We start from the raw sequence: 230,686 nt of genomic DNA on the forward strand, positions 1-230,686 counted from the left end.
GTGCTGGGTGAGCAGCCGTGCGCGCACCTGTGCGCGGGTGCCGGACGGCGGGGTGAGCATGGCGGCCCGCACCTCGGCTGGCCCCACCAGCATCTGCAGCCGCCCGGCCGCGGCCACCTTCAGCCCCAGCCCCCGTGCGGGGTCGAGTTCATGCCACTGCAGGTCGACGGCCTGCGCCTGCGGGCCGTCGAGCCCCCAGCCGTGCCGGCGGCCGAGGCCCTCGAGAAGGGCCAGCTTTGCGGCCCAATCGACGCGGTCGGCGAGCAGGTGCGGGTCGCGGCGCGCATCGTCAAGCAGCCCGGCCCAGTGCTGCAGCACCAGTGCGCCGTCCGCGATCGTGCCGGCGTATGGTGCGGACGCCTCGAGGTAGAGCTGTTGCAGGTCGAGCGCCGAGCGGTCGACGCCGTCAGTGCACGGCTGGCGTGTCGTGAGTGTAAGGCCGCGTGAGAAGGCACGGATCGCCGCCAGCGGGTCGACCAGCCGCGGTACCCGGCAGGTGCCCGCGGCAATCGCCGCGCACACCAGTGCCGTCGCGCCCACCTTCACCAGGGTGGCGACGTGGGCGAGGGTGGCGTCCCCGGTGATCACATGCAGCCGGCGCCAGCGGGTGCGGTCGGCGTGGGGTTCGTCGCGGGTGTTGACGAGCGGGCGGCGCACGGTGGTCTCGATGCCCTCGAGGCGCTCCATGAAGTCGGCGCGCTGGCTGGTCTGGAACCCCGGCTGTTCACCGTGCTGGCCCAGCCCGACCCGCCCGGCGCCGACGAGTACGACGCGGCTGACCAGGTGCCCGGTCAGCTGTGCCACGACATCGTCCCAGGGCAGTGCGCGCGGCAGCAGGTAGTTCTCGTGGTAGCCGTAGGAGCGGCCCTTGCCGTCGGTGTTGTTGCGGTGCAGCACGACCGGCCGCCCCAGTGCCTGGCCGAGGCGCGTCGCCGCCGAGGACAGCAGCGCGTCGCCGGCGAGTTCCCACGTCAGCACGTCCGTGGCCGAGGCGCATTCGGGGCCTGAGTACTCGGGATGGGCATGGTCGACATAGACGCGAGCGCCGTTGCCAAGCATCCGGTCGAGGTGGCCGATGCCCAGCCCCTCGACGCGGGTCACGACCCCCTCAGAGAGCATCACGGGGTTCACCGGGGTGCCGTCGGCGACCCCGATGCCGTACTCGATCTCACTGCCCATGACCATGACCGGCAGCCTACGACGGCCGCGCCAGACCCGCCCGGTAGGCTCGTCCCATGCCGAAGCCCGCCGCCGCCGACACCACCGCGCCCGACCAACGGCCCCCGAAGCAGTACGCGATCATCATCGATGCGCTGCTGGTGCTGGTCTTCGCCACGATCGGGCGGGCCACCCACGGCGAGTCCATCGCCCCCGTGCAGGTCGCCTCGACGGCGTGGCCGTTCATCACCGCCCTGCTGGTCGCGTGGGCCGTCATGCTGATTCGCAAGCGTCCGCACCTGGGCGTCGGCGCGGGGCTGTTCGTGTGGTTCACCACCTGGGTCGGCGGCCTGGCGCTGCGGGTGACCGGCGGTGACACCGCCGCGACGGCGTTCATCATCGTCGCGGGTGTGGTGCTGCTGGTGTTCCTGGTCGGCTGGCGCGCGATCGCGCTGGTGCTCGACCGACGCACCTCAGTCGCGCACGAGTGAGCGCACCCACACAATCCGCTCACCGCGACGCCCGCTGATCCTGGCCCAGTCATCCGGGCTGGTGAGGTTGGCCAGGTCTTCGTTCTCGTGGAACTCATCGCGCGCCGCCCGCAGCAGCCCGTCGCGGGTGACTCCCCCGCCGCCGCCCGCCAGTTCGACCTTGATCGCATACCGCTTGGCCCGGTCGACGATGTTGCGCAGCATCGCACCTGAGGCGAAGTCGGCGAAGTACAACACCTCGCTGCCGCCGTGGGCGTACTCGACCTCGAGGAACTCGTTGCGCTCGTCGCGGGCATAGACATCGGCCACGACAACGTCGATCAGCTGTTTGGCCGTGCCACCCGACAATGGCACCCGCGCGTCCAGGTATTTCGACATGATGTCGTGCGCCGCCTCGGCGTCCGGGCGGTCCAGTTTGATCTTCACGTCCAGCCGGCCCGCCCGCAGGATCGCCGGGTCGATCATGTCCTCACGGTTCGACGCGCCGATGACGATCACGTTGTCCAGGCCCACGACGCCGTCCAGTTCGCTCAGCAGCTGCGGCACCACGGTCGACTCGACGTCGGACGAGATGCCCGACCCGCGGGTGCGGAACAGCGCATCCATCTCGTCGAAGAACACGATCACCGGCCGCCCGGACGAGGCATGCTGGCGGGCCCTCTCAAAGATCAGCCTGACCTGCCGCTCGGACTCCCCCACGTACTTGTTGAGCAGTTCGGGGCCCTTGACGTTGATGAAGATGCTGCCCGGTTCGCCGCCGGCGGCGTGCAGCTGCGCCCCCAGCGAGCGCGCCACGGCCTTCGCGATCATGGTCTTGCCGCAGCCCGGCGGCCCGTAGAGCAGCACCCCCTTGGGCGGGGTCAACCGGTAGGCGGCGAACCGGTCGCGGTGCAGGAACGGCAGCTCCACCGCATCGTGGATCGCCTCGATCTGGGGCGCCAACCCGCCGATGTCGGCATAGGTCACGTCGGGCACCTCGGTGAGCACCAATTCTTCGACCCGCTGCCGGGTGACCACCTCAAGGGCCAGGCCCGGGCCCCGCTCGACCCGCACCGAATCACCGGCCGCCGCACCCGCGGCCCCTGCCACCAGCCGCACCCGCACCTCGTCCTGCCCGAGCGCCACGATCGCCTGGCCGTCGGCGGCCTCGACCACCCGGCCGATCTCACCGCTCGGGTCGGCGTCGGGACGATGCGCCGTGATCACCAGCGACTCGTTCAGCAGCACCAGGTCACCGATGGCCAGCGCGGACAGGTCGACATCACCCGCGGCCACCACCCGCATGGGTCGTCCAAGCACGAACACGTCGACGAACTCGTCGACCACGCCCAGCACCCGGCCCCTGGTCAGCGGCGGCGACCCGAGCCGGTCGAGCGTCTCGCGCATCGTCACCAGCTGGGTGCGGGCCTCGCGCAGGGTGCGGGTCAGCGTTTCGTTCTGCGCGGCCAGGGCCTTCGCCTCGGCACGCGCCTCGGTGAGGCGGCGTTCCAGCGGCGGCTCTGTCATGGGGGCAACACTACTCAGCGGGTTGCTCGACACCCGCGGGGCGTGGCCCCGTGTAATCCGGTCCGTAGGCGCCGGGTGCCGGACGACGCTTGCGCGCCGGTGCCGTGATGCCGGGGGCCAGCCTGCGGCTGATCACCAGGAAGCCGGTGTGCGGGCTGGTGCCGTGCCCCGGGCGGATGGCCAGCCCTTCGGCGTGCCAGTCGCGCACGCTGACCTCGGTGAGGCTGGGTTCGGTGAACCCGCCGTGCACGCGCAGGGTGTCGGCGACCCGGCCCAGCTGGGTGGCGGTCGCGACATAGCAGCACAGCACGCCGCCGGGTTCCAGCACCTTGCCCACAGCGTCGATGCACTCCCACGGGGCCAGCATGTCCAGGATCACCCGGTCGACCGGCTCTTCGCGAATCTCGTCGACCAGGTCGCCCACGGTGATCGTCCAGGCCGGGTGCTCACGGCCCAGGAACGATTCGACATTGCGCCTGGCGACCTTGGCGAAGTCCTCGCGGCGCTCATAGGACGACAGCCTGCCCCCGGCCCCGATGGCGCGCAGCAGTGACAGGCTCAGCGCACCCGAGCCGACCCCTGCCTCGAGCACCCGCGCGCCGGGGAAGATGTCGGCCCACATCACGATCTGGGCGGCGTCCTTGGGGTAGATGACGGCGGCCTCGCGCGGCATCGTCGTGGTGAACTCGCTCAGCAGCGGCCGCATCACCATGAACTTCAGCCCACCCACCGTGGTGGCCACGATGCCCTCGGGTTGACCGATGATCTCGTCGTGGTCGAGCCCACCCTTGGTGGTGTGGAACGTCTTGCCCGGCACCAGCACCAGCGAATGCCTGCGTCCCTTCGGGTCGGTGAGGGTGACGCGCTCACCGGGCAGCAGCGGCCCACGGCGCACCCCGGACAGGGTTGCGGTCTCGTTGTAGCGGTCGCCGACGAGCTCGTCGAGCCAGCGCAGGTCGACCCCGGCCATGGTCGAGACGACCACCCGGCCCTGGGTTTCGTGCAGCTCGCCCTCGGCGGGGCAACCGACGACCACGGCGCCGGCTGCCTCACCGGCGATGGCGCCGGGGTCTGAGTCCTCGACCACGACGCACTTGCGGATGTCGACGCCGAGCCGCTGCGCGGCGAGCTGGTAGGGCTCGGGGTGCGGCTTGAGGTTGCGTGGCACCTCGTGGGTGATCACCACCCCGAACTGGTCGTCAGGCAGTCGTGGTAACACGGCGTCGGTCATCAGCTTCGGGCTGGACGTCACCACGGCACAGGGCACACCGGCGGCGCGTGCCTCGGCCAGCAGCTCGAGGATGCCGGGGCGGAAGTCGGGCTGCAGGTCGCGCACCGCCGCCACCACCCGCTCGGAGAGCTCGCGCTGCAGGTCTTCGGGGCTCGTCTCGGTGTCGCCGAGGTCGTCGAGCATCAGCCGCACGGTGCTCTGCACGGTGTGGCCGTTGCGGGCGGCGGCGTCCTCGTAGGTCCAGTGGCCGCCTCGTTCGCGCATCATCTCGACCTCGACGTCGCACCACACCGGCTCGGTGTTGACGAGGGTGCCGTCGAAGTCGAACAGCAGCGCCTCGAGGTGCTGGGGCTGGTGCGGGGTGTCAGCGGGCATTGAAGTACTTGGCCTCCGGGTGGTGGACGACGATCGCATCGGTGGACTGCTCGGGGTGCAGCTGGAGCTCCTCGGACAGGCTCACCCCGATCCGGGACGGGTCAAGTAACTGCACGAGCAGTTCACGGCTCTCGAGGTCAGGACAGGCCGGGTAGCCGAAGCTGTACCGCGAACCCCGGTAGGCCTGGTCGCGGATGGCGGCATCGACCGCGCCGTCATCGCCCGACAGCCCCAGTTCAGCACGCACCCGGGAATGCCAGAACTCGGCCAGGGCCTCGGTCAACTGCACGCTCAGGCCGTGCAGTTCGAGGTAGTCACGATAGGAATTGGCCTCGAACAGCTTCGCCGTTTCCTGCGCCACGCGCGGTCCCATGGTCACCAGCTGCATCGCGAAGGTGTCGGGCCCGAACTCGGCTGCCTCGGCCTCGTCCCGGAAGAAGTCGGCCAGGCAGAGCCGCTTGTCGCGGCGCTGCCGGGGGAAGGTCCAGCTGCCGACCTCGCGGCTGTGATCGTCGGGGTCGAGCACCACCAGGGTCTGCTCGCGGCTGAACACCGGGAAGTAGCCATGTACCACCCCGAACTCACCGATGCCCTCGGCCCTGATGCGGTCGAGCCACATGCGCAGGCGCGGACGGGCCTCGGTCTCGACGAGTTCTTCGTAGCTGGGGCCGTCCTTCGTCGAACGCAGGCCCCACTGGCCCATGAACGTGGCCCGCTCGTCGAGCCAGCCCACGATGTCGTTCAGGGCGATGCCCTTGGTGACGCGCGTGCCCCAGAACGGCGGGGTCGGCACGTCGACGCTGCCCGGCACCGGACGGGCCACATCGGAACGGCCAAGGTCTTCGGCTTCGGCGACCTCGACCAGCGACCCGCGGGCGGTGCGGCGGCGGCGCGGCTCGGGCAGGGTGGCACCCGGCACACCCTTCTTGACGGCCATCACGGCATCCATCAGCGACAGGCCCTCGAAAGCGTCCTTGGCATAACGCACCTCGCCCTCGAACATGTCGTTGAGGTCCTCTTCGACATAGGCGCGGGTGAGCGCGGCGCCACCCAGCAGCACCGGGTAACGGCTGGCCAGCCCGCGGGCATTGAGCTCGGCGAGGTTGTCCTTCATCACCATGGTCGACTTCACCAGCAGGCCAGACATGCCGATCGCGTCGGCCCGGGCGGCCTCGGCGGCCTCGATGATCTCGGTGATGGTCTTCTTGATGCCGATGTTGACCACGGTGTAGCCGTTGTTCGACACGATGATGTCGACCAGGTTCTTGCCGATGTCGTGCACGTCACCCTTGACGGTGGCGAGCACGATGGTGCCCTTGCCGTCGTCGTCGGCCTCGACCTTTTCGATGTGCGGCTCGAGGTGCGCCACGGCCCGCTTCATGGTCTCGGCCGACTGCAGCACGAACGGCAACTGCATCTGGCCCGACCCGAACAGCTCACCGACGGTCTTCATGCCCGCCAGCAGGTCGACGTTGATGATGTCGAGCGCAGGCTTGGTGGCCAACGCCTCGTCGAGGTCTTCGTACAGGCCGCGGTCGTTGCCATCGACGATGCGCTGGGCCAAGCGCTCGTCCAGCGGCAGTGCCAGCAGCGCGGCGTCGCGCTCGGCCTTCATGGACGCAGCACTGACACCCTCGAACAGTTCGAGGAACCGCTGCAGCGGGTCGTAGCCCTCGCGGCGGCGGTCGTGGACCATGTCGAGGGCGACCTGGCGCTGCTCTTCGGGAATGCGGTCCATCGGCACGATCTTGGCGGCGTGGACGATGGCCGAATCGAGCCCGGCGGCCACTGCCTCGGCCAGGAACACCGAGTTCAGCACGATGCGGGCGGCCGGGTTGAGCCCGAACGAGATGTTCGAGACGCCGAGCGTGGTGCGCACCCGGGGGTGGCGGCGCTTGAGCTCGCGAATCGCGTTGAGCGTCTCGAGGCCATCGCGGCGGGTCTCCTCCTGACCGGTGCCGATCGGGAAGGTGAGGCAGTCGACCAGGATGTCACCCTCGTCCATGCCCCAGTTGGCCGTGAGGTCGTCGATCAGCCGCTCGGCGACCTGCACCTTCCATTCGGCGGTGCGGGCCTGGCCCTGCTCGTCAATGGTCAGCGCCACCACGGCGGCGCCGTGCTCGGCGATCAGCGGCATCACCCGGGCGAACCGCGACCCCGGTCCGTCGCCGTCCTCGTAGTTGACGGAGTTGATGATGCAGCGCCCGGCAAGTGCTTCCAGACCGGCCTCGATGACCTCGGGCTCGGTCGAGTCGAGCATGATCGGCAGGGTCACCGCCGTGTCGAACCGGCTTGCGATCTGGCGCATGTCCTCGGCACCCGGACGACCCACGTAGTCGACGCACAGGTCGATGATGTGGGCGCCGTCGCCCGACTGGCCGCGGGCGATCTCGACCATCTCGTCGAGGTTGCCGGCCAGCAGCGCCTCACGGAAGGCCTTCGAACCATTCGCATTGGCCCGTTCGCCGACGGCCAGGTAGCTGGCGTCCTGGGCGAAGGGCACGTCGAGGTAGAGCGAGCTGACGGCGTTCTCGGGGCTCGGCTCACGAGGCGCCACGTCTCGTCCACCCACCCGTTCGACCACCTGGCGGATGTGCTCGGGCGTCGTGCCGCAGCAGCCGCCCACCAGGCTCATGCCGTAGTCAGCGCAGAACCGCTCGGTGGCATCAGCAAGCTCGCCCGGGGTCAACGGGTACTTGGCGCCGTCGGCGGTCAGCATGGGCAGGCCGGCGTTCGGCATCACCTCGATGCCGATGCGGGCGTGCTGGCTCAGGTGGCGCAGGTGCTCGGACATCTCGGCGGGGCCGGTGGCGCAGTTGAGGCCGATCAGGTCGATGCCCAGCGGCTCGAGCGCGACCAGGGCGGCGCCGATCTCGGAGCCCATCAGCATCGTGCCGGTGGTCTCGATGGTGACGTTGACGAAGATCGGCAGGTCGACACCGGCGGTGGCGCGGGCCCGCTTGGCACCGATGACAGCGGCCTTGGCCTGCAGCAGGTCCTGGCTGGTCTCGATCTGCACACCGTCGATGCCGCCGCGGATCATGGCCTCGACCTGCGCCTGGTAGGCGTCACGGATGGCCCGGAAGTCGACCTGCTGCAGGCTCGGCAGCTTCGTGCCGGGGCCCATCGACCCGAGCACCCAGCGGGGACGGTCCGGGGTGGTGAAGCGGTCGGCGGATTCACGGGCGATGCGGGCCGAGGCCTCGGCAATGGCTTCGAGCTGGTCGACGATGCCGTACTCGGCCAGCGCGGCCAGGTTGGCGCCGAAGGTGTTGGTGAGCACGAGGTCGCTGCCCACCTCGAAGTACGCATCATGGATGGCGCCGACGACGTCGGGGCGGGTCAGGCTGAGCACCTCATTGCAGCCCTCGTGGCCCAGGAAGTCCGTCTCGATGTCAAGCTCGACGCCCTGCAGCATCGTGCCCATCGCCCCGTCGGCAACAAGAACACGATGACCAAGGGCACGCCGCAGCGTTTCGACACGAGTTTCAGACATGCCCTGCAGCCTAGTCGGTGGGCCGCTGCGGGCCCGGTCGTGACCGCTTGGGGGGACGCCCGGCGCCGCCCGGCAGCGTTAGGCTGGGCGAATGGAGCTTGATCCCTCGTCCCTGCGCCAGCCCGCCGCGCTGGCCGCCTTTCGGGGTTGGAACGATGCCGGCGAGGCGGCCAGCTCTGTCGTGACGCACCTGGTCAGGCACCACGATGCCGAAGTGTTGCTGGCCTTTGACGAGGGCTACTACGACCTGAAGCAGACCCGTCCGCTGGTGGTGACCAAGCCCGGTGGCACGCGTGAACTGCAGTGGCCCAAGACCGTCGTGATGCTGTGCCGCACCGCCCAGCGCGACCTGCTGGTGATCATCGGCGACGAGCCCAATTTCGACTGGGTCGACTTCTGCCACGAGATCCTCACGACGGTGATGCACCACCACGCCACCCCGCTGGTGGTGCTGGGGGCGATGAACTCCGACGAGCCCCACACCCGTCCGCTGCCGGTGTCGGTCGATGCCACCAACCCCGACCTGGTCTGGGGCCTGGGTGCCGAAGAGGCGAACTACACCGGTCCGACGGGCATCACGGGGGTGCTGTCGCACCTCGCCGCCGACGAGGGCGTCGACACGGTGTCGATGTGGGCGTCGGTGCCCTATTACGGCCCGGACGGGGAATGCCCCAAGGCCACGTTGGCGCTGGCGCGCCGGGTCTCAGAGGTGCTGGGCGTCGACTTCGACTTCGCCACGCTCGAGAAGGCTGCCGACACGTGGCAGGAAAACGTGACCCAGCTGGTCGAGGCCGATGCAGACCTGTCGCAGTACGTGCGCTCGCTCGAACAGAACTATGACGACCAGCTCACCGCGACGAGCGGTGAGGACCTTGCCGCCCAGATCGAGAAGTACCTCTGGGAGGGCGGCAAGGGTTCGGGTTCGGGGTCAGCCAGCTGACGGGACGGCCTTCTCGGCCAGGCTGCGCAACTCGTTGACCATCGCGTCGGGGTCTTCGGCGCGGTAGACGGCCGACCCGGCGACGAAGGTGTCAGCGCCTGCCTCGGCACAGCGGGCGATGGTCTCGACCGAGACTCCCCCGTCGACCTGGATGCGGATCTGCTGGCCGGTCCTGTCGGCCAGCTCGCGGGCCCGGCGGATCTTGGGCAGCACCTGGTCGAGGAACTTCTGGCCGCCGAAGCCGGGCTCGACGGTCATCAGCAGGATCATGTCGAGTTCAGCCAGCATCTCGGCGTAGGGCTCGATGGGTGTGGCGGGCTTGAGCGCCATCGACGACTTGGCGCCCAGGGCACGCAGTTCACGGGCCAACCGGATCGGTGCCGCCGCGGCCTCGACGTGGAAGGTGATGGTCTCGGCACCGGCCTCGGCGAACGCGGGCGCCCAGCGGTCGGGGTCCTCGATCATCAGGTGGATGTCGAGTTCCTTGTCGGTGGTGGCACGGATCGCCTCGACGACCGGCAGGCCAAGGGTGAGGTTCGGCACGAAGTGGTTGTCCATGACGTCGACGTGGATGCCGTCGGCGCTGGGGATGCGGCCGATCTCACCGCCGAGGTTGGCGAAGTCGGCGTTCAGGATGCTCGGTGTGATCTTCATGCCCATGGGCTCAGCCTATCGGTCAGCTGGGCTTGCGCAGCAGCGCCCCGAACATCGCGTCGGTGCGGTGTCGGTGTGGCCACAGCTGCACCATCCGGGCATCACCCGGGTGCCCCGCCCCGGGCACGTCGGGCAGCAGCGCAGGCGCGTCCAGCAGTTCGGCGCCGGGCGTGCGGTCGAGGAAGGCCCTGACCTGGTCGATCGTCTCGGCCGGGTGCGGTGAGCAGGTGACATAGGCGAGCACTCCCCCGGGGGCGACGCTGCGCCAGGCGGCATCGATGAGTTGGCGCTGCAGCGCGACCAGTTCGTCGAGGTCGTCGGTGGTGCGCCGCCAGCGTGATTCCGGACGACGCCGCAGCGAGCCCAGGCCAGTACAGGGCACGTCGGCCATGACCCGGCCGAACGAGCCGGGCTGCCATGCCGGTCGGGTGCCATCGGCAGCCACCACGGCCCAGCCGTCCTGGTAGGCGGACAGGGCCTTGCGCACCAGGTCGGCCCGGTGCGGGGCACGTTCGCCCGCCAGTAGCCACGTGTCCCGCTGGCGGGCCAGGCCCGTCAGCAGCGCGGCCTTGCCGCCGGGGCCCGCACACAGGTCGAGCCACGGCAGCCCTGCAGCATCACGTGAGGTGGGTGCCAGCGACGCGAGCCAGGCCATCAGCTGGCTGCCCTCGTCCTGCACCCCGACCTGGCCGCGGCGCACCTCGCGCAGGTCGGACGGGTTGCCCGCGCGGTGCAGGCCGAAGGGGCTGAAGGTTGTCGGCGTGGCATCGGGCGCGTCGACCTGGTCTCGCTCGACGAGTCCGGGACGCACCACCAGGGTGGGCACCGGCGCGACATTGTTGGCCTCGAGGGCGGTCCGTGCCTCGTCCCCGAGCAGGTCTGCATAGACCTCGGTGATCCAGCGCGGGTGGTGGGTCGCGGTCGCGAGCGCGTCGACGGGGTCGGGGGCTGCCTCGCTGAGCAGCGTGACCCACTCGTCCAGGTCGTGGGCGGCCACCTTGCGGGCAATGGCATTGACCACACCGGTGACCCGCTGGCCGACGGCGTCGCGGGCCAGTTCGACGCCGGCATCGACCGCCGCGTGGGTCGGGGTGCGCATCGAGAGCAGTTCATGGGTCGTCAGGCGCAACACCGTCACGACTGCGGGTTGCAGGCTGCTCAGCGGTCGTCCACCTGCGGTTTCGAGCACGCGGTCATAGGTGCCGAGCAGCCGGGCGGTGCCATTGACGAGCTCGGTGCAGACCGCCGACTGCTGGGCGTCCATCCGGTGCTTCGAGAGCACCTGGTTGAGCGCCAGGTTGGCATAGGCGTCCTTGGTGGCGACCTGGAACAGCGCCTCGAAGGCCGCCAGCCGGGCCGGTGACGACCGATGACGGCCGCGTTGCGACATGCGAAAACTCTTCTCTGACAAGGCTTGTCTAGACAGGTATGGTGCGCCTAGGGTTGAGATACCGCGCCCGCTGAGGGGCAGCGGTGGACGCCACCCGGGGCAATGCCGCCCAGTCTATGAGAGGTAGTCATGAAGAAGCTCATCAACCATCCCGAAGACGTGCTCAATGAGTTCATGCGCGGCTTCAGCATCGCCCACAAGGACCTCGTCGAGTACAAGACCGACCCCGTGCACTTCCACCGCGCCGGTGGGGCCGTGCAGGGCAAGGTTGGCCTGATCTCGGGTGGTGGCTCGGGCCACGAACCGCTGGGTGGCGGCTACGTCGGCCGCGGCATGCTCGACGCCGCAGCCCCGGGTGCATTCTTCAGCTCGCCGACCCCCGACCAGATCCTCGCGGCCACCCAGGCTGCCGACGGCGGCGCGGGTGTGCTGCACCTGGTGCTCAACTACACCGGCGACATCCTGAACTTCGAGATGGCCGCCGAGATGGCCGAGGCCGAGGGCATCGAGGTCACCAGCGTGGTCATCGACGATGACGTCGCCGTCGAGGACTCGACCTGGACCGCTGGCCGGCGCGGCGTCGCTGGCGCCATCACCGCCATGAAGATGACCGGTGCCGCGACCGACCTGGGCTACGACCTGGCCCGCACCACCGAGGTCTGCAAGAAGATCAACGACTCGATGGGCACCATGGGTCTCGCGCTGAGCGCCTGCACCGTGCCGACCGCCGGTAAGCCCTCGTTCGACCTGGCTGACGACGAGATCGAACTCGGCATCGGCGTGCACGGCGAGCCCGGTGTCAAGCGGGTCAAGATCATGCCCGCCGACGACATCACCGACGTACTGGTCGATGCCGTGGTCAAGGACCTCAAGCTCGAACGCGGTGAGGACGTGCTGCTGTTCATCAACGGCCTGGGTGCCACCCCGCTGTCCGAGCAGTACATTCTGTACAACCACGCATGGGACAAGCTCGATGCGCTCGGTGTGAACGTCACGCGCAGCCAGGTCGGCAACTACTTCACATCCCTCGAGATGGCAGGCGCGTCGATCACTATCATGCGTCTGGACGAAGAACTCACCACCCTGTTCGATGCACCGGTGCACACCGCGGGATGGCGCGCAGGCGCCTGAGGAAGGACATTTCATGACAGACACTCTCGGAGCAGCCTGGGCACGCGACTGGGTCGTGCGCTCGGCGGACGTGATCAAGAAGCAGCGCGAAGAACTCACCGACCTCGACCGCGCCATCGGTGACGGGGACCATGGGGCCAACCTCGACCGCGGCTTCACCGCTGTGCTGGCCAAGCTCGAGGGCACCGAGGCCGCCACGGTTGAAGAGGTGCTGAAGCCGGTCGCGATGACGCTCATCTCGACCGTCGGTGGTGCCTCGGGTGCGCTGTACGGCACGGCGTTCCTGCGGGCTTCGAAGGCCGGCGCCGCCGACCTTGATGCCGCGGGCGTCGTGGCGCTGTTCCAGGCTGCGGTTGACGGCATCGTCCAGCGCGGCAAGGCCGAGGTCGGCGAGAAGACCATGATCGATGCGTGGACGCCGGCACTGGCCGCGGGCAACGAAGCCGTGGCGGCGGGCAAGTCGCCGGCCGAGGTGCTGGACGCGATGGCCACGGGTGCTGCCGAGGGTGCTGCCGCCACCGAACCGCTGGTGGCCAAGAAGGGTCGCGCGAGCTACCTGGGCGAGCGTTCGGCCGGGCACCGTGACCCGGGCTCGCAGTCGACGGCCTACCTGCTGCGCGCCGCAGCCGATGCCGCGGCGGCCTCGTGAGGTCACGCTGACCTGCTGACAGCAGTGGCGATGCCCCGGACCACCTGGTGGTGGCCGGGGCATCGCTGTGTCGGCTCAGTTCAGCGTCTGCTCAGTTCAGCACCGAAGCGTCGGTCAGGTGCACACCGCGGGCCCAGGCCGCGCCCTCCATGGCGCGTTTGCCGGCGGCCTTGACCCGCACCAGTTCGAGTGGGCTCGTACCGGTGCCGACCCACAGGGTGCGCTTGTCCGCCGTCAACTGACCGGGGGCCAGGTGGGGCGCGCGGCGCGGGTCGCTGCTCGCGGCGACCTGTTCGATCTTGAAGACCTCGTCACCGAGCATGCCCCAGGCACCGGGCACGGGGGTCACGGCACGGATCTGCCGGGAGACGGTCGCGGCGTCCTGGGTCCAGTCGATGTGGGCGTCGTCGGTGGAAATCTTGGCCGCCAGGGTGACGCCCTCGTCACCCTGCTCGACCGGCTCGATGCCGGCCGCGATGTCGTCAAAGGTCTGCACCATCAGCGGCCCGCCGGCGTGGGCAAGTTCGTCGAGCAGTTGGCCCGACGTGGCGGTCGAGCTGATCATCATCGTGATGCTGCGATGGATCGGCCCGGCATCCAACGCCTTGACGATGCGGAACGTCGTGGCACCCGTCTTCAGGTCACCGGCCAGGATCGCCCGCTGCACGGGTGCCGCACCGCGCCAGCGCGGCAGCAGCGAGAAGTGCAGGTTGATCCAGCCCTGCGGCACCAGGTCGAGCGCTGACTGCGGCAACAACGCGCCATAGGCCACCACGGCGACCGCCTCGACGTCCCACCCACGCAGCGCGTCCTGGAAATCCTGCTCGCGGGGGTGTGCCGGCTTGAGCACCGGCAGGCCAAGCTCTTCGGCGCGGGCGGCCACCACCGAGGGCTGCAGCTTCTTGCCGCGGCCCGTGGGGGCGTCCGGACGCGTGATGACACCGACGACCTCATGGTGCGACTCGACCAGTTCGTCGAGCACGGTGGCGGCGACCTGTGGGGTTCCGGCAAAAGCAATCCTCATGATGCCTGCCAGACTATCCAGCGCAGCGCGCTACCCGAGCGCATTCGGGTCGACCTGGGTGCGCAACGCGGGCGCATGCCGCGCCGAACCCACCGCCAGACCTGCCTTCACCCGTCGGACGAGTTCCTGACCCGACTCCGGTGGCACCCGCAGGGTCAACCGCTGCAGTTCACCCGAACCGGCCTCGCGCAGGGCCTGTGGCAGGGCGCTGGTGAGCGGCACGGGGCCGAGCACGTCGAGGTGCTCCAAGGGCTCGACGACCTCGGCTCCGGGCAACAGGCCAGGTTCGGGCAGCAGCCTCGCCGCCGCGACCAGTGTGTCGATGGCCTCGGCGGTGCCGTCCAATTGCACGAACCGCCGCGCGGGCGGGAAGCCGGCCTCGCGCCGGTCATCCAGCTCACGGGCGGCGAGTGTGGCAGGGTCGGTGCGGACGAGCGCCTGCAGTGGTCTGGCCTCGCTGGGCCCGACGGCGCACACGCTGCCCCCCGCCGCTCCCCCACGCACCAGGCCGACGGCGTTGAGCCAGCGCCGCAGCGCCTCTTCCGAGGCCCGCAGGTCGGCCCGTCCCAGCAACAGCTGGCAGTCGAGCAGCACCGCGGCGGCATAGCCCGTCGGCGCGACCGGCTCAGCACCGACCGTCGCCACCACCAGCACCGGCTCGTCCGGCACGTCAGCAACGACCTTGTCGCGCGACGATTCCAGCACCCTGATGCCCGGGAAGGCCCGGCCGAACTCCTCGACCGTGCGCTCGGCACCCACCACCGGGGCGCGCAGCGACGTGCCACCGCAGGTGCCACACCGGAATGTCGCCACGACCCGTCCGCACCAACCGCATTCGAGCCCCCGGCCCTCGCCGTGGCCACGCAGCGGACCGTGACAGGTGGCACAGCGGGCATGGGTGTGGCAGGTGTGACAGGCCAGCGCCACCGCATAGCCGTGCCGGGGCACCTGCACCAGCACCGGGCCCTGGGTCAACCCGGTCCTGATCGTGGCGAAGGCCTCGTCCGGCACCCGCACCTGGCGCGCCCTCGGGTCGCGGGCCAGCGCGAAGTCATCGGCGCCAGCCACCTTCACCGCAGGCGTGGCCCGCCGCAGCTGGTCACGTGGCAGCGCCAGTGGCACGAGCCAGCCCGACTCGACCCAGCGCTGCACCTCGGCGGTGCGGCCGCGCGAGGCCACCAGCAGCCCGGCGTGCTGCTGCACTGCCCGCAGGGCCAGCACGTCGCGGGCGTGCGGGTAGGGCTGGCGGGGTTCGGCATGCAGGTCGTCGCCGTCGTCCCAGATCGCCACCAGGCCGCAGTCGGCGACCGGCGCCAGCGCTGCGGCGCGGGTGCCGATGACGATCCGGGCGTGCCCCCGGCTGGTGGCCAGGTAGTTGCGGTAACGCACGGACGGACCCAGATCGGCGTGCAGCGTGGCGACGGTTCCTGCGCCGAAGCGATCCTCGAGGGCCTGTTTCAGTCGGGCCAGGTCGCGCTCGTCCGGCACGACGACCAGTGCCCGCCGGCCGGCCCCACTCCCGGGCCCGTGCAGGGTCGCGGCGATCGCCTGGGCGAACCCCTCGCACCAGTCGCCCACCGGCGAATGCACCGGCGGCACCTGCCAGAACGCACGGGGCGCCTGCCCGGTCGCCAGCCCGTCCAGGAAGCCCGCGCCGAAGTCGGTGGCGAGCAGCGGGCCGTTCCAGGGTGCAGGTCCAGGCTCGGGCACCGGCCACGGCGACCTCGTCGCCTTCTCGGTGGCCGCATGCCGCGGCGGCACCGCCAGGCGCACGACATCGGCGAACGTGCCGCACCAGTGGTCGGCTACTGCCCGGCACAGCCGCACCTGCTCAGGGGCCAGCACCGGTTCGGGCGAGATCACGGTGGTCAGTGGCAGCAGGTCGCCCTGCCGCGAGGTGTCGTCGGTGACCTCGATGATGAACCCGGTGGCCTGCTTGCCCGCGAACGGCACGCGTACGCGCACGCCGGGCTGGGCGACATCGGCCAGCGCGGCGGGGATGTCGTAGTCGAACCAGCGGTCCAGGTGTTCCTGGGGCATGTCGACGGCCACCCGGGCGATGCGGGTGGCCGCGGTGCGCGTGGCGGGGGTGGGGGTCTCGGTGCTCATTACCCAGCAAAGACTAGGGCCGGCCACCGACAACGGCGACCGGCCCAGGGCCTGGCTGTGGAAAACTCCGGATCGGGGCTCAGCGGATGGCAGCCGCCAGCGCGTCGGCGCGGTCGGTGCGTTCCCACGTCATACCGGGCAGGTCACGCCCGAAGTGCCCGTAGTTGGTCACGCTCGAATAGATCGGGCGCAGCAGGTCGAGATCGCGGATGATCGCCGCCGGGCGCAGGTCGAAGACCTCGAGCACGGCATCGCGGATCTTGTCGATCGGCTCTTTCTCGGTGCCGCTGCAGTCGACGTAGAAGCCGACCGGGTGTGCCTTGCCAATGGCATAGGCCACCTGCACCTCGCAGCGGTCGGCCAGCCCGGACGCCACCACGTTCTTGGCGACCCAGCGCATGGCGTAGGCGGCCGAGCGGTCGACCTTCGAGGGGTCCTTGCCCGAGAAGGCACCGCCACCGTGGCGGGCATAGCCGCCGTAGGTGTCGACGATGATCTTGCGGCCGGTCAGGCCGGCATCACCCATGGGGCCGCCGATGACGAAGCGACCGGTCGGGTTGATCCAGGCCTTGTAGTCATGGTTGTCGAGCCCATAGCGCTCGAGCACCGGCGCCAGCACGTGGCGCTTCAGGTCGGGCACGAGTGTCGTGTTCAGGTCGATCTCGGGGGCGTGCTGGGTGCTCACCACGACCGTGTCGAGGCCCACGGGCCGGCCCTGTTCGTCGTACTCGATGGTCACCTGGGTCTTGCCGTCGGGGCGCAGGTAGGGCAGCGTGCCGTCCTTGCGCACCTGGCTGAGGCGCTCTGCCAGGCGGTGGGCCACGTCGATGGGCAGCGGCATGAGCGAGGGGGTCTCGTTGCAGGCGAAGCCGAACATCAGGCCCTGGTCGCCGGCGCCCTGCAGGTCGAGTTCGTCGACCGAGTCGCCGAGCCGGGTCTCGATTCCGGCGTCCACGCCCTGGGCGATGTCGGGTGACTGTGCGCCGATGGCCACGCTGACGCCGCACGAGTTGCCGTCGAAGCTCTTGTCGGACGAGTCATAACCGATGTCGACGATGGTCTTGCGGGCAATGCCGTAGACGTCGGCATAGGCCTCGGTGCGCACCTCACCGGCCACCATGACCAGACCGGTGGTGACCAGGGTTTCGACGGCGGCACGGCTGTGCGGGTCGTCGGTCAACAGGGCGTCGAGCACCCCGTCAGAAATGGCGTCGGCAACCTTGTCGGGGTGTCCCTCGGTGACCGACTCGCTCGTGAAGAGCCTGCTCATGATGTTTCCTTGCTGCCCGGCGAAGAGCCGTGGCTCACCCACGACCATGTCGTGGTCGTCCAGTCTGGACGGTTCAGGGGGTGCTGACCGTGCGCCCGGTCAGGCGGGGTCGATCTCGCTGCCGAAGGCGTCGTCGAACGAGAAGTCGGGGGTCGCCGCGGCTGCCTCGGCACGCGCAGCGGCCTCTGCCTCGGGGTCGATTTCGGTGTACTCGAGCACGCCGGCCTGCACCTCGCGCAGCGCGATCGACAGCGGCTTCTCCTGCACTCCGGTCTCGACCAGGGGGCCGACGTTCTCGAGCAGGCCTTCACCGAGCTGTGAGTAGTAGGCGTTGATCTGGCGGGCACGCTTGGCGGCGAACAGCACCAGCCGGTACTTCGAGTCGACGTGCTGCAGCAGCTCGTCGACGGGCGGGTTGGTGATGCCTTCAGGAGCGTTGGTGGTCACTGGGTGCCTTTCACAGACTGCCGGGATGGGTGAGTCCGGCGACTCACAGACCTGTCAACTCTACCAAACGGTCGACGGTTTCCTCGATTTCGCCGTTCGTGACGACTTCGTCGAATTCCTTGATGGCCTCGAGTTCACGCTTGGCCGTCTCGAGTCGTTCGGCCTGCTGCTCGGCGGTTTCGGTGCCGCGGCCGACCAGGCGCCGCACGAGTTCGTCCCAGTTGGGGGGTGCCAGGAAGATGTGACGGGCCTGCGGGTAGCTGTGCCGCACCTGCCTGGCCCCCTGCAGGTCGATCTCGAGGATCACCACCTGGCCGCGCGCGACCGCATCTTCGACGGGTTGGCGGGGCGTGCCGTAGCGGGCACGCCGGTGCACCAGTGCCCACTCGAGCAGACCATCGTTGTCGATGAGCTCGTCGAACTGTTCGTCGCTGACGAAGTGGTAGTGCACCCCGTCGACCTCGCCGGGCCGCGGGTCGCGCGTGGTCACCGACACCGAAACGAACACCTCGGGGTGGCGTTCGCGCAGCCGGGCACACACGGTGCCCTTGCCGACGGCGGTGGGGCCCGACACCACGAACACCCGGGCACGATCCGGGGTGTGCGAGGGGGGCGGGGTCTGCTCAGGCGTGCTCATCGTCGCCAATTCTGCCCCGCCACACATCGGCTGTCACGCCGGCACGACCCCCTCGGTCAGCGGAACTGTTCCTTAAGTCCGGCGATCTGGTGGCGGCCGAGGCCGCGGATGCGACGGTTCTCGCTGATCTCGAGCTTCGCCATGACGTCCTTGGCCCGCTTCTCGCCCACCCGCGGCAGCGACTTCAGCAGGTCGGCGACCTTCATGTGTGCCAACACGTCCTCGCCCAGTGCGATGTCGATGGCCTCTGACAGGCTGACCGAGCCGTCCCGCACCTTCTGCTTCAGCTCAGCCCTGGCCCGACGCGCGGCCGTGGCAGCCGAACGTGCAGCCTCGAGCTGCTCAGGGGTCAACGAGGGGATTGCCATCTCAAGCTCCTCCGGGTGTGCACCGACGTGGCCGGTGTCAGTCTGACAAGGCCAAAGCTACAACCAGAAAGCACTTTTGGAGCCGGATTCGTTGCGACAGCTCAGTCGCATCAGCAGATCTTGGGCAATCAGCTGGCGGCCACCTGCGCCGCCGCTGCCCGCAGGGCCTCGTGGTGGGACCCGGCCCTGGCCACATCACGGCTGGCCGTCGGCACCAGGCGCAGGCCGGGCGCGGTGAACACACTGGCCAGACCGCTGATCGTGCCGCCCTGGGCCCCGATACCGGGCACCAGGATCGACCCACGGAACCCGGTCAGGTCGATGCCCAGGTTGGCATGGGTGCCACCCACCACCAGTCCGATGTGGTGGTCGCCGGTGGCCTCGTTCTCGGCACGCGCTGCGTCGACCACCTGCTGGCCGACCACGCGCCCGTCCTCGCCCCGGGCCAACTGCACCTGCCCGCCTTCGGGGTTGGACGTACGCGCGAGCACGTAGACACCGCGGCCGGTGGCGCGCGCGACATCGAAGGCAGGGCGCAGCGACTCGAACCCGAGGTAGGGCGACAGTGTCACCGCGTCAGCGGCCAGAGGTGAACCGTCGGCCAGGTAGGCCTCGGCATAACCTGCCATGGTCGAGCCGATGTCGCCACGCTTGGCGTCCATGATCGACAGCGCACCGATGCCGGCGATGTCGCGCAACACCTTCTCGAGCACGGCCACACCGCGCGAACCGAACCGTTCGAAGAAGGCCGACTGCGGCTTGAACGCTGCGACCTGCCGGCCGAGCGCCTCGACGATGGTGCGCGAAAAGGCCTCGAGCCCTGCGACATCAACCTCGAGCCCCCAGGCAGCCAGCAGGCCCGGGTGGGGATCGATGCCCACACACAGCGGGCCGCGTGCTGCGGCGAGCGCGTCCATGCGCTCGGCATATGGCGTCGTCATGAGAGCTCCTCGGTGTCGGCAGGTTTGTCGGTGCTGGCCCAGTCCTCGGCGATGGCACGCACCAGCGCAGGGCCCGAATAGATGAACCCGGTGTAGACCTGCACCAGCCGGGCACCGGCATCGCGCAGGGCGAGGGCCGCGTCAGGGCTGGTCACTCCCCCGGACCCGATGATCGGAAGGTCGGTATGCCTGGCCAGGTAGCTCACCACCTCGCGGGCCTTGCGGGTCAGCGGCTCACCCGACAGCCCGCCGGCCTCGGCGGCGTGGCGCGACTGCAGCGCCGAGCCGTCGGCGCGCACCCGGTCGAGGGTGGTGTTGGTGGCAATGATGGCGTTGACGCCGCTGTTCTCGGCCGCGGCGACCACGTCGTCGAGTTCAGCCCAGGTCAGTTCGGGGGCGACCTTGACCCAGATCGGCACCGGGTCGTGGTGGTCGATGTCGCGGCGTGCCTCGTCCAGTTCGCCGAACAGTTCTTCGAGTGCCGCACGGGTCTGCAGGGCACGCAGCCCAGGAGTGTTGGGGCTCGAGACGTTGATGGCCACATAGTCGGCCACCCCGGCCACCGCACGCAGCGCGGCCAGGTAGTCGTCGGTGGCATGCTCGTTGGACGTGAGCTTGTTGCGCCCGATGCTGATGCCCAATGGCACGCCCAGCCGGTTGTTGCCGCGGGTGACCCCGAGCCGGGTCAGCCGGTTCGCCAGGTCGGGGGCGCCGTCATTGTTGAAGCCCATCCGGTTGATGATCGCGCGGTCCTCGACCAACCGGAACATCCGCGGGATCGGGTTGCCGGGCTGCGGCCGCGGGGTCACCGTACCCAGCTCGACGAACCCGAAGCCCAGCGCGGGCCACGCCAGCGGCGCCCGACCGTTCTTGTCGAGACCGGCCGCCAGCCCGACGGGGTTGCGAAAGCGCAGGCCGCTCACCTCGACGGGATCGTCCGCCGGCGCCAGCAGGCCACGCAGCCCCGACAGCATCGGCTCGGGCACCCACGACAGCGTCTCGATCATCCGTTCGTGGATGACCTCGGGGTCGCCGTCACCCACCCGGAACAGCACGGGGCGCAGCGCCCCGGTGTAGCCCGCGTGCACGGCACTGGTGAGCCAGCGACCCCTCATCTTCGTCAGCCCTTCGTCGCCGTCTCGCGCGCGCCGGCCACCCTGGTGGCCCATTCCTGCAACGAGCAGACCTCGGTCTGCCCGGCCCGGATCGCCTCGATGCCCTGCACACCGGCGGACAGGCCCTGCACAGTCGTCATGTAGGGCACATCAGCGCGAATGGCGGCCGTGCGGATTTCGTAGCCGTCGGCCCGCGGAGAGCCGCCCTCGGACTGGCCCGCGGGGGTGTTGAAGATCAGGTCGATCTTGCCGTCATGGATCAGCTGGACGATCGTCGGCTCGCCATGGGGGCCAGTGCCCTGGCTGTGCTTGCGCACCTGCTGCACCTCGATGCCGTGGCGACGCAGCACCTGGGCGGTGCCGGCCGTGGCGTACAGCGTGAAGCCCAGGTCGGCCAGCCGCTTCACGGGGAAGATGGCGTGGCGCTTGTCGCGGTTGGCCACCGAGACGAACACAGTGCCCTCGGTGGGCATGGCCGAATACACCGCCGCCTGCGACTTCGCAAAGGCCGTGCCGAAGGTGGTGGCGATGCCCATGACCTCGCCGGTCGAACGCATCTCGGGACCAAGGATCGTGTCGACGCCGAAGCCCTCGACGGTGCGGAACCGGTTGAACGGCATGACCGCTTCTTTGACCGACAACGGGCCGCCGTCGACCACATCGGTGCCGTCGCCCTCAGCGCGCAGTAGTCCGCTCTCACGCAGGTCCTGCACGGTGCGCCCGACCATGATCATGGTCGCTGCCTTGGCCAGCTGGCTGCCGGTGGCCTTCGAGACGAACGGCACTGTGCGCGAGGCGCGGGGATTGGCCTCGAGCACGTACAGCGTGTCACCGGCCAGCGCGAACTGGATGTTGATCAGGCCGCGCACGCCGACGCCATGTGCGATCAGTCGGGTCGAGCTGGCGATCCGGTCGATCACCTCGGTTCCCAGCGTGAACGGCGGCAGGGCGCAGGCCGAGTCGCCGGAATGCACACCGGCCTCCTCAATGTGTTCCATGACGCCACCCAGGTACAGCTCGTGGCCGTCGTAGAGGGCGTCCACATCGATCTCGACGGCGTCGTCCAGGAACCTGTCGACGAGCACCGGTGAGGTCGGCGAGATCAGCGTCGACTGGCTGATGTAGCGCTCGAGCGAGGCCTCGTCATAGACGATCTCCATGCCGCGACCACCCAGCACATAGCTGGGGCGCACCAGCACCGGGTAGCCGATCTCTTCGGCGACCTGGCTGGCCTGCTCGAACGAGTTGGCCATGCCGTGCTTGGGGGCGGGCAGCGCCGCGCGTTCCAGGACGGCTTCGAAGGCACCGCGTTCCTCGGCCAGGTGGATCGCCTCGGGGCTGGTGCCGACGATCGGCACGCCAGCGTCCTTGAGCGCTTGGGCCAGGCGCAGCGGGGTCTGGCCGCCGAGCTGCACGATGACACCGGCGACGGGGCCCGCCGCCAGCTCGGCGTGGTAGACCTCGAGCACGTCCTCGAGGGTCAGCGGCTCGAAGTACAGCCGGTCAGCGGTGTCGTAGTCGGTCGAGACGGTCTCGGGATTGCAGTTGACCAGCACCGACTCATAGCCGTTGTCCGAGAGCACCTGCGCGGCGTGCACGCAGGAATAGTCGAACTCGATGCCCTGGCCGATGCGGTTGGGGCCGCTGCCCAGGATCAGCACGGCGGGCTTCTCGCGGGGCGCGACCTCGGTCTCTTCGTCATAGGACGAGTAGTGGTACGGGGTGCGGGCCTCGAATTCGGCGGCGCAGGTGTCGACGGTCTTGAACACCGGACGAATGCCCAGCGCCCACCGCACCCCACGCACCACATCGGGGCTCAGGTGGCGCAGGTCGGCAACCTGCCTGTCGGACAGGCCGTGGCGCTTCGCCAGGCGCAGCACGTCGGCGGTGAGCTCAGGGGCCCCGGCGACGTGCTGGGCGACCTCATGGATGAGCATCAGCTGGTCGACGAACCACGGGTCGATGCGGGTGGCCTCGTGCACCTGCTCGACAGTGGCCCCGGCCCTGATGGCCTGCATCACCAACTGCAGGCGGCCGTCATGCGGGCGGGTGGCCTCGTCCAGCAGCACCTCGATGCTCTCGGTGACGGGCGTGGCGAAGTCGAACGGTGCCTTGGGGTCCTCGAGTGAGCGCAGCGCCTTGCCGAGCGCCTCGGTGAAGTTGCGGCCCAGCGACATCGCCTCACCCACCGACTTCATGTGGGTCGTCAGCGTGTTGTCGGCCTGGGGGAACTTCTCGAACGCGAACCGCGGCACCTTGACCACGACGTAGTCCAGCGTCGGTTCAAAGCTCGCCGGGGTCTTCTCGGTGATGTCGTTGGGGATCTCGTCGAGCGTGTAGCCGACGGCGACCTTGGCGGCGATCTTGGCGATCGGGAACCCGGTCGCCTTCGAGGCCAGCGCGGACGAGCGGGACACGCGCGGGTTCATCTCAATGACCACGATGCGGCCGTCGGCGGGGTTGACCGCGAACTGGATGTTGCAGCCGCCCGTGTCGACGCCCACCTTGCGGATGATGGCAATCGAGATGTCGCGCAGCTTCTGGTATTCGCGGTCGGTGAGCGTCATGGCCGGCGCGACGGTGATCGAGTCACCGGTGTGCACGCCCATGGGGTCGAAGTTCTCGATGGAACACACGATCACGACGTTGTCGGCCTTGTCGCGCATGACCTCGAGCTCGTACTCCTTCCAGCCGAGGATCGATTCCTCGATGAGCACCTCGGTGGTCGGGCTGGCGTCCAGGCCGGTGCCGGCGATGCGGCGCAGTTCGGCCTCGGTGTGGGCGAAGCCCGAGCCGAGCCCGCCCATGGTGAACGAGGGACGCACGACGACGGGGTAGCCGAGCTCGCCGGCAGCGGCCAGTACCTCGTCCATGGTGTGGCAGATGACCGACCGGGCCGATTCGGCGGCACCACCGGCGACGTCGGTCAGTGAATCGACGATCTGCTTGAACTGTTCGCGGTCTTCACCACGCTGGATCGCATCGACCGAGGCGCCGATCAGCTCGACACCGTACTTCTCGAGCACGCCGAGTTCGTGCAGTTTGATGGCGGTGTTCAGCGCGGTCTGGCCACCCAGGGTCGCCAGCACGGCGTCCGGACGCTCCTTGGCGATGACCCGCTCGACGAATTCGGGGGTGATCGGCTCGATGTAGGTGGCATCGGCGAAGCCCGGGTCGGTCATGATCGTGGCCGGGTTGGAGTTCACGAGGATGACGCGGAAGCCCTCTTCGCGCAGCACCCGGCAGGCCTGGGTGCCGGAATAGTCGAACTCGGCAGCCTGGCCGATGACGATCGGGCCTGATCCGATGACCAGGATCGAGTTGATGTCTGTGCGGCGGGGCATGTCAGAACGAACCTTCCGAGGAGTTGGCAGCCAGCAGGTCGACGAAGCGGTCGAACAGGTAGGCGGCGTCGTGGGGGCCGGCAGCGGCCTCAGGGTGGTACTGCACCGAGAAGGCGACGACGTCGCCCCCGTCGCCCCGCAGTTCGAGGCCCTCGACCACCTGGTCGTTCAGGCCCACGTGGCTGACCCGGGCGGTGCCATAGGGCGTGTCGATGTCTTCACCGATCGGCGCCTGCACCGCGAAGCCGTGGTTCTGGGCGGTGATCTCGACCTTGCCGGTGCGCAGGTCCATCACCGGCTGGTTCACCCCGCGGTGGCCGAACGGCAGCTTGTAGGTGTCCAGGCCCAGCGCTCGTCCGAACAACTGGTTGCCGAAGCAGATGCCGAAGTACGGGGTCTTGTCGGCCAGCACGTCGCGCAGCACGTCGATGACGCGGTCGGCGGCCGCCGGGTCGCCGGGCCCGTTGCTGAAGAAGACGCCGTCGGGGTTCAACGCGCGCAGCTGCTCGATGGTGGTCGAGGCGGGCAGCACGTGCACCTCGATGCCGCGCTGGGCCATGCGCTCGGGCGTCATCGCCTTGATGCCCAGGTCGATGGCGGCCACGGTGAACTTCTTCTCACCGACGGCGGGCACCACATAGGCCTCGGGGGTGGTGACGGCATCGACCAGGTTGGCCCCGCTCATCGGGGGCTGTTCCAGCACCCGGGCCAGCAGGGCCGCTGCGTCGGTCTCGGTCGTGCTGATGCCGACGCGCATCGAGCCCTTGTCCCGCAGGTGGCGGGTCAGGGCGCGGGTGTCGATGCCCTTGATGCCGACGATGCCCTGTGCGGCGAGCTCGTCGTCCAGCGAGCGGTGCGCGCGCCAGCTCGACGGCACCCTGGCGGGGTCACGCACCACGAAGCCGGACACCCAGATGCGCGACGATTCCGTGTCCTCGTCGTTCCAGCCGGTGTTGCCCACGTGGGGGGCGGTCATGATCACGACCTGGCGGTAGTAGCTCGGGTCGCTCAGCGTCTCCTGGTAGCCGGTCATGGCTGTGGCGAAGACTGCTTCGCCGAAGGTCTCCCCCTCGGCACCGTATGACTCCCCGCGGAAGGACCGGCCATCCTCCAATACCAGTAGGGCCGGAATGGACGCGGGTGATGTCATGGTGGGGTCCTCCCTGCAGGCAACGGCAAGCACACTATCAGTCACTGGCCATCGGTTCCGAGCCGAGCGATGACGCGGAAGGGGCAGGCCCGGGCCGCAGCCCGGACCCGCCCCTCGAATGGCCGGTCCGATCGTTGTCGATCAGAGGTTGGCGCCGATGACCTCGACGATCTGGGTGAACGAGACCGCACCCGGGTCGGGCGTGCCGACCGACTTCTCACCGAGCGGGCGCGAGCGGCCGAGCTTGGCCACCAGGGGCTTGGTCGACTCCGCACCCTGTGCGGCAGCCGCGGCGGCCGTCGCCAGGCGCTCGACCACCGAACCGGATGCGGCCTGGTATGCCTCGACTGCGGGGGCCAGCGCATCGACCATGGTCTTGTCGCCGACCTGGGCACCGCCCAGGCGCTGGACGGCCTCGAGGGCTGCGGTCAGCGACTTGCCGACGGTGTCCTCGCCCGTGGCGTCCTGGTCACCGAGCACGGCACCGACGGCGGTCAGGATCGCACCCCACAGCGCACCGGAGGTGCCACCGGCGCCGTCGGACCAGGCCTCGCCGGCGCCGGCCAGCAGTGTCTGGGCGCCCGCCCCCTTGTCGGCCAGTTCCCGGGCCGTCTTGAGCGCGGCGCGTGAGCCGTTGGCCATGCCGATGCCGTGGTCGCCGTCACCGGCGACGGCGTCGATGCGGCCAAGTTCCTCCTTCGACTCCTCCATCTTGTGGTGGATCGCGTCGAGCAGGCCGATGACCTTCTGCGCGACGGCCTGTGAGGCCTGCGAGCCCTGCTCGGTCACCTCGACGGCGGCGGCCTCGGCGTTCAGCACGGCGTCGTCGCGCTGCACGTCGCCGACCGAGCCCTTGCGGTAGGCGGGGGCGTCGCACGGGGCGTCCCAGTACTCCAGCAGTTCGTCGTCCACCCAGACGAGGGTGAGCGAGATGCCGGCCATGTCGAGAGAGGTGACGAACTCACCCGACTCGACGTCGACGATCTCGATGCCGGCGGCCTCGAGGCGGTCGACGATGTTGCCGGTGGTGACGAACATTTCCTCGTACTTGGTGTCACCCAGTCCGTTGACGATGACGACGACGCGGTTGCCGGCACTGGCCGGACGGTCGTCGAGCAGGCCGTCCACCAGGGTCTTGGCGACGTCGTCCGCGGTGCCCAACGGGGCCTCTGAGACACCGGGCTCGCCGTGGATGCCCAGGCCGATGCCCATGGTGCCCTCGGGCACGGTGAACAGCGGGCCGTCGGCGCCGGGCAGGGTGCACCCGTCGAAGGCCACACCGAACGTGCGGGTGGCGTCATTGGCCTTGGCAAAGATGCGCTTGACCTCGTCGAAGTCCTTGCCGGCCTCGGCGGCGGCGCCGGCGATCTTGAAGGTCGGGAAGTCACCGGCGATGCCACGACGCTTGGCAATCTCGTCCTTCGACCCCGACGCGATGTCGTCGGTCACGACCAGCGTGTCGGCCTGGATGCCCTCGGAACGCAGGCGCTCGATGGCCTGGCCGAAGTGCAGCACGTCACCGGCGTAGTTGCCGAAGCCCATGAGCACGCCCGCGCCACGCTCGGCGGCCTTCATCACCGAATAGGCCTGCGCGGCCGACGGCGAGCTGAAGATGTTGCCGCAGACCGCACCGTCGGCGAAGCCGTGGCCGACCCAGCCCGCGAATGCCGGGTAGTGACCCGAACCGCCGCCGTAGACCACGGCGACCTTGCCCTGGCCGGTGGCAGTCGAACGCACGACACCACCGAAGACAGGCTTGACATAGCGCTTGTTGGCCAGCACGAAACCGCGCACGGCTTCTGCGGGGAACTCTTCCGGAACGTTGACCAAACGCGTCATTGCGTACCCTCCATTGGTTGGGGTGGGCGCCCTCGCTGGCGATCACCCGTGATCTTCACCTGCCCGAGACTCTACGCAACGGCCTCGATCGTTCACAAGCGTAACGGGGCAATTATCAGTTCAGGTGTGAATTTCCTGCCCTGTGCACCGGGCCACGGACGAGACCAGCGCGTCCACGTCGTCGGTGGTGGTGTCCCAGCTGCACATCCAGCGCACCTCGCCCAGTGCGGCGTCCCAGTCGTGGAAGGCATACCCCTCGGCCCGCAGCAGGTCGGCCACTCCGCCGGGCAGCCGCACGAACACCCCGTTGGCCTCGGTGGCGTGCCCCAGCTCGACGCCCGGCAGTCCGGCCACACCCATGCGCAGCCGGGTGGCCATCTCGTTGGCATGCTCGGCATTGCGGCGCCACAGGTCGCCGCCATAGAGCGCCACGAGCTGGGCAGAGACGAAGCGCATCTTCGAGGCCAGCTGCATGCTGAACTTGCGCAGGTAGGGCAGGCCTTCGCGGGCACGGTCGAGCGCGCCACCCATCACCACCACGGCCTCGGCGGCCAGCGCACCATTCTTGGTGCCGCCGAGCGACAGGATGTCGACACCGGCCTCTGAGGTGATGGCGCGCAACGGCACGTCGAGCGCCGCAGCCGCATTGGCCAGCCGCGACCCGTCGACGTGCAGCACCATGCCGCGGGCATGCGCGTGCTCGGCCAGTTGCTCGATCTCGTGCGGGGTGTAGACCGTGCCGACCTCGGTCGCCTGCGAGATCGAGACGGCGAGCGGCTGGGCGCGGTGCTCGTTGCCCCACCCCCAGGCCTCGCGGTCGACCAGATCGGGGGTGAGCTTGCCGCCGGGGGCCGGCACGGGCAACAGCTTGAGCCCGCCCACCCGTTCGGGGGCACCGGCCTCGTCGGTGTTGATGTGGGCGGTCTGCGGGGTGATGACCGCACCCCACCGGGGCAGCACCGACTGCAGCGCCAGCACATTGGCGCCGGTGCCGTTGAAGACCGGATACACCTCGGCGTCGTCACCGAAATGGTGCCGCACCACCTCAACCAGCCGCGATGTGACCTCGTCCGCGCCGTAGCTGGGTTGGTGGCCCACGTTGGCACGGACCAGGGCGTCGAGCACCTCGGGGTGCATGCCCGAGCAGTTGTCAGAGGCGAACCCACGGGTCGCCGGCAGGTCGATCATGGGCCCATACTGGCATCTCGTCGCAGCCTGACACCCTGCGGGGGCCGGTAGGCTGCCGCCATGGACATGACTGCTGCCGTGCTTTCCGGGATCGACGACCTGGCGCTCAAGCGTGTGCCCCGGCCCGAGCCCGGTCCCGGCGAAGTGCTGCTGCGCATGGAGGCCAACACCATCTGCGGCACCGACCTGCGCATCATCTCGGGTGCCAAGACCTCTGGCGTGCGCCACGGTGTCGTGATGGGCCACGAGTTCGCGGGCCGCGTCGAGGCCGTCGGTGAGGGTGTCGAGGGAGTGCCGGTGGGTGCCCAGGCGACCTGCTCGATCGTGCTGAGCTGCAACCACTGCCCCAACTGCCTCAATGGCCGCGAGCACCTGTGCGAGAACCTGCGCCTGTTCGGGTACTCGATCGACGGCGGCATGGCCGAATACATGCTGGTGCCCCGCGAGGCCATGCAGAACGGCAACCTGGTCGTCGTCGAGAACGAGCTGCCCGCGACGCTGCTGGCCCTGACCGAACCCGTCAGCTGCGTGATCAACGGCGCCAACCAGGTCAGGGTGCAGCCCGGTGACAGCGTCGTGGTGCTGGGTACCGGCCCGATCGGCCTGCTGCACATCGCGCTCGCCAAGCTTGCCGGTGCGACGAAGATCTTTGCCTCAGGACGAGCGGGACGCCTCGAACCGGCGCTCGCCCTCGGCGCCACCGAGGCCTTCGACCTGACTGGCGAGGCCCTGACCCGTGAGGTGCTGGCCCGCACCGGCGGCCGCGGCGCCGACGTCGTCATCGTTGCCGTGGGTGACCTCGCCCTGGCCAACCAGGCGCTGCAGCTGGCCGCGATCGGCGGCCGGGTGAACTACTTTGCGGGCTTCCCCAAGGGCTCGATGGCCGAGATGGACCCGAACATCATCCATTACAACGAACTCGTCGTCTCCGGCGGGTCGAACGCGCGCCGCACCGACGTGCGCCGTGCGGTCGAACTGCTCTCGAGTGGCCGCCTGGATGTCTCGTCACTGGTCACCCACACGTTCCCGCTGTCCGACCTGGACGGGGCGATCGCGGCGGTGCGTGACCGCGCGGGCCTCAAGGTCGCCGTGCTGCCGCAGGCATGAGCCGCGCCTCGATCGCCCTGGTGCTTGCCGGTGTGCTTGCGCTCGGCGCGTGCACCTCGTCCCCGGACGACGCCGGCACCCTGCCCAGCGGCCACCCCACGGCGGCCACCGGTGACTACACCCAGACCGACGCCACGCTCGCAGCGGCGATCGGCAAGGTGTCGGTGAACGGCACGCTGCTGCAGGCGTTCCCGGTCGACCTCGTGCGCAAGGATTCGGGGCTGCCCAGCACGGACCCCGCCAAGTGCAATTACGCCGCCACCGGTTACCTCGAGCAGGTGCTTGCGGGGCGTCCGGCCGGTTATGCGTTCACCAATGCCCGGCTGACGGTCACGATCGTCGACATGGGCGGGGACGCCGGGGCGAAGCAGCAGGTGGCCCGCCGCGACACCGCGTTGGACGACCCGGGCTGCGCCACGGTGCGGACGACGTACCAGGGCCAAACGGCCACCTCGACGCTGAAGGCCGTCAACCTGGTCGCCGCGGGGCTGGAATCACCGCGTGGCATGGTGAGCACCAGCAGCGACGGCACGTCCAGCAATGCCGAGGTCAGCGGTCGCAAGGGCAATGTGCTCGTGCACGTGGCCCAGCAGGGCAGCACGGATGTGACACGACTGGCAGACATCGCGGCCGACCTCGGTGCGGCACTGGGCTGACCCTGCCCCTTTGTACCCTCGATTGCCACGTACGTGCGCCACGTCGAGAAGGAGAACCCCCATGCCCAGCAGCCCGTTCACCCGCACCGCCCTGAACCTCGCCGCCATCGCCGCCGCAGGTGCGCTTGCCCTGACCGCCTGCGGCACCGGTGGTGACACCGCGGCGACGTCGGCACCCACGGATGCCACGAGCAGCGCCCCGGCCACGACGGGCGCCCCCGCCAGCACGGCGACGTTGCCGACCGAGACGAAGACCGACGCGCCCACGCACTCCGATGAGTCGCTGGCGACCATCCTCAAGTCGGTCAAGGTGGGCGACAAGGCCGTGGAGCCCATGCCGATGGCCCAGGTGCGTCCCGGGCTGAAGGCCGCGATGCCGACGGTGACCCCCAAGGCCTGTGAGTTCGCCGCCACCGGTGTCTCGCCGCTGGTGGCCGGCGGCGCCCCCGCCTCGATGGCCGTCACGTCGACGGGCCTCACCATCGCCGTGGTCGATGCCGGCACCGAGGCCGAGGCGAAGGAATATGCCAAGAACCGTGACGGCCTGCTGACCGACCCCCAGTGCAAGGCCGTGAAGGTCGTCGCCGGCGAGACCTCGGTCGAGGTCAAGATCTCGGGCAAGGACATCGACATCGCGGACGTGGACGACGAGAAGGTCATCGAGACCGACGGCACCTCGGCCGCCGGCCCCACCAAGGCCGCCTCGGTGCTCTCGACCAAGGGCCGCATGATCATCCTGGTGACGAACAACGCCAGCACTGACACCACCCAGGTGAAGGCGGTCATCACCGACATTGCCGGCAAGCTCTGACCCGAGTGCGTCAGCTGGTCGCCTGGTCGGCGGCCACGTCCTCGTCATGGGTGGCGGTGACCTCGTCCAGTTGCAGCGGCTGCCTGTTGGCGACGCCGGCCAGCAGGCCGTTGAGGAAGGCCGGCGATTCGTCGGTGGACAGTTCGCCGGCCAGCACCAGCGCCTCGGCGATGGCGACGCGATCAGGCACCGAGCCCGAAATCATCTCCCAGGTGGCGATGCGGGCCAGCACCCGGTCGACGCGTGCGAGGCGGTCGAGCGTCCATCCGGAATCGAGCGCCTCGCGCAGCAGCCCGTCGATCTCGTCGCTGCGGGCGATGACACCCTGGATGATCGTCACGGCATAGTCACGCAGCGGCGGATCGGCGTCGAGCAGCTGGTCACGCAGCACCTGCTGCGGGTCGGCCTCGCGCAACTCGGCCTGGAACAGCACGTTGAGGGCCTGCTGGCGGGCCTTCGAACGGGCAGAAAGATGGGCGGGACGGCTCATCAGTTGACGCGGCCGAGGTACTCGCCCGTGCGGGTGTCGACCTTGACCTTCTCGCCGTTGGTGATGAACAGCGGCACCTGGATTTCCTTGCCGGTCTCGAGGGTGGCGGGCTTGGTGCCACCGGTCGAGCGGTCGCCCTGCAGGCCGGGCTCGGTGTAGGTGATCTCGAGCTCGACCGAGGCGGGCAGCTCGATGAACAGGGGGTTGCCCTCGTGCAGCGCGACGGTGGCCTGCTGGTTCTCGAGCATGTAGTCCTTGGCCTCACCGACGGTCTCGTCGGGGATGATGACCTGCTCGTAGGTGGTCTCATCCATGAACACGAAGCCGGTGCCGTCGTGGTACAGGTACTGCATGTCGCGGCGGTCGACGGTCGCGGTGTCGACCTTGGTATCGGAGTTGAACGTCTTGTCGACGATCTTGCCGGTGAGCACGTGCTTCAGCTTCGAGCGCACGACGGTGTTGCCCTTGCCCGGCTTGTGGTGCTGGAACCAGATGACCTGCCACAGCTGGCCGTCAAGGTCGAGGACCATGCCGTTCTTCAGATCGTTGGTTGAAGCCATCCCGATTCCTCATTCCTGTTCACGCCGCGACACTCGCCCGCGACAACCGCAGGCGATTCTAGCTGGTTGGGCGTGCCGACTGGAAACGCGCGGTGCACGGATGGTGGGCGTCGTCCTCGCCGGAGGGCCTGGAGCCCGCGATCGTGACGGGGCCCCGTCCGCCGGCCCGAACCTGCGAACGTGACGCCGACGCCAGTTGTGCATGCCATTCCGCCGAACCGGGGCGCACAGGTGGCGCTGGTGCCAGTTGTGCAAGTTCAAGGACGAGCGTGAGCCGGTGAAGCGGCCGCACGGCTGCCTCGTCCCGGGCCCGAACCTGCAAACGTGACACCCACGCCAGTTGTGCATGCCGTTCGGCCGAACCGGGGCGCACACGTGACCCTGGTGCCAGTTGTGCAAGTTCATGGACGAGCGTGAGCCGGTGAACCGGCCGCACGGCTGCCTCGTCCGACAGCCCGAACCCGCGAACGTGACGCCCACGCCAGTTGTGCATGCCGTTCCGCCGAACCGGGGCGCACACGTGACCCTGGTGCCAGTTGCGCAAGTTCCGGGACGAGCGTGAACCTCAGCCCTGCGGGGCCAGCAGCGCGTAGCACTCCTCGAGCAGCGCTTCGTCCGGGTCATCGATCATCGCGACCGTGCCCGGTTCTGTGATGCCGACGAACCGCAGCGTGTTGCCGCGGGTCTTCTTGTCGAGGCTCATGGCGGCGCGCAGGTCTGCCCAGTCGCCCTGGTAGGTCGTGGGCAGTCCGAGCGCAGTGAACAGCTCACGGTGCTGCGCCACCACCGCCGGGTCGAGCCCCAGCGCCCGCTGCGAGAGCTCCGCGGCGAAGACCATGCCGATGCAGATCGCCTCGCCGTGGCGCCACCCGAAATTGTCGACCTTTTCGATGGCATGGCCCAGGGTGTGGCCGTAGTTCAGCGCCTCGCGGCCCACCTTCGTGCCCACCGACGTCGCCTCACGCAGGTCACCCGCCACGACGCTCGCCTTGACCTGCACCGCGCGACGCACCAGTTCGGCGAACCGCACCGAGGTGGTGGTGACGGCATCGGCCGGGTCCTGGGCCACGAGTTCGAGAATGCGCGGGTCGGCGATGAACCCGCACTTGACCACCTCGCCCAGGCCCGCGCGCACGTCGGGTTCGGGCAGGCTCGCCAGCAGGTCAAGATCACAGATCACCGCCCGCGGCTCGTGGAACGCCCCCACCAGATTCTTGCCCGCCGGGATGTTGATGCCCGTCTTGCCCCCCACGGCCGCATCGACCATGCCCAGCACGGTGCTGGGCACCGACACAAACGCGATGCCGCGCAGCCACGTGGCCGCCACGAAACCGGCGACGTCGGTGGTGGCCCCGCCGCCGATGCCGACGACCAGGTCGTTGCGGGTGAAGCCGGCGGTGGCCAGTTCGTTCCAGCAGTGCACCAGCACGTCGGACGACTTCGCCGATTCAGCCGCGGGCACCTCGATGAGCAGCGGCTGGGGCAGGTCCGGGGCGAGGTGGTGGGCCACGTCCGAGAGCACCGCCGGGTGGATGATCGCCACGCGGGTGGCATCACGCACCAGGCTGGGCAGCACGTCGAGGGTTCCGGGGCCGATGTGCACCTGGTACGGGTTGACGGAGAAGACGTCGATGGTGGTCATGCCTTGTCCTGCTCCTGCCCGGTGGCGTCTGCCCCCAGCCGACGGGCCAGGTCGGCCACGACCTCGTCGGCCTTGAGGTTGGTGGTGTCGATGGTGATGTCGGCGACCTCGCGGTAGAACGGTTCGCGCTCGGTCAACAGCTTCTGCAGGTTGGCCCGCACGTCGCCCAGCAGCAGCGGGCGCATCGCGTTCATGCCGACGCGTCGGGTCGCGTGCACCACCGAGACCTGCAGCCAGCAGACCAGGTGGCCGGCGAGCGCAGCCCGGATCTCGGGGCTCATCACCGCGCCGCCGCCAAGGCTGACCACGGCGTCACGCTGCACGAGTTCGAGTGTCGCCTCGCGTTCCAGACGACGGAACTCCGGCTCGCCCAGGTCGACGAAGATCTCACCGATCGTCATGCCGGTCGAGGCCTCGATGGCCGCGTCGACATCGATGAACGGCACACCCAGACGGGCGGCCAGGGCCTGGCCGACCGTCGACTTGCCCGAGGCCGGCGGACCGACCAGCACCAGCACGCTCACTGCTCATCCCCCGCTGCCGGGTGACCTGCCGCCACGCCGCCGTCGGCCTCGGCCTGTGCCAGCGCGGCCTCGTCCACGTCGCCACCGATGTTCAGGCCGCGGGCCGTGACCCCGGCCACGTACGCCTCGGCATTGCGCCGGGTCTCGTCCACTGAGTCGCCGCCGAACTTCTCGAGCGCCGCCTCGGCCAGTACCAGTGCCACCATGGCCTCGGCGACGACGCCGGCAGCCGGCACCGCGCAGACGTCGCTGCGCTGGTGGTGGGCCTTGGCGGGCTCGCCCGTGCGCACGTCGAACGTGCGCAGCGCCCGCGGAATCGTCGAGATCGGCTTCATGGCGGTCCGCACCCGCAGCACCTCGCCAGTGGACATGCCGCCCTCGACACCACCGGAATGGCCCGACGCCCGGCGCACACCCGCCGCGCTGTGCACCATCTCGTCCTGGGCGGCCGAACCGCGCAGACGCGCCAGCTCGAACCCGTCACCCAGTTCAACACCCTTGATGGCCTGGATGCCCATCAGTGCACCGGCCAGTTTCGCATCGAGTCGGCGGTCGCCCTGGGCATGTGAACCAAGGCCGGGGGGCAGCCCCCAGACCAGCACCTCGACGATGCCACCCATGGTGTCACCCTCGCGCCGGCAGGCCTCGACCTCGTCGAGCATGCGGGCTGAGGTCTCGGCGTCACCGCAGCGCAGCGGGTCGTCGTCGATGCGGTCGCGGTCGGCGATCGACAGGGACGCCGCCAGCGCGCGCTGCTGCTCGGCCGGAACGGCGACCGGGCCGAGTTCGACGACATGGCTCAGCAGCGTCACCCCGAGTGCCTGCTGCAGGAACGCCTTGGCGATGGTGCCCAGCGCCACCCGGGCCGCGGTCTCACGCGCCGAGGCCCGCTCGAGGATCGGGCGGGACTCGTCGAAGTCGTATTTCTGCATGCCCGCGAGGTCGGCGTGCCCCGGCCGGGGTCGGGTCAGCGGGGCATTGCGGGCGAGCTCGGCCAGCTCTGCCTCGTCGACCTCGCCGGGGGCCATCACCTGCTGCCACTTCGGCCACTCGGTGTTGCCGACCATGATCGCGATGGGCGAGCCGAGGGTCTCGCCATGGCGGAAGCCACCCAGCAGGCTCACCTCGTCGGCCTCGAACTTCATGCGCGCCCCACGCCCGACACCCAGCCGGCGACGACGCAACTCGTCATCGATCTCGGCGCGACCCACCCGCACGTGGGCAGGGATGCCCTCAATGGTGGCGATCAGCGCCTGTCCGTGGGATTCACCGGCGGTCAGGTAGCGAAGCATGCCCGTCAGTCTGTCACGCGGCTGCGACATTTCCGTGCCACGCCCGGCCGGTGAACCGGCCCTCAGGCGTGCTGGCGGCGGCGCAGTTCGGCGACCCCGGCCTCGTACAGAACCGCGAAACCGGCACCGACCTCGGTGGCGTCGATGCCCGTCATCATCGACACCTGGTCGACGGCCTGGCCGGCGAGCAGGTGCAGCCCCGACAGCGCGGGCACCCCGGCCCGCTCGGCGGCCTGCCCCAGCGGCGTCGGCCACGGGTCGTACACGGCGTCAAAGGCGAGTCCCGCGCGGGCCACCAGCGCCTCTGCATACGGCGCGATGCCCTCGGTCGGCACGGTCGAGAACACCACGTCGACGGCGTGGCTGAGACCCTCGTCGAGTGGGACGACCGTGAACGCCACCCCCAGCACGTCAGCGAGTTCGGCCAGTGGTTGGGCACGCTCCGGACGACGCGCGAGCACCGTCACCCGCTGGGCCCCCATGCGCGCACCGGCCACGATCGCGGCGCGGGCCGTGCCACCGTTGCCGACGACCGCGAGGTGGTCGAGCTGGTCCAGTCCGACGCTCGCACAGGCCGTGACGAAGCCGGGCACGTCAGTATTGTGCACGGTGTTCGTGGCGCCCGCATTCCGCAGCAGCGTGTTGGCGACACCCACCAGGCGCACGACTTCGTCCGGCTCACCCAAGGCGGTGATCGCCTGCTTGTGCGGCATGGTTACGCTCAGGCCGCGCCAGTGCTCGTCCAGCCCCCCGACGAACGCGGGCAGCGCCTCGGGCATGACGTCGTGCCAGTCATAGGACCAGTCGAGCCCTGCGGCGGCATAGGCCGCGCGGTGCATGGCAGGTGACAGGGAATGGTGTGCCGGGTGACCGATGACCCCACAGACCCGTTCCGCCCCGAACTGGCTCAGCACTTGCCGGGATGAGCTTGGCACCAAGCGACGAACTTCTGACGCGACTGCTCGTGTCCCTCCCACGTGGTGTTGTACTCGGTCTTGCCAGTCTCGGGGTCGACCAGCACGAAGTACAGGTAGTCGTGCTTGGTCGGGTTGAGCACGGCATTCAGGGCCTCAGCACCGGGGTTCGAGATGGGGCCGGGCGGAAGTCCGACGTGCACATAGGTGTTGTAGGGCGACGGGTTGGCACGTTCCTTGTCGGTCGTGGTCAGCCGTCCCTTGATGTTGTTGGCATAGACGACTGTGGCGTCCGACTCGAACTTCATCTTCTTGGCCAGTCGGTTGTAGAACACGCCCGCCACCATCGCCATGTCCTCGGGGTTGCTGGCCTCGCGCTCGACGATGCTGGCCAGGGTCAGCGCCTGCAACGGGGTCAGACCAAGGGTCTTGGCGCGCTCGTCGAAGTTCAGTTCAGTGGTCACCTTGGTGAACTGGGCGACCTGGGCCTTCATCAGCTCTGCACCGGTCGGGGTGTCGTCGACTTCATAGGTTTCGGGGTACAGGAATCCCTCGGGGCTGTTGGGGTTCGTGGCCCAGGCAGGCAGGCCCAGCGCGGCCTTGTTCTTCGCCGCGTCCTGCAGTTGTTTGGCCGTGATCGCCGGGACGCCCTTGGTGATGATCGGCCACTGGTCGGTCATGCGGTAGCCCTCGGGGATCGTCACCCGGGTCCGGATCATCTTCGTCGGGTCGGACAGGATCTTGGCCGCCTCTTCAGCGGGCATGTGCTGGCGCAGTTCGAAGCGCCCCGCCTGGAACTGCGCCTCGCTGCCGAGACCGGCCACCGCGCTCTTCCACGCCTTGGTCGACTTGATGATTTCCTTCTCGGCAAGGTCCGAGCCGATCGAGTTCACCGAGGCACCCTTGGCCACCGTGTAGACCACCGGTTCACCGCTCACCTCGAGGTAGTCATCGGTCGCCTTGTAGTCGAGATAGGCATTGCGCACCGTCGAATAGCCGAGCCAGCCGATGGTGACCAGCACGGCGATGCTCAGCAGCACCGCAAAGGTGCTCTTGCCGTGGTACAGGATCTTCTTCCAGTTCGGTCCCTGGTTCTCCACGAACAGTCCGCTCACACTTGCCTCCCGTGTGGTGGGCCGCCGGGTCGGCGACGCTCCAGTGCATGCTCAAGGATGGTCACAGCAGCCATCTGGTCGATGATGCCGCGCCGAGCACGCGAGTCCTTGCCTGCTGCGGCCAGTTTACGTGCTGCCTCTGCAGAGCTCATCCGCTCGTCGACGAGCACCACCCGCAACGGGGCGATGGCGGCCTCAAGTTCGGCCACCACCCCACGCAGGGCCTCGACTGCGGGGCCCTCTTTGCCGGCGAGGTTGCGGGGCCAGCCGAAGACCACCTCGACGGGCTCGTACTCGGCGACCAGGGCCAGTACCGCCCGCAGCGGCGCGTCCTTGGCATTGATGGTTCCCACCGGGTAGGCGAGGACGCCGCCCGGGTCGCATGCCGCGACGCCGATGCGCGCCTTGCCCCAGTCCAGGGCCAGGCGCACACCGCGCTCTTCCGACAACTCGCTCAACGAGTGCTGCTCACCGCGAGGCCAGGTTGGTCTCGATGGCCTGCAGCGCCACCTGGGCGCCGGAGCCGTCGGTGCCACCGCCCTGGGCAAGGTCGTCCTTGCCGCCGCCCTTGCCGCCAAGCAGCGGCGCCGCGAGCCCGACGAGCGCGCCGGCCTTGACGCCCGCCTCGCGTGCGCCGTCGGTGGTGGCGACGACAATCGCGGGCTTGTCGGCGGTGCCGCCGATGAGCGCGACCACTGCGGGCTGCCCCGCGACCCGGCCACGCAGGTCGGTGGCGAGGTTGCGCAGGTCGCCGGCCGCGACCCCGTCGAGACGCGAGCTGACGAGCAGCACGCGACCCACGGTGCGTCCGGCCTTGATGAGGTCGTCGGCACCCGCAGCGAGCTGCTGGGCCTTCATCTCGGCGATGGTCTTCTCGGCGTCCTTGAGCTGGGCCACGAGCTTCTCGACGCGGTCGGTGAGCTGGTCCGGCTGCACCTTGAGGATGCTCGCCAGCCCGCTGACCAGCGCCCGCTCGCCCGCCAGGTGGGTGAACGCATCGGTGCTGACCAGCGCCTCGACACGGCGCGTGCCCGAACCGATCGACTGCTCACCGAGCAGGGTCAGCATGCCGATCTCGCTGGTGCGCCCGACGTGGGTGCCGCCGCACAGTTCCCGACTCCACTCCCCCGCCAGTTCGACCATGCGCACGATCGGCGGGTACTTCTCGCCGAACATCGCCATGGCTCCCATCGCCTTGGCCTCTTCGAGCTTCATCTGGGTGTCGGTGACCTCGAAGTTGTCGCGGATCGCGTTGTTCGCGCGTTCCTCGATCTCTTGCTTGAGGGCCTCGGAAAGGCCCTGCTGGGCCGAGAAGTCGAAGCGCAGGTAACCGGGCTTGTTGTACGAACCGGCCTGGGTGGCGTTCTTGCCGACCAGTTCGCGCAGCGCCGCGTGGATGATGTGGGTCGCGGTGTGCGCCTGGCATGAGCCGATGCGGTGGGCGCCGTCGACTGCGGCCACGACCTCGTCCCCGACCACCAGGTCGCCGGTCGCCTCGACCGAGTGGACGACAAGACCGGGCACAGGGCGCTGCACATCGATGACATCGAGCTCGAAGCCATGCGCGCGCAGCACACCCAGGTCGGCGTCCTGGCCACCGGCCTCGGCATAGAACGGCGTCTCTTCGAGCACGACCTCGACGACCGAGCCCGCGGGGGCATGGTCGACCAACTGGCCGTCGTGGATGATGCCACGCACCCGGGTGGGCACGGTCAGCTCGGTGTAGCCCAGGAACGGGGTCTCGCCCTTGTCACGCAGCGAACGGAAGACCTCGGTGCTCGCACCGCCGGTCTTCTTCGCCTTGGCATCGGCCTTCGCACGGGCGCGCTGCTCGTTCATGAGCTCGACGAACTTTTCGCGGTCCACCTTGAGGCCCTGTTCCTCGGCCATCTCGAGGGTGAGGTCGATCGGGAAGCCATAGGTGTCGTGCAGCTGGAACGCCTGCTCACCACTGAGGGTCGAGGAGTGCTGGGCGCGCACCTGACTGACCGCGGTGTCGAACAGCTGGCTGCCCTGGGTCAGGGTACGGCGGAAGGTCTCCTCCTCGGCGGTGGCCGCCGAGAGCACGCGGTCCCACTGCGTGTCGATGTCGGGGTAGGACTCGTGCATCAGGTTCTTGCTGATGGTGAGCAGTTCGCCAATCACCGGGTCATGCACGCTGAGCAACCGCATGGCGCGGATGCTGCGGCGCAGCAGGCGCCGCAACACGTAGCCACGCGCCTCGTTGCCGGGGTTCACGCCGTCCGTCATCAGCATCAACGAGCTGCGCACGTGGTCGCCGACCACGCGCAGGCGCACGTCGTCGGTCTCGTCGGCGCCGTACTTCTTGCCGGCCAGCTCACTCGCCCGTGCGATGACGGGGAAGACCTGGTCGGTCTCGTACATGTTGTTGACGCCCTGCAGCAGGTAGGCGACGCGTTCGAGGCCCATGCCCGTGTCGATGTTCTTCGCCGGCAGCGGGCGCAGCACGTCGAAGTCGTCCTTCGCGCGCACTGCGGACAGTTCCTCGGTCTGGAAGACGAGGTTCCAGATTTCGAGGAAGCGGTCCTCGTCGGCCTCGGGGCCGCCGTCGGCGCCGTACTGGGGGCCGCGGTCGACGTAGATCTCGGAGCATGGACCACCGGGGCCGGGGATGCCCATGTTCCAGTAGTTGTCCTTGAGACCGCGTTCCTGGATGTGCTCGCGCGGCACGCCGACCTTCTGCCACAGGTCGATGGTCTCCTGGTCGCCGTACAGCGCGGTCACCCAGATCTTGTCGGGATCGAAGCCGTAGCCGCCGTTGTGCTGCTCGGTGGTGATCAGCTCCCAGGCGTACTCGATCGCCTCGGCCTTGAAGTAGTCACCGAACGCGAAGTTGCCATTCATCTGGAAGAACGTGCCGTGGCGGGTGGTCTTGCCCACCTCGTCGATGTCGAGGGTGCGCACGCACTTCTGCACGCTGGCAGCCCGCTTGAACGGGGCTGCCTCTTCACCGGTGTAGTAGGCCTTGAACGGCACCATGCCTGCGTTGACGAACAGCAGGGTGGGGTCGTTGTACAACAGCGACGTGCTGGGCACGATCGTGTGGTCCTTGGACGCGAAGTAGTCCAGGAAGCGACGTCCGACGTCGGCGGCCTTCATGGTGATCCTCTGGGTTGCGTGCGGTCGACCGGCGCCGGCGGGCGCTGGCCTCGGACAAGCTTAGACGTATGGCTGTCGTGGGACACGTGTGTTCCGCTGAGGGCGGGGTTCCTGCACGGGCACCAGGCCGGAAATAGTTGTCCACAGATCTTGCGCGGGGGTTGTGTGGGGGGCCCGGGCTTGAGAGAATAGAACAACAGTTCGACACGAGGTGGTGTCGGGTGGTGTTTCTGTCCAGTCGAGATGAAGGGGCGAGGTGGTCCGGATGGGATCCAGCGCCGTAGTAGAAGACCGATTCAGACCCGCAAGACCAAGATCGAAACCGAGGCCGCCGATCGACCGGCGACCCTCCGAGCAGCGGTTCGCGAAGAGCGAGATCAGCGCTGACGGGGCACGGGCGAAGCTGGTCGCCTTGAATGATGCGTTCCTCGCCAAATGCCGGGCGGAGGCCGAGGAGTTCCGGCTCTATGCCGAGTTCGCCGACCAATACCGGTTCGTGCCCGAAGAGAGCCCGGTGCTGGCCGGTACCGAGCGGTTGGTGCAGTGGGGCGGCGACGGCACCCCGGGGGTGGCGGAGTTCTGCACCCTCGAGTTGGCGGCGGCGCTGCGGCAGTCCGAAGAAGCGGTCCGCATCCACATCGCGCACGCGTTGGCGGTCAGGCACCGGTTGCCGAACACGTGGGGCGTGCTGATGGACGGCCGGCTGCGGGTCTGGCAGGCCACCGAACTCGCCAGCGCCACCTGGGAACTGTCGTACGAGCAGGCGATCGAGCTGGACCGGGACCTGCCCCACTGGCTCAACACCATGGCGTTCGGCCGGGTACTGGAGTTCATCAAAGCCTGCGTGAAAGAACTGCTCCACGACCCTGATGCCGAACCCATCGACCCCGCGTTGGCCAGGCGCAGGGTGGAGATCAACACCCGCGGCGTCGACGGCTCCGGGGCCGGGGTCGCCGACGTGTCCGCCACGATTGATACTGCGGATGCGATCTTCCTCGACGCGCAACTGAACCGGCTCGCCGAAATCCTCGCCCACGGCGGCAACCGCGAGTCGCAGCAGGTCCGCCGCGCCCAGGCGTTGGGGCTGTTGGCCTCACCGGCGCGGGCGTTGCAGCTGCTGCAGGCCGCGCTCACCGATGAGCTGCCCGGCGAGGACGAGGGTTTCGATGCCCGCTGCCCTGCGCAGGGCCAGCGGGGGCACACCTGCGGTGCGGTCACTGTTGACCCCGACGCATTGCTGCCCCGCACGGAACTGGTCGTGCATCTGACCGACACCACCCTGCGCAGCGGTGAAGGGCTGGTGAAGGTCGAGAAGGCCGGGTCCTTGTTGGCGGGGTGGGTGAAACACCTCACCGGGAACACCCGCATCAGCGTCCGGCCCGTGCTGAACCCGGAAGAGCTCGCACCGACCGACGCCTACCACGTGCCGGCCCGGATGCGGGAATGGATCACCCTGCGCAACCCCCACGAAGCCTTCCCCTACTCCAAGAAACCATCCCGCGGGCTCGACCTCGACCACACCATCCCCTGGCGACCCACAATGTGCGGGGAGCAACCGATGACCAGGCCCGACAACCTCGCCCCACTCTCCCGCAAAGTCCACCGCGCCAAAACCCACGGCGGCTGGCGCCTGTCCCAGCCCTCACCCGGCACCTACCTCTGGAAATCACCACTCGGCTTCGGCTACCTCGTCACACCCAGCCACACCTGGCTCATCCAGGACCCCACCGGACAGATCCTGGCCGCCGCCTGACACCCACCCCCGCCGCACCCGCCGCACCCCGGCGGGCCACCGGCATGCCCGCGCGCGGGTTCAGTTCATTCAGCTCACGTCCCCGACAACTCCCACCACGCCGGCATCGCGGCCATGGCCACGACGAGCGCGATCGAGACGATGATGAGGGCTGGAGCAAGAATCTGAATGAACATGCATCAAGCATGCGAAATGTGGGCTGACCAGCACATCCACCAGCGGTCCCCACCCCGGGTCACCCGCTCACACCCCCGGACGACCCGACCCTGAGCCCTACCCCAAGGGTTCCACCGGCTGGCGCAGGATCGTCCGCAACTTCGCCGGGTCAGTGCGCCGGGTATCGGACAGGTAGACCTCGTGATGGCGATGCATGGCACTGGGCTCCTGCGCGCATCCGTCACCCACGCCGGCTGGGCGATCATCATGCGCCAGTGCCACGCATCCTTGTCGCGGGAGGTGACAGCCTCCGACCAACGAGTGGGAACTACTTCTTTTCCATGCCCAGCTCGGTGCGCAGTTCGTCCTCGCGCTCGGTCATCGAGTGCTGCACGGTGGTGATGAACTCCCCCACCTGGTCGATGAGCTCGCTGAACCTCTGCGACGCCGAATCCTGCAGGTGCTGCGGCGTCGCCTTCTTGGCGAGCTCGCGCCCCTTCACGACCACGAACACGGTCACGCCCACTCCCAGGGCGAAGAACACGAAGCGTCCCATGTCACTTCACCCGCTTCGCGGGCTTGGCGGCCGAGCGGCCCTTGATGGCATTGCGCACGCCGTAGCTGAACGCCGCGGTCTTGACCAGGGGGCCGCCGAGAGTGGCAGCGAACAGCTGGCTCATCTGCGAGGCCTGCTCAGCGACGACGGTGGCGTTGGCCGACACCTTCGCGACGTCCTCGGTGACGACGGCCAGCTTGGCGATCTCGTTGTTGGCCTCGGTCACCGTGCCGCGCAGTTCGACCAGGATCGGCACCGAGTTGTGGCCGATGTCGCGCACCAGCAGCCGGGTCTCCTCGAGGACGCGCCCCAGCTTCAGCAGGGGGACGGCCAGGAAGGCGACCAGGGCAACAACGGCGATCGCGGCAATCAGTGCGGCGATGCTTCCGAGGGACATGACGGTCTCGCTTTCATCGGGCGGGGGTCGTTCGCGTTCACTCTAGTGGTCACGGCCCAGCAGGTCGTCCAACTGGGCCACGAGGTCGACGAGTGCGGCCTCGTTGCCGTGGCCGGTGGGCCGGTAATAGACGGTGCCGTCGAGTTCGTCGGGCAGGTACTGCTGGCGGGCGACCGCGTGCGGCTCGTCGTGGGCGTACTTGTAGCCCTTGCCGTGGCCGAGCTTCTCGGCACCCGCGTAGTGGGCGTCGCGCAGGTGGGGTGGCACCTGCCCGATGCGGCCGGCGCGCACATCGGCGATGGCTGCGTCGATGGCCACATAGACCGCATTCGACTTCGGCGCGAGCGCCGCGGCGACGGTGGCCTGGGCAAGGTTGAGCCTGGCCTCGGGCATGCCGATCAGCTGCACAGCCTGGGCGGCCGCCACGCAGGTCTGCAGCACCGAGGGGGCGGCCATGCCGATGTCCTCGCTCGCGAGCACCACCAGGCGACGCGCGATGAAGCGGGGGTCCTCCCCCGCCTCGATCATGCGCGCCAGGTAGTGCAGGGCCGCGTTCACGTCAGAACCGCGTACCGACTTGATGAACGCGCTGATCACGTCGTAGTGCTGGTCTCCGTCCTTGTCGTAGCGGATGGCCGCCCTGTCGACGGCCTTCTCGACCACCTCGGTGCTGATCTCGGTGAGTTCGCGTGCCTGGGCGCCGGCCGCGGCCTCTTCGAGGTAGGTCAACGAGCGGCGGGCATCGCCGCCAGAGAGTCGTACGAGCGAAGCCAGTGCGTCGTCCGTGATGGTGAATGCGCCACCCAGGCCGCGCTCGTCGGCCACAGCACGTCGGACGAGCGTCGCGATGTCATCGTCGGTCAACGGCTTCAACGTCAGCAGCAATGAACGCGACAGCAGCGGCGAGATCACCGAGAACGACGGGTTCTCGGTGGTCGCCGCGATCAGCGTCACCAGTCGGTTCTCGACCGCCGGCAACAGCACGTCCTGCTGGGCCTTGCTGAACCGGTGCACCTCATCGACGAACAGCACCGTCTGGGTGCCGCGGGCCAACTCGCGGCGCGCGGTCTCAAGCTCGGCACGCACCTCTTTGACCCCGGCCGTCACCGCGGACAGCTCCACGAACCGGCGGTGGGTGGAATGGCTGACCACGGCGGCAATCGTGGTCTTGCCGACCCCGGGCGGCCCCCACAGGAACACCGACATCGCCGCGGTGCCGGTGGCGAGACGCCGCAGTGGCGAGCCAGGGCCCAGCAGGTGCTGCTGGCCGACGATCTCGTCGAGGGACCGTGGACGCATCCGCACCGCAAGCGGCAGGTGCTGGTGGGCAGCCCCCGTCAACGAACCCCCGGCCACCACGGTGGCAGGCACATCGGGTTCATCCGGGTTGCCGAACAGGTCAGTCACCCCGAGAAGTCTAGGATGTACTCAGGCACGCTCTGTCAACCGGCCATCCACCATGTCGACCACGCGAGTGGCGAACTGCTCGGCGATAGGATCATGAGTCGCCACCACAACCAACAATCCTTCGTCAGACAGCTGGCGAAACAGCGCGAAGAGATCCCGACTGGTGACCGAGTCCAAAGAACCTGTCGGCTCATCGGCAAGGATCGCACTTCTGCCACCAGTCAGTGCCCTGGCAACCCCGACTCGTTGCCGCTGACCGCCAGACATCGCTGCAGGCAGACGGTCACACAGATCCCCCAGGCCCACTCGAGCCAGCGCGGACTCGGCTTGCTCGCGGGCAGCAGGGCCGTCCACACCCAGCGCCTCCAGCGGCAGCAACAGGTTGTCGATGGCTGACAGCTCAAACAGCACGTTGTCGTCCTGAAAGACGATTCCCAACTTCGTCAGCCTTACGTGTGCTCGGATGTCCTCCGACGAGCCTGCCATTTCCTGCCCGCCAACCACCACGCTGCCACGGTCTGGGCTTTCAAGGCCGGCGAGAACGTTCAGCAGGGTGGATTTGCCCGACCCCGAGGCGCCTCGCAGACAAATGAACTCTCCCCGGCCTGCACGTAGATCAACATCGTCAAGGGCAACCACCTCGCCCGCCTCTGCGCTGAACACCTTGCGCACACTTTCTACATGCAAGAAGTCGGCAATCATTGGAATCTCTCCCTGCTGTCCACACGCCATGATCCCACCACTCCGCCGACCGCCGAGGCAATCGTGACGATCGCAGCATTGCGCAAGAGCGGCACCCACGGAATGATGACGTCGGCGCCACCAACCGCGGAACGCACCAACACGACCACTGGTGGCACCAGTCCGAGAAATACGACTGTCAGCACGGCGACTCCCAGCGGTTGCAGAACCAGTCTGCAATCTCGCCACCCAACGATACCCATGACACGCAGGGCACTGCGGTGCGGACGCACCTGCTGTGCGATTGTCGCACCCAGGGACGTCATTACTGCCACACACAACACAGCAAGAATCCACGGTTGGACCTGATCCACCAAGCCACCGGTATAAAGCTCAGGAACCGATGGAATTGAATACCATGTCATTCCAATCCCCAATTGAACTGCCGTACCTTGAATGCGCTCAACATAATTCCCACTGCCGGCGAGCAAAGTATGCTGGGGCAGCGTCGGGAGTTCCACACCCTTTTGCAACAGGCTTGCGCGCATCACCACACCGGCTGTACGACCCACATACCCCCCCGGATTCGACAGGACAACGCCGGGAATCGTAATTGGCTTGGGGCCCTCCCTCACTTCAACCGGTACCCTCGTCGCCAGAATTGAGCCCCTCGCGAGTGCGTCAAGCTCCATGGACGTCATCTCTCGACCAAGCGCTGCGGCGGCACCCTGCGCATCCTGCACAACAGCGATATCCGCGCCGGCGCTACCCCCTATGAACCAAATTGGATGTGCCCTCGCACTTGACTTCGCGGCCCATTCGGGGACTTGCCGCGCGATTCGCGCGTCGAATGTGTAGGCCACGACTGCATGCTCGGGGGTCCCTCGCCCCTCGCTGTAACGACGGTTTGTTGCCAGATTGCTGGATGCCAGGCTGGCCACGACGCTGCCGCTCAGGCCGAGAGCCAGAACGACGACGCCAAGACGCCTGCCGAGTGAGGGCAACATCCCTCTGAAGACCAGGCGCGTCAACTCACCCGCCAAGGTGGGCCTGCTTCGGCGTGAAGCCAGCATCAGGATGTCGGGCACGACCAAGCCAAGACTTAGACCCAGAAGCGCTCCACCAACGAGTTCTGCTCGAACCTGATCAAGGCCGAGCACTGGTCCGCTCGAGATACCCAACACCGCAGCTGCGGCGGCGACGGTTCGTGGCACTGAGCGGTCCGATGCTCGCGCGATCCTTTCGCCCGGAACAGCAAGAGCACCGAACAGAACCGCGCCGGCTATCGACGCCGCAGCCCACCACGGGACAGCAGGTGACGACTGCACAGACCCTGTCACCCATTCGATGAGAGGCTTCGACGCCCAAGCCAAACCCCACCCCACCAGCAGACCTGCCGGGACACTGACGAGCAAAGCCGACACTTGCGCACCCCTGACCCACCGACTACTGAGCCTCCGCGCGACTCCGACGCGGTACAGGGACCGTCCCACCCGACCAGACCATGGCCCGAACGCCAAGCCCGCCACCACTCCGCCGGCGGCCGCCAGCGCAATACCCGGTAACAAAATCGCCACCTGACCACGCCATTCATAGGCCGCGCGAACCACGGTACTGCGACTCGTCATCGCTCCGTTGGGGTCCACCCCCAGCGCCTCGGCGACCTTGGCGAGGTCTACAGCCTTCGGATCGTCCAAGAATATTGTGACCGACGCCGATACTCCAGACATCTCAAGATCAGCCCCACTGAGCAGAGAATAGGTGCCTGGAGCAGCAAGAAGGAAACTCCCGCCCCGCGAGAATACGCTTTGACTGACGCCAACAACATCAAATCGGGCGCGACCGCCCCAACTCTCAACCACCCGACTGCCCGCGAGGTCTGGGCCCACCACCACCTCGCCGGGTTGCTGCGGCCATCGCCCTTCGACCAAGCGATACTCGTCCGGCTTGAGCCCGCTCCCCCAAGGGCCTTCTGTGATCCGGACCTCAGTTTCAACAGGCCGACCATCGGCTGTTGCAGACTCGCCCAGGGCATTGAGGCTCGCCGAACAAGTTCCACCAAATCCCTGTGCCAGCCTCACACAGGCCGTCGTATCCAAACGCTGGCCGGGTTCGATGTGCTGGCTGAACCGATAGCCGTAGGCGAAGCTGCCCAAACTGTGCCTGGCCACGGTCTCAGTTGTCAATGAGACGATGGCAAACACACCTACGACAATCATCGCCGTTGCGGCCGCGACACATGCATACAGCGCCGAACGAACGTTCGACGCTGCAAGCACCAGAGCCCGAGGCGGCATCAGCACTGCCTGTCCACCCCTTCAACGGGACTAGCCGAGGCAGGGGGGGTGGAAAGGAGGAGTGAGAGTGCGGACAAGCTGGCCAGGATTCGCACAATTTGCTCGTTCCAGGAGAGGGGATGAGGCACAGCTCTGTGCCCGCCACAAACGCTAGGTGATCTCAGCGACGCCGTCAAGGGATGTCTGCAACCAGACATCAAGTCCCTTGTCAGCCACTGTCGTGCCCCGTAGCCCTGAGGTGACATCTGACCCAGGTCTAGTAGACCGATCCCACATCACCGCCCGTGCGCCGATGTGCCCGGCCGCCCCACTCAGTTGACTGGACCCATGATGACTCGTCGCGACCTCGCCCTGATGCTCGCCCCACTCGTCGTCGGTGGCGCGCTGGCTGCCACCGGCACCACGCACGTCACGCTGACCACGGATACGGCACACGGCTCCGCCAAAGACACAGCGGCCCCGGCCAAGCCCACGCAGCCCGGCCAGGACCCCCAGTCGACAAATCTGTGACGATCAAGCCGTCGGCGTCGCCCCAGCCTGCTTCGCCTCGGCCTTCTTCTCCGGCTTGAAGTCCACCCCGGCCTCCTTGCGCTGCTGCGCGGTGATCGGGGCCGGGGCCTGGGTCAGCGGGTCGAAGCCGCCGCCCGACTTCGGGAAGGCGATGACGTCGCGGATGGTGTCGAACCCGCCCAGCAGCATCACGAGCCGGTCGAGCCCGAATGCGATGCCGCCATGCGGCGGCGCGCCGAACTGGAAGGCGTCGAGCAGGAAGCCGAACTTCTCCTGCGCCTCGTCCTCGGTCAGGCCCATCACCTTGAACACGCGTTCCTGCACGTCGCGGCGGTGGATACGGATCGAGCCGCCACCGACCTCATTGCCGTTGACCACGAAGTCATAGCCGTACGACAGCGCCGAGCCGGGGTCAGTGTCGAAGCTGTCCATCGATTCCGGACGAGGGCTGGTGAACGCGTGGTGCACGGCAGTCCACTGGCCATGCCCGACCGCGACATCACCTTCGGCCTCGGCCAGGGCCGTCGACTTGAACATCGGCGCGTCCACGACCCAGACGAACGACCACTCGTCGTCCTTGACCAGCCCGGTGCGGCGCCCGATCTCGAGGCGCGCGGCACCCAGCAGTTCCTGCGACTGCTCGCGCTGGCCGGCACCGAAGAAGAGGGCGTCGCCAGGCTTGGCACCGGCGGCCTCGGCGATCTGCGCCTTCTCGTCCTCCGAGATGTTCTTGGCGACCGGGCCGCCCAGCTCGCCGTCCTCACCCACGGTGATGTAGGCCAGACCCTTGGCACCGCGCTGCTTGGCCCATTCCTGCCAGGCATCGAACTGGCGCCGGGGCAGCGAGGCGCCACCGGGCATCACGACACAGCCGACATAGGGCGCCTGGAACACCCGGAACGGCGTGTTGGCGAACAGCTCGGTGACCTCGCGGATCTTGAGGTCGAAACGCAGGTCGGGCTTGTCCGAGCCGTAGTTGTCCATGGCCTCATGCCACGTGATCCGGGGCATAGGGGTGGGCAGCTCGACGTCGATGAGCTTCCAGCAGGCCGCCATGACCTCTTCGGCCAGCGCAATGACATCGTCCTGGTCGACGAAGCTCATCTCGATGTCCAACTGGGTGAACTCGGGCTGGCGGTCGGCGCGGAAGTCCTCGTCGCGGTAACAACGCGCGATCTGGTAATAGCGCTCCATTCCGGCCACCATCAGCAGCTGCTTGAACAGCTGGGGCGACTGCGGCAGCGCGTACCAGCTGCCCGGGTGCAGCCGGGCCGGTACCAGGAAGTCGCGCGCACCCTCGGGGGTCGAGCGGGTCAGCGTCGGGGTCTCGATGTCATAGAAGTTGCGCGCCGACAGCGCGTCGCGAATGGTCTGGGTGACCTTTGAACGCAGCACCAGCGCATCGTGCTGCCGCGGACGACGCAGGTCGAGGTAGCGGTGGCGCAAACGGGCGTCCTCACCCACGGTGGTGCGCTCGTCAATCTGGAACGGCAGCGGCGCGGCGGCGCTCAGCACCTCGAGTTCGCGGATCGCGACCTCGACTTCGCCGGTGGGCAGGTTCGGGTTGGTGTTCTGCTCGTCGCGGCCGTCGACGACACCCGTGACCTGGATGCAGAACTCGTTGCGCAGGTCGTGGATGCCCGCCTTTTCGAGGTATTCGTCGCGGACGACGACCTGGCAGATGCCCGACGCGTCGCGCAGGTCGATGAAGGCGACGCCGCCGTGGTCGCGGCGCTTGGCGACCCACCCTGCCAGGGTGACGGTCTCGCCGATGTTGGACGCACGCAGCGTGCCGGCCTCATGGGTGCGAAGCACTGTGTATTCCTCTCGGGTGGTGGCCCGCATAGACGGTGCGGGTCCGGTGTTGATCCTAGGTGCTGGGGTCAGGAACCCGCCACCACGCGGGGCCGCAGGTCGTCGGCGGGCGGCTGCCAGGTGTCGGGGTCGGCGGCCACCTGCTCGCCCGAGCGGATGTCCTTGACCTCGTTCGATTCGAACCACACGAACGGGATGCCCCGGCGCTCGGCGTACTTGATCTGCTTGCCGAACTTGTCGGCCTTGGGCGCCACCTCGCAGGCGATGCCGCGGGCGCGCAGCTTCTGCGCGGTGGCGGTGGCGTGCGGGCGGGTGTCCTCGTTGTCGAGGGCCACCAGCACGGCCGTGGGCACGCTGCGCGTCGTGGTCACAACCCCCTTGTTGACCAGCGGCACCAGGATGCGCGTGACCCCGAACGAATACCCCACCCCGGGGTAGGTGGTCCTGCCGTCGCTGGCCAGCGAGTCGTAGCGACCGCCAGAGGCCACCGAGCCGAGCTTCTCGAAGCCCACCAGCTCGGTCTCATAGACCGTGCCGGTGTAGTAGTCGAGCCCCCGCGCGATCTTGAGGTCGGCCACGAGCCGCCCCGGCACCGCCGCAGCCGCGTAGCGGACGACGGCCGCCAGTTCGGCCAGGCCCTCGTCCAACAGTTCACCCTCGACGCCCAGCGCACGCACCGCCTCGACGAACGACTCATCACCGGACTGGATCTGGGCCAGCGCCACGCACTTGTCGGCCACGCCCGCCTCGAGCCCCAACTCATCGACCAGCAGGTCCTTGACCGCCCCCGCGCCGATCTTGTCGAACTTGTCGACGCGCTGCAGCACCGCCGCGGTGTCCTCGATGCCGAGCCCCTCATAGAAGCCCTGCGACAGTTTGCGGTTGTTGACGTGCATCACCACCGACGGCAGCCCCAGCTCGGTGTGCAACCGCTCAAAGGCCTCGAGCGCCACCAGTGGGATCTCAATGTCGTGGTGGGCCGCCAGCACCTCTTGCCCGACGATGTCGATGTCGGCCTGCAGGAACTCGCGGTAGCGGCCCTCTTGCGGGCGCTCACCGCGCCACACCTTCTGCATCTGGTAGCGGCGGAACGGGAAGGCCAGGTGACCGGAGTTCTCGAGCACGTAGCGCGCAAACGGCACGGTCACATCGAAGTGCAGGCCCAGCTGGTCACCGGCGTCGGCGTCGTCAGCGTGCAGGCGACGCACGACGAAGACCTCCTTGGTGATCTCGCCCTTGCGGGTCAGCACGTCCATGGGCTCGACGGCGCGGGTCTCGATCGAGCCGAAGCCGTGCAGTTCGAACGTCTCGCGCAGGATGTCAAGCACCTGCTGTTCGATGATGCGGCCGCTCGGCAGGAACTCGGGATATCCGGAAATCGGCTTGGGACGTGCCACTTGAACCTCGCGTGCAGTCGTGGATGGGGGGCGCAGTGACGCCGCTCACGGCGTCCGACCACGACACTCTACCGCCCACGTTCGATCACGATTGCGTCCGCAAGCCCGCCCGGGTGTGCCGTCCGGGGCCCGGATCAGGCAAGATGAACCCATGAGCGAAACTGCACGTCCCCATGACTTCGGTCGGGTGGACCCGGATGGAACCGTGTACGTCACCACTGCGGAAGGAGAACGCAGCGTCGGCCAGGTGCCCGATGTCGAACCTGCCGAGGCGTTGGAGTTCTACGTCCGACGGTTCCGCTCGCTCGAGACCGAGGTCGACCTGTTGGCCACGCGCGTCGGGTCGGGTGCCGTGAACCCGGACGAGGCCCGCCGCACCATCAACACCCTGCGCACCAGCATCGCCGAGGCCAACGCCGTCGGTGACCTCGCTGCCCTCGCCACCAAGCTGGACGCCCTCGAGCCCACGCTGGCCGCGGCGAATGAGCAGAAGAAGGCCGAGAAGGCCGCGGCGAATGCACGCACCAAGGACGCCAAGGAGGGCATGGTCGCCGAGGCCGAGAAGCTCGCGGCCGGCAACGACTGGAGGGGCGGCGTCAACCGGTTCCGCGCACTGCTCGAGGAATGGAAGGCGCTGCCGCGCATCGACCGCACCACCGACGACGAGCTCTGGCACCGGTTCAGCTCGGCCCGCACCACCTATACCCGCCGCCGCAAGGCCCAGTTCGCCCAGCAGAACGAGGCCCGCTCGGGTGCCCAGCAGGTCAAGCAGCAGATCATTGAAGAGGCCCGTGGCCTGGCCAGCTCGACCGACTGGGGGCCGACCTCCGGTGCGTTCCGTGACTTGATGGCCCGCTGGAAGGCGGCCGGCCCGGCCCCCCGCCAGGTCGAGGACCAGCTGTGGACCGAGTTCCGCGCCATCCAGGACACGTTCTTCAACGCCCGCACCGCGGCCCAGTCCGAGCAGGATGCGGAGTTCGCCGAGAACCTCACCGCCAAGCTCGCCCTGCTCGACGAGGCCGAGAAGCAGATCCTGCCGGTCAACGACCTCGCCCGGGCCCGCGCCCAGTTCCGTGATTTCCTGGCCAGCTTCAACGAGCACGGCAAGGTGCCGCGCGATGCCATCCGCAGCGTGGACGACCGGGTGCGGACGATCGAGCGGGCCGTCAAGGACGCCGAGGACGCCGAGTGGAAGCGCACCGACCCCGAGGCGCGCCAGCGCGCCCAGGACACGGTCGACATGTTCACCGCCCAGATCGAGAAGCTCGAGAAGCAGGCCGCCGAGGCCGAGAAGTCGGGCAATCAGAAGAAGCTGCGCGAGGCCCGCAACTCCATTGCGGCCTGCCAGAGCTGGCTCGAGCAGGCAAAGGCGACGCTGGCCGAGTTCAGCGCCTGATCACTGGCCCACCCGGAACACGTCGTAGACGCCCGGGATGCGCCGGATGGCGTTGGTGACGTGTTCGAGGTGGCGCGGGTCGGCCGCCTCGAACGCCAGCTTCACCTTGAACGTCTGGTCCTTGGTGGCCGACATCGACACCGAGACGATGTTGATGTGCTGCTCGGCCAGCAGTCGCGTGACGTCCGAGAGCATACCCGCGCGGTCGAGGCCCTCGATCTGGATGGCCACCAGGAACGACTGGTTCTTGCCGGTGGCCCATGCCACGTCGACGATGCGCTCGGGTTGCAGCAGCAGGTTCGCCACGTTGGTGCAGTCGCGCCGGTGCACCGATACCCCTTCGCTGCGGGTCACGAACCCGACGATCTGGTCACCTGGCAGGGGCGTGCAGCACTTGGCCAGCTTGACCCAGACCGACGGGTCACCGGCGACCTCGATGCCGACATCGTTGGCGGGACGGCGCATGCGTGGCGAGCTGATGGCCACGTCCTCGAGCGACTCGGCGGCAGTCTCCTCGACTCCCCCACCCAGGTCGATCAGCCGGTCGACGACATGCTGGGCCCCGACTGAACCCTCACCGACGGCCGCATAGAGCGCGTTGATGTCGGCCAGTTTCAGGTCGTCAGCCACCGCAGTCAGGTATTCGACGGTCAGCAGGTGCTTCAGCGGCAGGTTCGATCGGCGCAGCTGCCGGGCGATGAGTTCCTTGCCCTGCTCGATCGATTCCTCGCGGCGTTCACGGGTGAAGAAGTGCCTGATCTTCGACTTGGCCCGCGGGCTCTGGACGAACCGCAGCCAGTCACGTGAGGGGCCGGCATTGGGCGCGCGCGAGGTGAGCACCTCGACCACATCGCCGTTCTCAAGCTTGGAATCGAGGCTGACCAGGCGCTGGTTGACCCGCGCACCGATGCAGCGATTGCCGACCTCGGTGTGCACCGCATACGCGAAGTCGACCGGGGTCGAGCCGATGGGCAGTGCCATGACGTCGCCCTTCGGGGTGAAGACGTAGACCTCTGCCGAATTGATCTCGAACCGTAGCGAATCGAGGAATTCACTGGGGTCATCGGTCTCGTGCGACCACTCCTTGAGCGAGTGCACCCACGCCAGGTCGGTCTGCTCGTCGGCCTTGTTGCCCTGCTTGTACTTCCAGTGCGCTGCGACACCGAACTCGGCACGGCGGTGCATGTCATGCGTACGGATCTGCAGCTCGACGGGCTTGTGCCCCGGGCCCAGCACCGTCGTGTGCAGCGACTGGTACATGTTGAACTTCGGCAGCGCGATGTAGTCCTTGAACCGCCCGGGCAGGGGGCTCCAGCGTTCGTGCATGACACCCAGCACCTGGTAGCACTGTGCCGGCGTGTCGACCAGGATGCGGATGCCGACCAGGTCGTAGATGTCGCCGAACTCACGGCCCCGCACGACCATCTTCTGGTAGATCGAGTAGTAGTGCTTGGGGCGCCCGTACACCGTGGCCTTGAGGCCCGACTCACGCAGGTCGGCCTGGATCTGGCCGATCACCTCACGCAGTTGCTGGTCACGCTTGGGCGCCTGATCGGCAACCAGGTGCACGATCTCGTCGTAGACCTTCGGCTGCATCGTCGAGAACGCCAGGTCCTCCAGTTCCCACTTGACGGTGTTCATGCCCAGCCGGTGGGCCAGCGGTGCGAAGATCTCGAGGGTCTCGCGGGCGATGCGGTTCTGCTTGTCCGGCCGCAGGAAGCCCAGGGTGCGCATGTTGTGCAGCCGGTCGGCCAACTTGATCACCAGCACACGGATGTCGCGGCTCATGGCGATCACCATCTTGCGCAGGGTCTCTGCCTTGGCCGAGTCGCCGTAGGTGACCTTGTCGAGCTTCGTCACGCCGTCCACCAACGCGGCGACCTCTTCGCCGAAGTCGGCGGTCAGCTGTTCGACGGTATAGCTCGTGTCTTCGACCGTGTCGTGCAGCAGGGCCGCGCACAGGGTCGGCTCGGTCATGCCCAGTTCGGCCAGGATCAGCGTCACGGCCAACGGGTGGGTGATGTAGGGGTCGCCCGACTTGCGCAACTGCCCGCGGTGGTAGTGCTCCGCGGTGCGGTAGGCCCGTTCGATCAGCGCCAGGTCTGCCTTGGGGTGGTTCGTCCGCACGACATTGAACAGTGGGTCGAGGACGGCCGATTGCGGCGTCTTGACCGCGCCCAGACGCGCCAGTCGCTGGCGCATGCGCAGGCGTGGCTGCTCGGGGCCCGGGGCAAAGGGCGGGGCGGGTGGGGCCGGCGTCGCTGTGTTGCGGGCAGCATCAGAGGCCTGGTCGGTACTCATGACCACTCCTCCCCCACCGCTCGTGCACAGATCCGGTGTTGGTCGCCCATTGTAGCCAGTCAGCTCAGAAGTCCTCGTCATTGCTGATCACCTGCTGCCCGCCAACAGCGTCAGCGCGACGGACGACGACCACCCGGTCACCCGGCTGCAGGGTGGCAACGGTCGAGTCGAAATAGCGGCGCAGGGTGTCATTGCGCACCACGGCCACCACCCGCTCACCCTCGATCTGGCGGGGGTTCAGCCCCACCTCATCGGCGGTGATCTGGCGCTCATTCACCTCAAGGCCCTCACCACTCGAGAGCAGGTCCTCCATGACCGTGCCGACATGTGGGTTCACGCTCGACAGGCCCAGCAGTCGTCCGACCGCGTCAGAGCTGGTCACCACCATGTCGGCACCCGACTGGCGCAAGAGGGGCACGTTGTCCTGTTCGCGCACGGCCACCACCAGGTGGGCACGCGGGTTGAGCTGGCGCACCGTCAGCACGGTGAGGATGGCGGCATCGTCCCGGTCGAGGGTGATGATCACCTCGCGCGCCTTGGTGATCTCGGCGCGGCGCAGCAGGTCACGCCGGGTGGCGTCACCCAGGAACGCGGCCAGGCCGTCGTGGTTGGCCGCCTCGACCGCGACGGGCTGGGCGTCGATGACGACGATGCGATCGGGACTGATGCCGTGCTTGCGCAGGGTGTGCACGGCGCTGCGGCCCTTGGTGCCGTAGCCGATGACGACGGTGTGGTTGCGCATGTGCTTCCTCCAGCCAGAGTCACGCATTCCCCGGCGCCCCTGGTCGGCCAGCACCTGCAACGTGGTGCCGACCAACAGCACCAGGAAGCCGATGCGCAGTGGCGTCACCAGCAGCGCGTTGATCAGTCTGGCGTGGGGTGCCAGCGGGGTGATGTCACCGTAACCGGTCGTGGTGATGGTCACGGTCGAGTAGTAGAGCGCGTCGATGAAGCTGACGCCGTCCCCACCCGTGCTGTCGACATAGGATGCCCGGTCGAGCCACACGATCAATGTCGACGTCATCAGCAGCAGGAACGCGAGTCCCAGCCGGCGCGCCAACTCGCTGAATGGACTGCGCGTGGCGCGCTGCGGCAGGCGCACCATGTCGAGGTCACGCCAGCCGCGTCCGCGGCTCGGCCCTGTCAGCGGTACCCTCACCATCTCAGCTCGCGAACGTCGATCAGACGGTGAGCACCGGGGTGCAGGTGTCGATGCCGTCATCGAGCAGGCGCTGCGCGCCATGCAGGTACCCGAGTTCGAGCACCACACCCACGTGGACGAGTTCAGCGCCCAGCTGGCGCAACAGCCCGGCCGTGGCACTGATGGTGCCACCCGTGGCGAGCACGTCGTCGACGACCATCACTCGTGATCCGGGCTTGATGGCGTCACGGTGCACGGTGAGCGTCTCGTGACCGTATTCCAGGGCGAACGACTCCTCATAGACGGCGCGGGGCAGCTTGCCCGGCTTGCGCACCGGCACGAAACCGGCCTTCAGCGCCAGGGCGACCGGTGCGGCAAAGATGAAGCCTCGCGCCTCCATGCCCACGACGACGTCAATACGCTCAGGGGCACCCTCGATGAGGGCCTCGACCGTTGCCTGGAATCCCTCGGGGGATGCCAGCAGCGGGGTGATGTCCTTGAACGTGACACCGGCCTTGGGGAAGTCGGGCACGTCGTAGATCAGCGACTTGATGAGTTCCAGGTTCGACATCGTTCACTTCCTGCGCTTGGAACGGGTCTGACGCTCGGGCTGGCGGCGCGCCGGCTCGGCGGTCCCGCCCTCGTCGGCCTCGTCCTCGTCGAGTTCCCAGGGGTCGTCGCCGACCTCGTTGATCGCCACCACTTGCCGTTCGGCCTCGGCGGATGCCTCGGCCTCGGCATTCGCCCTGGCCGCGCTCGTCCGTGAACCCTTGGCGTGGCGCTCGCTGCGTCGTCCGAGGCGTTCACGATGGGTACGCATCTCAGGCTCGGCCTCGCGCAGCTGCGCCAGCAGCGGGGCTGCGATGAAGATCGAGGAGTAGGCGCCGGCGATCATGCCGACGAACAGGGCCAGGCCAAGGTCTTCGAGCGGACCGGGGCCCATGAAGAAGACTGCGGCGATCAGCAGGGCTGCCACCGGCAGCACCCCGATGACCGTGGTGTTGACCGAACGCACCAGCACCTGGTTGATGGCCAGGTTCGCCTGCTCGGAATAGGTGTGGTCCTGCTTGGTGATGTCCTTGACGTTCTCGCGCACCTTGTCGAAGACGACCACGGTGTCATAGAGCGAGTAGCCGAGGATCGTCAGCACACCGATCAGCGAGGCCGGGCTGACGGTGAAGCCCAGAATCGAATAGATGCCGACCGTCAGTAGCAGGTCGTGGATGAGAGCCACCAGCGCCGCGATCGACATGCGCCAGTCCCGGAAGTACGCCCAGATCATCAACCCGACGAGCACCAGGAAGACGATCAGCGCCTGGATGCCCTTCTCGGTGATCTGCTGGCCCCACGACGCGCCCACCGTGGAGTAGGCGACCTGGTCGGGGCTGGCACCGACGTGCTGGGCCAGCGCATTTCGCACCGTGGTGATCTCTTCGGTGCTCATGATGCGGGTCTGCACGCGGGCGGTGTTCTCACCGACGGTGACCACGCTCGTGGCGTCGAGTTCGGGCAGGCCGGTGCTCTCGACCACCCGGCCCAGGTCATTCGGCACGGCGTCGGTCACGGCCACCGGGACGGTGAACACGGTGCCGCCCTTGAACTCGATGCCCAGGTTGAGGCCACGGAAGATCAGCGAGCCGATGCAGATCAGCAGGATGGCGGCGCTGACGATGTACCACTTCTTGCGGTTCTTGATGAAGTTGTACGAGGTCTCACCGGTGTAGAGCCGGTGGGCCAGTCCCTTGTTGGCGGGCACCTGGTCGTGGCGGGGCACCGGCTTGGTGGCGGCGCTGCTGCGCCGACGGGTGCTCGACTTCTCGGCGCTCGACTTCTCGGCGCTGGACTTCTCGGCAGTGCGCGTCGAGCTGCGGGCGCCCTTGGTGGCGGAGCGCAACGCGCTCGCCGGTTCGGTCTTCTTCGACTTGGCCATGTCAGGCCTCCTTCACGGCGGTCTTGCGGCGGCGGCCCATCAGCGACTCGCGCGAGACGCCCATGAAGCGCGGCGACATGCCCGAGAACGGGCCACCCTGGCCGAAGTACCTGGTGCGTCCCAGCACCGTCATCAGCGGCTTGGTGAAGAAGAACACGATGAGGATGTCAATCACCGTGGTCACCCCCAGGGTGAAGGCGAAGCCCTTGACCGAGCCGACGGCCAGGATGAACAGCACGACAGCCGAGAGCAGCGAGACAGCATCCGAGATGAGCACCGTGTTGCGGGCCTTGAGCCAGCCGGTCTCGATGGCGGTCTTGAGCGACCTGCCGTCACGCACCTCGTCCCTGATTCTTTCGAAATAGATGATGAACGAGTCTGCTGTCACACCGATCGCCAGGATGGCACCGGCGATGCCCGGCAGGTTCAGTGCGAAGCCGACCGCCTCGCCGAGCAGCACGATGACCGGGTACGAGATGGCCACGGCCATGAACAGCGACAGGATCACCACGATGCTGAGCGCGCGGTAGTAGAACATCGCATAGACGGCAACCAGCAGCAGGCCGATGATGCCCGCGATGATGCCGCCGCGAAGCTGCTCGCTGCCCAGACTGGCCGAGACATTGTCGACGCTCGCGACCTCGAACGACAGCGGCAGGGCGCCGTACTTCAGCACGTTGGCGAGCTCGCGGGCGCTCTGCTCGGTGAACTGACCACTGATCTGGGCCTGTCCGCCCGGAATGGTCTGGCTCACAGAGGGGGCCGAGATGACCTTCTTGTCGAGCACGATCGCGAACTGGTTCATGGGCTGCGACTGGGTCGACAGGTAGGTGGTGTTCGCCGTGAACGCCTCGGTGCCGGCAGTGTCGAAGTTCAGGTTGACCACGTAGTTGAACTGGCCCTGCGGAATACCCGAGCTGGCGTCCTTGACGTTCTCACCGGGAATCACCTCGGGGCCGAGCAGGTACTTCTGCCCGAACTCGTCACAGGCGAAGAACGGCTCGTGCGACACCTCTGGGAACTCATCGACACACATGAAGTTCTGGAAGTCGGTCTGGTCCTGCTGGGTGGGCTTCCAGGCGATGGCCTCGGTGTACTCCAGCTGCTTGGTCGACGTGGTCGGACGCTCGGTGGGACCACTGGTGGGCAGTCCGGGTGAGTCGACTTGGGGCGTCGCCTGGGCGGTCGGCAGACCGGGCGGTGGGGCGCTGGGGGTCGCCCCGGGGCTGCTGCTGCTCGTCGAGGCCAGCGGGCCGCCCTGCTCGACCTGGTAGACATTGCGGAACGACAGCTTGGCGGTCTGCCCCACCAGGCGGATCAGCTCGTCGCGCTGCATGTTGGGCACGCTGACAACGATGTTGCGGCCGCCCTGGGTGGTCACCTCGGACTCACCGACACCGAGCGCGTCGACGCGCTGCTGGATGATGTTGCGGGCCTGCTCAAGGCTGTCGGCCGAGACCGCGCCCGAACCGCTCACATTGCTGGCCGTCAGCGTGATGGTGGTGCCGCCGCGCAGGTCGAGGCCCAGTTTGGGCGTCCAGACCTTCGCCGCGGCCATCATGCCGTACAGCGCGGCGACCAGCAGCAGGAATACGACGATGTTCAGTGCTGGTCGGTACCGACGTGTGGAGGCTGCCACGGATCAGATTCCCTTGTTGATCTGCGGTCCGGCCTCGGGACGCTCGATGCCTTCGGGCAGGTCATCGGGCTCCGTCAGGATGCCCGCCTGCGAGTCGACCTCAGCCTCGACCTGCGCCGACTCGTCGTCGTACTCGAAGTCCTCGTCCTCGGGCTTGACGATGGTCGTCACCGCGTTCTTCGAGACGGTCACCTCGACGCCGGGGGCCAGGTCAACAATGGCCTGTCTGTCACCCAGGTGGCGGATGGTGCCGTAGAGCCCCGACGAGAGCATCACCCGCGTACCGACAGCGAGGCTGTTACGGAGCTCCTGCTGCGCGGCCATCTGCTTGCGGGCCGGACGAATCATCAGGAAGTAGAACATCGCGGCGAAGACGGCGATCAGCAGGATTGTTTCGATGGGCATTTCGAGCAGGCTCCTGTGCGGGGCCCCACCAGGGGGTCCCACGGAAAGTGGGTGGACAGACCAGCCAAGACTAGCGAGTGCGGGACATGATCCCGAACCCGAGCCAGACTAGCCGAACAAATCGGGATCCCCCGACCGCGGTGGGGTGAGTCCCAGATGGCGCCATGCCGCCGGGGTCGCGACGCGACCACGGGGGGTGCGCATCAGGAACCCGAGCCGGACGAGGAAGGGCTCGGCCACCTCTTCGACGGTCTCGGCTTCTTCGGCCACGCTGATGGCCAGCGTCGAGAGCCCCACCGGTCCCCCAGCGAACTTCACGCACAGCGCGTGCAGCACGCTACGGTCCAGTCGGTCAAGGCCCAGCGGGTCGACCTCGTACAGTTCGAGCGCCGCCTGCACCACGGCCATCGTCACGTGTCCGGTGCCGCGCACCTGGGCGTAGTCGCGAACGCGGCGCAGCAGTCGGTTCACAATGCGCGGTGTGCCGCGCGAGCGGGACGCCACCTCGGCCGCGGCATCAGCATCCAGGTGCACGTTCAGCAACTGCGCCGACCGGTTCACGATTGTCTCGAGGTCGGCCGCGTCGTAGTAGTCCAGGGTGGCGGTGAATCCGAACCGGTCGCGCAGCGGGCTCGGCAGCATGCCGGCGCGGGTGGTGGCCCCGACCAGGGTGAAATGCGGCAGGTCGATGGGGATCGCCGTGGCACCCGGCCCCTTGCCGATCACCACGTCGACCCTGAAGTCCTCCATGGCCAGGTAGAGCATCTCTTCAGCCGGGCGCGACATGCGGTGGATTTCGTCGAGGAAGAACACCTCACCCTCGACCAGCCCCGACAGGATCGCCGCCAGGTCACCGGGGTGCTGGATCGCCGGGCCGGACGACATCCGCAGCGGGGCCCCCATTTCGGCGGCGATGATCATCGCCAGCGTCGTCTTGCCCAGCCCCGGGGGGCCGCTGAGCAGCACATGGTCGGGTGGGGTGCCGCGGTGACGGGCCGCGTCGAGCACCAGCCCCAGCTGGTCACTGACGCGGCGCTGGCCGGCGAAATCGGCCAGTCGTGAGGGGCGCAGCGCCTGTTCGGCGGCCTTCTCGTCGGGTTCGAGCTCCGGGTCGAGTGGTGAATGTGTCATGAGCCCTCAGCTCCTCAGCGGGCCAGCGACTGCAGTGCCGCCCGCATCAGCACGGCGACGGGCACGTTCGCATCCTGCTCGACCATCGGTGCCACGTTGTCGCAGGCCGCCTCGGCATCGCGCGCCGACCAGCCCAGGCCCTGCAGCCCGCCACTGACCTGCTCGCGCCAACCCTCGGCCTGCGCCTGCGGTGACGCCGTGGCCCCTGCCCCGCCGGCAGCAGCCAGCACGGCGACCTTGTCCTTGAGCTCCAGGATGATCTTCTGGGCGCCCTTGGCACCCACGCCCGGCACCGACGTGAGTCGACGGACGTCCTCGCTGCCGATGGCCGCGGCCAGGTCGGCGGGCGCCAGCACCGACACGATGGCCAGCGCCAGCTTGGGGCCCACCCCCGGGGCCGTCTGCACCAGTTCGAACGCATCACGTTCGTGGTCAGTGGCGAAGCCATAGAGCGTCAGCGAGTCCTCACGCGGCACCAGGGTGGTGAACAACTCGCACTCGTGCCCGGGGCGCACCCTGGCGGCGGTTGCGGGGGTGCACCAGGCCTTCAGGCCCAGACCACCGGTCTGCACCACGACCCAGTTCGGGCCGGCCGCCGCGACGGAGCCGCTGATGCGATCAATCATGGGTTGCCTCTCCTGGCCCGGGCGTGACTGGCGACGAGCTCTGCATAACGGTTGGTGGCGCTGCCACGCCACACATGGGTGATGGCCAGTGCGACGGCATCGGCCGCGTCCGCGGGTTTGGGTGGTTCGGCCAGTCGGCAGATGCGGGCCACCATCGCCCCCACCTGCGCCTTGTCGGCTGTGCCGCTGCCGGTGATGGCCGCCTTGACCTCACTGGGCGTGTGCATGACTACGGGAATGCCGTGGCGTGCCGCCACGAGCATCGCGATGCCGGCTGCTTGGGCCGTGCCGGTGACCGAATGCAGGTTGTGCTGGGCGAAAACACGTTCGACGGCCACCGCCTCGGGGCGGATACGGCCCACCCAGTCCTCGAGACCTTCTTCGATGCGCAACAGGCGCAGGGCATGGTCGAGGTCGGCGGGCGTGCGCACGACGCCGCAGTCGATGAACGTCGGCGCGCGGCCCACCGTGCCCTCGACCACGCCCACCCCACACCGGGTCAGGCCGGGGTCGACACCCAGCACGCGCATCCGTTGGCTCCTCACATCCCACAACCGAACACCTGTTCGGAGCCTACCTGATCAGTCCTCGTCGAGCTGGGAGGCGATGTCGTCGGGGATGTCGACGTTGGTGTAGACGTTCTGCACATCGTCTGAATCCTCGAGCGCGTCGATGACCCGGAAGAGCTTCTGGGCCTCGTCGACGCTGCTGACGGGCTGGTCGAAGTCGGCACGGAACTCGACCTCGGCCGAGTCGTAGTCCAGTCCCGCGGCCTGCACGGCCTGGCGCACGGCGACAACCTGAGACGGGTCGCTGACCACCTCGAAGGTCTCGCCATTGTCGACGACGTCCTCGGGCTCGGCGTCAAGGGTCGCCTCGAGCAGGTCGTCCTCGGTGACCTGCTTGCCGTCCTGCTGCTTCGAGACGATGACGACACCCTTGCGGGCGAAGATGCGGGCCACAGAACCGCCGTCGGCCATGGTGGCCCCGTTGCGGGTGACGGCCACGCGCACGTCAGAAATGGCGCGGTTGCGGTTGTCGGTCAGGCACTCGATCAGGATCGCCACACCGGCCGGGCCGTAGGCCTCGTACATCACGGTGTCGTAGTTGGCGCCCCCGCCCTCGGCACCGGAGCCACGCTTGACGGCGCGGTCGATGTTGTCATTGGGCACCGAGTTCTTCTTGGCCTTCTGGATGGCATCGAACAGCGTGGGGTTGCCGGAGGGGTCACCGCCGCCCAGGCGCGCGGCCACCTCGACGTTCTTGATCAGCTTGGCGAACAGCTTGCCGCGCTTCGCGTCGATGACGGCCTTCTTGTGCTTGGTGGTTGCCCATTTGGAGTGTCCGGACACGGGGGCTCCCTTTCAGTCGGCGATCGTTCCAATCCTCCACTCTAGTCGCGCCGCAGCCCCATCAGCACCAACCGGTCGGTGGCGCGATAGCCGAGGTCGCTGAACAGGCGGTAGGCATGGGAGCTGTCGGCGTCCACGCCGAGACCGGCACCTGCAAGCCCGGCGTCGGCGTAGCCGCGCAGGCACTGGGTCAGCAGGGCACGTGCAATGCCCCGGCCCCGCCACTCCGGCACCGTGCCCAGGAATTCCGTCCAGCCCTCGCGCAGGCCCAGCGCGGGCCAATCGGGTTCGTTGTCGGCACTGATGGCATAGCCCACGACCTCGTCGCCGGCCAGCGCGACCGCCGAACTCTCCCGGCGCAGGGTCGCGACGTCCAGCATGTGTTCCCAGACCGCACGCGAGACCCGCTGCGCGCCGGGCACCGTGGCATAGGTGCGGTTGTGGGCCCGACGGACGGCCTCGCTGCGGGACATGTCGAAGTCCACGAGGCGCACCCCGTCAGGCAGCACCAGCGGCAGGGCATGGGGATCGGTCTCGGCGAACGTGACGTGCATGTCGGCGAACCAGCGCTCGGCCACGAAACCGGCCTGCTCGAACTGGCGCACGCGAAAAGTCAGCTTCTCATCGACATACGCACCGGCCCACAGCGGCTCGTCGACACCGTCGAGTTGTAGTTCCTCATGCCAGTCCAGCGCGATGTCACGCAGCCAGACAGCGCACGCCTCGCCCACGTGCTGGTAGCGCCACGCCGGGTGCACGATGAACTCGAGCCAGTAGCGGTGCTCGCCCTCGCCCCTGCGGGGGTGCCCCCATGCCGTGGCCACGACAGACCCCGAGCGGTCACGGCCGACGACAGCATTGCGGCCGGGGTCGGCATCAGGGGTGCGGTAAAGCCGCTCGAGTTCGGCCAGGTCGACGTGGCGGATCGGGTCGTCCAGGTGTTCGGCCGCCTGGACGAGGTCAGCCACGTCGGGCAGGTCCGACTCCTGGAGCCAGTCCCACCTCAACCTGGGTTCAACGTAGGGATCGCGCATCTGGTTCCGGTCAGCCGTCACTATGACGGGACGAGGAGTCGACGCTGACCACCCGTCCCACTCTGAAGACTACCGGAAGGCCCCGCCACGATGTCGGCGGGGTCCGCAATCACCTGCATCCACATATCACATGGGCAACATGCGCCGACGGTTCGCCCCCACGGGCCAGTCCACGACCGACCAGCCCTGCTGGCGGGCCGCCCGCAGCAGGCCGACGTCGGGGCTGACCGCCACGGGATGGCCCACCGCACGCAGCATCGGCAGGTCGACGTGGCTGTCGGCATAGGCATAGGCATCGCGCAGGTCATAGCCGTGCAGCGCCGCGTAGTGGTGCAACCATGCCGAGCGCGATTCGCCCACCATCGGCGGCCCCTGCAGGAACCCGGTGCACACCCCGTCGTCATCGACCGACAGTTCGGCCGCGACGACCACGTCGAACAGGTCGGCGAAGGGTCGGGTGAATGGACGCACCGCGCCGGTGAGCAGCACCGTGGTGTGCCCGGCCTCACGGTGGTCCTTGAGGCGGGCCAGCGCCTCGGGCGCAACCCGGTCGGCCACGAAGTCGGCCAGCTTGGTGTCGACGATCTGTTCGAGCTCGTCGAGCCGCACGCCCTCGAAGCGGCGGTACAGCGCCCGCAGGAAGTCGGAGCGGTCGCGCCTTTCGGCCCCCAGGTAGCCGGGCAGGCGGGTCAACACCCCGCCGACCTCACGCACCTTGTCGACCAGTCCGAGCTCGGGCAGGCGGGCCGCCAGGTAGGTCTCGACCACGTTGGTCGCCAGCACTGTGCCGTCGAGGTCGAACGCCGCGATCGTCGGACGACCCCCGGACTTCAGCTCGCGGTAGGTGGTCGCCCGGGCCGCACGGCGCTTGCGGGCGTTCTCGAGACGCTGCACCGGTTGCAGGATCGCGGGGGCATGCACCTCTTGCAGGTAGTGGAACCAGTCGATGTCGGCTGAGTCGAAACCGAAGCGTTCGACATCGTCGGGGTGTAGTTGCTGGTGCAGCGCCAACGTCCGGTCGTCCACGAAGTGCAACTGCGACTGCAGGTATTCGCCATAGATGGAGATGTAGCGGCGATAGAAGCTGAGCTTGTCGACCTGCTTGTCGAGCTTGATGGCCGCCTTGCGGGTGGTGGCGCTGCGCGGGGCGACCCGCAGGGCTTTGTTGGCCAGACTGGCCCCGAACTCACCCGCGCGGATCATCCGCTCAACCGGGGCGTGGCCGGGGAACGTCCACGTCGCCCGCGGCACCTCCTTGCCGTCCAGCACGAACGGGTGCCGGTCGAGGTATTCGTGCAGGTTCTGGTAGATGCCGCGGAACGTCAGCGGGTTCCGGGCACCCGAATTGGCATGGTAGAACTCGATGGTGCCGACCTCGGGTTCGGTGGCGCAGACCGCGACGATCTCGTTGACGACGTAGTCGCACGGGATGAGGTCGATGACGGCATCGGGCGCTGCGGGGAACTCTGGCAGGTCGCCGCGGGCATAGCTCAGGATGATCGGGTCGGCCATCTTGAAGCCTTCGATCCAGCCCGGGTACGGGTGGTTCATCGAGGATTCGACGATGGCGGGCCGCACGACCGAGACCTTGATGTCTTTGGCCAGGTCGGCGACAACCCGCTCGCCCATCGCCTTCGCGAAGGTGTAGACGTCGGTCCAGCCCAGCGAGCGGGCGCGCTCGGTGCCAGCGAGGACGAGTTCCTGACGGATCCATTCCAGCCGCCGGCGCTCGGTGTCTGCCGCCGTGGTCAGGTAGCCGGCCTGCTGGTGCTCGGCCTCGGCCTGCTTGCGCAGGATTGTCAACTGCTCGGGGCTGCGGGAGCGGCGCCGGATGTGGTCAGCCATCTCGAGCGCCGCCTGCGTCTCGACGTGGTAGTCGATGTCGTGCACGTGGGCGGCCTCGGGGATCGCGCCGCGGCGTCGGCCGGCGGTGTAGGCCGTCGAGATGTGCACGTAGTGCGGCACCCGCTCGAGTTCGCCGTCGGGGCCGGTGGCCGACTCGATGAACCGGTTCAGCAGGGCAGAGGTGCCGACGACGTTGGTGTTGAAGGCGTCGTCGATCGGCGGGTCGAACGAGACGTCACCGGCGCAGTGCACCAGCACGTCGATGTCGCGGGGCAGTTCGGGCACGTTGGGCAGGTCACCCTCGATGACCTCGACCCGGGACTGTTGCAACGCCTCGGGACCGCCGGCAGCCTCTTTGAGCTGGGCGAAGATCTGCTTGCGCAGCAGGCCCACGACCCGTGCCTGGGCGCTGAGCGAGCCCTTGCGGCGCACCAGCACCGACACCTTGGTGTCGGGCAGTTCGGTCAGGATCTTCCACAGCAACTGTTCGCCGATGAATCCGGTGACGCCGGTGAGCGCGACCTTCTTGCCGGCGAGCAGGTCGCGCAGGCGACCGTCCAGCTTCGGTGGGGGTTGCACGGGGACGCCGCCCGGGCCGAAGGTCGCGGCCGGCCCGACGGGGCGACGCGGCGGGGTCTGGGTCATGAGAGGTCCTCGGGGTTGGCACCGGCGGCCACGGCCAGCGCATCGGTCAGCGTCATGTTGCCGACATACAGCGCGGTGCCGATGATCGCGCCCTCGACACCGTCGATGTCCCGCAGTCGCGCCACGTCCTCAAGGGTGGTCACGCCCCCCGAGGCGATGACGGCAGCGTCGGTGCGGGCACAGACCTGGGTGAGCAGGTCGAAGTTGGGGCCGGTGAGCATGCCGTCGCTGTTGACGTCGGTGACGACATAGCGCTGGCAGCCTGCGGCGTTGAGCCGGTCGAGGGTCTCGAACAGGTCGCCGCCCTCCTGCGTCCAGCCGCGCGCCGCGAGGCGCGTCCCCCGCACGTCGAGGCCGATGGCAATCCGGTCGCCGTACTCGGCAATGACGCGTTCGCACCATTCGGGGTTCTCGAGGGCCGCGGTGCCGATGTTGACCCGACGGGCACCCGCGTCGAGGGCGCGGGTCAGCGAGGCGTCATCGCGGATGCCGCCGGACAGTTCGACGAGCATGCCGATCTGGCCGGTGATGGCCGTGGTGATCTCGGCATTGCTGCCGCGGCCGAAGGCGGCGTCAAGGTCGACGAGGTGCAGCCACTGTGCGCCCGCGCTCTTCCACCGCTGGGCGGCGGCGAGGGGGTCGCCGAAGGTCTTCTCGCTGCCGGCCACGCCCTGTACGAGCTGCACCGCCTGCCCGGATTGGATGTCAACAGCGGGCAACAACACCAGATCAGTCACGCCCGGCAGCCTATCCGATCAGTCTGCCCCCGCGGCGGCGACGACATCGAGCCAACGGCGCAACAACCGTGCCCCGGCCTCACCGGACTTCTCGGGGTGGAACTGCACGCAGCTGAGCGCGCCCGCCTCGACGGCGGCCACGAACCGGTCGCCCTCGTGATCGGCCCACGTCACGACGGCGCCAAGGTCGTCGGGCAGGTCATGGACCCCATAGGAGTGCACGAAGTAGTACCGCTCATCGGGCTCGGTGAACAGATGCGAACGCCCACCTGGCGAGACCGTGTTCCAGCCCATGTGCGGCAGTCGCTGCGAGCTGAGCTGCTCGACCACCCCCGGCAGCACGCCGATGCCCTCGCGGTCGACACCGTGCTCGATGCCGCGCGCGAACATCACCTGGTGGCCCACGCAGATGCCCAGCACGGGGCGGCCGGCCGCGAGGCGGTCGCGCACCAACACATCACCCCCGGCGGCCACGAGCCCGTCCATGCATGCGGCGAAGGCACCCACGCCGGGCACGACGACGCCGTCACAGTCGGCAATCTGCTCGGCACTTCCGAGCACGACCACAGCACCAGCGGCCTCGAGCGCCTTCACCGCGGAGTGCAGGTTGCCCGAGCCGTAGTCGAGCACGCCGATGGTGAGTCCCCCAGGCATTCCCCCCTCAGGCATTCAACGTGCCCTTGGTGCTCGGCACCCCAGGAGTGCGGGGGTCGTATGCCAGGGCGACGCGCAGCGCACGGGCCAGCGCCTTGAACTGCGCCTCGACGATGTGGTGCGGGTCCCGGCCGGCCAGCAGCCGCAGGTGGATGCACAGGCCGCTGTTCAGGGCGAACGACTCGACCACGTGGCGGGTCATCGACCCGGCATAGGGCACACCCGAACCGCCGATCAGCGCGTAGACCTGACCGTCGGGTTCGCCGGTGTGCACCACATACGGGCGCCCCGCCACATCGACCGTGCAGTGGGCCAGCGCCTCGTCCAGCGGGATGGTGGCATCGCCGTAGCGGGTGATGCCACGCTTGTCGCCCAACGCCTGCTTGAGGGCCTGCCCGATGGCGATCGCGGTGTCCTCGATGGTGTGGTGGCCGTCGATGTGCAGGTCGCCGGTGGCCTCGACCCTCAGGTCCATGCCGGAATGGCGGCTCAGCGCGGTGAGCATGTGGTCGTAGAAGCCGACCCCGGTGTTGATCGTCGACTCGCCGGTGCCGTCGAGGTCGAGCCAGACCTTGATGGACGATTCGCTGGTGGCCCGCTCGATCGTGGCGGTGCGGTGTTCGCGGGGGGTTTCGCTCATGGTGGGCACTCCTCAGTGGGGAAGACGCTGCGGGAAGGTGGCCAGCACCTCGTCGAGCGCGGAACGGAAGGCGGACATCTCGTCGGGGGTGCCCGCGCTGACCCGCAGGTAGCCCTGCGGGCCGGTCTCGCGGATCAGCACGCCCCGGTCGAGCAGCCCCTGCCAGACGGCGTGCCGGTCGGCGAACCGCCCGAACAGGCAGAAGTTGGCCTGGCTGGGCACCACGTCGAGGCCATGGTCACGCAGCCACAGCTGCAATTGCTGGATCTGCAGTCGCAGTTCGCTGACGTTCTCGAGCATTTCGGGCGCATGGGCGAGCGCCACCCGTGCCAGCGCCTGGGTCTGTGCCGACAGGTGGTAGGGCAGCCGGACGATACGACAGGCATCGACGATGGCGGGTGCTGCGGCGAGGTAGCCCACGCGCCCCCCGGCGAACGCGAACGCCTTCGACATCGTGCGGCTGACCACCAACCGGCCGAACCGCGACAGCAACGCGCAGGCCGAGTCATCAGGAATCTCGGTGAACTCCTGGTAGGCCTCGTCGACCACCACGATGGCGGTCGTGGCCTCGAGCACCTCTTCGACCACGCTGACCGGCAGTGCCGTGCCGGTCGGGTTGTTCGGCGTGGTCAAGATGACGATGTCGGCCTGGTGCTGCTCGATGGCCGTGAGGATGTCGTCGGCGGTCAATGTGTAGTCGTCGCGTCGGGGTGAGGCCACGTAGCGCGTCAGCGTGTTGCGGGCGTACTCGGGGTACATCGAGTACGTCGGCGCGAACGACAGCACGGTGCGCCCGGGGCCACCGAACGCCGACAGCAGGTGGGTCATCACCTCGTTCGACCCATTGGCTGCCCAGATGTTGTCGGCAGTCAGACCGAAGCCCAGGTAACGGGCCAAGTCGGTGCGCAGCCCGGTGGCCTCGCGGTCCGGGTAGCGGTTGACGTTGCCGGCCAACTGCTGGATCGCCCTGGCCATGTCGTGGACGGTCGCACTCGACGGCGGGTAGGGGTTCTCGTTGACGTTGAGGCATACCGGCACGTCGAGCTGGGGTGCGCCATAGGGCTCTTCACCGATCAGTTCGGCGCGCAGCGGCAGGTCGGCCAGGGTCAGGTCCGGGCCGGCGATGGTGGTCTCGTCGCTCACTTCGTGGGTTCCCCTCGTCGAACGGTGATGGCATTGGCGTGTGCTGGCAGGTTCTCGGCCATCGCGAAGGCCTCGACACTGCCGGCGATCTCGAGCAGGGCATCCTGGCTGTAGTCGATGACGTGGATCGACTTCAGGAAGCTGCGCACTGTCAGGCCCGAGCTGAAGCAGGCGCAGCCGGCGGTGGGCAGCACGTGCGTGGAGCCGGCGGAGTAGTCCCCCAGCGACACGGGTGCCCAGGTGCCGACGAAGACGGCGCCGGCGTTGCGCACCCCGGCAGCGACTGCTGCGGCGTCCCGGGTCTGGATCTCGAGGTGTTCGGCCGCATAGGCATTGACCACGTCGAGGCCCTGGTCAAGGTCGCGCACCAGCACGAGCGCCGACTGCTGGCCACCGAGTGCGGTGGTGATGCGCTCACGGTGGCGTGTCGCCGCCACCTGGCGTTCGACCTGTGTCGTGACGGCGTCGATGAGGGCCCGGGAATCGGTCACCAGCACCGCTGCGGCCATCGGGTCGTGCTCGGCCTGCGAGAGCAGGTCGGCAGCGACGTGCACCGGGTCGGCCGTCTCGTCGGCCAGGATCGCGATCTCGGTCGGGCCGGCTTCTGCGTCGATGCCGATGACGCCGCGCAGTGCCCGCTTGGCAGCCACGACCCAGATGTTGCCGGGGCCCGTGACCATGCTCACGGGCTCACACAGCCCGGGGACGCCATGCGCGAACATGGCGATCGCCTGTGCACCGCCGACGGCATAGACCTCGTCAACGCCCAGCAGGGCGCACAGCGCAAGGATGTTGGGGTGCGGCAGGCCGCCGAACTCCTTCTGGGGCGGTGAGGCGACGGCGATGGAACCCACCCCGGCAACCTGGGCGGGCACCACATTCATGATCACGCTCGACGCCAGTGGCGCCAGCCCACCGGGCACGTACAGGCCCACACGGTCGACGGGCACGATGCGGGTGGTGATGGTGGCACCGGCGGCCACTTCGACACGGCGCTCGGCCTCTTCCTGCTCACCGAGCGTCGCCACTCCCCTGCGGCGTTCGATCGAGATCTCGAATGCCTCGCGCAGCGTGGGGTCGAGTTCGTCGAGGCAGCGCGCCATGACGTCCGGGTCGACACGCAGCGATTCGGGGACGACGCCGTCGAACTGCTCCGAGAACCGGCGAAGCGCCACCTCGCCCTCGCCTGCCACGGCATGAATGATGGGACGAACCTTGTCGACGGCATGCTCCACGTCGAACTCGGCACGCGGCAGCAGGGAGCGGTAGCGACCGTCGGTCACCTCGGTCAGGTCAATGCGTGCAATCACGGGCCCAAGTCTAGTGTTGCGCTCGCAGGCCCGTGATACGCCTTGTCATGACGGGACAAACGGTCGATAGGGTGACGCGGTGACTTTCATTGGCCTTGGCACCGTCGCCAACATGGCAACCATCGTCCTGGGTTCGCTGCTTGGTCTCGCTGTCGGTTCACGGCTTGACGAGCGCACACGCACGACCATCACGCAGGTGCTGGGGTTGTGCACCCTGGTGATGGGTGCCTCGGCGCTGCTGCCGATGTTCCGTGAACCGCTGGCTTCGTCGGTGCCGGGCGGTGCGGTGTTCCTGCTCGTGGTGCTGTCGCTGGCCCTGGGCACGCTGGTCGGCTCACTGCTGCGCCTCGAGGACCGCACCGAGGGCATCGCGGTGCGTCTTCGTCGCTGGCTCGTGCGCGAGGGCAGCGACAGTGCTGACAAGCAGGCCCGCTTCGTCAGCGCCTTCGTCACCACGACCTTGCTGTATGCCATCGGCCCGATGGCGATCCTCGGTGCCCTGCAGGACGGCCTGGGCCAGGGCGCCTCGATCCTGTTGGTCAAGGCCGTGCTCGACGGGATCGCCTCAATTGCCTTCGCCTCGGCGCTCGGTGCCGGCGTGATGGCCTCGGCGCTGTCGGTGGGTGCCTACCAGGGGTTGCTGACGCTGCTGGCGTGGCTGCTCGGCGACCTGCTCAGCCCCGTGCAGGTCGACCTGCTGTCAGCGGTCGGTGGGGTGATCCTGCTCGGCGTGGCGCTGCGCCTGATGCAGGTGCTCGACATCAGGGTCGGCGACACCGTGCCCAGCCTGCTGGTCGCCCCCGTGCTGATGGGGCTCGCGCAGCTGGTTTTCTGAGGGGAGGCCACCCCCGACCATGGGACCACCGGGCAGGGCCGGGGCCGACGGCACCCCACCGCGACGCGGGCGCCGGAACAGTTCGGCGATGCGCCGCTCCCCCAGCCTGTCCGGGGGTGCAACGACGGGTTCAGGCAGGAATGCCGACCCGATCACCAGGGGCACGATCGCGCCGAAGGGCCAGGCAGCGAGTGCAGTGTGGGCCTGCAATTGCATGTCGATCGGCACCACGTCGCCCGGCCTGGCCTGGCTCAGCCGGGTGTCGAAATCTCCCGGGCCCATCGCGATGCCGACCCACCAGCACAGCAACGCCGCGACCACGGCAGCGGCCAGCACCAGGGCAATCATCACCAGCCCGCGGTGACCGAACCAGATCCAGCCCCAGACGCCGAGCAGCAGACCCACGACCAGGCCGATGGCCGCGAACCAGTAGTCCGCAGAAAACATGCCCACCAGGTCGCGTTCAGACATCGTCGCCGCCCCATTCTGGGCGACGGTGAAGCCGGGCAGGCCGGTGGCGACGTTCCAGATGATGCCCGCCAGCACCCCGGCGACCATGGCGGCGACCATGAAAATGACCATCTGCCGGGTGGAATGCGACAGCACCCGGACGGGTCGTTCCAGCACCGACATCGAGTCATCAGGGGATTGCGGCCGCATGCCCCCGGCGATGTGGGTCATGGGCGTCGTCCTTCGCTCAGGCCAGGCATGATGGCCCCAGCAGTGCCTTGAGGTCGGCCATGAGCGGCTGGGTGGCATTCACCCGCAGCTCGTCGTGCAACCTGAAGGTCGTGGCCCGGTCAGTCGACAGCAGCGTGACGCGCACCTCGTTGACGCCCGGGTGCTGGCGCAACACGCCCTTGAGCTGCTCGACCACAGGCGGGGTGCACCGCGTGATCGGCAGCTGGATCGTGATCGGGCCGCCCGAATGGTGGTCACTGATCTCGGGCACACTCAGGTCGTTTGCCTGGATCGAGACGGTGTCGTCCTCGGTGCGCTTGACCCGGCCGCGCACCTTGACCACGACATCGGTCGCCAACTGCGTGGCCACCTGCTCGTAGACCTTGTTGAAGACCATGACCTCGACGCCGCCGTCCAGGTCTTCGACGTTCAGGATCGCCCACACCTGACCGGTCTTGGTCTGCTTGCGGGTCAGCTGGGTGACCATGCCACAGATGGTGACCGTGGCGCCTTCAGGCGGGCCGTCGGACGACGCGACCACACCCAGGGAATGGTCGCGGTGCTGCGCCAGCACGTGCTCGAGACCATGCAGCGGGTGGTCCGAGACATAGAGCCCGAGCATCTCGCGCTCAAACGCGAGCTTGGTCTGCTTTTCCCATTCGGGCATGTCGGGCACCACGGCGTGGTGGTTGGCCGGCAACTCGGCGGCGAATGCGAAGTCGGCGAACAGGTCGTCCTGACCATTCTCCTGGTTCTTCTTGATCGTCAGCACCTCGTCGATGGCCTGCTCGTAGACCTCCATGAGGCCGCGGCGGGTGTGACCCATCTCGTCGAAGGCGCCGGCCTTGATCAGCGATTCCATCATCCGCTTGTTGCACACCGACAACGGAACATGGTCGAGGAACTCGCTGAAGGTCGCCGCCGGGCCCTGCTGCTCGCGGGACGAGACGATGCCCTCGACGACGTGGATGCCGACATTGCGCACGCCATTGAGGCCGAAGCGGATGTTCTGGCCCACGGCGGTGAACATCGCCTGGGACTGGTTCACGTCGGGCGGCAGCACCTGGATGCCCATGTGCCGGCATTCGGCCAGGTAGCCCGCCAGCTTGTCCTTGTCGTCCTTGACCGACTGCAGCAGCGCGGCCATGTACTCGACCGGGTAGTTGGCCTTGAGGTAGGCCGTCCAGTACGAGACGACGCCATAGGCGGCGGAGTGGGACTTGTTGAACGCGTAGTCCGAGAACGGCAGCAGGATGTCCCAGACGGTCTGCATCGCCTCGTGGGAATAGCCGCGTGCGGCCATGCCCGAGCTGAACACCTCGTACTGGGCGTCCAGTTCCTTCTTCTTCTTCTTGCCCATCGCCCGGCGCAGCATGTCAGCGCCACCCAGGGTGTAGCCGGCGAGCTTCTGGGCGATCGCCATCACCTGTTCCTGGTAGACGATCAGGCCATAGGTCTCACCGAGGATGTCCTCGAGGGGCTCGGCCAACTCGGGGTGGATCGGGGTGATGTCTTCGCGCCCGGTCTTGCGGCGGGCGTACTTGTTGTGCGAGTCGGCGCCCATGGGGCCAGGACGGTAGAGGGCACCGACGGCCGAGATGTCGTCGAACTTGTCGGGCCGCATCGAACGCAGCAGTGCGCGCATCGGCCCACCGTCGAGCTGGAACACGCCCAGCGTGTCACCGCGCTGCAGCAGGTCGAACGTGGCGGGGTCGTCGAGCGGCAGGTCTTCGAGCACGACGTCGACATCGCGGTTCTGCTTGATGTTGCGCACGGCGTCGTCGAGCACCGTGAGGTTGCGCAGCCCCAGGAAGTCCATCTTGATCAGCCCGAGCGACTCACAGCCCGGGTAGTCGAACTGCGTGATGATGGCGCCGTCCTGCTCACGCTTCATCACGGGGATGACATCCTGCAGCGGCGCCGAGCTCATGATCACACCGGCGGCGTGCACACCCCACTGCCGCTTCAGCCCCTCGATGCCGCGGGCCGTGTCGACGACTTCGGCCACCTCGGCACTCGACTCGTACAGCTCGCGGAACTCGCGGCCCTCGGCATAGCGGTCGTGGTCGGGGTTGAACAGGTCGCCCAGCGGCACGTCCTTGCCCATCACCGCGGCGGGCATCGCCTTGGTGATGAGGTCACCGACCGAATAGGGCTTGTCGAGCACGCGGGCGGCGTCCTTGACGGCCTGCTTGGCCTTGATGGTGCCGTAGGTGATGATCTGGCTGACCCGGTCTTCGCCGTACTTCTCGGTGACGTACTTGATCACTTCACCGCGGCGGCGGTCGTCGAAGTCGATGTCGAAGTCGGGCATCGAGACGCGCTCGGGGTTGAGGAACCGTTCGAACAGCAGTCCGTGCGCGATCGGATCGAGGTCGGTGATGCGCAGCGCATAGGCGCACATCGAGCCTGCGCCCGAGCCGCGGCCCGGCCCGACGCGGATGCCGTTCTGCTTGGCCCAGTTGATGAAGTCGGCGACCACCAGGAAGTAGCCGGCGAAGCCCATCTTGAGGATGATCTCGTACTCGAACTTGGCACGGTCGGTGACCTCGTCGGGCACACCGTCGGGGTAGCGGCGCTCCAGCCCGGCCCGCACCTCCTTGACGAACCAGCTGTCCTCGGTCTCACCCTCGGGGGTGGGGAACTTGGGCATGTAGGTGCCCATGCCCTCGTCGAACTCCGTTTCGATGCGTTCGGCGATCTCGAGGGTGTTGTCGCAGGCGTCGAGGTGGTTGCTGAACAGCAGCCGCATCTCTTCGGCGCTCTTGAGGTAGTAGCCGGAGCCGTCGAACTTGAAGCGCCCAGGGGTGTCGAACCGGGCCCCGGCCGAGACACAGAGCAACGTGTCGTGGGCGTGGGCATCGTCCTTGTGCACGTAGTGCAGGTCGTTGGTGGCCACGAGCGGCAGGTCGAGCTTCTTCGCCAGCCGCAACAGGTCGTCGCGCACGCGGTTCTCGATCGAGAGCCCGTGGTCCATGAGTTCGACGTAGAAGTTGCCCGCACCGAAGATGTCGCGGAACTCGGCGGCCGACTCGACGGCGTTGTCGAACTGCCCGAGCCGTAGGTAGGTCTGCACCTCACCGGACGGGCAGCCGGTGGTGGCGATCAGCCCCTCGGAATACTCGTTCAGCAGTTCGCGGTCGGCGCGGGGTTTGTAGAAGAAGCCCTCGAGGCTCGAGCGCGAACTCAGCCGGAAGAGGTTGTGCATACCGGTCTTGTTGGCCGACCACATCGTCATGTGGGTGTAGGCACCCTTCGACGCGACGTCGTCACCCGTGCCATCACCGAACTGGACGCGCTTGCGTTCGCTGCGGTGGGTCTTCGGCGTCAGGTAGGCCTCGAGCCCGATGATCGGCTTGATCTCAGCCTTCTTGGCGGCCTTGTAGAACTCGTAGGCGCCATACAGGTTGCCGTGGTCGGTCATGGCGATGGCGGGCATGCCCTGACCGGCGGCTGCCTGGGTGAGTTGGGCCACCCGCGCGGCCCCGTCGAGCATCGAGAAGTCCGTGTGGCAGTGCAGGTGCACGAACTGGTCCATGCAGGTTCCCCCCCGGGTGCTCGACGACAGGCCCCAAGAGTAGTCCGCGCCAGACGCCACCGGCGAATGAGCGATATCGGTGCTTGTCAGCCTGCAGTTTCCTCGATGACACCTTTTGGTCACCTGCGGCTGGTTGGCTGCGTGGGTAGTCCCCCTTTCTTGATCAGGAGCAATGCATGCCCATCGACAGCAAACGCTTGTCGCGAGCCGCCGTGGCGGTGGTGACAGGCCTGGCCCTCGCGGTCGGCCTGGCACCCCTCGCCCCGGCGTGGTCAGAGACCACCCCCACGGCGACCACGGTCGTCCAGGGCCTCGACGGCGCCGATTCGGCGCTGCTCGACAGCCATGACACCCAACTGGCCCCCGGGCTGTCGATGACCTCGTTCCAGCGCCGGCAGGGCCGGGCGTGGGTCGGCGGGCAGGTGCTCACGATGGACACCACCGCCGCCAACCTGTCGCTCGACGTCGTCGACGGCGGCGCGGTCGCCGGGCGCAACAAGACCGTCTCGCAGTTCGCCACCGAGGCGGGCAATGACGTCGTGGCCGCCGTCAACGGTGACTTCTTCGACATGAACGCCACCGACGCCCCCGTGCACGGCAACATCGGCAGCAACGGCGTGCGCAGCCTCACCCGGTCGAGCCTCGCCTTCACGATGACCCAGGGCAAGGCCGCCATCGAGACGCTGATGTCGAACAGCCAGCTGGTGCGCCTGTCCGACAACACCACCACCCAGGTGGACGGCGTCAACACCCCCGGCAGCTATGCCGTCACCGTCTACAACTCCGCCTGGGGCAACTACCGCCTCGACGGCGTGGCCGGCAACGGCGACGTGGTGGTCCTGTACCTGCGCGATGGCGTGGTCGAGAAGGTCAGCACTGACAAGGCCGCCCTGCAGACGATCTCGATCGCCGAGGGCGAGGCCATCGTGCTGGGCCGCGGCCAGCAGGGCCGCGACATGCTCGCCGGCTATGCCGTCGGCGACCAGGTGCGCCTCGATGTGAAGGCCAACCTCAACGCCGATCTGGCAGTCGGCGGCAACATCGCCCTGGTCACCAACGGTGAGCTGACCACCGAGAACCAGGTGACCGCCGGCCGCACCGCCGTGGGCATCTCGCAGGACGGCAGCAAGCTGTTCCTCGTGGCCATCGACGGCCGCCGTGCCGACGCCGATGGCCAGACCATCGCGGAACTGGCCCAGCTGATGAAGGACATCGGCGCCTGGAATGCCATCAACCTCGACGGCGGTGGCTCGACCACCATGGTCGGACGACCCGCCGGTACCGACCAGGTGCAGGTGCTGAACACCCCCTCTGATGGCAACGAGCGCCTGGTCTCGAATGCGCTGGTGATCCGCTCCAGCGCTCGTCCGACGCTTACCGGCGTGCAGGCGCGCCCCGCGAGCGCCGAGCCCACCAACGCCGAGGCCCAGCACCTCGAACTGATGCCCGGGCTCACCCGCACCGTGCGCGCCACCGGCCTTGACGGCAATGGACGACCCGTCGCCAGCTATGGCGCCTTCAGCGCCGGGCCCCAGGTCGGCATCTCGGCCGTGGCCGAGACCGCGACCGTCACCGGCAAGTCCACCGGGTCGGGCACCCTGACCTATGCCGCAGGCCAGTACTCGGCCCAGCTGCCGTTCACCGTGCATGGCGCACCCACCCAGCTGGTGCCCAGCACCCGCCTGGTGGCGCTGTCGAGCCCGGACGACCAGGGCACGCTGCGCCTGGCCGCTGCCGACGCTGACGGCAACACCGCGCCCGTCGAGATCGGCGATGTCACCATCACCACCACCGGGGATGTCGCGGTCGAACCCAGCAGCCTCGACAGCTGGCGGGTGATCGGCACGAAGAACGGTTCAGGCACCATCACCCTGTCGGCAGGCGGCCTGCAGACCAAGGTGGCGGTCACCATCGGCACCGTCGACCAGACCGTCTCGGACTTCTCGGACCCCTCGCTGTGGACCAAGGCATACGCCCGGGCCACCGGCACGATGGTGCCCGCGACCGGGCCAAACGGTGAACCCGCGCTGCGTATGCAGTACGACTTCACGACCAGCACCAGCACCCGCGGTGCCTATGCCAACGCCGCCCCGAACATCCCGGTCGCCGGCCAGCCCCAGTCGCTGAGCCTGTGGATCAACGGTGACGGCACCGGCGTGTGGCCACGCATCCAGGTGCGCCGCGGCGATGGCACCAGCACCAACGTGGACGGGCCGAATGTCACCTGGACCGGCTGGCGCAAGGTCAGCTTCACCATCCCCACGGGTACCGCCTACCCGCTGCAGATCATGGCGATCCGCATGATGGAGACCCGCTCGACGGTCAAGTACCACGGTGATGTCACCATCGCCGGGCTGACGGCCCAGGTGCCTGCCGATGTCGAGATCCCGCAGGTGCCGTACGTGCACGACCCGGTGATCATGACCACCGGCACCGTGGACGGCCGTCCGCTGCGGATCGCGGTGATGAGCGACGGGCAGTTCGTCGGCCGCAACCCCGACAGCGCGCTGGTGGCCAGCATGCGCCGCACCCTGCGCGAGATCGTGGCCGCCAAGCCCGACATGCTGGTGATCAACGGCGACTTCGTCGATGAGTCCAATGACATCGACTTCGAGCTGGCCAAGAAGATCCTGGACGAAGAGGTCGGCGACAAGCTGCCCTACCAGTACGTACCGGGCAACCACGAGATCATGGGCCAGCCGATCAGCAACTTCGAGAAGTGGTTCGGCGACACCCGGTCGGTGCATGACCTCAAGGGCACCCGCCTGATCACGCTCGACTCCTCGAGCGGTCACCTGCACCCCGATGGCGTCTCACAGCTGCAGTTCCTGGAACAGCAGCTCGCCGCCGCCCAGGCCGACGACTCGATCACGGGCGTGCTCGTGTTCCACCACCACCCGGTCGACGACCCGACCCCGGGTGCGCTGTCGCAGCTCAGCGACCGTACCGAGGCTGCCGCCGTCCAGCGGCTGCTGGGGCGGTTCCGCGCCCAGGGCAAGCAGGTGGCCAGCATCAACGGCCACGTGGGTGCCTTCCATGCCGACGCCGTCGACGGGGTTTCACGACTGATCAACGGCAACTCGGGCAAGAGCCCGTCGGGCCCCACCGACCAGGGCGGCTGGTCGGGCTGGACCATGCTCGGCATCGACCCGGCCAAGGGCGGGGCTGACCGCACCGCCTGGCTGCAGGCCGAGACCCACGCGCATGTTGACGAGCTGGCCATCAAGGTCGCCGACCAGGCCGTGACCACGGTCAATGTCAACAAGGGCGACGTCGTCAACCTGACGGGTGTGCTCACCCAGGCCGGCCGCCAGGTCGATGTCCGCTGGCCCGTGACCTCGCAGTGGTCGGGTGAGCGGGTGCTGGTGACCACCGATGCCGAACTGCCCGCCGACGCGGGTGACGTGGGCTTCCGCCTGAACCCGTCCACCGGTGAGCTGGCATGGAACGGTGGCGGGTCGGGCGCACTGACCCTGACCGTCAACGGCACGTCGGTGACGGTGGTGATCACCAGCAACGACTCGAAGCCGGTGCCCGCGGGCGAGACGGCGGCGACGGACAAACTCGGTGACCACACCGGCGACGGGCTGGCCGACGTCTACGGCATCGACCGCTCGGGCCACCTGCAGTTCTTCCGGACGCAGCCGAACGGCAAGCCCACCTGGGCTGGTGCCGTGGGCACCGGCTGGGGCCAGATGACGGCGATGACCCAGATCAACGACCTGACCGGTGACAAGCGGTCCGACCTGCTCGTGCGCCGCGGCACCGACAATTCGCTGTGGCTCTATGCGGGCGGCAGCAACGGCTATGTCAGCGTCGTGCGCCAGGTGGGCCAGAACTGGGGCGGCATGGACATCATCGCGCCAGTGCACAACCTCGGGGCCGGTCCCGGCCAGTACGTGGTGGCCCGCCGTGCGGCTGATGGAGCGCTGTTCCGCTACCGGCTCACCCCCGGTGGTCTGGTCGATGTGAAGCGCGTCGGGCAGCACTGGGGTGACATGACCCAGCTGGTCGGTGCCGGCGACCTGACCGGCGACGGTATTGCCGACCTGTTGGCGATCCGTACTGATGGCACCCTGTGGCGCTATGCCGGCAAGGCCAATGGCACCATCGACGGCGGCGTGCAGGTGGGGCGTGGCTGGCAGGGCTTCACCCGCGCCTTCGTGGCCGGTGACCTGACCGGTGACGGACGCTACGACCTGCTGGGCCAGCGGGCCGACGGCAAGGTGTTCCTGTACGCGAACCTGGTCGGCCAGTGGGGCCAGGCACGCGAGGTGATGTCGGGCACGACGGGGTATCTGCTGATGGCGTGATCCGTGGCGCCTTGGGGCCGGCGGCGGCAGACTGGTGGGGTGAGCGCACCACCACCGGTCACCGGCGTCGGCCCCCTGTCCCCCGCACAACTGCGGGACTGGTACGCCGTCCCTCCCGAACACGCGGACGGCACGTGGGTGCGGGGCAGCTTCATCACCACCCTCGACGGCCGCGCCACGGGTCCTGATGGACGCGCGGGCAGCCTCAACGAGGGCTCTGAGGGCGACCATGCGGTCTTCAACCACCTGCGCGAGTGGGCCGACGTCGTCGTGGTCGGTGCGGGGACGGCCAGGGCCGAGGGCTACACCCCGATGGCTGGCGTGCCGCTGGCAGTGGTGTCCCGCGGCACGCTCGAGCCGGAGTCACTGCGGCGACCGGACGGCGACGCGGGCGAGGTCGTGTTCATCAGCGGCCACGGCACCGACATCACGGCTGCCGGCGTGCTGGCCACCCTGCACGACCACGGCTGGCGCCGCATCGTGCTCGAGGGCGGCCCGCACCTGTTCGGCAGCTGGCTGCGCGAGCGACTGGTCAATGAACTGTGCGTGACGGTGCGCCCGGTGCTTACTGGCGGGGACGGTCCCCTGCTGGTGCCGCCGGGGGTCGACCTGGGCGGACTGCTGGGGTCGCCGACCCACCTGCTGACGTGGGGCGGCGACATCCTGGTCCGCACCAGGTTGGGTTAGCCCCGCTCAGGCCCTGCGCTGCGTCCAGCGGTACAACCCCGCGATGACCAGCACGAAGAGGATCGGCCCCAGCCACGCCGCGGTCCCCGCGAACGAGTCGCCGAACACCGCCAGTGGCGCGTCCTTGCCGGTGGCCCCGACGACGGCGGCCAGCACGACACCGAACAGGCTCTCGCCCACGATCAGGCCGGTGGCGAGCAGCGTGCCGAGGCGCTTGGCGGCCCCGGGGTTCTTGCGCTTGTCTGCCCAACGGTTGTACAGCAGGCCGAGCACGGCGCCGACGGGGATGATCAGGGTCAGGTCGATGGGCAGGTACATGCCCATGCCAACCGCGAGCGGTGGCAACGAGTACTTGTTCTTCGAGGTGCGGGTCAGCACCTCGTCCACAATGATGACGCCGACGCCGATCAGGGCACCGAGCCCCAGCAGTCCCCAGTTCAGGCCCCCGCCGAACACGCCCTTGGCCAGCTCGGAGATGAGCGAGGCCTGCGGTGCCGCCAGCGCATTGTCGCCGGCACCGGGCATGCCGGCGAAGCCGAAACCGGTCACCATCAGCTGCAGCACCGGGGGGATGATCGCGGCGCCGAAGAGCACGCCGACGATCAGGGCGAGCTGCTGCTTCCAGGGGGTGGCGCCGACGAGTTGACCGGTCTTGAGGTCTTGCAGGTTGTCGTTCGAGATGGTCGCCACGCCGAAGACGACGGCCGAGGTGAACAGGGTGTAGGCGACCAGGGCCGGGATCTGGTCACTGCCGCCCGCCGGGTGCACCACCTTGATCAGCAGCGCGGCGGTGATGACGACCAGGATGCCGACGCCCGAGATGGGGCTGTTGGACGAGCCGATCAGACCGGCCATGTAGCCACACACCGAGGCGACGGCCAGGCCGACCAGCAGCACGTAGATGATGCTGATGACCACCAGTCCGGCCGAGTTGTGGGCCAACGCCGTGTCACGGACGAACAGCCACAGCAGCACGCCGATCGGCACCATCGAGGCGAGCGTGACCAGCACGACCACCTTCATGGAGATGTCGCGTTCGGTGCGCGGCACGACCTCGCCGGCCTCGCGGGCGCGGCTCGACGCGAGCGCTGCGGCAATGCCGCGGACGATGGGCATGGCGATCTTGACCAGCGTCCAGACGGCGGCGATGGCCATGGTGCCGGCGCCGATGAAGCGCACGTCGGAGCTGAACACGGTGCCGACGGCATCGGCGATGTCGCCGGTGCCGGGCAGCGTGCCCCAGGTCTTCCAGGGCAGCAGCACGCCGTAGCTGATGACCAGCCCGACGATCATGGCGACGCCGACGGTCAGGCCCACGAGGTGGCCGACACCGATCAGGGCCAGGGACAGGCTCGCGCCGAACAGGGTGCCGCCCGAGCCGACCCGGAAGGCGGCGCTGACGTAGTTGGCGACAGCCTTCATCGCGGCGAGCAGCGAGAACCCGGCCGAGGCGATGCCTCCGGCGATGATCACGTGCAGTCCGCGGCGGTTCTCTTCGGTGCCCTGGGACGAGTCGCCGACCTTGAGCACCTCAGCGGCGGCGACGCCCTCGGGGTAGGGCAGCTTCGAGCCGGTGACCAGCGCGCGCCGCAGCGGGATGGAGTACATCACACCCAGGACACCGCCGATGGCACACACCAGCGCGGTCGTCCAATAGGGGAAGCCAGACCACCAACCGATGATGACCAGCCCGGGCAGCACGAAGATGATGGCCGACAGGGTGCCCGCAGCCGAGGCGATCGTCTGGACGATGTTGTTCTCGACGACCGTGTGGCTCTTGAAGTTGCGCAGGATGGCCATCGAGATGACGGCGGCGGGGATCGAGGTGGCAAAGGTCAGGCCGACCTTGAGCCCCAGGTAGACGTTGGCTGCCGTGAACACGAGCGTGATCAGGCCACCGAGCACCACGGCCCGGAGCGTCAACTCCCGCAATGGGGAGGACTGTTTGGCAACGACTGTGTCTGTGGACACGGGGATCTACCACCTAGGTTGTGAACTTAATCGAACTTAGTGATTGGATACCCGGGTTGGTGGTGATGTCAAGCGGTGCGGGGTGGTTTGTCGCTGTCGCTCAGCGTCGCCGGAACACGCGGTACCCACCCGCGCTGCCGATCAGTTCGTAGTCGGACGACAGTCGGTCACGGACGAAATCGTGCGCCCAGCCACCGCCGTACTCGCGGGTCGACAGGTCGACCACCACATAGTCCGGCCGTACCTGCCTGCCCACGCCGTTGACGAGGTACGGCGGGTGCAATGCGGTCACGTGCTGCGTGCGGTTGCTGAGCTGGGCCACGAGCTTGGGGTCGGCCGCGACGTATGCGTTGTCGGGCACCATGCGGATGGCGGTACGGGCATCATGGGGGCGGTGGGACGCAGTCAGGACCACTCGCCAGGTGGCCGGCCCCAGCAGGATGCAGAGCACGCACCATGCTGCAATGAGCCGTCGCGCGGTCGACCGGTCGATCAGGGGGGCCATGGGGATGATCGCCGCGAATCCCAGCACCACTGACGGCAGCAGGTGGTAGTGGAATCCGGGGAACTGGTAACGAAAGTTGTCGGTCACCAGGTGTGACCCCCACCAGCTTGCGGCTGCCAGCACAAGAGGCGACCGGAGCGCGGAGAAACCGGACAGTGCAAGGAGTCCCACGGCTGTCCCGGTCGCGAGCCCTGGCCAGACCAGGTTGCGGACCAGCGCTGCCCCCACCTCGGACAGGTCGAGGGCACTGCCGTAGGTGTACTCAGATTCATTGTTGAAGTGGGGAATGACCACGCCCAGCACCACAGCTGCGTAGAACAGTGAGACGGCGGCCAGCACCGCTGCGTGCAGCCACTTTCGGCGGACGACCAGCGCCAACGCCAACCCGAGCGTGAGCACGAATGCGTTCTCTTTCACCAGCAGAATCAGGCACGCCCAGACCACCATGGCCCCGTAACGCTCGCGGACGAAGCACCGGCACGCCATGGCCACGAGGGGCGCGCCAAGGCTGACCTCGTGGAAGTCGTAGCTTGCTGCGGCCATGATTCCCGGGGACAGGCTCCACAGCAGGGGCAGCCATGCTGCCTTGTCGCCGTGGACATCTCGCCAGGTCTGCTGCAGGATGCCCGCGGCGACGGCCAGCGCAGCGGCTTGGGCCACCAGCAGGGTTGTCACGCCGGGGAACCCCAACACGAAGGGGACGAGCACCAGGATCATCGGGTGGAAATGGTCGCCGAAGACATGTGCACCCTTGAGCTCACTGACGGGGGCTCGTCCGTCCGCCATGGCGGTGACTGCTTGATGGAAGATGACGAGGTCGTAGGACGTGCCGAAGCGGTGGTAAAGGGTCAGCGAGACGGTGAGGTAGGTGCCGAAGGAGATTCCAGTGGCGAGGAGTACGTCCCGAGCTCGGTGCAGGGACGCGCGACGCTGGTTGCCGCCCCCCATCTCCAGCCGTCACGGCACCTCCACCTCGAGATCCAGGGCCACCGGGCAGTCGGTCGCTGCCCGAAGCCTATCCGCTCAGCGATTCAGCGACGGTGTGCAGGAACTCGGGCTGCGGCGAGGTTTCGCACGGTGATGGCAGGTGTTGGGCCCCCCGTGCCGAAAGGTATCGGCGTGCCCCCTCACCCCACCATCGACCTTGGCAGGAGGAGCCGTCGGTCTTTGGGAAAGTAGTTGTCCACAGATCTTGCGCGGGGGTTGTGTGGGGGTCCCGGGCTTGAGAGAATAGAACAACAGTTCGACACGAGGTGGTGTCGGATCGTGGTTCATTCCCTCGAGATGAAGGGGCGAGGTGGTCCGGATGGGATCCAACGCCGTAGTAGAAGACCGATTCAACCCCCCAAGACCAAGATCGAAACCGCGGTCGCCGATCGACCGGCGACCCTCCGAACAGCGGTTCGCGAAGACCGAGATCAGCGCTGAAGGGGCGCGGGCGAAGCTGGTCGCGTTGAATGATGCGTTCCTGGCCAAGTGCCGCGCGGAGGCTGAGGAGTTCCGGCTCTATGCCGAGTTCGCCGACCAATACCGGTTCGTCCCCGAGGAATCACCCGTGCTGGCGGGCACGGAACGGTTGGTGCAGTGGGGCGGGGACGGGACCCCGGGGGTGGCGGAGTTCTGCACCTTGGAGTTGGCGGCGGCGCTGCGGCAGTCGGAAGAAGCCGTCAGGCTCCACATCGCCCACGCGTTGGCGGTGCGGCACCGGCTGCCGAACACGTGGGCCGTGCTGATGGACGGCCGCCTGCGGGTCTGGCAGGCCACCGAACTCGCCAGCGCCATCTGGGAACTGTCCTATGAGCAGGCCGTCAGTCTCGACAGGGACCTGCCCCACTGGCTCAACAGCATGGCTTTCGGCCGCGTGCTCGAGTTCATCAAAGCGTGTGTGAAAGAGCTGCTGCACGACTCCAACCAGCCACCACCGGACGAGACCCTGGCGAGGCGCCGGGTCGACATCAACACCCGCAGCATCAACGGCTCCGGGGCCGGCGTCGCCGACGTATCCGCCACCATCGACACGGCGGATGCGATCTTCCTCGACGCCCAACTGAACCGGCTCGCCGAAATCCTCGCCCACGGCGGCAACCGCGAGTCCCAGCAGGTCCGCCGGGCCCAGGCGCTCGGCCTGCTCGCCACCCCAGCACGGGCCCTGCAACTGCTGCAAGCCGCCCTCACCGATGAGCTGCCCACCGAGGCCGACGGGTTCGACCCCGACTGCCCCGCACAGGGCCAGCGAGGGCACACCTGCGGCACCATCACCGTCGACCCCGACCAACTACTGCCCCGCACCGAACTGATCGTCCACCTCACCGACACCACCCTGCACACCGGCGAAGGGCTCGTGAAAGTCGAAAAAGCCGGGTCCTTACTGGCGGGGTGGGTGAAACACCTCACCCGGAACACCCGCATCAACGTCCGTCCCGTCCTGAACCCGGAAGAACTCGCACCCACCGACGCCTACCACGTGCCACCCCGGATGCGGGAATGGATCACCCTGCGCAACCCCCACGAAGCCTTCCCCTACTCCAAGAAACCCTCACGCGGGCTCGACCTCGACCACACCATCCCCTGGCGACCCACAATGTGCGGGGAGAAACCGTTGACCAGGCCCGACAACCTCGCCCCACTCTCCCGCAAAGTCCACCGCGCCAAAACCCACGGCGGCTGGAAGGTGTCCCAACCCTCACCCGGCACCTACCTCTGGAAATCACCACTCGGCTTCGGCTACCTCGTCACCCCCAGCCACACCTGGCTGATCGAAGACCCCACCGGACAGATCCTGCCCCGCCCAGAACCCGAGGAGGACTCCCTGGCCAGCTGAGCGATCCCGGTCAGGCCATCAGCTGGCGCTCCTGCGGCCCGATCGGCCGCGGCAGCGCCGACGTGCCCATCAGGAACTCATCGACCCCACGGGCAGCGGAGCGTCCCTCGGCAATCGCCCACACGATCAGCGACTGGCCACGCCCCGCGTCACCGCACGCGAACACGCCGGGCACGTTGGTGGCGTACGAGTCGTCACGGGCGATGTTGCCGCGGGCGTCCAGTTCGACGCCCAGCTGATCGACCACGGTGTCCGTCTCGGGGCCGGTGAAGCCCATGGCGAGCAGCACCAGGTCGGCGGGCAGCTCCTGCTCGGTGCCCGGCACCGGCACGAACTTGCCCTGGTCAAACGTGACCTCGCTGATGCGCAGTGCCTTGACGTTGCCCTGACCATCACCGATGAACTCGCTGGTCGAGGCGGCATACATCCGCGAGCCGCCCTCTTCATGGGCCGAGCTCACCCGCAGGATCATCGGGTAGGTCGGCCACGGCTGGGTCTCCGGGCGCTGCTCGGGCGGGGTCGGCATGATCTCGAGCTGGGTCACCGACGCCGCACCCTGGCGCAGCGAGGTGCCCAGGCAGTCGGCACCGGTGTCACCGCCACCGATGATGATGACGTGCTTGCCCTCGGCCGTGATCTGGTTCTCGACCTGCTCTCCGAGGGCGACGCGGTTGGCCTGGGGCAGGAACTCCATGGCCTGGTGGATGCCGTTCAGCTCGCGTCCCGGGGCCGGCAGGTCGCGGCCCTTGGTCGAGCCGATGGCCAGCACGACCGCGTCGAAGCGGTCGAGCAGCTGCTCGCCGGTGATGTCGGTGCCGATGTTGGTCGACGGCTTGAACACGGTGCCCTCGAGGTTCATCTGCTTGAGGCGCCGGTCGAGGACGGACTTCTCCATCTTGAACTCGGGAATGCCGTAGCGCAGCAGCCCACCGATGGCGTCGGCGCGCTCGTAGACGACCACGGTGTGGCCGGTACGGGTCAGCTGCTGGGCCGCGGCCAGCCCCGCGGGGCCCGAACCGATCACGGCAACGGTCTTCAGCGAGTGCCAGCCCGGGGTCTCGGGCTGCACGCGGCGGTCGTCCCAGGCCTTGTCGATGATCGAGACCTCGACGTTCTTGATGGTGACGGGGTCACCCACCAGGCCCACGACGCAGGCGGTCTCACAGGGCGCCGGGCACAGGCGTCCGGTGAACTCCGGGAAGTTGTTGGTCGCGTGCAGCCGGTCGGCCGCCTGCACCCACTCGTCGCGCCAGACCAGGTCGTTCCACTCGGGAATGAGGTTGCCCAGCGGGCAGCCGGTGTGACAGAACGGGATGCCGCAATCCATGCAGCGCCCGGCCTGGTCACTGATGATCGGCAGCAGCGCACGCCCCGGACCACCCTCGTAGACCTCGTGCCAGTCGTTCACCCGGTCATGGACGGGACGACGGGTCGCCACCTGACGCGGGATGTTGATGAAACCACGGGGATCAGCCATGAGCAGCCTCCATCATGAGATCGACGGTCTGGGCCTCGTCCAGACCAAGTGCTTCGGCCTCGGCCTGCGCCGCCAACACTTTGGCGTAGTCGCGGGGCAGGACCTTGGTGATGCGCTGGGCGATGGCCTCGCGGCCAGCCTCCAGCAGGTCTGCGGCGACGTCGGAGCCCGTGTGGGCCACGTGCCGCGCCAGCAGGTCGGTGATGCGGTCGATGTCCATCTCGGTCAGGTCGACCGCATCGACGAGTTCGGTGTTGAGCCGGTCGTGGTTGAGGTCGAGCACCCACGCCACACCACCGGACATGCCGGCCGCGAAGTTGCGCCCGGTGGGGCCGATGATGAGCGCCTCGCCACCGGTCATGTACTCACAGCCGTGGTCGCCCACGCCCTCGACCACCGCGGTGGCGCCGGAGTTGCGCACGCAGAAGCGCTCCCCCACCAGGCCACGCAGGTAGATCTCGCCCGACGTGGCGCCGTACCCGATGACGTTGCCGGCCACGATCTGCTGCTTCGGGTCGAAGCTCGCCTGCTCACCCGGGGTGACGACGATGATGCCGCCGCACAGGCCCTTGGCAACGTAGTCGTTCGAGTCGCCGATCAGCTTCAGCGTGACACCGCGCGGCAGGAACGCGCCGAATGACTGGCCGCCGGTGCCGGTGAGCGTCAGGTCGATGGTGCCGTCGTCGAAGCCCTCGCCGCGGGTCGCCTTGGTGACCTCGTGGCCCAGGATGGTGCCGACCGTGTGGTCGATGTTGCGGACGTCGAAGCTGGCGGTGACCGGCTCGCCGCGCTCGAGCGCGGGTCGGGCCGCCTCGATCAGGGCCACGTCGAGCTTCTGGTCGAGCCCGTGGTCCTGGCCGGTGGTGTTGAACAGGGCCGTGCCCGCGGGCACCTGCACCTGGTGCAGCACCGGGGCCAGGTCCAAGCCCTTGGCCTTCCAGTGGTCGACGGCCTTGCGGGTGTCGAGTGCACCGACCTGGCCCACCGCTTCTTCCAGCGTGCGGAAGCCGAGCTGGGCCAGCAGTTCACGCACCTCTTCGGCGATGAACATGAAGAAGTTCACGACGTGCTCGGCTCGTCCGTGGTAGTGCTCGCGCAGTTCGGGGTTCTGGGTGGCGATGCCGACGGGACAGGTGTCCTTGTGGCAGACGCGCATCATGATGCAGCCCGAGACGACCAGGGGTGCGGTCGCGAAGCCGAATTCCTCGGCACCCAGCAGCGCCGCGATGACGACATCGCGACCGGTCTTGAGCTGCCCGTCGCACTGCACGACGATGCGGTCACGCAGCCCGTTGAGCAGCAGCGTCTGCTGGGTCTCGGCCAGGCCGAGTTCCCACGGACCGCCCGCATGCTTCAGCGACGTGAGCGGCGCAGCACCCGTGCCACCGTCGTGGCCCGAGATCAGCACCACATCGGCCTTGGCCTTCGCGACACCCGCCGCGACCGTGCCGACACCGATCTCGCTCACCAGCTTCACGTGCACCCGCGCGCTCGGGTTGGCGCACTTGAGGTCGTGGATCAGCTGCTTGAGGTCTTCGATCGAATAGATGTCGTGGTGCGGCGGCGGCGAGATCAGGCCCACGCCAGGGGTCGAATGCCGCGTCTTGGCCACCCACGGGTAGACCTTCTGGCCGGGCAGCTGGCCGCCCTCGCCGGGCTTGGCGCCCTGGGCCATCTTGATCTGGATGTCGGTGGCATTGGTCAGGTAGTCGCTGGTCACGCCGAAGCGGCCCGAGGCCACCTGCTTGATCGCCGAGCGCCGCTCGGGGTCGTAGAGCCGGTCGCGGTTCTCCCCGCCCTCGCCGGTGTTCGACTTCGCGCCGATCCGGTTCATCGCGATCGCCAGCGTCTCGTGCGCCTCGGCCGAGATTGAGCCGTAGCTCATGGCGCCGGTCGAGAACCGCTTGACGATCTCGCTGGCGGGCTCGACCTCGTCGATGCTGATTGCCGGACGATCAGGGCTGAACTCGAGCAATGAGCGCAGCGTCATCAGGCGTGACGAGCCGTCGTTGACCAGGTCGGAGTACTTCTTGAACACCTCATAGCGCCCCGTCGAGGTGGCATGCTGCAGCCGGAAGACCGTCTCGGGGTTGAACAGGTGCTCATCGCCCTCGCGGCGCCACTGGTACTCGCCACCCGTCAGCAGGGTGCGGTGGGCCAGCTGGGTGCCGTTGCGGGGGTAGGCCACCAGGTGACGACGGGCCACCTCTTCGGCGATCTCGTCGAGCCCCACGCCCTCGATGCGGCTGGTGGTGCCGGTGAAGTACTCGTCGACGAAGCCCTGTGCCAGGCCGACGGCCTCGAACACCTGCGCGCCGGTGTAGCTCGCGATGGTCGAGATGCCCATCTTCGACATCACCTTCAGCACGCCCTTGCCGAGCGCCTTGCGGATGTTCTTGATGGCCTTCTCAGGCGTCACGTCGACGTACAGCTCGCGACGGGCGAGGTCCTCTGCCGTCTCCATGAGCAGGTACGGGTTCACCGCGGTGGCGCCGAAGCCGACGAGCAGCGCGACGTGGTGCACCTCGCGCACGTCCCCAGCCTCGACGACCAGGCCCACCGTGTTGCGGGTCTTCTCACGCACCAGGTGGTGGTGCAGCGCCGAGGTGAGCAGCAGCGACGGGATCGGTGCCAGCTCGGCGGTCGAGTGCCGGTCGCTCAGCACGATGGTGCGGGCGCCGTCGGCAATGGCCTGGCTGACCTCGGCCCGGATCTCGTCAATCCGGCGACCGAGCGCCTCTCCCCCGCCGTCGACCTCGTAGAGGCCGCTCACGACGTGGCTGGCGAACTCGGGCAGGTCACCGTCCTGGTTGATCCGCACGATCTTGGCCAAGCCGTCCGAATCGAGCACCGGGTAGTTGATCACCAGCTGGCGGCACGATTCTGCCGAGCCGACCAGCATGTTCGTCCTCGCCCCGATGGTGGCGTGCAGGCTGGTCACCAGCTCTTCGCGGATCGCGTCGAGCGGCGGGTTGGTCACCTGCGCGAACAACTGGGTGAAGTAGTCGAAGACCAGCTTCGGCCGCTCCGACAGCACCGCGATTGGCGTGTCGGTGCCCATCGAGCCGATCGGCTCGGCACCGGACTGGGCCATGGGGCCGATGATGTGGCGCAGTTCTTCTTCGGTGTAGCCGAACAGTTGCTGGCGCCGGGTCACCGACGCGTGCGAGTGCACGATGTGGGTGCGTTCAGGCAGGTCTTCCAGGCTGAGTCGGCCTTCTTCGAGCCACTGGGCGTACGGACGCTCCGCCGCCAGGCCGGACTTGATCTCTTCGTCGGGGACGATGCGCTGCTGGGCCAGGTCGACCAGGAACATGCGACCGGGCTGCAGGCGTCCCTTCTGCACGACCCGCGCCGGCTCGATGGGCAGCACACCAGCCTCGGAGGCGAAGACGACCAGGCCGTCTTCGGTCACCCAGTACCGGGCCGGGCGCAGGCCGTTGCGGTCGAGCACACCACCGATGAGCGAACCGTCGGTGAAGGTCATGCAGGCGGGGCCGTCCCACGGCTCCATGATCGAGGAGTGGAACTCGTAGAACGCGCGCCGCGCCGGGTCCATCTCGGTGTGGTTCTCCCACGCCTCGGGGATCATCATCAGCACGGCATGCGGCAGCGAGCGCCCACCCAGGTGCAGCAGCTCGAGCACCTCGTCGAAGCTCGCCGAGTCCGACGCTTCGGGAGTACAGATGGGGAACAACCGGTCCATGTCGCCGGGGATGCGGTTGGTGCGCAGCTGGGCTTCGCGCGAGCGCATCCAGTTGCGGTTGCCGCGCACGGTGTTGATCTCGCCGTTGTGGGCGATCATGCGGTACGGGTGCGACAGCTCCCAGGCCGGGAAGGTGTTGGTCGAAAAACGTGAGTGCACCAGCGCCAGGGCCGAGGACATCCGCTCGTCGTGCAGGTCGGGGTAGACCTCTTCGAGCTGGTCGGTGGTGAGCATGCCCTTGTAGACCACGGTGCGCGAGCTCAGCGACGCGAAGTAGACGTCGTTCTCGCGCTGCGCGCGGTTGCGCAGGGCATAGGTCAGCCGGTCGAGGTGGATGCCGGAGACCCCGGTGTCGGCCGAGACGAACAACTGCGCCATCTGCGGCATCGCACCCACCGAGATGGGGCTGAGCGTGCCGGTCTCGACAGGCACGTCGCGCCAGCCGTGGACGATCAGGTCTTCTTCGGCGGCGATGTTCTCGATGGCGCGCACAGCCAAGCGTCGCTCGCGCTCGTCGGTCGGCAGGAAGGCCATCCCGGCCGCATAGCTGCCGGCAGTCGGCAGTTCGAAGTCGACCACGCCGCGCAGGAAGGCGTCCGGGATCTGGATCAGGATGCCCGCGCCGTCACCCGCGGCGGTGTCGGCGCCGGTCGCGCCACGGTGGTCGAGGTTGCGCAGGGCCTGCAGGCCCTGGGCGACAATCTGGTGCGAGGCCTCGCCGCTCATCTGGGCGACGAAGGCCACGCCGCAGGCGTCGTGCTCGAAGGCGGGGTCGTACAGACCCTGCTTCGCGTGATGAGCAAACACCATGGCACCCTCCGTCCTTCGGCCTGTCCCGGAAGTGGGCAGGCGTGTGTGCAGGCGGACATGGGGCATGCCGGGGCCACCCGGACCCCATTGTTTTCCGTGGCGCAAGAATTCACCCCACAGGTCCGCCGGCGCAAGATGCTTCCACATGCCGACCACCGGCCAGCGCAGGATTCGGCCCCGTTACACAAGCGTGTCCGGATCGTCACACGGCGGTGAGGAGGCCAGGAAAGGCGCTGTGACTAGGTAATCCACCGAAGAGGAAGCACCCCCCGCCCCATGCGCGGGACGGGGGGTGCGTCATGCACTCTTAACATTGCTGTAACGCGTCTAGTCCTGCGGGAACGGGTTCGGGTTGATGCCCGGGCGCAGCTTGCCGAGCACCACCACGCCGACCACACCGAGCACGAACAGCGTCAACGACACCCAGCTGTTCACCCGCATGCCGCCGATGGTGTTGGCGGGGTCGATGCGCACCAGTTCGAGGCAGAACCGGCCGAAGCCGTACCAGGCCACGTACAGGCTGAACAGTCGACCATTGCCCAGCTTGAACTTCTTCTCGGCCCAGAGCAGCACCGCGACGCCGGCGAAGTTCCAGAGCATCTCGTACAGGAAGGTCGGGTGGAACGTCTCGTACTGGCCGTAGCCACGCGGGCGGTGGTTGGCATCGATCTGCAGGCCCCACGGCAGGTCGGTCGGGCGGCCGAAGAGCTCCTGGTTGAACCAGTTGCCGAGTCGTCCGATGCCCTGGGCCAGCAGGATGCCGGGCGCGAACACATCGGCCATCGTGGCGAAGCTCAATCCGGCCCGGCGACACATCACCCACACCACACCGGCCCCGAACAGCACGCCGCCGACGATGCCCAGGCCGCCCTCCCAGATCTTGAAGGCGTCCCACGGGTCCCGGCCGGGCCCGAAGAAGAACTGGTAGTCGGTGACCACGTGGTAGACCCGCGCGCCGACGATGCCGGCGAGCACAGCGATCGTGATCATCGATTCCAACTGCTCGGGACGACCCCCGCGCGCGATGAACCGGCGCCTGGCGAGCCACCCGCCGACGAAGATGCCCGCCAGGATGCACAGGGCATACATGCGGATCGTCAGCGGACCGATGCTGAAGCCGTTGAATGACGGGCTGGGGATGTCCAGCAGGGTCATCGCGGTGTCTCCTGTTTGGTGACGAGGTTGGCGATGTCGGCCTTGTAGTCACCGATCGAGGTGCCCTGGCTCCACAACACCTGGGCGGTGCGGTCCTTGCCGAAGCCGTAGACCTGGGTGCCGTGGGTGATCTCATAGCCGCCGCTCGGCAGCTGCGAGGTCTGTTCCATGGTGATGCCCAAGGTCATGCCGGCCGCCTTGATCGCCTCGAGGTCACCGGTCAGGCCGATGAAGCCCGGGTCGATGCGCTCGAGGTAGGCCTTCATCACCGCGGGCGTGTCCCGGGGCGGGTCGGTCGAGACGAGCACGACCGTGGTCTGCTTGGCGACGTCGTCACCAGCACGCTGCCGGGCGCTGGCCAGGTCGGCCAGGATGCCGGGGCAGATGTCGGGGCAGTTGGTGTAGCCGAAGAACAGCAGCACCACCGGGGTGGTGATGTCGCTGGCCAGCGAGAACGGTTTGCCGTGGGTGTCAGTCAGCTTCAGGTCGGGCAGCTTCTGCCCGCCCTCGATCTGGGTGCCGGCAAGGTAGCCACCCGGCCGCTGCCCCACCTTCGCCACACCGTTGCCCTCGTCGACCGAGGACGAGCCGCAGGCCGCGAGTGCCCCCAGCGCCAACCCGGCCCCGGCCACGGTGAACAGGCGGCGCCGCGAGGCAGGCCGGTCGAAAACATCAGCCACGGCGGCGCACCCCTGCTGCCAGGTCGGAGGCGAGTTCACGCAGCTTGGTCAGGTCGTTCGACCCGGTGCGCTCGTTCTCGAGCAAGCAGTTCACCAGCGCCGAACCGACGATCGCGCCGTCGGCATAGCTGCACACCTGCGCGGCCTGGTCACCATTGCTGACGCCCAGCCCCACACCCAGCGGCAGGTCGGTGACCTTGCGGGCCCGGGCCACGAGTTCAGGGGCAGCGACAGAAGCCTGCGCGCGGGCGCCGGTCACGCCCATGACGGCGGTGGTGTAGACCCAGCCGCGCGCCGCCGCTGTGGTCATGGCCAGCCGATCGTCGGTCGATGACGGCGCAATCAGGAAGATCCGGTCGAGCCCGTGCTGGTCGCTCGCGGCAATCCACTCCTCGGCCTCATCAGGCACCAGGTCGGGGGTGATCAAGCCCGAACCGCCGGCGTTGGCCAGGTCACGGGCGTAGCGCTCGACACCGTAGGCGTCGACCAGGGCCCAGTAGGTCATGACGACGGCCTGCGTGCCGTGGTTGGCGACGGCTTCGACGGCCTTCATCACGTCGGCGGTGCGCACACCGCGCTCGATCGCACGGGTCGCGGCGTGCTGGATGGTGACGCCGTCCATCATCGGGTCGCTGTAGGGGGCACCGATCTCGACCAGGTCAACACCCTGCCCATCGACACCGTCACAGATGGCCTTCATCGCGTCGATTGACCCGTCGACCGTCGGGAAGCCCACCGGCAGGTAGCCGACGAGGGCACCACGGCCCTCCGCCCGGGCCTTGAGATAGGCCTCGCCTGAACTGGTGGCGCTCACTTGATCTCTCCCCTGACCTCGTCGGGCGTACCGTCAAGCCCGAACCATTTCAGCGCGGTTGACACGTCCTTGTCGCCGCGGCCCGAGACACACACGAGGATCGTCGGCTTGTGGCCGGCCGCAGTGAGTTCGAGGGCACGACGGCGGGCACCGGCCAGCCCGTGGGCCGACTCGATGGCGGGCATGATGCCCTCGGTGCGGCTGAGCAGGCTCAGGGCCTCCATGGCCTCGGCGTCGGTGACGCCCTGGTACTCGGCACGCCCGGTCTGGGCGAGCCAGGCATGTTCGGGGCCCACGCCCGGGTAGTCCAGGCCTGCCGAGATCGAATGTGATTCGACCGTCTGGCCGTCCTCGTCCTGCAGCACATAGGTGCGGGCACCGTGCAGCACGCCCACGTGGCCCGCGCTGATGCTGGCCGCATGGCGTCCGGTCTCGATGCCATCGCCCGCAGCCTCGAAGCCCCACAGCTGCACTGACTCGTCGCCGATGAAGTCGTAGAACGAACCGATCGCGTTCGACCCGCCGCCGATGCACGCGGCAACTGCATCTGGAAGACCGCCGAACTGCCCGATCATCTGGGCGCGGGCCTCGGTCGAGATGACCCGCTGGAACTCGCGCACGATGTAGGGGAACGGGTGCGGGCCGCCGACCGTGCCGATGAGGTAATGGGTGTCCTCGACGGTACTGACCCAGTCGCGCATGGCCTCGTTCATGGCGTCCTTGAGCGTCTGGCTGCCCGAAGCCACCGCGACGACCTCGGCACCGAGCAACTGCATGCGGGCCACGTTCAGGGCCTGCCGCTCAGTGTCGACGCGACCCATGTAGACCTTGCATTCGAGCCCGAGCAGCGCAGCGGCGGTGGCGGTGGCGACGCCGTGCTGCCCCGCACCGGTCTCGGCGATCACCCGGGTCTTGCCCATGCGCTTGGTCAGCAGCGCCTGGCCGAGCACGTTGTTGATCTTGTGGCTGCCGGTGTGGTTCAGGTCTTCACGCTTGAGCAGGATGCGCGCCCCGCCACAGTGCTCGCTGAACCGCGGCGCCTCGGTGATCGGGGTCGGGCGTCCCGAATAGTCGCGGCGCAGCCGGTCGAGCTCGGCGGTGAAGTCCGGGTCCTTGACGGCCTCGTCGAAGGCCTGCTCGAGTTCGGCCAGGGCGGCCTGCAGTGCCTCGGGCACGTACTTGCCGCCGAAAATGCCGAAGTGGCCGCGCGGGTCGGGCAGCCGGGTGGTGTCGTGGGGGGTGGAGGTCACGAAGAAATGCTCCTCAGCAAGGCCGTGACGGCCTGGGTCGGATCGGGATGGCGCACGAGGGCCTCGCCCACCAGCAACACCTGGGCACCCTCGGAGTGCATGCGCGCGGCGTTGTCGGGCCCCATGATGCCTGACTCGGCAACCTTGACGGCCGAGTCGGGCAGGTGGCTGACGATCTTGCTGAACTGGGCCAGGTCGACGTCGAGGGTCTGCAGGTTGCGGTTGTTGACACCGACGAGGGACGCGCCCAGGGCAGCGGCACGCTCGGCCTCTTCGATGGTGTGCACCTCGACCAGCGGGGTCAGGCCCAACTCGAGGGCACGGTCATGCAGGCTGCGCAACTGGTCGTCGTCCAACGCTGCCACGATCAGCAGCGCCAGGTCGGCACCATGCACCCTGGCCTCGACCAACTGGTACTCGGTGACGATGAACTCCTTGCGCAGCACCGGGATGTCGACCCGGGAACGCACGGCGTCCAGATCGGCCAGGCTGCCGCCGAAGCGGCGCTTCTCGGTGAGCACGCTGATGGCGGCCGCACCGCCCGCCTCGTACTTCGCGGCCAGCTCGGCCGGGTCGGGAATCTCGGCGAGGTCACCCTTGGAGGGGCTCCTGCGCTTGACCTCGGCGATCACCGACAGACCCGGTGCCCGGAAGGCGGGCAGCGGGTCGAGCGGCGCCGGGGCCCGGTCGAGTTGCGCGACCAGGTCGTCCAGGGTGGTGTGGGCCATGCGCTCTTCGAGGTCGAGGCGCACTCCCGCAACGATGTCGTCCAGGACCCCCACGATCAGCCGTGGCCCAGGCCGAGGGCCTTCAGGATCAGCGTCACGACGAAGCTGGCGACGATCAGCCCGGCACCGATGTAGATCAGCAGCAGGTTCGGCCCGGCGACGAAGCCAATGGCACCGACGATGAAACCGAGGGTGACCAGCACCGTGCCCACCCAGATCGCGGGGCTGGCGCTGTGGTGGTAGTACTTCACCTTCTTGCCATCGCGCGTGGTGGTGATGGGGAACTGTTCGTCGGCATGCGCGGACTGCGTCATCACAGGGTCCTTCCTACTCAACTGCCGGATCAACTCCCCCACAGCCTATCGCGACGGGCCGGGTTGCTCGTCGTCATCCACGGGCTCGTCATCCACGGCCGTCGGGTCAAAGCCCTCGTCCATGGCCTTCCACACCTCGAGCGGTGCTGCCCCGGCCGTGACCGACCGACCGCCACGCTCAAAGCGCGACCGCCTCTTCGGCCACCAGCCACCGGTCACGACAACCAGCACTCCCCCGACCAGTGCCAGCGCCGCGCCCGTGACCGCGGCCCATTGCAGCGTCCCCGTCAACGACGTGACGCCCAGCAGCACCGCCACCAATACCAACAGCACACCGACAGCCCGCTTGCCCAGCGGGCCCACGACGAGCAGCACGACCACCCCGGCGACGATCGCCCAGCCGGCCGACTGGCCGCCGATGATCGCCGCCAGCCCGCCGCCGAGCAGCGCCAGCAGCGGCCCGGCCCAGCGCAATGCCAGGTTCACAGCGTCTCCAGGTGGCCCGCCCGCCACACAGCGGTGAGGGCACTCATCGCCTTGTGCTGGCATTCGCGGTCTTCTGTTTCCGGGTCGGAGTCGGCGACGATGCCGGCACCCGCCTGCACATAGGCCGTGCCGTCCTTGACGAGCGCCGTGCGGATCGCGATGGCTGCTTCTGAATTGCCCGCGAAGTCGAAGTAACCCACCACGCCGCCATAGATCCCGCGCCGGGTGGTTTCGAGCCGGTCGATGATCTGCATGGCCCGCACCTTGGGTGCCCCTGACAGGGTGCCTGCCGGGAAGCAGGCCAGCAACGCCGACAGGCTCGAGGTGCCCGGCACGAGTTCGCCTGTGACCTCGGCCTCGAGGTGCATCACGTGGCTGTAGCGGTGCACCTGGGCGAACTCGGTCACCTCGACGGTGCCGGGCACGCACACCCTGCCCAGGTCATTGCGGCCCAGGTCGACAAGCATCACGTGTTCAGCGCGCTCCTTGGGGTCTGCTTTGAGTTCGCGTTCGAGTTCGGCATCCTCGTGGGGGGTCGCACCGCGCGGTCGGGTGCCGGCGATCGGACGCGTCGTCGCGCGTCCATCACGCAAGGTCACCAGCGCCTCGGGGCTCGCAGAGACGATCGCGAACCCGGGCATGCGCATCAGGAACAGGTACGGGCTCGGGTTGGTGCGGCGCAGTTCGCGATAGACGACCAACGGGTCGACGGTGCATGGCAGCTCGAAGCGCTGGCTGGGCACGACCTGGAAGATCTCGCCGGCCCTGATCTCTTCGACGGCATCGCGCACCATCTGCTGGAACTCGTCGCTGCTGCGCTGCCGGACGACCCGGCCCATCAGCTGCTCGCGGCTGATGGCCGGCCCGCGGCGGGCGACCATCGGGGCGTGGGGTTCGGCCAGCGTCGCCGCCATCGATTCGATGCGGCGCACGGCATCGTCCCAGGCCTGTTCGGCACGGTCGGTGGTCGCGTCGAGGTTGATGGCGTTCGCGATGAGCCACACCTCGCCCAGGTGGTGGTCATAGACGGCCATGTCGCTGGCGAACATCAGCATGAGCTCGGGCACCTGCAGGTCATCGACGCAGGTGTCGGGCAGCTTCTCGAGCCGACGCACGACGTCATAGCCCAGGTAGCCCACCAGTCCCGAGGTCAGCGGCGGCATGCCGGGTTCGGCCGGTGTCGCGAACGTCGTCAGCAGTTGCTGGGCCACCTCGAGGGGGTCGCCGTCCGGGGTGATGCCCTCGGGGACCGCGCCCCGCCACGCGGCCCGGCCCTGGTGTTCATAGAGCGTAGAACCGGCGTTGACACCGATGAATGACCAGCGCGACCAGGCGCCGGCCTCTGCCGATTCGAGCAGGAAGGTGAGCTCACGCTGACCGCAGAGCCGCTCATAGAGACCAACGGGCGTCTGGTCGTCGGCCACCAGCCGGGCATGCACGGGAATGATGCGGCACGACGGGTCGCCGGCCCGGGCCAGGAACTCGTCGCGGCTGGGACTGATCTCGAGGGCACTCATGACAGCAATCCGGAATCGAAGCAGGTCGCATCGCCGGTGTGGCACGCGGCACCGGTCTGCTCGACCTTGACCAGGATCGCGTCGCCGTCGCAGTCGAGGCGCACCTCGACCACCTTCTGGGTGTGTCCCGAGGTGGCACCCTTGACCCAGATCTCGTTGCGGCTGCGCGACCAGTAGGTGGCCCGGCCCGTGGTGAGGGTCAGGTGCAGGGCCTCGTCATTCATCCACGCCTGCATCAGCACGGCTCCGGTGGTGGCGTCCTGGGCGATCGCGGCGACCAGGCCGGCGTCATTGCGCTTCAGCCTGGCGGCGATGGTGGGGTCAAGGGACATGGGGGTAATTCTAGGGCCACCCCCGAGGGGTCAGCCGCCTCTTGCCTGTCGGCCCCCGCCTACCCTTGAAGTGTCGTGCCCCCGCACCCCAAGGACTGATCATGCGCACCCTGCTCAACATCATCTGGCTGCTGTTCGGCGGCCTGTGGCTGGCCCTCGGCTATGTCGCCTTCGGCATCATCGCCTGCATCCTCATCATCACGATCCCGGCAGGAGTCGCCTCGTTCCGGATGGCCGCCTATGCGCTGTGGCCGTTCGGCAAGGCTGTCGTCGAGAAGCCGGGCGCCGGTGTCGGGTCGGGCGTCATGAACGTGATCTGGTTCGTCGTGGCCGGTGTCTGGCTGGCGATCGGCCACGTGACCACCGCGTTCGCACAGGCAATCACGATCATCGGCATCCCGCTGGCGATCGCGAACCTCAAGATGATCCCCGTGACCTGTTTCCCGTTCGGCAAGCAGATCGTCGACGCCGACCGGCTGCCGCCCCACGCCCGCCCGCTGCACTCGATCTGAGCGGGTGCTCCGCGCGTCCACGGACGCACCGAACCCCGGCACCGCATGGGTGGGGCCGGGGTTCGGTGTGTGTTCAGTGGTTGATGGCGGCAGCGGCACCGGCTCCGGTCATCGAGCGGACCTCCATTTCCTTGGCCAGCTCTTCGTCACCGCGCTGCTTGCTGGTGATGGTGCCGATGAACCCGGCCAGGAAGGCCAGCGGCACCGAGACCAGGGCCGGGTTGTCGAGCGGGAACCAGGCGAAGTCGACCGACTCGCCCAGCATGGCCGTCTTCGAGCCCGAGATGGCAGGCGAGAAGACGATGAGAAGGACTGAGCTGACCAGGCCGGTGTAGATCGACCACACCGAGCCACGGGTGGTGAAGCGGCGCCAGTACAGCGTGTAGAGGATTGACGGCAGGTTTGCCGAGGCGGCCACCGCGAAGGCCAGCGAGATCAGGAAGGCGATGTTCTGGCCGTTGGCAACGATGCCGCCGAGGATGGCGAGAATGCCGATGACCACCGACGTGATGCGGGCCACCTTGACCTCGGTCTCGGGGTTGGCCTTGCCGCCCTTGAAGATCTCGTTGTAGACGTCGTGGGCGAACGAGGCCGAGGCGGTGATCGTCAGGCCGGCCACCACCGCGAGGATGGTCGCGAAGGCCACGCCCGAGATGACACCCATGAAGACCTCGCCACCGAGTTCGAGGGCCAGCAGCGGGGCTGCCGCATTGGCGCCACCGGGGGCGGCAGCAATGGCCTTCTGCCCCACGAGCTTGGCCGCACCCATGCCCAGGATGAGCGTGAGCAGGAAGAAGACGCCCACCAGGATGATCGCCCAGACGGCAGACTTGCGGGCCTCCTTGGCTGTGGGCACGGTGTAGAAGCGCATCAGCACGTGCGGCAGGCCCGAGGGGCCGGCGATCAGGGCAAGCGAGAGCGACAGGAACGAGAGCTTCGTCCAGTCGGTGGCGCCGTACTTCACCATGGGCTCGAGGATGTCCTTGCCATTGCCGGTGGCAGGGTCGAGTGCGGCCTGCTGGGCCGACAGCATGAGGCTGTTCAGGTCGAAGCCCTCGCCCATCATCACCAGGAATGCCATGATCACGGCGCCGCTGAGCAGCAGCACAGCCTTGATCATCTGCACCCACGTGGTGCCCTTCATGCCGCCGATCAGCACATACGCCACCATCAGCACGCCGACCAGTGCGATCACCCAGCCCTGGGTGACCTTGTCCGAGACGCCCAGCAGCAGGGCCACCAGACCACCGGCGCCGGCCATCTGGGCGAGCAGGTAGACGAACGAGATGACCAGTGTCGAGGTCGCGGCGGCGGTGCGCACGGGCTTCTGCTTCATGCGGAAGCTGAGCACGTCGGCCATGGTGAACTTGCCGGTGTTGCGCATCGGCTCTGCCACCAGGTAGAGCGCCACGAGCAGGGCGACGAAGAACCCGACCGAATAGAGCAGGCCGTCGTAGCCGCTCATGGCGATGGCCCCGGTCACGCCCAGGAAGGCCGCGGCCGAGAGGTAATCACCGGTGATGGCCAGGCCGTTCTGGCGTCCTGAGAAGGCGGCGCCACCGGTGTAGAAGTCGGTGGCCTTCGTCTTGCGACGGCTCACGAAGATGACGATGGCCATGGTGGCCACGACGAACAGGGCGAAGACACCGATGTTGATGGCGGTGTTGCCGTATTGGCCTGCGAGCGTGATCATGCCGCGACCCCGTTCTCGAGCCGGGCCTTGATGGCACCGGCGGTCGGGTCGAGCTTGCGGTCGGTCCAGCGGACGTAGATGGCGGTCCAGATCCACACGATGGCGAACTGGGCCAGGCCCAGCGCGGTGCCAAGGTTGATGCCCTGCAGGCCCAGGAAGCCCTCGCTCATGAAGTCGACGGCATAGATCGACATCAGCACATAGGTGAAATAGGCCACCAGCGCGGCGACCGTCATCGGGAAGGCGAAGCGTCGAAAGGTCGAGCGCAGCGCACGGTAGTCGGGGCTGTCAGCGGCCGCCACGAAGTCGGGATTGGCGTTCGAGGTGCTGGCGGTGACGTCGCGGGGCTTGTCAGGGGTTTGGGTTGCTGCGGCAGTCGAGCCGGCAGCGTGGACGCGCTCAGGCATGTCGCTCCTTGGGGGGTGTTCGCCGGGGACTCCGGTGTCGCCGACGCTTGTGAAATGAGTGTCAAGCGACGAGTGTCTTGATGTCAAGAAGCAATGTGAAAGTTCTCGCAATTCCTCGAACATTTGTGAGAAGGATCACAAGCATGCTTCAGGATTCGCCCCCGGGATGCACGCTGACACCCTTGCGGACCCCTCGACACCCATGGACAGGTGTCGACGTGCACGCAAGGGTGTCGACGTGCCCCTTGCTCAGAGCTGCAGCGTCTGCACCGGCGATGAGTTCCATGCCGGGTCAATGGCCCTGAATCGGACGCTCACGCCGCGGCCGATGACGACCGGCCGGGAGTACACGGCCCACGCCCCGTCCCCCACCTGGTAGTCGATCCGTGCGGTGGGATCGTTGGCAGTGAGTTGCAGCAGCTTCTTCCGGGCTGGCGCATCGTTGGCGGGGCTGACCCGGGCTGTCACGAGCGGCGCTTCCACATCATCCGGAAGTCCGATGCGCAACAGCCGCGTCGCCGTTCCCACCGTGTAGAGGTCGCCGTAACGGTCCTGGACGAGGCCCTCAAGGTGCGACGGAGGGTGCTCCAGGTGGTCACGCAGGTCGACCACACCGCCGGTGACCCGGTCGATCAGGAACAGGGAGTTGCCGGTCACACCGAACAGTCGGCCGTGGTCGAACAACAGGCGCTCGGCACTGCCATAGCGGTCACCCCCATACCCGGGCGCCACGGTGATTGTCCGCACCACCTGCTTGGCAGCGAGATCAATCTCGACGACCGCCGATCCGCTGGCGATCACCCACAGGTGGCCGGTCTCGTCGATGATGAGCCCGGTGAGCGTGGATGCCCCTGCCACCGGGGCCCACTGCCACAGGACGCGGCCACCGACAGGGTCGAAGCCGAACAGGACCGCCTCGTCAGTCACCGGGTCGATGCCATAGCCGCCCTCGATCGAGGTGCCACCGATCAGGATGCCCGCGTGCTCGACCAGCGAGACCGGCGTCTGGTCACGCACCACATGGCGGTGGACTGCCAGCGCCCTGGTTGCCGGGTTCCACAACGACACCGCCCCGCCATGCACGCCACCAGTCGGCACCGACGCGATGGCCACTGTGCCGGGCAGGGACGACAGTTCCACGAACTTCTGCGGCCGGCTCTGCCCGTCGCCCAGGTTCACGGCTGCGGCTGGGTTGGTGTTCAACTGCCATGGACGCGCGGGGTCGTACTGCCACAGCGAGCCCTGGGGGTAGCGGCCGAAGACCAGCGTGCTGCCAAGCACGCCGAAGCCCTCGATCTGGCCCGAGCCGGCGAGCAGTTCGAAGCCCTGCTTGTCGGGGTCGTAGCGACCCATGCCGGGCGGGCTCAGGTAGGCCCCGGCATAGACCGCCCCTTCGGGGCCCTCGCCCAACGCAATGATCTGGGCGCCGGCCCCCTCGAGCGCGGGCACCTGGTAGAAGCCGGTGCGCCGGGCAAGGTTGCGGCCGTAGGTGCGACCCTCGTTCCAGTACGTGAGGGCGAGGAAGGGCCCGGTGCCGTTGTAGTCGATCCAGGCCCACGACTCCGCCGTGGCATTGGGGCTCCAGCCAGTCGGGCTGAGCACACCGGTGACCAGGTCGTAGCGCTGGATCGTCGCGGCGACCCGGGCGTATACCGCGTTGGGGTCTGTGGGGCTGACCGGTGAGACCCGCGCGTCGGCGCTGGCGAGGTGGCCGACCCACTGCCCGCTGGTCAGGTCACGCACGTGAATGCCGTTGGACGACATGAACAGCTTGTTGCCGCGGATCTGCAATGCCGCGATGCCCGTGTCGGTGTCGGTGGCAGGCATCTCGACGTCACTGAACCTGCCCGCAGCGGGGTCGTAGGCGACCAGGTAACCCCTCTGCTGGGTGCCGACATAGACGATGTCATCGGTCGGCAGGATCGAGCTGATGTACTGCTCGCCCGCATGGGCCTGACCGTGGTTGCGCATTTCACGTGTGGTGGGGTTCATCGAGAACAGCAGCCCGCCGGGGTAGGTGCCGAACCAGACCGTACCGTCGCCACCAACACCAAGGCCCCACACCGTCTGTCCCGCAGGCGCCTGCCCGAGGTGTTCCACCTGGTTGGTGGTCGGCACGTACCGGTACAGGTGGCCCTCGTTGGATGTCATGCCGAAATAGACGGCCCCGTCGTACGGTGACTCGGCGATGGCCCGCTGTGTCGCCACACCGTGCGGCAGCCGCGTCGACAGGACGGTGGCCTCGGTGCGCAGGTTGGTGACCACCAGTTCGGCGTTGGTGGTGGCATTCCCGGCGCCGACGTAGACCCCGAGCGGGGTGCCGTCCGGCAGGTTCACGACGATGGAACTGAGGGTCTGCACCTTGTGCACTGGCTCGCCCAGGTCGACGAGCGTCAGCATGGTGGGGGCGACCCCGGTGTCGGGCGCTGCGGCTGCGGTCGGGGCAACAAGCCCGCCGAACGCGGCGGCACCACCGGCTCCGGCGGCGGCGACAAGGGCGGTGCGGCGGTTGATCTGGATGGGCATCGTTGCTCCTCCGAGGGAATCGACGATCGCTGAGCAATCGCTTTCTGTTACGGGAAGCCTAGATGTTGGCACCGCACATGTCCATGGTCTGCGCACACTGCTCACGCGTTTTGCTGTGCCACCCCGGACGACCTCATACGCTCGATCCATGAGCACCTTGGCCGCCCGCGAACGCGCCGCCCTCGCTGACCTCTTCGATGCCGTCGGCCCGCAGCAGCCGACGCTGTGCGAAGGCTGGGACACGGGCGACCTGGCCGCCCACCTGATTGTTCGGGAGTCAGAGGTGCTGGGGTCGCTGGGCACGATCGTGCCGTTCCTCGAGCCCTACCGTGCCCACCGCATGGCCCGGGTGCTCGACCGGTCCAGTTGGACCGCGGTTGTCGACCGGTTCCGGCACGGCACCCGGCTGCTGCGCGCAGTGCCCGGGCTCGACCAGCAGATGAACGGCCTGGAGTTCTTCGTGCACCACGAGGACGTGCGCCGCGCCGGGGACTCCCCCGCGGCGCCGCGCAACCTGCTGGTGAGCGATGAGGTATCCATCTGGCGCCAGATCGCCTTCTCGGCACGTATTGCCGTGCGCGAGCTGCCCCAGGGTGTGGGCCTGCGGATCGAGAACGTGCTGGACGACGAGGGTCCACTCAACGTACGCCCTGGGGCGCGGATGGTGACGCTCGTGGGCAAGCCCAGTGAGGTGGCGCTGTGGCTGATGGGACGCCGTCGCGTCGCCGATGTCGAGGTCATCGGCGACGCGGACGTGCTCAGGTCAATTTCTCGATGATGAGCTCGCGCACGCGCCCTGCGTCGGCCTGACCGCGCATCTGCTTCATCACGGCACCGATCAGGGCGCCGGCCGCCTGCACCTTGCCGGTGCGGATCTTGTCGGCCACGTCCGGGTTGGCGGCGATGGCGGCATCGATGGCCTCCGAGAGTGCGCCGTCGTCCGAGACCACGGCCAGCCCGCGGGCGTCGACGACCTGAGCAGGCTCACCCTCACCGGCGATGACACCGTCGATCACCTGGCGAGCCAGTTTGTCGTTGATGGTGCCGGCGTCGACCAGTTGCTGCAGCGCGGCCACCTGCACGGGTGTGATACCGACATCCGCCAGTTCGACGCCCGCCTCGTTGGCCCGGCGCACCAGGTCGCCGACCCACCACTTGCGGGCGGCCTGCGGCGTGCAGCCGGCCCGCACGGTCTCGTCGATCACCTCGACCGCACCGGCACCGAGGACGTCGCGGAGCTCGAGGTCGGTGAACCCCCATTCGGCGACGACGCGCTTCAACCGGACGGCCGGCGGCTCGGGCAGTGCTGCGCGAAGTTCTTCGACCCACTCCCGGCTCGGCGCGATCGGCACCAGGTCGGGCTCGGGGAAGTAGCGGTAGTCCTCGGCTGTCTCTTTCGAGCGCCCCGGCGTGGTGTGGTTGCCCACCTCGTGCCAGTGGCGGGTTTCCTGCTTGACCGTGCCGCCCGAGGCCAGCACGACGGCCTGGCGGCGCATTTCGTGGGTGATGGCCGCCTCGATCGACTTCAGCGAGTTCACGTTCTTGGTCTCGGTGCGGGTGCCGAACTCCGTGGTACCGGTCGGCATCAACGAGACGTTGGCGTCACAGCGCAGTGAGCCCTGCTCCATGCGGACGTCCGAGACGCCGAGCCCGCGCAGGATCTCGCGCAGGGCACCGACATAGGCACGGGCCACCTGCGGCGCCTTCTCGCCCGCGCCCACGATCGGCTTGGTGACGATCTCGACCAGTGGTACCCCGGCGCGGTTGAAGTCGAGCAGCGAATAGTCCGCACCCTGGATGCGACCGGTCTGGCCACCGACGTGCAGCGACTTGCCTGTGTCCTCCTCGAGGTGGGCGCGTTCGATCTCGATGCGGTAGGTCTGGCCATCCACCTCGACGTCGAGCCAGCCGTTGAAGGCGATCGGCTCGTCGTACTGGCTGATCTGGTAGTCCTTCGGCATGTCGGGATAGAAGTAGTTCTTGCGCGCCATCCGGCACCAGGTGGCGATCTCGCAGTTCAGCGCCAGCCCGATGCGGATGCCTGATTCGACCGCCTTGGCATTGATCACCGGCATCGACCCGGGCATGCCCAGGCACACCGGGCACACGTGCGTGTTCGGGTCACCACCGAAGGTGGTCGGGCAGCCGCAGAACATCTTCGAGACAGTGTTCAGCTCGACATGCACCTCGAGGCCCATGACCGGGTCGAAGCGCTCCAGCACTTCGTCATAGTCCATCAGCTGGTCCGTCAGGTTCGACTCGCTCATCGGGTTGCCTCCAGGAACGGAATCTGGCTGGTGAACGGCGCACCCCACGCGGCGGCCTGCAGCCGCTCCAGGGCCGCACCGACGCGGTAGACGCGGTCGTCCGCCATCGCGGGTGCCATCACCTGGAAGCCGACCGGCAGGCCGTCCTCGGGAGCCAGCCCGGCCGGGAACGAGCCGGCGGCCACACCTGCCAGGTTCGCGGGGATGGTGCACAGGTCGGCCTTGTACATGGCCAGCGGGTCGTCGACGCGTTCGCCCAGCTTGAACGCCGTGGTGGGCGTCGAGGGCGACACGAGCACGTCGACCTTGGCGAAGGCGGCGTCGAAGTCGCGGCTGATCAGCGTGCGCACCTTCTGCGCCGAGCCGTAGTACGCGTCGTAGTAGCCGCTCGACAGGGCATAGGTGCCGATGATGACGCGGCGCTTGACCTCGGCGCCGAAGCCCTTGCGACGGGTGAGCCGCATGACCTCTTCGGTCGAGCGGGTGCCGTCGTCACCGACGCGCAAGCCATAGCGCATCGCGTCGTAGCGGGCCAGGTTCGAGCTGACCTCGGCGGGCATGATCAGGTAGTACGTGGCCAGGGCGTGGACGAAGTGGGGACAGCTCACCTCAACCACCTCGGCGCCGGCGTCCTGCAGCAACTGCACCGACTCACGGAAGCGCTGTTCGACGCCGGGGGCATAGCCCTCGCCGCCCAGTTCGCGGACGACGCCGATGCGCATCCCGGCCACGTCAGCGGCGCGGGCGGCCTCGAGCACGGGCGGCACCGGCGCATCGATCGAGGTGGAATCCATGCGGTCGTGGCCACCGATGATGGTGTGCAGCAAGGCCGCGTCCTCGACGGTGCGGGCGCACGGGCCGGGCTGGTCGAGCGAACTGGCCATCGCGATGATGCCGTAGCGCGAGACACCGCCATAGGTCGGCTTCACGCCCACGGTGCCGGTCACCGAGGCGGGCTGGCGGATGGAGCCGCCGGTGTCGGTGCCGATGGCCAGCGGGGCCTGGAATGCGGCCAGCGCAGCGGCCGAACCGCCACCCGAACCACCCGGGATGCGGTCGAGGTCCCACGGGTTGTGGGTGGCACCGAAGGCGCTGGTCTCGGTCGAGGAGCCCATGGCGAACTCGTCCAGGTTGGTCTTGCCCAGCACGACCAGGTCGGCGGCGACCAGTTTGTTGACCACGGTCGCTGAGTACGGCGGAATCCAGCCCTCGAGCATGCGTGACGAGGCCGTGGTGGGCAGGCCCTCGTAGCAGAGCAGGTCCTTCACCGCGATGGGCACGCCGGCGAGCGGGCCCAGTGACTCGCCTGCAGAGCGCTTGGCGTCGACGGCCCGGGCGCTGGCCAGTGCCCGCTCGGCATCGACGGCCAGGAAGGCGTTGACCTGGTCGTCGACCTCGGCGATGCGTTCGAGGTGGGCGCGGGTGATCTCTTCGCTCGACTGCTCACCCGTGGCGATGCGGCGCGCCAGCTCGGCGGCGGTCGCCGTGAGAATGTCGTGCGTCCCAGGGTTGTCGTGGCTCATCAGGCCTCCTCGTCCAGGATGCGGGGCACGCGGAACCGGTCGTCCTCGGCGGCAGGCGCCATCGCGAGGGCCCGGTCGGCGCTCAGGGTCTGGCGCACCTCGTCGGGGCGGAAGACATTCACGAGCGGCAGTGCGTGCGAGGTCGGCGGGATGTCGTCACCGGCGAGGCCCGCAACGCTGGCGACCGATTCGAGGATGACGTCGAGCTGCGGGGCGAGGGTCTCGCGTTCCTGCTCGGTCAACTCGATGCGGGCCAGTGCAGCGAGCCGGGCGACATCATCAGGGCTCAACGCCACGATGTACTCCTGAGTTCTGCGGTGGGCGGACGGACTGGACCATCCTAGGCCCAGAAACGTGACCGTCATGTCGGCGTAACCGGGCGATTGTGCGTGCATGGAACAATGGCTGCGTGCTGTTGATGCGAGTGCGACTTCCTGACCGACCCGGTTCGCTGGGTGCTGTGGCGACCGCCCTGGGCACCGCAGGGGCTGACATCAACGCGATCGAGATCGTCGAGCGGGGCCCGGGTTTCGCCATCAACGACTTCATGCTGACGATGCCCCCGGGTGCCCTGCCCGACACCCTGATCACCGCCTGCACCGGTCTGGACGGCGTCTCGGTGCTGTGGCTGTCGCGCTATCCCGAGAACTGGGGCCTGGCCAGCGACATCGACACCCTCAACCGCATGACGGCCGAGCCCGGGCGGGCGCTGCAGATCCTCACCGAGGCCGCACCCCACGTCTTCCATTCCCAGTGGGCGCTGCTGCTCTCACCCGAGCGGGCCATCGAGACCGCCAGCGGGCTGGCGCCGGTGGACGAGCCGGGTTCGCGCGTGGACGTGTCCTGGTGCAACCTGCTGGCACCGCTGGACGTGCCGCACTCGGGCGAACTGCCCGACCAGTGGCTGCCGGGCTGGGGCGAGACGACCGTGGCCGTCGCCCCCGCTGCCCGGGGTCGCACCGTGGTGCTGGGACGCCAGGGTGGTCCGGAGTTCCTCGAATCCGAGCTGCGCCGGCTGGCACACCTGGCAGCACTGGCGCTCTGATCCACGACCATGACGTGGCGCTTCTGGGTCGAGCTGGTCTCGGCCATCGGCTACGGCATGCTGTCCGCGATCATCCCGGTCTTCCACTCCGAAGCGTTCATAGTCGCCGGTGCGGCGACGAAGGTGCTGGGTGCCTTCCCGATGTCGTTGGGGCTGGCGATCGGCATGACCGCCGGCAAGATGGCGATGTTCTGGGCGGTGCGCCACGGCAAGGAGCTGCGCTGGTTCAAGCGGCCCTCCACTGCCGACGTTGAACCCGGCACCTGGCGTGCACGCTGGCGCGCGCTCGGCACCAGGGCTGCGCACCTGCTCGACCATCCCGTCTGGGGCAAGCCGGTGCTGCTCGTCTCAGCCATGTCAGGGATCCCGCCGTTCTACCCGCTGGTCTTCGTGGCCGGCGCCGGACGGATCAACGCGTGGACGTTCGCAGCACTGACGTTGCTCGGGTTCTTCGTGCGCAACTTCGTGCTGGCACTGGCGACGCTCGGTGTCGTGTCGCTGTGGTGAGTGCGGACCGACTCACGCCCCGCCGTTGAGCTGCTTGTAGAACCACCAGCCCACCAGGAACAGGGCGGTCAGCGCGACCACCAGCGCAATCGAGGCCCAGATGCGGGTGCGCTTCTTGCTGGCCGTGGACGGCACCATCTGCGGGCCCCACTCCCCCACCTTCGGCTGCACGCGCGTCGGGGTGGGGCCGTTGAGGTTCAGGTTGGTGAAGATGCGCACGCGCCCACCTTAGCCGCCGAGTTGGTCGTGCAGCCGCTCGGTGACCTGCGTGGCCACCGCCGCGGTGCGTTCCAGCACCTGCCGGGCCACCGACGGGCTCCACAGCCCCAGCCCGCAGGCGGGGGTCACCAGCGCGTCGCGCAGCAATACGGCGGGGTCCAGTTCGAGCGTGCGGAACAACCGGAACAGCCGGTCGGCGCTGCGGTCGACCGGTTCGAGCACGTCGGGGTTCGCGGTGGGGACGGTGCCCCACCACACCCGTCGACCCGACTCGAGCCACGCCGACAGGTCATCAAGGTCAGCAGTGGCGAGCGCGGCGATGTCGACGGCCGCCGCGGACAGCCTCGTGCGGCGCATCACGTCGACGTCGGCCGCCCCACACCAGTGCACGCCGACCACCCCGGCCACGTCGGCGAACAGGTCCAGCGCCGCCGCGGCATCCGTGGCGTCGACGCGGCGGTGCCGGTGCAGCGCCGAGGCGGTCGCGACCTGCCCCGCCAGCACCGGCCGCAGCATCGGTTCGTCGAGCTGGGCCCACCACGTCACCTGCGGCAGTCGACGGCCCATGTCCGCGAGCAACTCGCCCACCCCGGCAGCCAGCGATGCCGCCAGTTCGCGCCTGGCCCCGAAATCGCCGAGCACCTTGTCACCACGCGGACGCTCGACGAGCGCGGCCATCGTCCACGGCCCGGCAACAGCGAACTTGGCCACCCCCGCAAAGCCCTGCAGATGTTCTTCGAGGTCGTCCAGGTCGCGGCGCAGCAGCGCGCGGGCACGCCGCTGGTCGCGGGCTTCGTGGTCAACCAGGCGCCACCCGGCTGGTTGCAGGTCGAGCCCCAACCCCGACAGCATCGCCCCGGTGCGGCCAATCATGTCGGCCCCGACACCCCGGCCGGGCAGCTCGGGCACGGCCACCACGTCGGGGGTGGCTTCCGAGAGCATGCGCACGGCGGCGCCCAGGTCGTCCCCCGGCAGCGAGCCGATGCCGGCAGGGATCAGCGCGTCGACCATTCAGGCCGCCAGGTTGATGGTCGCCGAGCCCACGACCCGGTCGTCGGCATAGGTCACCACGGCCTGCCCGGCAGCGATGCCGGTGCACGGCTCGTCGAGGTCGACCTGCAGTTCGCCGCCGGCCAGACGAATGGTGGCGGGCATCGGCTCGCCGTGTGCCCGCACCTGCGCGAAACCGCGCCACGGCCCCTCGACGACCGGGCCGGCCCAGACCGGCCGGATGCCGGTGATGGCCTTTACCGCGAGGCGCTCCCGAGGGCCCACGACGACACGGTTGTTGACCGGTTCGACATACAGCACGTAGCGGGGGCGCCCGTCGGCGGCGGGGCGCCCGATCGCCAGGCCCTTGCGCTGGCCCACCGTGTAGTGGTGGCTGCCCTGGTGTTCGCCCAGCACGGTGCCGTCGGCATCGACGATCTCGCCGGGTGTGGTGCCCAGGTGGCGGTCGAGGAAGCCCGCGGTGTCGCCGTCGGGGATGAAGCAGATGTCGTGGCTGTCGGGCTTCTTGGCCACGCCCAGCCCGAGTGCTGCGGCCTCGGCACGCACGTCGGTCTTGACGGTGTCGCCCAGGGGGAACAGGCAGCGCGACAATTGCTGCTCGTCGAGCACGCCCAGCACATAGGACTGGTCCTTGGCCGGGTCGACGGCGCGGTGCAACCGCCCGTCGACGAGCCGCGCGTAGTGGCCGGTCGCCACGGCATCGAATCCCAGTGCGACGCCACGTTCGAGCACGGCCGCGAACTTGATCTTCTCGTTGCAGCGCAGGCACGGGTTGGGGGTGCGACCCGCCTGGTATTCGGCGATGAAGTCATCGACGACGTCGGCGCGGAAGCGGTCCGAGAAGTCCCAGACATAGAACGGGATCCCGAGGCGGTCGGCGGCACGTCGTGCGTCGTGGGAATCCTCGAGCGAACAGCAGCCCCGCGCCCCGGAACGGAACGACTGGGGGTTCTTGCTCAGCGCCAGGTGCACACCGGTCACGTCGTGGCCCTGCTGCACGAGCCGGGCAGCAGCGACGGCGGAATCGACGCCACCGGACATGGCTGCGAGCACGCGCATGCGGGGATCCTCCTGGGGACTGGACGGGTGGGAACTGGGCGGGCCAGTGCACCAGTCTAGGTCGCCGACGCCGCCCGGGCACGTTCGATCGCCCCGGGCAGCACCGCGATGAGCCTGTCCACCTCGGCATCGGTGGTCTCCCAACCGAACGAAAGCCTGATCGAGGACGACGCGTCGGCGAGCGACCCGGTCATGGCGAGCACGACGTCGCTGGGCTGGTGCATGCCCGCCCGGCACGATGCCCCCGTGGACGCGTCGACGCCGGCGTTGTCGAGCAGGAACAACACGTCATCGGCGCGGACGCCGTCGATGGTCAGGTGGACGATGCCGGGCACCTGCAGGGCCGGGTCGGTGGGGCCGTTGACCCTGACCCGCTCGATGCCGGCGAGCGCGCCCAGGATGCGCCGGCGCATGCGCCACAGCGGTTCATCCCCCAGGTCACGGCGCCAGCCGGTGGTCACCCGCAACGCGGCCGCGAACGCCGCCGCGAGCGCGGCCGACGGTGTGCCCGAGACGATGCCGCGTTCCTGTCCGGCACCCAGCCCGGACGCCGCCAGCGTGAGTTCTCGGCGCGCCAGCAGCGCGCCGATGCCCACGGGGCCACCGATCTTGTGCGCGGCGACGGTGACCAGGTCAAGCCCGCTGGCGGCGAAGTCGATGCCGGGCCATGCCATCGCCTGCACCGCATCAGAGTGGACGAGCGCACCCGCCCGATGGGCCATTGCGGCCACGGCGTCGATCGGCTGGATGGTGCCCACCTCACCGTTGACCCAGTGCACGCTCACCACGGCGACGTCAGTGTCGATGAGCGCGGCGGCGGCCGCCAGGTCGAGGCCGGCGTCGGGCTGCACGGGCAGTTCACGAACCCTGTCGGGGCCCAGCGCCTTCGTGATGCTGGCGACACCGGGGTGCTCGGCGGCGCTGATCGCCACGGCCGTCCGGTCGGGGCGCAGCCCCGAGCCGCCCAGCACCGCGATGGAATCGGCCTGGCTCGCCGATGAGGTGAAGACCACCTCGGTGGGGTGGGCGCCGAGGTCGGTGGCGATGGATTCGCGCGCGTCCTCGAGCAGTGCCTTCACCCGGCGCGCCGAGGCATGCAGTCCCGTCGGGTTGCCCACCAGGTCGGTGGCAGCGAGCCAGGCGTCCCGGGCCTCGGGCAACAGCCGCGCCGAGGCCGCATGGTCGAAATAGGCGCGCGCCATCACCGGCCGCGGAAGACGGCCCTGCCGGGACCATCCTCGAGGAAGCTCTTCATGCCGATGCGGCGGTCGTCGGTGCCGAACAACGACGCGAAGCCGGTGGCCTCGATCATCAGGCCAGTGTCGAGGTCAGTCTCGAGGCCCGTGTCGATGGCCTCCTTGGCCCAGCGCAACGCCCAGCTGGCGGCGTCGCGGAACTGGTGTGCCCAGTCCAGTGCGGCGTCCATGAGGTCCTCGGGCTCGACGACCTCGTCCACCAGCCCCATGTCGAGCGCCTCGGCGGCATCGACCCTGCGGCCGGTGAAGATCAGCTGCTTGGCCCGCGAGGGGCCGACCAGACGCGGCAGGCGCTGGGTGCCACCGATGCCCGGCATGATGCCGAGGGTCACCTCGGGAAGGCCGAGCTTCGCCCGCGACGAGGCGATGCGTCGGTCGGCGCACAGCGCCAGTTCGCAGCCGCCACCCAGTGCGTACCCGTTGACGGCCGCGACGACGGGCTTTGGCAGCTTGGCCACGGTGGTGAAGCAGGCCTGCATGGGGTGTACCCGGGCCGCCATCTGGGCCACCGACATGGCCTGCATCTCGCCGATGTCGTTGCCGGCGGCGAAGGCCTTGCCGTTGCCGGTGACCACGACGGCCTTCACGGCATCGTTGCGGCCGGCCTCGCGGGCCAGCTCGGCAATACGGTCGTGCATGGCCATCGTCATGGCGTTGACGGGCGGTCGGTCCAGGGTGATCACCGCGGTGGTCTCGACGACCTCCAGCCGCACCCATTCCTCGGCCTGACGCATGGCCTCGTCCGGGCTCGTCGCAGCATCGCTCATGTGGGCCAACCTACCGCAACCGACGGGCGGACCCGCGTACCTGCTGCGGATGGTGACATAGTGGTGCCGCCAGCCTTCTTGGGTCTCGCCCAGTGAGCCACTAGCATGTGATGGCTTCCCGGGGTGCACCCGCGCCCCCGCTACCCGAGGTACAGATGTCGACGACCACTGCGCTCACCCCGCTTGAGTCCTACCGGGCACCCATCGATTCGAAGATCCTCGGCGCCAGGCTCATGGACGGGGGTTGCCGGTTCGCCCTGTGGGCACCCCGCGCGACCCATGTCGAACTCGCCCTGGTCAATGCCGACCGCAGCCAGCACAACGTCGACATGTCCCGCAACCCCGACGGCGTCTGGGTCGCGTTCGTGCCGGGCATCGCCGCCGAGCAGCGCTACGGCTACCGCGTGCACGGCGAGTGGGCACCGGGCCACGGCATGCGCGCCAACCCCGCCAAGCTGCTGCTCGACCCCTATGCCCGTGCGATCACCGCCGGCGTCGACTACGCGGGTCCCATCAGCGACCACGTGCCCGGCAACAACTTCGAGATCGACAAGCGCGACTCGTTCGCCTCGGTGCCCCTGAGCGTTGTGGTGGCCGACACGCCGCCGCCGACCCCTATCGTCGAAAGGCATCGTCCGGGTCGCCACGTCATCTACGAAACCCACCTGAAGGGCTACACCCGCCAGCACCCAGACGTGCCCGAACACCTGCGCGGCACCTACGCCGGCATGGCCTACCCCGCGGTGATCAAGCACCTGAAGGACCTGGGCGTGACCGCAGTGCAGTTGTTGCCGGTGCACCACTTCATCAGCGAGCCATTCGTGATCGCCAAGGGCCTGGTGAACTACTGGGGCTACAACACGCTGGGCTTCTTCGCCCCTCATGCCGCCTATTGTTCCGTCGGCACCATGGGTGAGCAGGTGGCCGAGTTCAAGCACATGGTCTCTGAACTGCACAAGGCGGGTATCGAGGTCTTCCTCGACGTCGTCTACAACCACACCGGCGAGGGCGGACACGAGGGGCCCACACTGGCCTACCGCGGTCTCGACCACGCCGGCTATTACCGCCTCACCGGTGACCTGCGCAACGACTACGACGTCACCGGCACGGGCAACTCGGTCGACACCTCGAACCCCGGCGTGCTGCAGATGGTGATCGATTCGCTCGAGTACTGGGTCACCGAGATGGGCGTTGACGGCTTCCGATTCGACCTGGCCACGACCCTGATCCGTGACCAGTTCCACCACGTCGACCAGCACCACGCCTTCAAGTCAGCGATCGCGAACAACCCGGTCTTCGACAACATCACCATGATCGCCGAACCGTGGGATGTCGGCCCCTACGGCTACCAGGTCGGCAACTGGGGCCAGCGCTGGGCGGAATGGAACGACCGCTACCGCGGGTTCATGCGCGACTACTGGCGCGGCGCCACCCACGACGTGCGCGAGCTGGCCACCCGGCTGTCGGGCTCGCCCGACATCTTCGACCACGATGGACGACGCACCAACGCATCGGTGAACTTCATCACGGCGCATGACGGCTTCACCATGCGTGACCTGACCACGTTTGACATGAAGCACAACAAGGCCAATGGCGAACAGAACCGCGACGGTTCCGACGACAACCGGTCATGGAACTGCGGCTGGGAGGGTGAATCGGACGACCCTGCCATCAACGCACTGCGCCACCAGCAGGTGAAGAACATGATGGCCACCCTGCTGCTCAGCTACGGCACCCCGATGCTGACCGCCGGCGACGAGATGGGACGCACCCAGGGCGGCAACAACAACGCCTACTGCCAGGACAACCAGATCTCGTGGGTGCACTGGGACGAGCGCGAACCCTGGGGCGACGTGCTGGCGCTGACGCAGGAACTGGCCCGGCTGCGCGCCACCCACCAGGTGCTGCACCGGTCGCGCTACCGCTACCACGACGACGTGCTCGACGACTCCGGGGCCCCCACCGGCCGCATCGACCTGACCTGGATGAGCGGCTACGGCGGCCAGATGGGTGACCAGGACTGGGGTGACCCCCACCGCCACCATCTGGGCATGTACGTGTCGAACAAGCAGCAGGCCTTCCTCGCCTGGTTCCACAACGGCGCCGAACCGGTCAGCGTGCAGTTGCCGGTGCATTCCCGCTGGGGTGAGGGCTTCGAACTGCTGCTCGACACGGTGACCGGGGTGCGTGAGCAACCCGAACCGCTCGACCTGGGCCAGGTCATCGAACTGCCCGGCCGTTCGGTGACGCTGCTGCGGGTGGTGCTGGCCGAGCCGGTGACCGTGGTCGCTGACGAAGAGACCATGCCGATCCCGGTCATCCGCGTGCCCGAGCAGCCGCCTGCCTCGCAGGTGACGCCGCCGGACCTCGAGATGGGCGCCGAAGGCCAGTTCCCGCCCGACTGAGTTGTTGCAGGGGACGACCCCCTGCACCCCCGCACCCCTGCGCGCTTTCACGGACACAGTCCCTGAAAGTGTCGGGGGCCTTCGATAGCGTGTCACTGTGAGCCAGACATCACTGCCCAGCACCCCGAAGCGCGCCGCCGGTTCGCTGAAGCGCAACCCCAGCCCCCACCGCCTGGGACGCATTCCCGTGGCGAACCTGTGGCCCGTCGTCGAGGGCGGCGCCTATTTCGTCAAGGCCGTCGAGAACGAGGAGTTCCGGGTCACCGCGAACGTGTTCCGCGAGGGGCACGACGCCGTCAACGCGACCATCGTGCTGACCGACCCCCAGGGCGTTGAGCACCCGTTCCCGATGCGCCAGGCAGAACCGACCGGCCTGGATGTGTGGGAGGGCTGGGCCCGCGTGGCGGGCGTCGGCGACTGGACCTACCGGGTCGAGGCGTGGTCCGACGCCTGGCACACCTGGCTGCACCATGCCGAGGCCAAGCTCGCCGTCAACATGGACGTGCCGCTGGTCTGCCTCGAGGGCGCCGACCTGTTCCGCAAGGCGTCCCTGACTGCCGCCGAGGCCGGTGACCGGACAACCGCCACCGTGCTGAGCAGCATGGCCGAGGCGCTGCTGCCCGACCGACCCGTCGAGGAACTGCTCGACATGGCCACAGGCCGTGCCACCCAGCGGGCGATGAACCTGTACGGCCCGCGCGAGCTGGTCAGCCCGACCGCCGAGGTGCCTGTGCGCGTCGAACGTCGCCGGGCGGCGTTCTCGAGCTGGTACGAATTCTTCCCACGCTCCCAGGGCGCCCACCAGCGTGAGGACGGCACCTGGGTGTCCGGTACGTTCGCCGGCAGCCACGAGCGCCTCGAGGCGGCCGCCGCGATGGGCTTCGACATCGTCTACGTGCCACCGATCCACCCCATCGGCCACCAGTACCGCAAGGGGCGCAACAACACGCTCACCCCCTCCGAACAGGAACCCGGTTCGCCCTGGGCCATCGGCAACGAGCACGGCGGCCATGACGCCATCCACCCGGATCTCGGCACCATGGAGGACTTCGACGCCTTCGTGGCCAGGGCCAGGGAACTCGGGCTCGAGGTGGCCCTCGACTTCGCACTGCAGGCCTCGCCCGACCACCCCTGGGTGACCGAACACCCCGAATGGTTCACCACCCGGCTCGACGGCACCATCGCGTATGCCGAGAACCCCCCGAAGAAGTACCAGGACATCTACCCCATCAACTTCGACAACGACCCCGAGGGCATCTACCACGAATGCCTGCGGTTGCTCGAGTTCTGGATCAGCCACGGCGTCACCGTGTTCCGCGTCGACAACCCGCACACCAAACCCCTTGACTTCTGGGACTGGTTGCTCGACCAGGTGCATGCCAAGCACCCCGAGGTGATCTTCCTCGCCGAGGCCTTCACCCGTCCGCAGATGATGAAGGGGCTCGGCAAGGTCGGCTACCAGCTGTCGTACACGTACTTCACGTGGCGTGGCAGCAAGCAGGAGCTCACCGAGTACGCTCGGGAGCTCGCTGACGACTGGTCGAGTTGCTACCGTCCCAGCTTCTGGGTGAACACCCCCGACATCAACCCGTTCCACCTGCAGTCGGGCAACCAGGCTGCGTTCGCCATCCGCGCCGTCCTGGCTGCGACCCTGTCGCCCTCCTGGGGCGTCTATTCCGGCTTCGAGCTGTTCGAGCACGAGGCACTGGCCCCCGGACGCGAGGAGTACCTCAACTCCGAGAAGTACGAATACCGGCCACGCGACTTCACCGCTGCACCGAACCTCAACGGCCTGATGGGCGCGCTGAACCACATCCGCCGGCAGAACCCGGCGCTGCAGCAGCTGCGCCGTATCACGTTCCACCAGACCACCCACGACTCGTTGCTGGCATTCTCGAAGGTCGACGGTCATTCCCATGTGCTCGTCGTGGTCACGCTCGACCCGAACAGTGGTGTAACTGGCGAGGTCACCATCGACCTGCCTGCGCTCGGCCTCGACCCACGCAGCCTGTTGCGGGTCACCGACGAGCTGGGCGGTGGTGCGGAATACACCTGGGGCGTGACCAACTTCGTGCACCTGCACCCCGGCCAGGTGGCCCACATCTTCCGGGTGACGACCAGCTGAGCGGCGCACCCGCCACGATGCCAACGCGTGAGGACGACGAACCGGTCTGGGCCGATGAATCGGTGTGGTCCGACCCGCCCGAGGACATCACCGCGGGCCTGTCCACCGAGGACCTCGAGCGGGCCATCGCCCGCACCGAGGTCACCGGCGCCATCCGCGCCGACGAGGTCGACTGGTACCGGCGGGCCGTGTTCTACGAGGTCATGGTCCGCAGCTTCCGCGACAGCAACGGCGACGGCGAGGGCGACTTCGCGGGGCTGACCACCCGACTCGACTACCTGCAGTGGCTGGGGGTCGACTGCCTGTGGCTGCCCCCGTTCTATCCCTCGCCGTTGGCCGATGGCGGCTACGATGTCGCCGACTTCACCGACGTGCTGCCTGAACTGGGCACCTTGGCGGAGTTCACGGCGTTCGTGGTGACGGCCCATGACCGCGGCCTGAGGTTGATCGTCGACTTCGTCATGAACCACACGTCGAGCCAGCACCCCTGGTTCCAGGCCTCCCGGCGTGACCCGGACGGTCCGTACGGCGACTTCTACGTGTGGCGTGACGCCCCCGATGCCTACCTCGATGCGCGGGTCATCTTCATCGACACCCAGGACTCGAACTGGTCCTACGACCATGTGCGGGGCCAGTGGTACTTCCACCGCTTCTTCGCCCACCAGCCCGACCTCAACTGGGACAACCCGGCGGTGCAGCGCGAGATGTTCAAGGCCATCCGGTTCTGGCTCGACCTCGGCATCGACGGCTTCCGCCTGGACGCGGTGCCCTACCTGGTCGAACAGTACGGCACCAGCTGTGAGAACCTGCCCGGCACCCACGCCGTGCTCAAGGCGCTGCGGGCCATGGTCGACGCCGACTACCCGGGGCGCATCCTGCTGTGCGAGGCCAACCAGTGGCCCCAGGACGTCGTGGACTACTTCGGTGAGGGCGACGAATGCCACATGGCCTTCCACTTCCCGGTGATGCCGCGGCTGTTCATGGCCCTCAAACAGAATTCCCGCGACGCCATCAGCGACATCCTCGCCTGCACGCCCGAGATCCCACTGGGCACCCAGTGGGCCACGTTCCTGCGCAACCACGATGAACTGACCCTCGAGATGGTCACCGAGGACGACCGCGAGTACATGTGGGCCCAGTATGCCCCGCAGCGGCGCATGCGCCTCAACCTCGGCATCCGGCGCCGCCTGGCCAGCCTGGTCGACAACGACCCGTTCCAGCTCAAGCTGCTGCACGGCCTGCTGCTGAGCCTGCCCGGCTCGCCCGTGCTGTACTACGGCGACGAGATCGGCATGGGCGACAACATCTGGTTGAACGACCGCGACGGCGTGCGCACCCCGATGCAGTGGTCGAATGGCCCCGGCGCCGGCTTCTCAGAGGCCCCGCCCGAGCAGTTCTACCTGCCGGTGGTCGACCACCCGTTTTTCGGGCCCGACACCGTCAACGTCGAGGACCAGCTGGGCGACTCGTCGTCGATGCTGATGTGGGTGCGCCACATGCTCTCGATCAGGCGCCGCTACCCGGTGTTCGGACGGGGTGCGTTCACCGACCTGGGCGGTGAGAACCACGCCGTGCTGTCCTTCCTGCGTGAGGACCACCGCCACGCCGTGCTGTGCGTGAACAACCTGACCGGCACCGACCAGGAATTCCGGCTGGAACTGCCCCGGTTCGCCGGGGTCGCGGCCAGGTTGTTGTTGCGCGACGATGTGCCCGTCCCCATCGACGAGGACGGCTGGTTGCACTTCTCGTTGCACCAGCACGGGTTCGCCTGGATCCTGTTGCACGGCCCCGAACTGGAGGTATCCCCATGACCAACCCCATCCCCGCCGTGTGGGCGTACGTGACCGGCGCCCGCTGGTTTGCCGGCAAGGGGCGCGGTGCCGAGCCGGGGACCGTGCGCCGGTTGACCTGGTGTACCCTCACCGACGATCTGGCGGTGCGCCTCGAACTGGTGGGTGCGCACTACCCCGACGGCACCGAGGAGTTGTACCTGGTGCCGCTGAGCTACCGCCGGCAACCACTCGATGCCCAGCAGGCGCCGGGGGCCTTCTTCGGCACCCTGGGCGATGACGAAGCCGCCGCACTGCTGCCGGCCGACCGGCGCAGCCTCGTCCACCTGCACGACGCGTTGCGCGACCCGGGAGCCCTGCGCGCACTTGTCGACATGCTGGCGACGGGACGCCGCACCGAGGACTGGTCGGCCACGGTGGTGCGGCCCGTCGACCTGACCGGCGAGGCCCGCGCGTTCGGCGGGGAACAGTCGAACACGTCGGTGCTGGTCGGCACTACGGCCATCACCAAGTTCTTCCGTCGCCTCGAACCCGGCGCCAACCTGGACATCAGCGTGCACGACGCGCTCAACCGCGCCGGGGTCGGCTCCGTGGCCACGCTGCACGGCTGGCTCGAAGCACGCGTCGAGCGCGTGCACTACGACCTCGCCATGGTCCTCGAGCAATTGCCGCAGGCCCGGGACGGCTGGCTGATCGCGACCGGGGCTGCCCGCACCGGCGCCGACTTCACCGGCGATGCCGCTGCCCTGGGCGCCGCCCTGGCCTCGATCCACCTGGCACTGTGCGACACCTTCCCGGTGACCCAGCTGCGTGCCGCCGACATCAGCGCCACCATGCGGCGCCGGCTCGCCGGGGCCGCAGCCGAGGTGCCGGCGCTCGCCGAGCTGGCCCCCGCGCTCGACGACCGCTTCGCCGCCCTCGCTGACGAACAGGTGCCGGGGCAACGCATCCACGGTGACTTCCACCTGGGCCAGACGCTGCTGACCGCTGCCGGCTGGAGCATCATCGACTTCGAGGGTGAGCCGATCAAGTCACTCGCCGAGCGCCAGCTGCCCGATTCGCGCTGGCGCGATGCCGCGGGCATGCTGCGGTCGCTGGCCTATGCCACCTCGGCCTGCGACGATCCCGCCTCGTCCCGGGCGCGCGACTGGCTCACGTCAGCCGGCGACGCGTTCCTCGACGCCTACAACGCCGGCTTCGGCGGCAGGTTCGGCGAACGCGACCGGGCGCTGCTCGATGCCTACGTCGCTGACAAGGCGATCTACGAGGTGGTCTATGAATCGCGCAACCGTCCCGACTGGATCGAGATCCCCCTGTCCGCGCTGCGGGCGCTCGTGGGTTGAGACCGCGAACCGCAGCCTGAGAACTACCCCCAAAGCGCTGCACCGTGACGGCATTGTCGATAGGTTTCGGGTGATCAGCGTCTGTCCGCAGGAAGGCAAGGAACATGGCATTCGACTTTCACGGTGACCTGCGTGGGTGGGACCTCGAAGGGTTCCACCAGGGTGGTGACACCGAGCTGTGGAAGCGGCTGGGCGCGCACCGGGTGACCATCCAGGATGACGAGCGCGGCTCGGTCGACGGGGTCCGGTTCACCGTGTGGGCGCCCAACGCCCGCCAGGTGCAGGTGGTCGGCGACTTCAACTGGTGGACCGGTGACGAGATGTCCCTGATCCCCGGGTCAGGGGTCTGGGGTCGGTTCATCGAAGGCTTGGACGACGGCACCCTGTACAAGTTCCGCATCGAGACGGCCGACGGCCGCTGGATCGAGAAGACCGATCCCATGGGGCAATTCTTCGAGCAGGCCCCCAACAATGGGGGCATCGTCTACACCTCGCGCTACCTCTGGAGCGATGACGAGTGGATCGCCCGGCGCAGCACCGCGCAGGCCCATGCCGAGCCGATGAGCATCTACGAGGTGCACCTGGGTGGCTGGCGTCGTGGGTTGTCCTACCTCGAGCTGGCTGAACAACTGGTCGACTACGTGAAGTGGCAGGGTTACACCCATGTCGAACTGATGCCTGTCGCCGAGTTCCCCTTCGAGGGTTCGTGGGGCTACCAGGGCACCGGCTACTTCGCCCCCACCAGCCGGTTCGGCAAGCCCGATGACTTCCGCCACCTGGTCGACAAGCTGCACCAGGCGGGCATCGGCGTCATCCTCGACTGGGTGCCCGGCCACTTCCCCAAGGACGACTTCGCACTCGGCCGCTTCGACGGCACCGCCCTGTACGAGCATGCCGACCCCCGCCAGGGCGAGCACCAGGACTGGGGCACCTACATCTTCAACTACGGCCGCAACGAGGTGAAGAGCTTCCTCGTCTCGAACGCCCTGTACTGGATCAAGGAGTTCCACATCGACGGCCTGCGTGTCGACGCGGTCGCCTCGATGCTCTACCTGGACTACTCCCGCAACGAGGGCGAATGGGTGCCCAACCAGTACGGCGGGCGCGAGAACCTCGAGGCCATCGATTTCCTGCGCTATGTCAACAAGCACCTCTACGAGCGTGAACCCGGCATCCTGATGATCGCCGAGGAATCGACCAGCTTCCCGGGGGTCACCCGTCCGGTCGACCAGGGCGGCCTGGGCTTCGGCTTCAAGTGGAACATGGGCTGGATGAACGACTCGCTGCGCTACGTCGAGGCCGACCCGGTGCACCGTCAGTACAAGCACAACCTGATGACGTTCGCGATGGTCTATGCCTATTCCGAGAACTTCATCCTGCCGATCAGTCATGACGAGGTCGTGCACGGCAAGGGTTCGATGGTGAACAAGGTGCCCCAGGACGACTTCCGCAAGTTCGCCACCCTGCGCGCCTTCTACTCCTACATGTGGGCCTTCCCCGGCAAGAAGCTGACGTTCATGGGCAACGAGTTCGGCCAGCGCGAGGAGTTCAACGAGTCGGCCAGCCTGTCGTGGCATTACGCCGACACGCCCAACCACCACGGCCTGAAGCAGCTGTTCACCGACCTGAACCGCATCTACAAGGACGAGGCTGCGTTCTGGGAACTCGACAACGACCCCGACGGTTTCCGCTGGATCAATGCCGACGACAGTGCCGGCAACACGTTCAGCTGGCTGAGGCGTTCGCGCAGCGGCGAGCTGATCGCCTGCCTGTTCAACTTCTCGCCCAACCCGCACAACGAGCACACGGTGGCGCTGCCCCGCGAGGGCACCTGGACCGAGATCCTCAACACCGACTCCGCGGCCTACGACGGCACCGGGCAGTTCGGCAACTACGGACGCGTCATCGCCACGGCCACCCACGGCGGTGACGGCGCCGCACTCGCCCAGGTCTGCCTGCCCCCGCTGGGGGCGGTCTGGCTCAAGTGGGACCCCGCCGCCACAGCCACCGACCCGGGTGACGCGGGCACCGGTGCCTGAGGTCACGATCCGCATCGACGTCGTCGGCGACGTCGCCACGCTGCACTGGAACACCGGCATGGCCCCTGGTGACCTGGCCGCGGCCGTGGCGAGCGCCGCCGACGACGCCCTCGAACGCCCCGGCATCCGGCGTTGCGAGGCCCAGGTGCTCGAGGGCGAATGGCCCGCCCGCCGCGCACTGCAGCGGGCCGGGTTTCGACTCGAAGGGGTTCGCCGCGACGCGCACATGGTCGACGGCGTCTACTGTGACGTGCTCGAGTACGCACGCCTCGATTCCGACGACGCGTATGGCCCCGGTGCGTTCAGCGCGGTGATGAACACGGTGCTGCCCACCAAACGGGTGATCTCGCACGTCGTGTTCACCGACGCCCAGCACCGCGTGCTGCTGCTGCAGACGACCTACAAGCGCGACTATGAATTGCCCGGTGGGGTCGTCGAACCGGGCGAGCCACCCCGCGACGGCGCCCAGCGCGAGGTGGCCGAAGAGATCGGGTTGGTCGTCAACCTGGCCACGCCCGCGCTCGTCGACTGGATGCCGCCCCACCTCGGCTGGTCGGACGCCATCGAGTTCATCTATGACGGTGGCCACCTCGACGCGCATGCTGTGAACCTGCTGCGCCTCGACCCCGGCGAGGTCGTCCGGGCGCACTGGCTGGGCGCCGACGCACTGGACGGGGCGGTCTCGGAGCTGTCCGCCCGCCGCATCCGCGAGGTGTTGGCCGCGCGGGGGTCGGCCCAGGTGGTCTTCACCGAGAACGGCCACCGGCGCTGAACGTGCCGCTCACAGTGCCTGCCGGGAACATCGCCCGAGGCCAGGACGTTGAGCCGACGTGGGATACATGAACGCTCAACCAATCTGGGACTCGATCGTCCTCGGCGCCGGGCAGGCAGGGCTGTCGGCCTCGTTCCACCTGCAGCGCCGTGGCATCAACCACCTCGTGCTCGACGCCGACTCTCGGCCGGGTGGGGCGTGGCAGCACCGCTGGGACTCCCTCACCATGGCCGACGTGCACGGCGTTGCTGCGCTGCCCGATTCGCTCTCGCCCGAGCACGACCCCAGCCTCGCCCACCTGCCCGCCAACGAGGCCGTACCGGCCTATTTCGCCCGCTACGAGCGCGACCACGCCCTGCCCGTGCTGCGCCCGGTCACGGTGCACCGGGTCGAGGCCGCCGACGCCCGGCCGGACGGCCTGCTGCGGGTCGTGGGTTCGACGCCGGCCGGCGAGCAGGCCTGGCTCACGCGCACCATCGTGAATGCCACCGGCACGTGGCGCCAGCCGCACCTGCCCCATTACCCCGGCATGGACGAGTTCAGGGGCGAGCAGTTCCACACCGTCAGCTGGCCAGGGGCCGAGCACTTCCGTGGCAAGCGGACCCTGGTCGTGGGCGGGGGCGCCTCGGCGGTGCAGTTCCTGGGCGAGATCGGGCCCATCACCGATGTGCTCTGGACCACCAGGCGCCCGCCTGTGTGGCGCACGGACGAGTTCACCCCCGAAGCCGGACGAGCGGCCGTCGCACTGGTTGAGCAGCGCGTGCGCCAGGGCCTGCCCCCGCGCAGCGTGGTGTCGGTGACCGGGCTGATGCTTCGTCCGCAGGAGGAACAGGCACGTCTGCTGGGGGTCTACGACCGGCGACTGCCGATGTTCGCCCGGGTGCTGCCCGACGGGGTGGCCTGGGCCGACGGCCACATCGAACGCGTCGACGCGATCGTGTGGGCCACCGGGTTCCGGTCCGTGATCCGCCACCTCGCCCCGCTGGGCCTGCGCAGCCCGCAGGGTGGCATCCAGTTGGACGAGGCCGGCACCACAGCCCTGGCCGACCCCCGCGTGCAACTGGTGGGCTATGGGCCCTCAGCCTCGACCATCGGGGCCAACCGGGCCGGCCGTGCCGCGGCCACCGGGGTTGCGCGCAGGCTCAGGCAACCGGGGCTCAGGCAAACAGCGCCGAACTGAGCGCCCGGCGGGCCCTGGCCACCACGGGGTCACCCGCAGGCTGGGTCGCGAACAGTTCGAGCACCCGCACGCGGACCGGTTCGCGGTCGTCGCCGCGCAGGTCACGGATCAACCCGATCAGCCGGTCGAACGCCGCGGCGGTCTCGCCCTGGATCACCTCGAGGTCGGCGGCGGCGAACTGCGCCTCGACATCGTCGGGCCTGGCGGCCGCATCGGCGATGACCTTGGTGGGCACGAACTCGAGCGAGCGGGCCAGCAGTGAGGCCTGGGCCTTGCCTGCCGTCGCCTCCTGGTCATTCGGGGCCTGCGCCAGCACCTTGTCGAACTCCTCGGCCGCCGCCGCGTACTCGCCGCGTTCCATGGCGTCATAGGCCGGCGCATAGCGGGGGTCGATGGCAGGCTCGGCCTCGGCGTCGTGGGCACTGGCAGCGGGGGCCTGGGCCGGGGCCCGGTTGGTGAGGCCGTTCGCCAGGGCCACCTCGGCGACCTGGTCGAGCGCCGCGGTGATCTCGCTCGCGGGTCGGGTGCCCTGGAACAACGGGGCGGCCCGACCGGCCAGCAGCACCAGCACATACGGCACCGACGTGGCCTGCAGCGCCTCGGCCACCCGGGGTTCCGTGTCGACGTTCACCCGGCCGAGCAGCCACCGGCCCTGGTTGGCATTGGTGTGGTCGGCCAGGGTGCGGCTGACCTCGGCGCCCTGCGGGTCGCGGGGCGAATAGAGCTCGAGCACCACGGGGTAGCTGACCGACTGCTGCACGAAGTCGTTGAAGCCGGCCTCGGTGACCTCGACCACCCACGAGGCGCCGGTGGCGGCACCCCCGGCCGGCGGCGTGGCTGCCCCGTGCCCGTCGAGCAGCCCGTTGGGACTGCCGGGGTCCTGGGAGGACGACTGGAATCCGGACAGGTCGACAGCCCCACGGGAGCTGCCAGGGTTCGCGGCGTGACTCATGCCACCATTCAACCAGCACCCGCGGCTGGTAGGCGTCTCAGCGCCCGTGGCTTTGCAACCAGCGAACATCTGCCCCCGTCCCTGCTGGCAGGATGACCTCATGGCTCATGAACGCGCAGGGCAGCCAGCCCAGGAATCCGACCTCATCGACGTGGACGCGGTCCTCTCCGCCTACTACGACCTCACCCCCGACCCGGCCAACCCCGACCAGCAGGTGGTCTTCGGCACGTCCGGGCACCGCGGGTCCAGCCTCGACACGGCCTTCAACGAGGCCCACATCGCCGCAACGACGCAGGCGATCGTCGAGTACCGCGCCAGCCAGGGCGTCACCGGTCCGCTGCTGATCGCCAAGGACACCCACGCACTGTCGCTGCCGGCCTGGAAGACCGCGATCGAGGTGCTGCACGCCAACGGCGTCGAGACCGTCGCCGAACGTGAGGACGAGTACACCCCGACCCCGGCGCTGAGCCGGGCCATCATCCGCTACAACCGCACCAACAGCGCGCAGGCCGATGGCATCGTGGTGACCCCGTCGCACAACCCCCCGCGCGATGGCGGCTTCAAGTACAACCCGCCGAACGGCGGCCCCGCAGACACCGACGCCACCGGCTGGATTGCGTCGCGGGCCAATGAACTGCTGGGCAACCCATCGGCCATCAGGCGCACGCCCTATGAGCAGGCTGCGGCGTCGGTGAACCGCTATGACTACCGCAGCAGCTACTGCGGCGAGCTCGAGCAGGTCGTCGACATCGCCGCCATCCGCAACGCGGGTGTACGCATCGGCGCCGACCCGATGGGCGGCGCCTCGGTGCAGTACTGGCAGTACATCGCCGAGAACCTGCTGCCCTCAATGACCGTGGTGAACCCGACGGTCGACCCGACCTGGCGCTTCATGACGCTCGACACCGATGGCAAGATCCGCATGGACTGCTCCTCGCCGAACGCCATGGCCTCGCTGATCCAGCAGCGTGACAAGTACGACATCGCCACCGGCAACGACGCCGACGCCGACCGCCACGGCATCGTCACCCCCGACGCCGGGCTGATGAACCCCAACGCCTACCTGGCCGTCGCGATCCAGTACCTGTTCACCCATCGCCCGCAGTGGGCCACCGGGGCCGCCGTCGGCAAGACGCTGGTCTCGAGCTCGCTGATCGACAAGGTCGCTGCCAAGATCGGGCGCCGCCTTGTCGAGGTGCCGGTCGGGTTCAAGTGGTTCGTCCCCGGCCTGATCTCTGGCGAGATGGGCTTCGGCGGCGAGGAATCGGCGGGCGCGAGCTTCCTGCAGTTCGACGGAGGCACGTGGACGACTGACAAGGACGGGCTCATCCTCGACCTGCTGGCCTCCGAGATCATCGCCGTCACCGGCAAGACGCCGAGCCAGCTGTATGCCGAGCTCGAGCAGGAATTCGGGAAGTCCTACTACGCCCGCGTCGACTCCGATGCCAACCGTGAGCAGAAGGCAAGGCTCAAGAAGCTCTCCCCCACCGATGTCACCGCGACCGAGCTGGCCAGTGAGAAGATCACCGCCATCCTCACCGATGCGCCGGGCAACGGGGCAGCGATCGGCGGCATCAAGGTCACCACCGAGAATGCCTGGTTCGCGGCGCGCCCGTCGGGCACCGAGGACAAGTACAAGATCTACGCCGAGTCATTGAGGAGCCCTGAGCACCTGGCCGAGGTGCAGCAGCAGGCCCGCGAGGTGGTTGACGCAGCGTTGACAGCCTGAGCCCTGCATGCCACCCGGCCGGCGGCCTAGGCTGGGTGGCATGAAGATGACCAAGAAGCTTGAATCCGCGTTCGACGCCCAGGTCACACTCGAACTGCAGGCCTCGACGACCTATCGGCAGCTCGCCATCGAGGTGGACGTGCGTGACCTGCCGGGCATGGCTGCCTGGCTGCGCCACCAGGCCGACGAAGAGGTCGTGCACGCCAACAAGTTCATCGACCACATGGTCGACCGCGACATGGCCCCGAAGATCGGTGCCGTGGCCGCCCCACCGGCCAAGTTCGCCTCGGTGCTGGCGGTCTTCGAGGGCGCGCTGGAACATGAGCAGAGCGTCTCGGCAGCAATCCGCGACCTGTACCGGCTCGCCGACGAAGAGGGTGACCTGGACTCACGTCCCCTGCTGAACTGGTTCCTGGAAGAACAGATCGAAGAAGAGGCGACCGTCTCTGAGATCATCGGCCGACTCAAGCTCATCGGCGATGATGGCCCCGGGCTGCTGCGCCTCGATGCCGAACTGGGCCAGCGTCCCACCGGCACCACCGAGAACGGCGGCGCGTAAGCCCGCCGGGGCGCTTAAACCCTCAGTTGCCGTCCCGCGCATCCGGGTCGTCCTCGACCCGGCGGATGTTCGCCCGCAGGCCCGCACGCTGGATCACCCGTTGGATCGTCAGGTCGCGTTCTTCCGGGTGGCCCACGTAGCGGATCTCGCGCAGCCCCTGGTCCTGCGCGGCCGATTCGAACGTGATGTGGCCATAACCCAGCAGCCGCCCGATGAACGGCTGCAGCACCGAGATGTCGAGGATCCGGGTCATCGGCATGGTCGCCAGGTGCTGGCTCAGGATGCCGTGGACCCTGAAGACCCGCATGTTGGTGATGACGAAGCGGTCCATGAACTGCTGGTGGATGCCGATCATGCCGGCGATGAAGAAGGCCACCCCCGCCACCAGCCCGACCCAGAAGTAGGGTCCCATCAGCACCATGGCCACAAAGCACGGGATGGCGGCCGCCACCATCAGCACCGGCAACACCGAGGCCGCCCAGTGCCTGGGCACCTCGTCGATGATGTATTCGCCCTCGTCCTCGAGCAGGTGCCTGTCGACGTCAGGGGTCAGGAACCGTGCGAACAGCCGCATGCGGCTCAGCCAGCCAGTGCCCTGAACAGACGTGCGATGCCACCGAAGAAGGTCTTCACGGCCTCGGCCGACTGCTCGGGCTGGGTGAAGATGTAATAGAGCAGGAAGGCGGCGAGCAGGGCCAGCAGGACCTTCTTGATCCAGTTCGTCATGGGCGTCTCCTGGGATTCGTCCGTCGTGGGCAACTCGGTACGCGAGTGGGGAAGGTACCGCGACGGGACACTGTCCCATCCCTGCCATTGTGCCGTACCGACCCGGGCTCGGTTCCATCCATCACCGGTGTGTCGAGGGACCGCCATGCCGCACTAGGGTTGTGGTCATGACTGATTCCGCCACCTCGATCCTCTCCGGCCTGGACGCCATCCGTCCCGAACTGGAGGCCTTGTACCAGCACCTGCACGCCAACCCCGAGTTGTCGAACCAGGAGGTCAAGAGCGCCGCCCTGATGGCTGAGGGTCTGCGCGTGGCAGGGTTCGAGGTGCACGAGAACGTCGGTGACAGCACCGGCGTCGTGGGCGTGCTGCGCAATGGCGAGGGCCCCGTTGTGCTGCTGCGCGCCGACATGGACGCCCTGCCGGTCGAGGAGGCCGAGAAGGTGCCCTACCGCTCGACGGCCCGTGGCACCTGGGAGGGTCGCGACGTGCCGGTCATGCACGCCTGCGGCCACGACCACCACATGACGGCCATGACCGGCGCCGCCCGTCTGCTCGCGGCCGGCAAGGATGCCTGGCAGGGCACGGCGGTCATCGTCTTCCAGCCCGCCGAAGAGATCGTCACCGGCGCCGCCGGCATGAAGGACCAGGTCAAGCAGCTCGTCCCCCACATCGACGTGGCACTGGGCCAGCATGTCTGGCCCACCGCCCCCGGGCGGGTGCTGACCGCCGCCGGCCCGATCATGGCCAGCGTTGACGGGCTGCACGTGCGCATCACCGGTCGCGGCGGCCACGGTTCGCAGCCGCAGAACACCGTTGACCCCGTGGTGCTCGCCGCCCACATCGTCGTGCGGGTGCAGACGATCGTCTCGCGTGAGGTGGCCCCGAACCAGCTCGCCGTCATCACGGTGGGACGACTCAGCGCCGGCATGAAGGGCAACATCATCCCCGACAGCGCCGAGATCGAGTTCAACATCCGCAGCTACGACGAAGAGGTGCGCGCCCAGATGAAGCAGTCGCTGGTGCGCATCATCGACGCCGAATGCGCGGCGGCCGGTGAGCCGGCGACGGCCACCTACACCTGGCAGACCCAGTCGCCGGTGACCCACAACGACCCGGACGCCGCAGCGCGTGTCGGCGCGGCCTTCGACGCGGCGTTCGGCGACCAGCACCAGGCACTCGAGCCGGTGGCCGGCTCCGAGGACTTCGGCCAGATCCCCGATGCCTACGGCGCGCCGTACGTGTTCTGGTTCTGGGGCGGGTTCAAGGAGCACGACGAGGCCGCCGCGCGGGGCACCCTGATCACCGACGTCCCCTCGAACCATGCCCCGAACTTCATCCCCGACATGCAACCGACCATCGACGCAGGGGTCAAGGCGCTGGTCGTGGCCGCCACGCAGTGGCTGGGTCGCTGATTCAGCACCCCAGCTGAGTGCGCGCGGGTGTGCGGTGAAAGAATCAGTCACGTCGAATCGCCCGCGAAAGAGGAGCCATGGAGAACCTGTTCATCTGCATCGACCACGTCGGTCTGGCCGTCCCCGACCTGGACGAGGCCATCAAGTTCCATGAAGAGAAGTTCGGCTGGCGCCTGCTGCACCGCGAGACGAACGAGGAACAGGGCGTCGAAGAGGCCATGATCGGCACCGGCTCGCAGCTGCCCGAGAGTGCCCAGATCCAGCTGCTGGCCCCGCTCAACGAGAACTCGACCATCGCCAAGTTCCTCGACAAGAAGGGCCCGGGCATGCAGCAGCTGTGCTACCGCGTCGCCGACATTGACGCCGTCTCGGCAACGCTGCGTGAGCGTGGCCTGCGCCTGCTGTACGACGAGCCGAAGCGTGGCACGGGCGGCGCGCGCGTGAACTTCGTCCACCCCAAGGACGCCGGTGGCGTGCTGCTGGAGCTCACCGAGCCCCCGGCAGCCGCGGCCCACTGACGACTGCCACCACTGCCACGCGCTGCACTCCCGGGCTCGGGCCACCCCTGCTGCTAGCCTCGTCCATGCATGCAGAGAGGAGCCGTCATGGCCAGCGAATCCCCGCGCAGTGACCAGCGGACCACGGTCGACGACATCATCGAAGAGACCGGCGTCAACCTGTTCGACGACCGCGCCAGCGCCGCTGGCAGCTTCCCGAGCACGATGCTGGGCTACGACCGCCAGGAGGTCGACCGCTATGTGCGCGAGATCGAGAAGGAAGTCGCAACCCTCAAGCAGCTGACCCGCCACCTGCGCCGCGAGCTCATCGCCGCACAGCAGAGCGACGAGGGCCAGACCGAGTTCAGCCGGCTCGGCGCGCATGCCACAGCGATCCTCACCGCTGCCGAGGCACAGGCCTCGGACCTCGTCACCCGCGCCGGTGTCGAGGCCGAGCGGATCAAGGAGGAGGGCCGTCGGGTTGCCGCCGACCTGCGCGCCAATGCCCAGGCCGAGGCCGACGACATCCGCGTGGCCGGGCTGGCCAACCTGCGCAAGCTGCGCGGTGACCTCGACGCCGACACCGCCGCCATGCTGCAGCAGACCCGCGCCGAATCAGCGGCCCAGCTCGAGGCCGCGCGCCGCCAGGCCTCGTCCATCATCGCCGAGGCCGAGCGCGGCGCCGCCGGCATCATCGAACAGGCAGGCCTCGAGGGCGCTCGTCAGCGCCAGGCAGGCGAGCGTGAGGGTGCCGAAGCACTGGCAGCGGCGCGCACCCGGGCCGAAGAAGTGCTCACCAGCGCCCAGGCCGAGCACGCCGAAGCCAAGGACCGCGCGGCGCAACTGCTGGCCGAGGCCACCCGTCAGCAGGGCGCGGCCCACGACAACGTCGCCGCCGAAGGCGAGCGGGCACGCGAGATCCGCTCCGCGGCGCTGGTCGATGCCGAACAGATCAAGGTGACTGCCAGCCGCGATGCCGAATCGCAGATGGCTGCAGCGCACCGCCACGTGGCGATGATGAAGGACCGCCTCGAGGAGCAGTACGCCTGGCGCAAGGAACAGCTCGAGCGCGAGGTCGCCGCCCTGCTGCAGCGCAAGCAGTCGGTGATCGCCCAGATGAGCAACCTGCGCGAGCTCGCCGGCGAATCGGCCATCGACTTCCCCGACGCCGACCCGTTCACCAGCACCGTGGTGCGTCAACCCGGCGTGTTCGCCGACGTGACCGAAGAACAGTCCGCCGCCGATGCCGAACAGACCGTGATGTTCGACGCCGAGCAGGTGGGTGTCGAACCGACGATCGCGCTGCCCACCGGCGACGACACCACCCAGAAGGGCCAGTGACGCCGACTGCTCAGAACAGGCGGTCCTCGCTGTTGTCGAGGCCCCGCAGCGCGTCATAGTCGACCGTCACGCAGTCGATGCCGCGGTCGGTGGCGAGCACCCGTGCCTGGGGCTTGATCTGCTGGGCGGCGAAGACCCCCTTGACCTCGCCCATCAGCGGGTTCCGGTTCATCAGCTCGAGGTAGCGGGTGAGCTGCTCGACACCGTCAATCTCGCCGCGGCGCTTCACCTCGACCGCGACATAGGCACCATGGGGGTCGCGCAGCAGCAGGTCGACGGGCCCGATCGCGGTCTGGTATTCCCGCTGCACCAGGGTGAAGCCCTTCCCGAACGTGTCCGGGTTCTCGGCCAGCAGCGCCTGCAGGTGGGCCTCGACACCGTCCTTGCGCAGCCCCGGGTCGATGCCCAGGTCGTGGCTGGAATCATGGAAGACCTCACCGAGCGAGATCTGCAGCTTGTCGCCGGTGGCGGCCGTGACCTCCCAGACCTCGGTGACCCACGGGTCCACATCTGCGGTGGTGGCCGCCTCGTCTGCCCCGGGTTCGCGCACCGACAGCGTGCAGGGCGGGCTCATCCAGTTCAGTGGCTTGTAGGCCCGGTCGTCATTGTGGATCGAGACCGACCCGTCGGACTTCACCAGGATGAGCCTCTTGGCCATCGGCAGGTGGGCCGTGAGGCGTCCGGCATAGTCGACCTGGCACTGGGCAATCACAACTCGCACGCGGGCCAGCCTAGCGGCATGGCCCACCCGCCCCTGCTTGCTAGGGTTGCAGGCGTGGCACGACGAGTCAGCAAGCACCAGCGACCGTTTCGTCCCCTGTCGAGTGGCAGCCTCGCCGGTGCTGCGCAGAAGGCGGACGGACGCTGGATCGTGCGCACCGTGAGCGCCACCGCCGCGCAGAAGGACTACACGTGCCCGTTCTGCGGTCGCGGCGTGATGGTCGGTACTGCCCACATCGTGGCCTGGCGTGACGAGCCGGGCTTCGGCCAGCAGCGGGCGGTCGATGGACGTCGGCACTTTCACACCGCCTGCTTCAACCGGATGCCGTGACCCGATGACCACCCTGAATTACCAGCAGGTCGGCGATGGTGCCCGTCCCATGGTCTTTTTGCACGGCCTGTTCGGGCAGGGCAAGAACTTCGGCATCATCGCCAAGGCGCTCGTCGAACGCCACCCCGACCTGCGCTGCGCGCTGGTCGACCTGCCGAACCACGGCCGCTCGCCGTGGACCGATTCCATCGACTATGTCGACATGGCGGCTCAGGTCGCCGCCTTCATCGGCGACTGGGCGGGTGGACGACCCGTGGTGCTGCTGGGCCATTCCATGGGAGGGCGTACCGCCATGCAGGTGGCCCTGCGGCACCCGGAACTCGTCGAGCGGCTGGTCGTGGCCGACATCTCCCCCGTGCAGGGTGACACGTCCAGCTCGGTCTTCGCCGACCTCATCCGGGGCCTGCGCCACCTCGACCTGGGCACGCTCAGCTCTCGCGCGCAGGCCGACGAGGTGGTCGCGCCGTACATCCCCAACACCACGATCCGCAATTTCCTGCTCACCAACCTGCGGCGCACCGAGGATGGCTGGGCCTGGCTGTGCAACCTCGACCTGATCGAGCGCGACCTGGATGCGGTGGCCGACTGGCCCGAGCCGGGGCCGGGTGCCCAGTTCACCGGGCCTGTGCTGTGGATCGGCGGCAATCTGTCGAACTACATCCGGCCCGAGTATGCGCCGGTCATGAAGGGCTACTTCCCGAGCACCCAGCTGGTGCGCATCAAGGACGCCGGCCACTGGGTGCATTCCCAGCAGCCGAGGATCTTCACGAGCCTGGTGCACGAGTTCCTGCAGCAGCCGTCGGTGGGCTGACCTGCAGCGCCAGGCCACCCCGCTCAGCCCAGCACCACCTTGCGGATGCCCGCGTCGGCGATCGGGCTCACCCCGTTGGTGGCATCGACGCCCTGGCTGGCGATCTTGCCGATGGTCACCAGCGAGGCCTCATCGATCGTGCCCAGCACGGTGTAGTCGGCCGCCAGCGACGAGTCCGACCAGACGATGAAGAATTGCGAGCCATTGGTGTCCTTGCCCCGGTTCGCCATGGCGACGGTGCCGCGGGTGTACTTCTCGGTGCCCTTCAGCTCGTCGGCATAGGCATAGCCGGGGCCGCCCGTCCCCGAAGCCGTCGGGTCACCGCACTGCAGGATGAAGATGCCGCTGTCGACCAGCCGGTGGCACTTGGTGTCGTCATAGAACCCCTGCTCGGCCAGCGACTGGAAGCTGTTGATGGCGCACGGTGCATTCTCACGCGGCATCGTGATGGTGACCGTGCCGGCAGCCATCTCGAGCGTGGCCGTCAGGGTGCCGGTGTTGGGTGCCTGCTCGTCGGGCAGGTCAACCGGACGCGCCGCGCCGCCCGAGGCCGGGTACGAGCACGTGGCCGTCGGCCCGGTCGGGACCACCTCAGTGGCACCGAGCCGGCTGCAGGCACCGAACGAGGCGATGAGGACGAGCGCAGTGGCGACGGCGAGTGGGCGACGAAGGCGGGACATGCGGACCAGTCTTGCATGCACGGCGCAGCCGTCCGGGCCCGGACACCCCGCACGGGCGCGCAGCGGGCGGCGTAGGCTCATGTCATGGTCCACCTGACGCGCATCTACACCCGCACCGGCGACCGGGGCGAGACCCGACTGAGCGACAACTCCATCACCCGCAAGACCGACATCCGCGTACAGGCCTACGGTGCCGTCGACGAGGCGAACTCCACCATCGGGCTGGCGCTGGCCAGTGGCGACCTGCCCGAATCCGTCGTGGCCGTACTGACCGTGGTGCAGCACGAACTCTTCGACCTGGGCGCCGACCTGTCCACCCCGCTGGTGAGTGACCCCGAATGGGAGCCCCTGCGCATCCTGCAGTCGTCCATCGACCGCCTGGAACGCTGGTGTGACGAGTTCGGCGACCCCCTGCCGAACCTGCGCTCGTTCATCCTGCCGACCGGCACGACGCCGGGCGGTGCCCAGCTGCAGGTGGCGCGTGCGATCGTCCGGCGGGCTGAGCGCACCGCGTGGCAGGCAGCGGACGAGCACGGGCTCGACAACCCCGGGACGAAGGACGAACCCGGCGGCCTCAGTTCGCTCGCGATCATGTACCTCAACAGGCTCTCGGACCTGCTGTTCATCCTGGCCAGGTCGGTGACCACCGAAGCGGGCACGAAGACCGAGGCCGAGACGCTCTGGGTGCCGGGCGGCCAGCGGGAAGCCTGACCCCCCACCGGGCGGGCATCAGTCGAGGCCGGGGCCACGCATGCCCACCCCGGGCGCCGAGGCCTCGAGCCAGCTCATCAGTCCGGTGACCGAGGCAGGCGTCATCGCCAGCTCGAACGTGCCCTGTTCGCCCGAGCGGGTGATCCCGTCGAGCAGCACCACCTGGTGGTCGGTGAACAACACGGTCATCTCGTCGTGGCTGGGTGGTCGTTGCCCCGACCAGGTGGTCTGGCGCCGGTCAAGCATCAACCGCGGCCCCAGGTCGAGCGAGAAGACCCGGTACCAGAGCAGCCGGTTGCCGTCGTAGCGTGCCATGCCGAGCTGCCAGTGCGGACGATGGCCGTGGCTGCGCAGCGCACAATCAAAAACGCCGCCGCGGCTCGAGAGCCAGCGGCGACGGACGAACATCCAGACGAGGAAGAGCAGACAGGCAGCGACCACCACGGCCACGAGCACCTCGATGATCACCACCCACTCCATGGATGAAAGCTACACGGTCAACGGGTGGGTCCCCGCACCCGGTCCAGCATTCGTGATCCAACTGGTGCACAACACGCAAATGCCGCCCTTCCCGAAGGAAGGGCGGCGATTCACGTAGTCAGCGGCGGTCAGGCCTTGTTCACCTTGGCCAGTGCCTTCAGCTGGGCCTGGATCAGGTGGTAGCGGTGGATGTCGTCCTCGGTCGCGTCACCCGCGTCGACGACCGGCAGCAGCTTGTCGAGTTCGCGCTGGGCCGCATCACCCGAGATCTCGGTCACGTTGGTGGCCATCTCGGTGAGGATCGAGACCCGGTTGCCGTTGACGGCGACGAAGCCACCGTCGATGGCGATGATCTCGCGACGACCGTCCGAGGTCACGATCTCGACAGGGTGTGCCACCAGGCCGGCGAGGAAGTCCTCGTGGCGCGGCAGGATGCCCTTGTCGCCCTCGGTGGTGCGCACGATGACGTTGACCGAGGGACCCTCCCAGACCAGCCGGGTGGCCGAGACGACCTCGACCTGCAGGGGTTCAGCCATGATCACTGCTCCTTCTGGAGCTTGTCCCAGTTCTCGAACACCATGTCCATGCCGCCGACGTTGAAGAAGGCCTGCTCGGCGATGTGGTCGACCTCGCCGTCACAGATCATCCGGAAGCCCTCGATCGCGTCGGGCAGCGACACGAACGAACCGGGCACACCGGTGAACTTCTCGGCGGTGTAGGTGTTCTGCGACAGGAACTGCTGGATGCGCCGGGCGCGGTTGACGATGATCTTGTCTTCCTCGCTGAGCTCGTCGACACCCAGGATGGCGATGATGTCCTGCAGTTCCTTGTTGCGCTGCAGGATCTGCTTCACCCGGGTCGCCACGTCGTAGTGCTCCTGGCCCACGTACTGCGGGTCGAGGATGCGGCTGGTCGAGGTCAGCGGGTCCACCGCCGGGTACAGACCACGCGAGGCGATCGCACGCGACAGCTCGGTGGTGGCGTCCAGGTGGGCGAAGGTCGTCGCCGGGGCCGGGTCGGTGTAGTCGTCCGCGGGCACGTAGATGGCCTGCAGCGAGGTGATCGAGTGGCCGCGGGTCGAGGTGATCCGCTCCTGCAGCTGGCCCATCTCGTCCGCCAGGTTGGGCTGGTAGCCCACGGCCGACGGCATGCGGCCCAGCAGGGTCGACACCTCGGAACCGGCCTGGGTGAAGCGGAAGATGTTGTCGATGAACAGCAGCACGTCCTGGTTCTGGACGTCGCGGAAGTACTCGGCCATGGTCAGTGCCGACAGGGCGACGCGCAGACGGGTGCCCGGCGGCTCGTCCATCTGGCCGAAGACCAGGGCGGTGTCCTTGAACACACCGGCCTCGTCCATCTCGAAGATGAGGTCGTTGCCCTCACGGGTGCGCTCGCCCACACCGGCGAACACCGAGGTGCCACCGAAGTTGTTGGCGATGCGGAAGATCATCTCCTGGATGAGCACGGTCTTGCCCACACCGGCGCCGCCGAACAGGCCGATCTTGCCGCCCTTCACGTACGGGGTCAGCAGGTCGAGCACCTTGATGCCGGTCTCGAGCATCTCGGTCTTGGGCTCGAGTTCGTCGAACGACGGGGGCTTGCGGTGGATCGGCCAGCGCTCGCTCACCTGGAACTCCGAGGCATCCTGGTTGAGGCACTCGCCGGTCACGTTCCACACGCGGCCCTTGGTCACGTCGCCCACGGGCACGGTGATGGGGGCACCGGTGTCGCGCACCTCGGCCCCACGGCGCATGCCGTCGGTGGGCTTCAGCGCGATGGCGCGCACCAGGTTGTCGCCGACGTGCAGGGCGACCTCGAGGGTGATGGTGTGCTTCTCGCCCATCACCTCGGTCTCGACGGTGAGCGCGTTCAGGATGTCGGGCATCTGGTCGGCGGGGAATTCCACGTCGACAACGGCGCCGATGACTCGGGCGACGCGCCCGATGCCCGCAGTCGGAGCGGCCTGATCGGCACTGAACTCAGTGGCAGTCATGTTTTCAACTCTCTCTTGTTCGCTGCCGCTCAGGCAGATTGGGTCAGCGCGTCGGCGCCACCGACGATCTCGGTGATTTCCTGGGTGATCTGGGCCTGGCGAGCCTGGTTCTCGTCGCGGGTCAGCGACTCGATCAGCTGCTGGGCGTTGTCGGTGGCCGACTTCATCGCCCGCTGGCGGCTCGCCAGCTCGGATGCCGCGGCCTGCAGCAGCGCGTAGTAGACGCGGTTCGAGACGTACAGCGGCAGCAGCTGGTCGAGCACCGTCTGCGGGTCAGGCTCCATCGTGTAATGGGGCACGATCTCGCCCTCACCCAGCGGGTGCACACCCTCGACGATCTCGATCGGCAGCAGGCGACGCACCACAGGAGTCTGCACCAGCATCGACTGGAAGCGCGTGCCCACCAGGTGCAGTTCGTCGACGCCGCCCTCGTCGGTGGGCTGCAGGAACTTCTGCAGCAGCACATCGGCGATTGCCTTGGCATCGGTGTACTGGGGCGACTCCGAGAAGCCGAACCAGCTCTGTGCCACCGGGCGCGAGCGGAACGTGTAGTACTGCAGCGCCTTGCGACCGGCGACGTAGAGCTCGACCTCACGGCCCTGCTCGGTCAACAGCTGCACCAACTGCTCGGCCTGCTTGATCACGGACGAGGAGTAGGCGCCGGCCAGGCCGCGGTCGCTGGTGATCACCAGGACCGCAGCCCGCGTCGGGTTTTCCACGGCGGTCGTCAGCGGATGCTCGGCGTGGGAGTAGGTGGCCACGGCCGACAGCGCCCGCAACAGTTCCCGCGAATAGGGAACCGCCGCGTTGGCAGCATTCTGGGCCTTCAGGATCCGCGACGACGCCACGAGCTCCATGGCCCTGGTGATCTTCTTCGTCGCCTGGACCGACCGCCTCCGCTGCCGGATTTCACGCAGACTGGACGCCATGGTCAGCCTCGCTTCTGCTTTACGATGACCTCTTGGTCGATCTCGTCCTCATCGATGGCCTCGTGCGGCTCGTTGCCCACCAGCAGCTTGCCCTCCGAGGTGCGGAAGCCCTGCTTGGTCGCAGCGATGTCGGCGCGGATCTGGTCAGCGATCTCGTCGGTGAACTTGCCCGACTCGCGCAGGGTCGCCAGCACGGTGCCGTTGTGGCGCTGGTACTCGAGCAGTGCCTGCTCGAAGCGCAGCACGTCCTCAACCGGGACGTCGTCGAACTCGCCGTTGTTGCCGGCCCAGATGCTGACAACCTGCTCCTCGACCGGGTAGGGCGCGTACTGGGGCTGCTTCAGCAGCTCGACGAGGCGGGCGCCACGGTCGAGCTGGCGACGGGTGGTCGCATCCAGGTCGGATGCGAACATCGCGAACGCCTGCATGTCCCGGTACTGGGCGAGGCTGATCTTGACCGTGCCCGAAACCGACTTCATCGACTTCACCTGGGCGGCACCGCCGACGCGCGACACCGAGATGCCGACGTCGATGGCGGGACGCTGGTTGGCGTTGAACAGGTCGGACTGCAGGAAGATCTGGCCGTCGGTGATCGAGATCACGTTGGTCGGGATGTAGGCCGAGACGTCGTTGGCCTTGGTCTCGATGATCGGCAGACCGGTCATCGAACCGCCACCCAGCGCGTCCGAGAGCTTCGCGCAGCGCTCGAGCAGGCGGGAGTGCAGGAAGAAGACGTCGCCGGGGTAGGCCTCACGGCCCGGGGGACGACGCAGCAGCAGCGACATGGCGCGGTAGGCCTCGGCCTGCTTGGTGAGGTCGTCGAAGATGATCAGGACGTGCTTGCCCTGGTACATCCAGTGCTGGCCGATGGCCGAGCCGGCGTACGGGGCGATGTACTTGAAGCCCGCCGGGTCGGACGCCGGGGCGTGCACGATCGTGGTGTATTCCAACGCACCGGCAGCCTCGAGCTGGCCACGCACTGCAGCCACGGTCGAGCCCTTCTGGCCGATGGCCACATAGATGCAGCGCACCTGCTTGGCGGGGTCGCCCGATTCCCAGTTCGACTTCTGGTTGATGATCGTGTCGATCGCGATCGCGGTCTTGCCGGTCTTGCGGTCGCCGATGATCAGCTGGCGCTGGCCACGACCGATGGGGGTCATCGCGTCGATGGCCTTCATGCCGGTCTGCATGGGCTCACGGACCTCCTGGCGGTCCATGACGCCGGCGGCCTGGATCTCGAGGGCGCGGCGGCCCTCGACAGCGGTGATGTCGCCGAGGCCGTCGATCGGGTTGCCCATGGCGTCGACCACGCGGCCGAGGTAGCCCTCGCCCACGGGCACCGACAGCACCTCGCCGGTGCGGGTCACGGTCGAACCCTCTTCGATGCCCTCGGAATCGCCGAGCACGACGACGCCGATCTCGCGCACGTCGAGGTTCAGGGCGATGCCCAGGGTGCCGTTCTCGAACTTCAGCAGTTCGTTGGCCAGTGCCGAGGGCAGGCCCGAGACGCGGGCGATGCCGTCACCGGAGGTGACGACGGTACCGACCTCTTCGCGGCTGGCCGTCTCGGGGGTGTAGTTCTGGACGAAGGTGTCCAGAGCGTCGCGGATCTCGTCCGGACGAATCGTCAGTTCCGCCATGGCGTCCCTACTCTTTCCTCACTGCACCCGAAACGTTGCCCCGGGCACCGAATTGTCTTGTCAGGCGATCTGTCGCCGCGCGTCCTCAAGGCGACCGGCAACGGTCCCCTCGATGACATCGTCACCGATCTGCACCCGCAGGCCGCCGAGCACCTCGGGGTCGACCGATACCTGCAGCTCGACGGCGCGACCCGCGAGGCGGGTCAGGGCCACCTGCAGGCGGTTGGTCTGGTCAGCATCCAGCTGCCTGGCCGCCGTGACCTTGGCGATCGTGCGGTTGGCGAGCTCTGCACCCAGCAACTCGTAGGAGTCGAGGGCGTTGGCCACGGTGCGTCCCCGCGCCGCGAGGGCGCGCTTGGCGAGCCGGATCGTGGCCGGGCCCGTCTTGTCAGCGAGCAACTGGTCGACCAGCCGCTCGCGGACCTCGAGCGGGGCGTTGCGGTTCTCGATGGCATCGCGCAGCTTGCGATCGCCGGCGACGATGCGCCCGAACCGGAACAGCTCGTCATTGACCGCCTCGAGTCCGCCACCAGCCTGCGCGAGCCGCAACTCGGCGCGCACTGCCTGGCGTTCGATGGCGTCGGTCATCTCGACAGGCGAGGTCCAGTGCAGCTGGGCCGCCTTGGTGACGACACGGGTGGCCTGGTCACTGACCCTGGCACCGAACAGTCGGTTCACCAACCCCTGCTTGACCTCGGCAGGTGCTGCCTGGTCGGCAAGGGCCCGTCGCAGTCCCGCCGACGAATCGAGGGCATCCACCACGGCGAACAGCTCCTGGGGCAGGTTCGCCCCGCCCTGGACCTGGTCAAGTTCGCGGTCGAGCTCGCCGAGGCGAGCCTGTGCACTGGCGCTCATGGTCAACTCCCCACGTTCGACGAGTGCTCGGCCTTGGCGGCCTCTGCCTCGATCTCGGCGATGAAGCGGTCAACGGTGTTGCGGGTGCGCTGGTCGTCCTCGAGCGATTCCCCGACGATCTTGCCGGCGAGGGTCGTGGCCAGGCCACCGACCTCTCCACGCAGCTGCTTGATCACGGTGTTGCGCTCGGCCTCCATCTGCGACTGGGCCTGGACGAGGATGCGGTCGGCATCCTTGGTGGCCTGTGCGCGCATGTCGGCGACGATCTGTGCTCCCTGGTTCTTGGCATCCTCGCGGATGCGGGCAGCCTCCTCGCGGGCTTCACTCAGCTGCTGACGGTACTCGGCCAAGGCCTTCTCGGCCTCGACCTGCGCCTTTTCAGCACGCTGCATGCCACCCTGGATCGCTTCTGCACGCTCGGCGTACATCTTCTCGAAGGCCGGCACGCCGACCTTCGCGATCACGATCCAGATGAGCACCGCCAGGATGATGCCGACGATGAACTCAGAAAGGTGGCTGGGCAGCAGCGGTCCGAGATCAACCGCGAGGGGGGCCCAGGTCTGGGCAACCACGACCATGCTCACTGGAGCGCGAAGGCGAGGGCGATGCCGATGATGGCGAGCGCCTCGACGACGGCCATGCCGATGAAGGCGGTGCCCATCATGGCCGAACGAGCCTCAGGCTGGCGCGCGGTGCCGTTGATGACCGACGCGAAGATCCAGGCCACACCGAGGGCCGGGCCCAGGGTGGCGAGGGCGTAACCGATCATGTTGATGGAGCCGACGATTTCCATGGGGATCATGTCTTTTTCCTTCTCTGTGGTTTCCCTCCGGCGTGCTGCCGGATGTGCTTGTTGGGGGAACTTGTGGGGCGGGTGGGCCTCAGTGGGCGTCCGCGATGGACGAGGAGATGTACTGCGCCGTCAGGACCGTGAAGATGTAGGCCTGCAGGGCGCCGATGAACAGCTCCAGGAACAGGATGGCGAAGCTGAAGATCAGCGACGCGCCACCCGCGACGTTGTAGAACAGGTTGTCCTGCGTGGTCAGCAGCACCTCGCCGCCGATGACGAACACCATCACCACGAGGTGGCCGGCGAACATGTTGGCGAACAGACGCAGCGCCAGCGTGAACGGCCGCACGATGAAGTTCGACAGGAACTCCAGCGGGATGATGATCGGGTAAAGGTAGACCGGCACGCCGTCGGGGATCAGCTGCATCTTGATGTACTTCGCGCCGTGCTTCCAGAAGCCGGCACCGACATAGACGATCCACGCCAGCAGCGCCAGGGCATAGGCGTAGCCGATCTTCGACATCGTCGGCAGCATGAACAAGAACAGCTCACCGAACCAGTTGTTGACCAGCGTCCAGCTGAACAGCATCAGCAGGAACGGCAGGAACTTGCGGTAGTCGTGGCCCAGCAGGTCACGGGCGATGCCATTGCGCACGAAGTCATAGATGTACTCGACGAGGAACTGGCCCTTCGACGGCATGATCTTGAGGTTGCGCGTGGTGGCCACCCAGAACACGATGATCAGCAGGGCGGCGATGAACGCCTGCAGCATCGGCTTGTTCAGCCAGGTCGTGCCGAACAACCCGGGGTAGTCAAAGCTGTGCACTCCCGGGGGCCAACCTGAGCCCTCCAACGGCACGAACGGGGACAGCTGCATCACTGCTCCTTCTCCGAGTTCTTCGTCTTGCTGCTCGCGCCAGCGGGCGCACTCGTCGAGGAATCTTCCTGCGAGGAGTACCGCTTGACCACGAGGTACGTACTTGCGATGACACCCACCACGAGACCCACCGGGAACATCCAGGCGTGTCCGAGGAAGTGCTGACCGGCGAAACCGAGCCCGCCGTAGAACAGCACCCCGGACAGGATGTAGCTCAGCGACACCATGCCATCGTCCGAGGCACCGCGAGCATTCGTCGGTGCCGCAGGCGCGGCGGATGAGGGCGCAGGCTTCACCCTTGAGGTCTGGTCCATTTCGGTGATGACTCTAGCAGTGTTCACCGGGCCGCCCCGCCCACGTCATTGCCATGGTCACCGCGGTTGTGCCGTGGCCCCCGACGCGCCCGCATCGAGCGCGAACGCACCAGCGGGCGTGCGTCCCAGTCGGCGTCATAGACCGGGATGCGCAGGTGCGCCCACGCCCAGAACATGCCACCGAGCCAGCCGAACAGCACCAGCCCGAGCCCGATGACGAACGACAGTGGGCGAAAGCCCGTGGCCAGCGACGGGGACGAGGCGATGCCGAACCAGAGTGCGCCCAGCAGCGCCGCGCGGGCGATGAACGAGACGATCGTCAGCACCAGGCCGCGGCTGGCGCCGAGCTCGCCGGCGAGCATCTGCAGGCCCTGCCCGGCGGCATAGAAGAAGATGACCACTCCCCCGCCCACCGCTGCGCTGACCACGCCGTGCAGGCCCTGGGCCCAGAAGGCGATGCCGAGCGCCACGAGCCAGGCGGCATGGGCGAACCCCAATGACTTTCGCAGCATTGTCGTCATCATGGCGACGGCGGGGCTGGGGGCCCTGCCCGCAGGATTGGATGCGGCGTCGATGGGTTCAGCCATCATGGGTGACGCCGTGGTGCTCATCGAAGATCTCGTCCTGACCTGGTCGGGGCGGGGTGCTTGTGAAAGCTAACACAAGGAAAGTCTTCATGTCGAACTACTTCACGCCGGCCGGCGTCGGCGCCGCACCATCCGGGGGCCGAACGTCGCTGCCAGTGCCACCACCAGCACCACGGCGAGCAGGGTCAGCGTCCACCGGTTCGCGTACAGGCCGAGCACGATGACACCAAAGCTGAGCAGCCCCGTCCACAGGTACATGATGAACACCGCCCGCGGCTGGCTGTGTCCCAGTTGCAGCAGCCGGTGGTGCAGGTGCTGCTTGTCTGCCACGAACCACCAGCGGCCGGCGATGGTGCGGCGCACATAGGCCAGCACCAGGTCGAGCACCGGCAGGGCGAAAATCGAGAGCGGCAGCAGGATCGGCAGCAGCGCCGGCAACAGCCCGCCCTCGCCGCTGCGCAACTGCGACGAGTCGATCTGGCCGGTCAGCGAGATGGTTGACGTGGCGAGCATCAGCCCGAGCAACAGGGCACCGGAGTCCCCCATGAACATGCGCGCCGGAAACCAGTTGTGGGGCAGGAAACCGAGGCAGGCACCCGTCAGGGCCGCCGTCACCAGCGAGGCGGTGGTGGCGCGCACGAAGTCCTGCTCGTAGGCCAGCAGGTAGGTGTAGAGGAAGCAGGCTGCCGCACCGATCGCCACCACACCGGCCGCCAGCCCGTCGAGGCCGTCGATGAAGTTGATGGCATTGGCGCACAACACGATCAGGAATGCGGTGATCAGCACCGAGCTCGCGGTGTCGAGCGAGATGATCGAGTTCGGCAACGGGATCCAGTACATGCGCACGCCGTTGAGCACCACGATGCCGGCGGCCAGCACCTGTCCGGCGAATTTCACGATGGCCGGCAGGTCGATGATGTCGTCGACGACACCCACCAGGCAGATGACTGCCCCGGCCGCGAGGATCACCAGGGAGTCATGGCGCACGATCTCGAGGCGTCCGAGGAACGGCAACTGCGCGGCGAGCAGGAATGCCACGGCGATGCCGAGCAGGATCGCCACGCCCCCGAAATAGGGAATGGGCACCGCGTGCACGTCACGGTCACGCACCTGGGCCACAGCCCCCACGCGCAGCGCAATCCGTCGCCACAGGCCACCGGTGAGGTAGGTGGCCATGGCGGCGGTCAGCAGCACGAGGAGGTATTCACGCATTCGGCGGCGGCTCCGGGGCGGGCTCGGCTGCTTCTGGCTCGGCTGGTTCTGGCTCGTCTGCTTCTGGTTCGTCAATGTCCTCGACATAGGCGGCGACCTCACGCAACTGCTCGAGGGTGATCACCCCGCGGCGCAGCACCTTGCCCAACGTGGTGACCGTGAAGTCGACGATGGTCGAGGGCGTCATGCCCGGCGTCTGCCCGGCGTCGAGGTAGACGGCCACCGCATCGCCCAGCTGGCGGCGTGCCTCGGCCATGTCGGTCGAGGATTCCTGGCCCGAGATGTTGGCCGAGCTCACGGCCAGGGGGCCGGTGCGGCGCAGCAGCGCCCTCGTGAACTCGTGGTCGGGCACCCGCACGGCGATGGTGCCGCGAGTCTCTCCCAGGTCGATGCGCAGCCCCTCCTGGGTGCGCAGGATGATCGTCAGCGCGCCCGGCCAGAACTTCGCCGCCAGCGCCTTGGCATCCTCGTCGATGAACTGCACCAGCGCACCCAGGCTGGCCGCATCGGCAATGAGCACGGGCGGGGGCATGTCGCGGCCACGATGCTTGGCATCGAGCAGCTTCTGCACCGCATCGCGGTCCATGGCGTTCGCACCGATGCCGTACACGGTGTCAGTGGGCAGCACGATGCACTCACCCGCCCGGATCGCGGCCACGGCTGCCGCCATCGCCTCGTCACGCTGCTCGGCGGTGTTGAACACCTGCGCGGGCCGTTGGGGGGTCTCAGGCTCGGGTGCGTCGGGCTCGGGGGTCTCGGGATTCTCCGGCTCTGGCGTCGAGACGATGTCGTCCTCGGGCAGCTGCTCTTCACTCACCCGGCCAATCCTGCCACCATTCAACGGCGGGTTGCGGTCACGAAGCGCCAGCGTCCGGTGAGATCACGGTGATCGCTGACCTGCACGAAGTCGCCGGTGTCCACGAAGACCTGCTGCACGGCGTCATGCTGCACCTCGGCGTGCTCGGCGCTGGCCACACCCCCCGGACGCAGCAGGCGCGCGGCCACGCGGGCCACCACCCGCATGGCGTCGAGCCCGTCGGCACCCGAGAACAGCGCCAGTTCGGGGTCATGGTCGCGCACCTCGGCCTGCACCGACTCCCACGCCTCCAGGGGGATGTAGGGCGGGTTGGTGACCACCACGTCGACGGTGCCGTCAAGATCGGTGAAGGCGTCGGCCATGTCGCCCACCCGCAGGTCGACACCGGTGCCCGCCAGGTTGGCCCGGGCATAGTCGGCGGCTGTCTCATCGAGTTCGACGGCGTGGATGCGCGCGTGGGGTGCCTCGGCTGCCAGCGCGCGGCTGATCGCCCCCGAGCCGGCGCACAGTTCCACCACGAGCGGCTCCGGTCCGAACCGGTTGTCCGGGCCCAGCTGCTCGAGCGCCCAGCCGGTCATCACCTCGGTCTCGGGACGAGGCACGAACACGCCCGGGCCCACGTGCAGGCTGACGGTGCGGAAATGCGCCACCCCGGTGAGGTGCTGCACCGGGATGCCGGTCGCGCGGGCATCGACCAACCGGTCGAACGCGGCCGCTTCGTCGGCATCGATGTCTCGCCGCAGCACCAGGTCACGGGGCTCGGCGCCGGTGGCGTGGCCCAGCAGTGTGCGGGCCTCGGCAGCCGGTGACGGGGTGCCGGCCGCCTCGAGCTTGGCCTTCGCCCAGTTCAGTGCGACGGCGACGGGCACACGAGCGCTCATTGTGACCCTGCAGGGCGTCCGAGCCGCTCGGCGAGGTCGGCAGCCTGCAGCGCCCCGACCAGCGCCGACATGTCCCCGGCCAGCACCTGGTCGAGGTTGTGTGCCTTGAACCCGATCCGGTGGTCGGTGATGCGGTTCTCGGGAAAGTTGTAGGTGCGGATCCGCTCGGAGCGGTCGACCGTGCGCACCTGCGACTTGCGGGCATCCGAGGCTGCCGCGGCCGCTTCCTCCTCGGCCTGTGCGATCAACCGCGACCGCAGCATCCGCAGTGCGGACTCCTTGTTCTGCAATTGGCTGCGCTCGTTCTGGCAGCTGACCACAATGCCGGTGGGCAGGTGGGTGATGCGGACGGCCGAGTCCGTGGTGTTGACGCCCTGGCCACCGGGTCCCGAAGCCCGGAACACGTCGATGCGCAGGTCGTCGTCGTTGATCTCGACATCGGTGGCCTCGACCTCGGGCATCACCAGCACGCCGGCGGCGCTGGTGTGGATACGCCCCTGGGACTCGGTCACCGGAACCCGCTGCACACGGTGCACGCCGCCCTCGAACTTCATCAGCCCGTACGGCATCAGGTCGCCGGGCTGGTTGGCCTTGACGGCGAAGGTGAGCGACTTGAACCCACCGAGGTCGGTGGGCTGGTCGTCCAGCACCTCGACCTTCCAGCCCCGGCCCTCGACGTACTTCTGGTACATCTCGAACAGGTCGCGGGCGAACAGCGCCGACTCCTCACCGCCCTCGCCCGACTTGATTTCGACGATGGCGTCGGCCGAATCGTTGGGGTCCCGCGGCGCCAGCAGCGCGGCGAGCCGCTCCCCCGCTGCCGCCAGGCGCTGCTCGAGGTCGTCAGCCTCATCGGTGAAGGCGTCGTCCTCGGCCGCCAGCTCGCGCGCGGCGGCGAGGTCATCGGCCAGACCCGCATAGGTGTTGACGGCGCTCACGACCCCACCCAGCTCGGCGAAACGGCGCCCCACCTTGCGGCTGCGGGCAGGGTCGGAGTGGATTGCGGGGTCGGCCAATTGCTGCTCGAGTTCGGCGTGTTCAGCCAGCACCTGCATCGCGGTCGGGAACCGCTCGAGTCCGACTCGTTCCATCTGGGCCTCCGCATCCGCGCCCGGGAACATCCCGGACAACAAAAGACCAGGGACGCCCGGTGGTGTTCCCGGCGTCCCTGGTGTGAAGAAGTTACTTGCTGGCCTTGCCCTGCTTGGCGTAGCGACGCTCGAAGCGGGCCACTCGGCCACCGGTGTCGAGGATCTTCTGCTTGCCGGTGTAGAACGGGTGGCAGGCCGCGCACACGTCAGCCGACATGGTGCCGCCGGCGGCGGTGCTGCGGGTGGTGAACGTGTTGCCACAGGTGCAGGTGACAACCGTCTCGTGGTAGTCCGGGTGAATACCCTTCTTCATGATTTCTCCTCGTGTTTTCTACCGGGTCGCCAGGTCGTGGCCCCCATGGACCAGCAGACCGTGTCCGGCGGACGCAGCGTGAACCGGTAGCGCCGTCCAATTATTCCCCAGACCGGCCCGATCACCAAACCGGAACCGCGCACGTGCGCCTGGCTGTACCTAGCCCCCGGTGCCTGCAAGCCCGACGAGCAGGTTGATCGTCGAGGCGATCACGACAGTGCCGAACAGATAGCTCAGCAGCGTGTGCCACAACACGATGCGGCGCACTGCCGTGGTCTTCAGTTCCTGGTCAGAGACCTGGTAGGTCATGCCCAGGCAGAACGACAGGTAGACGAAGTCCGACATCACCGGCTCGCCGTCACCGGCGAAACCAATGCAGCCCGGTTCGGCGTTGACATAGTGCTTGGCATAGCGCAGCACATAGCCGGTGTGCAGCAGCACCCAGGCCGCGACCACCGCCGCCACCGGCACCACCAGGTTGAACACACCGCCCGGACCGCTGGTGCGGGCCCCGACCAGCATCGTGGCCACTGCGGCCAGCCCCGTCACCGCCGCCAGCACGATGAGCACGTCGAGCACGCTGCGACTCTCGCCCAACCCGTCGACGCGGGCCCGTGTCTGTTCCTCGTCGTGTGCCATGGCCCGGACGAGCAGGGGCACACAGAAGACCACCGACCCGACGATGAAACCCACCAGGGCCGGGGTGAACGGTGCCGCCCCCGGGGGCAGCGGCACGAGCAGGCCGGCCACGACACCTGTCAGTGCCGCAGCCGTCAGCCTGCCCCACAGCCTCAGCTGGTCGTTCTCGACCCGGGCCATCGGCTCAGCGCCCGTCCTCCGGGTTCGGCGTGGTCTTCGAGATCACGGCCAGGAACTCGTTGTTCGTCTGGGTCTTGCGCAGACGGCTCAACAGCATCTCGAGCGCCTGCTGGTGGTCGAGGCCCGAGAGCACACGACGCAGCTTCCAGATGATCGCCAGCTCTTCGCGGCCGAGCAGCAGTTCTTCACGGCGGGTGCCCGAGGAGTCCACATCGATGGCCGGGAAGATGCGCTTGTCGGCCAGGCTTCGCTGCAGGCGCAGCTCCATGTTGCCGGTGCCCTTGAACTCCTCGAAGATGACCTCGTCCATGCGCGAGCCGGTCTCGATGAGCGCCGTCGCCAGGATGGTCAGCGAGCCGCCGTTCTCGATGTTGCGGGCGGCGCCGAAGAACTTCTTGGGCGGGTACAGCGCAGCGGAGTCGACACCACCGGACAGGATGCGGCCCGATGCCGGTGCCGCCAGGTTGTAGGCGCGGCCCAGGCGCGTGATGCCGTCCAGCAGCACCACGACGTCATGGCCCAGTTCGACCAGTCGCTTGGCGCGCTCGATCGCCAGTTCCGAGACCAGCGTGTGGTCTTCGGCGGGCCGGTCGAACGTCGACGAGATGACCTCGCCCGAGACGGTGCGCTGAAAGTCGGTGACCTCTTCGGGACGTTCGTCGACCAGCACCACCATCAGGTGCACTTCGGGGTTGTTGGCCGCGATCGCGTTGGCGATCTGCTGCATGATCATCGTCTTGCCGGCCTTGGGCGGGGCCACGATCAGACCACGCTGGCCCTTGCCGATGGGGCTGACCAGGTCGATGATGCGACCGGTCATGTTGTTGGGCGTCGTCTCGAGGCGCAAGCGCTGCTGCGGGTACAGCGGTATCAGCTTGTTGAACTCGGGACGGTGGCGCATCTGCTCGGGCTCGACGCCGTTGATGCTGTCGACGCGCACAAGCGGGCTGTACTTCTCGCGCCGTTCGCCCTCGCGGGCCTGGCGCTGGGCTCCGGTCACCACGTCGCCCTTGCGCAGACCGTACTTCTTGACCTGCGTGAGCGACAGGTAGGCGTCGTTCGGCCCGGGCAGGTAGCCCGAGGTGCGCACCATGGCGTAGTTGTCGCCGACATCGACGATGCCCGCAACATTGACGAGCACGTCGTCGTCGCTGACCGTCGGTTCGGCCTCCATGCCCACGGACGTGCCGCCGCGCTGGCGACGGTTCTGGCGGTCGCGCTGGCGACGGCGCCGGTTGCGCCGGCCACCGCCATCACCGTCGTCGTAGCCACCCTGTGAACCGCCCTGTGAGCCGTTGGACGGCTGGTTGCGCTGCTGGTTCTGGTCGCGCTGCTGGTTCTGGTCGCGCTGCTGGGTCTGTTCGCGGTTCTGCTGGCGCTCGGACTGTGCGGAACTGTCGCCGCCACGCCCCCCGGCAAGAGCCTCGAGACGTGCGCCGACCTCGTCGGCCGTCGAACCACCCGGCACCAGCGCCGGCTGCTGCTGGTTGGCGCCGCGGTCGTCGTTGCCCCGGCGGCGACGGTTGCGGTCGCGTCGCTGGTCGCCCTGCCCCTGCGTCGGCTGCCCCTGCTGGGGCTCGTCCTGCGGGGCCTTCGCGGGGGCCTGCTGGGTCGGTGCGGACGAGCCTGCGCTGCGACCCCCGCCTGCCTTGATGGCGGCGATCAGGTCTGCCTTGCGCATGCCGCTGGTGCCCTTGATGCCCAGCGACGCTGCCATCGACTTGAGTTCGGGCAGCAGCTTCTTGTCCAGACCGCCAGTCTGGGTCTGTTCGCTCACTCGTTTCCTTCCAGAGTGGAATGCACATGCTGTGCGGCGTGAGGCAATGGCCTGATGGGGATTCACGACTGCTTCGTGATTGCGGGCAACCCGGCAAAGAGCGGGGTCCACTCCTGCTGGGCAACCCCCGTGCGGGGCTGCAGCAAGGATGAAGTGGTGCGCGCATTCGTTCGCGGCGTGCAGCCTGGGGTCACGATGCCGAAGCCAATTTCCCCGGGGCGAACCCTGACACCTCAATACGGTGGTGCCATTGCGTCTGGCGCAAGCCTAGCAGCCAGATCGCGTGAGCGTGAATCAGGGTGGACGAGCGTGTCGCCGGAACAAACACGCACCACGGCGACCTCACCAGGCCCGCAAGCCCCTGCCCACCGCCAGCTCGTGCATCTCGAACCCGGCCCGGTCCACGGCATCGGCCGCCGCCAACTGCTCGGTCGTGCCCAGCGCCAGCACCGTCGGGCCTGCTCCCGAGACCACGGCCGCCACACCGGCCCCACGCAGCCGGTGCAGCAGGTCGAGCGTGCGTGGCATCAGGGCCCCGCGCTGGTTCTGGTGCAGCCAGTCAAACGTCGCCTCGTGCAACAGGTCGGGGTCCCCGGCCAGCGCATGCACCAGCAGCGCCGCGCGGCTCGCCTGGGCGATCACCTGCGGGCGCGGCAGCGCGTCCGGCAGCACCTGCCGTGCCTGGGCGGTGGGCAACTCGAACTGCGGGATGAACACCCGGGCCCGAATGCCCGGGTCGAGGCGCAGGTGCGCGACGCCTGTCACCGTGCCCAGCTCGCTCTGGTCCGTCGCGCCGGAACGGGTCCAGGCCAGCACTGCCCCGCCGTAGACCGCGGCGGCCGCATTGTCGGGGTGGCCCTCGTCGTCTGAGGCCAGGTCGCAGATCGCCGCCAGGTCGAAATCCTGCCCGGGGTGGGCCAGCTGCCAGGCCAGTCCATAGCCGGCCGCGATCGCCGCAGCCGACGAACCCATGCCCCGCGAATGCGGAATGCGGTTGTGGCAGCGCAGCGTGAAGGCCATGCCGGGGTCCGGGTGCCCGAAGGCGGCCAGCCCGCGCCGGATCGTCGAGACCACCAGGTGGCGCTCGTCCTGGGCCACCCGCTCGGCACCCTCGCCCTCGACCTCGACCACCAGCGTCGGCCCGGGCGTCAGCGTGACTTCGTCATACCAGTCGAGCGCCAGCCCCATGGCGTCGAACCCGGGGCCAAGGTTGGCCGATGTGGCCGCCACCCTGACCCCGATCGGCATCGGGCCGTCCTCGCTCACTTCACGCCCTCGACGCGCAACAACCGCACGCGGCCCCGCAGGAACGGCGAACCCTCGAGCTCTTTGACGCAGTCACGGATGACATGCTCGCGGGTGCGGTGGGTCATGATCGCCAGCGTCGCGCTGGGCACGTCACGCCCCGGGTCGCCCTCGTCGCCGGGGATCTGCGAGACCGTGTGCAGCGACACCCCGTGCGAGCCGAACACGCTCGCGGCCTGGGCCAGCACACCCGGACGGTCGGCCACCTCGAAGCTCAGGTAGTACGAGCACTCGGTGTCACCCATCGTCGCCACGACGCGGTCGGTGTAACTGGTCGGTGCCGGCCCGGCCACACCGCGCACCCGGTTGCGGGCCACAGTGACCAGGTCGCCCATGACCGCCGAGGCGGTGGGCTCGCCACCAGCACCAGGACCCATGAACATCAGTCGTCCGGCGGCGCGCGACTCGACGAAGATCGCGTTGTAGGCACCACCCACCGACGCCAGCGGGTGCGACTGGGGCAGGATCACGGGGTGTACGCGCACGCTGATCTGGTCGTCCTCAGCCAGCTGGGCGACTGCCAACAGCTTGAGGACGAACCCGAGCCTGCCCACCGCCGTCACATCGGCGGCCGTGAGCTGGCTGATGCCCTCGCAATAGACCTGGTCGAAGTGCACGCTCGTGTGGAACGCCAACGTGGCCAGGATGGCGGCCTTGGCGGCGGCGTCGTAGCCCTCGACATCGGCGGTGGGGTCGGCCTCGGCATAGCCCAGCCGCTGGGCCTCGGCCAGCGCGTCGGCATAGTCGGCGCCGTGCGAGGTCATCTGGTCGAGGATGTAATTGGTCGTGCCGTTGACGATGCCAATCACCAGGGTGATCTCGTCACCCACCAGTGATTCCCGCAGTGGCCGGATGATCGGGATCGCTCCCGCGACGGCGGCTTCGTAGTACAGGTCGGCGCCGTGTTCGTGCGCGATGGTGGTCAGCTCGGCGCCGTGGGCGGCCAGCAGCGCCTTGTTGGCGGTGACCACACTCGTTCCGCGGCCCAGCGCCTCGGCGACCAGCTCACGGGTGCCCTCGACGCCACCCATCACCTCGATGATGATGTCGAGGTCGGTGCGCTCGACGAGCGCCTGCGAGTCGGTGGTGAACAGCGACTTGTCGATGCCGGGACGCGCCTTGTGCGCATTGACCACGGCGATGCTGACCAGGTTCAGGTGTGCACCGGTGCGTGCGGCCAGGTCATCGGCCTGGCCCAGGATCAGCCGGGCCACCTGCGACCCGACGGTGCCACAGCCGAGCATGGCGACGTTCAGCGTGCGGGTGGGTGCGGGGATGGTCATCTCAGTCCTCAGCTCACGTCGAGTGCCAGCAGGTCATCAAGTGTCTCGCGCCGCAGCAGCGTGCTCGTCGCGCCGTCACGCACCGAGACCACAGCGGGCTTGGTGGCGTGGTTGTAGTTGCTGGCCAGGCTGCGCGAATAGGCGCCCATGGCGGGCACGGCAATGACGTCGCCGGGGGCGATGTCAACCGGCAGGAACACGTCGTGCACCAGGATGTCGCCCGACTCACAGTGCTTGCCGACCACCCGGCACAGCACCGTCGGCTCGGCAGTGGTGCGGTTGGCGACCACGGCCGAGTACTGCGCTGCGTACAGCGCCGGGCGGATGTTGTCGCTCATGCCGCCGTCGACCGAGACATAGATGCGCTGGGCGCCACCGTCGAGGTCGACCGGCTTCACCGTGCCCACCGTGTACAGGGCCAGGGTGCTCGGGCCGACGATGGCGCGGCCGGGCTCGATCGACATGCGGGGCACGTCCATCTGGTAGGCGCGGGCCTCGTGCTCGACGATGTCGCGCAGGTTGGTGGCCAGCGCATCGGGGGTGGCCGGTGAGTCGGCCTCGGTGTAGCGGATGCCGAAACCACCGCCCAGGTCTAGTTCGGCCAGCGCCACCCCGGTCGCGTCGGTGAACTGGTGCAGCAGCTTCATCGTGCGCCGTGCCGCCACCTCGAAGCCGTCGGTCGCGAAGATCTGCGACCCGATGTGGGAATGGATGCCGAGCAGTTCGAGGTGCGGGCTGACATGGCAGCGCACCATGGCCACCATCGCCTGGCCGTTGCTGATCGAGAACCCGAACTTCTGGTCCTCGTGCGCGGTCGCGATGTATTCGTGGGTATGGGCCTCGACGCCGGCGGTGACGCGGACGAGCACCCGCGCCCGCACCTCATGACGTCGGCAGATCTCTTCGAGCCGCTCGATCTCTTGCAACGAGTCGACGATGATGCGGCCCACCCCGTTGCCCACCGAGAGTTCAAGCTCTTCGACGGACTTGTTGTTGCCGTGGTGACCGATGCGGCGGGGCTCAACCCCGGCCTCGAGCGCGACCCGCAGCTCGCCCAGGCTGCACACGTCAACACCCAGGCCTTCTTCGGCGACCCAGCGCCCGACGGCGCGGCAGATGAATGCCTTGGCGGCGTAGTACACGTCCCAGCCCGCGAAGGCATCCGCGAACGCGCGTGCCCTTGTGCGCAGGTCGCGCTCGTCCACGACGTACAGCGGCGAGCCGTGCTGGGCGATCAGGTCATCAGCGCGCAGCCCACCGACAGTGAGCACGCCGTCGTGGTCGCGCCGCACCGTCTCGCTCCACAACGCGGGGTCGAGAGCGTTGATGTCGGCGGGCCGCTGCAGCCACTGGGGGCCGGGTGAGGACACGTCAGCGTGGATGGCACCGGCAACGTGGGTGTGGGTCATTGATCACCTTGGTCGGGTTGGTCTGGGTACTTGAGTCTGTGGGCGGGTCCGGGGGGACGAACGACGCAGTCACCGATTCTTCCACGTTTCCCGCACGCCCCGCCCAGCCGCCGCTGGGCGGCCCTCAGGCAGTCGTGGTCCCTCAGGAAGTCGTGGCGCTGATCGTCACCTGCTTGACCCCACGCAGCACCAGTGCGCGGGCATCCTTCACGGGCGCACCGTCAGCCGTGACCGTGAGCCCGGAACAGGCCGCGCCGAGGCACTGGTCGGTGAACCGCACGCCCCACACGGTGAAGAACTGCCCGAGGGTGACCTCGCGGTTGCCCCGCCCCTCGAGCCAGACCTGCCCCGACGTGTCGTGGGTGTGCACGGGTGCCTGCAGGGCGCGTGGACGATCCACGCCGATGTGACGCGCCACCTCGACGGCCTGGCCGTCGATGGTGATGCTGAGCTGCACGATCCACGGGTCGCTGCGGTCGTCGAGCGGCAACTGCGGAAGACCTGCCCTGTCGAGGTAGCTGACCCCGTCACGCGGCGCTGCCCACGGTGGGGCACCGTCGCGGATCACGGCCGGTTCGGGCGCCGCCTGCTTGACACACCCGGTCAGGGCAAGCAGCACGGACAGCAGCACCAGGAACGCACGATTCGGTCGCAACACGCCGCCAGACTATCGACGGACCGCCTGCGTCCATGAGCGTCGTCCAGTGCTGCTAGCATTGCCTAGGCCCAGACGCCGGGCCCCCGTAGCTCAGGGGATAGAGCACCGCCCTCCGGAGGCGGGAGCGCAGGTTCGAATCCTGCCGGGGGCGCCACAGCACTGAACAGCACCGCACTGAACTGCACCGCACTGAACGGGACGGGAGGCTCGCAGTGACCACTGACGAGCCGGGCCGCCTGCTCAGACTGCGCTACCGCATCACCAACTTCCCCGGCACCGACTGGGCCCAGGACGGGCGCAACCTGCTCAAGGTCTGGGTGGGGGCGCGCGTGCTCGTCTTCGCCGTCTGGCTCATCATCGCCCCGTCCACCCAGGGCGATGTTGTCTATTACTGGTCAAAGATCGACCAGTTGGCGACGCTGGGCCCCGAACAGACGCTCGTCGAGTACCCCACACCGGTCATCTGGCTGCTCTACCTGCCCTACCTGCTGGGCCTTGGCACCAAGGTGGGTTATGTCGTCGCGTTCGTCGCCTGCATGCTCGCGTTGGACGCCGGTTTCTCGTACAGCATGTGGCGCAACGGCGGCCGCCTGCGCGCGCATGCGCTGCTGTTCTGGACGGCCTTCCTCGCGCTGGTCGGGCCCACCGCCTACCTGCGCTTCGACCTGATCCCGGCGGTGCTGTCGGGCTGGGCGCTGGTGTCGCTGACCAAGAACAGGCACTGGTTGGCCGGCATGTTGATCGGTGCGGGCGCCGCCACGAAGCTCTGGCCGGCCCTGATGTGGCCGGCGCTGTGCCGCGACCGCAGGAGTGCGGTGCGGGCCACCATCGGGGTGTTCGGCTTCGGCGGGCTGCTGGCGCTGGTCTCGCTGCTGTGGGCCGGCTGGGACCGGCTGCTCTCGCCCCTGACCTGGCAGTCGGGCCGTGCGCTGCAGGTCGAGTCGGTCTGGGCCACCCCGCTGATGCTGGCCCGCATCGTCGCCAAGGACGAGTACTGGGTCGGCATCTCGACATTCCAGGCCTTCGAGGTCTGGGGCCCGGGCGACGGGTTCATGCTGGCGCTGGCGTCGGCCTCGTCCATCATCGGCTACGTCGGCGCCGTGGTGCTGTACGTGCTGTGGTGGCGCCGTCCCCAGCACCGCCTGGTCGAATCGGCCGCGCTGATGCTGCTGGTCGTGCTCATCATCATCGTCACCAACAAGACATTCTCGCCGCAGTACATCATGTGGCTCGGTGGGCCGCTGGCCGCCGGGTTCGCGGTCGTCTCGTTCGACCAGACCGGTGCGGAACGCGAGCGGATCCATGCCCGTGACCAGCGCCGGCTCAGCCGCATGGGCTGGGTGGTGCTGGTGCTGACCGCGTTGACCCAGATCGTCTACCCCATCGGCTACGGACCGCTGGTGCAGGGCAGTCTGGGCATGTCGGTCGTGACGCTGGTGCTGGCGGCCCGCAACATCGGCATCGTGCTGCTGCTGGCCTGGACGCTTCGCTGGATCTGGCATTTCGTACGACCCCAGCGGCAACCAGCCACCCGGCCCACCGCGCACCGCGAGAGCGTGCCGTCGTGAGCGCTGCGGCCGGGCGGCATGCGAGCGGCCCCGAGCCGACGTTCCCCGCCCCCGACCCGGATGCAGGGCAGCGGGCGGCGTCCTGGTGGCGCACGGCCACCAGCTGGTGGACCGGTGATGGGCACGGCCACCAGCCCCCGGTGTGGTGGCGCCACGTGCGCCGTGCGTTGGGGGCGGCGTGGGTCTGGATCCTGCTGTTCCTGCTGAGCCGCGCGTGGGTGCTGCGCGAGTGGTACGACAAGTACCAGTTCATCCGCAGTGACGTGAACTACTACCTGTGGTGGCTCAACCACGACGTCGGCATCACCGAACGGCTGGTCGAATACCCGCTGCCGGTGGTGTGGCTGCTCGACTCGCTGCGTGTGTTCGGCAATGACCAGAACACCTACCAACTCGCGTTCGGCCTGGCGATGGCAGCCCTGGACGCCGCCTTCTGCGTGCTGCTGTGGCGGCGCGGCACACTGCGGGCGCTGCTGTTCTGGAATGCCTTCGTCACGTTCTTCGGGGCGCTCATCTGGTTCCGCTACGACATGGCGCCCGCGTTCGTCGTCGGCGTCGCGGCGCTGCTGGTCACCCGCCACCCCCGGGTGAGCGGGGCGCTGGTCGCGCTGGGCGCGGGCCTGAAGCTGTGGCCCGCCATGCTCATCGCCCCGCTCATGGGCCGGTCGCGCGCCGCCGTGCTGCGCACGGTGTGGTTTGCCGTCACGGGTGCGGCACTGGCGGGGCTGGCGTTCCTGCACGGCGGCTGGCAACGACTCATCTCGCCGCTGACATGGCAGTCCGACCGCGGCCTGCAGGTCGAGTCGGTGCCGGCCACCTGGCTGATGTGGCAGCGCTCGCGCGACCCCCGGGGCTGGACGGTTGAGATGAGCAAGTACAACGCCTTCGAGATCTTCGGCCCCGGCACCGATGCGTGGATGCGCTTCTCGGATGTCGTCATGGCGCTGGCCGTGCTGTCTGCTGCATGCATGGTCGTGGTGGTGTTCGTCCGCAAGCAGTTGCCTGCCGACCTGTTGGCCCTGGCGATGACGAGCATCGTGTTGTTCATGCTGGTGGCCAACAAGACCCTGTCGCCCCAGTACCTGCTGTGGCTGGGCACCCCTGTGGCTGCGCTGCTCGCGCTGGCACACACGCACACCATGCGGGCGCGGGCACACCTGTTGGCCGCCCTGACCCTGTTCGCGGCCTTCCTGACCCAACAGGTCTACCCCGTCTTCTATGGCCAGATCATCGGCGCCATCCCCACGGTGAAACACACGGGAGTGCTCGTGGCCCGCAATGCCCTGCTGCTGGTGATGGCCGTCATCGCCACGGTCTGGACGTGGGCGGACCTGACTGCCGAGCGGGCTGCTGGGCGCCACGACACCCCGGACGAGGTGGCGGACGACGACCTGTCCGACGAACTGTTCGAGGTTGGCTTCGATGCCGCGGCCCTGAAGCAGATCGACAGGCTCGACGAGCCCGCGCGTCCGGGACGTCGCGGCGACTGAAACACCAGGAAAAACACGCGTCCAGACACGGGTTGTTGGTTGGGACGATTCCGACCCAACAGATAGAGTCGTTCGCGGCGGGCATTGGCGCCCGGACGACTCGAGATCGCGGAAGAAGGCTAACGGTGGCCTCGGCCACCAGGTAACGACATGTCGCAGACAGATCCCTCTCTTGATTACGGTGCGAACGACTGGCTCATCGACGAGATGCGTGACCAGTTCTTGAAGGACCCGCAGTCAGTGGATGCGAGTTGGCGCGAGTTCTTCGCCGCCGAGGGGTCTGCCCCCGCCTCGCCGACCCCGCCCCCTGCCGTCGAAGCGCCCGCGCAGCCCGCCGCGATCCCTGCCGAGCATGCCCGACCCGCCCAACCTGCGGCCCAGGCGCCGGCCCCAGCGCCAGCCCAGCCCGCCACGACGACGACCGCTCCCCCGGCGCCGGTGACCCCCGCGAAGGCCACCCCCATGGCCCAGTCGTCCCACTCGGCCAGCACGGCCCCGATCGGTGCCGACCGCCCCGACCCCAGCCGTCGTCCTGCCTCGACCTCGACGGGCCCGGTCAAGAAGCCCATGAAGGGTGCGCCGATGCGCACCGCCAAGAACATGGACGCCTCGCTGACCATGCCGACCGCGACGTCGGTGCGCAACGTGCCGATGAAGCTCGTGATCGACCAGCGCGGCCTGATCAATGACTTCCTGAAGCGGTCCAAGGGTGGCAAGGTCAGCTTCACCCACATCCTCGGCTATGCCATGGTCCAGGCGCTCAAGGCGATCCCGGACATGAACAACTCCTATGAAGAGGTCGACGGCAAGCCGACGCTGGTCGTCAACGACCAGATCAACCTGGGCCTGGCCATCGACGTCCCGAAGCCCGACGGCACCCGCCAGCTGCTGGTGCCCGCCATCAAGGATGCAGGCTCGCTCGACTTCGCCCAGTTCTGGGCCGCCTACGAAGACATCGTGCGCAAGGCGCGCAACAACAAGCTGACGGTGGACGACTTCGCCGGCACCACTGCCTCGCTGACAAACCCCGGCGGCCTCGGCACCAGCCACTCGGTGCCCCGACTCATGAACGGCCAGGGCGTCATCCTGGGCATGGGCTCGATCGACTACCCGCCCGAGTTCATGGGCAACTCGGTGAGCCGGCTGAACGAGATGGGCGTCTCGAAGATCACGACGATGACCTCGACCTATGACCACCGCATCATCCAGGGCGCGGCCAGCGGTGAGTTCCTCAAGACCATCGCCGACCTGCTGCTCGGCGCCAATGGCTTCTACGACGACATGTTCACCAGCCTGCGCATTCCCTATGCACCGCTGCGCTGGGCCAACGACATCTCGGGCCACCGCACCAACCAGGTGCCGAAGGCCGCCCGCGTCGTCGAGCTGATCCAGGCCTACCGCCAGATTGGCCACCTCGCCGCCGACATCGACCCGCTCGAGTACAAGGCCCGCACCCACACCGACCTCGAACTCGACACCCACGGCCTGACCATCTGGGACCTCGACCGGGAATTCGCCGTGGGCCACTTCGGCGGCCAGCGCCGTGCCTACCTGACCCTGCGCGAGATCCTCGACATCCTGCGCAGCTCGTACTGCCACACCCTGGGCATCGAGTACATGCACATCGCCGACCTGACCGAACGCGAGTGGTTCCAGGAGCGCTTCGAGAAGACCCACACCTCGCTGCCCCGCGAAGAGCACCTGCGCATCCTCGACAAGCTCAACGAGGCCGAGATCTTCGAGACCTTCCTGCAGACCAAGTTCGTCGGCCAGAAGCGGTTCTCGCTCGAGGGTGGTGAATCGGTGATCGTGGCCCTCGACGAGGTCTGCGAGCGCGCCGCCGAAGAGGGTCTGGCCGAAGTCACGATCGGCATGCCGCACCGCGGCCGCCTGAACGTGCTCGCCAACATCGTGGGCAAGAACTACGGCCAGATCTTCCGCGAGTTCGAGGGCAACATCGACCCCCGCAACTCCCAGGGCACGGGCGACGTCAAGTACCACCTGGGTGCCGAGGGCACGTTCGTGGCCCCGTCCGGCGCCACCGTGAAGGCATCGGTCGCCGCGAACCCGTCCCACCTCGAGGCCGTCAACCCGGTGCTCGAGGGCATCACCCGGGCCAAGCAGGACGTGCTCGGTGGCGGTTTCGGCGTGCTGCCGATCCTGCTGCACGGCGATGCATCGTTCTCGGGCCAGGGCGTCGTCTACGAGACCCTGCAGATGAGCCAGCTGCGTGGCTACACCACGGGCGGCACGATCCACATCGTCGTGAACAACCAGGTGGGCTTCACCACCTCACCGCAGGAATCGCGCTCGTCCACGTACTGCACCGACGTCGCCAAGACCATCCAGGCACCGATCCTGCACGTGAACGGCGACGACCCCGACGCCTGCGTGATGGCTGCCCGACTGGCGTTCCAGTACCGCGAGCGGTTCCACAAGGACGTCGTCATCGACCTGGTCTGCTACCGCCGCCGCGGTCACAACGAGGGCGACGACCCCAGCTTCACCCAGCCGAAGATGTATGACCTGATCGAGCAGAAGCGGTCGACCCGCAAGCTGTACACCGAATCGCTGATCGGCCGTGGCGACATCTCGATCGACGACGCCGAGCAGGTGCTCGACCGGTTCCGCAGCCGCCTCGAAGAGGTGTTCAAGGAAGCCCGGGCCACCCCGGTCGTCGACGACGAGTACCGCAAGGTGCCCGTCTACCCGATCAAGTCGAGCAGCACCGGCGGCACTGCCATCACACCCGCGATGATGCAGTCGGTCGCCAACGCCCACACGTCGTTCCCCGACGACTTCACGGTGCACCCGAAGGTGTTGCCGCAGCTCGAGCGCCGCGCCAAGCAGATCATGGAGGGGCCCATCGACTGGGCGACCGCCGAGATCCTGGCGTTCGGTTCGTTGGTGCTCGAGGGACGACCCGTGCGCCTGACGGGTCAGGACTCGCGCCGCGGCACGTTCACCCAGCGTTTCGCCGGTGTCGTCGACCGCGTCACCAACGAGGAATACCTGCCGCTGCGCCACATGAGCGACGACCAGGCCAGCTTCGAGGTCTATGACTCGCTGCTCAGCGAGTACGCCGTCATGGGCTTCGAGTACGGCTACTCTGTGGCCCGTCCCGACGCCCTGGTGGCGTGGGAAGCCCAGTTCGGTGACTTCGCCAACGGCGCCCAGACGATCATCGATGAGTTCATCGCCTCGGGCAATGCCAAGTGGACGCAGAAGTCGGGCGTCGTGATGCTGCTGCCGCACGGCTACGAGGGTCAGGGGCCCGACCACAGCTCGGCGCGCATTGAACGCTGGCTGCAGCTGTGCAGCGAGAACGCCCTGGCGGTGTGCCAGCCGTCGACCGCGGCCAGCCACTTCCACCTGCTGCGCCAGCACGCGTACGTCAATTGGCACCGCCCCGTGATGATCGCCACCCCGAAGTCGATGCTGCGCAGCAAGCCGGCCGCGTCGCAGCCCGAGCAGTTCACCAGCGGCAAGTGGGAACCAGCGCTCGACGACCCGTCGATCGTCGACCCGTCGCAGGTGCAGCGCATTGTGCTGTGCTCGGGCAAGGTGCGCTGGGACCTGGTCGCCGAACGTGAGAAGCGCGGCCTGGAGGGCAAGGTCGCCATCATCTCGCTGGAGCGGCTCTACCCGCTGCCCGACGAGGCGCTGACGGCGATCCTGGCGCGTTACGCCCACGTCACCGACGTCAAGTTCGTGCAGGACGAGCCTGAGAACCAGGGATCGTGGCACTTCATGAAGATCCACCTGGCCGACGCCCTGAAGGCGCGGGGCGCCGCCGTGGACGTCTCGGGCATGCAGGTGGTCGCGCGTCCGTACGCGTCGGCACCGTCGGTGGGCACCATGAAGCAGCACAAGGCGCAGGAGGCCGAACTCATGAGCCGTGCCTTCGAGGGCCTCTGATGTACTTCACCGACCGGGGCCTTGAAGAACTCGAGGCACGCAGGGGCGATGAAGAGGTGACGTTCGCCTGGCTCGCCGAGCAGATGCGCACCTTCGTCGACCTCAACCCCGAGTTCGAGAACCCAGTGGAACGCCTGGCCACGTGGCTGGCCAGGCTGGATGACGAGGACGACGAATGAACCAGTCCCCCGCCGCCGTGGCAGAGCACGGTGCACGCCGCGACGCCGTGACCGCTGCGTACACGCAGCGGTGGGGGGCCGGGCCCGCCGGCGTCTGGGACGCACCGGGCCGGGTGAACCTGATTGGTGAGCACACCGACTACAACGACGGTTTCGTGATGCCCTTCGCGTTGACCCGCTCGGCCATGGTCGCCGCCGCACGCCGCGATGACGGCCGCATCGTGGTGACCTCGCTCGACCTGGACGAGACCGTCGAGACCTCGGTCGACGACCTGGTGCCGTTCGATGCCCCCGGTGCCGCGGCCCGGGTGTGGGCCGACTACCTGACCGGCTGTGTCTGGGCACTGCGCGAGGCGGGTCACCAGGTCGGTGGGGTCAACCTGGTGCTGGAATGCAGCGTGCCGATCGGCGCGGGCCTCTCGAGCTCGGCGGCGCTGGAATGCGCCACCGTCGCTGCCCTGGTCGACTTGTACGGGCTCGACATCGACCCCATGGAACGTGCCGTGCTCGCCCGCCGCTGCGAGAACGCCTATGTCGGCGCACCCACCGGCCTGCTCGACCAGGCCGCCTCGACGCTGTGCACCCTGGGTCACACACTGTTCATGGACTGCCGCTCACTCGAGACCCAGCAGGTCCCGATGGATTTCGCCAGCGTCGGCCTCGAGATGCTGGTGCTGGACACCATGACCCCGCACAGCCACGTCGACGGTGAATACTCCTCGCGCCGCGCCACCTGCGAGAAGGCCGCAGGCCTGCTGGGCGTGCCGGCGCTGCGCGACGTGGACGACCTGGCCGCCGCACTCGCCACGCTGGCACCCCACGGCGACGAACTGGTGAAGCGCACCCGCCACGTCGTCACCGAGAACCATCGCGTGCTCGAGGCCATCGACCTGGCCCGCGCCGGACGCGTCGCCGACCTGGGGCCACTGCTCGATGCTTCGCATGCCTCGATGCGTGACGACTTCGAGATCACGGTGCCGACGGTCGACCTGGCCGTCGAGACCGCCCGCGCCCACGGCGCGCTGGGCGCGCGCATGACCGGCGGTGGCTTCGGCGGTTGCATCATCGCGCTGGTGCCCGAGGGCACGGCCGACCGGGTCGGGCAGGCGATCGCCAAGGCCTTCGCGGGAGCCGGTTTCGGGGCGCCGAAGTGGTTCAGCGCGGTGCCCTCGGCGGGCGCACGCCGGATCGCCTGAGTTACTTCGGTTGGGGCCCGCGGCCGAACTCGGCGCGGGTCGAGGGCCACAGCAACGCGACGATCGACGCCACCACCGGGATGAGCCCGAACCAGAGCCACAGCGCCTTGCTGCCGTTGGCCGTCGAGGCGATCACCATGGCATGCAGCACGTTGGCGCCCATCATGGGGCCAAAGGCCAGCGGGTGCTTCTTCCACCCCAGCCATGCGATGCCGGCGACCGCCACGCCATAGACCAGCAGTGCCGCGCCGACGCCGACCGAGAACCTGCCGTGCCCCTGGGCCATCACCGAAACACCCAGCGCCACCAGCACCAGGGCCTGCAGCGCCACGAGTGTGACACCAATCACAAGCGGCGTGGGTCTGGCTGCGCGTTCTACTGACAACTCTTGGGGCACGCGACTACTGTAGTCGTGAACCGGCGGCAGGTTAGCAGCCACCGAGTTCACGGATTGCCCCAAACCCTTGAAATGCTTCGCGTGGTGGCCATAGAATGGATCGGCTCACCGGGGATCACAACTCGATCGTGTGGGCAATCCACCGACTGGCCTGTCAAGGCTGGTCGTTTTCTATGCGTGTCTTCGACCGAGATTGGAGCTTGAGGCCATGGACTGGCGCCACCGGGCTGCCTGCCTGACGGAAGATCCGGAGCTGTTCTTCCCGATCGGCAACACGGGTCCTGCCCTGCTTCAGATCGAGGAGGCGAAAAAGGTCTGCATGCGCTGCGAAGTGCGCGAGCAATGCCTTGCCTGGGCCCTCGAAGCCGGCCAGGACCATGGGGTCTGGGGCGGTCTGAGCGAGGACGAGCGCCGCGCCATGAAGCGCCGTCAGGCGCGCAGTCGCCTGCGCAACTCCTGAGGACGGCTCACTCGTCCGGGTGACCGATCGGCAGCCTGATCACCGCACGTGCCCCCGGGGCACCGTCGGGGTTGTTCCTCAGGTCGAACGTGCCACCCAGGTCGCTCATCAGGGTACGGACGATCGAGAGCCCGAGACTCTTCGAGCCCTCGACGACCGTCGGGTCGGTGATGCCCTTGCCCTCATCGATGACCGCCACCTCGAGCCAGCCGTCACCGCGGGTGGGTCGCACCGTGATCGTCCCCGAACCCGTGACGCCCAAGCCATGCTCGACCGCGTTCTGGCACAGTTCGGTCATCACGACCGACAGCGACGTGGCCGAACCCGCCGGCACCATGCCGAAGCTGCCGTCGCGGCGCGCCCGCACGTTGTCGGTCGCCGCCGCCAGGTCGCCGACCATCTGCAGCACCCGGTCGGCGACGTCGTCGAAGGGCACGTCCTCGTCGAACGTGCGGGACAGGGTCTCGTGCACCACGGCGATGGCCTGCACGCGTCCCATGGCATCGCTGAGCGCCCGCTTGGCCTCGGGTGACTCGATGCGGCGGGACTGCAGTCGCAGCAGCGCGGCCACCGTCTGCAGGTTGTTCTTGACCCGGTGGTGGATCTCGCGAATCGTCGCGTCCTTGGTCACCAGCGCCCGGTCGCGGTGGCGCAGTTCGGTGGTGTCGCGGCACAGCACCAGCGTGCCCACGTGGCCCTCGAGGCCCATCAACGGCACCACCCGCACGCGCAGGCTCGCCTCGTCGGTCTCGATGTCGAACTCGCGCACCTCGCGTCCGGTGATGTCGCGCACGATCGTCTGCCCGATCTGGGACGAGCGGTTAACCAGGTCGCGGGTTACCTCACGCAGGTCTTCACCCTCGAGGTCGCCGGCCCAGCCCAATCGCCGGAACGCCGAGACCGCGTTCGGGGTGGCATAGCTGATCACACCGGCCGGGGACAGCAGCACCATGCCGTTGCCCACCTGCGGGCTCAGCGACGGGTCAGACGTCGGGTGCACGGGATAGGTCGCCCGCCACGCCATCACCGACAGCGCATCGGCGGTCTCGAGATAGGCGTCCTCGAGCGCACCGGGCGCCCGCACACCCATCCGGTTGGTGTGCCGTTCGACCACGGCGATCACCCGACCGCGCCGCAGGATCGGGATGGCCCACACGTCAACGGGGATGCCTGCCCGCAGCTGGTTGTCGCTGGTCTCGCAGATCGACTCACTCAGGTAGGCCTCGGTGACCAGGTGCTCGGGCTCGTAGTGGATCATCTCGCCCACCACGTGGTCCTCGAGTGCGGTCGGCCCGGTCGAGGGTCGGGTCTGTGCCGCGGCCCAGAAGATGGAATCGTCCGCGTCGGGCACCCACAGGATCAGGTCTGAGAACGACGTGTCGGCAAGCATCTGCCATTCGTGGACGAAGTCGCGCAACCACTGCTGGTCCGAGGGGTCGAGGGTGGTCTTGTCGAGCATCGTCTGGGACAACAAGGACATGCGCGGATCCTATCCCCCAGCACCCGGTTGGGGATTGCAGTGGGTTTCTGGCAGAATTGGCAGCCGTGCCGAGACACGGCACCACTCAATCCCCCGGGAGGACGACGATGGGCAAGACCGGACGCAAGCGCCGCGCACGTCGCAAGAAGGGTGCGAACCACGGCAAGCGTCCCAACGCCTGAGCCGTCGCACCACACAGCAATGGCCCCGTCCCCGTCGTGGGGGTGGGGCCATTCTCATGCGCAGCGCGGGTCGGGCGGGTTCAATCCTGGGCGGGTGGCTCCTGCAGCGACGTGGTCACGACGGTGGTGGTGACGTGCATCTTCATGACGCGTGCGCGCAACCCGTCCGGGCAGGCTGACGTCGGCATCGCACGCCGGATCAGTGTGGTGATGGCGGTCTCGACGTCATAGGTGTCCAGGCAGGATTCACAGGCCTGCAGGTGCTCACGGATCACGTCGGCGGTGTCCTCGTCCAACTCACCGTGCAGGAACTCCTGGATGCGCGAGAGCGCCTCGATACAGGAGTCGTGCGCGTGGGGTTCGTCGCCGCCGTGATGGGAATGGGCCACGTGGAGTGTCATCAGAGGTCACCGTCGTTCTCGTCACCACCGCGGGCTCCCGGGCCGATGCCCATGCTCGCGGCGTAGTCGTGCAGCTGCTCGCGCAACTGCTTGCGTCCTCGGTTGATGCGGCTCATCACGGTGCCGATCGGGGTGCCCATGATCTCGGCGATCTCTTTGTAGGCGAACCCGTCGACGTCGGCGAGGTAGACAGCCTCGCGAAAATCGGGTGAGAGCTTGTTCAACGCGTCGACGACCACCTGGTCAGGCATCGCCTCGAGCGCCTCGGTCTCGGCTGAGCGCAGGCCGGTGGCGGAATGGTCGGCGGCACGGGCGATCTGCCAGTCCTCGACCTCGCCGTCGCCGCCGATCTTCGGCTGGCGCTGGGCCTTGCGGTAGCTGTTGATGTAGGTGTTGGTGAGGATGCGGTAGAGCCACGCCTTGAGGTTCGTGCCGGGGGTGAACTGCGCGAAGCTCGAATACGCCTTCGCATAGGTTTCCTGCAGCAGGTCCTCGGCATCGGCGGGGTTGCGCGTCATCCGCATCGCGGCACCGTAGAGCTGGTCGATGTATGCCATCGCATCCCGCTCGAAGCGCTCGGCGCGCTCGGCGTCGGTTTCGCTGTGGTCGGCCTCGGCCACCTGGTCAGCCGTATCGACGTTCATGAGGAAAGAGCCTAGCGAATCGTCGCGACAGGCGACCCCGGGGGGTGTCAGGCGAGTGGTCATCGTGGGGCTCATGTCGAACTGAACGCCCAAGTGCCCCGCGATTATTCCGTCACACCGGGATGGCGTGAGCGCCCAGGAAGTCGAGCACGTTGGCTGCGAGCCAATCGCGGTGGTCGGCGGCGGTGCGCACCTTCGCGGGCACGCTGAGCGGGTGCCCGGCGCCGGTCACCTCGACCACGGTGATGTGGGTGTTGGACGACGACAGCGCCTTGTTGACCTCGGCTGGTGTGCCGAACGGGTCGCGGTCACCCTGCAGCACCAGCACCGGCACTGTGGGGGCCAGCAGTTCGTCGAGCCGGCTCGATTCGGGTTTGCCCGGTGGGTGCAGCGGGAACGACAGCCCCAGCACCGCCGCCGCCCCGAGTGCGGCGGCGCAGCGGCAGGCCACCCGGGCACCTGCCGAATGCCCGCCGACGACCAGCGGTGCCCCGCCGAGGTGCAGTTGCCGACCCAGGGACCCCGTGACCAGCGCCGGCACTGCAGCCAGCCAGGCCTCGTCCAGCGTCGGCGGCCGGGTCGCGACCTTCTTGCCGGCCACCTTCCACGGCTGTTCGAAGCGGGCGACGGTGATGCCGTGGGCAGGCAGCAGCGCCGCGAGTGCGACCAGGTCGATGCCGTCGACACCCCCGCCGGCGCCGTGGCCGAGCACGACGAGTGCGCGGGGCGAACCCTGCTCGGCGCCAGGTGCGGCGGGCGAGACATGCCAGCGTCCGGTGCCCTGCGGGGTGTCGACCTCGTGCAGGTTGACCTCACCGAGCAGCGTCATGATTCCTCCCCTTCCACGCGTTCGGCCGGCATCGGCTCGACCAGTTCGGGCCCGTCGTTCGACACCGTGCTGACCAGCCGCGAGACGGCATGCGCGGTCATTTCGCCGGCATCGGGCACGTGCACCAGGCCGAGCGCCGCATCGGCGTCGGCCAGCGTTGGGTCGAGCCAGGCATCCCAGTGCTCGGGGCGCACCTGCACCGGCATGCGGTCATGGATGCGTCCGAGGTCGTCGGTGGCAGCAGTCGTGATGATGGCGCACGTGGTGAGCCACGCGAGCGGGTCATCCTTATCGCGCGCAGGGTCGCGCCAGAACTCGTACAACCCGGCCATCACCATCAGCGGGGTGTCGATGCCGGCCGACCCGGCCGGAGCGCCGGAGCCTGTCGGATGGATGTAGAACGGCTGCTTGCGCGCCGACTTCGGGGCGTTCGGCGAGGCGTACCACTCGTAGTAGCCGTCGGCGGGGATCAGGCAGCGCCGCGACGTGAATGCCTTGCGGAAGCTCGGCTTCTCGGCCACCGTCTCGAGGCGCGCGTTGATCAGCTTGGCGCCGCCGGTGGGCGCCTTCGACCACGACGGCACCAGACCCCAGGTCAGTCCGACGAGCTTTCGGATGGTGTCCCGGCTGGTCGTCTGGTCATCGGCCTTGTGGGCACGTTCGACGATGGCCGCGACCTGGTCGGTCGGGGCGATGTTCCAGCGCGGCGCGGTGTACGGCTTCTGGTTCGGTCCGGTGGGGCCGGGTTCGACGACCTCGTCGACCTCGAAGATCTCGACGAGCTGGTCCTGGTGCCGCGACGCCGCGTATCGACCACACATGTGCCCAGCCTACGGGGCGTCCACGCAGTGTGCATTCAGCCCGGCACCACCACATTTGTCTCCGTTCGCGGTAGAAATGACCCATGAGTCTTCTGCGATTTGTCGGACGTGCCATGCTGGCCAGCCACTTCGTCTACGAGGGTGTCAAGGCCGTCACCAACCCCCAGGACCAGCTGGAAGCCGCCGAGCCGGTGGCCCAGAAGGTCGCGCCGCTCGCGCAGCGCGTGGCCCCCGCCCAGTTCGCGCCGTACGTGCCCCAGGAGACGAAGACGCTGGTGCAGCTGTGGGGTGCGGGTCGCATCTTCGGTGGCGCAGCCTTCGCCACCGGCATCGGTCGCCGTCTCGGCGCCGGCGTGCTGCTGGTCACCCAGGTGCCGCACGTGATCGCGCTGGCGCTGGAATTCACCCGGGCCGGTGACGAGCACAAGCGCGCCGCCCAGGCCAAGCTGCTCGCCGCCGTCGCCCTGCTGGGTTCGACGATCCTCGCCGCGCAGGACCACGAGGGCAATCCGTCGCTGGCCTGGCGTGCCGAGAACACCGCCGAGCGGCTCGGCAAGGCCGCCGACAAGAAGGCACAGGCCATCAGCAAGGACGCCGAGAAGCTCTCGAAGCGCGCCAAGAAGGAAATCAAGCAGGCGAAGAAGGCTGCCCGCAAGCAGCTTGATGCTGCATGACCAACTGGTCTGCGCCCTTCATCGGAGCCGGGGATGCGATCGATGCCTCGGTCGTGGTCCCCGGCTCCAAGTCCGAAACGAACCGTGCGCTGCTGCTCGCGGCGTTGGCCGACGGGCCCTCGACGATCACCGGTGGCCTGTCGAGCCGCGATGCCGACCTGATGCGCGCGGCGCTGGCGCAGCTCGGCGTCACGATCATCGACGAGGACGGTGCCTGGCGGGTCACTCCCCCGGCGGTGTTCGCGGTGCCGGATGCGCCGATCGACTGTGGTCTGGCGGGCACCGTGATGCGGTTCGTGCCGCCGCTGGCCGCGCTGAACGGCGGCCGGACGACGTTCACCGGTGATGCCCACGCCTCGGCGCGCCCGATGGGTGGGGTGCTCGACGGCCTCGCCCAGCTGGGGGTGGCCATCGATGCACCGAACATCCCGTTCACCCAGGACGCCTCGGGAGGGCTGAGCGGGCGCCGGGTCGAGATCGACTCGTCGGGCTCGAGCCAGTTCGTCTCGGCGCTGCTCTTGTCGGGGGCGAGGTACCCCGACGGGGTCGAGGTCGTGCATGTGCCGGCCGAGGCCGGCGCCAGTGTGCCCAGCCGCCCGCACATCGACATGACGGTGCAGATGCTGCGTGACCGCGGCGTCGAGGTGAGCACGCCCGACGAGGTCACGTGGCAGGTGGCACCGGGCGCGATCAGGGCTGTCGACCAGCAGGTCGAGCCCGACCTGACCTCGGCGGCGGCCTTTCTGGCAGCCGCGGCACTCACCGGCGGAGTCGTCCGGGTGCCCGGGTGGCCGGTCGAGACGACGCAGGGTGGGGCGGCGATCGCCGACATCCTGCGCCGGGTCGGCGCCGAGGTGTCGTTGGACGACGTGGGCGGCGGGCACGGCACGCTGGTGGTGCGCGGTACTGGCACGGTGCGGGGCATCGGCGCGGTCGACCTGCACGCCAGCAGCGAACTCACCCCGGTGGTCGCTGCGGTGGCGGCGGTCGCCGACGGGCGCACCGTGATCCAGGGCGTCGCGCACATCCGCGGGCATGAGACCGACCGGCTCGCGGCGCTGGTGGCCGAACTGGGGGCAGTGGGTGCGGCGATTCGCGAGACCGCTGATGGGCTCGAGATTGAGGGACGTGGTGCCGGGGTGCTGAAGCCGGCGCTCTTGAAGGCGTATGCCGACCACCGGATGGCGCATGCCGCCGCCGTCGTGGGACTGGTCGTCGACGGCGTCGAGCTCGATGACATCGCGTGCACCACCAAGACCATCGCGGACTTCCCGGGCATGTGGTCAGCACTCGTGACCCGGTCGGGGGCGCACGGGTGAGCCCGAAGGTGCGCGGCCGGGCCGCCGAGGGCCTGCGAGATGACGACACGGACAGTTTCGACCGGCCGCGTCGCCGCACCCGCCCGCGCACCAAGGACCGCCCCGATTTCAGCGAACTGCCGCTGGGCCGGGTGATCACGGTCGACCGGGGGCGTTACCGGTGCTCGGTGGTCGACGCTGAGGGCCAGCCGCTCGACCCGCCCGTCACGGTGCTGGCTGCGAAGGCCAGGGCGCTGGGCCGCAAGGCGGCGATCGTGGGCGATGAGGTGCGGCTCGATGGTGATGTCACCGGCGCCGACGGCACGTTGGCGCGCATCGTCGAGGTGATCCAGCGGCGCACCGTGCTGCGTCGCACCGCCGACGATGATGACCCGTTCGAGCGGCCGATCGTGGCCAATGCCGACCAGATCATGATCGTCACGGCGCTGGCCGACCCGCCGCCGCGCACCGGAATGATCGACCGGATCCTGGTGGCCGCCTATGACGCGGGCATCGAGCCGATCCTGTGCCTGACGAAGGCCGACCTGGCGAGCCCCGATGCGTTGCGGGCGGCCTACGAACCGCTGGATGTGCCGGTGGTGGCGACCGAGCCCGGCTCGGACCTTTCCGGGGTGCGCGACCTGCTCGACGGGCATGTGACGGTGTTCGTGGGGCATTCAGGCGTAGGCAAGTCGACACTGGTGAATGCGCTGATCCCGGGCGCGGGCCGCACCACGGGTGTGGTGAATGACGTGACCGGGCGCGGCAGGCACACGTCGACGTCGGCGATTGCGCTGGAGTTGCCGGTGCGCGGGGCCGACCGGGATGCCACGGGCTGGGTGATCGACACCCCGGGCGTGCGGTCGTTCGGCCTGTCGCATGTGAAGCTCGAGACGATCCTGGCGGCCTTCCCCGACCTGGCGCAGTTCATCCAGGACTGCCCGCGGGGCTGCACGCATGCGAGCGCTGAGCCGGAATGTGGTCTCGATGCGGCGGTGGGGCGTGGTGACCTGCCGGCGGGTCGGTTGGAGTCGTTCCGGCGGATGGAACGGGCCTGGCGGGAGTCGTAGCCCCCGCTCGTCCACGAACTTGCGAAACTGACACCAGTGCCCCGAGTGCGCCCCGAATCGGCCGAACCGGCTGCACTGGCGCCACCAGTGCCACTTGTACATGTTCGGCGAGGTGCCAGCCGCCGGACGAAGCAGGCGCCGGCCCTGCACCAGCCCCCGCTGGTCCACAAGCCTGCAGAACTGACACCCCGTGCATGCCCGTCCCGCCGGAAGCACCAGAGAAACTCGCTCTGGAGCAAGTTATTCGGCCGGACGGGGTCGATCGGGGCGAATAACTCGTCCTGGTGCAAGTTCTCGGGTCCCAGCCGCCGGACGAGGCCCCACGCCCGGGGCCCTGCAACAGCCCCCGCTCGTCCACGAACCTGCAGAACTGACACCACAGCCACGTCCACCACCTGCCCCGGGCCCCGAGCCACTAGGCTCAGCGACATGGGCTCCCCCGACTACACCGATGACCTGCGCCTGGCGCATCTGCTGGCTGACAACGCCGATTCGATCACGATGTCGCGTTTCAAGGCGCGCGACCTGACCGTGTCGACGAAGCCGGACATGACCGAGGTCACCGATGCCGACGTCGCCGTCGAAGAAGCCATCCGGCGCACCCTCGGCAAGGCCCGCCCGCGTGACGCCGTCCATGGCGAAGAAGGCGAGGACACCGGCTGGGGTCCCCGTCGCTGGGTGATCGACCCCATCGACGGCACCCGCAACTTCGTGCGCGGTGTCCCGGTCTGGGCCTCGCTCATCGCGCTCATGGTCGAGGACGAGGTCGTCGCCAGCGTCGTCTCGGCCCCCTCACTCGGCCGGCGCTGGTGGGCCCACAAGGGCGGCGGTGCCCACAGCGGCCCCACCCTGCTGCGCGGCCAGCAGATCCAGGTGTCGAAGGTTGGACGCATCGAGGACGCGTCCATGAGCTACTCGTCGGTCGGCGGCTGGATCGACTCGGGCCGCGGACAGGCCTTCGTGAACCTGCTGCGCGACTGCTGGCGCACCCGCGCCTACGGCGACTTCTGGAGCTACATGCTCGTCGCCGAAGGTGCCGTCGACCTGGCCCTCGAACCCGAGCTGGCGCTGCACGACATGGCAGCGCTCGACGTGATCGTGCGCGAGGCCGGGGGCCGGTTCACGAACGTCGACGGCATCGACGGCGTGAACGGCCCCGGCGCGCTGTGCAGCAACGGACTGCTGCACGCCGAGCTGGTCGAGCGGCTCAGGGCCGAGTAGGGCCTCAGGCCTGGATGACCCGCACCCGCACGGTGCCGGGCACCTCGGCGAGCTCGTGCTCGAAGTTGGTCTCGATGCTGTCCATCGACAGTTTGATGTCGGTGACCGCATAGCCCAGGTTGCCGCGGGTGCCCAGCGTCTGTGACTCGACGTTGGCGCCGTGGTTCGAGAACACCTGGTTGAGCCCCGCCATGACACCGGGGATGTTGCGGTGCAGGTGCACCACCCGGATCGCCCCGGCAGCCGGCGCACCGACCGCCGGCAGGTTCACGCTCATCAGCGTCGAACCCGTCTCGACGTAGTCGACCATCTTGCCTGCGACGAACCGGCCGATGTCCTCCTGCGCCTCTTGCGTCGAGCCACCGACATGCGGGGTCAGGATGACATTGGGCAAGCCCTGCAGTTCGCTGACGAACGGGTCACCTGCCCGCTTGGGCTCCTCGGGGAACACATCGATGGCCGCACCGGCGATGTGGCCCGACTTCAGGTTGGCCACCAGCGCGCTGTGGTCGACGACCATGCCGCGGCACAGGTTCAGGAACAGCGACCGCGGCCGCATCATCGCGAATTCGCGCTCGCCGAAGAAGCCTGCGTTGCCGGGGCGTCCGTCGACGTGCAGCGTGACGGTCTCGCACTCGGCCAGCAGCTCTTCGAGCGAGTTCGCCCGCCGCGCGTTGCCCAGCGCCAGCTTGTCGGCGATGTCATAGAACATCACGCGCATGCCCAACGCCTCGGCGACCACCGACAGCTGCGAACCGATGTTGCCGTAGCCGACGATGCCCAGGGTGCGTCCGCGCACCTCGTGCGAGCCCTTGGCCGACTTGTCCCACACGCCCTCGTGCATCAACCGGTTCTTGTCGGTCAGGTGGCGGGCCAGCACGATGATCTCGGCAATGGTCAGCTCGACGACCGAACGGGTGTTGCTGAACGGGGCGTTGAATGCGACGACGCCGTGGCCGGCGGCCGAACCCAGGTCGATCTGGTTGGTGCCGATGCAGAACGCGCCGACGGCCTTCAGCGACTCTGACCGCGCCTCGAGCACCTTGTCAGTGACGTGGGTCGCCGAGCGGATGCCGAGCAGGTCGATGCCCTCGAGGGCGTCGATCAAGTCGTCCTCGCCCAGCGCACCGGCGCGGGTTTCGACTTCGTAACCGGCTTCGGTCAGCACGCGGACCGCTTCGGGGTGGATGTTTTCGAGCAGGAGTGCCTTCACGAGGGGCGATTCTATTCCTGAATGCCAACCAGGTGCTGGCGAGGGCCAGCGTGTGGTCAGCGTCACACCCCGACCAGCATCACACCGGCAACCGCGGCATCGCCGCCACCAGCTCGGCGGTGTAGGGGTGCTGCGGGTTCTCGAACACCTCGGCGGTGGCGCCGTCCTCGACGATGCGGCCCTTGCGCAGCACGACCACCCGCTCACAGACATGCCTGATGACACCCAGGTCGTGGCTGACCATCAGCAGCGACAGGTCGCGGTCACGCACCAGGTCGGTGAACACGTTCAGGATCTGCGCCCGCACCGACACGTCGAGCGCCGAGACCGGCTCGTCCCCGATCAGCACCGTCGGGTGCGGCGCCAGTGCGCGGGCGATGGCGATGCGCTGGCGCTGCCCGCCCGAGAACTCGTGGGGGTACCGCTCACCCATCGACGCGTCGAGCCCGACCTGCCGCATCACCTCGTCAAACCGTGCGTGCCGGTTCGTGGACGGCTGCCGCGGCCGGTGTGAACGCAGCGGCTCGGTCACCGTGCGGCGCACCGTCATGCGCGGGTCGAGCGAGCTGCGGGGGTCCTGGAACACGACCTGCACGTCGGCACCCAGCCCCGCGCGGCGGTTGACCGGGTCACCGCGAAACCGCACCTCGCCGCCGGTGGGCGCGTCGAGCCCGGTGAGCAGCCTGATCAGGGTGGTCTTGCCCGAGCCGGACTCCCCCACCACCCCCAGCTGCGTGCCCTCGTCGATGTCGAGGGTGATGTCATCGAGCGCCCGGGTCGTCTGCCCGCCCCGGGTGTAGTGGCGGCTGACATTGCGCAGGCTGAACAGGGTGCTCATCGGACGGGCTCCTGGTCGGTGCCGGGCTCGACCGCCTCGAAGTCGTCGAGCACGGGCAGTCGTTCGCCGGGCGCGACGGCGTCCAGGCGGGCGGTGGCAATCAGCCCCTTGGTATAGCCCTGTTGCGGGTGGTGCAGCAGCGCCCCGACGGTGCCCTGCTCGACCAGCCGGCCCCGGCGCATCACCAGCACCCGGTCGGCCATCTGCGACACGATGGCCAGGTCGTGGCTGATGAACAGCGACGCCGCGCCGGTGCGGGTGAGCTGTTCGTCGAGGGTGCGCAAGACCTTGGCCTGCACGGTGACGTCGAGGGCGGTGGTGGGTTCGTCGCAGATGACCAGGTCGGGGGTGTTGATCAGCGCCATCGCCATCAGCACCCGCTGCCGCTGCCCACCCGAGAGCTGGTGTGGGTAGGAATCGGCGATCCGGGCCGGGTCGTCGAGCCCGACCGAGGCCAGGGTCTGTTCGACCCGGCTGCGGGTGTCGTGCTGGCTCAGCTGGTGCAGTCGCAGCGCCTCGGCGACCTGCCGCCCCGCGCGCATGGTCGGGTCGAGGGCGGTCAGCGGTTCCTGGAAGACCATGCTCATCTCGGTCGCGCGCAGCTTCGAGAGGTCACGATCGCGCAGGCCCAGCAGTTCTCTTCCGCGCAGCTTCACCGAGCCGGTGACGTGGGCGTTCTCGGGCAGCAGTCCCATGATCGCGAGCGCCGTGACCGACTTGCCCGAGCCGGATTCGCCGATGATGCCCAGCCGTTGGCCCTCGTCCACGCGGAACGACAGGTCGTGCACGGCCACCGTGCGACGGCGCCCGAATTCGACGTGCAGGCCGGTGACCTCGAGCAGTGGTGCCTGCTGCTGGGGGCTGGTCATGACACCTCCCGCAGCAACGGGTCGAGCCGGTCGCGCAGTCCGTCGCCGAGCAGGTTGAACCCGAGCACCGCCAGCCCGATCGCCAGCGCCGGCCACAATGTCAGCTCAGGTGAGGTGAAGATGCTGCGCTGGGCCTCGCTGAGCATGCGTCCCCACGAGGGGGTCGTCGGCGGTGCCGCCAGGCCCAGGTAGCTGAGCGCCGCCTCGGCCAGGATCGCCATGGCAAAACTCACCGATGCCTGCACCCCCAGCAGCGGCGCCACATTCGGCAGCACATGCTGCACACCGATCGCCGGCCAGCTGATGCCGCTGATGCGTGCGGCGGCGACGTAGTCGCGGGTCATCACCTGCATCGCGCCGGCGCGGGTGATGCGCACGAACACGGGGATGGTCGCGATGCCGATGGCAGTCATCGCCGTCCCCGTGGACGAGCCGAGCGCGGCGGCCAGCAGGATGGCGAGCAGCAGCGCCGGGAAGGCATAGAGCAGGTCGCTGACCCGCAGCGCGAGCCTGGACCACCAGCGGTCGTCCGACATGCCGATCAGCAGGCCCAACGGGATGCCGACCAACCCGGCGATCGCCACGGCGATCACGCCGACGACCAGGGTGGTGCGGGCGCCGGCCATCAGCCGGCTGACGATGTCGATGCCGTACTGGTCGGTGCCCAGCCAGTGGGTGGACGATGGCGGTTGCAGCGCACTGCCGGTGTCGACACGAATGGGGTCGAAGGGGGTCCAGACGAGGGCGACCACGGCGATGACCACCAGCGCGGCGACCAGCACGATGCCGGCCCAGAGCGTGAAGCGCTTCATGCGGCGGCCGCCGGGGTTCGGGTGCTGGGGGCCCGGCGCAGCCGCGGGTCGAGCAGCAGGAAGACCATGTCGACGACCGCGTTGATCACCAGCACGGCCGCGACCAGCAGCATCACGATGCCCTGCACCAGCAGCAGGTCGCGCTGGGTGACCGCCCGCAGCAGCGTCGAGCCCAGGCCCGGCAGCACGAAGACCTGTTCGACGACGATGGCCCCGACCAGCAGCGAGACCAGCATCAGCCCCACGACCGTCACCAGCGACAGGCCGGCGGGGCGCATGCCATGGCGCAGCACGGCCCCGAGCCGGGTCCAGCCGATCGACCGGGCGGTGCGCAGGTAGTCCTCACCGAGCACCTCGACGAACGCCGAGCGCACATAGCGGGTGAGCATCGCCCCCTGGACGAGCGCGAGCGACAGCACCGGCAGCACCAGGCTGCGCGCCCACGCGACCGGGTCGACCACCAGCGGGGTGAAGCCGTTGGCGGGCAGCCAACGCAGGTGCACCGCGAAGACGACCGTGAGCAGCAGCCCGGCCAGGAACGCCGGGACCGCCATGCCGATGTGGCTCAGCGCGTTGACGATGACCCCGTCGGCGTGGCGCCGGCGCATCGCCGACCACAACCCCAGCGGCAGGGCCACCGCGATCGAAACCAGCATGCCGAACCCCACCAGCCAGACGGTCACCCCGAGCGGGCCGTCGATGAGCTGCCAGATGGGTTCGCCGTTCAGCGCCGAGGAGCCCAGGTCGCCGCGCACGAACCCGGCGAGCCAGTCCCCGTAGCGGACGTACCAGGGCCTGTCGAGGCCGAGCTCGGCACGCAGGGCCGCCACCCGTTCGGGCGTCGCGCTCGTCCCGAGGATGGCACCGGCGAGGTCACCGGGCAGCGTCTGCACGGCCAGGAACACCACCAGGGAACTGCCGAGCAGGCTCGCGACGAGTGTCGCCAGCCGGATCAGCACGGCCCTGACGATGGGATTCACGCTCTCGGATTCACGCTCAGGCAGGTCGGGTGGCGACCGTGGTGAGGTCGAAACTCAGCGTCGGCACGTTCTTACTGATGCCGCTGACCGTGTTGCGGGTGACGATCAGGCTGGGCAGCAGGAACAGGAAGTCAGCGGCGGCATCGTCGGCCAGGATCTTGGCGGCCTGGCGCATCTTGTCGTAGGCCTGCTGCTCGGGGGCGGCGTCGGCCTCGGCGATGAGCTTCTGGAAGTCGGCGTTGTTGTAGTGCCAGTAGTACTTCGGGTCGGCCCAGGCCACGATGTCGCGGGCCTCAACGTGCGCCACCAGCGTCATGTCGTAATTGCCGCCCAGGAACACCTCGGTGATCCAGCGCTGGAAGTCGATCTCTTCGACGGTGACGGTGATGCCGACGTCCTTGAGCTGGCTGGTGATCACGGTTGCGGCGCCCGGGCCGTACGGCAGCGTCGGCACCCGCAGCTTCAGGGTGAGCCCGGTGGCGTGGCCGGCCGCGGCGAGCAGTTCGCGGGCCTTGGCCGGGTCGAAGGGATAGGTCTGCGACAGGTCTTCGTACCAGGGGTCGCTGGGCGGCACCATCGAACCGATGAGCTGGCCCTTGCCACCCCACACCGAGTTGACCAGCCCCTGCCGGTCGATGGCGTGGCAGATGGCCTGGCGCACCTGCCGTTTGGCCAGCGCCGCATTGCTGTGGTTGAAGCCCAGCACGACCTCGCCGGTGGTGTAGCCCTCGAGCACCGTGAAGCGATTGGTGTCACTGAACTGGCCCAGCGCCTGCGGCGCGGCGACGTTCGAGATGATGTCGAGGTCGCCTGCCAGCATCGCCGAGTTCATGGCGTTGGGGTCGGTGAAGTAGCGGAAGGTCACCGTGTCGATGCGCAGCGGCGTGCCCCAGTAGCGCTCGTTGCGCTTCAGCGTGATGGACGTGCCACGCTGGTGGTTCTCGAAGGTGAACGGGCCCGACCCCATGGGGGTGGTGCCCATGGTCTGGTAGCCCGCCGGGTCGATGATGATGCCTGCAGTCGAACTCATGTCATAGAGCCAGAACAGACTGGGCTTCTTGAGCTTGACGACCACGGTGGTGGCGTCCTCGGCGCTGACGGTGTCGATGTTGCCCATCGCCCGCGCGACCTCGGCGTTCTGCGAGTTGGCCTTGCGCAGGAACTCGATGCTGCCCACCACCGCGTTCGCGTCGAGGGCGGTGCCGCTGGCGAACGTGGCGGTCGGGTGCAGTGTGAAGCGGTAGGTCAGCCGGTCCTCGCTGATGGTCCAGGCGTTGGCGAGCAGCGGGCGCAGCGTGCCCTCGCCGTCGACCTTCACCAGCGTCTCGTAGACGTTGTAGAGCAACACCTGCGGGATGGCGGCCTGGGCGTTCTTGATCGGGTCGAGCACCTGTGGCTCGTCCGAGGCACCCACGCTGATGGTGCGGCTCGCGGACTGTTGCGTGCCCGGGAGGTCATTGTTCAGGCAGCCCGCGAGCAGGGGCAGGCTGGCGGCGGCGGCGCCGAGCCCGAGCACGTGGCGGCGGGTGAGGTCTGATGACATTGACACTCCAGTGGGTTCGGCGGCGGCGCCGCGCGTGTGACTGTCCGAGTCTACGGGAGGTGCTGGTGGGACGGGTGGGTCTGTCGGCTGGGGGCGAACGCGGACCGACCCGATTTGGCATCTCGGGCGGGGTCCACTAATGTAGAGCGAGCGACGCGGGGTGGAGCAGCTCGGTAGCTCGCCGGGCTCATAACCCGGAGGTCACAGGTTCAAATCCTGTCCCCGCTACTCCGAAGAACCGCCCCTGACATGGTGAAAACCTAGTCAGGGGCGGTTCTGCTTGTGTTGGGGCTTCTTGTGTTGGGCTCCAGCAGATTGCCCCTGAACGCAACAATTGCCCTAGTGCCAGCACCAGGGCAACTGTTGCGTTCAGGGGCAGTTCGTGGGCGCTACCCCTGCGGCACCGGCGTGATTCTTATCCATGGTGGTTGACGCATGCTGGTTCTGCGCACCAACCCAGGCTCGGCGTGCCCTTGACCCGCCCGTGCACTACCTTCTGGCGGTGCAACCGGACGAGGCAGGCCTCGTCCATGGGAGGGACAGGGACCCCGCAATGGCGAACCACGACATCGTGCTCGAGTCAACAGGGCAGTTCGAGAAGTACCGCGACCCAACCCGGCTGGCAATCGGGCTCGGCATCGCGGTGGTGCTGCTGCTGCTCGCCACCCTCGCGTGGGTGAACTACGACGCGATCGCCGAGAGTGCCTCGAACTACACTGGCCGCCGCGCGGCGCTCCGCGACCTGGTCGCCCCGGCGGCGGTGGGCATACCGCTGCTGCTCGCGGTGCTCGCTGCCACCGAGGTGTGGGGCACATCGATGCAGTGGCGAGATCCCGGCACCGGCGAGCGGCTCAAGCTCAAGATCACCGGGCCGGTGTTCCAGGTCGCCGCCGAGGCCGGGCAGGTGCACCAGCGTTTCGCCACGGGCGACCCGAGGGTGTACCTGCCGGTCAACTTCGGCAAGAACGGCCAGGTCGGGCTGGCCGTGCACACCCTGCCGAAGCAACAGCGGGCGTTCGTGAGCGTCACCGAGGGCTATGGCAAGAAGGCGAAGCCGCTGCCACTGATCACGCTCGAGGGCAACGCGGCGGTGGCACTGGATGCTGTCGAGAGCCAGGAGTGGGCGCAGAAGGCGCACAAGGTGGTGCTTGAGAAGTACCTGGGTGGGGCTGCGGGCTGACGAGCGGGGGGACTCCGCCCTCGCCAAAGCGGGCACGCGAGCGTACGATTTGTGACACATGTCACAGGAGGCAGTCATGCCCAGTGCTCTCGTCACAGGCACCAGACAAGGGATCGGGGCCGCCATCTGCCTGCGGCTGGCAAACGCCGGTTGGACGGTGCACGCCGGGGTCCGGGAAGAAGCCCAGGCCGAGCACCTGAGGGCACAGAACCCCCTGATCAGGCCCATCCAGCTGGACATCACCAACGAGCAGCATGTGACCACCCTCGCCGACCGGCTGGGCGGACCACTGGACGCCGTGGTGAACAACGCCGGCATCGCCCATGGCGGGCCCGTCGAGGCCGTTCCCCCGCACGAGTGGCGCGCATGCTTCGACGTGAACGTCGTTGCGCAGGTGGTGGTCACGCAGGCGGTGCTGCCCAAGCTGCGCGAGTCGCAGGGCCGGGTGGTCTTCATCTCGTCCACGGTGGGGCGCACTGTGGCCACGCTCGAGGGCCCGTCCAGCGCCTCGAAGTTCGCGCTCGAGGCGGTGGCCGACATCCTGCGCATTGAGCTGCGGCCGTGGCAGATCTTCGTCAGTGTGATTGAGCCGGGGCCCACCAACACCGAGACGTGGCGGAACATGGGCGGAATGCTCGACGAGATGGAGGCCGGGCTGAGCCCTGCACACCGCGAGCTGTACCGGCAACACCTGTTGGGGCTGCGAAAGCTGTTGAGCACACTGGGCAGCCGCGGTGGCTCCCCCGACCTGGTGGCGAAGTACGTGGAACGGGCGCTGACGGATCGCCACCCGAAGGCCCGGTACGCGGCAGGGGCGCAGGCTGTGGTGCTGGCGAACATGGGACGAGTGCTGCCGACAAGGGTCGGTGACGCGATGGCGGCGCGTATGGGTGGGTGGAAGTAGGGGACATCGAGCTTCGGCTTCCTGCGCTTCAAGCAGCTGATCGAGCAGGTGTTGGGACGAGGTTTGCCCCTGAACGCGACGGTTGCCCTTGTGCCGGCACAAGGGCAACCGTTGCGTTCAGGGGCAACGGGTGGCGGCGCCCCTCTGTTGCGGGGACGCCGCCGGCTGGGCTACCGGGCGATGTCGCTGCTGCAGGCCTCGCCCTCGGCGTTGCAGCACGAATCCACCTGCCGCTCCCCCGTCAGCACCGAGACCGGGACCGCGCAGCAGGCGTCCCCGCGCCACGCCTCCAGGCCCTCACGGACGGCGAACGCCGCGATGACAAGCGCAGCGACCGAGTCGGCCCAGGCCCAGGCTGAGGTTTGCCCCTGAACGCGACGGTTGCCCTTGTGCCAGCACCAGGGCAACTGTTGCGTTCAGGGGCAGTTCGTGGGCGCTACCCCGCGACCACATCACTACATCCAGGTAGTTACACCAGCGTGATTCTCATATATGGTGGTTGACGCAGCTGGTTCTGCGCGCCACCCCAGACGCGCAGAGGCAACAGGGAACCCGGTGGGAAACCGGGACTGCCCCGCAGCGGTGAGTGGGAACGAACTCCGTCATCAAGCACTGGATCGGCCGATCCGGGAAGCGACGGACAGTAGGCCAGGCAGCATCTGCCCACGAGTCCGAAGACCTGCCAGCGCCCCGTCCCGAGCGGCGGGGGTCCGCGACCTCGTGGGAAGGTCAGGGGACGAGACGAACCTGTCATGGGCTGCGCCCATGTGTTCGTCCCACCCTGTCGCCCATGGGCCGTGGAAGCACCGAGCAGGTTCTTTCACGAGGGGTGAATGACTTTGACCACGACCGCCAACGAACACACCGGGATCAGCGTCGTCAAACGCGACGGCCGCCGGGTCGCCTATGACGGCTACGAGATCGCCAGATCCATCCAGGAGGCCGCAGCCGGCCTGGACGATGAAGTGGCCCGCGCCACCCAACTGCGCTCCGAACTGGAGATCACACTGTTCGACGGGATCACCTCGGAGCAACTCGACGAGGCCGTCATCCAGGTGGCCCTGCAGAACGTCAAGGACGATCCCGCCTATGACACCATCGCCTCACGGCTGCTGGTGAAGGGCTTCTACAAGGCCATCTTCGGCCAGGGCGTCACGCGCGAGCAGGTGTTCGCCCAGCATGCCGAGGCCTTCGTGGCCTTCGTCCACCGCGGCATCGAACTGGGCCTGCTGGACGAGCGTCTGGCCGGTTTCGACCTGCACCGACTGGGCCGGGCCCTCGACCCCGCCCGCGACGACCTGCTGCGCTACATCGGGGTGCAGACCATGAAGACCCGGTACATGATCTCGTCCCCTGACAAGCGGCCCATGGAAATGCCGCAGTTCTTCTGGATGCGCGTGGCCATGGGACTGGCACTGCACGAGGACGACCCGGACGCGGCTGCCATCGCCTTCTACGACAAGATGTCGCGCCTGGAATACCTCGCGGCGGGTTCGACCCTGGTCAACGCCGGCACCCCGTATGCGCAACTGTCCAACTGCTTCGTGATGCAGATGGAGGACGACATCGAGCACATCGCCAAGTCGGTGCGCGATGTCATGTGGCTGACCAAGGGCACCGGCGGCATCGGGTTGTCGGTGACCAAGCTGCGCAGTGAGGGCTCCCCCATCACGTCGAACAACACGGCCTCGACCGGGCCGATCCCGTTCATGCACACCATTGATTCGACGCTGCGGGCGGTCAGCCGCGGCGGCAAGAAGTTCGGTGCGCTGTGCTTCTACATCGAGAACTGGCACCTGGACTTCGCACAGTTCCTCGACCTCAAGCAGAATTCCGGCGACCCGTACCGGCGCACCCGCACGGCCAACACCGCGGTCTGGATCAGCGACGAGTTCATGAAGCGCGTCGAGGACGACCAGCCCTGGTACCTGTTCGACCCTGCTGAGGTGCCGGACCTCGTCGAGTTGACCGGGCGGGCCTTCTCTGAGCGCTATCGCGACTACATCGACCTCGCCGAGGCCGGGCAGCTGCGGCACAAGGTGATCGGTGCCCGCGAGCAGTTCAGGGCCATCCTGACGACACTGCAGGCGACGTCACACCCGTGGCTGACCTGGAAGGACACCATCAACACCCGCGCACTCAACGACAACACCGGCACGATCCACCTGTCCAACCTGTGCACCGAGATCACGCTGCCGCAGGACCGCGACAACGTCTCGGTCTGCAACCTGGCCTCGATCAACCTGTCGCGCCACGTCACCGGACGACGCGGGCGGGCGAAGGTCGACTGGGCGCTGCTGGCCGAGTCGACCCGGCTTGCGGTGCGCCAACTCGACAACCTCATCGACATCACCATCTCGTCGGTGCCCGAGTCGGAACATTCCAACGAACAGAACCGGGCCCTGGGCCTGGGGGTGATGGGGTTCACCGAGGTCACCGAGCGGTTCGGCTATTCCTATGCCACCACCGAGGCCTATGACCTGATCGACGAACTCATGGAATTCGTCTCGTGGCATGCCATCGATGCCTCGGCAGACCTTGCCCGTGAGCGCGGGTCGTACCCGAACTTCACCGGATCGAAGTGGCACAAGGGCATGGTGCCGGTCGACACCCTCAACCTGCTCGCGAACGACCGCGGTGTGCCGGTCGCGGTCGACCGCACCGAACGCCTCGACTGGGCCGCGTTGCGCACCAAGGTGGCCGGTGGCATGCGCAATTCCACGCTGTTGGCGATCGCGCCGACTGCCTCGATCGGGCTGGTGGCGGGCACCACGCCGGGGCTTGACCCGCAGTTCAGCCAGATCTTCAGCCGCGCCACCAGTTCGGGCAAGTTCCTCGAGGTCAACCGCAACCTGGTCGACGACCTGCGCGAGGCCGGGCTGTGGCAGTTGGTGCGCGAAGACCTGTTGCGCCACCAGGGCGACCTTGCCAAGGTTGCCGCGGAATCGCCGCACTACGGCGTGCCGGCCGAGTTGGTCGAGATCTACCAGACCTCGTTCCAGTTGCCCGGGCGCGCCTACCTCGAGGTCGCGGCGCGGGCGCAGAAATGGGTTGACCAGGCGATCAGCCGCAACATCTACCTGGCCGACCGGGATGTGTCGCGCATGCTCGACCTGTACACCGAGGCCTGGCGCATGGGGGTCAAGACGACCTACTACCTGCACATGATGCCGCGCCACACTGCCGAGCAATCGACGGTGCGGGTCAACAAGTCCGAGGCCATCGTCCGGGGTGGCGCAGGTACGGGTGTCGGGGCGGGGGCGGTGCGACGCGGGTTCGGCGCCGCTGCGCTGCAGTTGGCCGAGCCCGTCGTGGTGGACGACGTGGGCGCCTGCCCCACCGACCCGATGGAACGCCTGGCGTGTGAGGCGTGCCAGTGATGGGTGGCATTCTCGGCACCGGGATCGAACAGGGGCTGCTGCTGAAGCCGGTCAAGTACCAGTGGGCCATGGACCTCTATGACCAGGCGGTCGCGAACACGTGGTTCCCGAATGAGGTGCAGCTGGGTGAAGACCTGGCCGACTTCGAGCGGATGACCCCGGACGAGCGCGCAGCACTGACCTTTCTGATGAGCTACTTCAACCCCAACGAGCTGCTGGTCAACAAGGCCCTGGCGTTCGGCGTCTACCCCTATGTCAACGCCGCCGAGGCACACCTGTACCTCGCCAAGCAGATGTGGGAGGAGGCCAACCACTGCATGGGCTTCGAGTACGTGCTCGAGACGTTCCCGATCGATCGTGAGGCCGCCTACAACTCCCACGTGACGGTGGCCTCGATGGCCGCCAAAGAGGAGTTCGAGGTCAGGTACATCCGGCGCATGACCGAGCAGACCCTCGACATCACCACCGTCGAGGGCAAGCAGGACTTCGTCCGCAACCTGATCGCGTACAACGTGATCCTCGAGGGCATCTGGTTCTATTCGGGCTTCATGGTGGCGCTGAGCTTTCGGCAGCGCAACCTGCTGCGCAACTTCGGCTCGCTCATCGACTGGATCGTCCGCGACGAGTCGCTGCACCTGAAGTTCGGGATCAACCTGGTGCTCACCGTGCTCGACGAGAACCCCGAGGTAGCGACCCCGCAGTTCGCCGCCGAGATCAGGCAGATGATCCTGGATGCCGTGGCCATGGAGGAGGCCTACAACCGGGACCTGCTGCCCCACGGCATCCTGGGGCTCAATGCCGACTACATCAACCAGTACGTCAAGTACCTGGCGGATCGGCGGCTGGAAGAGCTGGGCTTCGACGCCGAGTACAAGGTCGCGAACCCGGCGAAGTGGATGGCCACGGCGAACGACACGCTGCAGCTGGTCAACTTCTTCGAGTCGACCAACACGTCGTACGAGGTGAACGCCAAGCAGGGCTGAAGTTTGCCCCTGAACGCGACGGTTGCCCTTGTGCCGGCACAAGGGCAACCGTTGCGTTCAGGGGCAACGGGTGGCGGCGCCCTCTGTGCGGGGACGCCGCCGGCTGGGTTACCGGGCGATGTCGCTGCTGCCGGCCTCGCCCTCGGCGTTGCAGCACGAGTCCGCCTGCCGCTCCCCCGTCAGCACCGAGACCGGGGCCGCGCAGCAGGCGTCCCCGCGCCACGCCTCCAGGCCCTCACGGACGGCGAACGCCGCGATGACAAGCGCAGCGACCGAGTCGGCCCAGGCCCAGCCCAGCAGGCTGTTCAGCAACAGCCCGACGAGCAGTGCCGCCGACAGGTAGGTGCAGATCAGCGTCTGCTTCGAGTCGGCGATGGCCGAGGCTGAGCCGAGGTCTCGCCCGGTGCGACGCTCGAACCAGCTGAGGAAGGGCATCACCAGCAGGCTCAGGGCCGCGATGGCGATGCCGACGGGTGAATGATCGGGCTCGCGTCCACCGAACAGGGATGACAGCGCATCAACGCTCACATAGGCAGCCAGGGCGAAGAACGAGACCGCGACCACCCGCAGGGCGACCTTTTCGCGGCGCTCCGGGTCGGGGGACGAGAATTGCCAGGCAATCGCGGCGGCAGAGAGCACCTCGACGATCGAATCGAGGCCGAAGCCGACCAGCGCCGCCGACGACGCCGCTGAACCGGCGAGCAGGGCAACGATGGCCTCGATGACGTTCCACGTGATGGTGATGGCGACGACGATGCGGATGCGTCGGCGCAGCACGTCGCGGCGGGCGGGCGACAGCATCGAGGTCAGCGTGGTGGTCACCGTTCGCCCCCCTTGTCGTCGCCCTTGTCGCAGCAGCCGGGCACGGTGCATGCCGGGTCCATGCAGGGCACGGCCTCGTCCACGGCCAGGGTGACATTCACCAGCGCGGTCAGGGCTGCGGTCAAGTGGGGGTCGGCGATCTCGTAGCGCGTCTGGCGGCCCTCGGGCTCGGCCACCACGATGCCGCACCCGCGCAGGCAGGTGAGGTGGTTCGAGACATTGGTGCGCGTCAGGTCGAGGTCGCGGGCCAGTTGGGCGGGGTATCCGGGGGCGTCGAGCAGGTGCAGCAGGATGCGCGAGCGGGTCGGATCGGCCATGGCGCGACCCAGGCGATTCATGGCGTCCACCCGCGAAGCAATGGTCAGCACGTACTGACCATACAGCGATCGCTGACTATTCAGCAATGACCAGCCTGTGGCAGTTGGTCAACCTCTTCGAGTCGACCTCGTACGAGTTCAACGCCAAGCGGGGCTGAGGTTTGCCCCTGAACGCGACGGTTGCCCTTGTGCCGGCACAAGGGCAACTGTTGTGTTCAGGGGCAACGGGTGGCGGCGGACCCGCCCACGCTCCCGTTCGGGGCATGCCGCTCCCCCTCAGGTGCACGCCGCACCCTTTGGGTTCCTGCCGCTCCCCCTTGGGGCCCGACCCAAGGGGTGCGGCGTGCACCGATTGGGAGCGGCGTGCGGCCAGCATCAGGCACAGGCCACTGCCGGGCAGAGAAATGTCGAGCGGGCGCTGACCGGACGATGAGATCCGATGTGAAGCTGTCCTGCTGTGATGAGTCGCCGCGCTCCGAAGGAGTTGAAGGCCTCTAGCTCCCCGACGGGCCGGCAACCGGGGGTTGACAGCTAGATTCTAGGCATGCCCCGGACTTCGTTCACTCTCAACGGCACTCGATACGAACTGTCGAGCGATATCGTGACGTGCCACCTTGCGGGGGTTGGCCCGGAGCCCATTCGTGAGCACGCCGTGCAGGTGGGCGGGGTTTGGTACCCGGTGAAGCAGGCGTTCGAGATTGCGGTCGGCGTCCCTCGGCCGGAGTTCACGTCGCGCACCGCCCGTCGGCACCTGGCGAAACTCGGCTTTCCAATTTCGGGCGAGGCCCATTCGCCCGAATCATCGGTGGCACCAGGGCCCACTGCTGACATTCAGCACCCCAAAGCCCAGCGCCATCCTCGTGACGAGCAGTGGCACACGGAGGCAAACGTTCAGGCTGCAGTCGTGAGCGCGTTGGTGGCCAGCGGCTATCGGATCCAATCTGTTGCCAACACCGCCACCAGAGAACACGGGATCGACATCGTCGCCACGTTGGACGGCATGGCCATCGGGATCGAGGTCAAAGGCTTCCCGAGCAAGACCTATGCCAATCCAGCCTTGGTCGACCGCCCAAAGAGGACTCAACCCAGCAATCAGGCGGGTCACTGGTTCGCTGCCGCTGTGCTGGCTGCCATGAAGCTTCGCGGGAAGCAGCCTGACTGGAGGAGCATCATCGCGCTGCCAGACTTCAAGCGCTACCGGAATCTCTACTCCGAAACACACACCTCGCTGGCCGCCGCAGGGATCACCGTGTGGTGGGTGGACGCGGAAGGAACCGTCGAGTTCGACTAACACGAACGTGCACTGAAGGGACCACCTCACCATGCCCCTCACCCGATCCGACCTCGAATCCTACCGATCCCGCGTCCGCGGCAGCCTGCTGGGCGGCGCCATCGGTGATGCCCTCGGCGGCCCCGTCGAGTTCTGGGACCTCTCCCGCATCCGCTCCACCTGCGGTCCGGACGGCGTCCGCGAATACCAGTCCGAGCACATCGGCGGCACCCCGGTCTACGGACGCATCACCGACGACACCCAGATGACACTCTTCACCGTCGAGGGCATGATCCGCGCATCCGTGCGCACCGACCGCGGGCTCGGCTTCACCGTCGCCGTCACCCACCACGCCTACGACCGCTGGCTCGACACCCAACAGCTGTCAGGCCCGGACGGAACACACGATGGCTGGCTCATCAACCAGCGCTGGCTCTACTCCCAGCGGGCGCCCGGCACCACCTGCCTCACCGCCCTACGTGAGGCCCGCAAGGGCAAGCGCGCGGCCGAACAGTTCGGCGCCCAGGCCACCAACAACTCCAAGGGCTGCGGAGGAGTCATGCGCAGCGCACCCTTCGGCCTGCTGCCACCATGGATCGGCCAGCCCCTGACCTGGGTGTACGAGTCCGCTGCCGAGGCCGCCGGGTACACCCACGGCCACCCCACCGGCCAGGTCGCCTCGGGTACGCTCGCCGTGCTCATCGCCGCGATCATGCGCGGCGAGTCGCTGCACCAGGCGATCGACACCACCCTCGACCTGCTGCCGAAATACGACGCCAACGGCGAGACCACGGCCGCCATCAACCAGGCGCTCACGGCGTCCACGAACCCGCCCAGCCCCGAGAGCATGGAAACCCTCGGCGGCGGCTGGATCGCCGAAGAAGCCCTGGCCATGTCGATTTATGCCTGCCTCGCCCATCCCGAACCCGACCAGGTGCTCGACGCGCTCGCGCTGGCGGTCACCCACTCCGGCGACAGCGATTCCACGGGGGCGATCTGCGGCAACATCCTGGGCGCGCTGCACGGCGAGACCGCGCTGCCGCCCGAACTCGCGTTCGAGGTCGAGGGACGCGGCACCATCCTCGAACTGGCCGACGACTTCATCTTTGAGTTCACGCAGTCGACGCGATTGCACAGTGACTACGGCCCCCACACCCGGTGGACGAAGCGGTACCCCGGCTGGTGAGGCACGGGGATAGCCTGCAGCTGTGACCGACACCGAACGCACCACCGAAGACCACGAACAAGACTCCCCCGTCATCGAGGCCAGCACCCTGCGCCGCACGGTGCTCACCGTGGCGCTGCTGAACTTCGCCTATTTCTTCGTCGAGTTCGCCGTCGCCCTGTTCGCCGGGTCGGTGTCGCTGCTGGCCGACAGCGTCGACTTTCTCGAGGACACCGCGGTCAACCTGCTCATCTTCATCGCCCTGGGCTGGTCGCTGGCCCGGCAGGCGCGGCTGGGCAAGCTGATGGCGTTGATCATCCTGATGCCGGCGGCGTTCGCCGGCTGGGAGGCCATCAAGCGGTTCAGCGACCCCCAGGCGCCGGCCATCGTCCCCATCATCGTCGCCTCGCTCGGAGCGATCGTGGTCAACGGCACCTCGGCCTGGCTGCTGGCCCGGGTGCGCCACGCCCGCGGGTCGCTGAGCCGGGCGGCGTTCCTGTCGGCGCGCAATGACGTGCTGGTCAACCTGGCGATCATCGCGATGGCGCTGGTCACCCTGTGGACGAATTCAGGCTGGCCCGACCTCATTCTCGGTTGCGGCATCATCCTGCTGGCGCTGCACGCGGCCAAGGAGGTCTGGGAGGTCAGCGAAGAGGAACGGCTGGCGGCGAAGGCGCTGGCGGGCGAAGAAATCGACTAGCCACGGCCGCCATCCCCACCACCTGGCTGGCGTTAATCGACTTGGCTGGCCTCTAGAGCACCAGCCACGTCGAACAACGCCAGCTACGTCGAGTCGTGCAGGCTAAGTCGTTGCAACCGACGCCTGTTCCCACACCTTCACGATGTCGTCCCTGAACCGGTCCCGCTTGACCTGCAGCCGACCACCTGCCGCGATCCTGTCCGTGATCTCGCCGAGTTCATGGGCCATGACCGCATACCAACCACGTCCCAATGCGTCCGCCTCCAGGTCTCGCCCGCTCAACTCGTACCCTGCCTTGCGCAGCTTTCGCAGCGCGTCAACCGTGTAGTCCCGGTTGTACCCGGTCATCCCGTTGGACGCGTTCACCACACTGGTCAGCGAGTCCATCGCCTGCGCCACCACCGGGTGCAGCTGCGGTACAGAGTCATCGAGCTCAGTCCAGACCGGCCCGAGGCGCTCTGGCCGGCATCCACGCACCCAGGGTTCGATGTCCCTGGTGCTCCACGACAGCACCGCCAATCCAGCCGGTTTCCCGTCGAGCACCCGATGCATGGCATCGCGCGTGGGCCATGCGAGCAAGACCCAGCGCCCGGACACGCTGCCCAGACCCCGTGCGTTTGTCAGGCTGGCACCGCTCCTGACCAGCCTGCCCAGGGCAGGGTGCTCGAATTCCAGTTCGGCGATGCTCCACGCCCGCGGTGTGACCACCGTGATGGCACCACGCGCGCCGGCACGCCCCGACAGCCATCCAGCCGCCAGCACCGCGTCCTGCCCCCTGTTGGTGCGCAACCACTCCACTTCTCGCGATGTGTACGCCATGGGGTAGCCACGCGTGATCTCGAAGTTCATCGGACCGCTCCTTCCGGCTGCCAGGCGGGCAATGAGGTCAGGTGCCAGCCCCGGCAGGCCTTGCACGCGTATGAGCGGCACTCCTGCCGGGACGACCCCTGCCCGAGTTCTGCGGCGGTCTTGCGGGAGTTCCTTGCAGCGTGCAGGGCCTGCACCGCCTCACGATGGTCACGGAAGCGGCGCTTGCCCGTCACCTCACAGATGTCCCTGCGCCAGGGCTTGACCGGCCGCGCCATGGTCAGCCCAGCTCGTACAGGGCGGCGTTGTGTTCGAAGTCAGGCCGAACCTCCATGACCAGGTCGGCCGGGTTCTTCACCGCAAAGGCGATCTTGAACTTCACCTCACGACTGTTCAGCAGCTTGGTCGAGGGCCGGTTGCCGAGCTTCTCGGAGTCGTAGACCTGAGGAGCCTCCTCATTCGACGACTGCAGCGTGGCGTAGAACATGGCGGGGTCCCACGGCTGACCGGTCTTGTTGACGATCGTGATGTCGAAAACGACGTACTGCGAGAACCCCTTCTCCTGCGAGTACTCGCTGGGCTTGAAGGCGGCCGGCTTGCTGACCGTCACCGACAGGTTGTCCTCCCACGTCATGGACGACCCGAACGGCTTCACGAGGTCGCTGGTGGGGGTCGGTGACGACTCAGTGGTCGGCGCATCGGTGGTAGACGAGGCGGCCGTGGTGGCGCTCGCCGAGCTGGCAGGACGGTTGTCGCCGCTGGGCTCAACGGCCGAGGGGCTGGCGGCGATGCCGGTGCAGCCGGCGAACAGGATGGCGACCGAAACGGTCGCGCCGAGGGTGATGAACTTCCGCACGGGACTACTCCTTGGTGACTGGTGAACTGCGGTGTCACCAGCTTGGAGCAAACAGGATTCATTGCCCATTCATATGTCTGATAAGTCCCCTTATCAGGTACGTCAGCACGCTCCGGGTGGAATCAACTAGGCTTGCCACAACCCGAATCCCAGAGGAGGTGCCCGCCCATGACCACGCTGTCGCTCGCTGATGTCGCACGTCTTGCCGGCGTCCAGCGTCCCGTGGTCTCGATGTGGCGCAGGCGCCCCAAGTCCGGCCTCGGCTTCCCCACACCAACCTCGGATGGTCGTTTCGATGCCGCCGAGGTCGTCGACTGGCTCGAGGCCACCCAACGCGGCAACAACCCCGATCCTCGCGCCGACCTCGCCATTCAGGCAGTGGTCGGCTCGTCGACCGACGCCGCACTCGTGCAGGACCTTCGCCTGCTGCTGGCCGCCCGCACCATGCTCGACCAACCACTGGCCGGCATGACCTTCGACGACCTGCTCGACGAGACCGACGAACTCGACCCCGACGATGACTACCTCTACAGCGACCTCGAGGCCCTGGGCCGCGACCGCTTCAACCAGCTCGCCGCCCAGACCGATGCCATCGCCGACGCCGCCTGGCACCCCCGCCACGCCTTCGAACAGCTCACCGACACCCTCGCGGCCACGGGCAAGGCCCACGACACCCGCCTCGCACCCGAACTGGTCGACCTGCTGGCCGCCTCCGCAACAGCCCTGCTCAGCCCCGCCGGCACCATGGTCGACCTCAGCGGCTCCTGCGCCGACGTAATCATCCGCCAGGCCGGCAAAGAAGACATTCCCACGCCCACCGTGACCCTCGCCGCCCGTCAGCCCAGCCGCGACGCGTTACTGCGCTACCGCACCCATGACATCACCCCTCGTCACGTCACCCTCGACGACGACTGGGCCCTTCGCGCCGGCGACGTCGTGATATCCCGGCTGCCCCGCACTGCCGACACCGCGTTTGACCTGCTCGACGAACTCGCCCTGCAGCTTCCAGCCCAGACCTTCGGCCTCATCGTCGGCCCTGCAAAGCTGCTCACCGACTCCCTGCCCCACGACCAGGTCGGACGACGCGACGTCCACCTTCGCCAGCAGCGGGTGCGCGCCGCGGTCCGGCTGCCCCAGGGCCTCACCCGGGGTGGCACCCGCGAACACCTCGCACTCTGGCTGATGACACCCAGCGACTCCTCCCCCACGCTCTGGGCCGGCGACCTGTCCGGTCGCGCGTTCGACGAGCCGACCCGCCAGAACCTGCTGGACGACCTGCTCGCCACCACGCGTGACGACCGTGCACGGGCGTTCCTCACGCTCACCCGCAGCAACCCTGCCCGGGTGCTCGCCAACGGCTCGTCATTGGTCACCCAACCCCTGCCCCAGGCACAGCTGCTCACCGGGTCAGCCGCCGACGACTCCGCCCGCATCCAGACCCTGCGGGCCGCCCTCAACGCACCACTCCCGGACGTGTTGCCCCACGACCCGGTCGCCGTCACCGAGACCGCACCATCAACGATCCGCCTCGGCGATGCGCTCGATCAGCGCCTGGCAACCCTGTTGTCCGGCACCCGCCTGGCTGACCTGCCCTCCGGCACCCTCCGCGTGTGGGACGCCGACGCCGTCCACTCCAGCGATCCACGGCAGGTCGACCTGCTCGCCCTCACCCGTGCGCATCCACACCTGCAACTCACGTATCCGGGCGATGTCGTGTTCACCAACCATGGCCGACCCCGGGCGATCGTCGACCGGGCCGGTGGGTCCGCGGTTGCCTACCCCGCCCGCATCATCCGCAGCACGTCCGAGACACTGGTGCCCGAGGCCATCGCCGAGGCCATCAACCAGCTGCCCCCGGGCAACGGCAAATGGCGCACTTGGCCGCTGCCCGTGAGCACCATCAGCCGCGAAACGGCCGACACACTCATGCAACACCTGCAGAACTGGGAAAGCCTGCTGCAACAACGGCAGACTCAGCTGCACGAGCTCCGTCGACTGGTCACCCGGTCGGTCCTGTCCGGCGCAATCACCCTGTCCCCCACCACGCAGAAAGGCCATTGATGGCACGCACCAAGCAGGCGGAAGCACTCACGCCGAGCACACCCAAGGAGCTCAAGGACACCTTGTGGAAGGCAGCCGACAAGCTGCGCGGCTCGATGGACGCCAGCCAGTACAAGGACGTCGTGCTCGGCCTGGTCTTCCTCAAGTACGTCTCGGACGCCTTCGCCGAACGGCGCCAGGTGATCGAGGACGAACTGCGCGCCGAGGGCTACGACGACGACCAGCTCGAGGACACCCTGGAGGACCCCGACGAGTACACCGGCGCCGGTGTCTTCTGGGTCGACCTGGATGCACGCTGGCAGTCACTGGTGGAATACGCCAAGGTCACCGGCACCAGCCAGAAGACCATCGGCGAGCGCATCAACAACGCCATGGACATGCTGATGACCGCCAACCCCAGCCTGGTCGGCACGCTGCCCCGGCTGTTCAACCGTGACAATGTCGACCAGAAGCGGCTGGGCGAACTGCTCGACCTGCTGAACTCGGTGCAGTTCACCGGCCAGGGCGCGTCGAAGGCACGAGACCTGCTGGGTGAGGTGTATGAGTACTTCCTGGCCAAGTTCGCCTCGGCCGAAGGACGCCGCGGCGGCGAGTACTACACCCCCGCCAGCGTCGTCCGGGTGATCGTCGAGATGCTGCAGCCCAAGAAGGGCCGAGTGTATGACCCGTGCTGCGGGTCGGGTGGCATGTTCGTGCAGGCGGAGAAGTTCCTGGCCGCCCATGATGAGGACCCGTCGAACCTGGCCGTCTATGGGCAGGAACTCAATGAGTCGACCTGGCGGATGGCGAAGATGAACCTCGCCATCCACGGGCTGAACGGCAACCTGGGGCCGAGGTGGGGTGACACGTTCGCGCTCGACTACCACGCCGGCACCCAGATGGACTACGTGATGGCGAACCCACCGTTCAACATCAAGGACTGGAACCGCAACGAGGAGGACGCGCGCTGGGTCTACGGCGTGCCGCCGGCGAACAATGCCAACTTCGCGTGGCTGCAGCACATCATCGCCAAGCTCGGCTCCCAGGGCACCGCGGGCGTGGTGCTGGCCAACGGGTCGATGACCTCCAACAGCGGGGGCGAAGGCGAGATCAGGGCGCAGCTGGTCGAAAACGACCTCGTTGCCTGCATGATCGCCCTGCCCGAGAAGCTGTTCCGGTCCACCGGCATTCCCGTGTGCCTGTGGTTCTTCGCCAAGAACAAGTCAGCGGGCAAGGGCGGGACGATCGACCGCCAGGGAGAGGTGCTCTTCATCGACGCCCGCGGGCTGGGGCACATGGTGACGAGGGCCGAGAAGGCGTTCTCGGATGCCGACATTCACCGCATAGCCGACACCTACCACGCCTGGCGCGGCATGGAGCGGCTGCCGCTCGGCACGACCGACGTGACAGAGACCGGCGAGAACGGCGCGGGCGAAGAGCTCGAGGTGGCCGGCGAGTACGAGGACGTGCCGGGCTTCTGCAGGTCAGTGGGGATGGCCGAGATCAAGGAGGCGGGCTACGCGCTGACCCCGGGACGGTATGTGGGGATGGCAGCGGCGGAGGGGGACGACGAGCCGCTGGACGACAAGATCGCCAGGCTGACAGCCGAGTTGGAGGATCACTTCCGGGAGTCGGAGCGGCTGGCCGGTGTGGTGCGCGAGCAACTGGGGAGGCTGTGATGACCTGGCAGACGATTGAGGCTCGAGAACTCCAGACTCGAGGAATCCTTCTGGTTCAAGATGGTAATCACGGCGAATATCGGCCTCGATCAGATGAATTCGCACTCAAGGGGACGCCGTTCATTCGGGCTGCGGATGTACGAGAGATCGGAATCGACTTTGAATCATGTGCTAAGATCTCAAATACAGCACTCGCCAGAATTCGAAAGGGTATCGGGCGTGGCGATGACGTGATCATCACACACAAGGGCACCGTGGGCAGAGTTTCATATGTACCCAGCGGCACACCTGAGTTCGCTTGCTCACCGCAAACCACGTTCTGGCGTTCGCTGGATCTCCGCGTTTTGCACCCACGCTTCCTGCACGCTGTATTGAGATCCCCGGGCTTCCAAGCCCAGTTGACCACGGTCGCGCATGCGACCGACATGGCGCCCTACGCAAGCCTGACCGACCAGCTTCGCCTGCGCATTCCTCTCCCACACCTGTCGGAGCAACGAGCCATCGCCGAGGTCCTCGGAGCCCTGGACGACAAGATCGCCGCCAACTCAGCCTTGGTGCGGACGGCCCTAGATCTGGCGGCAGCCCTTCATGAGAGCACACTCTCCGAGGCCAGGATCCCCACCACCTACGACGAGATCGCGACCATCGGCGGAGGAGCAACTCCAAGCACCAAAGTGCCGGCATACTGGGATGGCGATGTCCGATGGGCCGCCCCCAGCGATGTCACGGCATTGACCTCGCCCTACCTAGAGGACACTCCTCGACACATCACCGACGCTGGGCTGGCAGCTTGCTCATCGCCCTTGTATCCCGCCGGGAGCATTCTGATGACATCACGAGCCACTATTGGGGCGTTTGCCATCCCTCAGGAACCAACAGCAGTGAATCAGGGCTTCATCGTGGTCCAACCGAACGACCCACAGACCAAGTGGTGGATCTTCCACGAGATGCAGCGGCGGGTGCCGGAGTACGTCAACCGTGCAAACGGGGCGACCTTCCTGGAGTTGCCGCGAGGGGTCTTCAGGTCGATGCGGCTGGATGTCCCACCGTCGAGTGTGATGCTCGAGTTTGACGAGCGAGCCAGGGCACTCCACGTCTCCGCCCGAGAATCGGCTCGCGAATCCCAGACCCTTGCCCAACTCCGTGACACCCTGCTCCCTGCCCTGATGGACGGCATCCTCCGCGTCAAGGACGCCATCACCCAAGTGGAAGAAGCGGTCTGATGATCAACGAGTCGCAGTGGGAAGACAGCATGCTCGACTGGCTCGGGGAGCTGGGCTGGCTGCCCGGCAAGGGCCAGGACATCGACCAGCAGCGGTCGTCCATCACTGACCTCGTGCTGCACGACGACCTCACGCACGCGATGCGCCGACTCAACCCGACGGTCCCGGACCAGTACCTTCTGCAGGCGAAGGCCGACGTGCTGCAACCCCGTTCGCAGGACCCCGTCGCCGAGAACAAGGTCTTCCACGACTATCTCACCAAGGGGTTCCGGGGGCTCACCTACACCGACACCGCCGGGCGCGAGCAGACGCCGACGCTGCGACTCATCTCCGACAACCCGGCCGACAATGTGTTCCGGGCGGTCCGGCAGGTGCGCATCCAGGACCACCAGGCCAACCGTCGGTTCGACGTGCTGCTCTATGTCAACGGGCTGCCGCTGGCGCTCGTGGAACTGAAGCAGGCGGGAGCGGTGAACGCGACCATCGCCAAGGCGCATGCCCAGATCGCCACCTACGTGCACGAGTTCCCGATGGCGTTCCGCACGATGGTTGCCACAGTGATCAGTGACGGCATCAGCGCCCAGTACGGCACGCCGTTCACCCCGCTGAACCACTTCTCGCCGTGGAAGGTGGACGACCAGGGCAAGCCCGTCGAGACCGACGCCGAAAACACCGAACTCGAAACGCTGACGTTCGGACTGTTCGAGCAGGCGAGGTTCCTCGACCTGGTGCTCAACTTCACGGCTTTCGATGCCTACGACCGCGGGCTCACCAAGCGCATCGCCAAGCCGCACCAGTACTTCGCGGTGCGCAAGGCGGTCTCGAGCACCCTCACGGCGGTGAAGTCCAACGGCAAGGCTGGCGTCGTGTGGCACACGCAGGGATCGGGCAAGTCGATGGAGATGGAGCTCTATTCACACCTGGTCATCACCCACCCGGCGATGCTGAACCCGACCATCGTCGTGATCACCGACCGCAACGAACTCGACGGGCAGCTGTATGGGACTTTCAAGAGGTCGACCTTGCTGCCGGAAGAGCCCATCCAGGTGCGTCGCCGCAGCGAGCTGCGCACCGAGCTGAGCAACCGCAACAGTGGTGGCATCTACTTCACCACCTTGCAGAAGTTCGGCCGCGACAAGGACGAACGCGAATCCGGGGTGGACCATCCACTGCTCACCGAACGGCGCAATGTCATCGTCATCGTCGACGAGGCCCACCGCAGCCACTACGACGACCTCGACGGCTATGCACGTCACCTCAAGGACGCGCTGCCCAACGCAACCTTGATCGCCTTCACAGGCACACCCATCAGCGAGGACGAGCGCAACACCCGTGACGTATTCGGTGACTACATCGATGTCTATGACCTGAGCCGCGCGGTGGCGGACGGCGCCACGGTGCCGGTGTACTTCGAGCCACGACTGATCCAGGTGAAGCTTGCCTCGGATGTGACCGCCGAAGACCTGGATGCCTTGGCCGATGAACAGACCCGCGGTCTGGATGAGGCTGAGCGCAGCCGCGTCGAGCAGTCGGTCGCGGTGATCAATGCCATCTATGGTGCGCCGGAGCGCCTCGCCGCACTGGCCGGGGACATCGTCGAACAGTGGGAGACTCGGCGAGCGGCGATGGACGAAGCGCTGCAGCCGACGGACCCCGGCGACCAGCGCCAGCCGCACGGCAAGGCGATGATCGTGTGCTCCACCCGGCAGATCGCGGCCGACCTGTATGCGCAGATCGTTCAGCTTCGTCCGGAGTGGCATTCGGACGACATCAACAGCGGGGTCATCAAGGTCGTCTATTCGGGAACGGCGTCGGATGTGCCGCCGGTGCGCGACCATGTGCGCCGCGACTCGGAGAACACGGCGATCAAGAACCGACTGAAGGACGTGAACGACGAGCTTGAGCTGGTGATCGTCAAGGACATGATGCTGACCGGCTATGACTCGCCGCCGCTGCACACGTTGTTCCTGGACCGCCCGCTGAAGGGGGCCCTGCTGATGCAGGCGCTCGCCCGGGTGAACCGGACGTTCCGCGGCAAACAGGACGGCCTGATGATCGCCTATGCCCCGCTGGCCGAAAACCTTCGGGAGGCGTTGCAGGAGTACAGCCCGAGCGACCGGCGCGAGAAGCCACTGGGTCGAGACATTGACGAGGCCGTCGAGGTGACGCGTTCGCTGGTGGATGCGCTGAACGAGCTGCTGGCGGGGTTCGACTGGCGCTCGATCATGGCCGGTGCGGATCCCCAGCGTGGGCTCAAAGCCGTGGGTGGGGCGGTGAACTACTTGCGCTCACCGAATACGCCGGGGAATCAGGTTGCCGACGGGCAGATGAACCTGGCTGATCGTTTCCGGCAGCTGTCGTCCAAGCTGGGTCGCATGTGGGCGCTGGCGGCCGGCTCGGAGTCGATGGCAGACCTGCGCCAGGACGTCCGCTTCTTCGAAGAGGTGCGGGTGTGGATGGCGAAGTACGACGCCAAGGCACGTGCAGCGAACGGACAGCCGATTCCTGACGAGATCGTGCGGGCGCTGCGAGGGGCGGTGGCGGAGGCAACGTCAGCTGGGGACATCACTGACATCTATGAGGCAGCGGGCATCTCGCGGCCTGACATTCGCAACTTGTCGCGGAAGGCGTTCGACGAGGCGGCCCAGTCGTCGACGGCACACCTGGCAATTGAGGCGCTGCGCGACTTGCTCGTGCAGGAGGCGGAACAGCTGACGCGTAACAACCTGGTGCGGCAGAAGGCGTTCAGTGAGCGGATCAGTGAGTTGATGCTGCGGTACACGAACCAGCAGCTGACGGCGGCTGAGGTGATTCATGAGCTGTGGAGTATGGCCCAGGAGGTGGCTGGTGAGGCCGATCGGGGTGAGCGGTTCACTCCCCCGTTGAGTCACGACGAACTGGCGTTCTATGACGCGGTGAGCCAGAACGACTCGGCGGTGCTGCAGCAGGGCGAGGACGTGCTGGCCGAGATCGCGCGTGAGCTGGTCGGCGTAATGCGCCGCGACACCAAGACGGACTGGACTCGGCGGGATGACGTGCAGGCCAAGCTACGGGCTGTGGTGAAGCGGCTGCTGCGCAAGTTCAGGTACCCACCGGACAAGGCGCCGGCGGCGGTGACGTTGGTCTTGGAGCAGATGGAAGTGTTGGCGCCGGAGTATGCGGGGAGGGAGTGAGGAAGACTGCTTCGCCCGCACTCACCCGCGGAGTAGAACGGTCTCGCTCCTCTGGGAAGCGCTAAGGTCAAGCAGGGTCGGCTCACGGCGAAGCAGGTATCTCACAAGATCGACAACCCAGCCGACTACTTGGTCGCGGGTCTCACGAATTTGGTTCGCCGAGTTCTTCTTGGGACTCCCGCCGTGCACGAGACGGGACCGGAGCGAGTAGGCGTCCTTCATTTTTTTGATCAGCACCGCTCGCTCGTCCTCTTTCACGGCCAGAATCTTCGCCGAAGGCAGGGTGATACGCATTTGAGTTTCCACGTGGCCACTGAAGATCGATTCCCAAGCAATGACTGCATCCACCAGCCCATCCAGCAATTCTGTCCGCCGAGTAAAGGTGCCAACGATCCTCCGACGACAGATCGCTAGCGCCTCGTCATGGGCAGCCAAAAGCGCGTGCCATTCAGAAGTGTGGCGCAGTTCCTGCGCGCCGACACGTTTACCGATGGATTCCGACACGATCGGCCTGCCGATATGAAATCTTCCTGAGGCTTGGATGGGTTCTGCCTTCAGGGTTCCAAAGACCGTCCAACTCGGTGGTGGCAACTTCTTCAGCAGCCAATATCGCGGCCATAGCCACACTCTCCCAACGATCCTCGAGTGAGGGGCTTTCGACTCTGCCAAAGATTGGGCGACCATCAGCCGCCAGGACATCCACCTGCCAACCTTCGGCCTTCTGGAAATGCGCCAGCGTTCGCTCTCGCGTCACCCAGACCGCCCCCAATGGGTGCATCGTTGGCCCAAACGTCCGCGAGTCTGTGGCGACCACGTCTCGAAGATACCCATCCCCAACCTGAATGCCCGATGATCCAGCGGGCTCCGTGTCAGGCTGCACGGCCTCCAAACGAGCGCCTATCAGACCCACAGCCACCGGGACCTCCACAACTGACCCTCGGGCGACCCCAAGAAAAGTCTCAATCGAGTCTGATGCGTGCGATCTCAGATGGGCGGCAGTCAGAGGCTGGCCGTAGATCAGCGTGCGAACAACGCAGGAGCGAACTAGAGATGCTACCAGCAAATCGGGATGAAAGTTGGCGGCACCTGTGGGCGTGACGACCATGCAGCTCGTATACGGCGGAAAGGGTTCGCACGAAACGGCCCTGCACAGCTCCGCCATCGGGGCCTCGGCCATCATTTGCTTTCCGAGGAGGTGCACGTCTGGATCATTGATGGGAATCGAGTACGGGCATGAACTGGGAGATGCGCCTTGATCGAATTGAACACGAATTTCAAATGCATAACGATTCAAAATGCGCCCGAGTAGCTTTGCGCCACCCGACGCCAACTCCTCAATCCCTTCCTCGACGTCCGACAGCTTCCCGCCCGCTGCGCGCCGCAGGTGACGCAGAACCGAGTCACGGGCGGCTGGAAGGTAGCCAAAAATCCCGCACTGAAATTGTCTCGACTGCCCAGGATATTCTAGGTCAGCGACCTCAAGGCCAGCAGCCAAGACTTGCAGCACCTCAACACGCGCCTTTCCCCAAACCACGGAGTTCCACGATTCGTTGGGACCCACGTTCAGGGCGAAACGCACAGTCTCGTCGCCATGTTGCGCCACGACAAGTCCGAGAAGCAACTCGAACTCACACTCCAGTCTCATTGATGCTCCCTTAGGCAGGTGATGTGCTTGAAGTTCGACCTTCATGCGCGCGTTGACAGCGTCATAGAATTTGCCACACATTCTACCGGTGAAGCGGGTGCACCAACAGTCCCAACAACTCCACGTTCACGAACACCACCGACCGGCCAACCTTGCGCTTCTGCAGAATCCCGTGGTCGGACAGCTCCCCCAACCACCGCGACGCCGTCTGCCGCTGGGCCAGCCCTGCCGCCACCACGTCATCGATGCGGATGTACGGCTGCGTGAACAGCAGCCTTGTGATGTCAGCGACCGGCAGCTTCGGGAACTCCGCCCTGATGCGGTCCTCAGTGCTTGCTCGCAGTGTGGCCACCGACTCGATGAGGTTCAGCGTCCACCGTGACGTCACCTCCACACCGCGAAGCATGAACAGGATCCAGGTCTGCCAGTCCTCGCGCTCGCTGACCCCACGCAGCGCGGTGTAATACTCGTCCTTGTGGCGCACGATGTGGCCCGAGAGGTACAGCACAGGTGAGTCCAGCAGCCCGCTCTGCGTCAGGAAGAGCAGGTTGATGATGCGCCCCGTCCGCCCGTTGCCGTCGGAGAACGGGTGGATGGCCTCGAACTGGTAGTGCTGCAACGCCATGACGATGAGTGGATCGAGCCCGTGGTCGGCGTGCAGGAACCGTTCCCACGCGGACAGGTGGTCCAGCAGGACGTCCTGACCCTCCGGGGGCGTGTACACGCGCTTCCCGGTGTCGGGATTGCCAATGAAGGTGCCGGGCTGATTGCGCACGACGACGGGACGCCCCTGGATGTGACTGCAGATGTCAACCGCCGTCTGGGTGGTGAGCGGGCGCGTCTTCAGCGCCTCGAACCCTGCCATCAAGGCACTCCGGTAGCGAAGGGCCTCCTTGATGGGCGGGGTCAGGGGTTCACCGAGCGCGCCGTGGGCGGCACGGAAGAGTTCGTCATTCGTGGTGACGATGTTCTCGATTTCGCTGGACGCCTGGGCCTCGAGCAGGGGGATAGTGTTGATGAGCATGGACGGGTCGGGCAGCCGTCGGCAGGCAGCATCGAGCGCCGCCAGTGCCCGAGCCGCGGGGGTGAGGGCCTTCAGCACCTCCCGCGTCTCGACTTCGATCGACGGCGGCAGAGCTGGCAGATCCTGGTACGGCCTGTCGGTGTTCGTCCACATGTACGCATCGTAAGCATGTCCGCCGAACATGTACGAATTTGAGCACAAAATGTACATATTGGAGCAGTATGTACGCCGCGTGGACATGTTCGTGACCAGCCCGACACCGGCGTGGTCGTCCTCGCGGGTGCTTCGGAGCACCACCGCACCCCAACGTGCACGCCGACACCCTTGTTGACGCGCCGACACCCGTCTGCAGGTGTCGAGGTGCATCCAAGGGTGTCGACGTGCATGCATGGGCGACACGGTGAGCACCAAGCGGACGACGCCGCCCATACAACACCGCCTGCTAGGTGAAACGCCCGGGCGAGCATGCATCTGAGGTCACCACACCACCACCTGGCTGGCGCTAATCGACGTAGCTGGTCTCTAGAGCGCCAGCCACGTCGAACAACGCCAGCCAGGTGGGATGACTGGAGGCAACTGGGATGGCCGGCCGCCGGGGCCGCATCACGAACCCCCCGCGGCTCAGTCCCCCGTCACCTCGCCACCGCCGCCACCAGCCGCCTGTGGGTGTCCGCGTCGAACGCCACCAGGGTCGCCTCGTCCACCCCAGCTGTGGACGACGCAATCGTCTCGACGGCCACCGCGATCGCATCGTCCTTCGGCCAGCCATAGATACCCGCGCTGACCAGCGGGAACGCCAGCGTCTTCGCGCCGAGTTCGTCAGCCACCTCAAGCGATCGCCGGTAGCACGAGACCAGCAGCGACCGGTCCCGCTCACCGGCGCGGCAGTTCGGACCCACCGTGTGGATCACCCACGTCGCCGGCAGGTTGCCCGCCACCGTCGCCCCCGCATCCCCCGTCGCCAATCCATGCGGGAACTTCTCGATGCAGTCGGCCAGCACCGCCGGTCCGCCGGCGCGGTGGATGGCGCCGTCGACTCCCCCGCCGCCGCGCATGGCGTTGTTGGCGGCGTTGACGACGGCGTCGACGCGCATGGTCGTGATGTCGCCGTGGACGACGGACAAGTGCACCATGCCCCCATTCAACGCCGTCGGATGGAGCTTGTCAGCCCTCAGCCCCGCCCACCCCGGCGTCGCCATTCGCGCGCGAGCGCGTCCGGCCACGACGGCACCACAACACCTTCTGCCTCGTTCAACCGTCGCACCCGACGCCGCGACACGTACACCCCCACAAACCCGAGCCCGAACATCACGAACTGCGTCGCCCACGCCACCCGGAAGTTCGCCGGCGAATACCCACCCAGCACATCGAGCGCCAGCCCGAACACGGCCATGCCGGTGACCCCGAACAGGAACGCCCCCATGATGACCACGCCCGAGGCCGTGCCCATCCGGTTCTCGGGGATCTTGGCCCGGGCCACCTCGATGCCCACGTTCGACCCGGCGGAAGTCGACGACAACGCGACCATCCAGACCACCAGCACCCACATCGGCGGCCGGCCGAACGCAACCAACAACGCCAGCGCAGCGACATTGGTCCATGCCACCGCCAACGGAAAGTTCGACAACCGCAGCGGGTGCCTGGGCGCCAGCCACCCGACCAACAGCCCCATGCCCAGCCCGAGCACCACATACACCATGAACAATCCCGAGATGGCGGTCGGCGTCAACCCAACACCGCCCTCCAGGTAGGGGTATCCCCACATCATCGCGAACATCAGTCCCGGGAACCCCGCCACTGCATGCAGGAAGAACCCCAACCGCGTCGCGGGTGTGCGCCACACCTGCACGGCCGTCTCGACGAACCGGAACTCGCCATCGGCGGCCGAGTGCACCCGCTGACCATCCGGACGATTGCGGATGAACGCCCACGCCAGCACAGCAGCCACCAGCGAGGCGACCGCCAACAGCGTGAACGCAGGCGTCCACCCGCGGGAACGCAGGAACGCCGCGAACGGGATCGTAGAGATCAACTGCCCGGCCTGCCCCAACATGCTGGTCAGCTGCACCAGCATCGGCACCCGCACCGCCGAGAACCAGAACGGCAGCAGCCTGATCACACTCGTGAACGTCAGCGCATCGCCCATGCCGATCAAGACCCTCGCGGCAATGGCGGGCGCCAAGGACGAGGCATGCGCCAGCACCAGCTGACCTGCCGCCATCACCAGCGCCCCGCTGCCGACCACCACGCGTGACCCGAACCGGTCGGCGAGCAGCCCCGCAGGCACCTGCATCAGCGCATAGGTCAGCAGCTGCACCACCACGAACATGCTCAGCACGGTGGCGAGCACGCCGAACCGCTCGGTCGCGGCGAACCCCGCCACACCGAACGACGAGCGCTGCCAGATCGCCGAGATGTAGGCGAGCACCGCGACCCCATAGACCAGCCAGCTCATCGCCGAGTTCTTGGCGGGGGCTGGGGTGGCGCGGTTCACACCCAAACCCTAGTGGCCCTGCACCAGGCGACCGGGTATCAGCCAGCCGCCGGAACCGCTCTTCAGCACATGAGCACTGACAAGCCCGAGGCCACCGTTCAGCCTCCCCTCAATGAACGCGAACTTCGCCTTGACAAGCTGGCGATCCGCCACCACGAGCCGCCCGAACCCGAGCCCATTGCTGCCACTTTCGACCTGGCCACCGATTCCGGGGCCAAGCCAGACGTCTCGGTTGAACAGGGCGAGGACGGTCGTTGGCGGATCAATGTGACGATCGACCGCGCCCGCAGCGCCGTCATCGACCATGCCGCGCCCGAACTCGTCCAGGTGCCCCGCAGGACCCTGCGCACAGGCCTGTCACGGATGAGCCCAGACGAGCTCGCACCCTCGATCCCGGCCGACATGGACGACCTCGCGATCACGCCCGAGCTACCCCAGGGCATGGCGTCGCTCCGGGGCCTGCGTGACGACCGCGACGTTCGTCCGACAACGGTGTTCAACCCCGACGGACGCTGGGTCTACTACGACCGCAACTACCCCTGGCGTTGCCTGGTGCGCATGACCCGCCCCTCCGGCTGGAGCGGCAGCGGCGTGCTGATCGGCCCCCGCCACGTGCTCACGGCGAGCCACTGCGTGGACTGGACACCTGGCTGGCTGCGCGTCGACGTGCTGTACACGAACGGCTCGTCACTGGCCACAGCCTGGGGCACGCACGCCTATTACACGCAAAAGGTCACCGCAGCGAACTACAACAGCAAGAACATGGACGATGACTATTCAGTCATCGTGCTCAACCAACGCCTCGGCGACCGGTTCGGCTGGCTCGGCGCCCGCACCTATTCCGACTCGTGGGATGACGACGTGCTGCCCTGGCGCAACATCGGCTACCCGCAGGACTTCAGTTGGACCGGCGAACTCGCCACCTACCAGCGCGACTTCGCCCTCGACCAGACCGACTATGACTCCGACGCCGGCAAGGTGCTGCTCAGCGACACGTTCGACAACTGGCCGGGGCAATCCGGCAGCCCTGTCTTCGGGTTCTGGTCGGACGGCCCCTATGTCGTGGGCGTGACGTCGGGCGAGAGCAGCTCGAACAACTTCGTCGCTGCGGGCTCGAGCCTCACCGGGCTGGTGCGACGAGCCCGCAACGACCACCCCTGAGCCGACTAGTGCTGGCCGGCCGCCGCCGACATGAACCGGCGCTGGTAACTCACCACCTGGCCCGTCGACGTGAACCGGGCCAGGTAGGCCGGTTCGGCGGTGATCACGACCCGGTCGGTCATGTCTTCGAACTCCGGCTCGGCGAGCAGCCGGTCGATGTCGGGGTACATCGTCGGGCCTTCCATCGAGCAGATGATCAGGCGGGTGTCGGGCAGGTTGCACTGCCGCAGCACCCGCAGGTTGTGCCGGGCACCGTCGAGGCCGTCGCCCTCGGTGGCGGTGATGCCGCGGTAGGCGACCATGCGCCGGGCCAGCGCCAGCACCTCGTTGGCGTCGTAGTCGGTGTCGGTGACGGCGAGGTTGTCGGTGTCGACGAGGTAGCGGCGCAGCTCGGCGACGGTGACATCGCCGCCGCCCATGTCGTGGTCGTCGAGCAGCGTGGCGATGTGTCGGGTCTGGATGAGGCGGTGGCGCACGAACGAGTTGATGAAGTACGGCTTGGCCTGCAGGGCCAATTGGGCCTGGTAGGGCTCGAACATCAGCGTGAAGTTCACCCGGAAGCCGTGCTCACGCAGCTTGAGGGCCAGGTTGTGCCCGCGCAGGGCATCGGCGGTCGCCGGTTGCCACCAGCGCTGGTCGAGCTTCTTGGCCCCGTTGAGCAGCTGGCTGACGTTGCCGGCGTTGACCGGCCCCGTGTGCGGCACCTTGATGACCACCCGCCACTTCGACAGCATCTCGCGGAACTTCTCGGCCTCTTCGAGGATGAGCCCGAAGTCCTTCTCGAAGGGGTTGTTCAACTCCACCGAGATGTCGGCGCCAGGCCCCAGGATCCGTCCGACCTCGGCCATCACCTCGTCACGGGTCGAGAACTTGTGGTCGATGTTGGCCTGGGGGTTGTTGATGAACAGGTCGTAGATGATGCCGGGGTTGCAGGTCAGGTTGGCCAGCAATGGCGCGATGGGCTCGAGCTCGTAGGGGTTGGCGGTGTCGGCGCTGAACAACACGTTGGTGGGCCGCAGCGCCCCGTCGGCGTCATAGGCAATGTCGCGCACCAGGTCGGCACGCAGCACCCCGTCGCCACCGAGCTCGAGTTGCACCCGGAACCCGGCCGGGGTGTGCCCGGCTTCGGTGCCGAAATGGTCGACAACGCTGCGGAATTCGTCGGTGACGCCTACGTGGGTGGCGAACTCGCGGCAGAGCCTGAAGGTGTGGGGCTCGAGTTCGCAGGCAGCCACCCGGGCGACGAGGTCCTCGTCGCCGCGGGCGGCCGGCAGCCCCAGGCTGGATACGCGCAGGATTGGTCCCAGCGCGAGGCTGGGGTTGGTGTTCATTGGTCTGCCTTTCAGAACCTCAGAAGATGCGGTTCACGATCGAGGCCGGGGCCTCGAGCAATGCCTCAATCTCGTCGTCGAGCTTGACCAGCGTCAGCGAGGCGCCGGCCATTTCGAGCGAGGTGCAGTATTCGCCGACATAGCTGCGGCCCACCGTGATGCCCTGGTCGGCCAGCTTCTGCGCGGCGATGCCGAACAGCAGGTACAGCTCGCTGATCGGGGTGCCGCCCAGGCCGTTGATCATCAGCGCCACCCGATCACCCGAGGTGAACGGCAGGTCGCCAACCACGGCGCCCAGCAGTTCGTCGACGATTTCGTCGGCCGAGACCAGCTTGGCGCGGCGACGGCCGGGCTCGCCGTGAATGCCGACGCCGACCTCCATCTCGTCGTCCCCGAGTTCGAACAGCGGGCTGCCCTTGGCCGGCGGCGTGCAGGCGGTGAGCGCGATGCCCATCGTCCGGGTCACGGAATTGACCTTCTCGCCGATGGCCTTGACGTCTTCGAGGCTGCCGCCCTGTTCGGCCACGGCACCGCAGGCCTTGATGACGAAGAAGTTGCCGGCCACGCCGCGGCGGCCCACGGTGTACAGCGAGTCGGTCACGGCCACGTCGTCGTTGATGAACAGCGTGTCGACCTTGATGCCATCCGCATCGGCCAGTTCGGCGGCCATCTCGAAGGCCATCTTGTCGCCGGTGTAGTTGTTGACCAGCAGCAGCACGCCCTTGTCAGAGGCCAGTTTCTTGGCGGTCTCATAGACATAGTCGCTCGGCGGTGCGGCGAACACGTCACCGGGGCAGGCGGCATCGAGCATGCCGTGGCCGACGACCATGACGTGCGCGGGTTCGTGCCCAGAGCCGGAGCCCTGCACGATGCTGACCTTGTCGTTGTTGGGGGCGTCCGAGCGCATGATCAGGTTGTACTCGGGCACATAGGTGATGGTGTCGGGGTTGGCCAGGGCGATGCCCTTGAGCATCTCGGGCACGAACTGCTTGGGGTCGTTGACGAACTTCTTCATGGTGCACCTCGCCTGTGAGAGTGGTTGTTTCTAGCGCTGGGGCCAGGCCCCAGCGAGCTTCTCGAGCATCACGGCGACCGCGGTGGCACCGGCGTCGACTGACCCGATGCTGCGTTCGCCGGTATAGCTGGCACGGCCACGCATGGCCTGCAGTTCTTTGGTGGCATCGGCAGTCGTCCTCGCGGTGACGGCCATCGCCGCCAACGCGTCATCGGTCGAGGCGCCCGCCGCGGTCTCGGCCTCGAAGGTGTCGATGGCCGGAACCAGCGAGTCGAGCAGGGTCTTTTCGCCGAGCTGTGCCTGACCGCGGGCCTGGATGCCCTCGACCGCGGCGCGCAGCGCGACGACGACGTCGGCCGGGGCGATGGTCTCGTGGCCCTTCAGCTTGCCGCCGGCCCGCAGGAACGCGGTGCCCCAGATGGGCCCGGACGTGCCGCCGACCCGCTGCGAGATCGCCTGGGCGACCTTTTGCAGGAAGACGCCCGCGTCGGTGCGGTCGAAGTCGTCCCACTGGGCGAGGACGTGTTCAAAACCTCGGGCCAGTGAATAGCCGAAGTCGCCGTCACCCACGACGGCATCCAGTTGGCCGAAATACTCCTCGTTCGCACACGCGGTGTCCGCGACAGTGCGGACGACGAATTCGGCATCGCTCAGGGCGGTCATGCTGGTCCTTTCAACGCTGAACAAACCTGCACCTCGAGCCTACCCCCTGCCTTCTGGGAACGACACCGGGGGCGCCCTGTCAACAGGACGCCCCCGGCAGTTCAACCCACCCGGTGTGTGGGGTTTGCCCGATCAGGCCTGTTCGTTGAGGTCCTCGCTGGGCTCCTCGTCGGGCTGGCCCTTGAGCACCCAGTCGCGCACCTCGGGCATGTCCTCGAGGTGCTCCACGATGTATTCCTCGTGGCGGGCCAGCTGACGCTCGCACCAGGCCTTCAGCTCGGCCATGCCCCGCACCTTGCGCTTGGAATTGTGGATGGCATCAATCACCAGGTCGTACCGGCTGGCGCGGTTGCGCACCACCATGTCGAACGGCGTGGTGGTGGTGCCCTGCTCGATGAAGCCGCGGCAGTGGAACCGGTCGACGTCGGGACGACCGTGCACCAACTGGTGGATGGTGCCCGGGTAGCCGTGGAAGCTGAACACCACGTCGACGTCATCGGTGAACAGTTCGCGGAACAGTTCGTTGGTCATGCCGTTCGGGTGGTCCTTGGGACGCGCCAGCGTCATCAGATTCACCACGTTGACCACGCGCACCTTGAGCGCCGGCAGTTGCTCCTTGAGGATCTGCGCGGCGGCCACGGTCTCCATGGTGACGACGTCGCCCGCGCAGCCGAGCACGATGTCAGGTGCCTCGTCCGACTCGAGGTCCTCGTTGCCGGCCCAGTCCCAGACGCTGGCGCCGCGGCGGCAGTGCTCATTGGCCTGCTCGAGGGTCAGGTACTGCAGCTGCGGCTGCTTGTCCTGCACGATCAGGTTGACGTGGCTGCGGCTCCTGAAGGCGTGCCGGGCGACCGAGAGCAGGCAGTTGGCGTCCGGCGGCAGGTAGATGCGGGCCACGTCGCCGCGGTGCTGCATCACGTTGTTGATCAGGCCGGGGCCCTGGTGGCTGAACCCGTTGTGGTCGTTGCGCCACGCGGTGGACGACAGCAGGATGTTCAGGCTCGGAACCTTCGCCCGCCAGGGCAGGTGGTTGGCCTCTTCGAGCCACTTGGCGTGCTGGATAGTCTGGCTGGCGCTGACCATCGCAAAGGCCTCGTAGGTGGCGAACAGGCCGTGGCGGCCGGTGAGGTTGTAGGCCTCGAGCCAGCCATGGCAGTTGTGCTCGCTCAGCACCTCCATCACGCGGCCCTCGGGCGACAACTTCACGTCGTCGGCGGTGCGCGATTCCATCCAGGTGCGGTCAGAGACCTCGAACACCGAACCAATGCGGTTCGAGTTGGTCTCGTCGGGGCAGAACAGGCGGAAATTTTCGGGGTTGCGGGTGTAGAGGTCACGCATGAGCGCGCCGAGCACCCTGGTCGACTCGTAGCGGGTGGAGCCCGGGGCGTCCACCGCGATCTCGTAGTCGGCGATGTCGGGCAGGTCGAGGTCGCGGGTGAGCAGGCCGCCGTTGGCGTGGGGCTGCTCGGTCATCGCCTTGGTGCCCTGCGGGTTGTTGCGGGTGACCAGCTCGGTCGGGTGCCCGTTCTCGTCGAACAGTTCCGCGGGGTTGTAGGACTTCATCCAGTCCTCGAGGATCTCGCGGTGGGCGTCGTCCTCCTTGACCCCGGCCAGCGGCACCTGGTGGGCACGCCACGTGCCCTCGACGACGGTGCCGTCGACCTCGTGCGGGCCGGTCCAGCCCTTGGGCGAGCGCAGGATGATCATCGGCCACCGCGGACGACCCTCGGGGGCGGTGCCCTCGCGGGCCGCGGCCTGGATGGCCTTGATCTTGCCCCAGGCCTCGGCGAACGCCGCCGCGAAGCGGTGGTGCATGCCGGGCACGTCGTCGCCATCCACCTCAATGACGTCGTAGCCGTGGCCCTCGAACAGGCTGCGGACCTCTTCGCGCGGCTTGCGGGCCAACACGGTGGGTGAGGCGATCTTGGCGCCGTTGAGGTGGAGCACCGGCAGCACGGCACCGTCACGGGCAGGGTTGACGAAGCTGATGCCCTTCCACGAACCCTCGAGCGGGCCGGTCTCGGCCTCACCGTCGCCGACCACCGACAGGGCGATCAGGTCGGGGTTGTCATAGATGGCGCCGAAGGCGTGGATGAGCGCGTAGCCCAGCTCGCCGCCCTCGTGGATCGAGCCGGGGGTGGTCACCGATGCGTGCGAGGGGATGCCGCCGGGTGCGCTGAACTGGCGGAAGAACCGGGTGAGTCCGTCGACGTCCTGGGTCACCTTCGGGAAGTAGTGGGTGTAGCTGCCCTCGAGGTAGCTGGCGCCGGTGAGCGAGGGACCGCCGTGGCCGGGGCCGGCGAGGTAGATCATGTCCTGGCCGGTGTGGCGGATCAGCCGGCTGGCGTGGGCGTAGATGAACGCGAGGCCCGGCGAGGTGCCCCAGTGGCCGAGCAGGCGCGGCTTGATGTGGTCAGCCGTCAGCTTCTCGCGCAGCAGGGGGTTGCCCTGCAGATAGATCTGGCCAACGGTCAGGTAGTTGTTGGCGCGCCACCAGGCATCGACGGTGGCGAGTTCGTCGTCGGTCAGCTCTGCGAGCTGGGCGACGGTGGTGTCGAGATCAGTCATGGGGCCCACTCTTCTACTCCTGAGGTGACGATGTGCGTTGTAGACCACAAGTTTCACCGGCGGTTCACCTGCCGGGCATTGCGCGGGCGGTGCATGTCGGTGCGGGCGGCTACGCTGGCCAAATGCCGCTCACGTCCGACCCGGTTCACTACGCACTCGACGAACACACCTTTGACAACGGGCTTCGCCTGATCGTCAACCATGACCCCACCGCCCCCGGGGTGGCGGTGAACCTGTGGTACCAGGTGGGTTCCCGCGACGAGGTGGTCGGCCGCACCGGGTTCGCGCACCTGTTCGAGCACCTGATGTTCCAGGGCACCTGGACCGGCGTGGCGACCGGCGAACACCTCGCGGCGATCCAGTCGGCGGGCGGCACGGCGAATGCCACCACCAGCTTCGACCGCACCAACTATTTCGAGACCGTGCACCCCGGGGCGCTCGAGCTGGCGCTGTGGCTCGAGGCCCAGCGCATGGAACACCTGATGGTCGACCAGACCAACCTCGACACCCAGCGCGAGGTGGTCAAGGAAGAGAAGCGCCAGCGCTACGACAACGTGCCCTACGGCGAGACGATCGCCGCACTGTTCGAGCTGGCCTACCCCGCCGACCACCCCTATGGCCACACCCCGATCGGGTCGATGGACGACCTTGACGCCGCGGCCCTCGAAGACGTCCAGGCGTTCCACCAGCTGCACTACTCCCCCGGCAACGCCATCCTCGTGCTGGCCGGCGCGGTGGGACTGGCGGAGGCCGTCGACAAGGTGGGTGCCCAGTTCGGCGCGATCCCGGCCACACCGGTGCCACAGCGCAGCACCCCGGCGGGGTTGCCGGCATTTGCGGGCAACCCGACGACCCAGCTGGTGCGCGACGTGCCCCGCGACGCGACCCACCTGGTCTGGCACATCCCCCGCTTCGACCACCCCGACGCGCTGGCGATCGACCTGGCCCTCGACGTGCTCGGCTCTGGGCAGTCGGCGCGCTGGCACCGCGACCTGGTGGTGCGCCGCGACCTCGCCGAAGGAGTCAGCGGCTCGACGATGGGCCTCGTCGGTGATGCGAACCTGGCACTGGTCAGCTCACGCACCCGTGACGGGGTCTCGACCGACGAACTGGTCGACGCGATCCTCGACCACATCACCCGGCTGGCTGACAAGGGCCCGAGCGCTGAAGAGATGCAGCGCGTCCACGCCCAGTTGGAACGCTCACTGCTCACCGAACTGGCCAGCCTCGAGGCACGCGCCGACGAGATCAACCAGTGGGCCAGCCTGACCGGTGACCCGGCCCGCATCAACCACATCCTGACCGACTACGCGGCGATCACCCCCGCGGCGATCCAGCAGGCGGTGCGCACATGGCTCGCACCCGAGGCCCGCGCCACACTGACGTTCCGGAAGGCGGACGCATGAGCACCACCATCACCCCCCGCACCCCCCGCCCGGGAGTCACCCACGGCCACGACTGGCGCTTCCCGCTGCCCGAGGTCGTCACGTTGTCGAACGGGTTGACCGTCTGGTTGTTCAACCTGCCGGGCCAGCATGTCGCCGCGCTCGACCTGATGATGCCGATCGCCCTCGACGCCGAACCGCGCGCCCTCGAGGGCCTGGCGGGCCTGACGCTGCACACCAGCGACGAGGGCACCGTGCCGCACCCGGACGGCCGCATCTCAGAACTGCTCGAGAACGTCGGCGCCGCCTACGACGGACGCACCGCCAACACCCACACGTTTGCCACGCTCGACGTGCCGACCACCCGGTTCGCCGAGGCCCTGCCCCTGTTCGCCGAGATCCTGGCCCAGCCCGAACTGTCCGACGAATCCGTCGAACGCCACAAGGCGCTGCGGGTTGCCGAGATCGAACAGGCGCTCGTCAGCGGTGCGCACACCGCCAACATGGCCACCCGGGCACTGCGTTGGCAGGCGGGCACGCGAGCCTCGCGCATGCTGGGCGGCAACCGCGAGACGGTCGCCGCGCTCACCCCGGACGATGTGCGCGGCTGGCACGCGGGCCACTGGGGCCCCGACGCCAGCACGGTGGTGGTGGCCGGCGATTTCGTAGGGCAGGACCCACTGGCGCTGCTCGAGGCAACACTGGGCCAGTGGCAGGTGGCGACGGCGCCGCGGGTGGCATCGTCCGAGGACCAGTTCGCCGAGCTGCCCTCGACGAGGGTCGTCAGGCTCGTCGACCGTCCCGGCGCAGTGCAGATCGACCTGCGCATCGCCGGTGTCGGCGTCGACCGCCACGACCCCGACTGGGCGGCGCTGCAGGTGGCGAGCGTGGCGGTGGGCGGGTCGTTCCTGTCGCGATTGAACAAGGTCCTGCGCGAAGAACTGGGCTATACCTATGGCATTCACCTGGCCGCCACGCCGCAGGCGTCCGGGGGTGTGTGGGCGGTCAGCGCCAACGTGCGCAACGACGTGGCCGTCGATGCGCTCGACCAGACGCTGAAGCTGCTCGACCTGTCGGCCAACCCGCTGACGCAGGCAGAGGTCGACGACGCGATCAACCAGGTCGTGGGGCTGGCGCCGCTGCGCTATGACACGGCCGAGGCGATCGTCGGCCAGGCCACGACGCTGGCCACCGCCGGTGTCGATGCCGACCAGGTGAACCGCCACCACGCCGCGCTGCGTCAGGTCAGCGCCGAGCAAGCCACGGCCGCGCACCAGCGCATCATCGGAGCCGAGCGGGGGCATGTCGTGGTGGTGGGTGATGCGGCACAGCTGGCGGGGCCGCTGCAGCAGGCGGGATATGACGTGCAGCCGTTCGAGCTGCACGCCTGAGGGGGTGGGCGGGCACGGTGAACGGCCGAGCGCATGCTCGTCCCCGGCCCCGGCCCCCCGCCCGAACCTGCACAAGTGACACTGGTGCCAGCTCCGCAACCGATCCAGCCCATTCCGGCTGCGGACGCGGCACGCGTGCCACTTCTACAAGTTCGTGGACGAGCCGAGCTGAGAACAACCCGAGCCCGGTGAACGCCCCGAGCCCATGCCCGTCCACCCCCCGGCAGCCGGCCCGAACCTGCACAAGTGACACTGGTGCCAGTTCCGCAACCGATCCAGCCCATCCCGGCTGCGGACGCGGCATCGGTGCCACTTCTACAAGTTCACGGACGAGCCGAGCCCAGAACAACCCGAGCGCGGTGAACAGCCCGAGCCCATGCCCGTCCACGACCCCGAATCAAGCTGAAACCTGCAGAAATGGCCGACGCGCCACTCCCGCAGGTTCGCCCCTCAGCGGTTCTTCTGCAGCGCCAGCGCCTGGGCCACCTTGGTCCGGGCGTCGGCGATGTGCTTCTGGTACGCAGCCAGGTCGCCAGCCTTGAGCGCCGCATCAGCCGCCGCGAACGAGGCATCCGCCTCGCCCAGCAGCTTGGTGATCTGCGCGTCGACCTCGGTGGGCGGGGTGTTGTTCGGGGTCTGGTCGTCCGGTTCGTTCTCGTCGGTCGAGGCCCCGGAATCACCGCCGAAGACCGAGTCGAGCGCCTGCTGCAGGGTCTCACCGATGCCGACATGCTCACCGAAGCGCACCGCCACGAACTGCAGCGCCGGGTAGCCCGCCGAACCGACCTGGCGTTCGGTATAGATCGGCAGCACATACAGCAGTCCACCACCCAGCGGCAGCGTCATCAGGTTGCCGTACATCGCGGTCGCAGAGCCCTGGTTCAGGAACGGCCGCAGCTTCTCGGCCACCACCGGGTCGGTGGTGATCGCGTTCATGGTCTGGCCGGGGCCTGCGATCTGGTTCGCGTCGTCCATCTGCAACACCCGGATCTTGCCGTAATCAGGGCTGGAGGCATCAGCGTTCACGGCCATGTACGAGCGCAGGTTCTCGCGCCCGCTGGGCACGAACGTCGCGGTCTGGCTGTAGACGGGCTGGGGGTCACCGGGCCACTTGATCGACAGGTAGTACGGCGGCTCCTTCTTGCCCCCGGCCTTGACCGGGTCATCGGGAACCTGCCACACGTCCGAACCCTGCACCCACGTCAGGGCATTGGTGGTGTGGTAGCGGGTCATCATCTGGCGCTGCACCTTGAACAGGTCCTGCGGGTAGCGCAGGTGGCTGAGCAGTTCGGCGGGGATCGCCGACTTCGGCTGCAGCACATCGGGGAAGACCTTGAGCCAGGTCTGCAACACCGGTTCGGCCTCGTCCCAGGCGTACAGCGTGACGGTGCCGTCATAGGCGTCGACGATGCCCTTGACCGAGTTGCGCATGTAGTTGACGGGCTTGTCCTGCTGCATGCGCATGGTGTCAGAAACGGCATCGCTGGTGGCGGTGCGCAGGTCGGTGCGCTGCGAGTTCGGGTAGTTCGCCGAGGTGGTGTAACCGTCGACGATCCACACCACACGGCCATTCACGACGGCCGGGTAGGTGTCCTTGTCCCACGTGAGCCACGGCGCCACCTGCTGCACCCGCTGCAGCGGCTGCCGGTCGTACATGATCTTCGAGTCGGCGTTCACCCGGTTCGACAGCAGCAGGTTCGCATCGGCGAAGCGCGCCGCATAGCTCAACCGGGTGATCGGGTTGCCGATCGGCACCCCGCCCTTGCCCGAGTAGGTGTTCTTGGTGGCATCACCCTGGTTGCCGGTCGGCTGGTCGAACTCGACAGGAGCGGTGCCCTGCGGTGCGCCGACCACGACGTACTGGCTGGCCAGTTCGCCGAAATAGATGCGCGGTTCATGTTCGGGCAGCGTGCCCGTCACCGGGATGCCACCGGCAGCCCAGACCGGCTCACCGTTCGACTGGCTCTGGTTGCCCATCGCCGCCACCAGCCCGTAGCCGTGGGTATAGACGGTGTGCAGGTTGTTCCAGGACTGGTCGATGTTGTTGACGTCGACCTCGCGGGCGGCCAGCACGATGTCGGTGGCCTTGCCATCGATCGTGTAGCGGTCGACATCGAGCACGTTCTGGAAGGAGTAGTAGCCGCGCACCTGCTGCAGGTGTTCGACGGCCGGCGAGATCAGCGACGGGTCCATCAACCGGATCGCGGGCAGCGCCTCGGCGTCGGCCTTGAGCTGACCCGCCGTGGCGGTGGTACGGGCGGTGTAGCCCTCCTGGATCTGCACATTGTTCAGGCCGTAGGCCTGCCTGGTGGCGTCAAGGTGGGCCTGGATGTAGGGCCGTTCCTTGTCCTGTTCCGAGGGCTTGACATAGATCTGCTGCAGCAGTGCCGGGTAGATGCCCGAGACCACCAGCGACGAGATGATCATCGTGACGATCGACAGGCCGGCGAGCGACCATCGGCGCACGCGCGCGTTGATGGCGAACAGGGTGGCGCACAGCAGCGCGATCACCACCATGATCAGCTTGGCCGTGCTGCGGGCGTTGTCGTCGGTGTAGCCGACGCCGGTGAACATGCCAGAGGTGCCGATCGAGTAGCCCACCCGGTCGAGCAGCAACTGGCCCGCCCACACCACCAGCAGCAGCGCGAACAGGATCGACAGGTGTGTCTGGGCGGCCGGGCTGAACGGGGACTGCAGTGCGCGCAGGTTTTGCCCGGACGAGGACAGCACCCGCGGCCCGAGGCTGCGCAGGGCACCCACGATGAAGTGCAGCGAGATGGCGATCATCGTCGAGATCACGAGTGCAGCCAGCAGGAACCCGATGATGAACTGCCACCACGGGTAGTCGAAGACGAAGAACGAGGCATCCAGCCCAGTCCAGGGGTCCTCGACGCCGAACGGGGTCTTCTCGCGCCAGGCAAGGTAGGTCATGGTCTGCGCGCCGCCCGCGATCCCCGCGAACAGGCCCACCACCGCCGCGGGGATGACCACGGCGCTGGTGGTGCGCTTCTCAATGAGTTCGCGTGAGCGTTCCACCATGGCCGACTCTGCTCGTCCACGGGTCTTGGGACGCAACTTCAGCGCCAACCAGGCGTTGCCGCCCACGATGGCGGCCATGACCAGGCCGAAGACGAGGAACAGGGTGATCGAGGTGCCCAGCTGGGTGGTGTAGACCGAGGTCATGTCGAGGCTGCGGAACCACAACCAGTCGGTCCACACGCGCGAGAACAGGCCGAAAGCGATCAGCAGCGCGAGCAGGCCGCCAACGATCCAGAGGCCGATGCGGGCGCGGTTGCCTGGCGAGTGCGCCGGGGCGCGGCGGGCAGAAGTGCTCATGTCAGGGTCCCTGCGACGGCATCAATCAGGTCGGGGGCGAGTTCCTGGGTGCCCAGCAGGTCGTCCGGGTGGGACAGCAACCGGGCCACGCCGTAGCGGGCGCCGTCACGCAGGGCACCGACCACGATGCGCATGTCCTGGCGCTGCGGGTGGTTGGCGACGAACTCGTCGGGGTTCTGCTGCGGGATCTCGGACTCGTGCTGGGGTGCCAGGAAGGCGCGCTCGAGTGCGAGGGCGCAGCCGAACACGCTGGCGGGCCAGCTCATGCGGCCCAGCGTCGCCAGCAGTTCTGGCAGGTCTCCCCCGGCGTGGAAGTCCTCCTGCTCGATCGAGCTGAGCGAGTCGGGGTTGCCCTGGGTCAGGTGTGCGGCCAGCGAGGGTTCGTTGCGGACGAGCTCGTCGGTGCGCACCAACGCGAACAGGCGTGCCGGCTGGTCCCAGCCCTGGCTGGTCACGTGGCGCTCGATGTCCATCAGCGCCGCGATCAGCACGTTGTTGGCATCGTCCGGTGCCTCGACGGTGTCGGTCTCATTGGCCTTCATGTCTGCGTCGCTCAACAGCGAGGCACCCCCTGTCCATCCGGCGAAGTCTTCAGGCGCTGCAGCCCGCCGATGGCTTCTCGCAGCGTGCCCACCTTGATGAGCTGCATCGTGGTCCGGACCCCGGAGAGGTCACGGCAATTGTCCGCGGGCACCAGGAAGATCGTGGCACCCGCCTTCTCGGCGCCCCGGATCTTCTGCTGGATGGCACCGATCCCCGCCACATTCCCCGAGGGACTGATCTCGCCGGTGCCCGCCACCTTGCGCCCGGCGAGCAGGTCGTCGGGCGAGATCAGGTCATAGATCGCCACGGCGAACATCACCCCGGCGCTGGGACCGACAATGTCGGGGTCGATGCCGTACGAAACCTTGGGCGTGTACTGGTAGCCAACGCCGACCCGGATGCCGACCTGGGGCTGCTGCGGGTTGTTCGGCGAGGGGACGGTCGTGACCGTCACCGTCTCTTGCGTGCCGCCCCGGTCGACGGTGAAGACCACGGGTTCGCCGACCGCGTGCGCCCTGATGGCCGTGGTGACGTCGGCAAGGGTCTGGACGGCCTTGGCATCGACCTTCAGGATCATGTCACCGGGCAGCAGCTTGTTCAGGGCCGGCCCCGACACCGTCACCGCAGTGACCATCGGCAATTCCTTGACCGGCTGGCCGGCCGCGCGCAACGCCGCGACGACGGCGTCCGACTGCGAGGTGCCCATCAACGCGACTTCTTCGGCCTTCACCTGCTGCACCGACTTGCCGGGCGGGTAGATGAACCGGCGCGGCAGCACATCGCGGTAGGGCGATGCGTAGTTGTACATGGCCTCTGCCAGGCCGAGACGGGAATCGACACGGGTCTGGCTCACCGTGGTCAGCCGCAGTTCGCCGTTGAGCGGCGTGGTGGTCAGCCCTTGCACCTGCACCGCCGCGGCCCCCGATGACCCGGCACCGGCCAGGTTGACCGTGCCGCCCGGCCGCCAGCCCACATACGGAACGGGGGCCAGGGCCAGCACGAGGGTGAGCGCAAAGAAGACGCCCGACGAGACGACGGCAGTCAGGGTCTGCTGGCTGATCCTGGGCTGACGGCGCGACGCCGGGGCCGATACGGACTCGCGGGCGATCGGTTCGGGGCTTGGTGCGGCCTGTCCCGGTGACACGGTCGACTCAGGCCGACTCGGTGGTCGGTCGGGCACGATGCCTCCTCGCGTCGCTCGGGTTGCGTGCCTGAACCTTACCGCGCCCCGGCAACAACCCGCGTCGGGGTTGGGCCGGGGTTGCCGTCGCGGGCTTGCCGTCTACGGTTGAATGGAGATCCCGACGTGCAGACCCAGGAGGAGCACTCATGTCGCATCCTGATCGCGACGACGACCGCCCCGACGACCCCGACAAGGGTGGCGAGGGCAACGGTGAGGGCGGCCAGCCGACCGACCCGCTGTCGGAACTGCTGCGCCAGCTGGGCCAGAACCTTCCCCCCGGCATGCAGGGCCTCGATCTGAACGCCCTGATGAACCAGCTGGGCGCCATGTCCGGCCAGATGCCCCAGGGCGGTGGTATCGGCTTCCAGCCGCCGAATGCCCCCGGCTTCCAGGCACCCAAGGGCGGCAGTGACAACGAGTGGGCGTGGCTCAAGGACCAGGTGCGCAAGATGTCGGCATCGCTCGGGCCCGACCCGACGCCGACCTCGGCGCAGCAGGCCGAGGTGGCCGATTCGGCCCGACTTGCCGAGATGTGGCTGGACGAGGCCGTCGAATTCCCCGCCGTCCGCGCGGCCCCGACAGCCTGGAGCCGGGCGGAATGGGTGGAGGCCACCTTCCCCAGCTTCCGGCCGATGGCCCAGCCGGTGATCGAGGCGCTGTCCGAGGCCCTCGGCAAGGCCCCCGGCACCGCGGCAGAGGGTGCCCCCGAGGACGACCCGCTGTCGATGCTGTCAACCATGTTCGCCCCGATGATGCGCGATGCGGCCCGCCGGATGTATTCGGCGCAGTTCGCCCAGGCAATCGGCCAGCTTTCGAAGAGCGTGGTCTCGTCCAGCGACCTCGGCTTTCAGCTGGCCACCCCCCGGGTGGCGATGCTGGTCTCAAACATCACCGACCACTTCGGTGAGCTCGACGTGCCCGACCGCGACGTGCTGCTGTACCTGACCCTGCGTGAGGCGGCGCGGCAACGGCTGTTCGCCCACGTCGGTTGGCTGGGCCCGCAGCTGCAGGCGTTGGTTGAGCACTACGCCCGCGAGGCGCGCATCGACCTGTCGGCGATCGAGTCGATGTTCGACGTGGGCGACCTGTCAGAGCTGAACCAGGAAAAAATGAACGAGATTGCCGAGAAGGTGCAGGGCAAGCTGTTCAACCCCGACCCCACGCCGGAGCAGGTCGAGGTGCTCGACCGTCTGCAGACGCTGCTCGCGCTGGTCGAGGGCTGGGTTGACCACGTCGTCCACGGGGTCGCGAGCCGCTGGATGCCGGCAGAACCACAGCTGTTCGAGGCGGTGCGGCGTCGACGTGGGTTGGGTGGCCCGACCGAGGAGGTCTTCAAGCGACTCGTCGGCCTGGAGATCAAGCAGCGTCGCATCCGTGACGCCGCCAACCTGTGGGCGGCCGTCGAATCGGCCCGTGGCAAGGCGGAACGCGATGCGCTGTGGCAGCATCCCGACTTGCTGCCGACGTCGGCCGGCCTGGATGACCCCGTCGGCTTCGCCAACCCGGACGCGGCGACCGAGGACACCGGCGACGACTGGGACAAGGGGCTCGAACAGTTGCTGCGGGAAGAGGGTCGCGAGTAGTCGTCGACTGGTTGACGGCCGCGTCACGGCTTCGATACCGTTGGGTCAGCCCCCGGGTGGGCTTGCGTGCAGGGGAAGGCATGCGAAACCACCCGGGGGTCACTGTTTTGTTGAGGGTCACTGTTTTGTTGAGGGTCACTGTTTTTGTTGAGGGTCACTGTTTTTGTTGGGGGGTTGTGCTGGGTGTTCGGCGGCGCCGCAGCGGGCCCATGTGCGCGACACGCGGCACGCCGTGTGCACCCAAATCACGCCTGAGCGTGGCTCACGGCTACGATGGAGCGGTAGACGAGGCCACGTGCCCTGAGGACGGGCGGTCTCTGACCGATCTTTATCTAGGAGGACAACATGGCTGATGACACTTACAAGGGTGAGTTCTACTGCGTGAAGTGCAAGGAGAAGCGCGAGGCCGAGGGCAACATCGTGGTGAACGAGAAGGGCACCCGCATGGCCAAGGGCAAGTGCCCCGTGTGCGGCACCAACCTCAACCGCATCCTCGGCAAGGCCTGAGCTCACACCGAGTCCGAAGGGGCTGGGCGCACGTGATGTGCGCCCGGCCCCTTCGTCGTTGTTGTCCGACACGCCTGGGGTGTTGTCCATCTGCGACGTGGGGTTGTCCGTTGCGTTGAAGCCCTTCCGGCCAGGGGTCGCCATCGGTTTGGCTGTGGCCCATGACCAGTTCGCTGCTGATGCCGGGGCCCACTGCCCTGCCGCTGTCCCCCGCTGCCAAGGAGCTGTGGCGGCTGCACCACCAGGCGGTGGTGCTGGGCGCCGGCCGCCCTGACGCGGTGGCGATCAGGGTGGGGCAGGCGCGCTGGAAGCTCGAAGGCCTGCGTCCTGCCACGACGGGGTGGCTGGGCTCGCTGGGGCGCTGGCCGACGCGTTGCCGGGCGGTCGCTGCCGGGGTGGGGCCGTCGGACGAGGACGCAGCCCAGCAGGCGGCGCTGGCCCGATGGTTGCTGCGTGAAGGGCTGGCCACCCGGCTGGACACAGGCAGGACCCTGTTGGTCTCGCACGGGTATTCACAGCTGCGTCCGGGGGTGGGCCGACACCTGGACCTTGACTACGGAACACTGCCGCAGCCCGACGACCTCGCCCTGCACCGGGGCCTGGTGGTGGTCGAGGGGGCCCTGCACGACCCGGCGGCGACGCAGCTGTTGCACCGCTGCGGTGTGCCCCATGTGGTCGTGGAACTGGGCGCCGAGCGCTGCCGGGTCGGCGCCTTCGTCGACGCGGGGGCATGCGTGCACTGCGACGACCTGGCGCTGGCGGCCCAGCGTCCGCTGCTGGCCTCGAGGTTGTTGCTGGGCGAACAACGCCACCTGGTGCCCGGGTGGATGGTGGATTGGGCTTCGAACCAGGTGGTGCTCGCGGCGCGGGCGTGGCGACAGGGTGCCCCGCTGACGCCGGGGTGGTGGACGCTGGACGCCTCGGGCCAGGTGGGCCACGACGTGGTGCTGCCGCACCGCTCGTGCTGTGGCAGTGGGGCGGTGCGGCAGGCGGCGTAGGGCTGGTGTGTTGCAGAAGTGGCGCTGGTGTCACGAGTGCAGGTGGTTTCGGCTTGTGGGCTTGCAGACGTGGCACTGGTGCCACTTGTGCAAGCCGGGCTGCCCACAGCGGTGCCGAACCGTCGGTAGTTGAACGGCTCGGCACCGCCGTGACCGGCCGGGGGGGGTTCACCAGCCGGCGACTACTGAACTCGTCCGGGGGCCCGATGTTGCAGAAGTGGCGCTGATGTCACGAGTGCAGGTGGTTTCGGCTATTGGGCTTGCAGACGTGGCACTGGTGCCACTTGTGCAAGCCGGGCTGCCCACAGGTGCGCCGAACCGTCGGTAGTCGAACGGTTCGGCACCGCTGTGACCGGCCGGCGGGGGTCCGAACGGTCAGGCTGCCGGGCTGTCGGCGTCGCTCCCCTCGTCGCCGGTGCGGGCGGCGTCCCGCCGCGGGTTGCGCACGGGCAGCGGGGTGGGCAGTGCCGGGATGACGGGCAGCGGGTTCTTGCGCGGGCGGCCACGCGGACGCTTGCGGGGCACCACCACGCCGTCAAGCAGCAGCTGGCCTCCCCAGACGCCGTGGGGCTCCCGGCGACGCAGGGCGCCGTCAAGGCATTCCTTGATCATGGGGCAGTCCTGGCAGACGAGCTTGGCCGCTTCGATGTGGGCCGGCTCGGCTGCGAAGAACAACTCGGGGTCATGGTCGAGGCACGGCAGCATCACGGCATCCCCCACGCTGAGGATGTCGAGCTGGTCGGCGAACATGGTGTCTCCTGGATTGGGCAGGTCTGTCGGTGTCAGCAGGGAGACACGGAAAGGGCCGTGAATCCCGATCTGGATTCACGGCCCGTGTTCGTCGAGGCTCAGCTCAGTCGCTGTACCCCTGTGGGGATGAATCCATGGAGTTGTGGTTGCCGCTCTCACGACCACGCAGGTTGAGGTCACGCAGGCGGAGTCCGGCCAGGGCGCCAGTGGGCACAAAGGTGCCAGCGACAGTGACGTCGGGCGCGACAGCGAGACCCAGGCCATCAAAGACCTGCGTCGACTTCTCGTACTTCATCGGTGCCCACCTCCTTCCTCTGATCGGACCCCAGCCGCACCGCTGATCGGTGCACCGGGATCGGGCGAGTTACACACTACCCCGGGGGCGTATGGGGCATGCAAGCGATTTATTGCGGAACTTTTTCAGACGGGTGCCAGGACGCCAGCTCGCTCAGCCCCGGTGCGCATCAAACCCGGTGAGCATCGACGATCTCGAGCACGGCCTCGCCATAGCGACCGACCTTGCTGGGGCCGACGCCCGAGATCTCCAGCAGGTCGTCCTCGTCACCGGGCATCGCCTCGGCGATCGCGACCAGCGTGGCGTCGGTGAAGACGATGAAGGCCGGGGCACCGTCGGCCGCCTCTTTGCGCCAGGCCTTCAGGTCGACGAGCAGGGCCTCGCTGTACGTCGATGCGCAGGTGGCATGCCGTCCGACCTTGCGTTCGGCCGCGGTGCCCAGCGATTCGCCGCACACGCGGCACTTCTGCGACAGCGCGCTGCGGCTGCGCCGGGCACCGTTGTCCGTGCCGGGCGCGCCTGCGGCGTCCCGCACCGTGCCGGGGGTGAGCCCGACGAGAAACCGGGACATGCGCCGACCACCGCGTCCGGGGCCACCGGTGCGCGACCAACTGACCCGCAGGTGTTCGCGGGCGCGGGTGAGGCCGACGTAGAGCAGGCGGCGTTCCTCGTCGATGGCGCTGGGCGTGACCGACAGCGAGAACGGGATGGACCCCTCTGCCACGCCCACCAGGGCGACGGCGTCCCACTCGAGGCCCTTGGCCGAATGCAGCGTGGCGAGGGTGACGCCCTGGCCCAGGGGGGCTTCCTGGCGAGCAGCCCGCTGCTGCAGTTCGTCCACGATCGGGCCCAGGCCGGCGGTGGCGTCCTCTGCGGCGATGTCACTGGCGAGGTCGACGAGCGCGGCCAGTGACTCCCAGCGTTCGCGGGCGGCGCCTGCGCCCGTCGGCGGTTCCTCTGTCCACCCCGCGCCCCCGAGGACGGCCTTGACCGAGGCCAGGCCCGGGTCGTCCGGGGTGTTCTGGGCATGGGCAGCGAGCAGCCGCAACGCCTGCCTGATCTCGGGACGTTCGTAGAACCGCTCACTGCCACGCACGACGTACGGCACGCCGGCCTCGGTCAGTGCCGCTTCGAGGGCGGGTGCCTGGGCGTTGATGCGGAACAGCACGGCCATTTCACGCCATTCGATGCCCTTGGCAGCCAGTTGCTTCAGCCAGCCGACGACGGCCCGGGCCTCGTCGGCGTCGGTGGTGTGGCCCTCGAACACCGGCGCGGGACCGTCAGGGCGCTGGGCCCGCAGCACAAGCCCGGGGCTGCGACCGTTGAAGTGCGGCGGGTGCAGCACATTGTTCGCCAGATCGACGACCTGGGGGGTCGAGCGATAGTCACGGTCGAGGCTGATCGTGGTGGCCTCGGGAAAGTTGCGGGCGAACCCGGTGAGGAAATCGGGGCGGGCGCCGGCATACGAATGGATCGACTGCGCCGGGTCGCCCACCACGCAGATGTCGTCACGGTCCCCCAGCCAGGCCATCAACAGCGACTGCTGCAGCGGCGAGACGTCCTGGTATTCATCGACGGTGAAGTGGCGGTACCGGTCGCGCACCTCTGCAGCGACCTGCGGGTGCTCATGCATCATCGCGACGGTGCACAGCAGGATGTCCTCGAAGTCGATGACACCACGTTCACGCTTGATGCCCTCGTAGTCACTGATCACCTTGGCCACCTGCGCGACGTCGAGGCCATTGACCTCGCGGCCCGTGGCCCGGGCCAGCCCCGGGTAGGTGCCGGGGGTGACGTTCGACACCTTCGACCAGCTGATCTCGCTCGACAGGTCGCGGATCATGGTCGTTTCGGTGGACAACCTGCTTCGGGACGCCGCCTCGGCGACCATGCCGAAGCGTGATTCGCTCAGTGGCGGCAGTTCCGCGCCGTACGCGCGCGGCCAGAACCACTGCAGCTGGCGCAGCGCGGCGGAATGGAAGGTGCGGGCCTGTACACCATGCACGCCGAGGTCGGCGAGGCGACCGCGCATCTCGCCGGCGGCACGGGTGGTGAACGTGACCGCCAGGGTGCGAGCGGGGTCGGCGACACCGGTCAGCGAGGCATGGGCGATGCGGTGCGTGATGGCGCGGGTCTTGCCCGTGCCCGCCCCGGCGATGACGACAACGGGCCCGTGGACTGCCTCGGCGACCCTGCGCTGCTCGGGGTCGAGCGCATCGAGGATCTGGTGCACGCGGGTGGCGTCGAGGTCGGTGGGCATGGGGTTCACTCTATGACGGCTGCCGACAGGGCCGGACTCCCACACTTTTTGTCGGGGGGTGCCCATAGGGTGGCAAACGACTGCTCGACACAAGGAGGGGTGGATGGCTGGGTCGCTCGAGGTTTTCGAAGGATTCGACCTGGGTGCACTCGTGGCCGGGATGGCCGCGCAGCTGCCCGGTGCTTCCGGCGACCCGTTCGCCATGCGCCTTGCTGTCACACCCGGGGCGGCGCATCAGCGCCACGTGTCCCAGACGATCGCGCGCACGAACGGTTTCGGGGTGTGCGCCGGCATCGAGTTCGTCACGCTGCCCCAGCTGCAGCGCCAGTTGCAGCAGGCGTTGTGCGGTGGCGACCTGCCACACCCCGACAACGACCCGTGGGCGGCCCACCACCTGTCACGGCTGGCACTGCAGGGTTTCGACACGGTCGTGGACGAGCAGTGGGCCAGCCCGCTGATCACCCACCTGGCCAGCGATGAGCTGCGTCCCGGGCGGCGGTTGGCGACAGGCCGGCGGGTGTCGCGGCTGGCCCGCGCCTATTGCCGCAATGCGCCGGACATGATTGATGCCTGGGACGCCGGGCGCCACGTCGGCCCTGACGGGCAGTCGCTGGCCATCGGCGACCAGTGGCAGCCACGCTTCTGGCAGGTGCTGCGCGACCTGGCCGGGGTGCCGCACCCGTTGGCCCAGCAGCGGTTTTTGGTCGACAGGGTCGCCGGGGCGCGACCCGCGGTGATCCCCGACGAGGTGCACCTGCTGTGCGTCGACGTGCTGCACCCGCAGCAGGTCGACCTGCTCGCAGCGCTGGCCGCGAACTCGCGGGTGGTGGTCTGGCAGCTCAACCACGCCAGCGGCGCGGACGATGCGGTGCTGGGGCGGCTGTCACGGGTGCACGCGACGGCCATGGATGCCTGGCGCAGTGCCGGCGCGACGATCCAGTCGGTGACCCCGGCGATCGGGCGGCCGGCCACTGACCTCGGGCGCCTGCAGGTGGCCGTACACGAAGGCGCCGAGGCTGTGCCGAGGGGTGGGGACGAGGCTGACGGCACCATCAGACTGCTGCCCTCGCACGGGCCGAACCGGCAGGTCGAGGTGCTGCGCGACTACCTGTGTGGGCTGTTCGTGGACGACCCCACGCTGGAACCTCGCGACGTGGCGGTGCTGTGCCCGGATCTCGACACCTTCGCGTCGGTGCTGGACGGTGCGCTCGCGTCGGACTCCCCCGCCGCGGATGCCCACCCCGGCCACCAACTGCGGGTGCGGATCAGCCATGACGGCGCGCGCCAACCCAACCAGGTGCTGCAACTGCTCGACGACGTGCTGGCACTGCGCACCTCGCGTGCGACGTGGCAAGACCTGTTCGACCTGTGCCTGTCGACGCCGGTGGCCGCCCGCTGGGGGTTCGGCGACGACGGTGGCCAGGCGCTGAAGCTGCTGATCGGCAAGGCCAACATCCGTTGGGGTCTCGACGCGGCGCACCGCAAGGAATTCGGCATCACTCCCAAACGGGGCACCTGGTACGCAGGCGTCGAGGCGCTGGTGCTGGGCGCGTCCTATGCCGATGCCCCGCTGACGACATGCGGCGAGGCGATCCCCGCGAGCCACCTGGATTCACGCGCCACCGAACTGGCAGGACAGCTGGCAGAGTTCGTCTCGCGCCTGCGGTTGTTCTTCCACCAGCACTCCTCCCCCGCCACCGCGGCGGAATGGAACGATCGGCTGCAGGGCCTGATCAGCGACCTGGTGGCGATGCCGCGCCAGCAGCGCTGGCAGGTGGCGGCAGCACGCGCAGCGCTGGCCGAGTGGGCCGGCCCGCATGCCGATGGCGCGCTGCTGGGCCGGGCCGACGTGCGCCAGGTGATCGCCGAGATGTCGCGCCAGCAGCGGATGCGCCCCAGCTTCGGCACCGGCGCCCTGGTGGTCACCGGACTGCGTGACCTCACGGGCATCCCGCACCGGGTGGTGGTACTGCTCGGGCTCGATGACGTCCGGTTCCCCCGCCGACTGCCGATGATCGGCGACGACCTGCTCGCCGGGCACCCCAACCGGGCCGTGCCGAACGAACGAGCACGCGACCAGCAGCACCTGCTGAACGCCCTGGTCGCCGCCACCGAGCGGGTCGCCATCGTGTACCAGGCCCAGGATGCGAGCAGCCTGAACGTACTCGATGAACCCGTGCCGATCACCGAGCTGCGCGAGGCGGCCGGGGCCCTCGGCATTCACCTGCCGGCCGCGGTCACGTCGGCGAACCGGCAGGCACTGCTGCCCGGCCAGGCCCACTCCCGCGCCAACTTCCTCGAGGACGAGGCGCACGGTGTCGAACCCTTCAGCTTCGACGTGCGGGCCTACTCCGCCATCCGGCACGTCGAGCAGACCCCACGGTCGCGCCTGGCCACGGCCGCCCACGGCGACCTGTTGCTGCACGACTTCCCGGTCGCGCCGCACCCCACGGTGGTGCGGTTGCAAGACCTGACCGCGTTCTTCAAGGACCCCTTGCGGGCATTCCTGCAGCAGCGGGCAGGCGTCCAGTTGAAGACATGGGACGACGACCTGTCGGTGCGCGACACGCTCGAGGCCACCGGGTTGACGACGTGGCAGGTGAAGACGACCGTGCTCGAACACCTGCGCATGGGTGAAGACCCCGAATCGCTGCATCGCCACCAGCTGCTCAGCCCGGATGTGCCGAGCACAGCCAATGGCAAGAGGTCAGTCGACACCGCCATGCGCAAGGCCGTGGCTCTCGCCGATCGCCTGATGACGAACACGGCGTCCGAACGCACCGTGGTCGTCGACATCCCCGTCCCCCACCCCGACGGCGACA

General features: G+C 68.0%; 196 protein-coding genes, 2 tRNA genes, 1 pseudogene and 1 riboswitch (2 of these 200 cut by a window edge). Of the genes and pseudogenes, 64 read left to right on the plus strand and 135 right to left on the minus strand.

Going from position 1 to position 230,686, the window contains the following annotated elements; translation table 11 throughout:
* A protein-coding gene (locus ACQCX5_RS01650) for a proteasome accessory factor PafA2 family protein (protein WP_434540246.1) crosses the window boundary here: on the minus strand, nt 1–1,185 show its 5' portion. 96 nt of this gene lie to the left of the window's left edge; 1,185 of the gene's 1,281 nt are visible here — the first part of the coding sequence; its start codon is at nt 1,183–1,185; the stop codon falls past the left edge of the window.
* A 50-nt stretch (nt 1,186–1,235) separates the two neighbouring features.
* On the opposite strand from ACQCX5_RS01650, the gene ACQCX5_RS01655 reads away from it, so the two are divergent.
* The gene (locus tag ACQCX5_RS01655) at nt 1,236–1,649 is read left to right on the plus strand and encodes a DUF3054 domain-containing protein (RefSeq protein WP_434540247.1); all 414 of its coding nucleotides are present in this window, start codon (nt 1,236–1,238) and stop codon (nt 1,647–1,649) included.
* On the opposite strand, the gene arc is transcribed toward ACQCX5_RS01655, so the two are convergent.
* From arc to metH, 3 genes are read right to left on the minus strand one after another with little or no spacing between them, the layout of a single operon-like run.
* Nucleotides 1,632–3,155 carry a proteasome ATPase gene (gene arc, locus ACQCX5_RS01660; protein WP_434540248.1) on the minus strand — a complete coding sequence of 508 codons (1,524 nt, stop codon included), beginning with the start codon at nt 3,153–3,155 and terminating at the stop codon, nt 1,632–1,634. The two genes, ACQCX5_RS01655 and arc, sit on opposite strands and share 18 nt — an antisense overlap.
* 10 nt (nt 3,156–3,165) lie before the next feature.
* Nucleotides 3,166–4,761 carry an HAD-IA family hydrolase gene (locus tag ACQCX5_RS01665; protein ID WP_434540249.1) on the minus strand — a complete coding sequence of 532 codons (1,596 nt, stop codon included), beginning with the start codon at nt 4,759–4,761 and terminating at the stop codon, nt 3,166–3,168.
* A complete protein-coding gene (metH, locus tag ACQCX5_RS01670) occupies nt 4,751–8,257 on the minus strand; it encodes a methionine synthase (protein ID WP_434540250.1) in 3,507 nt (1,168 codons plus the stop codon). Before metH ends, ACQCX5_RS01665 begins: the two co-directional genes overlap by 11 nt.
* A 91-nt stretch (nt 8,258–8,348) precedes the next feature.
* Between metH and ACQCX5_RS01675 the strand changes: the two genes are divergently transcribed.
* On the plus strand, nt 8,349–9,197 hold the full coding sequence (locus ACQCX5_RS01675) for a PAC2 family protein (protein WP_434540251.1): 849 nt from the start codon (nt 8,349–8,351) through the stop codon (nt 9,195–9,197).
* Here the strand turns inward: ACQCX5_RS01675 and rpe are convergent.
* Nucleotides 9,186–9,857, minus strand: a complete 672-nt coding sequence (rpe, locus tag ACQCX5_RS01680) for a ribulose-phosphate 3-epimerase (protein WP_434540252.1) — start codon at nt 9,855–9,857, stop codon at nt 9,186–9,188. The two genes, ACQCX5_RS01675 and rpe, sit on opposite strands and share 12 nt — an antisense overlap.
* Nucleotides 9,858–9,873: 16 nt before the next feature.
* Nucleotides 9,874–11,241 (minus strand): RsmB/NOP family class I SAM-dependent RNA methyltransferase, encoded by a 1,368-nt coding sequence (locus ACQCX5_RS01685; RefSeq protein WP_434540253.1) that lies wholly within the window; start codon nt 11,239–11,241, stop codon nt 9,874–9,876.
* A gap of 129 nt (nt 11,242–11,370) precedes the next feature.
* Between ACQCX5_RS01685 and dhaK (ACQCX5_RS01690) the strand changes: the two genes are divergently transcribed.
* Together dhaK (ACQCX5_RS01690) and dhaL (ACQCX5_RS01695) are read left to right on the plus strand one after the other, a co-directional pair.
* Entirely contained in the window at nt 11,371–12,372 is a 1,002-nt protein-coding gene (gene dhaK, locus ACQCX5_RS01690; protein ID WP_434540254.1) for a dihydroxyacetone kinase subunit DhaK, read from the plus strand.
* Nucleotides 12,373–12,385: 13 nt separating this feature from the next.
* On the plus strand, nt 12,386–13,021 hold the full coding sequence (gene dhaL / locus ACQCX5_RS01695; RefSeq protein ID WP_434540255.1) for a dihydroxyacetone kinase subunit DhaL: 636 nt from the start codon (nt 12,386–12,388) through the stop codon (nt 13,019–13,021).
* 91 nt (nt 13,022–13,112) lie between these two features.
* Here the strand turns inward: dhaL (ACQCX5_RS01695) and fmt are convergent, their stop codons facing one another.
* From fmt to ACQCX5_RS01755, 12 genes are all read right to left on the minus strand, one after another.
* Nucleotides 13,113–14,045: a methionyl-tRNA formyltransferase gene (fmt, locus tag ACQCX5_RS01700; protein ID WP_434540256.1), complete on the minus strand. Its 933-nt coding sequence runs from the start codon at nt 14,043–14,045 to the stop codon at nt 13,113–13,115.
* 30 nt (nt 14,046–14,075) lie between these two features.
* Nucleotides 14,076–16,154: a primosomal protein N' gene (locus ACQCX5_RS01705; RefSeq protein WP_434540257.1), complete on the minus strand. Its 2,079-nt coding sequence runs from the start codon at nt 16,152–16,154 to the stop codon at nt 14,076–14,078.
* Between the two features lie 79 nt (nt 16,155–16,233).
* Complete coding sequence (metK, locus tag ACQCX5_RS01710) at nt 16,234–17,427, minus strand: methionine adenosyltransferase (protein WP_434540703.1); 1,194 nt, start codon at nt 17,425–17,427, stop codon at nt 16,234–16,236.
* A 96-nt stretch (nt 17,428–17,523) separates the two neighbouring features.
* Nucleotides 17,524–17,871, minus strand: a complete 348-nt coding sequence (rpoZ, locus tag ACQCX5_RS01715) for a DNA-directed RNA polymerase subunit omega (protein ID WP_434540258.1) — start codon at nt 17,869–17,871, stop codon at nt 17,524–17,526.
* A gap of 43 nt (nt 17,872–17,914) precedes the next feature.
* Entirely contained in the window at nt 17,915–18,508 is a 594-nt protein-coding gene (gene gmk, locus ACQCX5_RS01720; protein ID WP_434540259.1) for a guanylate kinase, read from the minus strand.
* Between the two features lie 56 nt (nt 18,509–18,564).
* Nucleotides 18,565–18,876, minus strand: coding sequence for an integration host factor, actinobacterial type (gene mihF, locus ACQCX5_RS01725; protein ID WP_434540260.1), 312 nt, complete (start codon nt 18,874–18,876; stop codon nt 18,565–18,567).
* Nucleotides 18,877–19,004: 128 nt separating this feature from the next.
* Nucleotides 19,005–19,817 carry an orotidine-5'-phosphate decarboxylase gene (gene pyrF, locus ACQCX5_RS01730; RefSeq protein ID WP_434540261.1) on the minus strand — a complete coding sequence of 271 codons (813 nt, stop codon included), beginning with the start codon at nt 19,815–19,817 and terminating at the stop codon, nt 19,005–19,007.
* Complete coding sequence (locus tag ACQCX5_RS01735; protein WP_434540262.1) at nt 19,814–20,932, minus strand: quinone-dependent dihydroorotate dehydrogenase; 1,119 nt, start codon at nt 20,930–20,932, stop codon at nt 19,814–19,816. The genes pyrF and ACQCX5_RS01735 overlap by 4 nt, the downstream gene beginning before the upstream one ends.
* A 5-nt stretch (nt 20,933–20,937) precedes the next feature.
* Nucleotides 20,938–24,276: a carbamoyl-phosphate synthase large subunit gene (gene carB / locus ACQCX5_RS01740; protein WP_434540263.1), complete on the minus strand. Its 3,339-nt coding sequence runs from the start codon at nt 24,274–24,276 to the stop codon at nt 20,938–20,940.
* 1 nt (nt 24,277) lies between these two features.
* Nucleotides 24,278–25,426, minus strand: coding sequence for a glutamine-hydrolyzing carbamoyl-phosphate synthase small subunit (gene carA / locus ACQCX5_RS01745; protein WP_434540264.1), 1,149 nt, complete (start codon nt 25,424–25,426; stop codon nt 24,278–24,280).
* A gap of 141 nt (nt 25,427–25,567) precedes the next feature.
* A complete protein-coding gene (locus ACQCX5_RS01750; protein ID WP_434540265.1) occupies nt 25,568–27,265 on the minus strand; it encodes a dihydroxyacetone kinase family protein in 1,698 nt (565 codons plus the stop codon).
* Nucleotides 27,266–27,385: 120 nt separating this feature from the next.
* The gene (locus tag ACQCX5_RS01755) at nt 27,386–28,453 is read right to left on the minus strand and encodes a threonine aldolase family protein (RefSeq protein ID WP_434540266.1); all 1,068 of its coding nucleotides are present in this window, start codon (nt 28,451–28,453) and stop codon (nt 27,386–27,388) included.
* Between the two features lie 60 nt (nt 28,454–28,513).
* Here ACQCX5_RS01755 and ACQCX5_RS01760 point away from each other — a divergent pair, with 60 nt between their 5' ends.
* The 3 genes from ACQCX5_RS01760 to ACQCX5_RS01770 all read left to right on the plus strand — a co-directional run bounded on the left by ACQCX5_RS01760 (nt 28,514) and on the right by ACQCX5_RS01770 (nt 31,027).
* Nucleotides 28,514–29,560 (plus strand): alcohol dehydrogenase catalytic domain-containing protein, encoded by a 1,047-nt coding sequence (locus tag ACQCX5_RS01760; RefSeq protein WP_434540267.1) that lies wholly within the window; start codon nt 28,514–28,516, stop codon nt 29,558–29,560.
* Nucleotides 29,557–30,216 (plus strand): hypothetical protein, encoded by a 660-nt coding sequence (locus ACQCX5_RS01765; RefSeq protein WP_434540268.1) that lies wholly within the window; start codon nt 29,557–29,559, stop codon nt 30,214–30,216. Before ACQCX5_RS01760 ends, ACQCX5_RS01765 begins: the two co-directional genes overlap by 4 nt.
* A 61-nt stretch (nt 30,217–30,277) precedes the next feature.
* Nucleotides 30,278–31,027, plus strand: coding sequence for a hypothetical protein (locus ACQCX5_RS01770; protein WP_434540269.1), 750 nt, complete (start codon nt 30,278–30,280; stop codon nt 31,025–31,027).
* Between the two features lie 10 nt (nt 31,028–31,037).
* Here ACQCX5_RS01770 and nusB read toward each other — a convergent pair whose 3' ends face one another.
* From nusB to alaS, 9 genes and pseudogenes are all read right to left on the minus strand, one after another.
* Nucleotides 31,038–31,517 (minus strand): transcription antitermination factor NusB, encoded by a 480-nt coding sequence (gene nusB / locus ACQCX5_RS01775; protein WP_434540270.1) that lies wholly within the window; start codon nt 31,515–31,517, stop codon nt 31,038–31,040.
* Nucleotides 31,517–32,077: an elongation factor P gene (gene efp, locus ACQCX5_RS01780; protein ID WP_434540271.1), complete on the minus strand. Its 561-nt coding sequence runs from the start codon at nt 32,075–32,077 to the stop codon at nt 31,517–31,519. The genes nusB and efp overlap by 1 nt, the downstream gene beginning before the upstream one ends.
* Before the next feature lie 565 nt (nt 32,078–32,642).
* Nucleotides 32,643–33,719, minus strand: a complete 1,077-nt coding sequence (gene aroB, locus ACQCX5_RS01785; protein WP_434540272.1) for a 3-dehydroquinate synthase — start codon at nt 33,717–33,719, stop codon at nt 32,643–32,645.
* Complete coding sequence (locus ACQCX5_RS01790) at nt 33,716–34,243, minus strand: shikimate kinase (protein WP_434540273.1); 528 nt, start codon at nt 34,241–34,243, stop codon at nt 33,716–33,718. The genes aroB and ACQCX5_RS01790 overlap by 4 nt, the downstream gene beginning before the upstream one ends.
* A gap of 86 nt (nt 34,244–34,329) precedes the next feature.
* A pseudogene (gene aroC / locus ACQCX5_RS01795) lies at nt 34,330–35,535 on the minus strand (chorismate synthase); the annotation flags it as partial.
* A gap of 62 nt (nt 35,536–35,597) precedes the next feature.
* Nucleotides 35,598–36,470 (minus strand): shikimate dehydrogenase, encoded by an 873-nt coding sequence (locus tag ACQCX5_RS01800; protein ID WP_434540274.1) that lies wholly within the window; start codon nt 36,468–36,470, stop codon nt 35,598–35,600.
* Nucleotides 36,443–37,564: an endolytic transglycosylase MltG gene (gene mltG, locus ACQCX5_RS01805; protein ID WP_434540275.1), complete on the minus strand. Its 1,122-nt coding sequence runs from the start codon at nt 37,562–37,564 to the stop codon at nt 36,443–36,445. The genes ACQCX5_RS01800 and mltG overlap by 28 nt, the downstream gene beginning before the upstream one ends.
* Nucleotides 37,561–37,995, minus strand: coding sequence for a Holliday junction resolvase RuvX (ruvX, locus tag ACQCX5_RS01810; protein ID WP_434540704.1), 435 nt, complete (start codon nt 37,993–37,995; stop codon nt 37,561–37,563). Before ruvX ends, mltG begins: the two co-directional genes overlap by 4 nt.
* Before the next feature lie 37 nt (nt 37,996–38,032).
* Nucleotides 38,033–40,684: an alanine--tRNA ligase gene (gene alaS / locus ACQCX5_RS01815; protein WP_434540276.1), complete on the minus strand. Its 2,652-nt coding sequence runs from the start codon at nt 40,682–40,684 to the stop codon at nt 38,033–38,035.
* A 412-nt stretch (nt 40,685–41,096) separates the two neighbouring features.
* Between alaS and ACQCX5_RS01820 the strand changes: the two genes are divergently transcribed.
* Nucleotides 41,097–42,437 carry a DUF222 domain-containing protein gene (locus ACQCX5_RS01820; RefSeq protein WP_434540277.1) on the plus strand — a complete coding sequence of 447 codons (1,341 nt, stop codon included), beginning with the start codon at nt 41,097–41,099 and terminating at the stop codon, nt 42,435–42,437.
* A 484-nt stretch (nt 42,438–42,921) separates the two neighbouring features.
* Here the strand turns inward: ACQCX5_RS01820 and ACQCX5_RS01825 are convergent, their stop codons facing one another.
* Genes ACQCX5_RS01825 through ACQCX5_RS01845 form a run of 5 tightly spaced genes read right to left on the minus strand, consistent with a single transcriptional unit; the run spans nt 42,922 to nt 47,838 of the window.
* Entirely contained in the window at nt 42,922–43,149 is a 228-nt protein-coding gene (locus ACQCX5_RS01825) for a hypothetical protein (RefSeq protein ID WP_434540278.1), read from the minus strand.
* A gap of 1 nt (nt 43,150) precedes the next feature.
* Nucleotides 43,151–43,546 (minus strand): DUF948 domain-containing protein, encoded by a 396-nt coding sequence (locus tag ACQCX5_RS01830; protein WP_434540279.1) that lies wholly within the window; start codon nt 43,544–43,546, stop codon nt 43,151–43,153.
* Nucleotides 43,547–43,588: 42 nt separating this feature from the next.
* Complete coding sequence (locus tag ACQCX5_RS01835) at nt 43,589–44,953, minus strand: replication-associated recombination protein A (protein WP_434540280.1); 1,365 nt, start codon at nt 44,951–44,953, stop codon at nt 43,589–43,591.
* A gap of 21 nt (nt 44,954–44,974) precedes the next feature.
* Nucleotides 44,975–45,655: an ABC transporter ATP-binding protein gene (locus ACQCX5_RS01840; protein WP_434540281.1), complete on the minus strand. Its 681-nt coding sequence runs from the start codon at nt 45,653–45,655 to the stop codon at nt 44,975–44,977.
* Nucleotides 45,652–47,838, minus strand: a complete 2,187-nt coding sequence (locus ACQCX5_RS01845; protein WP_434540282.1) for a hypothetical protein — start codon at nt 47,836–47,838, stop codon at nt 45,652–45,654. The genes ACQCX5_RS01840 and ACQCX5_RS01845 overlap by 4 nt, the downstream gene beginning before the upstream one ends.
* A 420-nt stretch (nt 47,839–48,258) precedes the next feature.
* Between ACQCX5_RS01845 and ACQCX5_RS01850 the strand changes: the two genes are divergently transcribed.
* Nucleotides 48,259–48,441 carry a hypothetical protein gene (locus ACQCX5_RS01850; protein ID WP_434540283.1) on the plus strand — a complete coding sequence of 61 codons (183 nt, stop codon included), beginning with the start codon at nt 48,259–48,261 and terminating at the stop codon, nt 48,439–48,441.
* A 3-nt stretch (nt 48,442–48,444) separates the two neighbouring features.
* Here the strand turns inward: ACQCX5_RS01850 and aspS are convergent, their stop codons facing one another.
* The gene (gene aspS, locus ACQCX5_RS01855) at nt 48,445–50,256 is read right to left on the minus strand and encodes an aspartate--tRNA ligase (protein ID WP_434540284.1); all 1,812 of its coding nucleotides are present in this window, start codon (nt 50,254–50,256) and stop codon (nt 48,445–48,447) included.
* Nucleotides 50,257–50,324: 68 nt separating this feature from the next.
* Nucleotides 50,325–51,653: a histidine--tRNA ligase gene (hisS, locus tag ACQCX5_RS01860; protein WP_434540285.1), complete on the minus strand. Its 1,329-nt coding sequence runs from the start codon at nt 51,651–51,653 to the stop codon at nt 50,325–50,327.
* Nucleotides 51,654–51,804: 151 nt separating this feature from the next.
* On the opposite strand from hisS, the gene ACQCX5_RS01865 reads away from it, so the two are divergent.
* A complete protein-coding gene (locus ACQCX5_RS01865) occupies nt 51,805–53,049 on the plus strand; it encodes a DUF349 domain-containing protein (protein WP_434540286.1) in 1,245 nt (414 codons plus the stop codon).
* Here the strand turns inward: ACQCX5_RS01865 and ACQCX5_RS01870 are convergent, their stop codons facing one another.
* From ACQCX5_RS01870 to hisD, 17 genes are all read right to left on the minus strand, one after another.
* Nucleotides 53,050–55,350 carry a RelA/SpoT family protein gene (locus ACQCX5_RS01870; protein WP_434540287.1) on the minus strand — a complete coding sequence of 767 codons (2,301 nt, stop codon included), beginning with the start codon at nt 55,348–55,350 and terminating at the stop codon, nt 53,050–53,052.
* A gap of 64 nt (nt 55,351–55,414) precedes the next feature.
* Nucleotides 55,415–56,512 carry a potassium channel family protein gene (locus ACQCX5_RS01875; RefSeq protein ID WP_434540288.1) on the minus strand — a complete coding sequence of 366 codons (1,098 nt, stop codon included), beginning with the start codon at nt 56,510–56,512 and terminating at the stop codon, nt 55,415–55,417.
* 19 nt (nt 56,513–56,531) lie between these two features.
* The gene (locus ACQCX5_RS01880) at nt 56,532–57,062 is read right to left on the minus strand and encodes an adenine phosphoribosyltransferase (RefSeq protein ID WP_434540289.1); all 531 of its coding nucleotides are present in this window, start codon (nt 57,060–57,062) and stop codon (nt 56,532–56,534) included.
* 3 nt (nt 57,063–57,065) lie between these two features.
* Nucleotides 57,066–58,421, minus strand: a complete 1,356-nt coding sequence (secF, locus tag ACQCX5_RS01885; RefSeq protein WP_434540290.1) for a protein translocase subunit SecF — start codon at nt 58,419–58,421, stop codon at nt 57,066–57,068.
* A gap of 1 nt (nt 58,422) precedes the next feature.
* Complete coding sequence (gene secD, locus ACQCX5_RS01890; protein ID WP_434540705.1) at nt 58,423–59,982, minus strand: protein translocase subunit SecD; 1,560 nt, start codon at nt 59,980–59,982, stop codon at nt 58,423–58,425.
* An 81-nt stretch (nt 59,983–60,063) separates the two neighbouring features.
* Nucleotides 60,064–60,465 (minus strand): preprotein translocase subunit YajC, encoded by a 402-nt coding sequence (gene yajC / locus ACQCX5_RS01895; RefSeq protein WP_434540291.1) that lies wholly within the window; start codon nt 60,463–60,465, stop codon nt 60,064–60,066.
* A 108-nt stretch (nt 60,466–60,573) separates the two neighbouring features.
* Complete coding sequence (ruvB, locus tag ACQCX5_RS01900; RefSeq protein ID WP_434540292.1) at nt 60,574–61,596, minus strand: Holliday junction branch migration DNA helicase RuvB; 1,023 nt, start codon at nt 61,594–61,596, stop codon at nt 60,574–60,576.
* 14 nt (nt 61,597–61,610) lie between these two features.
* Nucleotides 61,611–62,222, minus strand: coding sequence for a Holliday junction branch migration protein RuvA (ruvA, locus tag ACQCX5_RS01905; protein ID WP_434540293.1), 612 nt, complete (start codon nt 62,220–62,222; stop codon nt 61,611–61,613).
* Nucleotides 62,219–62,743, minus strand: coding sequence for a crossover junction endodeoxyribonuclease RuvC (gene ruvC, locus ACQCX5_RS01910; RefSeq protein ID WP_434540706.1), 525 nt, complete (start codon nt 62,741–62,743; stop codon nt 62,219–62,221). Before ruvC ends, ruvA begins: the two co-directional genes overlap by 4 nt.
* A gap of 60 nt (nt 62,744–62,803) precedes the next feature.
* Nucleotides 62,804–63,574, minus strand: a complete 771-nt coding sequence (locus tag ACQCX5_RS01915) for a YebC/PmpR family DNA-binding transcriptional regulator (RefSeq protein ID WP_434540294.1) — start codon at nt 63,572–63,574, stop codon at nt 62,804–62,806.
* A 41-nt stretch (nt 63,575–63,615) separates the two neighbouring features.
* The gene (locus ACQCX5_RS01920; protein ID WP_434540295.1) at nt 63,616–64,542 is read right to left on the minus strand and encodes a GNAT family N-acetyltransferase; all 927 of its coding nucleotides are present in this window, start codon (nt 64,540–64,542) and stop codon (nt 63,616–63,618) included.
* A 192-nt stretch (nt 64,543–64,734) separates the two neighbouring features.
* Nucleotides 64,735–67,098, minus strand: a complete 2,364-nt coding sequence (locus tag ACQCX5_RS01925) for an HAD-IB family hydrolase (protein WP_434540296.1) — start codon at nt 67,096–67,098, stop codon at nt 64,735–64,737.
* Complete coding sequence (gene priA / locus ACQCX5_RS01930; RefSeq protein ID WP_434540297.1) at nt 67,095–67,835, minus strand: bifunctional 1-(5-phosphoribosyl)-5-((5-phosphoribosylamino)methylideneamino)imidazole-4-carboxamide isomerase/phosphoribosylanthranilate isomerase PriA; 741 nt, start codon at nt 67,833–67,835, stop codon at nt 67,095–67,097. The genes ACQCX5_RS01925 and priA overlap by 4 nt, the downstream gene beginning before the upstream one ends.
* Before the next feature lie 18 nt (nt 67,836–67,853).
* Complete coding sequence (gene hisH, locus ACQCX5_RS01935; RefSeq protein WP_434540298.1) at nt 67,854–68,489, minus strand: imidazole glycerol phosphate synthase subunit HisH; 636 nt, start codon at nt 68,487–68,489, stop codon at nt 67,854–67,856.
* A 7-nt stretch (nt 68,490–68,496) separates the two neighbouring features.
* The gene (hisB, locus tag ACQCX5_RS01940; protein ID WP_434540299.1) at nt 68,497–69,129 is read right to left on the minus strand and encodes an imidazoleglycerol-phosphate dehydratase HisB; all 633 of its coding nucleotides are present in this window, start codon (nt 69,127–69,129) and stop codon (nt 68,497–68,499) included.
* 12 nt (nt 69,130–69,141) lie between these two features.
* Nucleotides 69,142–70,254, minus strand: coding sequence for a histidinol-phosphate transaminase (locus ACQCX5_RS01945; RefSeq protein WP_434540707.1), 1,113 nt, complete (start codon nt 70,252–70,254; stop codon nt 69,142–69,144).
* Nucleotides 70,255–70,268: 14 nt separating this feature from the next.
* Entirely contained in the window at nt 70,269–71,582 is a 1,314-nt protein-coding gene (gene hisD / locus ACQCX5_RS01950) for a histidinol dehydrogenase (protein WP_434540300.1), read from the minus strand.
* 112 nt (nt 71,583–71,694) lie between these two features.
* Here hisD and ACQCX5_RS01955 point away from each other — a divergent pair, with 112 nt between their 5' ends.
* Nucleotides 71,695–72,417, plus strand: a complete 723-nt coding sequence (locus ACQCX5_RS01955) for a DUF554 domain-containing protein (RefSeq protein ID WP_434540301.1) — start codon at nt 71,695–71,697, stop codon at nt 72,415–72,417.
* A gap of 697 nt (nt 72,418–73,114) precedes the next feature.
* Here the strand turns inward: ACQCX5_RS01955 and dnaE are convergent.
* Nucleotides 73,115–76,636: a DNA polymerase III subunit alpha gene (dnaE, locus tag ACQCX5_RS01960; protein ID WP_434540302.1), complete on the minus strand. Its 3,522-nt coding sequence runs from the start codon at nt 76,634–76,636 to the stop codon at nt 73,115–73,117.
* Between the two features lie 176 nt (nt 76,637–76,812).
* On the opposite strand from dnaE, the gene ACQCX5_RS01965 reads away from it, so the two are divergent.
* Together ACQCX5_RS01965 and ACQCX5_RS01970 are read left to right on the plus strand one after the other, a co-directional pair.
* A complete protein-coding gene (locus ACQCX5_RS01965; RefSeq protein WP_434540303.1) occupies nt 76,813–80,949 on the plus strand; it encodes a phosphodiester glycosidase family protein in 4,137 nt (1,378 codons plus the stop codon).
* Between the two features lie 39 nt (nt 80,950–80,988).
* Nucleotides 80,989–81,636 carry a dihydrofolate reductase family protein gene (locus tag ACQCX5_RS01970; protein ID WP_434540304.1) on the plus strand — a complete coding sequence of 216 codons (648 nt, stop codon included), beginning with the start codon at nt 80,989–80,991 and terminating at the stop codon, nt 81,634–81,636.
* 6 nt (nt 81,637–81,642) lie between these two features.
* On the opposite strand, the gene ACQCX5_RS01975 is transcribed toward ACQCX5_RS01970, so the two are convergent.
* Together ACQCX5_RS01975 and ACQCX5_RS01980 are read right to left on the minus strand one after the other, a co-directional pair.
* Nucleotides 81,643–83,559: an OPT family oligopeptide transporter gene (locus tag ACQCX5_RS01975; RefSeq protein ID WP_434540305.1), complete on the minus strand. Its 1,917-nt coding sequence runs from the start codon at nt 83,557–83,559 to the stop codon at nt 81,643–81,645.
* 148 nt (nt 83,560–83,707) lie between these two features.
* A complete protein-coding gene (locus ACQCX5_RS01980) occupies nt 83,708–85,060 on the minus strand; it encodes a DUF2079 domain-containing protein (RefSeq protein WP_434540306.1) in 1,353 nt (450 codons plus the stop codon).
* Nucleotides 85,061–85,565: 505 nt separating this feature from the next.
* Here ACQCX5_RS01980 and ACQCX5_RS01985 point away from each other — a divergent pair.
* Nucleotides 85,566–86,933 carry a DUF222 domain-containing protein gene (locus ACQCX5_RS01985; protein ID WP_434540307.1) on the plus strand — a complete coding sequence of 456 codons (1,368 nt, stop codon included), beginning with the start codon at nt 85,566–85,568 and terminating at the stop codon, nt 86,931–86,933.
* Nucleotides 86,934–86,943: 10 nt separating this feature from the next.
* On the opposite strand, the gene ACQCX5_RS01990 is transcribed toward ACQCX5_RS01985, so the two are convergent.
* The 11 genes from ACQCX5_RS01990 to hisI form a co-directional block, all read right to left on the minus strand.
* Entirely contained in the window at nt 86,944–88,410 is a 1,467-nt protein-coding gene (locus ACQCX5_RS01990) for a glutamate synthase subunit beta (RefSeq protein ID WP_434540308.1), read from the minus strand.
* A complete protein-coding gene (gltB, locus tag ACQCX5_RS01995) occupies nt 88,403–92,926 on the minus strand; it encodes a glutamate synthase large subunit (protein ID WP_434540309.1) in 4,524 nt (1,507 codons plus the stop codon). Before gltB ends, ACQCX5_RS01990 begins: the two co-directional genes overlap by 8 nt.
* Before the next feature lie 327 nt (nt 92,927–93,253).
* Nucleotides 93,254–94,081: a prolipoprotein diacylglyceryl transferase gene (gene lgt, locus ACQCX5_RS02000; RefSeq protein ID WP_434540310.1), complete on the minus strand. Its 828-nt coding sequence runs from the start codon at nt 94,079–94,081 to the stop codon at nt 93,254–93,256.
* A complete protein-coding gene (locus tag ACQCX5_RS02005; protein WP_434540311.1) occupies nt 94,078–94,761 on the minus strand; it encodes an SCO family protein in 684 nt (227 codons plus the stop codon). The genes lgt and ACQCX5_RS02005 overlap by 4 nt, the downstream gene beginning before the upstream one ends.
* The gene (gene trpA, locus ACQCX5_RS02010) at nt 94,754–95,575 is read right to left on the minus strand and encodes a tryptophan synthase subunit alpha (RefSeq protein WP_434540312.1); all 822 of its coding nucleotides are present in this window, start codon (nt 95,573–95,575) and stop codon (nt 94,754–94,756) included. The genes ACQCX5_RS02005 and trpA overlap by 8 nt, the downstream gene beginning before the upstream one ends.
* Entirely contained in the window at nt 95,572–96,825 is a 1,254-nt protein-coding gene (gene trpB, locus ACQCX5_RS02015; RefSeq protein ID WP_434540313.1) for a tryptophan synthase subunit beta, read from the minus strand. Before trpB ends, trpA begins: the two co-directional genes overlap by 4 nt.
* Nucleotides 96,822–97,607, minus strand: coding sequence for an indole-3-glycerol phosphate synthase TrpC (gene trpC, locus ACQCX5_RS02020; RefSeq protein WP_434540314.1), 786 nt, complete (start codon nt 97,605–97,607; stop codon nt 96,822–96,824). The genes trpB and trpC overlap by 4 nt, the downstream gene beginning before the upstream one ends.
* 2 nt (nt 97,608–97,609) lie before the next feature.
* Nucleotides 97,610–97,867, minus strand: coding sequence for an HGxxPAAW family protein (locus ACQCX5_RS02025; protein ID WP_434540315.1), 258 nt, complete (start codon nt 97,865–97,867; stop codon nt 97,610–97,612).
* Between the two features lie 45 nt (nt 97,868–97,912).
* On the minus strand, nt 97,913–98,353 hold the full coding sequence (locus ACQCX5_RS02030) for a Trp biosynthesis-associated membrane protein (RefSeq protein WP_434540316.1): 441 nt from the start codon (nt 98,351–98,353) through the stop codon (nt 97,913–97,915).
* Nucleotides 98,350–99,870, minus strand: a complete 1,521-nt coding sequence (locus ACQCX5_RS02035; protein WP_434540317.1) for an anthranilate synthase component I — start codon at nt 99,868–99,870, stop codon at nt 98,350–98,352. Before ACQCX5_RS02035 ends, ACQCX5_RS02030 begins: the two co-directional genes overlap by 4 nt.
* Nucleotides 99,867–100,202, minus strand: a complete 336-nt coding sequence (hisI, locus tag ACQCX5_RS02040; protein ID WP_434540318.1) for a phosphoribosyl-AMP cyclohydrolase — start codon at nt 100,200–100,202, stop codon at nt 99,867–99,869. The genes ACQCX5_RS02035 and hisI overlap by 4 nt, the downstream gene beginning before the upstream one ends.
* Nucleotides 100,203–100,303: 101 nt before the next feature.
* On the opposite strand from hisI, the gene ACQCX5_RS02045 reads away from it, so the two are divergent.
* Nucleotides 100,304–100,714 (plus strand): YccF domain-containing protein, encoded by a 411-nt coding sequence (locus ACQCX5_RS02045; RefSeq protein WP_434540319.1) that lies wholly within the window; start codon nt 100,304–100,306, stop codon nt 100,712–100,714.
* A gap of 73 nt (nt 100,715–100,787) precedes the next feature.
* On the opposite strand, the gene ACQCX5_RS02050 is transcribed toward ACQCX5_RS02045, so the two are convergent.
* The 3 genes from ACQCX5_RS02050 to ACQCX5_RS02060 form a co-directional block, all read right to left on the minus strand.
* Nucleotides 100,788–102,407: a solute symporter family protein gene (locus ACQCX5_RS02050; protein WP_434540320.1), complete on the minus strand. Its 1,620-nt coding sequence runs from the start codon at nt 102,405–102,407 to the stop codon at nt 100,788–100,790.
* Entirely contained in the window at nt 102,404–102,814 is a 411-nt protein-coding gene (locus ACQCX5_RS02055) for a DUF485 domain-containing protein (RefSeq protein ID WP_434540321.1), read from the minus strand. Before ACQCX5_RS02055 ends, ACQCX5_RS02050 begins: the two co-directional genes overlap by 4 nt.
* A 249-nt stretch (nt 102,815–103,063) precedes the next feature.
* Complete coding sequence (locus ACQCX5_RS02060; RefSeq protein ID WP_434540322.1) at nt 103,064–105,340, minus strand: hypothetical protein; 2,277 nt, start codon at nt 105,338–105,340, stop codon at nt 103,064–103,066.
* Nucleotides 105,341–105,488: 148 nt separating this feature from the next.
* Here ACQCX5_RS02060 and ACQCX5_RS02065 point away from each other — a divergent pair, with 148 nt between their 5' ends.
* The gene (locus tag ACQCX5_RS02065) at nt 105,489–106,118 is read left to right on the plus strand and encodes a TIGR03085 family metal-binding protein (RefSeq protein ID WP_434540323.1); all 630 of its coding nucleotides are present in this window, start codon (nt 105,489–105,491) and stop codon (nt 106,116–106,118) included.
* On the opposite strand, the gene gatB is transcribed toward ACQCX5_RS02065, so the two are convergent.
* The 3 genes from gatB to gatC are packed head-to-tail and all read right to left on the minus strand — an operon-like array spanning nt 106,099 to nt 109,426.
* The gene (gatB, locus tag ACQCX5_RS02070) at nt 106,099–107,607 is read right to left on the minus strand and encodes an Asp-tRNA(Asn)/Glu-tRNA(Gln) amidotransferase subunit GatB (protein ID WP_434540324.1); all 1,509 of its coding nucleotides are present in this window, start codon (nt 107,605–107,607) and stop codon (nt 106,099–106,101) included. The genes ACQCX5_RS02065 and gatB overlap by 20 nt on opposite strands.
* Nucleotides 107,604–109,130: an Asp-tRNA(Asn)/Glu-tRNA(Gln) amidotransferase subunit GatA gene (gene gatA, locus ACQCX5_RS02075; protein WP_434540325.1), complete on the minus strand. Its 1,527-nt coding sequence runs from the start codon at nt 109,128–109,130 to the stop codon at nt 107,604–107,606. Before gatA ends, gatB begins: the two co-directional genes overlap by 4 nt.
* On the minus strand, nt 109,130–109,426 hold the full coding sequence (gene gatC, locus ACQCX5_RS02080) for an Asp-tRNA(Asn)/Glu-tRNA(Gln) amidotransferase subunit GatC (RefSeq protein WP_434540708.1): 297 nt from the start codon (nt 109,424–109,426) through the stop codon (nt 109,130–109,132). Before gatC ends, gatA begins: the two co-directional genes overlap by 1 nt.
* 119 nt (nt 109,427–109,545) lie before the next feature.
* Here gatC and ACQCX5_RS02085 point away from each other — a divergent pair, with 119 nt between their 5' ends.
* Nucleotides 109,546–110,175, plus strand: coding sequence for an ACT domain-containing protein (locus ACQCX5_RS02085; protein WP_434540709.1), 630 nt, complete (start codon nt 109,546–109,548; stop codon nt 110,173–110,175).
* Nucleotides 110,176–110,184: 9 nt separating this feature from the next.
* The gene (locus ACQCX5_RS02090; protein ID WP_434540326.1) at nt 110,185–110,682 is read left to right on the plus strand and encodes a VTT domain-containing protein; all 498 of its coding nucleotides are present in this window, start codon (nt 110,185–110,187) and stop codon (nt 110,680–110,682) included.
* A gap of 12 nt (nt 110,683–110,694) precedes the next feature.
* Here the strand turns inward: ACQCX5_RS02090 and ACQCX5_RS02095 are convergent, their stop codons facing one another.
* Genes ACQCX5_RS02095 through ACQCX5_RS02115 form a run of 5 tightly spaced genes read right to left on the minus strand, consistent with a single transcriptional unit; the run spans nt 110,695 to nt 114,994 of the window.
* Nucleotides 110,695–110,901, minus strand: coding sequence for a hypothetical protein (locus ACQCX5_RS02095; protein WP_434540327.1), 207 nt, complete (start codon nt 110,899–110,901; stop codon nt 110,695–110,697).
* A gap of 9 nt (nt 110,902–110,910) precedes the next feature.
* The gene (locus tag ACQCX5_RS02100) at nt 110,911–111,912 is read right to left on the minus strand and encodes a hypothetical protein (protein ID WP_434540328.1); all 1,002 of its coding nucleotides are present in this window, start codon (nt 111,910–111,912) and stop codon (nt 110,911–110,913) included.
* Nucleotides 111,913–112,971, minus strand: coding sequence for a tRNA 2-thiouridine(34) synthase MnmA (mnmA, locus tag ACQCX5_RS02105; protein ID WP_434540329.1), 1,059 nt, complete (start codon nt 112,969–112,971; stop codon nt 111,913–111,915).
* Nucleotides 112,972–113,027: 56 nt separating this feature from the next.
* A complete protein-coding gene (locus ACQCX5_RS02110; RefSeq protein WP_434540330.1) occupies nt 113,028–114,173 on the minus strand; it encodes a cysteine desulfurase family protein in 1,146 nt (381 codons plus the stop codon).
* Nucleotides 114,173–114,994, minus strand: a complete 822-nt coding sequence (locus ACQCX5_RS02115) for an enoyl-CoA hydratase/isomerase family protein (RefSeq protein WP_434540331.1) — start codon at nt 114,992–114,994, stop codon at nt 114,173–114,175. The genes ACQCX5_RS02110 and ACQCX5_RS02115 overlap by 1 nt, the downstream gene beginning before the upstream one ends.
* Nucleotides 114,995–115,149: 155 nt before the next feature.
* Here ACQCX5_RS02115 and glgX point away from each other — a divergent pair, with 155 nt between their 5' ends.
* From glgX to ACQCX5_RS02150, 7 genes are all read left to right on the plus strand, one after another.
* Nucleotides 115,150–117,399 (plus strand): glycogen debranching protein GlgX, encoded by a 2,250-nt coding sequence (gene glgX / locus ACQCX5_RS02120; protein ID WP_434540332.1) that lies wholly within the window; start codon nt 115,150–115,152, stop codon nt 117,397–117,399.
* 97 nt (nt 117,400–117,496) lie between these two features.
* Entirely contained in the window at nt 117,497–119,524 is a 2,028-nt protein-coding gene (locus tag ACQCX5_RS02125; RefSeq protein WP_434540333.1) for an alpha-1,4-glucan--maltose-1-phosphate maltosyltransferase, read from the plus strand.
* 17 nt (nt 119,525–119,541) lie between these two features.
* Complete coding sequence (gene treS, locus ACQCX5_RS02130; protein WP_434540334.1) at nt 119,542–121,335, plus strand: maltose alpha-D-glucosyltransferase; 1,794 nt, start codon at nt 119,542–119,544, stop codon at nt 121,333–121,335.
* Nucleotides 121,332–122,657: a maltokinase N-terminal cap-like domain-containing protein gene (locus ACQCX5_RS02135; RefSeq protein WP_434540335.1), complete on the plus strand. Its 1,326-nt coding sequence runs from the start codon at nt 121,332–121,334 to the stop codon at nt 122,655–122,657. Before treS ends, ACQCX5_RS02135 begins: the two co-directional genes overlap by 4 nt.
* Before the next feature lie 104 nt (nt 122,658–122,761).
* A complete protein-coding gene (gene glgB, locus ACQCX5_RS02140; RefSeq protein WP_434540336.1) occupies nt 122,762–124,696 on the plus strand; it encodes a 1,4-alpha-glucan branching protein GlgB in 1,935 nt (644 codons plus the stop codon).
* Nucleotides 124,689–125,468 (plus strand): NUDIX hydrolase, encoded by a 780-nt coding sequence (locus ACQCX5_RS02145; protein WP_434540337.1) that lies wholly within the window; start codon nt 124,689–124,691, stop codon nt 125,466–125,468. Before glgB ends, ACQCX5_RS02145 begins: the two co-directional genes overlap by 8 nt.
* 67 nt (nt 125,469–125,535) lie before the next feature.
* A complete protein-coding gene (locus ACQCX5_RS02150; protein ID WP_434540338.1) occupies nt 125,536–126,648 on the plus strand; it encodes an NAD(P)-binding domain-containing protein in 1,113 nt (370 codons plus the stop codon).
* On the opposite strand, the gene ACQCX5_RS02155 is transcribed toward ACQCX5_RS02150, so the two are convergent.
* On the minus strand, nt 126,626–127,600 hold the full coding sequence (locus tag ACQCX5_RS02155; protein WP_434540339.1) for a co-chaperone YbbN: 975 nt from the start codon (nt 127,598–127,600) through the stop codon (nt 126,626–126,628). The two genes, ACQCX5_RS02150 and ACQCX5_RS02155, sit on opposite strands and share 23 nt — an antisense overlap.
* A 100-nt stretch (nt 127,601–127,700) precedes the next feature.
* Here ACQCX5_RS02155 and pgm point away from each other — a divergent pair, with 100 nt between their 5' ends.
* Both pgm and ACQCX5_RS02165 read left to right on the plus strand, forming a co-directional pair.
* Entirely contained in the window at nt 127,701–129,329 is a 1,629-nt protein-coding gene (gene pgm, locus ACQCX5_RS02160) for a phosphoglucomutase (alpha-D-glucose-1,6-bisphosphate-dependent) (RefSeq protein WP_434540340.1), read from the plus strand.
* 40 nt (nt 129,330–129,369) lie between these two features.
* Nucleotides 129,370–129,888 (plus strand): ferritin, encoded by a 519-nt coding sequence (locus tag ACQCX5_RS02165; RefSeq protein WP_434540341.1) that lies wholly within the window; start codon nt 129,370–129,372, stop codon nt 129,886–129,888.
* A gap of 22 nt (nt 129,889–129,910) precedes the next feature.
* Here ACQCX5_RS02165 and ACQCX5_RS02170 read toward each other — a convergent pair whose 3' ends face one another.
* Together ACQCX5_RS02170 and ACQCX5_RS02175 are read right to left on the minus strand one after the other, a co-directional pair.
* Nucleotides 129,911–130,462, minus strand: coding sequence for a PH domain-containing protein (locus ACQCX5_RS02170; protein WP_434540342.1), 552 nt, complete (start codon nt 130,460–130,462; stop codon nt 129,911–129,913).
* Between the two features lie 5 nt (nt 130,463–130,467).
* Entirely contained in the window at nt 130,468–130,614 is a 147-nt protein-coding gene (locus tag ACQCX5_RS02175) for a hypothetical protein (RefSeq protein WP_434540343.1), read from the minus strand.
* A gap of 167 nt (nt 130,615–130,781) precedes the next feature.
* On the opposite strand from ACQCX5_RS02175, the gene ACQCX5_RS02180 reads away from it, so the two are divergent.
* The 3 genes from ACQCX5_RS02180 (at nt 130,782) to ACQCX5_RS02190 (ending at nt 133,867) form a co-directional block, all read left to right on the plus strand.
* Nucleotides 130,782–132,029 carry an amidohydrolase gene (locus ACQCX5_RS02180; RefSeq protein ID WP_434540344.1) on the plus strand — a complete coding sequence of 416 codons (1,248 nt, stop codon included), beginning with the start codon at nt 130,782–130,784 and terminating at the stop codon, nt 132,027–132,029.
* Nucleotides 132,030–132,106: 77 nt separating this feature from the next.
* Nucleotides 132,107–132,547: a methylmalonyl-CoA epimerase gene (mce, locus tag ACQCX5_RS02185; RefSeq protein WP_434540345.1), complete on the plus strand. Its 441-nt coding sequence runs from the start codon at nt 132,107–132,109 to the stop codon at nt 132,545–132,547.
* 87 nt (nt 132,548–132,634) lie between these two features.
* A complete protein-coding gene (locus ACQCX5_RS02190; protein WP_434540346.1) occupies nt 132,635–133,867 on the plus strand; it encodes a DivIVA domain-containing protein in 1,233 nt (410 codons plus the stop codon).
* A gap of 10 nt (nt 133,868–133,877) precedes the next feature.
* On the opposite strand, the gene nucS is transcribed toward ACQCX5_RS02190, so the two are convergent.
* On the minus strand, nt 133,878–134,588 hold the full coding sequence (nucS, locus tag ACQCX5_RS02195; protein WP_434540347.1) for an endonuclease NucS: 711 nt from the start codon (nt 134,586–134,588) through the stop codon (nt 133,878–133,880).
* A gap of 54 nt (nt 134,589–134,642) precedes the next feature.
* Here nucS and ACQCX5_RS02200 point away from each other — a divergent pair, with 54 nt between their 5' ends.
* A complete protein-coding gene (locus tag ACQCX5_RS02200; RefSeq protein WP_434540348.1) occupies nt 134,643–134,918 on the plus strand; it encodes a hypothetical protein in 276 nt (91 codons plus the stop codon).
* Between the two features lie 4 nt (nt 134,919–134,922).
* Nucleotides 134,923–135,729 (plus strand): alpha/beta fold hydrolase, encoded by an 807-nt coding sequence (locus ACQCX5_RS02205; protein ID WP_434540349.1) that lies wholly within the window; start codon nt 134,923–134,925, stop codon nt 135,727–135,729.
* A gap of 23 nt (nt 135,730–135,752) precedes the next feature.
* On the opposite strand, the gene ACQCX5_RS02210 is transcribed toward ACQCX5_RS02205, so the two are convergent.
* A complete protein-coding gene (locus ACQCX5_RS02210) occupies nt 135,753–136,409 on the minus strand; it encodes a peptidylprolyl isomerase (RefSeq protein ID WP_434540350.1) in 657 nt (218 codons plus the stop codon).
* 84 nt (nt 136,410–136,493) lie between these two features.
* On the opposite strand from ACQCX5_RS02210, the gene ACQCX5_RS02215 reads away from it, so the two are divergent.
* Nucleotides 136,494–137,120, plus strand: coding sequence for a cob(I)yrinic acid a,c-diamide adenosyltransferase (locus ACQCX5_RS02215; protein WP_434540351.1), 627 nt, complete (start codon nt 136,494–136,496; stop codon nt 137,118–137,120).
* Between the two features lie 18 nt (nt 137,121–137,138).
* On the opposite strand, the gene ACQCX5_RS02220 is transcribed toward ACQCX5_RS02215, so the two are convergent.
* From ACQCX5_RS02220 to ACQCX5_RS02325, 22 genes are all read right to left on the minus strand, one after another.
* On the minus strand, nt 137,139–137,600 hold the full coding sequence (locus tag ACQCX5_RS02220; protein ID WP_434540352.1) for a DUF2550 domain-containing protein: 462 nt from the start codon (nt 137,598–137,600) through the stop codon (nt 137,139–137,141).
* 128 nt (nt 137,601–137,728) lie between these two features.
* Entirely contained in the window at nt 137,729–138,136 is a 408-nt protein-coding gene (locus ACQCX5_RS02225; protein WP_434540353.1) for a F0F1 ATP synthase subunit epsilon, read from the minus strand.
* A 2-nt stretch (nt 138,137–138,138) separates the two neighbouring features.
* Nucleotides 138,139–139,593 (minus strand): F0F1 ATP synthase subunit beta, encoded by a 1,455-nt coding sequence (gene atpD / locus ACQCX5_RS02230; protein WP_434540354.1) that lies wholly within the window; start codon nt 139,591–139,593, stop codon nt 138,139–138,141.
* A gap of 29 nt (nt 139,594–139,622) precedes the next feature.
* A complete protein-coding gene (locus tag ACQCX5_RS02235) occupies nt 139,623–140,522 on the minus strand; it encodes a F0F1 ATP synthase subunit gamma (RefSeq protein WP_434540355.1) in 900 nt (299 codons plus the stop codon).
* 2 nt (nt 140,523–140,524) lie between these two features.
* Entirely contained in the window at nt 140,525–142,162 is a 1,638-nt protein-coding gene (atpA, locus tag ACQCX5_RS02240) for a F0F1 ATP synthase subunit alpha (RefSeq protein WP_434540356.1), read from the minus strand.
* Nucleotides 142,163–142,222: 60 nt separating this feature from the next.
* On the minus strand, nt 142,223–143,017 hold the full coding sequence (locus ACQCX5_RS02245; RefSeq protein WP_434540357.1) for a F0F1 ATP synthase subunit delta: 795 nt from the start codon (nt 143,015–143,017) through the stop codon (nt 142,223–142,225).
* Nucleotides 143,018–143,019: 2 nt separating this feature from the next.
* Complete coding sequence (locus ACQCX5_RS02250) at nt 143,020–143,595, minus strand: F0F1 ATP synthase subunit B (protein WP_434540710.1); 576 nt, start codon at nt 143,593–143,595, stop codon at nt 143,020–143,022.
* A 2-nt stretch (nt 143,596–143,597) separates the two neighbouring features.
* Nucleotides 143,598–143,819 (minus strand): ATP synthase F0 subunit C, encoded by a 222-nt coding sequence (gene atpE, locus ACQCX5_RS02255; RefSeq protein ID WP_434540358.1) that lies wholly within the window; start codon nt 143,817–143,819, stop codon nt 143,598–143,600.
* A gap of 79 nt (nt 143,820–143,898) precedes the next feature.
* Complete coding sequence (gene atpB, locus ACQCX5_RS02260) at nt 143,899–144,684, minus strand: F0F1 ATP synthase subunit A (protein ID WP_434540359.1); 786 nt, start codon at nt 144,682–144,684, stop codon at nt 143,899–143,901.
* Entirely contained in the window at nt 144,684–144,998 is a 315-nt protein-coding gene (locus tag ACQCX5_RS02265; RefSeq protein ID WP_434540360.1) for an AtpZ/AtpI family protein, read from the minus strand. Before ACQCX5_RS02265 ends, atpB begins: the two co-directional genes overlap by 1 nt.
* 23 nt (nt 144,999–145,021) lie before the next feature.
* Nucleotides 145,022–145,609 (minus strand): hypothetical protein, encoded by a 588-nt coding sequence (locus tag ACQCX5_RS02270; RefSeq protein ID WP_434540361.1) that lies wholly within the window; start codon nt 145,607–145,609, stop codon nt 145,022–145,024.
* A 78-nt stretch (nt 145,610–145,687) separates the two neighbouring features.
* On the minus strand, nt 145,688–146,797 hold the full coding sequence (locus tag ACQCX5_RS02275; protein ID WP_434540362.1) for a glycosyltransferase family 4 protein: 1,110 nt from the start codon (nt 146,795–146,797) through the stop codon (nt 145,688–145,690).
* Entirely contained in the window at nt 146,790–147,614 is an 825-nt protein-coding gene (locus ACQCX5_RS02280; protein ID WP_434540363.1) for an L-threonylcarbamoyladenylate synthase, read from the minus strand. Before ACQCX5_RS02280 ends, ACQCX5_RS02275 begins: the two co-directional genes overlap by 8 nt.
* Nucleotides 147,615–147,634: 20 nt before the next feature.
* Nucleotides 147,635–148,495: a peptide chain release factor N(5)-glutamine methyltransferase gene (gene prmC / locus ACQCX5_RS02285; RefSeq protein ID WP_434540364.1), complete on the minus strand. Its 861-nt coding sequence runs from the start codon at nt 148,493–148,495 to the stop codon at nt 147,635–147,637.
* The gene (prfA, locus tag ACQCX5_RS02290; protein WP_434540365.1) at nt 148,492–149,586 is read right to left on the minus strand and encodes a peptide chain release factor 1; all 1,095 of its coding nucleotides are present in this window, start codon (nt 149,584–149,586) and stop codon (nt 148,492–148,494) included. The genes prmC and prfA overlap by 4 nt, the downstream gene beginning before the upstream one ends.
* A 91-nt stretch (nt 149,587–149,677) precedes the next feature.
* A complete protein-coding gene (gene rpmE, locus ACQCX5_RS02295) occupies nt 149,678–149,899 on the minus strand; it encodes a 50S ribosomal protein L31 (RefSeq protein ID WP_434540366.1) in 222 nt (73 codons plus the stop codon).
* Nucleotides 149,900–150,058: 159 nt separating this feature from the next.
* Nucleotides 150,059–150,718, minus strand: a complete 660-nt coding sequence (locus tag ACQCX5_RS02300; protein WP_434540367.1) for a DUF1345 domain-containing protein — start codon at nt 150,716–150,718, stop codon at nt 150,059–150,061.
* A 4-nt stretch (nt 150,719–150,722) separates the two neighbouring features.
* Complete coding sequence (gene rho / locus ACQCX5_RS02305; protein ID WP_434540368.1) at nt 150,723–152,495, minus strand: transcription termination factor Rho; 1,773 nt, start codon at nt 152,493–152,495, stop codon at nt 150,723–150,725.
* A gap of 342 nt (nt 152,496–152,837) precedes the next feature.
* Complete coding sequence (thrB, locus tag ACQCX5_RS02310; protein WP_434540711.1) at nt 152,838–153,743, minus strand: homoserine kinase; 906 nt, start codon at nt 153,741–153,743, stop codon at nt 152,838–152,840.
* Nucleotides 153,744–153,757: 14 nt separating this feature from the next.
* Nucleotides 153,758–155,083: a homoserine dehydrogenase gene (locus ACQCX5_RS02315; protein ID WP_434540369.1), complete on the minus strand. Its 1,326-nt coding sequence runs from the start codon at nt 155,081–155,083 to the stop codon at nt 153,758–153,760.
* Nucleotides 155,084–155,091: 8 nt separating this feature from the next.
* Nucleotides 155,092–156,492, minus strand: a complete 1,401-nt coding sequence (lysA, locus tag ACQCX5_RS02320; RefSeq protein WP_434540370.1) for a diaminopimelate decarboxylase — start codon at nt 156,490–156,492, stop codon at nt 155,092–155,094.
* Nucleotides 156,493–156,634: 142 nt separating this feature from the next.
* Nucleotides 156,635–157,150, minus strand: a complete 516-nt coding sequence (locus ACQCX5_RS02325) for a hypothetical protein (RefSeq protein ID WP_434540371.1) — start codon at nt 157,148–157,150, stop codon at nt 156,635–156,637.
* 79 nt (nt 157,151–157,229) lie between these two features.
* Between ACQCX5_RS02325 and ACQCX5_RS02330 the strand changes: the two genes are divergently transcribed.
* From ACQCX5_RS02330 to galK, 6 genes are all read left to right on the plus strand, one after another.
* Nucleotides 157,230–157,304 (plus strand) — tRNA-Arg (locus ACQCX5_RS02330).
* A 58-nt stretch (nt 157,305–157,362) separates the two neighbouring features.
* On the plus strand, nt 157,363–158,718 hold the full coding sequence (locus ACQCX5_RS02335; protein ID WP_434540372.1) for a glycosyltransferase 87 family protein: 1,356 nt from the start codon (nt 157,363–157,365) through the stop codon (nt 158,716–158,718).
* Nucleotides 158,715–160,208, plus strand: a complete 1,494-nt coding sequence (locus ACQCX5_RS02340; protein ID WP_434540373.1) for a glycosyltransferase 87 family protein — start codon at nt 158,715–158,717, stop codon at nt 160,206–160,208. The genes ACQCX5_RS02335 and ACQCX5_RS02340 overlap by 4 nt, the downstream gene beginning before the upstream one ends.
* Nucleotides 160,209–160,358: 150 nt before the next feature.
* Complete coding sequence (locus tag ACQCX5_RS02345) at nt 160,359–164,126, plus strand: multifunctional oxoglutarate decarboxylase/oxoglutarate dehydrogenase thiamine pyrophosphate-binding subunit/dihydrolipoyllysine-residue succinyltransferase subunit (protein ID WP_434540374.1); 3,768 nt, start codon at nt 160,359–160,361, stop codon at nt 164,124–164,126.
* Nucleotides 164,126–164,305, plus strand: coding sequence for a DUF6104 family protein (locus ACQCX5_RS02350; protein ID WP_434540375.1), 180 nt, complete (start codon nt 164,126–164,128; stop codon nt 164,303–164,305). Before ACQCX5_RS02345 ends, ACQCX5_RS02350 begins: the two co-directional genes overlap by 1 nt.
* Nucleotides 164,302–165,501, plus strand: coding sequence for a galactokinase (gene galK / locus ACQCX5_RS02355; RefSeq protein ID WP_434540376.1), 1,200 nt, complete (start codon nt 164,302–164,304; stop codon nt 165,499–165,501). Before ACQCX5_RS02350 ends, galK begins: the two co-directional genes overlap by 4 nt.
* Before the next feature lies 1 nt (nt 165,502).
* On the opposite strand, the gene ACQCX5_RS02360 is transcribed toward galK, so the two are convergent.
* Complete coding sequence (locus tag ACQCX5_RS02360; RefSeq protein WP_434540377.1) at nt 165,503–165,832, minus strand: hypothetical protein; 330 nt, start codon at nt 165,830–165,832, stop codon at nt 165,503–165,505.
* 274 nt (nt 165,833–166,106) lie between these two features.
* On the opposite strand from ACQCX5_RS02360, the gene ACQCX5_RS02365 reads away from it, so the two are divergent.
* A complete protein-coding gene (locus ACQCX5_RS02365; RefSeq protein WP_434540378.1) occupies nt 166,107–166,358 on the plus strand; it encodes a WhiB family transcriptional regulator in 252 nt (83 codons plus the stop codon).
* Nucleotides 166,359–166,365: 7 nt separating this feature from the next.
* Here ACQCX5_RS02365 and ACQCX5_RS02370 read toward each other — a convergent pair whose 3' ends face one another.
* Nucleotides 166,366–167,838, minus strand: a complete 1,473-nt coding sequence (locus ACQCX5_RS02370; protein WP_434540379.1) for a sensor histidine kinase — start codon at nt 167,836–167,838, stop codon at nt 166,366–166,368.
* Between the two features lie 107 nt (nt 167,839–167,945).
* Here ACQCX5_RS02370 and ACQCX5_RS02375 point away from each other — a divergent pair, with 107 nt between their 5' ends.
* Nucleotides 167,946–168,020, plus strand: a complete 75-nt coding sequence (locus tag ACQCX5_RS02375; protein ID WP_369797015.1) for a 50S ribosomal protein bL37 — start codon at nt 167,946–167,948, stop codon at nt 168,018–168,020.
* A gap of 80 nt (nt 168,021–168,100) precedes the next feature.
* On the opposite strand, the gene ACQCX5_RS02380 is transcribed toward ACQCX5_RS02375, so the two are convergent.
* The 4 genes from ACQCX5_RS02380 to ACQCX5_RS02395 form a co-directional block, all read right to left on the minus strand.
* Nucleotides 168,101–168,421: a zf-HC2 domain-containing protein gene (locus ACQCX5_RS02380; protein WP_434540380.1), complete on the minus strand. Its 321-nt coding sequence runs from the start codon at nt 168,419–168,421 to the stop codon at nt 168,101–168,103.
* Nucleotides 168,421–169,065 (minus strand): sigma-70 family RNA polymerase sigma factor, encoded by a 645-nt coding sequence (locus tag ACQCX5_RS02385; RefSeq protein ID WP_434540381.1) that lies wholly within the window; start codon nt 169,063–169,065, stop codon nt 168,421–168,423. Before ACQCX5_RS02385 ends, ACQCX5_RS02380 begins: the two co-directional genes overlap by 1 nt.
* Before the next feature lie 112 nt (nt 169,066–169,177).
* Nucleotides 169,178–169,894, minus strand: coding sequence for an alpha/beta hydrolase family protein (locus tag ACQCX5_RS02390; RefSeq protein WP_434540382.1), 717 nt, complete (start codon nt 169,892–169,894; stop codon nt 169,178–169,180).
* Nucleotides 169,891–170,715, minus strand: coding sequence for an SOS response-associated peptidase (locus tag ACQCX5_RS02395; RefSeq protein ID WP_434540383.1), 825 nt, complete (start codon nt 170,713–170,715; stop codon nt 169,891–169,893). The genes ACQCX5_RS02390 and ACQCX5_RS02395 overlap by 4 nt, the downstream gene beginning before the upstream one ends.
* A gap of 83 nt (nt 170,716–170,798) precedes the next feature.
* Between ACQCX5_RS02395 and ACQCX5_RS02400 the strand changes: the two genes are divergently transcribed.
* The 4 genes from ACQCX5_RS02400 to ACQCX5_RS02415 all read left to right on the plus strand — a co-directional run bounded on the left by ACQCX5_RS02400 (nt 170,799) and on the right by ACQCX5_RS02415 (nt 174,978).
* The gene (locus ACQCX5_RS02400) at nt 170,799–171,389 is read left to right on the plus strand and encodes a DoxX family membrane protein (RefSeq protein ID WP_434540384.1); all 591 of its coding nucleotides are present in this window, start codon (nt 170,799–170,801) and stop codon (nt 171,387–171,389) included.
* Nucleotides 171,386–172,708: a 3-phosphoshikimate 1-carboxyvinyltransferase gene (gene aroA / locus ACQCX5_RS02405; protein ID WP_434540385.1), complete on the plus strand. Its 1,323-nt coding sequence runs from the start codon at nt 171,386–171,388 to the stop codon at nt 172,706–172,708. Before ACQCX5_RS02400 ends, aroA begins: the two co-directional genes overlap by 4 nt.
* Complete coding sequence (gene rsgA, locus ACQCX5_RS02410; protein WP_434540386.1) at nt 172,705–173,757, plus strand: ribosome small subunit-dependent GTPase A; 1,053 nt, start codon at nt 172,705–172,707, stop codon at nt 173,755–173,757. The genes aroA and rsgA overlap by 4 nt, the downstream gene beginning before the upstream one ends.
* A 429-nt stretch (nt 173,758–174,186) precedes the next feature.
* The gene (locus ACQCX5_RS02415) at nt 174,187–174,978 is read left to right on the plus strand and encodes an inositol monophosphatase family protein (protein ID WP_434540387.1); all 792 of its coding nucleotides are present in this window, start codon (nt 174,187–174,189) and stop codon (nt 174,976–174,978) included.
* Between the two features lie 4 nt (nt 174,979–174,982).
* Here ACQCX5_RS02415 and serA read toward each other — a convergent pair whose 3' ends face one another.
* The 6 genes from serA to ACQCX5_RS02445 form a co-directional block, all read right to left on the minus strand.
* Entirely contained in the window at nt 174,983–176,191 is a 1,209-nt protein-coding gene (gene serA, locus ACQCX5_RS02420) for a phosphoglycerate dehydrogenase (RefSeq protein WP_434540388.1), read from the minus strand.
* A 79-nt stretch (nt 176,192–176,270) separates the two neighbouring features.
* Nucleotides 176,271–177,029: an ABC transporter ATP-binding protein gene (locus ACQCX5_RS02425; RefSeq protein WP_434540389.1), complete on the minus strand. Its 759-nt coding sequence runs from the start codon at nt 177,027–177,029 to the stop codon at nt 176,271–176,273.
* Nucleotides 177,026–177,898 (minus strand): ABC transporter ATP-binding protein, encoded by an 873-nt coding sequence (locus ACQCX5_RS02430; RefSeq protein ID WP_434540390.1) that lies wholly within the window; start codon nt 177,896–177,898, stop codon nt 177,026–177,028. Before ACQCX5_RS02430 ends, ACQCX5_RS02425 begins: the two co-directional genes overlap by 4 nt.
* On the minus strand, nt 177,895–178,710 hold the full coding sequence (locus ACQCX5_RS02435; protein WP_434540391.1) for an ABC transporter permease: 816 nt from the start codon (nt 178,708–178,710) through the stop codon (nt 177,895–177,897). Before ACQCX5_RS02435 ends, ACQCX5_RS02430 begins: the two co-directional genes overlap by 4 nt.
* Complete coding sequence (locus tag ACQCX5_RS02440) at nt 178,707–179,690, minus strand: ABC transporter permease (protein ID WP_434540392.1); 984 nt, start codon at nt 179,688–179,690, stop codon at nt 178,707–178,709. Before ACQCX5_RS02440 ends, ACQCX5_RS02435 begins: the two co-directional genes overlap by 4 nt.
* Before the next feature lie 16 nt (nt 179,691–179,706).
* Complete coding sequence (locus ACQCX5_RS02445; RefSeq protein WP_434540393.1) at nt 179,707–181,233, minus strand: ABC transporter substrate-binding protein; 1,527 nt, start codon at nt 181,231–181,233, stop codon at nt 179,707–179,709.
* Nucleotides 181,234–181,387: 154 nt separating this feature from the next.
* Between ACQCX5_RS02445 and ACQCX5_RS02450 the strand changes: the two genes are divergently transcribed.
* The 5 genes from ACQCX5_RS02450 to ACQCX5_RS02470 all read left to right on the plus strand — a co-directional run bounded on the left by ACQCX5_RS02450 (nt 181,388) and on the right by ACQCX5_RS02470 (nt 187,680).
* A tRNA-Met gene (locus ACQCX5_RS02450) sits at nt 181,388–181,461 on the plus strand.
* 325 nt (nt 181,462–181,786) lie between these two features.
* On the plus strand, nt 181,787–182,413 hold the full coding sequence (locus ACQCX5_RS02455; RefSeq protein ID WP_434540394.1) for a hypothetical protein: 627 nt from the start codon (nt 181,787–181,789) through the stop codon (nt 182,411–182,413).
* 76 nt (nt 182,414–182,489) lie between these two features.
* The gene (locus ACQCX5_RS02460) at nt 182,490–183,317 is read left to right on the plus strand and encodes an SDR family NAD(P)-dependent oxidoreductase (protein WP_434540395.1); all 828 of its coding nucleotides are present in this window, start codon (nt 182,490–182,492) and stop codon (nt 183,315–183,317) included.
* 491 nt (nt 183,318–183,808) lie between these two features.
* A riboswitch (cobalamin riboswitch) is annotated at nt 183,809–184,018 on the plus strand.
* A gap of 132 nt (nt 184,019–184,150) precedes the next feature.
* Nucleotides 184,151–186,697: a ribonucleoside-diphosphate reductase subunit alpha gene (locus tag ACQCX5_RS02465; RefSeq protein WP_434540396.1), complete on the plus strand. Its 2,547-nt coding sequence runs from the start codon at nt 184,151–184,153 to the stop codon at nt 186,695–186,697.
* Nucleotides 186,697–187,680, plus strand: coding sequence for a ribonucleotide-diphosphate reductase subunit beta (locus ACQCX5_RS02470; RefSeq protein ID WP_434540397.1), 984 nt, complete (start codon nt 186,697–186,699; stop codon nt 187,678–187,680). Before ACQCX5_RS02465 ends, ACQCX5_RS02470 begins: the two co-directional genes overlap by 1 nt.
* A 108-nt stretch (nt 187,681–187,788) precedes the next feature.
* On the opposite strand, the gene ACQCX5_RS02475 is transcribed toward ACQCX5_RS02470, so the two are convergent.
* Nucleotides 187,789–188,502, minus strand: coding sequence for a cation transporter (locus ACQCX5_RS02475; protein WP_434540398.1), 714 nt, complete (start codon nt 188,500–188,502; stop codon nt 187,789–187,791).
* A complete protein-coding gene (gene cmtR / locus ACQCX5_RS02480; RefSeq protein WP_434540399.1) occupies nt 188,499–188,870 on the minus strand; it encodes a Cd(II)/Pb(II)-sensing metalloregulatory transcriptional regulator CmtR in 372 nt (123 codons plus the stop codon). The genes ACQCX5_RS02475 and cmtR overlap by 4 nt, the downstream gene beginning before the upstream one ends.
* A 493-nt stretch (nt 188,871–189,363) precedes the next feature.
* Between cmtR and ACQCX5_RS02485 the strand changes: the two genes are divergently transcribed.
* Genes ACQCX5_RS02485 through ACQCX5_RS02495 form a run of 3 tightly spaced genes read left to right on the plus strand, consistent with a single transcriptional unit; the run spans nt 189,364 to nt 191,954 of the window.
* The gene (locus ACQCX5_RS02485) at nt 189,364–190,110 is read left to right on the plus strand and encodes a hypothetical protein (RefSeq protein ID WP_434540400.1); all 747 of its coding nucleotides are present in this window, start codon (nt 189,364–189,366) and stop codon (nt 190,108–190,110) included.
* Nucleotides 190,111–190,141: 31 nt separating this feature from the next.
* Nucleotides 190,142–191,275 carry an ADP-ribosylglycohydrolase family protein gene (locus ACQCX5_RS02490; protein ID WP_434540401.1) on the plus strand — a complete coding sequence of 378 codons (1,134 nt, stop codon included), beginning with the start codon at nt 190,142–190,144 and terminating at the stop codon, nt 191,273–191,275.
* A gap of 22 nt (nt 191,276–191,297) precedes the next feature.
* On the plus strand, nt 191,298–191,954 hold the full coding sequence (locus ACQCX5_RS02495) for a cation transporter (protein ID WP_434540402.1): 657 nt from the start codon (nt 191,298–191,300) through the stop codon (nt 191,952–191,954).
* A gap of 102 nt (nt 191,955–192,056) precedes the next feature.
* On the opposite strand, the gene ACQCX5_RS02500 is transcribed toward ACQCX5_RS02495, so the two are convergent.
* From ACQCX5_RS02500 to ACQCX5_RS02510, 3 genes are read right to left on the minus strand one after another with little or no spacing between them, the layout of a single operon-like run.
* The gene (locus ACQCX5_RS02500) at nt 192,057–192,803 is read right to left on the minus strand and encodes a hypothetical protein (RefSeq protein WP_434540403.1); all 747 of its coding nucleotides are present in this window, start codon (nt 192,801–192,803) and stop codon (nt 192,057–192,059) included.
* Nucleotides 192,800–193,039 carry a hypothetical protein gene (locus ACQCX5_RS02505; RefSeq protein ID WP_434540404.1) on the minus strand — a complete coding sequence of 80 codons (240 nt, stop codon included), beginning with the start codon at nt 193,037–193,039 and terminating at the stop codon, nt 192,800–192,802. Before ACQCX5_RS02505 ends, ACQCX5_RS02500 begins: the two co-directional genes overlap by 4 nt.
* 2 nt (nt 193,040–193,041) lie before the next feature.
* A complete protein-coding gene (locus tag ACQCX5_RS02510; protein ID WP_434540405.1) occupies nt 193,042–193,617 on the minus strand; it encodes a hypothetical protein in 576 nt (191 codons plus the stop codon).
* A 168-nt stretch (nt 193,618–193,785) separates the two neighbouring features.
* On the opposite strand from ACQCX5_RS02510, the gene ACQCX5_RS02515 reads away from it, so the two are divergent.
* From ACQCX5_RS02515 to ACQCX5_RS02530, 4 genes are read left to right on the plus strand one after another with little or no spacing between them, the layout of a single operon-like run.
* Nucleotides 193,786–195,678 carry a hypothetical protein gene (locus tag ACQCX5_RS02515; protein ID WP_434540406.1) on the plus strand — a complete coding sequence of 631 codons (1,893 nt, stop codon included), beginning with the start codon at nt 193,786–193,788 and terminating at the stop codon, nt 195,676–195,678.
* Complete coding sequence (locus ACQCX5_RS02520) at nt 195,678–197,336, plus strand: type I restriction-modification system subunit M (RefSeq protein ID WP_434540407.1); 1,659 nt, start codon at nt 195,678–195,680, stop codon at nt 197,334–197,336. The genes ACQCX5_RS02515 and ACQCX5_RS02520 overlap by 1 nt, the downstream gene beginning before the upstream one ends.
* Complete coding sequence (locus ACQCX5_RS02525; protein ID WP_434540408.1) at nt 197,336–198,559, plus strand: restriction endonuclease subunit S; 1,224 nt, start codon at nt 197,336–197,338, stop codon at nt 198,557–198,559. Before ACQCX5_RS02520 ends, ACQCX5_RS02525 begins: the two co-directional genes overlap by 1 nt.
* Nucleotides 198,559–201,732 (plus strand): type I restriction endonuclease subunit R, encoded by a 3,174-nt coding sequence (locus ACQCX5_RS02530; RefSeq protein ID WP_434540409.1) that lies wholly within the window; start codon nt 198,559–198,561, stop codon nt 201,730–201,732. The genes ACQCX5_RS02525 and ACQCX5_RS02530 overlap by 1 nt, the downstream gene beginning before the upstream one ends.
* A 21-nt stretch (nt 201,733–201,753) precedes the next feature.
* On the opposite strand, the gene ACQCX5_RS02535 is transcribed toward ACQCX5_RS02530, so the two are convergent.
* From ACQCX5_RS02535 to ACQCX5_RS02555, 5 genes are all read right to left on the minus strand, one after another.
* Entirely contained in the window at nt 201,754–202,236 is a 483-nt protein-coding gene (locus ACQCX5_RS02535) for a hypothetical protein (protein ID WP_434540410.1), read from the minus strand.
* Nucleotides 202,217–203,422, minus strand: a complete 1,206-nt coding sequence (locus tag ACQCX5_RS02540) for a hypothetical protein (RefSeq protein WP_434540411.1) — start codon at nt 203,420–203,422, stop codon at nt 202,217–202,219. The genes ACQCX5_RS02535 and ACQCX5_RS02540 overlap by 20 nt, the downstream gene beginning before the upstream one ends.
* Before the next feature lie 37 nt (nt 203,423–203,459).
* On the minus strand, nt 203,460–204,830 hold the full coding sequence (locus ACQCX5_RS02545; protein ID WP_434540412.1) for a Fic family protein: 1,371 nt from the start codon (nt 204,828–204,830) through the stop codon (nt 203,460–203,462).
* A 203-nt stretch (nt 204,831–205,033) separates the two neighbouring features.
* Complete coding sequence (locus ACQCX5_RS02550; protein WP_434540413.1) at nt 205,034–205,534, minus strand: O-acetyl-ADP-ribose deacetylase; 501 nt, start codon at nt 205,532–205,534, stop codon at nt 205,034–205,036.
* 38 nt (nt 205,535–205,572) lie between these two features.
* A complete protein-coding gene (locus ACQCX5_RS02555) occupies nt 205,573–206,895 on the minus strand; it encodes an MFS transporter (RefSeq protein ID WP_434540414.1) in 1,323 nt (440 codons plus the stop codon).
* A 69-nt stretch (nt 206,896–206,964) separates the two neighbouring features.
* On the opposite strand from ACQCX5_RS02555, the gene ACQCX5_RS02560 reads away from it, so the two are divergent.
* Nucleotides 206,965–208,056: a trypsin-like serine peptidase gene (locus ACQCX5_RS02560; protein WP_434540415.1), complete on the plus strand. Its 1,092-nt coding sequence runs from the start codon at nt 206,965–206,967 to the stop codon at nt 208,054–208,056.
* Nucleotides 208,057–208,061: 5 nt separating this feature from the next.
* Here the strand turns inward: ACQCX5_RS02560 and ACQCX5_RS02565 are convergent, their stop codons facing one another.
* From ACQCX5_RS02565 to ACQCX5_RS02580, 4 genes are all read right to left on the minus strand, one after another.
* Nucleotides 208,062–209,387, minus strand: coding sequence for a transaldolase family protein (locus tag ACQCX5_RS02565; RefSeq protein WP_434540416.1), 1,326 nt, complete (start codon nt 209,385–209,387; stop codon nt 208,062–208,064).
* Nucleotides 209,388–209,406: 19 nt separating this feature from the next.
* Nucleotides 209,407–210,402, minus strand: a complete 996-nt coding sequence (gene dhaK / locus ACQCX5_RS02570) for a dihydroxyacetone kinase subunit DhaK (RefSeq protein ID WP_434540417.1) — start codon at nt 210,400–210,402, stop codon at nt 209,407–209,409.
* 30 nt (nt 210,403–210,432) lie between these two features.
* Entirely contained in the window at nt 210,433–211,065 is a 633-nt protein-coding gene (gene dhaL / locus ACQCX5_RS02575; protein ID WP_434540418.1) for a dihydroxyacetone kinase subunit DhaL, read from the minus strand.
* Nucleotides 211,066–211,197: 132 nt separating this feature from the next.
* Complete coding sequence (locus tag ACQCX5_RS02580; RefSeq protein WP_434540419.1) at nt 211,198–213,633, minus strand: phosphoketolase family protein; 2,436 nt, start codon at nt 213,631–213,633, stop codon at nt 211,198–211,200.
* Between the two features lie 122 nt (nt 213,634–213,755).
* Between ACQCX5_RS02580 and ACQCX5_RS02585 the strand changes: the two genes are divergently transcribed.
* Together ACQCX5_RS02585 and ACQCX5_RS02590 are read left to right on the plus strand one after the other, a co-directional pair.
* Nucleotides 213,756–215,039 (plus strand): M16 family metallopeptidase, encoded by a 1,284-nt coding sequence (locus ACQCX5_RS02585; protein WP_434540420.1) that lies wholly within the window; start codon nt 213,756–213,758, stop codon nt 215,037–215,039.
* On the plus strand, nt 215,036–216,409 hold the full coding sequence (locus tag ACQCX5_RS02590; RefSeq protein WP_434540421.1) for a M16 family metallopeptidase: 1,374 nt from the start codon (nt 215,036–215,038) through the stop codon (nt 216,407–216,409). The genes ACQCX5_RS02585 and ACQCX5_RS02590 overlap by 4 nt, the downstream gene beginning before the upstream one ends.
* 450 nt (nt 216,410–216,859) lie before the next feature.
* On the opposite strand, the gene ACQCX5_RS02595 is transcribed toward ACQCX5_RS02590, so the two are convergent.
* From ACQCX5_RS02595 to ACQCX5_RS02605, 3 genes are read right to left on the minus strand one after another with little or no spacing between them, the layout of a single operon-like run.
* On the minus strand, nt 216,860–219,745 hold the full coding sequence (locus ACQCX5_RS02595; RefSeq protein WP_434540422.1) for a UPF0182 family membrane protein: 2,886 nt from the start codon (nt 219,743–219,745) through the stop codon (nt 216,860–216,862).
* Nucleotides 219,742–220,302 (minus strand): PPA1309 family protein, encoded by a 561-nt coding sequence (locus ACQCX5_RS02600; RefSeq protein WP_434540423.1) that lies wholly within the window; start codon nt 220,300–220,302, stop codon nt 219,742–219,744. Before ACQCX5_RS02600 ends, ACQCX5_RS02595 begins: the two co-directional genes overlap by 4 nt.
* A complete protein-coding gene (locus ACQCX5_RS02605) occupies nt 220,299–221,468 on the minus strand; it encodes a YlbL family protein (protein WP_434540424.1) in 1,170 nt (389 codons plus the stop codon). Before ACQCX5_RS02605 ends, ACQCX5_RS02600 begins: the two co-directional genes overlap by 4 nt.
* A 149-nt stretch (nt 221,469–221,617) precedes the next feature.
* Between ACQCX5_RS02605 and ACQCX5_RS02610 the strand changes: the two genes are divergently transcribed.
* The 3 genes from ACQCX5_RS02610 to ACQCX5_RS02620 all read left to right on the plus strand — a co-directional run bounded on the left by ACQCX5_RS02610 (nt 221,618) and on the right by ACQCX5_RS02620 (nt 224,559).
* Complete coding sequence (locus ACQCX5_RS02610; protein WP_434540425.1) at nt 221,618–223,054, plus strand: zinc-dependent metalloprotease; 1,437 nt, start codon at nt 221,618–221,620, stop codon at nt 223,052–223,054.
* Nucleotides 223,055–223,399: 345 nt separating this feature from the next.
* A complete protein-coding gene (locus ACQCX5_RS02615) occupies nt 223,400–223,561 on the plus strand; it encodes a DUF5679 domain-containing protein (RefSeq protein WP_434540426.1) in 162 nt (53 codons plus the stop codon).
* 161 nt (nt 223,562–223,722) lie between these two features.
* Nucleotides 223,723–224,559, plus strand: coding sequence for a hypothetical protein (locus tag ACQCX5_RS02620; protein WP_434540427.1), 837 nt, complete (start codon nt 223,723–223,725; stop codon nt 224,557–224,559).
* A gap of 375 nt (nt 224,560–224,934) precedes the next feature.
* On the opposite strand, the gene ACQCX5_RS02625 is transcribed toward ACQCX5_RS02620, so the two are convergent.
* The 3 genes from ACQCX5_RS02625 to ACQCX5_RS02635 all read right to left on the minus strand — a co-directional run bounded on the left by ACQCX5_RS02625 (nt 224,935) and on the right by ACQCX5_RS02635 (nt 227,864).
* Nucleotides 224,935–225,309, minus strand: coding sequence for a WhiB family transcriptional regulator (locus ACQCX5_RS02625; protein ID WP_434540428.1), 375 nt, complete (start codon nt 225,307–225,309; stop codon nt 224,935–224,937).
* Nucleotides 225,310–225,412: 103 nt separating this feature from the next.
* Entirely contained in the window at nt 225,413–225,604 is a 192-nt protein-coding gene (locus tag ACQCX5_RS02630) for a hypothetical protein (protein WP_434540429.1), read from the minus strand.
* A 169-nt stretch (nt 225,605–225,773) separates the two neighbouring features.
* Nucleotides 225,774–227,864: an ATP-dependent DNA helicase UvrD2 gene (locus ACQCX5_RS02635; protein WP_434540430.1), complete on the minus strand. Its 2,091-nt coding sequence runs from the start codon at nt 227,862–227,864 to the stop codon at nt 225,774–225,776.
* Nucleotides 227,865–227,967: 103 nt separating this feature from the next.
* On the opposite strand from ACQCX5_RS02635, the gene ACQCX5_RS02640 reads away from it, so the two are divergent.
* Nucleotides 227,968–230,686, plus strand: the 5' portion of a protein-coding gene (locus tag ACQCX5_RS02640; protein WP_434540431.1) for an exodeoxyribonuclease V subunit gamma. The gene runs 497 nt beyond the window's last position; 2,719 of the gene's 3,216 nt are visible here — the first part of the coding sequence; its start codon is at nt 227,968–227,970; its stop codon lies off the right edge, out of view.

It is taken from the genome of Aestuariimicrobium sp. G57, from assembly GCF_050110855.1.
In the GTDB taxonomy this organism is placed as follows: Bacteria; Actinomycetota; Actinomycetes; order Propionibacteriales; family Propionibacteriaceae; genus Aestuariimicrobium.

Excerpts from the sequence above, each read along its gene's own strand:
- ACQCX5_RS01655 (WP_434540247.1), top strand. The coding sequence starts at position 1,236 with ATGCCGAAGCCCGCCGCCGCCGACACCACCGCGCCCGACCAACGGCCC.
- arc (WP_434540248.1), bottom strand. The coding sequence starts at position 3,155 with ATGACAGAGCCGCCGCTGGAACGCCGCCTCACCGAGGCGCGTGCCGAG.
- ACQCX5_RS01665 (WP_434540249.1), bottom strand. The coding sequence starts at position 4,761 with ATGCCCGCTGACACCCCGCACCAGCCCCAGCACCTCGAGGCGCTGCTG.
- metH (WP_434540250.1), bottom strand. The coding sequence starts at position 8,257 with ATGTCTGAAACTCGTGTCGAAACGCTGCGGCGTGCCCTTGGTCATCGT.
- ACQCX5_RS01675 (WP_434540251.1), top strand. The coding sequence starts at position 8,349 with ATGGAGCTTGATCCCTCGTCCCTGCGCCAGCCCGCCGCGCTGGCCGCC.
- rpe (WP_434540252.1), bottom strand. The coding sequence starts at position 9,857 with ATGGGCATGAAGATCACACCGAGCATCCTGAACGCCGACTTCGCCAAC.
- ACQCX5_RS01685 (WP_434540253.1), bottom strand. The coding sequence starts at position 11,241 with ATGTCGCAACGCGGCCGTCATCGGTCGTCACCGGCCCGGCTGGCGGCC.
- dhaK (WP_434540254.1), top strand. The coding sequence starts at position 11,371 with ATGAAGAAGCTCATCAACCATCCCGAAGACGTGCTCAATGAGTTCATG.
- dhaL (WP_434540255.1), top strand. The coding sequence starts at position 12,386 with ATGACAGACACTCTCGGAGCAGCCTGGGCACGCGACTGGGTCGTGCGC.
- fmt (WP_434540256.1), bottom strand. The coding sequence starts at position 14,045 with ATGAGGATTGCTTTTGCCGGAACCCCACAGGTCGCCGCCACCGTGCTC.
- ACQCX5_RS01705 (WP_434540257.1), bottom strand. The coding sequence starts at position 16,154 with ATGAGCACCGAGACCCCCACCCCCGCCACGCGCACCGCGGCCACCCGC.
- gmk (WP_434540259.1), bottom strand. The coding sequence starts at position 18,508 with ATGAGCACGCCTGAGCAGACCCCGCCCCCCTCGCACACCCCGGATCGT.
- mihF (WP_434540260.1), bottom strand. The coding sequence starts at position 18,876 with ATGGCAATCCCCTCGTTGACCCCTGAGCAGCTCGAGGCTGCACGTTCG.
- pyrF (WP_434540261.1), bottom strand. The coding sequence starts at position 19,817 with ATGACGACGCCATATGCCGAGCGCATGGACGCGCTCGCCGCAGCACGC.
- ACQCX5_RS01735 (WP_434540262.1), bottom strand. The coding sequence starts at position 20,932 with ATGAGGGGTCGCTGGCTCACCAGTGCCGTGCACGCGGGCTACACCGGG.
- carB (WP_434540263.1), bottom strand. The coding sequence starts at position 24,276 with ATGCCCCGCCGCACAGACATCAACTCGATCCTGGTCATCGGATCAGGC.
- carA (WP_434540264.1), bottom strand. The coding sequence starts at position 25,426 with ATGACATCACCCGCGTCCATTCCGGCCCTACTGGTATTGGAGGATGGC.
- ACQCX5_RS01750 (WP_434540265.1), bottom strand. The coding sequence starts at position 27,265 with ATGACGCGTTTGGTCAACGTTCCGGAAGAGTTCCCCGCAGAAGCCGTG.
- ACQCX5_RS01755 (WP_434540266.1), bottom strand. The coding sequence starts at position 28,453 with ATGATCGACCTGCCGGCGACCCGTGGGTTCGCCTCTGACAACTGCTCG.
- ACQCX5_RS01760 (WP_434540267.1), top strand. The coding sequence starts at position 28,514 with ATGGACATGACTGCTGCCGTGCTTTCCGGGATCGACGACCTGGCGCTC.
- ACQCX5_RS01765 (WP_434540268.1), top strand. The coding sequence starts at position 29,557 with ATGAGCCGCGCCTCGATCGCCCTGGTGCTTGCCGGTGTGCTTGCGCTC.
- ACQCX5_RS01770 (WP_434540269.1), top strand. The coding sequence starts at position 30,278 with ATGCCCAGCAGCCCGTTCACCCGCACCGCCCTGAACCTCGCCGCCATC.
- nusB (WP_434540270.1), bottom strand. The coding sequence starts at position 31,517 with ATGAGCCGTCCCGCCCATCTTTCTGCCCGTTCGAAGGCCCGCCAGCAG.
- efp (WP_434540271.1), bottom strand. The coding sequence starts at position 32,077 with ATGGCTTCAACCAACGATCTGAAGAACGGCATGGTCCTCGACCTTGAC.
- aroB (WP_434540272.1), bottom strand. The coding sequence starts at position 33,719 with ATGACCACCATCGACGTCTTCTCCGTCAACCCGTACCAGGTGCACATC.
- alaS (WP_434540276.1), bottom strand. The coding sequence starts at position 40,684 with ATGAAGGCCGCCGACGTCGGACGTCGCTTCCTGGACTACTTCGCGTCC.
- ACQCX5_RS01825 (WP_434540278.1), bottom strand. The coding sequence starts at position 43,149 with ATGGGACGCTTCGTGTTCTTCGCCCTGGGAGTGGGCGTGACCGTGTTC.
- ACQCX5_RS01830 (WP_434540279.1), bottom strand. The coding sequence starts at position 43,546 with ATGTCCCTCGGAAGCATCGCCGCACTGATTGCCGCGATCGCCGTTGTT.
- ACQCX5_RS01840 (WP_434540281.1), bottom strand. The coding sequence starts at position 45,655 with ATGATTGCCGACTTCTTGCATGTAGAAAGTGTGCGCAAGGTGTTCAGC.
- ACQCX5_RS01850 (WP_434540283.1), top strand. The coding sequence starts at position 48,259 with ATGATGACTCGTCGCGACCTCGCCCTGATGCTCGCCCCACTCGTCGTC.
- ACQCX5_RS01865 (WP_434540286.1), top strand. The coding sequence starts at position 51,805 with ATGAGCGAAACTGCACGTCCCCATGACTTCGGTCGGGTGGACCCGGAT.
- ACQCX5_RS01870 (WP_434540287.1), bottom strand. The coding sequence starts at position 55,350 with ATGAGTACCGACCAGGCCTCTGATGCTGCCCGCAACACAGCGACGCCG.
- ACQCX5_RS01875 (WP_434540288.1), bottom strand. The coding sequence starts at position 56,512 with ATGGTGAGGGTACCGCTGACAGGGCCGAGCCGCGGACGCGGCTGGCGT.
- ACQCX5_RS01880 (WP_434540289.1), bottom strand. The coding sequence starts at position 57,062 with ATGTCGAACCTGGAACTCATCAAGTCGCTGATCTACGACGTGCCCGAC.
- secF (WP_434540290.1), bottom strand. The coding sequence starts at position 58,421 with ATGGCCAAGTCGAAGAAGACCGAACCGGCGAGCGCGTTGCGCTCCGCC.
- secD (WP_434540705.1), bottom strand. The coding sequence starts at position 59,982 with ATGATGGCCGCGGCGAAGGTCTGGACGCCCAAACTGGGCCTCGACCTG.
- yajC (WP_434540291.1), bottom strand. The coding sequence starts at position 60,465 with ATGCCCATCGAAACAATCCTGCTGATCGCCGTCTTCGCCGCGATGTTC.
- ruvB (WP_434540292.1), bottom strand. The coding sequence starts at position 61,596 with ATGACACATTCACCACTCGACCCGGAGCTCGAACCCGACGAGAAGGCC.
- ruvA (WP_434540293.1), bottom strand. The coding sequence starts at position 62,222 with ATGATTGATCGCATCAGCGGCTCCGTCGCGGCGGCCGGCCCGAACTGG.
- ACQCX5_RS01925 (WP_434540296.1), bottom strand. The coding sequence starts at position 67,098 with ATGACCCAGACCCCGCCGCGTCGCCCCGTCGGGCCGGCCGCGACCTTC.
- hisH (WP_434540298.1), bottom strand. The coding sequence starts at position 68,489 with ATGCCTGGGGGACTCACCATCGGCGTGCTCGACTACGGCTCGGGCAAC.
- hisB (WP_434540299.1), bottom strand. The coding sequence starts at position 69,129 with ATGAGCGAAACCCCCCGCGAACACCGCACCGCCACGATCGAGCGGGCC.
- ACQCX5_RS01955 (WP_434540301.1), top strand. The coding sequence starts at position 71,695 with ATGGCAACCATCGTCCTGGGTTCGCTGCTTGGTCTCGCTGTCGGTTCA.
- dnaE (WP_434540302.1), bottom strand. The coding sequence starts at position 76,636 with ATGGACCAGTTCGTGCACCTGCACTGCCACACGGACTTCTCGATGCTC.
- ACQCX5_RS01965 (WP_434540303.1), top strand. The coding sequence starts at position 76,813 with ATGCCCATCGACAGCAAACGCTTGTCGCGAGCCGCCGTGGCGGTGGTG.
- ACQCX5_RS01980 (WP_434540306.1), bottom strand. The coding sequence starts at position 85,060 with ATGGGGGGCGGCAACCAGCGTCGCGCGTCCCTGCACCGAGCTCGGGAC.
- ACQCX5_RS01990 (WP_434540308.1), bottom strand. The coding sequence starts at position 88,410 with ATGGCTGATCCCCGTGGTTTCATCAACATCCCGCGTCAGGTGGCGACC.
- gltB (WP_434540309.1), bottom strand. The coding sequence starts at position 92,926 with ATGGTGTTTGCTCATCACGCGAAGCAGGGTCTGTACGACCCCGCCTTC.
- lgt (WP_434540310.1), bottom strand. The coding sequence starts at position 94,081 with ATGACCCTGCTGGACATCCCCAGCCCGTCATTCAACGGCTTCAGCATC.
- ACQCX5_RS02025 (WP_434540315.1), bottom strand. The coding sequence starts at position 97,867 with ATGACGCAGTCCGCGCATGCCGACGAACAGTTCCCCATCACCACCACG.
- ACQCX5_RS02035 (WP_434540317.1), bottom strand. The coding sequence starts at position 99,870 with ATGAGTGCCCTCGAGATCAGTCCCAGCCGCGACGAGTTCCTGGCCCGG.
- hisI (WP_434540318.1), bottom strand. The coding sequence starts at position 100,202 with ATGTCCCTTGACCCCACCATCGCCGCCAGGCTGAAGCGCAATGACGCC.
- ACQCX5_RS02045 (WP_434540319.1), top strand. The coding sequence starts at position 100,304 with ATGCGCACCCTGCTCAACATCATCTGGCTGCTGTTCGGCGGCCTGTGG.
- ACQCX5_RS02050 (WP_434540320.1), bottom strand. The coding sequence starts at position 102,407 with ATGATCACGCTCGCAGGCCAATACGGCAACACCGCCATCAACATCGGT.
- ACQCX5_RS02055 (WP_434540321.1), bottom strand. The coding sequence starts at position 102,814 with ATGCCTGAGCGCGTCCACGCTGCCGGCTCGACTGCCGCAGCAACCCAA.
- ACQCX5_RS02060 (WP_434540322.1), bottom strand. The coding sequence starts at position 105,340 with ATGCCCATCCAGATCAACCGCCGCACCGCCCTTGTCGCCGCCGCCGGA.
- ACQCX5_RS02065 (WP_434540323.1), top strand. The coding sequence starts at position 105,489 with ATGAGCACCTTGGCCGCCCGCGAACGCGCCGCCCTCGCTGACCTCTTC.
- gatB (WP_434540324.1), bottom strand. The coding sequence starts at position 107,607 with ATGAGCGAGTCGAACCTGACGGACCAGCTGATGGACTATGACGAAGTG.
- gatA (WP_434540325.1), bottom strand. The coding sequence starts at position 109,130 with ATGAGCCACGACAACCCTGGGACGCACGACATTCTCACGGCGACCGCC.
- ACQCX5_RS02090 (WP_434540326.1), top strand. The coding sequence starts at position 110,185 with ATGACGTGGCGCTTCTGGGTCGAGCTGGTCTCGGCCATCGGCTACGGC.
- ACQCX5_RS02100 (WP_434540328.1), bottom strand. The coding sequence starts at position 111,912 with ATGGTCGACGCGCTGATCCCTGCCGGCATCGGCTCGCTGCCGGGGGAC.
- mnmA (WP_434540329.1), bottom strand. The coding sequence starts at position 112,971 with ATGCGCGTGCTCGCAGCCATGTCCGGTGGCGTCGATTCCGCCGTCGCT.
- ACQCX5_RS02110 (WP_434540330.1), bottom strand. The coding sequence starts at position 114,173 with ATGGCGCGCGCCTATTTCGACCATGCGGCCTCGGCGCGGCTGTTGCCC.
- ACQCX5_RS02115 (WP_434540331.1), bottom strand. The coding sequence starts at position 114,994 with ATGAGCGATGCTGCGACGAGCCCGGACGAGGCCATGCGTCAGGCCGAG.
- glgX (WP_434540332.1), top strand. The coding sequence starts at position 115,150 with ATGTCGACGACCACTGCGCTCACCCCGCTTGAGTCCTACCGGGCACCC.
- treS (WP_434540334.1), top strand. The coding sequence starts at position 119,542 with ATGCCAACGCGTGAGGACGACGAACCGGTCTGGGCCGATGAATCGGTG.
- ACQCX5_RS02135 (WP_434540335.1), top strand. The coding sequence starts at position 121,332 with ATGACCAACCCCATCCCCGCCGTGTGGGCGTACGTGACCGGCGCCCGC.
- glgB (WP_434540336.1), top strand. The coding sequence starts at position 122,762 with ATGGCATTCGACTTTCACGGTGACCTGCGTGGGTGGGACCTCGAAGGG.
- ACQCX5_RS02150 (WP_434540338.1), top strand. The coding sequence starts at position 125,536 with ATGAACGCTCAACCAATCTGGGACTCGATCGTCCTCGGCGCCGGGCAG.
- ACQCX5_RS02155 (WP_434540339.1), bottom strand. The coding sequence starts at position 127,600 with ATGAGTCACGCCGCGAACCCTGGCAGCTCCCGTGGGGCTGTCGACCTG.
- pgm (WP_434540340.1), top strand. The coding sequence starts at position 127,701 with ATGGCTCATGAACGCGCAGGGCAGCCAGCCCAGGAATCCGACCTCATC.
- ACQCX5_RS02165 (WP_434540341.1), top strand. The coding sequence starts at position 129,370 with ATGAAGATGACCAAGAAGCTTGAATCCGCGTTCGACGCCCAGGTCACA.
- ACQCX5_RS02170 (WP_434540342.1), bottom strand. The coding sequence starts at position 130,462 with ATGCGGCTGTTCGCACGGTTCCTGACCCCTGACGTCGACAGGCACCTG.
- ACQCX5_RS02175 (WP_434540343.1), bottom strand. The coding sequence starts at position 130,614 with ATGACGAACTGGATCAAGAAGGTCCTGCTGGCCCTGCTCGCCGCCTTC.
- ACQCX5_RS02180 (WP_434540344.1), top strand. The coding sequence starts at position 130,782 with ATGACTGATTCCGCCACCTCGATCCTCTCCGGCCTGGACGCCATCCGT.
- mce (WP_434540345.1), top strand. The coding sequence starts at position 132,107 with ATGGAGAACCTGTTCATCTGCATCGACCACGTCGGTCTGGCCGTCCCC.
- ACQCX5_RS02190 (WP_434540346.1), top strand. The coding sequence starts at position 132,635 with ATGGCCAGCGAATCCCCGCGCAGTGACCAGCGGACCACGGTCGACGAC.
- ACQCX5_RS02205 (WP_434540349.1), top strand. The coding sequence starts at position 134,923 with ATGACCACCCTGAATTACCAGCAGGTCGGCGATGGTGCCCGTCCCATG.
- ACQCX5_RS02210 (WP_434540350.1), bottom strand. The coding sequence starts at position 136,409 with ATGTCCCGCCTTCGTCGCCCACTCGCCGTCGCCACTGCGCTCGTCCTC.
- ACQCX5_RS02215 (WP_434540351.1), top strand. The coding sequence starts at position 136,494 with ATGGTCCACCTGACGCGCATCTACACCCGCACCGGCGACCGGGGCGAG.
- ACQCX5_RS02220 (WP_434540352.1), bottom strand. The coding sequence starts at position 137,600 with ATGGAGTGGGTGGTGATCATCGAGGTGCTCGTGGCCGTGGTGGTCGCT.
- ACQCX5_RS02225 (WP_434540353.1), bottom strand. The coding sequence starts at position 138,136 with ATGGCTGAACCCCTGCAGGTCGAGGTCGTCTCGGCCACCCGGCTGGTC.
- atpD (WP_434540354.1), bottom strand. The coding sequence starts at position 139,593 with ATGACTGCCACTGAGTTCAGTGCCGATCAGGCCGCTCCGACTGCGGGC.
- ACQCX5_RS02235 (WP_434540355.1), bottom strand. The coding sequence starts at position 140,522 with ATGGCGTCCAGTCTGCGTGAAATCCGGCAGCGGAGGCGGTCGGTCCAG.
- atpA (WP_434540356.1), bottom strand. The coding sequence starts at position 142,162 with ATGGCGGAACTGACGATTCGTCCGGACGAGATCCGCGACGCTCTGGAC.
- ACQCX5_RS02245 (WP_434540357.1), bottom strand. The coding sequence starts at position 143,017 with ATGAGCGCCAGTGCACAGGCTCGCCTCGGCGAGCTCGACCGCGAACTT.
- ACQCX5_RS02250 (WP_434540710.1), bottom strand. The coding sequence starts at position 143,595 with ATGGTCGTGGTTGCCCAGACCTGGGCCCCCCTCGCGGTTGATCTCGGA.
- atpE (WP_434540358.1), bottom strand. The coding sequence starts at position 143,819 with ATGATCCCCATGGAAATCGTCGGCTCCATCAACATGATCGGTTACGCC.
- atpB (WP_434540359.1), bottom strand. The coding sequence starts at position 144,684 with ATGCAGCTGTCCCCGTTCGTGCCGTTGGAGGGCTCAGGTTGGCCCCCG.
- ACQCX5_RS02265 (WP_434540360.1), bottom strand. The coding sequence starts at position 144,998 with ATGGACCAGACCTCAAGGGTGAAGCCTGCGCCCTCATCCGCCGCGCCT.
- ACQCX5_RS02270 (WP_434540361.1), bottom strand. The coding sequence starts at position 145,609 with ATGAGCACCACGGCGTCACCCATGATGGCTGAACCCATCGACGCCGCA.
- ACQCX5_RS02275 (WP_434540362.1), bottom strand. The coding sequence starts at position 146,797 with ATGCGTGAATACCTCCTCGTGCTGCTGACCGCCGCCATGGCCACCTAC.
- prmC (WP_434540364.1), bottom strand. The coding sequence starts at position 148,495 with ATGAGCGCTCGTGTGCCCGTCGCCGTCGCACTGAACTGGGCGAAGGCC.
- prfA (WP_434540365.1), bottom strand. The coding sequence starts at position 149,586 with ATGGAACGAGTCGGACTCGAGCGGTTCCCGACCGCGATGCAGGTGCTG.
- rpmE (WP_434540366.1), bottom strand. The coding sequence starts at position 149,899 with ATGAAGAAGGGTATTCACCCGGACTACCACGAGACGGTTGTCACCTGC.
- ACQCX5_RS02300 (WP_434540367.1), bottom strand. The coding sequence starts at position 150,718 with ATGGCCCGGGTCGAGAACGACCAGCTGAGGCTGTGGGGCAGGCTGACG.
- thrB (WP_434540711.1), bottom strand. The coding sequence starts at position 153,743 with ATGCCGATCGGGGTCAGGGTGGCGGCCACATCGGCCAACCTTGGCCCC.
- ACQCX5_RS02315 (WP_434540369.1), bottom strand. The coding sequence starts at position 155,083 with ATGACCATCCCCGCACCCACCCGCACGCTGAACGTCGCCATGCTCGGC.
- lysA (WP_434540370.1), bottom strand. The coding sequence starts at position 156,492 with ATGACCCACACCCACGTTGCCGGTGCCATCCACGCTGACGTGTCCTCA.
- ACQCX5_RS02345 (WP_434540374.1), top strand. The coding sequence starts at position 160,359 with ATGTCGCAGACAGATCCCTCTCTTGATTACGGTGCGAACGACTGGCTC.
- ACQCX5_RS02350 (WP_434540375.1), top strand. The coding sequence starts at position 164,126 with ATGTACTTCACCGACCGGGGCCTTGAAGAACTCGAGGCACGCAGGGGC.
- galK (WP_434540376.1), top strand. The coding sequence starts at position 164,302 with ATGAACCAGTCCCCCGCCGCCGTGGCAGAGCACGGTGCACGCCGCGAC.
- ACQCX5_RS02365 (WP_434540378.1), top strand. The coding sequence starts at position 166,107 with ATGGACTGGCGCCACCGGGCTGCCTGCCTGACGGAAGATCCGGAGCTG.
- ACQCX5_RS02370 (WP_434540379.1), bottom strand. The coding sequence starts at position 167,838 with ATGTCCTTGTTGTCCCAGACGATGCTCGACAAGACCACCCTCGACCCC.
- ACQCX5_RS02380 (WP_434540380.1), bottom strand. The coding sequence starts at position 168,421 with ATGACACTCCACGTGGCCCATTCCCATCACGGCGGCGACGAACCCCAC.
- ACQCX5_RS02385 (WP_434540381.1), bottom strand. The coding sequence starts at position 169,065 with ATGAACGTCGATACGGCTGACCAGGTGGCCGAGGCCGACCACAGCGAA.
- ACQCX5_RS02390 (WP_434540382.1), bottom strand. The coding sequence starts at position 169,894 with ATGACGCTGCTCGGTGAGGTCAACCTGCACGAGGTCGACACCCCGCAG.
- ACQCX5_RS02395 (WP_434540383.1), bottom strand. The coding sequence starts at position 170,715 with ATGTGTGGTCGATACGCGGCGTCGCGGCACCAGGACCAGCTCGTCGAG.
- ACQCX5_RS02400 (WP_434540384.1), top strand. The coding sequence starts at position 170,799 with ATGAGTCTTCTGCGATTTGTCGGACGTGCCATGCTGGCCAGCCACTTC.
- aroA (WP_434540385.1), top strand. The coding sequence starts at position 171,386 with ATGACCAACTGGTCTGCGCCCTTCATCGGAGCCGGGGATGCGATCGAT.
- ACQCX5_RS02415 (WP_434540387.1), top strand. The coding sequence starts at position 174,187 with ATGGGCTCCCCCGACTACACCGATGACCTGCGCCTGGCGCATCTGCTG.
- ACQCX5_RS02425 (WP_434540389.1), bottom strand. The coding sequence starts at position 177,029 with ATGAGCACCCTGTTCAGCCTGCGCAATGTCAGCCGCCACTACACCCGG.
- ACQCX5_RS02430 (WP_434540390.1), bottom strand. The coding sequence starts at position 177,898 with ATGACCAGCCCCCAGCAGCAGGCACCACTGCTCGAGGTCACCGGCCTG.
- ACQCX5_RS02435 (WP_434540391.1), bottom strand. The coding sequence starts at position 178,710 with ATGAAGCGCTTCACGCTCTGGGCCGGCATCGTGCTGGTCGCCGCGCTG.
- ACQCX5_RS02445 (WP_434540393.1), bottom strand. The coding sequence starts at position 181,233 with ATGTCATCAGACCTCACCCGCCGCCACGTGCTCGGGCTCGGCGCCGCC.
- ACQCX5_RS02455 (WP_434540394.1), top strand. The coding sequence starts at position 181,787 with ATGGCGAACCACGACATCGTGCTCGAGTCAACAGGGCAGTTCGAGAAG.
- ACQCX5_RS02460 (WP_434540395.1), top strand. The coding sequence starts at position 182,490 with ATGCCCAGTGCTCTCGTCACAGGCACCAGACAAGGGATCGGGGCCGCC.
- ACQCX5_RS02465 (WP_434540396.1), top strand. The coding sequence starts at position 184,151 with ATGACTTTGACCACGACCGCCAACGAACACACCGGGATCAGCGTCGTC.
- ACQCX5_RS02470 (WP_434540397.1), top strand. The coding sequence starts at position 186,697 with ATGGGTGGCATTCTCGGCACCGGGATCGAACAGGGGCTGCTGCTGAAG.
- ACQCX5_RS02485 (WP_434540400.1), top strand. The coding sequence starts at position 189,364 with ATGCCCCGGACTTCGTTCACTCTCAACGGCACTCGATACGAACTGTCG.
- ACQCX5_RS02490 (WP_434540401.1), top strand. The coding sequence starts at position 190,142 with ATGCCCCTCACCCGATCCGACCTCGAATCCTACCGATCCCGCGTCCGC.
- ACQCX5_RS02500 (WP_434540403.1), bottom strand. The coding sequence starts at position 192,803 with ATGAACTTCGAGATCACGCGTGGCTACCCCATGGCGTACACATCGCGA.
- ACQCX5_RS02505 (WP_434540404.1), bottom strand. The coding sequence starts at position 193,039 with ATGGCGCGGCCGGTCAAGCCCTGGCGCAGGGACATCTGTGAGGTGACG.
- ACQCX5_RS02515 (WP_434540406.1), top strand. The coding sequence starts at position 193,786 with ATGACCACGCTGTCGCTCGCTGATGTCGCACGTCTTGCCGGCGTCCAG.
- ACQCX5_RS02520 (WP_434540407.1), top strand. The coding sequence starts at position 195,678 with ATGGCACGCACCAAGCAGGCGGAAGCACTCACGCCGAGCACACCCAAG.
- ACQCX5_RS02525 (WP_434540408.1), top strand. The coding sequence starts at position 197,336 with ATGACCTGGCAGACGATTGAGGCTCGAGAACTCCAGACTCGAGGAATC.
- ACQCX5_RS02530 (WP_434540409.1), top strand. The coding sequence starts at position 198,559 with ATGATCAACGAGTCGCAGTGGGAAGACAGCATGCTCGACTGGCTCGGG.
- ACQCX5_RS02540 (WP_434540411.1), bottom strand. The coding sequence starts at position 203,422 with ATGAAGGTCGAACTTCAAGCACATCACCTGCCTAAGGGAGCATCAATG.
- ACQCX5_RS02545 (WP_434540412.1), bottom strand. The coding sequence starts at position 204,830 with ATGGGCGGCGTCGTCCGCTTGGTGCTCACCGTGTCGCCCATGCATGCA.
- ACQCX5_RS02550 (WP_434540413.1), bottom strand. The coding sequence starts at position 205,534 with ATGGTGCACTTGTCCGTCGTCCACGGCGACATCACGACCATGCGCGTC.
- ACQCX5_RS02560 (WP_434540415.1), top strand. The coding sequence starts at position 206,965 with ATGAGCACTGACAAGCCCGAGGCCACCGTTCAGCCTCCCCTCAATGAA.
- ACQCX5_RS02565 (WP_434540416.1), bottom strand. The coding sequence starts at position 209,387 with ATGAACACCAACCCCAGCCTCGCGCTGGGACCAATCCTGCGCGTATCC.
- dhaK (WP_434540417.1), bottom strand. The coding sequence starts at position 210,402 with ATGAAGAAGTTCGTCAACGACCCCAAGCAGTTCGTGCCCGAGATGCTC.
- dhaL (WP_434540418.1), bottom strand. The coding sequence starts at position 211,065 with ATGACCGCCCTGAGCGATGCCGAATTCGTCGTCCGCACTGTCGCGGAC.
- ACQCX5_RS02580 (WP_434540419.1), bottom strand. The coding sequence starts at position 213,633 with ATGACTGATCTCGACACCACCGTCGCCCAGCTCGCAGAGCTGACCGAC.
- ACQCX5_RS02585 (WP_434540420.1), top strand. The coding sequence starts at position 213,756 with ATGCCGCTCACGTCCGACCCGGTTCACTACGCACTCGACGAACACACC.
- ACQCX5_RS02590 (WP_434540421.1), top strand. The coding sequence starts at position 215,036 with ATGAGCACCACCATCACCCCCCGCACCCCCCGCCCGGGAGTCACCCAC.
- ACQCX5_RS02595 (WP_434540422.1), bottom strand. The coding sequence starts at position 219,745 with ATGAGCACTTCTGCCCGCCGCGCCCCGGCGCACTCGCCAGGCAACCGC.
- ACQCX5_RS02610 (WP_434540425.1), top strand. The coding sequence starts at position 221,618 with ATGTCGCATCCTGATCGCGACGACGACCGCCCCGACGACCCCGACAAG.
- ACQCX5_RS02615 (WP_434540426.1), top strand. The coding sequence starts at position 223,400 with ATGGCTGATGACACTTACAAGGGTGAGTTCTACTGCGTGAAGTGCAAG.
- ACQCX5_RS02620 (WP_434540427.1), top strand. The coding sequence starts at position 223,723 with ATGACCAGTTCGCTGCTGATGCCGGGGCCCACTGCCCTGCCGCTGTCC.
- ACQCX5_RS02625 (WP_434540428.1), bottom strand. The coding sequence starts at position 225,309 with ATGTTCGCCGACCAGCTCGACATCCTCAGCGTGGGGGATGCCGTGATG.
- ACQCX5_RS02630 (WP_434540429.1), bottom strand. The coding sequence starts at position 225,604 with ATGAAGTACGAGAAGTCGACGCAGGTCTTTGATGGCCTGGGTCTCGCT.
- ACQCX5_RS02635 (WP_434540430.1), bottom strand. The coding sequence starts at position 227,864 with ATGCCCACCGACCTCGACGCCACCCGCGTGCACCAGATCCTCGATGCG.